The organism is Xanthomonas sp. BRIP62411 (genome assembly GCF_003993525.1).
In the GTDB taxonomy this organism is placed as follows: domain Bacteria; phylum Pseudomonadota; class Gammaproteobacteria; order Xanthomonadales; family Xanthomonadaceae; genus Xanthomonas; species Xanthomonas euroxanthea.
On the sequence record NZ_QEZI01000016.1, the window covers coordinates 56,481 to 287,166 of the forward strand.

185 protein-coding genes, 6 tRNA genes and 1 pseudogene (1 of these 192 running past the window's edge) are annotated in these 230,686 nt (G+C 64.0%); 154 read left to right on the forward strand and 38 right to left on the reverse strand.

What is annotated here, in order from left to right; genetic code table 11:
* The first annotated feature begins 269 nt into the window (after window positions 1-269).
* A complete protein-coding gene (locus EO139_RS13140) occupies window positions 270-1,865 on the forward strand; it encodes an NAD(P)/FAD-dependent oxidoreductase (protein ID WP_126970993.1) in 1,596 nt (531 codons plus the stop codon).
* Window positions 1,866-3,340: 1,475 nt separating this feature from the next.
* On the opposite strand, the gene EO139_RS13150 is transcribed toward EO139_RS13140, so the two are convergent.
* Window positions 3,341-6,400: a TonB-dependent receptor gene (locus EO139_RS13150; RefSeq protein ID WP_126970995.1), complete on the reverse strand. Its 3,060-nt coding sequence runs from the start codon at window positions 6,398-6,400 to the stop codon at window positions 3,341-3,343.
* A gap of 379 nt (window positions 6,401-6,779) precedes the next feature.
* Window positions 6,780-9,770 carry a TonB-dependent receptor gene (locus tag EO139_RS13155; protein WP_126970997.1) on the reverse strand — a complete coding sequence of 997 codons (2,991 nt, stop codon included), beginning with the start codon at window positions 9,768-9,770 and terminating at the stop codon, window positions 6,780-6,782.
* 337 nt (window positions 9,771-10,107) lie between these two features.
* On the opposite strand from EO139_RS13155, the gene apbC reads away from it, so the two are divergent.
* Window positions 10,108-10,959 carry an iron-sulfur cluster carrier protein ApbC gene (gene apbC, locus EO139_RS13160; protein ID WP_104581933.1) on the forward strand — a complete coding sequence of 284 codons (852 nt, stop codon included), beginning with the start codon at window positions 10,108-10,110 and terminating at the stop codon, window positions 10,957-10,959.
* Window positions 10,960-11,056: 97 nt separating this feature from the next.
* A complete protein-coding gene (dcd, locus tag EO139_RS13170) occupies window positions 11,057-11,626 on the forward strand; it encodes a dCTP deaminase (protein WP_010366727.1) in 570 nt (189 codons plus the stop codon).
* A 22-nt stretch (window positions 11,627-11,648) separates the two neighbouring features.
* Here the strand turns inward: dcd and EO139_RS13175 are convergent, their stop codons facing one another.
* The 4 genes from EO139_RS13175 to EO139_RS13190 form a co-directional block, all read right to left on the reverse strand.
* Window positions 11,649-11,834 (reverse strand): DUF5668 domain-containing protein, encoded by a 186-nt coding sequence (locus tag EO139_RS13175; protein ID WP_115677557.1) that lies wholly within the window; start codon window positions 11,832-11,834, stop codon window positions 11,649-11,651.
* Window positions 11,835-12,088: 254 nt separating this feature from the next.
* The gene (locus EO139_RS13180) at window positions 12,089-12,256 is read right to left on the reverse strand and encodes a DUF5668 domain-containing protein (protein ID WP_006452352.1); all 168 of its coding nucleotides are present in this window, start codon (window positions 12,254-12,256) and stop codon (window positions 12,089-12,091) included.
* 27 nt (window positions 12,257-12,283) lie between these two features.
* On the reverse strand, window positions 12,284-12,721 hold the full coding sequence (locus tag EO139_RS13185; protein WP_119128514.1) for an HIT family protein: 438 nt from the start codon (window positions 12,719-12,721) through the stop codon (window positions 12,284-12,286).
* On the reverse strand, window positions 12,718-13,380 hold the full coding sequence (locus EO139_RS13190; RefSeq protein WP_104648033.1) for a dienelactone hydrolase family protein: 663 nt from the start codon (window positions 13,378-13,380) through the stop codon (window positions 12,718-12,720). The genes EO139_RS13185 and EO139_RS13190 overlap by 4 nt, the downstream gene beginning before the upstream one ends.
* Before the next feature lie 350 nt (window positions 13,381-13,730).
* Between EO139_RS13190 and EO139_RS13195 the strand changes: the two are divergent.
* The 3 genes and pseudogenes from EO139_RS13195 to EO139_RS13205 form a co-directional block, all read left to right on the forward strand.
* Window positions 13,731-14,437: pseudogene (locus EO139_RS13195) on the forward strand (IS5 family transposase); the annotation flags it as partial.
* 625 nt (window positions 14,438-15,062) lie between these two features.
* Window positions 15,063-17,720 carry a pre-peptidase C-terminal domain-containing protein gene (locus EO139_RS13200; RefSeq protein ID WP_228960158.1) on the forward strand — a complete coding sequence of 886 codons (2,658 nt, stop codon included), beginning with the start codon at window positions 15,063-15,065 and terminating at the stop codon, window positions 17,718-17,720.
* A gap of 75 nt (window positions 17,721-17,795) precedes the next feature.
* Complete coding sequence (locus tag EO139_RS13205) at window positions 17,796-18,146, forward strand: hypothetical protein (RefSeq protein ID WP_102581409.1); 351 nt, start codon at window positions 17,796-17,798, stop codon at window positions 18,144-18,146.
* A gap of 128 nt (window positions 18,147-18,274) precedes the next feature.
* Here the strand turns inward: EO139_RS13205 and EO139_RS21705 are convergent, their stop codons facing one another.
* Both EO139_RS21705 and EO139_RS21825 read right to left on the reverse strand, forming a co-directional pair.
* Window positions 18,275-18,868, reverse strand: a complete 594-nt coding sequence (locus EO139_RS21705; protein WP_241235960.1) for a hypothetical protein — start codon at window positions 18,866-18,868, stop codon at window positions 18,275-18,277.
* Between the two features lie 152 nt (window positions 18,869-19,020).
* Window positions 19,021-19,323 carry a recombinase family protein gene (locus EO139_RS21825; protein ID WP_343136467.1) on the reverse strand — a complete coding sequence of 101 codons (303 nt, stop codon included), beginning with the start codon at window positions 19,321-19,323 and terminating at the stop codon, window positions 19,021-19,023.
* A 671-nt stretch (window positions 19,324-19,994) separates the two neighbouring features.
* Here EO139_RS21825 and rimO point away from each other — a divergent pair.
* Complete coding sequence (gene rimO / locus EO139_RS13215; RefSeq protein WP_126970999.1) at window positions 19,995-21,365, forward strand: 30S ribosomal protein S12 methylthiotransferase RimO; 1,371 nt, start codon at window positions 19,995-19,997, stop codon at window positions 21,363-21,365.
* A 125-nt stretch (window positions 21,366-21,490) separates the two neighbouring features.
* Here the strand turns inward: rimO and greB are convergent, their stop codons facing one another.
* Window positions 21,491-21,997 (reverse strand): transcription elongation factor GreB, encoded by a 507-nt coding sequence (gene greB / locus EO139_RS13220; RefSeq protein WP_126971001.1) that lies wholly within the window; start codon window positions 21,995-21,997, stop codon window positions 21,491-21,493.
* A gap of 106 nt (window positions 21,998-22,103) precedes the next feature.
* Between greB and EO139_RS13225 the strand changes: the two genes are divergently transcribed.
* A complete protein-coding gene (locus EO139_RS13225; protein WP_164739840.1) occupies window positions 22,104-23,570 on the forward strand; it encodes a rhomboid family intramembrane serine protease in 1,467 nt (488 codons plus the stop codon).
* Window positions 23,571-23,982: 412 nt separating this feature from the next.
* Here EO139_RS13225 and EO139_RS13235 read toward each other — a convergent pair whose 3' ends face one another.
* Entirely contained in the window at window positions 23,983-25,257 is a 1,275-nt protein-coding gene (locus tag EO139_RS13235; protein WP_164739841.1) for a DUF4013 domain-containing protein, read from the reverse strand.
* 364 nt (window positions 25,258-25,621) lie between these two features.
* On the opposite strand from EO139_RS13235, the gene nudK reads away from it, so the two are divergent.
* Window positions 25,622-26,221 carry a GDP-mannose pyrophosphatase NudK gene (gene nudK, locus EO139_RS13240; RefSeq protein WP_126971003.1) on the forward strand — a complete coding sequence of 200 codons (600 nt, stop codon included), beginning with the start codon at window positions 25,622-25,624 and terminating at the stop codon, window positions 26,219-26,221.
* A gap of 63 nt (window positions 26,222-26,284) precedes the next feature.
* Here nudK and EO139_RS13245 read toward each other — a convergent pair whose 3' ends face one another.
* Both EO139_RS13245 and EO139_RS13250 read right to left on the reverse strand, forming a co-directional pair.
* Window positions 26,285-26,806 carry a hypothetical protein gene (locus EO139_RS13245; RefSeq protein WP_241235961.1) on the reverse strand — a complete coding sequence of 174 codons (522 nt, stop codon included), beginning with the start codon at window positions 26,804-26,806 and terminating at the stop codon, window positions 26,285-26,287.
* A gap of 123 nt (window positions 26,807-26,929) precedes the next feature.
* On the reverse strand, window positions 26,930-28,435 hold the full coding sequence (locus EO139_RS13250; protein ID WP_126971007.1) for a helicase HerA-like domain-containing protein: 1,506 nt from the start codon (window positions 28,433-28,435) through the stop codon (window positions 26,930-26,932).
* Between the two features lie 283 nt (window positions 28,436-28,718).
* Between EO139_RS13250 and EO139_RS13260 the strand changes: the two genes are divergently transcribed.
* Window positions 28,719-30,302 (forward strand): transglycosylase SLT domain-containing protein, encoded by a 1,584-nt coding sequence (locus tag EO139_RS13260; RefSeq protein WP_104581940.1) that lies wholly within the window; start codon window positions 28,719-28,721, stop codon window positions 30,300-30,302.
* 655 nt (window positions 30,303-30,957) lie between these two features.
* On the opposite strand, the gene asd is transcribed toward EO139_RS13260, so the two are convergent.
* Both asd and EO139_RS13270 read right to left on the reverse strand, forming a co-directional pair.
* Window positions 30,958-31,806 carry an archaetidylserine decarboxylase gene (gene asd, locus EO139_RS13265; protein ID WP_126971011.1) on the reverse strand — a complete coding sequence of 283 codons (849 nt, stop codon included), beginning with the start codon at window positions 31,804-31,806 and terminating at the stop codon, window positions 30,958-30,960.
* The gene (locus tag EO139_RS13270; RefSeq protein WP_104648026.1) at window positions 31,803-32,453 is read right to left on the reverse strand and encodes an SCO family protein; all 651 of its coding nucleotides are present in this window, start codon (window positions 32,451-32,453) and stop codon (window positions 31,803-31,805) included. Before EO139_RS13270 ends, asd begins: the two co-directional genes overlap by 4 nt.
* Before the next feature lie 80 nt (window positions 32,454-32,533).
* Here EO139_RS13270 and prmB point away from each other — a divergent pair, with 80 nt between their 5' ends.
* The 9 genes from prmB (at window position 32,534) to EO139_RS13315 (ending at window position 41,281) form a co-directional block, all read left to right on the forward strand.
* Window positions 32,534-33,460 (forward strand): 50S ribosomal protein L3 N(5)-glutamine methyltransferase, encoded by a 927-nt coding sequence (prmB, locus tag EO139_RS13275; RefSeq protein ID WP_126943931.1) that lies wholly within the window; start codon window positions 32,534-32,536, stop codon window positions 33,458-33,460.
* Window positions 33,450-33,938: a hypothetical protein gene (locus EO139_RS13280; RefSeq protein ID WP_126943934.1), complete on the forward strand. Its 489-nt coding sequence runs from the start codon at window positions 33,450-33,452 to the stop codon at window positions 33,936-33,938. Before prmB ends, EO139_RS13280 begins: the two co-directional genes overlap by 11 nt.
* Window positions 33,928-35,031 carry a chorismate synthase gene (gene aroC / locus EO139_RS13285; RefSeq protein WP_126943937.1) on the forward strand — a complete coding sequence of 368 codons (1,104 nt, stop codon included), beginning with the start codon at window positions 33,928-33,930 and terminating at the stop codon, window positions 35,029-35,031. The genes EO139_RS13280 and aroC overlap by 11 nt, the downstream gene beginning before the upstream one ends.
* The gene (locus EO139_RS13290) at window positions 35,024-36,100 is read left to right on the forward strand and encodes a D-glycerate dehydrogenase (RefSeq protein WP_126971013.1); all 1,077 of its coding nucleotides are present in this window, start codon (window positions 35,024-35,026) and stop codon (window positions 36,098-36,100) included. Before aroC ends, EO139_RS13290 begins: the two co-directional genes overlap by 8 nt.
* Before the next feature lie 86 nt (window positions 36,101-36,186).
* Complete coding sequence (locus EO139_RS13295; protein WP_016903697.1) at window positions 36,187-37,212, forward strand: aspartate-semialdehyde dehydrogenase; 1,026 nt, start codon at window positions 36,187-36,189, stop codon at window positions 37,210-37,212.
* Window positions 37,213-37,433: 221 nt separating this feature from the next.
* Window positions 37,434-39,407: a FimV/HubP family polar landmark protein gene (locus EO139_RS13300; RefSeq protein ID WP_164739842.1), complete on the forward strand. Its 1,974-nt coding sequence runs from the start codon at window positions 37,434-37,436 to the stop codon at window positions 39,405-39,407.
* On the forward strand, window positions 39,404-39,802 hold the full coding sequence (locus tag EO139_RS13305) for a VOC family protein (protein WP_119128527.1): 399 nt from the start codon (window positions 39,404-39,406) through the stop codon (window positions 39,800-39,802). The genes EO139_RS13300 and EO139_RS13305 overlap by 4 nt, the downstream gene beginning before the upstream one ends.
* A 40-nt stretch (window positions 39,803-39,842) precedes the next feature.
* Window positions 39,843-40,616, forward strand: coding sequence for a tRNA pseudouridine(38-40) synthase TruA (truA, locus tag EO139_RS13310; protein WP_104581948.1), 774 nt, complete (start codon window positions 39,843-39,845; stop codon window positions 40,614-40,616).
* Entirely contained in the window at window positions 40,613-41,281 is a 669-nt protein-coding gene (locus EO139_RS13315; RefSeq protein WP_104581949.1) for a phosphoribosylanthranilate isomerase, read from the forward strand. Before truA ends, EO139_RS13315 begins: the two co-directional genes overlap by 4 nt.
* 138 nt (window positions 41,282-41,419) lie before the next feature.
* Here the strand turns inward: EO139_RS13315 and EO139_RS13320 are convergent, their stop codons facing one another.
* Window positions 41,420-42,340 carry a LysR family transcriptional regulator gene (locus EO139_RS13320; RefSeq protein ID WP_126971015.1) on the reverse strand — a complete coding sequence of 307 codons (921 nt, stop codon included), beginning with the start codon at window positions 42,338-42,340 and terminating at the stop codon, window positions 41,420-41,422.
* Between the two features lie 106 nt (window positions 42,341-42,446).
* Here EO139_RS13320 and trpB point away from each other — a divergent pair, with 106 nt between their 5' ends.
* The 10 genes from trpB (at window position 42,447) to EO139_RS13370 (ending at window position 52,854) form a co-directional block, all read left to right on the forward strand.
* The gene (gene trpB / locus EO139_RS13325) at window positions 42,447-43,664 is read left to right on the forward strand and encodes a tryptophan synthase subunit beta (RefSeq protein WP_104648020.1); all 1,218 of its coding nucleotides are present in this window, start codon (window positions 42,447-42,449) and stop codon (window positions 43,662-43,664) included.
* Window positions 43,664-43,873 carry a hypothetical protein gene (locus EO139_RS13330; protein ID WP_126943952.1) on the forward strand — a complete coding sequence of 70 codons (210 nt, stop codon included), beginning with the start codon at window positions 43,664-43,666 and terminating at the stop codon, window positions 43,871-43,873. Before trpB ends, EO139_RS13330 begins: the two co-directional genes overlap by 1 nt.
* A 38-nt stretch (window positions 43,874-43,911) precedes the next feature.
* Window positions 43,912-44,718: a tryptophan synthase subunit alpha gene (gene trpA, locus EO139_RS13335; RefSeq protein WP_104581953.1), complete on the forward strand. Its 807-nt coding sequence runs from the start codon at window positions 43,912-43,914 to the stop codon at window positions 44,716-44,718.
* A 207-nt stretch (window positions 44,719-44,925) separates the two neighbouring features.
* The gene (accD, locus tag EO139_RS13340) at window positions 44,926-45,810 is read left to right on the forward strand and encodes an acetyl-CoA carboxylase, carboxyltransferase subunit beta (RefSeq protein WP_046343350.1); all 885 of its coding nucleotides are present in this window, start codon (window positions 44,926-44,928) and stop codon (window positions 45,808-45,810) included.
* A gap of 82 nt (window positions 45,811-45,892) precedes the next feature.
* Window positions 45,893-47,242: a phosphoglucosamine mutase gene (gene glmM, locus EO139_RS13345; RefSeq protein ID WP_104581954.1), complete on the forward strand. Its 1,350-nt coding sequence runs from the start codon at window positions 45,893-45,895 to the stop codon at window positions 47,240-47,242.
* Window positions 47,243-47,366: 124 nt separating this feature from the next.
* On the forward strand, window positions 47,367-48,305 hold the full coding sequence (locus EO139_RS13350; RefSeq protein WP_104581955.1) for a 2-oxoglutarate and iron-dependent oxygenase domain-containing protein: 939 nt from the start codon (window positions 47,367-47,369) through the stop codon (window positions 48,303-48,305).
* A gap of 205 nt (window positions 48,306-48,510) precedes the next feature.
* On the forward strand, window positions 48,511-49,194 hold the full coding sequence (locus EO139_RS13355; RefSeq protein WP_126943756.1) for a methylamine utilization protein: 684 nt from the start codon (window positions 48,511-48,513) through the stop codon (window positions 49,192-49,194).
* Window positions 49,191-51,557 (forward strand): EAL domain-containing protein, encoded by a 2,367-nt coding sequence (locus EO139_RS13360; RefSeq protein WP_126971017.1) that lies wholly within the window; start codon window positions 49,191-49,193, stop codon window positions 51,555-51,557. The genes EO139_RS13355 and EO139_RS13360 overlap by 4 nt, the downstream gene beginning before the upstream one ends.
* A complete protein-coding gene (locus EO139_RS13365) occupies window positions 51,554-52,426 on the forward strand; it encodes a DUF3034 family protein (RefSeq protein WP_126971019.1) in 873 nt (290 codons plus the stop codon). The genes EO139_RS13360 and EO139_RS13365 overlap by 4 nt, the downstream gene beginning before the upstream one ends.
* Window positions 52,426-52,854, forward strand: a complete 429-nt coding sequence (locus tag EO139_RS13370; protein WP_119131312.1) for a group 1 truncated hemoglobin — start codon at window positions 52,426-52,428, stop codon at window positions 52,852-52,854. The genes EO139_RS13365 and EO139_RS13370 overlap by 1 nt, the downstream gene beginning before the upstream one ends.
* Window positions 52,855-52,916: 62 nt before the next feature.
* On the opposite strand, the gene EO139_RS13375 is transcribed toward EO139_RS13370, so the two are convergent.
* A complete protein-coding gene (locus tag EO139_RS13375) occupies window positions 52,917-53,717 on the reverse strand; it encodes an SDR family oxidoreductase (protein WP_126943967.1) in 801 nt (266 codons plus the stop codon).
* A gap of 112 nt (window positions 53,718-53,829) precedes the next feature.
* On the opposite strand from EO139_RS13375, the gene tpiA reads away from it, so the two are divergent.
* The 25 genes from tpiA (at window position 53,830) to pnp (ending at window position 79,814) form a co-directional block, all read left to right on the forward strand.
* Window positions 53,830-54,585: a triose-phosphate isomerase gene (gene tpiA / locus EO139_RS13380; protein ID WP_115677535.1), complete on the forward strand. Its 756-nt coding sequence runs from the start codon at window positions 53,830-53,832 to the stop codon at window positions 54,583-54,585.
* Window positions 54,586-54,618: 33 nt separating this feature from the next.
* Window positions 54,619-55,092, forward strand: coding sequence for a preprotein translocase subunit SecG (gene secG / locus EO139_RS13385; protein WP_119131315.1), 474 nt, complete (start codon window positions 54,619-54,621; stop codon window positions 55,090-55,092).
* A gap of 49 nt (window positions 55,093-55,141) precedes the next feature.
* A tRNA-Leu gene (locus EO139_RS13390) sits at window positions 55,142-55,226 on the forward strand.
* Window positions 55,227-55,328: 102 nt separating this feature from the next.
* Window positions 55,329-55,685 (forward strand): NADH-quinone oxidoreductase subunit A, encoded by a 357-nt coding sequence (locus tag EO139_RS13395; RefSeq protein WP_010371162.1) that lies wholly within the window; start codon window positions 55,329-55,331, stop codon window positions 55,683-55,685.
* On the forward strand, window positions 55,676-56,230 hold the full coding sequence (locus EO139_RS13400; protein WP_016944318.1) for an NADH-quinone oxidoreductase subunit B: 555 nt from the start codon (window positions 55,676-55,678) through the stop codon (window positions 56,228-56,230). The genes EO139_RS13395 and EO139_RS13400 overlap by 10 nt, the downstream gene beginning before the upstream one ends.
* Before the next feature lie 36 nt (window positions 56,231-56,266).
* On the forward strand, window positions 56,267-57,019 hold the full coding sequence (locus EO139_RS13405; RefSeq protein WP_104581963.1) for an NADH-quinone oxidoreductase subunit C: 753 nt from the start codon (window positions 56,267-56,269) through the stop codon (window positions 57,017-57,019).
* The gene (locus EO139_RS13410; protein ID WP_016902995.1) at window positions 57,016-58,323 is read left to right on the forward strand and encodes an NADH-quinone oxidoreductase subunit D; all 1,308 of its coding nucleotides are present in this window, start codon (window positions 57,016-57,018) and stop codon (window positions 58,321-58,323) included. Before EO139_RS13405 ends, EO139_RS13410 begins: the two co-directional genes overlap by 4 nt.
* Window positions 58,320-58,847, forward strand: a complete 528-nt coding sequence (nuoE, locus tag EO139_RS13415) for an NADH-quinone oxidoreductase subunit NuoE (protein WP_016902996.1) — start codon at window positions 58,320-58,322, stop codon at window positions 58,845-58,847. Before EO139_RS13410 ends, nuoE begins: the two co-directional genes overlap by 4 nt.
* A 3-nt stretch (window positions 58,848-58,850) precedes the next feature.
* Window positions 58,851-60,185 carry an NADH-quinone oxidoreductase subunit NuoF gene (gene nuoF, locus EO139_RS13420; RefSeq protein ID WP_024937978.1) on the forward strand — a complete coding sequence of 445 codons (1,335 nt, stop codon included), beginning with the start codon at window positions 58,851-58,853 and terminating at the stop codon, window positions 60,183-60,185.
* Window positions 60,182-62,416 carry an NADH-quinone oxidoreductase subunit NuoG gene (nuoG, locus tag EO139_RS13425; protein WP_126971021.1) on the forward strand — a complete coding sequence of 745 codons (2,235 nt, stop codon included), beginning with the start codon at window positions 60,182-60,184 and terminating at the stop codon, window positions 62,414-62,416. Before nuoF ends, nuoG begins: the two co-directional genes overlap by 4 nt.
* Window positions 62,413-63,504, forward strand: coding sequence for an NADH-quinone oxidoreductase subunit NuoH (nuoH, locus tag EO139_RS13430; RefSeq protein WP_104581965.1), 1,092 nt, complete (start codon window positions 62,413-62,415; stop codon window positions 63,502-63,504). Before nuoG ends, nuoH begins: the two co-directional genes overlap by 4 nt.
* Window positions 63,505-63,507: 3 nt before the next feature.
* Complete coding sequence (nuoI, locus tag EO139_RS13435) at window positions 63,508-63,996, forward strand: NADH-quinone oxidoreductase subunit NuoI (protein WP_102584828.1); 489 nt, start codon at window positions 63,508-63,510, stop codon at window positions 63,994-63,996.
* Window positions 63,997-64,000: 4 nt separating this feature from the next.
* Window positions 64,001-64,663, forward strand: a complete 663-nt coding sequence (locus tag EO139_RS13440) for an NADH-quinone oxidoreductase subunit J (RefSeq protein ID WP_180708152.1) — start codon at window positions 64,001-64,003, stop codon at window positions 64,661-64,663.
* Window positions 64,660-64,965: an NADH-quinone oxidoreductase subunit NuoK gene (gene nuoK / locus EO139_RS13445; protein ID WP_006450557.1), complete on the forward strand. Its 306-nt coding sequence runs from the start codon at window positions 64,660-64,662 to the stop codon at window positions 64,963-64,965. The genes EO139_RS13440 and nuoK overlap by 4 nt, the downstream gene beginning before the upstream one ends.
* A 7-nt stretch (window positions 64,966-64,972) precedes the next feature.
* Complete coding sequence (gene nuoL / locus EO139_RS13450; protein ID WP_126971023.1) at window positions 64,973-67,147, forward strand: NADH-quinone oxidoreductase subunit L; 2,175 nt, start codon at window positions 64,973-64,975, stop codon at window positions 67,145-67,147.
* 20 nt (window positions 67,148-67,167) lie between these two features.
* Complete coding sequence (locus EO139_RS13455) at window positions 67,168-68,670, forward strand: NADH-quinone oxidoreductase subunit M (RefSeq protein WP_104581967.1); 1,503 nt, start codon at window positions 67,168-67,170, stop codon at window positions 68,668-68,670.
* A 36-nt stretch (window positions 68,671-68,706) separates the two neighbouring features.
* On the forward strand, window positions 68,707-70,167 hold the full coding sequence (gene nuoN / locus EO139_RS13460; protein ID WP_104581968.1) for an NADH-quinone oxidoreductase subunit NuoN: 1,461 nt from the start codon (window positions 68,707-68,709) through the stop codon (window positions 70,165-70,167).
* A 202-nt stretch (window positions 70,168-70,369) separates the two neighbouring features.
* Window positions 70,370-70,446: transfer RNA gene (locus EO139_RS13465), tRNA-Met, on the forward strand.
* 210 nt (window positions 70,447-70,656) lie between these two features.
* Window positions 70,657-71,247 carry a ribosome maturation factor RimP gene (gene rimP, locus EO139_RS13470; RefSeq protein ID WP_126971025.1) on the forward strand — a complete coding sequence of 197 codons (591 nt, stop codon included), beginning with the start codon at window positions 70,657-70,659 and terminating at the stop codon, window positions 71,245-71,247.
* Window positions 71,248-71,251: 4 nt separating this feature from the next.
* Window positions 71,252-72,763 carry a transcription termination factor NusA gene (gene nusA / locus EO139_RS13475; protein WP_016903006.1) on the forward strand — a complete coding sequence of 504 codons (1,512 nt, stop codon included), beginning with the start codon at window positions 71,252-71,254 and terminating at the stop codon, window positions 72,761-72,763.
* A gap of 95 nt (window positions 72,764-72,858) precedes the next feature.
* Window positions 72,859-75,567, forward strand: a complete 2,709-nt coding sequence (gene infB, locus EO139_RS13480; protein ID WP_164739843.1) for a translation initiation factor IF-2 — start codon at window positions 72,859-72,861, stop codon at window positions 75,565-75,567.
* 146 nt (window positions 75,568-75,713) lie between these two features.
* On the forward strand, window positions 75,714-76,106 hold the full coding sequence (gene rbfA, locus EO139_RS13485; protein WP_024937968.1) for a 30S ribosome-binding factor RbfA: 393 nt from the start codon (window positions 75,714-75,716) through the stop codon (window positions 76,104-76,106).
* Between the two features lie 80 nt (window positions 76,107-76,186).
* Window positions 76,187-77,113 carry a tRNA pseudouridine(55) synthase TruB gene (truB, locus tag EO139_RS13490; RefSeq protein WP_119131320.1) on the forward strand — a complete coding sequence of 309 codons (927 nt, stop codon included), beginning with the start codon at window positions 76,187-76,189 and terminating at the stop codon, window positions 77,111-77,113.
* Window positions 77,114-77,269: 156 nt separating this feature from the next.
* The gene (gene rpsO, locus EO139_RS13495) at window positions 77,270-77,530 is read left to right on the forward strand and encodes a 30S ribosomal protein S15 (protein WP_003485583.1); all 261 of its coding nucleotides are present in this window, start codon (window positions 77,270-77,272) and stop codon (window positions 77,528-77,530) included.
* Between the two features lie 169 nt (window positions 77,531-77,699).
* Window positions 77,700-79,814, forward strand: a complete 2,115-nt coding sequence (gene pnp, locus EO139_RS13500) for a polyribonucleotide nucleotidyltransferase (protein ID WP_104581972.1) — start codon at window positions 77,700-77,702, stop codon at window positions 79,812-79,814.
* A 225-nt stretch (window positions 79,815-80,039) separates the two neighbouring features.
* Here pnp and EO139_RS13505 read toward each other — a convergent pair whose 3' ends face one another.
* The 3 genes from EO139_RS13505 to EO139_RS13515 form a co-directional block, all read right to left on the reverse strand.
* On the reverse strand, window positions 80,040-81,086 hold the full coding sequence (locus EO139_RS13505; protein ID WP_164739844.1) for a DUF2272 domain-containing protein: 1,047 nt from the start codon (window positions 81,084-81,086) through the stop codon (window positions 80,040-80,042).
* Between the two features lie 62 nt (window positions 81,087-81,148).
* Entirely contained in the window at window positions 81,149-82,033 is an 885-nt protein-coding gene (gene nadC, locus EO139_RS13510) for a carboxylating nicotinate-nucleotide diphosphorylase (protein ID WP_164739845.1), read from the reverse strand.
* Window positions 82,030-82,299, reverse strand: coding sequence for a Trm112 family protein (locus EO139_RS13515; RefSeq protein WP_104648003.1), 270 nt, complete (start codon window positions 82,297-82,299; stop codon window positions 82,030-82,032). The genes nadC and EO139_RS13515 overlap by 4 nt, the downstream gene beginning before the upstream one ends.
* A gap of 58 nt (window positions 82,300-82,357) precedes the next feature.
* Between EO139_RS13515 and purE the strand changes: the two genes are divergently transcribed.
* A complete protein-coding gene (gene purE, locus EO139_RS13520; RefSeq protein WP_104581975.1) occupies window positions 82,358-82,861 on the forward strand; it encodes a 5-(carboxyamino)imidazole ribonucleotide mutase in 504 nt (167 codons plus the stop codon).
* Entirely contained in the window at window positions 82,858-84,015 is a 1,158-nt protein-coding gene (locus EO139_RS13525; protein ID WP_126971027.1) for a 5-(carboxyamino)imidazole ribonucleotide synthase, read from the forward strand. The genes purE and EO139_RS13525 overlap by 4 nt, the downstream gene beginning before the upstream one ends.
* Window positions 84,016-84,144: 129 nt before the next feature.
* On the opposite strand, the gene EO139_RS13530 is transcribed toward EO139_RS13525, so the two are convergent.
* On the reverse strand, window positions 84,145-84,723 hold the full coding sequence (locus EO139_RS13530; RefSeq protein ID WP_126971029.1) for a Fe-Mn family superoxide dismutase: 579 nt from the start codon (window positions 84,721-84,723) through the stop codon (window positions 84,145-84,147).
* A 121-nt stretch (window positions 84,724-84,844) separates the two neighbouring features.
* On the opposite strand from EO139_RS13530, the gene grxD reads away from it, so the two are divergent.
* From grxD to EO139_RS13590, 12 genes are all read left to right on the forward strand, one after another.
* Window positions 84,845-85,165 (forward strand): Grx4 family monothiol glutaredoxin, encoded by a 321-nt coding sequence (gene grxD, locus EO139_RS13535; protein WP_006450539.1) that lies wholly within the window; start codon window positions 84,845-84,847, stop codon window positions 85,163-85,165.
* Entirely contained in the window at window positions 85,162-85,905 is a 744-nt protein-coding gene (locus EO139_RS13540) for an SDR family NAD(P)-dependent oxidoreductase (RefSeq protein WP_126971031.1), read from the forward strand. The genes grxD and EO139_RS13540 overlap by 4 nt, the downstream gene beginning before the upstream one ends.
* The gene (locus EO139_RS13545) at window positions 85,902-86,501 is read left to right on the forward strand and encodes a YhgN family NAAT transporter (RefSeq protein ID WP_005996031.1); all 600 of its coding nucleotides are present in this window, start codon (window positions 85,902-85,904) and stop codon (window positions 86,499-86,501) included. The genes EO139_RS13540 and EO139_RS13545 overlap by 4 nt, the downstream gene beginning before the upstream one ends.
* Window positions 86,502-86,953: 452 nt before the next feature.
* Window positions 86,954-90,199: a TonB-dependent receptor gene (locus tag EO139_RS13550; RefSeq protein WP_126971033.1), complete on the forward strand. Its 3,246-nt coding sequence runs from the start codon at window positions 86,954-86,956 to the stop codon at window positions 90,197-90,199.
* Window positions 90,200-90,304: 105 nt separating this feature from the next.
* Window positions 90,305-91,690, forward strand: coding sequence for a nucleotide 5'-monophosphate nucleosidase PpnN (ppnN, locus tag EO139_RS13555; protein WP_104647998.1), 1,386 nt, complete (start codon window positions 90,305-90,307; stop codon window positions 91,688-91,690).
* A 180-nt stretch (window positions 91,691-91,870) separates the two neighbouring features.
* A complete protein-coding gene (locus EO139_RS13560; protein ID WP_104581981.1) occupies window positions 91,871-92,386 on the forward strand; it encodes a Tfp pilus assembly protein FimT/FimU in 516 nt (171 codons plus the stop codon).
* A complete protein-coding gene (pilV, locus tag EO139_RS13565; RefSeq protein ID WP_104647997.1) occupies window positions 92,383-92,862 on the forward strand; it encodes a type IV pilus modification protein PilV in 480 nt (159 codons plus the stop codon). Before EO139_RS13560 ends, pilV begins: the two co-directional genes overlap by 4 nt.
* Window positions 92,859-94,025: a PilW family protein gene (locus EO139_RS13570; RefSeq protein ID WP_126971035.1), complete on the forward strand. Its 1,167-nt coding sequence runs from the start codon at window positions 92,859-92,861 to the stop codon at window positions 94,023-94,025. The genes pilV and EO139_RS13570 overlap by 4 nt, the downstream gene beginning before the upstream one ends.
* A 3-nt stretch (window positions 94,026-94,028) precedes the next feature.
* A complete protein-coding gene (locus tag EO139_RS13575) occupies window positions 94,029-94,538 on the forward strand; it encodes a PilX N-terminal domain-containing pilus assembly protein (RefSeq protein WP_104581983.1) in 510 nt (169 codons plus the stop codon).
* Window positions 94,539-94,548: 10 nt separating this feature from the next.
* Window positions 94,549-98,418, forward strand: a complete 3,870-nt coding sequence (locus tag EO139_RS13580; protein ID WP_241235962.1) for a PilC/PilY family type IV pilus protein — start codon at window positions 94,549-94,551, stop codon at window positions 98,416-98,418.
* A 12-nt stretch (window positions 98,419-98,430) separates the two neighbouring features.
* A complete protein-coding gene (locus EO139_RS13585) occupies window positions 98,431-98,880 on the forward strand; it encodes a type IV pilin protein (RefSeq protein ID WP_104647993.1) in 450 nt (149 codons plus the stop codon).
* Window positions 98,881-98,932: 52 nt separating this feature from the next.
* Window positions 98,933-99,009, forward strand: a tRNA-Asn gene (locus EO139_RS13590).
* Between the two features lie 51 nt (window positions 99,010-99,060).
* Here EO139_RS13590 and EO139_RS13595 read toward each other — a convergent pair.
* Window positions 99,061-99,603, reverse strand: coding sequence for a GspH/FimT family pseudopilin (locus EO139_RS13595; protein WP_164739847.1), 543 nt, complete (start codon window positions 99,601-99,603; stop codon window positions 99,061-99,063).
* A 139-nt stretch (window positions 99,604-99,742) separates the two neighbouring features.
* On the opposite strand from EO139_RS13595, the gene uvrB reads away from it, so the two are divergent.
* From uvrB to EO139_RS13710, 21 genes are all read left to right on the forward strand, one after another.
* Window positions 99,743-101,764 carry an excinuclease ABC subunit UvrB gene (gene uvrB / locus EO139_RS13600; RefSeq protein WP_102253869.1) on the forward strand — a complete coding sequence of 674 codons (2,022 nt, stop codon included), beginning with the start codon at window positions 99,743-99,745 and terminating at the stop codon, window positions 101,762-101,764.
* 104 nt (window positions 101,765-101,868) lie between these two features.
* A tRNA-Val gene (locus tag EO139_RS13605) sits at window positions 101,869-101,943 on the forward strand.
* Between the two features lie 539 nt (window positions 101,944-102,482).
* Complete coding sequence (locus EO139_RS13610) at window positions 102,483-102,725, forward strand: hypothetical protein (RefSeq protein ID WP_126943994.1); 243 nt, start codon at window positions 102,483-102,485, stop codon at window positions 102,723-102,725.
* 35 nt (window positions 102,726-102,760) lie between these two features.
* Window positions 102,761-104,434, forward strand: coding sequence for a type IV secretory system conjugative DNA transfer family protein (locus EO139_RS13615; protein WP_126971037.1), 1,674 nt, complete (start codon window positions 102,761-102,763; stop codon window positions 104,432-104,434).
* A 350-nt stretch (window positions 104,435-104,784) separates the two neighbouring features.
* A complete protein-coding gene (locus tag EO139_RS13620) occupies window positions 104,785-105,189 on the forward strand; it encodes a hypothetical protein (RefSeq protein ID WP_104647990.1) in 405 nt (134 codons plus the stop codon).
* A gap of 76 nt (window positions 105,190-105,265) precedes the next feature.
* The gene (locus EO139_RS13625) at window positions 105,266-106,192 is read left to right on the forward strand and encodes a type IV secretion system protein (RefSeq protein ID WP_126971039.1); all 927 of its coding nucleotides are present in this window, start codon (window positions 105,266-105,268) and stop codon (window positions 106,190-106,192) included.
* On the forward strand, window positions 106,189-106,959 hold the full coding sequence (locus tag EO139_RS13630; RefSeq protein ID WP_164739848.1) for a TrbG/VirB9 family P-type conjugative transfer protein: 771 nt from the start codon (window positions 106,189-106,191) through the stop codon (window positions 106,957-106,959). Before EO139_RS13625 ends, EO139_RS13630 begins: the two co-directional genes overlap by 4 nt.
* Window positions 106,956-108,209 (forward strand): TrbI/VirB10 family protein, encoded by a 1,254-nt coding sequence (locus EO139_RS13635; RefSeq protein ID WP_126971040.1) that lies wholly within the window; start codon window positions 106,956-106,958, stop codon window positions 108,207-108,209. The genes EO139_RS13630 and EO139_RS13635 overlap by 4 nt, the downstream gene beginning before the upstream one ends.
* 11 nt (window positions 108,210-108,220) lie before the next feature.
* The gene (virB11, locus tag EO139_RS13640; RefSeq protein WP_039522154.1) at window positions 108,221-109,258 is read left to right on the forward strand and encodes a P-type DNA transfer ATPase VirB11; all 1,038 of its coding nucleotides are present in this window, start codon (window positions 108,221-108,223) and stop codon (window positions 109,256-109,258) included.
* 108 nt (window positions 109,259-109,366) lie between these two features.
* On the forward strand, window positions 109,367-110,311 hold the full coding sequence (locus EO139_RS13645; RefSeq protein WP_126971042.1) for a lytic transglycosylase domain-containing protein: 945 nt from the start codon (window positions 109,367-109,369) through the stop codon (window positions 110,309-110,311).
* 62 nt (window positions 110,312-110,373) lie between these two features.
* Window positions 110,374-110,766 (forward strand): TrbC/VirB2 family protein, encoded by a 393-nt coding sequence (locus EO139_RS13650; RefSeq protein WP_104581994.1) that lies wholly within the window; start codon window positions 110,374-110,376, stop codon window positions 110,764-110,766.
* Window position 110,767: 1 nt separating this feature from the next.
* Complete coding sequence (locus tag EO139_RS13655) at window positions 110,768-111,070, forward strand: VirB3 family type IV secretion system protein (protein ID WP_104581995.1); 303 nt, start codon at window positions 110,768-110,770, stop codon at window positions 111,068-111,070.
* A 93-nt stretch (window positions 111,071-111,163) separates the two neighbouring features.
* Entirely contained in the window at window positions 111,164-113,596 is a 2,433-nt protein-coding gene (locus tag EO139_RS13660) for a VirB4 family type IV secretion/conjugal transfer ATPase (protein WP_104581996.1), read from the forward strand.
* A gap of 70 nt (window positions 113,597-113,666) precedes the next feature.
* Entirely contained in the window at window positions 113,667-114,440 is a 774-nt protein-coding gene (locus EO139_RS13665; RefSeq protein WP_126971044.1) for a hypothetical protein, read from the forward strand.
* Between the two features lie 56 nt (window positions 114,441-114,496).
* Window positions 114,497-115,687 carry a type IV secretion system protein gene (locus EO139_RS13670; RefSeq protein WP_241235963.1) on the forward strand — a complete coding sequence of 397 codons (1,191 nt, stop codon included), beginning with the start codon at window positions 114,497-114,499 and terminating at the stop codon, window positions 115,685-115,687.
* A gap of 112 nt (window positions 115,688-115,799) precedes the next feature.
* Window positions 115,800-116,210: a DUF4189 domain-containing protein gene (locus EO139_RS13675; RefSeq protein WP_241235968.1), complete on the forward strand. Its 411-nt coding sequence runs from the start codon at window positions 115,800-115,802 to the stop codon at window positions 116,208-116,210.
* A gap of 164 nt (window positions 116,211-116,374) precedes the next feature.
* A complete protein-coding gene (locus tag EO139_RS13680) occupies window positions 116,375-116,674 on the forward strand; it encodes a hypothetical protein (RefSeq protein ID WP_126971048.1) in 300 nt (99 codons plus the stop codon).
* 96 nt (window positions 116,675-116,770) lie between these two features.
* A complete protein-coding gene (locus EO139_RS13685) occupies window positions 116,771-117,232 on the forward strand; it encodes a type IV secretion system protein (RefSeq protein ID WP_321185742.1) in 462 nt (153 codons plus the stop codon).
* A gap of 898 nt (window positions 117,233-118,130) precedes the next feature.
* Window positions 118,131-118,373 carry a hypothetical protein gene (locus EO139_RS13695; protein ID WP_126971050.1) on the forward strand — a complete coding sequence of 81 codons (243 nt, stop codon included), beginning with the start codon at window positions 118,131-118,133 and terminating at the stop codon, window positions 118,371-118,373.
* An 845-nt stretch (window positions 118,374-119,218) separates the two neighbouring features.
* A complete protein-coding gene (locus EO139_RS13705) occupies window positions 119,219-119,683 on the forward strand; it encodes a DUF4189 domain-containing protein (protein ID WP_126971054.1) in 465 nt (154 codons plus the stop codon).
* A gap of 620 nt (window positions 119,684-120,303) precedes the next feature.
* Window positions 120,304-121,920, forward strand: coding sequence for an alpha-glucosidase (locus EO139_RS13710; RefSeq protein WP_126971056.1), 1,617 nt, complete (start codon window positions 120,304-120,306; stop codon window positions 121,918-121,920).
* Window positions 121,921-122,793: 873 nt separating this feature from the next.
* On the opposite strand, the gene EO139_RS13715 is transcribed toward EO139_RS13710, so the two are convergent.
* Together EO139_RS13715 and EO139_RS13725 are read right to left on the reverse strand one after the other, a co-directional pair.
* Entirely contained in the window at window positions 122,794-125,568 is a 2,775-nt protein-coding gene (locus EO139_RS13715; protein ID WP_164739849.1) for a TonB-dependent receptor, read from the reverse strand.
* A gap of 318 nt (window positions 125,569-125,886) precedes the next feature.
* Window positions 125,887-127,968, reverse strand: coding sequence for a glycoside hydrolase family 97 protein (locus EO139_RS13725; protein ID WP_126971062.1), 2,082 nt, complete (start codon window positions 127,966-127,968; stop codon window positions 125,887-125,889).
* 242 nt (window positions 127,969-128,210) lie between these two features.
* On the opposite strand from EO139_RS13725, the gene EO139_RS13730 reads away from it, so the two are divergent.
* The 3 genes from EO139_RS13730 to EO139_RS13740 are packed head-to-tail and all read left to right on the forward strand — an operon-like array spanning window position 128,211 to window position 133,542.
* A complete protein-coding gene (locus EO139_RS13730) occupies window positions 128,211-130,397 on the forward strand; it encodes a Six-hairpin glycosidase-like protein (protein ID WP_126971064.1) in 2,187 nt (728 codons plus the stop codon).
* Complete coding sequence (locus EO139_RS13735) at window positions 130,394-131,872, forward strand: MFS transporter (protein WP_126971066.1); 1,479 nt, start codon at window positions 130,394-130,396, stop codon at window positions 131,870-131,872. Before EO139_RS13730 ends, EO139_RS13735 begins: the two co-directional genes overlap by 4 nt.
* Before the next feature lie 26 nt (window positions 131,873-131,898).
* The gene (locus EO139_RS13740) at window positions 131,899-133,542 is read left to right on the forward strand and encodes an alpha-amylase family glycosyl hydrolase (RefSeq protein ID WP_241235964.1); all 1,644 of its coding nucleotides are present in this window, start codon (window positions 131,899-131,901) and stop codon (window positions 133,540-133,542) included.
* A 147-nt stretch (window positions 133,543-133,689) separates the two neighbouring features.
* Here the strand turns inward: EO139_RS13740 and EO139_RS13745 are convergent, their stop codons facing one another.
* Window positions 133,690-134,811, reverse strand: coding sequence for a LacI family DNA-binding transcriptional regulator (locus EO139_RS13745; protein WP_104647979.1), 1,122 nt, complete (start codon window positions 134,809-134,811; stop codon window positions 133,690-133,692).
* A gap of 325 nt (window positions 134,812-135,136) precedes the next feature.
* Between EO139_RS13745 and thrS the strand changes: the two genes are divergently transcribed.
* From thrS to EO139_RS13890, 29 genes are all read left to right on the forward strand, one after another.
* Window positions 135,137-137,041, forward strand: a complete 1,905-nt coding sequence (thrS, locus tag EO139_RS13750) for a threonine--tRNA ligase (protein WP_126944032.1) — start codon at window positions 135,137-135,139, stop codon at window positions 137,039-137,041.
* 63 nt (window positions 137,042-137,104) lie between these two features.
* On the forward strand, window positions 137,105-137,632 hold the full coding sequence (gene infC / locus EO139_RS13755) for a translation initiation factor IF-3 (RefSeq protein WP_304941635.1): 528 nt from the start codon (window positions 137,105-137,107) through the stop codon (window positions 137,630-137,632).
* Between the two features lie 239 nt (window positions 137,633-137,871).
* Window positions 137,872-138,069: a 50S ribosomal protein L35 gene (gene rpmI / locus EO139_RS13760; RefSeq protein WP_002811096.1), complete on the forward strand. Its 198-nt coding sequence runs from the start codon at window positions 137,872-137,874 to the stop codon at window positions 138,067-138,069.
* A 10-nt stretch (window positions 138,070-138,079) separates the two neighbouring features.
* On the forward strand, window positions 138,080-138,439 hold the full coding sequence (gene rplT / locus EO139_RS13765) for a 50S ribosomal protein L20 (RefSeq protein WP_016903313.1): 360 nt from the start codon (window positions 138,080-138,082) through the stop codon (window positions 138,437-138,439).
* Window positions 138,440-138,700: 261 nt separating this feature from the next.
* Window positions 138,701-139,696: a phenylalanine--tRNA ligase subunit alpha gene (locus tag EO139_RS13770; RefSeq protein ID WP_104582008.1), complete on the forward strand. Its 996-nt coding sequence runs from the start codon at window positions 138,701-138,703 to the stop codon at window positions 139,694-139,696.
* Between the two features lie 126 nt (window positions 139,697-139,822).
* On the forward strand, window positions 139,823-142,201 hold the full coding sequence (gene pheT / locus EO139_RS13775; RefSeq protein WP_126971068.1) for a phenylalanine--tRNA ligase subunit beta: 2,379 nt from the start codon (window positions 139,823-139,825) through the stop codon (window positions 142,199-142,201).
* Between the two features lie 21 nt (window positions 142,202-142,222).
* The gene (locus tag EO139_RS13780; RefSeq protein WP_002811076.1) at window positions 142,223-142,522 is read left to right on the forward strand and encodes an integration host factor subunit alpha; all 300 of its coding nucleotides are present in this window, start codon (window positions 142,223-142,225) and stop codon (window positions 142,520-142,522) included.
* On the forward strand, window positions 142,503-142,859 hold the full coding sequence (locus EO139_RS13785; RefSeq protein ID WP_005995911.1) for a MerR family transcriptional regulator: 357 nt from the start codon (window positions 142,503-142,505) through the stop codon (window positions 142,857-142,859). The genes EO139_RS13780 and EO139_RS13785 overlap by 20 nt, the downstream gene beginning before the upstream one ends.
* A 60-nt stretch (window positions 142,860-142,919) precedes the next feature.
* Window positions 142,920-142,996: transfer RNA gene (locus EO139_RS13790), tRNA-Pro, on the forward strand.
* Between the two features lie 472 nt (window positions 142,997-143,468).
* Window positions 143,469-144,167 (forward strand): polysaccharide biosynthesis/export family protein, encoded by a 699-nt coding sequence (locus tag EO139_RS13795; RefSeq protein WP_164739129.1) that lies wholly within the window; start codon window positions 143,469-143,471, stop codon window positions 144,165-144,167.
* The gene (locus EO139_RS13800) at window positions 144,149-145,588 is read left to right on the forward strand and encodes a GumC family protein (RefSeq protein ID WP_104582010.1); all 1,440 of its coding nucleotides are present in this window, start codon (window positions 144,149-144,151) and stop codon (window positions 145,586-145,588) included. Before EO139_RS13795 ends, EO139_RS13800 begins: the two co-directional genes overlap by 19 nt.
* 244 nt (window positions 145,589-145,832) lie before the next feature.
* On the forward strand, window positions 145,833-147,287 hold the full coding sequence (locus EO139_RS13805; RefSeq protein ID WP_104582011.1) for an undecaprenyl-phosphate glucose phosphotransferase: 1,455 nt from the start codon (window positions 145,833-145,835) through the stop codon (window positions 147,285-147,287).
* A 94-nt stretch (window positions 147,288-147,381) separates the two neighbouring features.
* Window positions 147,382-148,668: a polysaccharide biosynthesis protein GumE gene (locus EO139_RS13810; protein WP_164739166.1), complete on the forward strand. Its 1,287-nt coding sequence runs from the start codon at window positions 147,382-147,384 to the stop codon at window positions 148,666-148,668.
* A complete protein-coding gene (locus tag EO139_RS13815; protein WP_126971070.1) occupies window positions 148,665-149,756 on the forward strand; it encodes an acyltransferase family protein in 1,092 nt (363 codons plus the stop codon). The genes EO139_RS13810 and EO139_RS13815 overlap by 4 nt, the downstream gene beginning before the upstream one ends.
* 13 nt (window positions 149,757-149,769) lie before the next feature.
* Window positions 149,770-150,858 (forward strand): acyltransferase family protein, encoded by a 1,089-nt coding sequence (locus EO139_RS13820; protein ID WP_119128567.1) that lies wholly within the window; start codon window positions 149,770-149,772, stop codon window positions 150,856-150,858.
* A 67-nt stretch (window positions 150,859-150,925) separates the two neighbouring features.
* On the forward strand, window positions 150,926-152,068 hold the full coding sequence (locus tag EO139_RS13825) for a glycosyltransferase family 4 protein (protein ID WP_126971072.1): 1,143 nt from the start codon (window positions 150,926-150,928) through the stop codon (window positions 152,066-152,068).
* Entirely contained in the window at window positions 152,065-153,114 is a 1,050-nt protein-coding gene (locus EO139_RS13830) for a glycosyltransferase (protein ID WP_104582015.1), read from the forward strand. The genes EO139_RS13825 and EO139_RS13830 overlap by 4 nt, the downstream gene beginning before the upstream one ends.
* 17 nt (window positions 153,115-153,131) lie before the next feature.
* Entirely contained in the window at window positions 153,132-154,616 is a 1,485-nt protein-coding gene (locus EO139_RS13835) for a lipopolysaccharide biosynthesis protein (protein WP_104582221.1), read from the forward strand.
* A gap of 64 nt (window positions 154,617-154,680) precedes the next feature.
* A complete protein-coding gene (locus tag EO139_RS13840) occupies window positions 154,681-155,880 on the forward strand; it encodes a glycosyltransferase (protein WP_104582016.1) in 1,200 nt (399 codons plus the stop codon).
* Between the two features lie 36 nt (window positions 155,881-155,916).
* Window positions 155,917-156,711 (forward strand): polysaccharide pyruvyl transferase family protein, encoded by a 795-nt coding sequence (locus EO139_RS13845; protein ID WP_104582017.1) that lies wholly within the window; start codon window positions 155,917-155,919, stop codon window positions 156,709-156,711.
* A 4-nt stretch (window positions 156,712-156,715) separates the two neighbouring features.
* Window positions 156,716-157,507 carry a WecB/TagA/CpsF family glycosyltransferase gene (locus tag EO139_RS13850; RefSeq protein WP_119131349.1) on the forward strand — a complete coding sequence of 264 codons (792 nt, stop codon included), beginning with the start codon at window positions 156,716-156,718 and terminating at the stop codon, window positions 157,505-157,507.
* Window positions 157,508-157,542: 35 nt separating this feature from the next.
* Entirely contained in the window at window positions 157,543-158,004 is a 462-nt protein-coding gene (locus EO139_RS13855) for a cupin domain-containing protein (RefSeq protein WP_104582019.1), read from the forward strand.
* 91 nt (window positions 158,005-158,095) lie between these two features.
* Window positions 158,096-159,115 carry a TraB/GumN family protein gene (locus tag EO139_RS13860; protein WP_164739850.1) on the forward strand — a complete coding sequence of 340 codons (1,020 nt, stop codon included), beginning with the start codon at window positions 158,096-158,098 and terminating at the stop codon, window positions 159,113-159,115.
* A gap of 135 nt (window positions 159,116-159,250) precedes the next feature.
* The gene (locus tag EO139_RS13865) at window positions 159,251-160,282 is read left to right on the forward strand and encodes a 3-oxoacyl-[acyl-carrier-protein] synthase III C-terminal domain-containing protein (RefSeq protein WP_164739126.1); all 1,032 of its coding nucleotides are present in this window, start codon (window positions 159,251-159,253) and stop codon (window positions 160,280-160,282) included.
* Between the two features lie 35 nt (window positions 160,283-160,317).
* Window positions 160,318-161,166: an MBL fold metallo-hydrolase gene (locus tag EO139_RS13870; protein WP_104582020.1), complete on the forward strand. Its 849-nt coding sequence runs from the start codon at window positions 160,318-160,320 to the stop codon at window positions 161,164-161,166.
* Complete coding sequence (locus EO139_RS13875; protein WP_104582021.1) at window positions 161,163-162,122, forward strand: NAD(P)-dependent oxidoreductase; 960 nt, start codon at window positions 161,163-161,165, stop codon at window positions 162,120-162,122. Before EO139_RS13870 ends, EO139_RS13875 begins: the two co-directional genes overlap by 4 nt.
* Window positions 162,113-163,270, forward strand: a complete 1,158-nt coding sequence (locus tag EO139_RS13880) for a glycosyltransferase (protein ID WP_126971076.1) — start codon at window positions 162,113-162,115, stop codon at window positions 163,268-163,270. The genes EO139_RS13875 and EO139_RS13880 overlap by 10 nt, the downstream gene beginning before the upstream one ends.
* Window positions 163,248-163,859, forward strand: a complete 612-nt coding sequence (locus EO139_RS13885) for a hypothetical protein (protein WP_104582022.1) — start codon at window positions 163,248-163,250, stop codon at window positions 163,857-163,859. Before EO139_RS13880 ends, EO139_RS13885 begins: the two co-directional genes overlap by 23 nt.
* Complete coding sequence (locus EO139_RS13890; RefSeq protein ID WP_126971078.1) at window positions 163,849-165,105, forward strand: glycosyltransferase; 1,257 nt, start codon at window positions 163,849-163,851, stop codon at window positions 165,103-165,105. The genes EO139_RS13885 and EO139_RS13890 overlap by 11 nt, the downstream gene beginning before the upstream one ends.
* Before the next feature lie 135 nt (window positions 165,106-165,240).
* Here EO139_RS13890 and dxs read toward each other — a convergent pair whose 3' ends face one another.
* From dxs to EO139_RS13915, 5 genes are all read right to left on the reverse strand, one after another.
* Window positions 165,241-167,157, reverse strand: coding sequence for a 1-deoxy-D-xylulose-5-phosphate synthase (gene dxs / locus EO139_RS13895; protein WP_126971080.1), 1,917 nt, complete (start codon window positions 167,155-167,157; stop codon window positions 165,241-165,243).
* A 395-nt stretch (window positions 167,158-167,552) separates the two neighbouring features.
* Complete coding sequence (locus tag EO139_RS13900; RefSeq protein ID WP_053045183.1) at window positions 167,553-168,209, reverse strand: HNH endonuclease; 657 nt, start codon at window positions 168,207-168,209, stop codon at window positions 167,553-167,555.
* A 543-nt stretch (window positions 168,210-168,752) separates the two neighbouring features.
* The gene (locus tag EO139_RS13905) at window positions 168,753-170,546 is read right to left on the reverse strand and encodes an acyl-CoA dehydrogenase C-terminal domain-containing protein (RefSeq protein WP_126971082.1); all 1,794 of its coding nucleotides are present in this window, start codon (window positions 170,544-170,546) and stop codon (window positions 168,753-168,755) included.
* Between the two features lie 37 nt (window positions 170,547-170,583).
* Window positions 170,584-171,060, reverse strand: a complete 477-nt coding sequence (locus EO139_RS13910; protein WP_104647964.1) for an LEA type 2 family protein — start codon at window positions 171,058-171,060, stop codon at window positions 170,584-170,586.
* A 125-nt stretch (window positions 171,061-171,185) separates the two neighbouring features.
* On the reverse strand, window positions 171,186-171,722 hold the full coding sequence (locus EO139_RS13915) for a lipocalin family protein (RefSeq protein WP_126971084.1): 537 nt from the start codon (window positions 171,720-171,722) through the stop codon (window positions 171,186-171,188).
* 179 nt (window positions 171,723-171,901) lie between these two features.
* Between EO139_RS13915 and EO139_RS13920 the strand changes: the two genes are divergently transcribed.
* The 3 genes from EO139_RS13920 to EO139_RS13930 all read left to right on the forward strand — a co-directional run bounded on the left by EO139_RS13920 (window position 171,902) and on the right by EO139_RS13930 (window position 173,536).
* Window positions 171,902-171,977, forward strand: a tRNA-Phe gene (locus EO139_RS13920).
* A 297-nt stretch (window positions 171,978-172,274) separates the two neighbouring features.
* Window positions 172,275-172,532: a hypothetical protein gene (locus tag EO139_RS13925; RefSeq protein ID WP_104582079.1), complete on the forward strand. Its 258-nt coding sequence runs from the start codon at window positions 172,275-172,277 to the stop codon at window positions 172,530-172,532.
* A 401-nt stretch (window positions 172,533-172,933) separates the two neighbouring features.
* Window positions 172,934-173,536 carry a hypothetical protein gene (locus tag EO139_RS13930; protein WP_126971086.1) on the forward strand — a complete coding sequence of 201 codons (603 nt, stop codon included), beginning with the start codon at window positions 172,934-172,936 and terminating at the stop codon, window positions 173,534-173,536.
* A gap of 13 nt (window positions 173,537-173,549) precedes the next feature.
* On the opposite strand, the gene EO139_RS13935 is transcribed toward EO139_RS13930, so the two are convergent.
* Window positions 173,550-174,224 (reverse strand): methyltransferase domain-containing protein, encoded by a 675-nt coding sequence (locus EO139_RS13935; protein ID WP_104647962.1) that lies wholly within the window; start codon window positions 174,222-174,224, stop codon window positions 173,550-173,552.
* Window positions 174,225-174,731: 507 nt separating this feature from the next.
* On the opposite strand from EO139_RS13935, the gene EO139_RS13940 reads away from it, so the two are divergent.
* Window positions 174,732-176,354, forward strand: a complete 1,623-nt coding sequence (locus EO139_RS13940; RefSeq protein ID WP_104648251.1) for a hybrid sensor histidine kinase/response regulator — start codon at window positions 174,732-174,734, stop codon at window positions 176,352-176,354.
* A 263-nt stretch (window positions 176,355-176,617) separates the two neighbouring features.
* Here the strand turns inward: EO139_RS13940 and EO139_RS13945 are convergent, their stop codons facing one another.
* The 4 genes from EO139_RS13945 to EO139_RS13965 all read right to left on the reverse strand — a co-directional run bounded on the left by EO139_RS13945 (window position 176,618) and on the right by EO139_RS13965 (window position 180,889).
* A complete protein-coding gene (locus EO139_RS13945; RefSeq protein WP_104582084.1) occupies window positions 176,618-176,896 on the reverse strand; it encodes an oxidative damage protection protein in 279 nt (92 codons plus the stop codon).
* A gap of 22 nt (window positions 176,897-176,918) precedes the next feature.
* Entirely contained in the window at window positions 176,919-177,992 is a 1,074-nt protein-coding gene (gene mutY, locus EO139_RS13950; protein ID WP_126971088.1) for an A/G-specific adenine glycosylase, read from the reverse strand.
* A 340-nt stretch (window positions 177,993-178,332) separates the two neighbouring features.
* Window positions 178,333-179,967 (reverse strand): signal recognition particle-docking protein FtsY, encoded by a 1,635-nt coding sequence (gene ftsY / locus EO139_RS13960; RefSeq protein ID WP_164739851.1) that lies wholly within the window; start codon window positions 179,965-179,967, stop codon window positions 178,333-178,335.
* A gap of 205 nt (window positions 179,968-180,172) precedes the next feature.
* Window positions 180,173-180,889: an AraC family transcriptional regulator gene (locus EO139_RS13965; RefSeq protein ID WP_104582088.1), complete on the reverse strand. Its 717-nt coding sequence runs from the start codon at window positions 180,887-180,889 to the stop codon at window positions 180,173-180,175.
* 160 nt (window positions 180,890-181,049) lie between these two features.
* Between EO139_RS13965 and EO139_RS13970 the strand changes: the two genes are divergently transcribed.
* The 13 genes from EO139_RS13970 (at window position 181,050) to EO139_RS14030 (ending at window position 198,680) form a co-directional block, all read left to right on the forward strand.
* Window positions 181,050-181,988 carry a proline racemase family protein gene (locus tag EO139_RS13970; RefSeq protein WP_126971094.1) on the forward strand — a complete coding sequence of 313 codons (939 nt, stop codon included), beginning with the start codon at window positions 181,050-181,052 and terminating at the stop codon, window positions 181,986-181,988.
* Window positions 181,988-183,238 (forward strand): FAD-dependent oxidoreductase, encoded by a 1,251-nt coding sequence (locus EO139_RS13975; protein ID WP_119128581.1) that lies wholly within the window; start codon window positions 181,988-181,990, stop codon window positions 183,236-183,238. Before EO139_RS13970 ends, EO139_RS13975 begins: the two co-directional genes overlap by 1 nt.
* Complete coding sequence (locus tag EO139_RS13980; RefSeq protein WP_126971096.1) at window positions 183,235-183,480, forward strand: 2Fe-2S iron-sulfur cluster-binding protein; 246 nt, start codon at window positions 183,235-183,237, stop codon at window positions 183,478-183,480. Before EO139_RS13975 ends, EO139_RS13980 begins: the two co-directional genes overlap by 4 nt.
* A complete protein-coding gene (locus EO139_RS13985) occupies window positions 183,473-184,786 on the forward strand; it encodes an FAD/NAD(P)-binding oxidoreductase (RefSeq protein ID WP_126971098.1) in 1,314 nt (437 codons plus the stop codon). The genes EO139_RS13980 and EO139_RS13985 overlap by 8 nt, the downstream gene beginning before the upstream one ends.
* Complete coding sequence (locus tag EO139_RS13990) at window positions 184,783-185,691, forward strand: dihydrodipicolinate synthase family protein (RefSeq protein ID WP_104582093.1); 909 nt, start codon at window positions 184,783-184,785, stop codon at window positions 185,689-185,691. Before EO139_RS13985 ends, EO139_RS13990 begins: the two co-directional genes overlap by 4 nt.
* Before the next feature lie 186 nt (window positions 185,692-185,877).
* The gene (locus EO139_RS13995; RefSeq protein ID WP_126971100.1) at window positions 185,878-187,494 is read left to right on the forward strand and encodes an aldehyde dehydrogenase family protein; all 1,617 of its coding nucleotides are present in this window, start codon (window positions 185,878-185,880) and stop codon (window positions 187,492-187,494) included.
* Window positions 187,491-188,690 (forward strand): Xaa-Pro peptidase family protein, encoded by a 1,200-nt coding sequence (locus EO139_RS14000; RefSeq protein ID WP_126971102.1) that lies wholly within the window; start codon window positions 187,491-187,493, stop codon window positions 188,688-188,690. Before EO139_RS13995 ends, EO139_RS14000 begins: the two co-directional genes overlap by 4 nt.
* Window positions 188,691-188,830: 140 nt before the next feature.
* A complete protein-coding gene (locus EO139_RS14005; protein WP_164739852.1) occupies window positions 188,831-190,648 on the forward strand; it encodes a DUF885 family protein in 1,818 nt (605 codons plus the stop codon).
* Window positions 190,645-192,510, forward strand: coding sequence for a DUF885 family protein (locus tag EO139_RS14010; RefSeq protein ID WP_164739853.1), 1,866 nt, complete (start codon window positions 190,645-190,647; stop codon window positions 192,508-192,510). Before EO139_RS14005 ends, EO139_RS14010 begins: the two co-directional genes overlap by 4 nt.
* Before the next feature lie 155 nt (window positions 192,511-192,665).
* Window positions 192,666-194,252 carry an APC family permease gene (locus EO139_RS14015; RefSeq protein WP_126971106.1) on the forward strand — a complete coding sequence of 529 codons (1,587 nt, stop codon included), beginning with the start codon at window positions 192,666-192,668 and terminating at the stop codon, window positions 194,250-194,252.
* Window positions 194,242-196,590: a S9 family peptidase gene (locus tag EO139_RS14020; RefSeq protein ID WP_126971108.1), complete on the forward strand. Its 2,349-nt coding sequence runs from the start codon at window positions 194,242-194,244 to the stop codon at window positions 196,588-196,590. The genes EO139_RS14015 and EO139_RS14020 overlap by 11 nt, the downstream gene beginning before the upstream one ends.
* Window positions 196,587-198,227: a DUF5597 domain-containing protein gene (locus EO139_RS14025; RefSeq protein WP_126971110.1), complete on the forward strand. Its 1,641-nt coding sequence runs from the start codon at window positions 196,587-196,589 to the stop codon at window positions 198,225-198,227. Before EO139_RS14020 ends, EO139_RS14025 begins: the two co-directional genes overlap by 4 nt.
* Window positions 198,228-198,383: 156 nt before the next feature.
* Window positions 198,384-198,680 (forward strand): hypothetical protein, encoded by a 297-nt coding sequence (locus tag EO139_RS14030; protein ID WP_126971112.1) that lies wholly within the window; start codon window positions 198,384-198,386, stop codon window positions 198,678-198,680.
* A gap of 634 nt (window positions 198,681-199,314) precedes the next feature.
* On the opposite strand, the gene EO139_RS14035 is transcribed toward EO139_RS14030, so the two are convergent.
* Window positions 199,315-200,475 (reverse strand): DUF5694 domain-containing protein, encoded by a 1,161-nt coding sequence (locus EO139_RS14035; RefSeq protein WP_241235965.1) that lies wholly within the window; start codon window positions 200,473-200,475, stop codon window positions 199,315-199,317.
* A 498-nt stretch (window positions 200,476-200,973) separates the two neighbouring features.
* Between EO139_RS14035 and EO139_RS14040 the strand changes: the two genes are divergently transcribed.
* The 4 genes from EO139_RS14040 (at window position 200,974) to EO139_RS14060 (ending at window position 211,850) form a co-directional block, all read left to right on the forward strand.
* Window positions 200,974-203,331, forward strand: coding sequence for a Tat pathway signal protein (locus EO139_RS14040; RefSeq protein WP_126971114.1), 2,358 nt, complete (start codon window positions 200,974-200,976; stop codon window positions 203,329-203,331).
* Between the two features lie 186 nt (window positions 203,332-203,517).
* The gene (locus EO139_RS14045) at window positions 203,518-205,851 is read left to right on the forward strand and encodes a S9 family peptidase (protein WP_126971116.1); all 2,334 of its coding nucleotides are present in this window, start codon (window positions 203,518-203,520) and stop codon (window positions 205,849-205,851) included.
* A 583-nt stretch (window positions 205,852-206,434) separates the two neighbouring features.
* Window positions 206,435-209,332, forward strand: a complete 2,898-nt coding sequence (locus EO139_RS14055; RefSeq protein WP_126971120.1) for a TonB-dependent receptor — start codon at window positions 206,435-206,437, stop codon at window positions 209,330-209,332.
* A gap of 142 nt (window positions 209,333-209,474) precedes the next feature.
* The gene (locus tag EO139_RS14060) at window positions 209,475-211,850 is read left to right on the forward strand and encodes a glycoside hydrolase family 127 protein (protein ID WP_126971122.1); all 2,376 of its coding nucleotides are present in this window, start codon (window positions 209,475-209,477) and stop codon (window positions 211,848-211,850) included.
* A 326-nt stretch (window positions 211,851-212,176) separates the two neighbouring features.
* On the opposite strand, the gene htpG is transcribed toward EO139_RS14060, so the two are convergent.
* The gene (gene htpG / locus EO139_RS14065) at window positions 212,177-214,081 is read right to left on the reverse strand and encodes a molecular chaperone HtpG (RefSeq protein WP_126945616.1); all 1,905 of its coding nucleotides are present in this window, start codon (window positions 214,079-214,081) and stop codon (window positions 212,177-212,179) included.
* Window positions 214,082-214,253: 172 nt separating this feature from the next.
* Here htpG and rsmD point away from each other — a divergent pair, with 172 nt between their 5' ends.
* From rsmD to EO139_RS14100, 6 genes are all read left to right on the forward strand, one after another.
* On the forward strand, window positions 214,254-214,943 hold the full coding sequence (gene rsmD / locus EO139_RS14070; RefSeq protein ID WP_206515076.1) for a 16S rRNA (guanine(966)-N(2))-methyltransferase RsmD: 690 nt from the start codon (window positions 214,254-214,256) through the stop codon (window positions 214,941-214,943).
* Window positions 214,940-215,446 (forward strand): pantetheine-phosphate adenylyltransferase, encoded by a 507-nt coding sequence (gene coaD / locus EO139_RS14075; RefSeq protein WP_104582103.1) that lies wholly within the window; start codon window positions 214,940-214,942, stop codon window positions 215,444-215,446. The genes rsmD and coaD overlap by 4 nt, the downstream gene beginning before the upstream one ends.
* A 47-nt stretch (window positions 215,447-215,493) precedes the next feature.
* Window positions 215,494-215,991 carry a hypothetical protein gene (locus EO139_RS14080; RefSeq protein WP_164739854.1) on the forward strand — a complete coding sequence of 166 codons (498 nt, stop codon included), beginning with the start codon at window positions 215,494-215,496 and terminating at the stop codon, window positions 215,989-215,991.
* Window positions 215,992-216,222: 231 nt separating this feature from the next.
* Entirely contained in the window at window positions 216,223-216,507 is a 285-nt protein-coding gene (locus EO139_RS14090) for a YfhL family 4Fe-4S dicluster ferredoxin (protein WP_029220241.1), read from the forward strand.
* On the forward strand, window positions 216,504-218,282 hold the full coding sequence (gene ggt, locus EO139_RS14095) for a gamma-glutamyltransferase (protein WP_119131380.1): 1,779 nt from the start codon (window positions 216,504-216,506) through the stop codon (window positions 218,280-218,282). Before EO139_RS14090 ends, ggt begins: the two co-directional genes overlap by 4 nt.
* A gap of 287 nt (window positions 218,283-218,569) precedes the next feature.
* A complete protein-coding gene (locus EO139_RS14100) occupies window positions 218,570-220,330 on the forward strand; it encodes a glycoside hydrolase family 9 protein (RefSeq protein ID WP_126971126.1) in 1,761 nt (586 codons plus the stop codon).
* A gap of 240 nt (window positions 220,331-220,570) precedes the next feature.
* Here the strand turns inward: EO139_RS14100 and upp are convergent, their stop codons facing one another.
* Window positions 220,571-221,203 carry a uracil phosphoribosyltransferase gene (gene upp, locus EO139_RS14105; RefSeq protein WP_024940024.1) on the reverse strand — a complete coding sequence of 211 codons (633 nt, stop codon included), beginning with the start codon at window positions 221,201-221,203 and terminating at the stop codon, window positions 220,571-220,573.
* Between the two features lie 151 nt (window positions 221,204-221,354).
* Here upp and EO139_RS14110 point away from each other — a divergent pair, with 151 nt between their 5' ends.
* The 4 genes from EO139_RS14110 to EO139_RS14125 all read left to right on the forward strand — a co-directional run bounded on the left by EO139_RS14110 (window position 221,355) and on the right by EO139_RS14125 (window position 227,378).
* A complete protein-coding gene (locus EO139_RS14110; RefSeq protein ID WP_164739855.1) occupies window positions 221,355-223,916 on the forward strand; it encodes a TonB-dependent receptor in 2,562 nt (853 codons plus the stop codon).
* Between the two features lie 44 nt (window positions 223,917-223,960).
* Window positions 223,961-225,049, forward strand: coding sequence for a phytase (locus tag EO139_RS14115; RefSeq protein WP_126971264.1), 1,089 nt, complete (start codon window positions 223,961-223,963; stop codon window positions 225,047-225,049).
* The gene (locus tag EO139_RS14120; protein WP_126971128.1) at window positions 225,046-226,425 is read left to right on the forward strand and encodes a metallophosphoesterase family protein; all 1,380 of its coding nucleotides are present in this window, start codon (window positions 225,046-225,048) and stop codon (window positions 226,423-226,425) included. The genes EO139_RS14115 and EO139_RS14120 overlap by 4 nt, the downstream gene beginning before the upstream one ends.
* Window positions 226,426-226,670: 245 nt before the next feature.
* Window positions 226,671-227,378 carry a glycosyltransferase gene (locus EO139_RS14125; RefSeq protein ID WP_104582108.1) on the forward strand — a complete coding sequence of 236 codons (708 nt, stop codon included), beginning with the start codon at window positions 226,671-226,673 and terminating at the stop codon, window positions 227,376-227,378.
* A gap of 255 nt (window positions 227,379-227,633) precedes the next feature.
* Here the strand turns inward: EO139_RS14125 and EO139_RS14130 are convergent, their stop codons facing one another.
* A complete protein-coding gene (locus EO139_RS14130) occupies window positions 227,634-229,130 on the reverse strand; it encodes an aminotransferase class III-fold pyridoxal phosphate-dependent enzyme (protein WP_126971130.1) in 1,497 nt (498 codons plus the stop codon).
* Window positions 229,131-229,252: 122 nt separating this feature from the next.
* Here EO139_RS14130 and EO139_RS14135 point away from each other — a divergent pair, with 122 nt between their 5' ends.
* Both EO139_RS14135 and queA read left to right on the forward strand, forming a co-directional pair.
* Complete coding sequence (locus EO139_RS14135) at window positions 229,253-229,684, forward strand: Lrp/AsnC family transcriptional regulator (RefSeq protein WP_104582110.1); 432 nt, start codon at window positions 229,253-229,255, stop codon at window positions 229,682-229,684.
* Between the two features lie 164 nt (window positions 229,685-229,848).
* Window positions 229,849-230,686 carry the 5' portion of a tRNA preQ1(34) S-adenosylmethionine ribosyltransferase-isomerase QueA gene (gene queA, locus EO139_RS14140; protein ID WP_119128601.1) on the forward strand. Its footprint extends 233 nt past the window's final position, so only the first 838 of its 1,071 coding nucleotides appear in the window; its start codon is at window positions 229,849-229,851; the stop codon falls past the right edge of the window.

Sequence of the window (230,686 nt, forward strand, 5' to 3'; positions counted from 1 at the left end):
CTCGCCAGCCGGATGGCATGGTGTCGAAGGTCATGGGTGCGGCGTGTGTAGAGGGGCTAGCCCGAGGTTGCCGGATCGGCGACAGTGCTGCGCAGGGGCTGTGCACAGCGGCAGGCGGGCGTTTCGCGTTCCTGATGTGCCGATTCCGCGGCGTATGCCTGGTCGTCTGGCCTGACCGTCGATGTCGCTGGCCAGCGGGCAGACAGAGATCGAAATGGCCACTGCTGCCCGAATGGCCTGGCTGCGCAGGCGGTGCTATATACAAGCGCATGCCTGCCTCCTCCGAACCGTTGGACGCACTGATCATCGGCGCCGGCCACAACGGCCTGGTCTGCGCCGCCTATCTGGCCAAGGCCGGCAAGCGGGTGCTGGTGCTGGAAGCGCGAGACGTGGTTGGCGGCGCGGCTGTCACCGAAGAATTCCACCCGGGGTTTCGCAACTCGGTGGCGGCGTACACGGTGTCGTTGCTGCAGCCCAAGGTCATCGCAGACCTCGCCCTGGAGCAACATGGCCTGCGCGTGGTCGCGCGTCGCCTCAACAACTTCCTGCCGCTGCCCAATGGCGAGTACCTGCTGGCCGGCGCGGGGCGCACGGCTGTGGAAGTCGGCAAGTTCTCCGCACGTGATGCAGCTGCGCTGCCTGCCTACGAAGCGCATCTGGAGCAACTGGCCGATGTCCTGCGTGCGCTGGCATTGCAACCACCGCCGGATGTCAGCGATGGTGGATGGTTGCGCGCGTTGCCGCAGCTATGGCGCGCAGGCAAGCTCGGGGTGCAGCTGCAGGGATTGCCGCTCGCGTTGCGGCAGGAGCTGCTCGACCTGTTCACCATCTCGGCCGCCGAGTATCTGGATCGCTGGTTCGATAGCGCGCCGATCAAGGCACTTTTCGGCTTCGACGGCATCGTCGGCAATTACGCCAGCCCCTACACACCGGGCACGGCCTACGTGTTGTTGCACCATGTATTCGGGCAAAGCAACGGCGTGAAAGGTGCCTGGGGCCACGCCATCGGCGGCATGGGTGCCATCACCCAGGCGATGGCCGCCAGTGCGCGCGCATCTGGTGCGAGCATTCGTACCGGCTGCGCGGTGGAACGTGTGCTGGTGGAGCGGGGGCGTGCGGTCGGTGTGGTGACTGCAAAGGGCGACACGATTCGCGCCTACCATGTGGTCGCCAACGTCAATCCGAAACTGCTGTATCAACGCTTGATGCAGCCAGAAGATGTCCCTGCGGCAACACGTGAACGCATGGCGCATTACCGCTGCGGATCGGGCACGTTCCGCATGAATGTCGCGCTCTCGCGGCTACCGGATTTCACTGCGTTGCCGGGCACGGGCGATCATCTGACCGCCGGCATCATCCTGGCCCCGAGCCTGGACTACATGGATCGCGCCTGGCAGGACGCGCGCATCTCGGGATGGTCGCGCGAACCAGTGGTCGAACTGTTGATTCCCAGCACCCTGGACGACACCCTGGCACCGCCCGGACAACATGTGGCCAGCCTGTTTTGCCAGCACGCAGCACCGCAACTGCCGGATGGCCGGCGCTGGGACGATCATCGCGAAGAGGTCGCCGACCTGATGATCGCCACGGTCGAGCGCTACGCGCCTGGATTCGCCGCCTCGGTGGTGGGCCGGCAGATCCTCAGTCCGCTCGATCTGGAGCGTATCTTCGGATTGATCGGGGGCGATATCTTTCACGGCGCCCTCAGCCTCAACCAACTCTTCAGCGCACGCCCGATGCTGGGGCAGGGCGCCTATCGCGGCGCGATGCCCGGACTCTATCTGTGCGGGTCGGGCACGCATCCCGGCGGCGGGGTGACCGGAGCGCCTGGGCATAATGCGGCGCGGGTGATACTGAGTGGTTGAGGTTTTGCTGGGATGCGTTGATTCCGTCCGCTGCCAGGAAGAGGTGGTTTGAAGCAGACACTCCTTTGGAAAATTAAATAATTTTACTGCTTTATGTTGCAAAATGTGAAATTCATCCTAAATCTAATTTAAGAGATGATAATAATGGCGTGAGCTCGCAGTAATTGAGCGAATTTCACTCACAAGGAGATGTCAGGTGAAGATTACTTCTGCTGCGTTGTTGATTGTCCTTGGATGTGCTGGAGCAGACGTTCATGCTGCCCGCAAGAACTCGATCAATTACGTCTATTTTACTGCCGAGGGCGTGCCTGTTGGTCAGCAGGCGTACTTTTGCAATAATGCCCGATGGGAAGGAGGGGATACCTCTGCGCCATATCGTTTGACGATTAAGGGGGGATGCAGTAGTGAAGTCATTTGTCCGCCGGGTGGAGGATCGTGCAACATTCAGAACGATACATCGGTAACTTATTCGCTGACAAGCAGTGCGCCTTTCACAGAAGAGGAGGCGTGTGATCTGATCCGGCGCTTTCCGTGCGAGACAACTGAGCCCGAACTTCTGTGGGATTTTGGATGGACACCTGTAAGGCGTTAGATAAGGCAACTTCAGGGCCAGCGTTACAAGTTCTTCTACACCGGTACAGCGCCTCCCACTTCGATTATCGTGGTGCCTCCACGTGAGGCTTTTGCTCACGTCCGCAGGTCTAGCTGCCAAAGATCTGCGGATCTCGAAGTCATCGCTCGCCGTCTGCTTCGCTACAGACCGGTATGCCTGTAGTGGTTCGGGAGCGCGGGGTGCGATGTCGGGCTGCACCCGCCGAAGCGACTCTGCTGCTGATCAGTATCTCAAACCTCAAAAGAGGTTTGAACAACTGGACTCTAGAGTAATGTTAAATCTGTCAGAGATGTCGTGACGACATCTCCGTTCCTCTTGCGATCAGAAATCGGGGAAACTCCCGTCATAACGGGCATAAAAAAAGGCCGATCGAGGACTTTAAGCCGATTAGTGAGTCTCACGCCATTGATGTAGTAGGCGTCTCGATGACTTGGAGCCGCCGAAGGATATCGCCGAGCTCGAGTTGTTACTGAACGCGCCACTGCCTGCCCCGTATCTTATGCCAGCAGTGCGATCGCCACGGCCAAGCAGCAGCGCTGCGAGTTGCTTGGAGGTGATTATCGAGCGCGAACGGCGCCATCGGCATCAATCAATTGTTCGCGCACGCCCACTGCCGAGACGAAGCATCTGCCGCGGCACGATTCCCGGCTGGTATCTGTGCGGGTCCGGAACACAATCAGGGATAGGCGGACTCAGCGGTATGCCTGGACATAATGCTGTGCGGGTGATTTTGGTGATTGACCAGCACGCGGGGTGATTGCCATGACTTTTCGGTAATGGATAAAAAAGGCCCTGGGAACCAGGGCCTTTTTCAAGTGGTTTCTGTTCCGGAAGCGCCATGGCGGCGCTCAGGTTCCTGCGATCAGAAGTCGTATGACGCGGTCAGACGGACAAAGCGCGGCGTGTTGTAGTTGTAGGCTTCGGTGCCAATGCCGTAGGTATTGCGAACCGTGTATGGAGCGGTGTTGTACCGGCTCTCAACCCGATTGACAGACCGATCGTTCAAGACATTGAACACCTGTACCCCGAGTGCCAGCTTATGGTCAGCAAAGGACGGCCGGTAGGCAATGCCGAGATCGAGATTCTTGATCCATGGCGTGCGGCCTGCATCGCCAGGAGGCGATGGCTGTCCGCCGCAATAGTGGTAAGCGGAGCCATAGCCGATCGGATTGCCCTCATTGGCACCGAAATACCCCAGGCAGGAGATCGGAGTGCCGGACATGACACGCAGCGTCGCAGAGGCCATCCACTCCGGCGAGATCTGATAGGCACCGAATGCCTTGAGCTGGTGACGGCGATCGTTTGCCAGGCTGCCACCGGCGTAATACATCAGCTCTGCAGCATCCCAGTCCTGAGTCTTGGATACATCGGACTGGCCGATGTCGGACTTTACCTGACCCTCGGTGTTCCCATAGCTGTGCGACCAGGTGTAGTCGATGCGGCCATACCATTTTTCATCGAAGGGATGTTCCAGGAAAAGGTCAACGGCAACGTAATTGCGACGTGCCTTATCGGTGAATCCCCAGTCCGACTGACTCATGCGCAGCTGCGTATAGCCGGAGCCGTCGACGTTGGCGAGATTGTAGGTGTTGGTCTGGCCAGGATTGAACATCACGCAACCAGGAATGCTGACGCTACTAACATCTCCGCCGGAAGCGGTCAGCTTGTCGGACATCTTGCCCGGATCGCAGACATCGTCGATAGCGCTTTGAAGCTTGCGATACGTAACCTTTGCGCCGGAGTTCCAGCTCTCGCCAAGGGTCTTCTCAAAGCCAAGGATGATTTCGTCCTGGTACTGTGATTTCAGGTCGCTTGGGGCGAACGCATTCGGATCTGGTGCCTGCCCATACTCGCCATTGCTCGATACGGGGCCAGGGCCAATTGCTCCCAGGCCGGTGGGCTCGCCGTTGGCGTCGATACCGGTGTAGGTGAAGTATTCATCGGTATAGGTAGACGCGGATGCGCCACGAATCGCCACGCTGTTGGGCAGGGCAAGGTAATAGCGGCCCAGATTTGCGAATACCTTGAGCGACGAATCACCGAAGACGTCCCAGCTCGCGCCAATGCGTGGAGCCCATTGATCGCCACTGTCCACATAGGCGACATGATCGCTGTTGAAATTGGTGAACTTGTCATTGCGGATACCCAGCGTCAGCAGCCAGTTGTCGCTAACTTGCCACCGGTCTTCCAGATAATAGGCCTTCTGCTCGACCGCCATGCTTGTCGTTGTCGTGAAAATACGGCGCTGCGCGTAGTAGCCCTGTCCTCCGGGTGCGCCGACACCCAATTCCGGGTTGATGCCGGCGGCAGGATTGTCCTGCCGGCCGTAAATCCACTGGTAGCCCGGGCCGGTGGTTCGTACTCCCTCGTCATATGCGTTGAAATACATATTGTCGACGCCGGCAGTCAGGTCGTGATCGCCCAGCCGGTAGTTAAGTTCAAGACGCAGGCTTCTGGTCTTGTTGATCGGATCTTCGGCCTTGGCGCGATTGGTCGCCTGGTCATTGCGGATGGGCGTCGTGCCGATAATTGCCGGGTCCTGATCCGCAACGCCATCCAGGAACGGGAGTTCCGAAATGTACGGGTTGTATTGACGATTGTGCTGGGTGCTACGTCCCCACGTCGCATTTAGTGTCAAGTCGTCCGTGAGATATCCGGTGTACTTGAAGATGTCGTAGGCATCGTTGGTCTTGTAGGTGTCCGGGAACACCCCAGTCGCGGCGCCGGTGGAGAGGTCTGTATAGTTAAAAGCGGAGTAGTAACCGCCGCGTCGATCGGTGTTCTGGACGCGGGTGTACTCTAAAATATTGCTATCGTTGATGTTCCAGTCCAGCTTTCCGTAAAACTTGGGAGAGCTGTAGCCGTAGTTGTTTTGTCCCTGAATGGAGCTGGTTCTGGCATTGGTAAAGACGCCATCGGTCTTGTCGGTTTCGCCGGCGACAAAAATGAACAGCTTGTCTTCAATCAACGGGCCGCCCGCATAGGCGCTATAGACAGTACGTGTCTGAGTGCTGTCCTTGCCGCTGCGGTAGAGAGTGCCCGGCTGCGTGCGGTTGGTGTACCCATAGCCGGCGGGCAAGGTGTTGTTGGGAAACCAGACATCGCCTGTCGAGCTGGCGAGGGATTCCGGTTCCCAGATGGCCTGTGCGCCAAAATGCCACTCATTGGTGCCGCGCTTGCCGAGCTGGTTGATCACGCCACCAGTGGAGCGACCATATTTGGCGCTGTAGCCACCCGTATAGGTTTCCTGCTGGTCGATGGCGCCGTAGGGCAAGCTGACGCCGCCCAGATTGCTCAGCGGATTGCTGACGTTGAAGCCGTTGATGTAGTACGCGTTTTCGGTAACCCCCGAGCCTCCGAAGGACACGACGGAGCGCGAACCATTATTGAAAGCGCCACTGCCGGCCACCGCACCCGGCGCCAACAACGCAATCGCTTCGGCACTACGGCCCAGCGGCAGGGTTGCCAGCTGTTCGGACGTGATTACCGAACGCGAGCTGGTGGAGCTCACGTCGATCTTCGGTGCATTGGCGGCGGTGACGGTGATTGCCCCTAGCGTGGTTGCATCGGCATTTCCGCCAGAGGCAGCTGCGCCAGCAAACGAGACCTCAGTGCCTGATCCGACGCGCAACTGCACGTTCTTGCGGGTGTCGACGACCTGATCGCCACGCTTCAAGGTCACGGTGTAAGCGCCGACCGGCAACGAGCCGAGGTTGTAACGGCCATTGGCGTCGATGGTGATCGTGCGGCTGAGGCCGGTGTCGCTCTGCACGACGATGGTGCTACCGGCTTCCGAGGGAGCGCTACCGTAGATGCTGCCGGTCGTGCTCTGTGCGTAGACCGCACCGTTGGCGAGACAGGCGCCGAGCACAACTGCCAGAGCAGTGCGCTTGAGGGCGTGGCGACGAAATTGATTGCTCATTCCTAACCTTTCAGCTGGGTATCGGGAGAAGTGGCGGTCATCGGAGAGTCAGATGGCCTTAACCCGAACGTAATGAATCTGTGGGCTCGGTCGCAAGCGCTTTGAATGATTCGTTAATGAAAAGGGTGAGATCCGCACCGAATATGCGGATCTGCGCACAATTCACCTAGCATGCGAATGAGGACACACGTCACCTGCACGAGTATTCATTTTTGTCAGTGCGTGCGATGCGGCATGACATCGAATCAATCAACCGAATGCGGCATTCGGGCTGTGCCCCTCAATAGAGTGTCGCGCCTGGTTGAATGGGTTCAGCTGAAACATGACGCAAAAAAAGACCCCGCCGGACGGGGTCTTTTCGATGCGGGGTCAACAGGCCTCAAAACCGGACTGTCGTGCCCAGATAGAAGAACCGTCCGACGTTGTCGTACAGCGCAGAGGTGAAGTCCGAGCCAAAGTAGTTACGCGGCGGATCCTTGTCGAAGGCGTTGTCGATGCCGAGGTAGACGTCGATCTTCGAGCCGGGGAACTGATAGCCGAACTGGAAGTTGTGATAGGTGTACGAGCCGTTCCTGATCGGGCTGGCCGAGCCCGGATTGCTGTTGTAGCTTTCCGGTGTCACGCGCAGGTTGCCGTCCACGTAGTTCATGTCCCACGAAGCGCGCCATTCATTCCAGTTGTACTTGGTCTGGAACTGCGCGCGCCAGCGCGGGTCGGTCACGTAGGTCACGTACTCGTCGTACTCGGCCGGAAAGTCCTGGAACACCCATTCGCGCGACTGGATCAGGCGCGTACCGACCAGGCGCAGCACGGTGTTGCCTTCGCCGAGCTGGAAGCGGTAGTCCATTTCCAGATCCACGCCCACACGCCGCGAGCGCGACAGGTTTTCATTGAGCGCCTGCCAGCCGATGATGCTGTGCTCGGGATAGATGCGGCCCTGCGGGTCGGTGAATCCACCCAGCGGGGCGCGCTGCACGAAGCCGCAGAAGCTGTTGTCGATGCCACCTGGATTGTCCACGCAACGCGTGGCATTGGTCTCTGCGGTCACGGTGCCGATCGCGTCCTGCAGGTCGATGCGCCAGTAGTCGATCGACATGCCGAAGCCTTCGAAGAACTCCGGTTGCCACACCAGGCCATAGGACAGGCTGCGCGCGCGCTCCGGCTTCAGCTCCGGGTTGCCGCCGCTGACGCCGGGGCGGGTGGAGGTGAAGGTGTCGATCCAGCCCACCGGCACGCCCAGCGCGCTGCAGTTGGCCTGGCGCAATGCCACGTCGCCCGCGGTGCCCGGGCGGTTGGTGTTGGTCGGCAGGTAGTTGCAGGGATCGTTGATGGTCGCGAAGTTCTCGCTCTGCGAGTCGTACAGCTCGCCGATGCTGGGCGCGCGCACTGCCTGTGCCAGCGTGCCGCGCAGACGCAGCGAGGGGATGATGGTCCAGTCCAGGCCCACGTTCCAGGTCTTGGTCGAGCCAATGCTGTCGTAGTCCGAATAGCGGCCTGCCACGTCCAGTGCCAACCGGTCCACGCCCGGCAGGCCGGCGAGCAATGGAATGGTGCTCTCGACGAAGACTTCCTTGACGGTGTACTCGCCACCGCTATTGGGGATGGCGTTGAGGAAGGTCACGCCCGAGGCTGCGAGCGGATCGGTGATCTCCTCGCTCTGCTCCTTGCGGTACTCCACGCCACCGGCAAACCCGATATCGCCGGCCGGCAGCGACAGCAGGTTGCTGTTGGCCACCGATGCGCTGAACACGGTCTGCTGGATCTTGGCCTGCGAGCGCGCGGTGGTGTTGAACCACGCCGCTGCTTCCGGGGTCACCGCGCCGTTGCCGAACACACTGAACGGCACGCAGCCTTCGCGCGCCAGGGCCGAATAGACACGGTTGGTGTGGGGGTTGATCGCGCCCGGATCCAGCGTGGTGCGGCAGACGATGTTGCCGCTAGCATCGCGTGCGGCGTCGATACCGGCTTGCCAGCGCTCATTGATGCGGTTGTTGAGGTTCAGGCGGTCGACCGTGGTCTTGCCGTAGTTGGCAGACACGTCGTAGCTCCAGTTGTCGGTGAAATTGCCTTCGGCGCCGAGCACTGCGCGGTAGGTCTTGCGCTCGATGTTCTCGCCGCGACGGCCGGCATCGACGTTGAAGCGGTTCATCAGGATCTGGGTGGCACCGCGCGCATCCATCAGCGCACCGAGTTCGGGGCTGACATACGGATTCTGACGACGCACGCGCAGCGAACTGTCGAAGGCCGGCTGGCCGAAGAATTCCGAATCGGTCTCGCTGTACTTGCCCTCGAAGAACAGGCGATGGTTCGCGCTGATCTCGAAGTTGATCATGGTGTTGACGCTCTTGCGATCGAAGCCGGGCTGCAGGTCGGCAACCGCATTCAGATCGACGAAATCGCAATCCACGCACGAGGTATTGCTGACCACCGGGCCGTTGTAGCGATTGCGGCGGAAGCTGCCGTCCTGTTTGAACAGGTAGCGGTTGCCATAGCTGGCCGGGTTGCGGAAATCGAATGTGCCCAGGTTGAAGGTGCCGCCGTAGGACGTGGAATGATTGCCGCCCGGGCCGCTGAGCACATTCTGCGGATTACGTTCGCTCGGCGGTTGGCTCGGGTCGAACGCGGGGTTCGGAACCGACACCAGATATTCGCGGCCGATGGCGCGGTTGCCGCGACCGAAGCGGTCCTGCTTGCTGTATTCGCCGGACACCGCGATGTTGCCGCGGCCATCCGCAAAGTCGGTGCCTGCCGAGAAGCTGGCGAAGGAGCGATTGTAGTTGCCCTCGTCGGCCAGGCCGGTCTGCGCACGCGTCTCGAAACCGGTGAAGTTCTTCTTGAGGATGAAGTTGACCACGCCGGCCACCGCATCGGCGCCATACACGGCCGAGGCGCCACCGGTGATGACTTCCACGCGTTCGACCCATTCCACCGGAATGGTGTTGACGTCTACCGCGGTCGAGCCCGGGCTCGAACCAACATGGCGGCGGCCGTTGACCAGGACCAGCGTGCGGTCCACGCCCATGCCGCGCAGGTCGAGCAGGCCCAGCCCGGCGGTGCCGATGAAGCGGGTGGAGTTGCCCAGCGTGTAGCTCGGTGCCAGCGCGGGCATGCGCGCCATCAGGTCGCTGATGGTGGTCGCGCCGGTTGCGCGGATTTCCTCGGCGCTGATCGCAGTGACCGGCGAGGGCGTGACAAAGCCGGTACGCGCGATGCGCGAGCCGGTGACGGTGACCTTGTCCAAATCGGTGGTGCCGGGCGCGACTCCGCTTTCCGACTGCGCGGCGGCGTGGCCGGCAGAGGCGGCCAGCACGGCAAACAACGCGGTGCTCAAACGATGACGCTGGGTGTGTTGCGGAAGACGACTCGACATGACCTTGCGGATTCCTCGCTGGGATTTGGCGAAACAGTCGCGCTCGCTGAGCGCTGGCTGAACTGAAATTCGAACGTAACAATTCCTTAATCATGTGTCCACATTTGTGAAATTTGTCATTGGTCGACACGTGCATGAGTCTGCGGCGCGCCTGGCTGCTGACGGCTTGCAACGCGTCTGCCTATGGCCAGACTGGGTAAACTGACGACCTTTCCAGCGCTGCGGCTGGCGATGCAGCCATCGCTGCGGCGCCAGCACGAGCAATCAGGCAGACAATGACGACGATGGTGCAACGCGCTTCAAGCAAGGCGATCGATCTCTCCCGGAGCGCATGCGCATGACCGGCGAACGCAGAATCCCCGCGCATGCGGTGCAGGGCGCGTTGGCGCCGCATCCGCGGATCCGCAATGTGATCGCGGTCGGCTCCGGCAAGGGTGGGGTGGGCAAATCCACCACGGCGGTGAATCTGGCACTGGCCCTGCGTCAGCAGGGCGCACGCGTGGGCGTGCTGGACGCGGATATCTATGGGCCGAGCGTGCCGGCGATGCTGGGCCTGAGCGGGCGGCCGGACAGCCCGGACAACAAGTCGATCGAGCCGTTGCGCGCGTTCGGCATCGAGGCGATGTCGATCGGCTTGCTGGTCGACCAGGACACGCCGATGATCTGGCGCGGGCCGATGGCGACCTCGGCGCTGACCCAGTTGTTCAACGACACACTGTGGGACGACCTGGATTACCTGCTGATCGACCTGCCGCCGGGCACCGGCGACATCCAGCTGACCTTGTCGCAGAAGATCCCGGTGGCCGGTGCGGTGATCGTCACCACGCCGCAGGACATCGCCACGCTGGACGCGCGCAAGGCCTTGAAGATGTTCGAAAAGGTCGAGGTGCCGGTGCTTGGCATCGTCGAGAACATGGCGGTGCATACCTGCTCCAGCTGTGGTCACCGCGAGCACCTGTTCGGCGAAGGCGGTGGCGAGCGCATGGCCGCGCAGTACGGTGTGCCCTTGCTCGGGTCGTTGCCATTGGCGATTGCGATCCGCGAGCAGGGCGATGCCGGCCAGCCGATCGTGGTGGCCGCGCCGGAGTCGGCGGCAGCGCGGGCCTATCTGGCTGCCGCCGCGCGGCTTTCCGAGGAGCTGGGCAAGCGTCCGCGCGCCAGCATCCCGATTTCGGCGTCGTTGCTGTAGTGCGCAGGCCGGCCGCTGGTGCCGGCCGCTTGCTAGAATTCGCTGCCTTTCGCGCGGGCCGCTCGGCCTGCCGCCTTCCGTCTTCAAGGAACACCGCATGAGCATCAAGAGCGACCGCTGGATCAAGCGCATGGCCGAACAGCACGCGATGATCGAGCCGTTCGAGCCCGGGCAGATCAAGCACGATGCCGCCGGCCAGCGCATCGTCAGCTTCGGCACATCCAGCTACGGGTACGACGTGCGCTGCTCGCGCGAGTTCAAGATCTTCACCAACATCAACTCGACGATCGTCGACCCCAAGCACTTCGATCCGGGCAGCTTTGTCGATATCGAATCGGATGTGTGCATCATCCCGCCCAACAGCTTCGCGCTGGCACGCACGGTGGAATACTTCCGCATCCCGCGCGACACCCTGGTGGTGTGCCTGGGCAAGAGCACCTATGCGCGCTGCGGGATCATCGTCAACGTGACCCCGCTGGAGCCGGAGTGGGAAGGCCACGTCACGCTGGAATTCAGCAACACCACGCCACTGCCGGCGCGCATCTACGCCAACGAAGGCGTGGCGCAGATGCTGTTCTTCCAGTCCGACGAAGTGTGCGAGACCTCGTACAAGGACCGCGGCGGCAAGTATCAGGGCCAGACCGGCGTGACCCTGCCGCGCACCTGATGCAGTGGTGCGGCCGCGACCTTCAACAGGTGGCGGCCGCCCGCTCGCGGTAGCGCAGCAGGTGGCGCACGCCCGCGGCGATCAGCAACGCCGGCCACCAGGTCGACACCAGGTTGCCCACATCGAGACGGGCCAGCCCGAGGTTGTCCAGCAGAAACAGCGTGCCCAGCGTGATCAGGAACAGGGCAGGGATCAGGCGGTAGTGCATGGTGGCGTCCTCGGTAGGTAGGAGGCCATGCTGCGCGCAATGCGCCTGCCGATCAGGTGCCGGAAGTCAACACGTGCGAATGACAAACGTCATGTCGGCAACGGCGACTGCCAGTCAGGGCACCAGTTGGCGAATTGGCCGCCAGCCCGCACCGCCGCGCAATCAGGGCTAATCGCTTGCAAGACAGCAAGGCAAACCGGGGAATCATCAGCGCCTGAAGCCTGCTCTCACGATTCCCCAATCCCGATTCCCGACTACTTGCCGCGCCCAAACAACATCCCCACACCGCAGGCAACCAACGCCGCCGGCCACCAGGTGGCGATCAGCCGGCCAAGACTGACATTGGTCCAGCCCAGGTTGTTGGCCAGGAACAGCAGGCCGACGAGGATCAGGATCAGTGCGGCGACGACATTGGATTTCATGCGGGAAGGTGGTTGTGAGGCGGGCGCCTATCGTAGCCGCTGCGCCCATGCAGCGACACGCTGCTGCAGCGTATCGGGGTCGAAGCGCTGCGCGCTGCCGCTGCCCCAGACCGGGCCGGGCCAGGCCGCATCGCCCGGATGCCGGCCGACCAGGTGCACATGCAACTGCTGCACGATGTTGCCCAGCGCGCCGATATTGAGCTTGGCGACGCCGGGCTCGACCCGCAGCAACTGCGAGAGCTGATTGATCTCGGCCAGCAACAGGCGCTGCTGGCCGCCGTCCAGATCGATCCACTCGCTGGCATCGGCCACCCGCGGCACCAGCAGCAGCCATGGGAAGCGGCTGTCGTCCATCAGCCGCACCTGCGACAGCGGTCCGTCGGCGACGAACACGCTGTCGGCGGCCAGCCGCGCATCGAGCTGGAAGCCGCTCGCCTCGGACATGCCTGCTGCAACCTCGCTCATCCCAGATGCGCTTCGAAGAAGCCCAGGGTGCGCTGCAGCGCGCGCTCGGCGCTGTCGGCGTCGTAGTGGTTCGGGTCGATGCTGCGGTTGAAGGCGTGGCCGGTGGGATACACGAAGGTCTCCATCTGCGGCAGCTTCTCGCGGTGGGCCTGGATCGCCTCGGGCGGAATGCTGCTGTCCTGCTCACCGAAGTGGAACATCACCGGTGCGGTCGGGGTTTCGTCCAGCAGCTGGGTATTGCGGCCGCCGTAATAGCTCACCGAGGGCAGCCCCAGGCGGATCGCCGACAGCAGCGCCACCGAGCCGCCCCAGCAATAGCCCACGGTGCCGACCTTGCCGGCGCGGCTGAGCAGGGTGGCAGCGGATTTGACCACCTCCACCGCGCGCTCCAGGCCGACCGCATTGGCTAGTGCCAGGCCGCGCTGCAGGCTCTCCTGGTCGTAGGGTAGTTGTACGTCCTTCTCTTCCAGGTCGAAGAAGGCCGGCGCCAGCACTTCGTAGCCGCGCGCGGCGTAGTCGTCGGCCACCGCGCGGATATGTTCGTTGACGCCGAAGATTTCCTGGATCACCACCAGGCCGCCGCGCGGGCTGGAGGTCGGGGTGGCGTGCCAGGCGGCGACCTGGCCGTCGGGGGTGTCGAGCGTGGTCCAGTGACCCATGGGAACTCCTGCTGCGGTAAGGGGGAAGGCGCGCATTATCGACCGGATCGGCGGCGCTGCAGGTGAGGGACTCGCTAAGATGAGATTGCTTGCCCGGCGCGCGGTTCAGAGCGCTCCCCGCGCGCCGCTATAATTGCTCCACTCAGGCCCCAGGCCGCTCCGTTCCCAGGCTCCTGCTCCATGTCCCAGCTGAACCCCAAAGTCGGCTTCGTCAGCCTTGGCTGCTCAAAAGCAAGTCTATTTATGTTGTGAGGCGGGATGGCAACGCCCGCATGGACGAGGGCCATATGATCTTGGTGTTAGGGGGGGGGGAGGCAAGATGCAGTGGCCCTGGAGGAATGCCGCGCCGGCGGCGCTTTGCCCAGCTCGGCGGCTTGGACAACGTGCCGGACGAGGCCACGATTTTGAACTTTCGGCGCCTGCTGGAGACCCATGGCCTTTCCGCGCGGATGCTGGAAGCCATTAACGCGCATCTGGCGCGCGAGGGCCAGAGCCTGCGGTCGGGCACGATCGTCGATGCGACGCTCATCGCTGCACCCAGTTCGACCAAGAACGCCGACCATGCGCGCGACCCTGAGATGCATCAGACCAAGAAAGGCAATCAGTGGTATTTCGGGAGAAGGCGCACATTTGCGTGGATGAATTTTCCGGGTCGGTGCACCACGTGCGTTGCACGGCCGCCAACGTCGCCGGCGTCGCGGTGACGCACACGTTGCTGCATGGCAAAGAAGACAGCGTGTTCGGCGACAGCGGCTACACCGGTGCGGACAAGCGCGAAGAACTGCAAGCCTGCAAGGCTGCATTCTTCATCGCTGCCAGGCCCTCGACGATGCAAGCCATTGGCAACAAACGCGAGCGTGCTCGGGAACAGCGTTGGGAACACTTCAAGCCAAGCGTGCGCGCGAAGGTGGAGCATCCATTCCGGGTGATCAAGCGGCAATTCGGTTACACCCAGGTCCGCTATCGCGGCCTGGCCAAGAACACGGCACAAGTGCTGACCTTGTTTGCGCTGTCAAACCTGTGGATGAAGCGAAAGCAGTTAGTGACTGCTATGGGAGCGTGCGCCTGTAACCCTGGGAATTACCACGGAAAAACGCCAGAAATGGCGAAAATCCAAACGCGACTCTCCGGAACGACGCGATATCCCGCACTCTCAGGCCTCGTTGTTCAGACCTTCCCTAGAGCGGGTGATGAACCTTAAGAATGGACGCCGCATCGTTGCGCATGAGGGCGGTGAAGACGGCGAAGGCCCGGGCCACCAGGTGTTGACGGCAGGCGCCTGCTATGCAGAGCGTTCTTACTGTGTCGCATCTGCGACAGCGACGACTTTCGGGCCATGGCGCCTTTTCCCGCGAGGGTCGAAGAAGATCCGCCGCCTTGCGGCGTTAGGCCCGCTATCGGTCACGCATGCCGATGCCGCCACTTAATTTAGGAATTTGATGGCTCAGAATAATCTGACACCTCTAGGCGCGCTTTTCCGATGGGGTCAGAAAAATCCTAGGAGCACACTCCCATGAGGGGGCGTTAGATCCAGCAGAGCTTGGAAGCATATCTCGGCTGGACTTCGCGGTTTAAAAAAGCTTTCAAGGCTATTCAATAGCGATCCCGGAGTAACGATCGTCGTAGAAGCGCGGACGCCTTCCAGGATTTTATCAAAGATTATTCAAAGGGAATTTTATAGTATGAGATGTATCTCGTATCAAAAGGCGCTTCTCCTCTCCGTCGCTGTTGGCGCACTGTTGGCTGCGCCAACTACCCTTGCTTTCAGCGTTCCACAACATCTGCAAATTACAATGGAATCGGCCGGCACTATTCAGGCCTTGATTTATGGAAAAAGCCAGGTGATGAGCTTGGCAGCCATCGAGCAGATTCAGGAAGGGAATGAAACAACCGATGATATTCTCAAGCGGAATGCTGCACTGTTCCATCCGGAGTGGCACTTCACCAACGAGCAATTCGCAGCAGCCTCCGCTTCGATCCTTCGTGACAAGGCCGAGATCATCGCAAACTTGCCGAAGGCCGGCAGCAATCTGCCTGGCGACCCAGCGTTAGCAAGAAAGCGCCTCGGGCGTGCGCTGCATACCATCCAAGATTTTTATTCCCATGGTAATTATGTAGAACAGGGTAATACCGCCATTAAAGCAGAACTTGGGGTGTCGGTTCTGCCCAATCCAAATGCCACCGCAGATCAGTGCCTGGATCCGAACACGCTGATGAATGGCACGGGATCGAGCGTCACCACGGCCTACTTCGTCGGGGAACTCACGGACTTCCTGCCGGGCTTTCCAGGTGCACGAGGTTGCAGGACTGACCTCATGCCCAAGAACAAGTGCTTCCACGGCAACTACACGCCTACCTGCCAGGGCATCAACAAGGATCTCGATGCCGTCGGCGCGGCTGAGGAAGGGGTTAGCATGAACCCCAACCACCCCGAAGCGCGCCGCTTGGCGGTGGAAGCAAGCAAAGCCTTCCTGAAGAATCTGGTGGCCGATCTCGCCGGTAACGACCGCGCGCTTGCAGCTCTGTTTGACGTGAAAGGCTCGCTGGGCTTCTTGATCGATACCACCACCAGCATGAGCCCGAGCATTGCTGGCGTCACCTCCACGGTCGAAAAGATCATCGCCGATGTCCAGCAGGACGCCGATCTCGCGCCTGATAGCTATGTTCTGACGACGTTTGGCGACCCCTACGTTGACGCCCCCGTGTTCACCAGCGATCCCCAGGAGCTTCTCGGCGCGCTGCGGTCCATCTCGCTGCATGGTGGCGGAACGGATTGCCCCGAACTGACCAACACCGGCCTGCTCGCCGCCTTGAACGCATCGTCGCCGATGTCGCAGTTGTACGTGTTCACCGATGCCACCTCCAAGGATCAGCAGAAGCAGAGCGAAGCGATCGCGGTCGCTCGCGCTAAGGGTATCAAGGTGACCTACGCGTTGACCGGAAGCTGCTCCCCCATAGATCCGTCATACATCCGAGTCGCCAATGAAACGGGTGGCCAGGTTTTCCGGTTGACGCCCTCGCAGATGCCACGCACCGCCCCGTTGATCGTGTCGCGCCTGGGAAGCGGCTTGCAGTCGATTGCCATCAAAACCGGAGTGGCGGCCACCAGCAGCCCAGGTACGGAGATCGCAGTTGATTCGGGCATGCGTGTCCTGTCGATCAGCGTGACCACACCTGCCAATAACTCAGGCGCGTCATACGCGGTCCAGATCCGCAAGCCCAACGGTGCGTTGCTGCAGGCAACCGATGTTGGCGCTTCCATCAACGCCATCGAATCGGGCACGATCGCAGTCCAGCAAGCGCCCGAGCCAGGAATTTGGCGGGTTCATGTCTCCGGCTCAGGGCCATATGAGCTGGCGGCTTCCGGTAAAAGCAAGGTGGAGCTTCTGAAGTTTGGATTTGTCCAGGGCAGCGGAGATATCCACGGCGGCTACAGTCCTATAGCGGGCCAACCGCGTGCGGGGGAAAGTACCCTGGCAGAGGCCAAGCTCGTAGGTGCTACCAGTGGCGTTACCTGGAACCTGATCAACGAGTCCGGTAGCGATCTCGGAGCGGTCTCGCTCACCAGCAATTTTGTGCATGATGGGGACCGGTCTGCGGTCATGGGGCTGATCTCCCCGCCCAATGTTCCTTTCCGGCTGGTCGCAACGGGCCTGGACAGCACGGGAACGCGGTTCACCCGCGTCCACCCCACGCTGTTCAAAGGACAGTCCATCGAGCTGGAAACCGTAGAGGTCCTTTCGCAGGATGCGGTGAGGGGCGAGGTCACCAAGGTCCCGTTCAGGATCAAGAACCATGGGGCAGCCGCTACGTTTGCCCTCTCTTCCAGTGCAACCGGCAACGTCACCGCTGCGTCCAGCGTGAGCGAGATTGCGGTCGCTGCGGGAGGCGAGGCGACCTTCGACGTTGCCGCGCAGGTTCCTGCTGCCGCCCCAGAGGGCACCAGCGTGGAGGTGACCGTTTCGGCCACCAGCAAGGCCGACACAAAGATATCCAATACGGCTTCTGCAACCTTGGACGTGGTGGAGAGCATTCCGCTGCTGACTGACGACCAGAGGGTCTCCTTGGCCGGCGTAGGAGGCGAATCTAAGCTGTACCGGATGATCGTGCCCGCTGGCGCCAAAGTGCTTAGCTTCATCACCTACGGTGGCACTGGCGATGTCTCTGTCTACGCCAGCCAGTCCACGCGGCCAACGCCAACGGACTACCAGCATAAGTCGACGCGGGCAGGCAATTCCGAAACGGTCCGGTTTATGGCGCCTGCCCCTGGGACATACTATGTTCTTGTCACGGGCGCCAAAGCGTTCTCAACCACCCTGATGGCGACATGGGCCAACTGAGCGACATAGGTGCCGACTGGAGCCGGATATGGCTCCAGTCGGATTCAACAATTCTGCATCAATCGGGCCGAGCTAATGGTTGCGTCTTCGTTTGACGTCGTTGCTGGCCAGTTGGCACTTGCATCCTGGTTTATCGCGTTCGCCCTGGTGCTGCTGGGTTGGACCCGCAGGATTCGGGGGCATGTTGGGCGCGCGATCAAATACAGTGCCATAGTAAGCTTGGTTGTCGGGCTGGCACTGGCGTACTTGCTACCGTCGTCCAGCTACATCTTGAAATTTACGGTGATGCTTGCGCTCTCGATCTACATGGGCGCCGTCGGGCTGAAATACGGGCCTCGCAGGAGCGCATGGGGTGGTTTGCTAGCGGCAATCCTCGGCTACCCCGTCGTGGCGTTCCAATATGTGCTGATGGAAATGGCCAGGTAATTTCCTGCCCACTAACGCACAATTCCTGTGGGCATAAGCGCGCTTGAAATGAAACGGCATCGACAGCAGTAGCGCGTCTCAGACCACTATGGCTGACGTGTGATGGCCGGGGCAGATCCCAACCCCGCTCAGCGTGACACCGACCCAAGGGAGGCCTCACTTTGGGACGTAGCCTCCGCGATACCAGGGGGCAGCGGAATTTGTACCGTGTCGATCTCCTCGCCAGCCTTCCAACCTCCGGTTTGCCGATCGATTTGCAGCAGTCGGGCGCCGCCACGCTTTGCCATGAGCAAGAGGTCAATGGTGCCCTTCCACGACCGCGAGTGTTCGGGCTTTCTGCCTCGATGGAACACCACGATTCGGTCGAAAGTGTCGGCTACCAGTTGGCGGGCCTTGATGCGCGCGTCATGGTCAAGTGCCTCGACTCCTTCGACTAGGCCTGCCCACGCCTTTGCGGCCGCTGGTTCTGGGGACAGGGCGACAGCTGCCAGCTCGTGTTCCAGTGCTTCCACCCGCCTCTGCTGCTCTGCCAACTCGAACTCAAGCTCGCGGGCGCGGCGCAAGAATGCGGCCGGGGCCTGACCAGCATCGGAAGCCAGCAGGGCATCGGTGATCTTATCTATGCGAGCCGTGGTATCCGAAACCTGTACACGAGCGATAGTCAGCTGGCCGGCAATACCGTCGGCGCGATTCCCGGAATCGAGAAGCCTAGACAGATTCATTTGGTTTGCGCAGAACGTCACCAGGGCATGCTCTATCGGGACTACGCTACAGCTGCCGGCGACCGGGCAGCCTCCTCCCTAAGAGTTACTCACGCAGATCAGGCGCCGGTGTCCGTTCTGGGGGCGTCCATCCTCCCGGCGGCCACGGGTCATCAATTCTGAGACACCATCGCTGCCCCGCAGTACCCGCAGAATGCAATCCGCATCCCGGTGATAAGTCCAGGAATTTCACCGGTGCCCTTACCGCGTGAACGTTGTGCCGTCAGGTGCTGCAGTTCGGCGAACTCTGCAGGTGAAAGTAGGGGAGGGTAGTAGCCAGCCAGTCGGTACTCCTGCCCGTCGACCTCCAGCACCTTTTCCCCGATCAAGGCCCTATTTCGCACGATTCGGTATAGCTGCTGGGAAGGGTTGCCGCCGTTTGTGATCTGCAAACCCCTGTCAGCCAGGGTTCTCATGATTCCGAACAGCACCGTGCCCCTCGCGGAACATGCTTCCTGCAGTGCGCACCGCTTCCCCGCGCTCCGGCACAATTTCAAAGGCTTGGCCAACTAAGTGGAGCCAATGCGGATCTTTGCCGTTGCGCACGAGTCCGTGCCACGTGCCGGCCATCCAGCCCTGGCACTGCCGATGAATCGCTGCTCGCACCCTTTTGCTTTTGGTATCTGATTCCTCGTGGGCACGGATCATGACACAGGAGGCTGTACACCAGATCCATCGGCTGGGCCTTGAGTCCCTCGCGGTTGTACTTCCGTCCGTCGCTGGCGATTACGACGGTGATGCCGGCGTTGATGATCTGCGCTAGTTGCGCTTGAGCTTGGATAGGCTCCGCGCGGCTGAGGCTGTCCAGCCCTCCGACCACCAACACGGATCCTGCAGGGATGCGCGCGTCATCGATCGCCTGCAGGAACAAGCCCGGAACGCCACGTGTGACGTGGCGCTGGTGATAGGCCGACAGTCCTGCATACTGCATTTACTGCTCTGAATCCAGCGTCATGCCGTGCTCCGCCGCCCGCGTCTTGCATACTCCATCTGTCGATCGGCGCTGCTGCTCGCGGCCTGCTTCGGATCGCTGAATCGCAAGTAGCTGTAAACTCTGGCCTTTGTAGCCATAGAGCCAGGTGTCGCTGTGTCGGATAGCAGAAGTGTAGGGTTTGTATCGTTAGGCTGTCCGAAGGCGCTCGTCGACTCCGAACGCATCCTCACCCAGCTGCGCGTGGAGGGCTACGACATCGTGCCCAGCTACGACGCTGCCGACGTGGTGGTGGTCAACACCTGCGGTTTCATCGATTCGGCGGTGACCGAGTCGCTGGACGCGATCGGCGAGGCGATGAACGCCAACGGCAAGGTGATCGTCACCGGCTGCCTGGGCAAGCGCCCGGAACAGATCCGCGAGGCCTACCCGCAGGTGCTGGCGGTGTCCGGCCCGCAGGACTACCAGAGCGTGATGGAGGCGGTGCATGCGGCACTGCCGCCGCGCCACGACCCGTTCGTCGATCTGGTGCCCGACTACGGCATCAAGCTGACCCCGCGCCATTACGCGTATCTGAAGATTTCCGAAGGCTGCAACCACCGCTGCAGCTTCTGCATCATCCCGTCCATGCGCGGCGACCTGGCCTCGCGGCCTGTGGATGAGGTCCTGCGCGAAGCCGAGCGGCTGGTGCGCGGCGGGGTCAAGGAATTGCTGGTGGTCTCGCAGGACACCTCCGCCTATGGCGTGGATCTGAAGTATGCCGAGCGCCCGTGGCGCGACCGCATGTACCAGACCCGCATGAAGGCGCTGTGCGAAGGCTTGTCGGAACTGGGCGTGTGGACGCGGCTGCATTACGTGTATCCGTACCCGCACGTGGATGATGTGATTCCGCTGATGGCCGAAGGCAAGCTGCTGCCGTATCTGGACATCCCGTTCCAGCACGCCAGCCCGCGCATCCTCAAGCTGATGAAGCGCCCGGGCGCGGTGGAAAAAACCCTCGAGCGCGTGCAGCGCTGGAAGGCGATGTGCCCGGAGATCACGGTGCGCTCCACCTTCATCGTCGGTTTTCCCGGCGAGACCGATGCCGAATTCGAATCGCTGCTCGACTTCCTGGATCAGGCCCAGCTGGACCGCGTCGGTGCGTTCGCCTATTCCCCGGTGGAAGGCGCCAGCGCCAACGCGCTGCCGGATCAGGTGCCGGAAGAGCTCAAGCAGGAGCGCCTGGCGCGCTTCATGGCCCGGCAGGCGGAGATATCTGCCGCGCGGCTGGAGGCGAAGATCGGCAGCGTGCAGCAATGCCTGGTCGACCTGATCGAAGACGATATCGCGGTGGCGCGCTCGCGCGCGGACGCACCGGAGATCGATGGCCTGGTACATATCCAGAACGGCGGCGAGCGCGGCTTGAAGGTGGGCGACCTGGTCGATGTGGAAATCACCGACAGTGACGAGCACGATCTGTTCGGCGATGCATTGCCGGCCAATGTCGCAATCCAGCAGGGACGTCCGTTGAATCTGCAGATGGTGTAACTGGGCGCTGGTCCTTGCACATCTGTCCGTAGGAGCGCACTTGTGCGCGATGGGGCCTTATCGATAACGCCCCATCGCGCACAAGTGCGCTCCTACACGCAGGTCAGCAGAGTGCGATCACTCGCTTACTGAGTGACGTAATCCACTGACACCACCACGAAGGTGTGCTTGCCCGACGGCAACTGCGCTTCGAACTCGTCGTCCACGCGTTTTTTCAGCAGCGCGCGTGCCAAGGGCGAGTCGATGCTGATCCAGCCGCGCGCGGCGTCGGTTTCGTCCGGGCCGACGATGCGGTAGCGCAGCATCTCGCCGCTGGCGGCATCTTCCAGCTCCACCTGCGCCCCGAAGAACACCGCCTGCGGGTCGGTGGGGGCGGTGTCCACCACGCGCAACGCTTCCAGCCGTTTGCTCAGGTAGCGCACGCGGCGGTCGATCTCGCCGAGCTGCTTCTTGCGATAGGTGTACTCGGCATTCTCCGAGCGGTCGCCCTCGGCCGCGGCGGCGGCCAGCGCACGAACCACTTCCGGCCGACGCACGCGCCACAGCTCTTCCAGCTCGGCCTTGAGCAGGGCGTGGCCGTCGGGCGTGATCAGTGCGGTGCTTTTTTCGGCGGGCGGGCGCCAGCGGCTCATGGGCGGTGTATCCGACAGCGGGGCCGCGATGCTAGCGCGCATGGCCGGCTTGCGCATCTGCCGTCGCACGGCGAAGCTTTGCGCTCTCTCGGACACGGACGTTGTCATGCTGTTGATGCCGCTGCACAAACCCTGGTCGCGCCAGAACATTCCCTGGGTGACGCTGCTGCTGGTGTTGGTCAATGTGGTGGTCTACCTGGGCTATCAACGCAAGGACGACGCGCTGGTCGAAAACGCGGTGCGCTACTACGTCGAGTCCGGCCTCGGTGCACTGGAGGCGCAAGCCCACGAGCGCTATCTGCAGCAGACCGACGACACCAAGTTGCGCGCTGCGCGCCGGGCCAGGCTGGACAGCGTGCCGGCGCGCCAACGCCTTGCGTATCTGGCGCACCTGACGATGCACGACGTGGCCTTCGCACAGGCGTTGCGCAGCGGCGCATTGTTCGAGGACCAGGCGCGCTTGAGCGAATGGCGCACATTGCGCGCCCCCTACGATGCACGCCTGTCCAGGGTGTTCACGCTGCGGCATCTGCAGCGCAGCTCCGAGTGGTCTCCCGCGAGGATGCTGACGGCCACCTTCCTGCATGGCAGCTTCGATCATTTGCTGGGCAACATGCTGTTTCTGCTGGCGCTGGGCACCTTGCTGGAAGGGGCGATCGGCAGCGGCTGGTTCCTGCTGCTGTATCTGCTCGGCGGCTTTGGCGCCAGCGCGGCCAGCCTGTGGTGGCGCTGGGGAGCGCCGGGCGGTGGCCTGGGCGCCTCCGGTGCGATCGCCGCCTTGATGGGCGCGTTCTGCGTGGTCTGGGGCCGGCGCAAGGTGCGCTTCTTCTACTGGTTCTTCGTGGTATTCGACTACGTGCGCGGTCCGGCGATCCTGCTGCTGCCGCTGTGGCTGGGTTGGGAGCTGTACAGCCTGTTCTGGAACGACAACGGCGACGTCGCCTTCGAGGCGCATGCCGGTGGCCTGATCAGTGGCGCGTTGCTCGGTGTCGCGTTGGTGCTACTGCGGCGCACGCGTGAGTCCTTTATGGAGGAGAACGAGGCAGTGCTGGTGGACGATCGCTGGGAGCGCGCGCAGCGACATCTGGGACGCATGGAAAACGCGGAAGCCGAGCGCCTGCTGGCGGAGCTTGCCAGCGAGCAGCCGCATCGTCTGGACGTGGCGCTCGCGCGCTACCGCACCGCGCGCAATGCCGGTCGCAGCCAGGACAGCGTGCGGCATGCGCAAACGCTATTGCAGCTGCACACCCATCACGCCGAACAGACGCGCAACCAGCTGACGGTGGCTGCCGAACTGAGCAAGGCCGGGATCGACTACGCGCCATCGGTCCGCATGGCGCTGATCGCCACCTGCCTGCGCAATGGACTGCTGGCCGATGCCGAACGTCTGTTGAAGGAGGTTGGGCTGGATGTGCCGCGCGATGAGCTGGCGCAGCACTGGTTCGTGCTGGCCTTGCGACACGGCGAGTTGCAGGACGGCGCGCAGCGTACGCGCCTGTTACGCCATGTACTGGATCAGTTTCCCGAGCAGGGGCAGGCCGGCAAAGCGCGCTTTTTGCTCGAAAACGGATGAGTGGTTTCTGCGCGATCCGTGTTGCCAACGCAAGCGGTGAGGGCATCGCGCGCTCGACTCACCGAGCTTTGACCTGGCATTTGACTGCACTTGAAAGGCACTGCTACGCGAGGTCCGGGTTGCTGTTGTGTCTTCTGCCTCGAGCAGAATTATCTAGCGCGGATGGATGAGTTGCAGAGCGGTGGATCTGCAGCCTGGCTGCAGGGCCCTTACCCGCCCACCATCGCAGGACACGCCGCAGGTACGTCCCTGTAGGCTCTTGCGCGGCATCCATGCCGCGTAAGGTCCCGCGATGGTGGGCGGGCAAGGACCAGTCGAGATGGTCGGTCTGTAGGGCTGCGAGCAGTACACGTCGCGCGACGGACCGATGGTGGAGCATCTGAGCTGCTCCTTAACAAACTTTGTTGGCTGCTCAGGCTGGTTGGATCGCCACTGCTTTCAACACGGCTTCCAGCTTCGCGCGCAGTGCATCATCGTCGCAGTGAGCCAGTGCGTCTTGCAGTACCTCGCGCGCCTGCTCGTCGCGGCCGAACCGTTCGGCCAGCAGCAGGCCCGCGTCCAGTGACCAGGCCGGCATCATCCGATCGCGCGGCCATGCGGCGATGGCCGCAAGCAGGCCATCGGTCGCCAGCTGGAACTGCCCGGCCATCTTCGCGCGCTCGGCCAGCAAGGTGGCTTGCTCAGGCGTCAGCGGGGTGAACGTGGAGTCGCCATCCAGCGCTTCGCGCTGCAACCCGAGCGCGCGACGCTCCTGTCTTTCCTGCAGCAGACGATTGATGTACTGGCGGGTGTGCTCGCGCAGTTCGTCGTTGCGACGGTGTTGGCGCAGCAGGCGCTGATACAGCTCGTGCACCGCCAGGCTCACCGCACGCGAACGCACCGCCGCGCGCAGTGTCTGGAATGCTTCATCGGAATGGCCATCGCGCACGTACTGTTCTGCTTCGTCGAGCAGGCGCTGATCCGGGTCTTCGCGCTCGGACGCCGCGCCGCCGCTGGGAACGTAGCCCAGTTCTTCGTGGTACTGGTACACCAGATAACCCATCAGGTGGAAGCTGGCGAACAGGCTCCAGATCGAGGCAATCACGATCGTCGCCTCGCGCACGATCGGCGGCAGAGACTTCACCGCGATGAAGATCGCTGCGGTAGCGCTGCCCTGGATCACGTACAGCAAACCGTATGCGGCCAGATACGGCCAGCCGATGCGCAGAGCCATGTCGATCGACACGGCCGGGTTGAGGGCGCGGCGCAGGCTGCCGTCGATGGCCAGCGCAATCATCATGCCCGGCAGCAGCAACTGCACCACCAGGTACGCGATGGTCAGGCCGGGCTTGCCCGCCAGCACGCCTGCCGCACCGATGACGATGCCCAGCGCAAACGCCAGCAGGATCAGCCGCAGCACCGCGCTGTCGAAGCTGTTGTAGCCCAGCCGCGGAGCATCGGCTTGCCCGTCGGCGGTATGGCGCAGGATGTCGAAGGCATAGGTGTAGGTGGCCATGCCCAGCACGCCGGCAATCACCAGTTTCAGGATGCCCGGCAGCACCAGCAGCGCGCTGCACAGCGTCAGTGCAATCAATGCGTAAAGCGCCGAGCCGCGCAGCGGATAGCTGGCGATGGCAGGAATGCGGGTCCAGAACGGTGCCGGCGCGGTCTGCGCGGCCACCTTGCGTGCGCGAAAACGGTCTTCCATGACGCTCCCCAGGCGTGTGATGTGAACGGATTGTGCGGTGGCGCGTGCCGTCGCGCAATTGGGGCAGGGCGAATCAACTGAGTCTGGAATGGCCATTGCTTGGCGGCATGTCGCCGTCACGGTCTGGATATTTGCTGGCCCGGCCGGGCGGGTGTCAGCGCCGGCATTGCATCGGGGCGCGTCAGGTCTCCGATGGCATGATGCGTGTATCGACAGGCCGCCGATGCACTATGTGCGTCATTGCCTGACGCGCCGACTGAGCGGTAGGTAACATGGTGGCCCGCCGCAATCCTTGCGGCCCATACGAGCGACCGGGCGCGCCGCGTCCCGGCACTGCCATCGCTCGCATCACAAGGAGTGTCGCTTGAATCCATCCGCCACCGGCAACCCGCAGGTCCGCATTCGCAGCATCGATGTGCTCTCGGACAATTGGTACGTGCTGCGCAAGGTCACGTTCGATTTTCAGCGCAAGAACGGCCGCTGGCAGACCCTGTCGCGCGAGGCCTACGATCGTGGCAATGGCGCCACCATCCTGCTGTATAGCCGTGCCAGGCAGACGGTGATGCTCACCCGCCAGTTCCGCTTGCCGACGCTGCTCAACGGGAACCCCGACGGCATGCTGATCGAAGCCTGCGCCGGGTTGCTGGATATGGACGATCCGCAGACCTGCATCCGCAAGGAAACCGAAGAGGAAACTGGCTACCGGATCGACAACGTGCGCAAGGTGTTCGAGGCGTTCATGAGCCCGGGCTCGGTCACTGAACGTCTGTATTTCTTTGTCGGCGAATACTTCGACGGCGACAAGGTCGGCGAGGGCGGCGGGCTCGAAGAAGACGGCGAGGAGATCGAGGTGCTGGAACTGTCCCTCGACTCCGCGCTGGCGATGATCGCTACCGGTGAGATCGCCGATGCCAAGACCATCATGTTGCTGCAATACGCCAAGTTGCATGGTGTGCTGGGCTAACGTATCGCGCGGCGACCAGCATCTAAGTCAGCCGGTTCCGCGCGTTGGCACCTGGGCTCGTGCTTAACGGACGCGTCTCAACACCTTGTCGCGGTGTTCTGGTGGACTGCCGCTATGGCAGTTATGGCCGTCTTGAGCTAACGACAAGACGGCTTGCTGTCCATTCGGACCGGTTTCCTGGTTGATCCGAAATCCATACATATTCGGGTCGAGCGAGAGATCGGAGACGTCGTCGCGCGAGAGAATCAGGCACTCGTCTCCCATTTGATCGAGCCACCAAGGCCCGCGCTCGGTAGTGCTTGCTGTGCCGCGTTGCGTCTTGGGTGCGATACATGTCGTCTTCAAAATATAGTGCCGGCTTTGCTTGTTTCCTTTGATGGCTTCAAGCCAAAGTTCTGCGCGGACGGCCTGGCACTGCGTGTTGTTTGGGTGCAACTTGCCGACATAGTGGCCAGCGAGCAGGTGCTGCCTGCTCGCTGGCCACGCGGTGGGTGGGTCGACTTGATGTGCCTTCTGCTCAGCGATCACTGATCCGGTGCTGGAAAGCAAGAAGAGTGACGTGATGGCGGCTGCGTATCCTTGCATCTTGCGAGTCTCCTGACTGTGCGGATGTAGCGTTGCAAGAGCCTGCTTGCATGTGACCTCTGGCTGGTAACGCCTGGTGGCAAGCAATCAGGCAATCGCCCAACCACGGTTGTGACACTGCGATCAGCGCTTCCCACCGAAGATGCTGCCGAAGATACCGCGCACGATTTGCTGGCCGATCCTGTTGCCGATCTTACGCGAGGTCTGCTTGGCCATCGTTTCGAGCATGCCCTGGCGGCGGCTGGTGCCGAACACCGCGTCCTTGACCGCCTTGCCGAAGCCGCTGTCTTGCACATCGTCCTGTTCGCGCGTGCGCGCCGGCGGTGCGGCGTTATGTTCGGCGACCTGCTCGACGCGGCGCGCCAGCAGCTCGGCGGCCGATTCACGGTTGATCGCGGTGTCGTAGCGGGTGCCGACCGGGCTGGCGGCGCGCACCTGCGCGCGCTCGGTCTCGCTGATGGCACCCATGCGGCAGCGTGGCGGGGCGATCAAGGTCTGCTGCACCGGCGCCGGCACGCCCTTGCCTTGCAGTGGTGACACCAGTGCCTCGCCGGTTCCGAGGCTGGAGATCGCCGTGGCCACATCGAGTTTGGGATTGGCCACGAAGGTCTGCGCCGCGGCCCTGACCGCCTTCTGATCGCGCGGGGTGAACGCGCGCAAGGCATGCTGCACGCGGTTACCCAGTTGGCCAAGGATGGTGTCCGGAATGTCGTCGGGAAACTGCGAGCAGACATACACGCCCACGCCCTTGGAGCGGATCAGCCGAACGACCTGCTCGATCCGCTGCACCAGTGCGGCCGGCGCGTCGTCAAACAGCAGATGCGCTTCGTCGAACACGAACACCAGCTTGGGGTGTTCCAGATCGCCCACCTCGGGCAGGCGTTCGAACAGTTCCGACAACAGCCACAGCAGGAAGGTGGAATACAGCTTCGGCTTGAGCACCAGTTGGTTGGCCGCCAGGATGCCGATCACGCCGCGGCCGTCCGCAGACACGCGCATCAGGTCGGCCAGCTCCAGCGCCGGCTCGCCGAAGAAGTGCTCGCCACCGTCCTGCGCCAGCCGCAGCAGGGCGCGCTGGATCGCGGCCACCGACTGGCTGGAGACCAGACCATAGCTGGTGGACAGTTCCTTGCGCTCCTGGACGACCAGTGCGAGCAATGCGCGCAGGTCGTCCAGGTCCAGCAACAGCAGGCCACGGTCATCGGCCAGCTTGAACACGATGTCGAGCACGCCGGACTGGGTGTCGTTGAGTTCCAGGATGCGCGCCAGCAGGGTAGGGCCCATCTCGCTGACGGTGGTGCGCACCGGATGCCCGAGCTGGCCGTACAGGTCCCAGAGCACCACCGGGCTGGCGGCCGGCGCGTAGTCGGCGATGCCGATATCCGTGGCGCGCTGCAGCACGCCGGCGGCGCCATCGCCGGCCATCGCCAGGCCGGCGACATCACCTTTCACATCGGCCAGGAACACCGGTACGCCCAGGCGCGAGAAGCCTTCGGCCAGGGTCATCAGGGTCACGGTCTTGCCGGTGCCGGTGGCGCCGGCCACCAGCCCGTGGCGATTACCGAAGCGTCCTTCCAGTACGACCGGGATGTCGTCGGTGACGCTTTTGCCGAGCAGGAACGAGGCCATTGCGCAGGTCCGGTGGGAAAAGCCGGATTCTAGCGGGCAACGTGGCTGGCCAAATCGCGCGGGGGCGACCCCGCACTTTGGTCGGCCGGTCCGCTGCCAATCGCCAGCAGGCAGTTCGACGCCGCCGCCGGTTTGCCAGCCGCTGACCGCCAGTGCCCGCGGGCATTCCACGCGCCGGGCGCAACGGCCAAGCTAACGGCCCACTGACCCTGCTGCCCCCGCCGCCTTGCCCCGGTGTTGCCCCGGCGGCTACCCTGCCTGCCTTTCCGCTGTACTGCCTACGATGCCGCTCGCTCATTTTGGTTTGCGCCCATGGCCGGTTCTGGTCGTGGTGGCGCTGATGTCTGTCGTCCCCGCTGCCCACGCCATTTCCAAACGCGACACGGAGAAGGCGGCCGTGCTCGATGCCCGCATGGCCGCCGCCGAAAAGCGTTATCGCGATGCGCTGGTGCTGGTGAACAACTCCGACCCCAAGGGCACTGCCGAAGGCGATGCCGCGCTGGAGGACATGGAAGACGTCATCGACGCCTGCATCAAGCAGCGCGGCTGCCTGGTCGCCAATCAGCTGGCCACCTACAAGCGCCTGCTGAAGGCGCGCGCCGATGCCGAGGCCCCGGCCGCCGAGGATCCGGAAGATGACGACACGCTGCTGCAGGCCGACCCGGACCACCTCGGCCCGGCGGCCAACGGCGTGCCCGAGGCGGCGCGTGCGGCCACGTTGCTCAACGACCAGCGCCACGATTTCGACAAGATGGTGCAGTACAACCCGGCGGTGCAGGCCGGCATCCGCCGCTGGCTGACCGACATGCGCCCGGCGCTGCTGACCAGCTACGAGAACTACAGCAACCTGCGCGGGGTGATGTGGCCGGAATGGCAGAAACGCGGCCTGCCCGAGGCGCTGCTGTTCGGCATCATGGCCAAGGAATCCAACGGCAAGGTGCACGCCAGCTCGCGCGCCGGTGCGGCTGGGTTGATGCAGTTCATGCCCGCCACCGGGCGTCGCTTCGGGCTGGGCCCGGACGGCACCGGCTTCGACACGCGCTTCGATGCACGCAGCGCCGCCGAGGCCAGCGCTGCCTACCTCAACGAGCGCATGGCCGGGCTCAACCGCAACATCGAACTGGCGCTGGCCGCCTACAACGGGGGCGAGGGCCGCGCCGCGCGCGTGTTCACGCAGAGTGGCGGGCGCGGGTTCTGGGAGCAGGACGTCTACAACCAGTTCCCGGCCGAAACCAAGGACTACGTGCCGATGGTGATCGCGGCGGCCTGGATCTTCCTGCACCCGCGCCAGTACGGCGTGGATTTCGCCAAGCTCGACGCGCAGCCGGCCACGCTGAAGCTGGCCAAGTCCACCACCATCTACGAGCTCACCATCTGCCTGGGCAGCATGGGTACGCGCGACGGCTACATGCGCGCACTGCGCAACCTCAACCCGCGCTACGAATCTGATGGCTGGATCCCGGCCGGCACCGTCATCAACGCCACCAACCGCATCGCCAGCCTGTACACGCGCTACTGCGTCAGCGGCCCGCGCGCGGACCTGGCGCGCACCCTGATCACTGCCGACCTCAACAGCGCGATCGTGCGCAGCAGCGGCGCTCCGGAATACGTGCCGAGCGTGGCGGTGGGCGATGTCAGCCCGATGGCCGGCGTGCCGACCACCGTGGCCACCGGCCAGCCGGCGATCGCCAAGCCCAAGGCCAGGCAGGCGCGCAGCTACACCATCGCCAGGGGCGACACGCTCGGCCGCGTCGCGCAGAAATACCAGTGCGAAATCAAGGAACTGGCCAAGGCCAATGGCCTGAAGGCGCCGTCGTACGCGCTCAAGCCGGGGCAAAGCATCAAGCTGGCCGGCTGCGATCGCTGACCAGCGCTTGCAGTCCCACGTCGGGTAGAACACGGCCAGCCGCATTAGCGAGCTGCGCTGGGCGGACGACCCGGAAGAGCGGTCGTCGCCCCCGTAGGAGCGGACCCGGCCGCGACGAGGCAGTCCCGGTAGCTTCATCGGCGCAGGCAAGGCAGTTCCGAATCGGAGGCCGGAGTCATGAAGGCGCAAGCCCCAAGCCTCACTGCGAATGCCACGTCGCGGTCGGGCCCGCTCCTACAACCGCATCGTTCTTGTTGGGAGCCGGAGTGGGCATCGGTCTTGTAGCGAGCGAGCCTGGCGGCGATGACACCGTCACGGCGGCGTTTCGTCGCGGACCCATGCTCCTGTATCGGAGTAGGCCATCGAGCTGACCAGCGGCGATCGTCGGCCAGCGCAGGCAAGCCTACCGCATCGGGCCACTGCGCCGGGCTGCGCCGGGCTGCGCCGTTGTAGGAGCGGACCTGGCCGCGACGAAGCAGTCCCGGTAGTTCCAACGCAGGCGAGGACGCTCTACATCGAAAGCTGGGAGTGCGACATGCGCCTGCGCAGTGAACGTCGTCGAGAAGGCCCTGTCGCGGTCAGGCCCGCTCCTACGAGGGCGTCGCTGTTGCATCACTTGCAACCGAAGCGGGCAATCGCAGGCGCGCGGCGGTGATCAGCCCACCTGGCGATGGGCGAGCGCTTGCCCCAGGCGCACCGATGTCTCCGCGGCAAGTCTGCCATCGAGCTTGGCGACACCTGGCGGCAGCAGCACGATCACGGTCGAGCCGTAGTTGAAGCGCGCCATCTCCGCAAACCGCTCCAGCACGATGCCCTTGCCGCGATAGTCCTTGCGCGTGATGCGGTCGCCGTAGCGCGGGATCTCCACGCCGCTCCACACCGTTTCCACGCCCGACACCAGCAGCGCGCCCACCATCACCGAGGCCATCGGGCCGAAGTCGGTGTCGAAGTGGCAGACCAGGCGCTCGTTGCGCGCGAACAGCCGCGGCACGTTGCGCACCGCATCCGGTCCCACGCTGAACAGGCGGCCGGGCACATGCACGGTTTCGCGCAGGGTGCCGGTCCACGGCATGTGCACGCGGTGGTAATCCTTGGGCGAGAGATAGACGGTGGCAAACAGGCCATCGGTGAACGGCTGCGCGGCTTCGGCGTCGCCGAGCAATTCGGCGGCAGTGAACGACTGCCCCTTGGCCTGGAAGATGCGGCCGTTCTCGATCGGGCCGAGCTGGCTGATGCGGCCGTCGGCAGGCATCAGCAGCGCCGCAGGGTCGGCATCGGGCACGCGTGCGCCCGGCTTCAACGCGCGGGTGAAGAACGCATTGAAGGTGGGATAGGCGCGCGGGTCCGGCTCCAGTGCTTCGCTCAGGTCCACACCGAACTTGCGCGTGACCGTGTCGATCAACCATTGCTTGGTGGATGGCGTGTCGGAATAGGCCAGCGCGCGCGCCAGCGAGGACAGCACCCGGTGCGGCAGCACGTAGGCCAGGGAAGTGACGAGACTCACGGAGCGGTTACCTTGGTCAGTTGCTGGAGGTCGGCGGCGATCGCCTTGGGGTCGAGCGGGGGACGGATCAGCCCGGCCAGGCGGCCCTGCGGGTCGAGCACGGCGATGCCGGCGGAGTGATCCATGCTGTAGTCGTTGGGATTGTCCGCAAAGCCCTTGCCCGGGACCTTCTGGAACACGAAGCCCAGCGCGGTGGCAAAGCGCTGCAGCGCCGGTACGTCGGCGGTGGCGGCCAGGGTGTCCTTGTGGAAGGCATGCGCGTAGTCGCCCAGGCGTGCCGGCGGATCGCGCTGCGGGTCCACCGACACGAACAGCACGCGTGGGCGCAGGCCATCGGGGATGGTTTCCCATTGCTGTTGCGCCACCGCCAGGTCCGTCAGCGTGGTCGGGCAGACATCCGGGCAGAAGGTGAAACCCAAAAACACCAGCGTCCAATGTCCCTTCAGCTCGCCGGGCACCAGCTGGGTGCCGTCGGACTGGCGCAGGCTGAACTGCGGCAGGGTGCGTGGCTGCGGATAGAAGGTGATGGTCCGGGTGGGCGGCCACGGCGAGCTGGGCGCGGCGCCGAGGAACTTCTGGCCCAGCAACAGCCCCAGGCCGGCGGCCAGCGCCACCAGCAGCACGATGCCGGTATTGCGATTGAACATGGCGGTTTCCAGTGCAACGGACGCTCATGATACCGATCCGACCTCTATAATCGGGGGCCGACTCCTCTTTAGTTGTTGCCATGACTGCCGCCGCGGCCGACGAACTGCACACCATCATCGACCTGATCCGCTACGGCACCAGCCGTTTCAATGCAGCCGGTCTGACCTTCGGCCATAGCTACGACAATGCGCTGGACGAGGCCACCCAGCTGGTCCTGCACAGCCTGCATCTGCCGCACGACCTGGGCCCGGCCTATGGCCAGGCGCGTCTGCTGCGTTCGGAAAAGGAGCAGGTGCTGAGCCTGTTCGAGCGCCGCATCAACGAGCGCGTGCCGGCGGCGTACCTGACCGGCGAGGCCTGGTTCGCCGGGCTCAGTTTCAAGAGCGATGCGCGCGCGCTGGTGCCGCGTTCGCCGATCGCCGAGTTGATCGAAGCCGGCTTCGAACCCTGGCTGGGCGGCCGCGAAGTCACCCGCGCGCTGGATCTGTGCACCGGGTCGGGCTGTATCGCCATCGCCATGGGCCACTACAACCCGCAGTGGGACGTGGATGGGGTTGACATCAGCGACGACGCGCTGGCGTTGGCCGCAGAAAACAAGGCGCGCCTGCATGCCGACAACGTCACCCTGCTCAAGTCGGACCTGTTCGCCGGGCTGGGCGGCCGCCAGTACGACCTGATCGTCACCAATCCGCCGTATGTCACCAACGACGAAACCGACGCGCTGCCGCAGGAGTATTCCTACGAGCCGGAGCTGGGGTTGCGTGCGGGCGACGATGGCCTGGATCTGGTGCTGAAGATCCTGCGCGATGCGCCGCAGCACCTCAGCGAGGACGGTCTGCTGATCTGCGAAGTGGGCGAGTCCGAGCAGCATCTGATCAAGCTGCTGCCGGAAGTGGATCTGGCCTGGGTCGAGTTCAAGGTCGGGCAGATGGGCATCTTCGCGGTCGAATGCTGCGAGCTGATCGCGCACGGCGCGCGCATCGCCGAGCTGGCCAGTGCGCGCTGAGTCGTCCACAACGCGGCCGCAGCTGGGCGATCTGCTGTTGCTGCTGCCGGTGTCCATCTTCGGCGTCGGCATTCCGCTCGGCCTGATCGACGTGGTGTACCGCCTGTTCGACCCGATGTACGGCGGTCCCTGGCAACAGCGCTGGTTGAGCGCGGCGGCGGAGATCGGTTTTGGCCTGATGGCGTTTTTCGGCCTGGTCTCGGCCTGGATCGTGGTGGTCAGTCCGGATGCGGCATTGCGCGCGCATCGGCGCCGCACGCTGGTCGTGGCGCTCGGCCTGCTGGTCGGCGTCGGCGTTGCGCTGTACCTGCTCGCCGATTGGCTGCTCGGTGGGCGTCACGGGCTGGATGTGTTCACGCTGGTGTTCAGCGGCCTGTTCGCGGTGGCGCCGATGCTGGTGGCGGTACGTCATCTGCCGCGCCTGCTGCGCGCCACGCCACCTGCTGCAATGTTGAGAGGATGCCGTCATGGGCAGTAACAGTTTCGGCCGCCTGTTGACGGTCACCACCTTCGGCGAGTCGCATGGGCCGGCGATCGGCTGCGTGGTCGACGGTTGCCCGCCGGGCTTGGAGATCGCGCCGGAAGACTTCACCCACGATCTGCAACGGCGTGCCTCCGGCAAGAGCCGGCACACCTCCGCACGCCGCGAAGCCGACGACATCGAGATCCTGTCCGGCGTCTATGAAGGCCGCACCACCGGCACGCCGATCGGCCTGCTGATCCGCAATACCGATCAGCGCAGCAAGGACTACAGCAACATCGCCCAGCAGTTCCGTCCCGGGCACGCGGACTACAGCTATTGGCAGAAGTACGGCATCCGCGATCCGCGCGGCGGTGGGCGCTCGTCCGCGCGCGAGACCACCATGCGCGTGGCCGCCGGGGTGATCGCCAAGAAGTGGCTCAGGCAGCGCTACGGCGTGCTGGTGCGCGGATTTCTATCGCAGCTGGGCGAGATCCGCCCGACCGGTTTCGACTGGAATGCGGTCGAGGACAATCCGTTCTTCTGGCCGCATGCCGAGCAGGTGCCGAAGCTGGAAACCTACATGGACGCGCTGCGCAAGTCCGGCGATTCGGTCGGTGCGCGCGTGGACGTGGTGGCCGGCGGCGTGCCGGCGGGCTGGGGCGAGCCGATCTACGGCAAGCTCGATGCCGAACTGGCCGCCGCCCTGATGAGCATCAACGCGGTCAAGGGCGTGGAGATCGGCGACGGCTTCGCCAGCGCCGCGCAGAAGGGCACCGAGCACCGCGACCTGATCACCCCGGAAGGCTTCCTCAGCAATCATGCCGGCGGCATCCTGGGCGGCATTTCCACCGGCCAGGCGATCACCGCCTCGATGGTGCTCAAGCCGACCTCCAGCCTGCGCCTGCCCGGCGCGACCGTGGATGCGGATGGCGCAGTGGTCGATGTGATCACCACCGGCCGCCACGACCCCTGCGTCGGCATCCGCGCCACCCCGATCGCCGAGGCGATGATGGCATTGGTGCTGATGGACCAGGCCTTGCGTCATCGCGCCCAGTGCGGCGATGTCGGCGAGGTGGCGCCACGTATTCCTGGTCAGGTCGATGTCTGAAGCAACGCGCCCGAAGGTGTGGGTCAGCCAGCCGCTGTTCGACGATGTCGTCGCGCAGCTGGGCGAGCATTTCGAGCTGACCACCACCGAGCGCGTCACTGCGTATTCGCCGGCCGACCTGGCCGCGCGGCTGGCATCGCTGGACGGTGCCTTGATCACCCTCAACGAGCGTGTCGGCGCGGCGGAAATCGGCTCCGCGCCGCGGCTGCGTGCGATCGCCAATGTCGGGGTGGGCTACAACAACCTGGATCTGGACGCACTCAGTGCGGCCGGCATCCTGGCCAGCAACACGCCGGATGTACTGACCGAGACCACGGCCGATCTCGGCTTTGCAGTCCTGATGGCCACCGCGCGCCGCATCACCGAAGCCGAGCGCTGGTTGCGCGACGGGCAGTGGGGGCAGTGGTCGTTCAAGACCATGCTCGGCGCCGATATCCACGGCAGCACGCTGGGCATCCTGGGCATGGGCCGGATCGGGCAGGGCATCGCCCGCCGTGGCGCGCACGGCTTTGGCATGCGCGTGCTGTATCACAACCGCAGCCAGCTGCCGGCCGCCACCGAGCACGCGCTCGGCGCGCGGTACGTGGACTTCGACACGCTGCTGGCGCAGTCCGATCACCTGGTCCTGGTGCTGCCGTACACCAAGGAGTCGCACCACATCATCGATGCCGCCGCGCTGGGCAAGATGCGCGCGAGCGCCACGCTGGTGAACATCGCGCGCGGCGGCCTGGTCGATGAAATCGCGCTGGCCGATGCGCTCGCCAATGGGCGCCTGGCCGCTGCCGGGCTGGATGTCTATGAAGGCGAACCTGCGGTCCGTCCCGAACTGCTGGCCCTGCACAACGTCGTGCTCACCCCGCATATCGGCAGCGCCAGCCTGGCCACGCGCCGCGCGATGGTGCAGCTGGCGGTGGACAACCTGATTGCCGCGCTGGGCAAAGGCCCCAATGCCGGCCATCCGCCGAGCGCGCTGAATGCCGATGCGGTGGCCGCTGCCAAACAGGCCGGCGTGCGCGATGGCGAAGCGACCAACACCGGCGCCGGCAAAACCATCACGACCAAACGATAGGGAACCTCCGCGGCCAGCTTTGGAGGTTCCCCGAACCCACTGCGCAAGCGCGTTCCCCTCTTTCCCCATTCGATAAAGACAATCTCATGAGCAACGAAAACCGTCGTTTCAACGTCGCGGTCGTGGGCGCCACCGGCGCCGTCGGCGAGACCATGCTGAGCATCCTGGCCGAGCGCAACTTCCCGGTCGCCACCCTGTACGCGCTGGCCTCGGCGCGCTCGGCCGGCGGGCAGGTCGAGTTCAATGGCGGCAAGGTCGACGTGCTGGATCTGGCCGACTTCGACCCCACCGGCGTGGACATCGCGCTGTTTTCCGCGGGCGGCAGCGTGTCCAAGGAGTACGGCCCCAAGTTCGCCGCCGCCGGCGCGGTGGTGATCGATAATTCCTCCGCGTTCCGTTACGACGACGACGTGCCGCTGGTGGTCTCGGAGGTCAATCCCGAAGCGCTGAAGCAGCGCCCGCGCGGCATCGTCGCCAACCCCAATTGCTCGACCATGCAGATGCTGGTCGCGCTCGGCCCGATCCACCGCAAGTACGGCATCGAGCGCATCAATGTGGCGACCTACCAGTCGGTCTCCGGCGGCGGGCGTTCGGCGATGGAAGAGCTGGGCAAGCAGACCAGCGAGCTGCTGAGCTTCCAGCAGATCGACCCGCAGCGTTTCCCGGTGCAGATCGCCTTCAACCTGATTCCGCACATCGACGACTTCCAGGACAACGGCTACACCAAGGAAGAGATGAAGCTGGTCTGGGAGACGCGCAAGATCCTGGGCGATGACTCCATCCAGGTGAACCCCACCGCCGTGCGCGTGCCGGTGTTCTACGGGCACTCCGAAGCGGTGGCGATCGAAACCCGCGACAAGATCACCGTCGATGATGCGCGCGCGCTGCTGTCCGCATCGCCCGGCGTGGAAGTGGTGGACGAGCGCAAGCCTGGCGGCTACCCGACCCCGGTCACGCACGCGTCCGGCAAGGACGCGGTGTTCGTCGGGCGCATCCGTGAGGACCTGTCGCATCCGCGCGGCCTGAACCTGTGGATCGTCTCGGACAACATCCGCAAGGGCGCCGCCCTCAACGCCGTGCAGCTGGCCGAGCTGGTCGCGCAGGAAGGCTGACCACGGGTAGCCCGTAGGAGCGCGCTGGCGCGCGATGAAGCTGTCCCGGTGAAGCCTCATCGCGCACAAGTGCGCTCCTACCAACGCGCTGCCGATGGCCTACTGCATGGGTGTCGCATCGCGGTATCGCCACGGCATGCGCGCTCTGCGCGGGGGGCGCCGACTTTTTCGCCCATGCAGCGGCTATATTGATGCCCATGAAACATAGGGGCGGGGGCGCGATGCGTCCGATACAAGGGATAGGTGCGCTGCTGCTGATGGCCTGCAGCGGCGCTGCAATGGCGTTGGGCCTGGGCGATATCCGGGTGCTGTCCCGGCCGGGGCAGCCATTGGTGGCCGAGATTCCGGTCATCTCCAACGAGCCGGGCGAACTCGACAACGCACGCGTGGCGCTGGCATCGGCCACCACGTTTGCACGGGTCGGCCTGGAGCGCCCGCAGGGCCTGGTCAGCAACCTGCAGTTCCAGTTCGCGCAGGACGCGCGCGGGCGTGCGGTGATCCGCGTGACCAGCAGCCAGGCAGTGGACCAGCCGGCGATCAACTTCCTGATCGAGGTGGAGTGGGGCCAGGGCCGGCTGGTGCGCGAGTATTCCGCACTGGTCGATGCGCCCAATACCGCGGCTGCGATCGCCGGTCCTTCCATCGAGGCGCCGCGCGCCGGGGCCAGCAATGCCATCGCACGTGAGCCGGCCGCCGCGCCCGCAGCCGTTGCCGAACGCGCCGGGCAGACTGCTGACGCAGTGGCGCCCGGCACACGTTCCGGCACGCGCGCTGCCGCGCCGGCGCCGGCCGGCGATGCGCTGCCGGCGGTGCGCTCGGGCCAGACCTTGTCCGAAATCGCTGCCGCCGTGGCCCGTTCCAACGGGCATTCGCTCGACCAGACCATGCTGGCGTTGCTGCGCACCAACCCGGATGCCTTCATCGACGGCAACATCAATCGCTTGAAGCAGGGTGCGGTGCTGCGCACCCCGCAGGAAGATGCGCTGGCGCAGGTCGGCGCTGCCGAGGCGGCGGTGATGGTGCGCGAGCAGGCCGCGCAGTGGCGACAGGCGCGCGCAGCGATTCCGCAGCCGGCCGAGGCCGGTGCAGCCGCTGCAACGCCGGCACCTGCCGCAGCTGCTGCGACGTCGGCAGGTGCCGGCGCGCGGCTCGAGATCGCCCCGGCAGTGGCGAGTCAGACCAACCAGGCCGGCGCCACGTCCGGCACCAGTGCCGAAGGCGAGGGCGACATGGCGGCCAACCAACAGTTGCAACAGGCCAGGGAAGACATCGCCACCCGCGATGCGGAATTGCAGGATCTGCGCACCCGCGTGGCCGATCTGGAGAAGCTCAAGCAGCAACAGCAAGCCTTGATCGCAATGAAGGACACCGACCTGGCGGCCGCGCAGAAGCGCTTGTCCGAAACGCCGGCCGCGGCACAGCAGGGTGGCGGTTTTCCACTGTGGTTGATCGGCGGGCTGGTGTTGCTCGTCGCGGCGGTCGTCGCCTGGCTGGCGGCACGCCGGCGCAAGCCCTCGCCGCTGCCGCCGTTGCCGCAGCGTCAGTTCGACATCGTGCCTGCCGGCGCCGCGGCAGACGCCGTGGCGCTGCAGGACGATGCACAGGCCACCGTGCCCAGCGAGCACGATGTGCTGCATGAAACCGAATTCGAGCAGGCCGACCTGCGCGAAGACGAGCGCGCCTACCAGGCGCAGCAGCCGCTGTCCGATGTGTTGCGTCGCGAACCGCTGCTGTCCGAGCCTGTCGCAGCGCCGTCGGTGGTTGCCAGCGAGGATTGGCGCTCGCTGCGTGCGACGCCGCCAGCGCCTCCGGTGGTGCAGCCGGAGTTCGTTGCGCCTGAGGAACCGGTGCCGGAGCAGGTGAGGTCCGCGCCTGCGGAGCTTCCGTACGGCCAGCCGCAGGACGTAGACGCCACGCGCGCCGGTAGCGATCGCGCGCCGGGCGTGCCGCTTGCGTCGGTCGCCACGCAGGACAGTCCGGAAATCGACCCGGTGCCTATCGCCCCGGCCGCTGCGCCCAGCGCGGTGAGCACCAGGGGGTTCGTCTCTGCAGGCCGCGATCGTCTGGAACTGGCCGTGGCCTACATGGATCTCGGCGACACGGACACCGCGCGTGGCTTGTTGCTGGAGGTGGCTGCAACCGGCGATGAGGCCACCCGCGCCGAAGCCGCCGAACTGCTGGAGCGGCTGGCATGAGCCCGGCGCTGGACAGCCTGGCCGCCGCACAGGCCGCCGCACGCGAGCGCCGCATCGATTACGTGGAATTTGCCTCGCTCGATCTGGATGCCAGCCGCGCGTTTTTCGAAACCGTGTTCGGCTGGCAGTTTCAGGCCTATGGTCCGGATTATCTGGCCTTCAATGACGGTCGTCTGGACGGTGGTTTCTATCGCGCCACTGCGGCAGCGTCGGCAGATGCGGGTCCGCTGATCGTGCTGTATGCCGACGCGCTGGAGCCCATGGGCGAGCGCGTACGCGCTGCCGGTGGCGAGATCGTCAAGCCGGTGTTCGGTTTTCCCGGCGGCAGCCGGTTTCATTTCCGCGAGCCGGGCGGTAACACGCTGGCGGTGTGGTCCGAGCGCGCCGTCGGCTAGTCCGCGCACGCTCCATCGATTCGACAACAGGCAGGTTCCGATGCGTTACGCGCTGGGCGTGGAGTACGACGGCAGCGAGTTCCAGGGCTGGCAGCAGTTGGGTGAGCAGGGTGGGCCGAGCGTGCAGGCCAGCCTGCAGGCGGCGCTGTCCTCGGTGGCCGATGCCCCGGTGCAGGTGGTATGCGCAGGCCGCACCGATGCCGGCGTGCATGGCGAGTGCCAGGTGGTGCATTTCGACAGCGATGCGCACCGCGCGCCGCGTGGCTGGATGCTGGGCACCACCGCGCGCCTGCCGCCCTCGATCGCGGTGCGCTGGTGCGTACCGGCGGCCGCCGACTTCCACGCGCGGTTTTCCGCGCGCGCACGCCGTTACCGGTATCGCCTGCTCAACCGGCAGATACGCCCGGCGCTGTATCGCCAGACCTTGAGCTGGGAACGCCGCCCGCTGGATGCCGATGCCATGCACGCGGCCGCGCAGGCGTTATTGGGCGAGAACGACTTCAGCGCATTCCGCAGCGTGCAATGCCAGGCCTTGCACGCACGCCGCAACCTGCAGGCCATCAGCGTGCAACGCATCGGCGAGGTGGTGGAGGTGCAGGTCCAGGCCAATGCATTCCTTCATCACATGGTGCGGAATATTGTTGGCTCGCTGATCCTGATCGGAACCGGGGAACAACCGGGCGACTGGATCGCGACGTTGCTGGCCGGTCGCGACCGCACGGTGGCCGGGCCGACAGCGCCGCCACAAGGTCTGGTCTTCATCGGGCCGTTGTATCCCGCAGAGTGGCATCTGCCCGCTGAGGTAACCCAATGAATCGATCGCTGTACCGCACCCGTATCAAGTTCTGTGGCATGACCCGCGCCGGTGATATTCGACTGGCCGGCGAGCTGGGTGTGGACGCGGTGGGGTTCATTTTTGCGCATGGCAGCCCGCGCCGCGTGGCGCCGGCCGAGGCGCGCGCAATGCGCCAGGCCACCGCGCCGATGGTCGATGTGGTGGCCTTGTTCCGCAACAATTCCAAGGAAGAAGTGCGCGAAGTGGTGCGTACCGTGCGCCCGACCTTGCTGCAGTTTCATGGCGAGGAAGACGACGCGTTCTGCCGCAGCTTCAACCTGCCGTATCTCAAGGCCATACCGATGGGCAGCACGGGCATGAACGGCGAGGACGCCAACGCGCGGACCTTGCAGCTCGCCTATCCCAATACCGCCGGTTTCCTGTTCGACAGCCATGCGCCCGGCGCCGGTGGCGGTACCGGCAAGACCTTCGATTGGTCGCGGCTGCCGACCGGCCTGCATCGCCCGTTTCTGCTGGCGGGCGGCATCACCGCCGACAACGTGTTCGATGCGATCGTGGCGACGCTGCCGTGGGGCGTGGACGTGTCCAGCGGCGTGGAGCTGGCGCCGGGGATCAAGGACGGCCACATGATGCGCAAGTTCGTCGAAGAAGTGCGTCGGGCCGATTGTCACGAGATGGGGTGAGTTGGGGGCGGGAATCGGGAATCGGGATTGGGGAATCGGAGCGGGCAGTCTGCTTCGTTGTTTTGATTGCCCTAGATCTTTCGCTTCTCTGATGATCGATTGTTCGGTCGCTGTTTCGCCGATCACTGAGCGTTCCAATTAGACGCTTGCGGCATCCGTGGTGTGCTGTTGATCCTCTGAAAGTGCATGACGCAACCAGCCGGCGAGCTGTTCGATGCGCGGATCGGGGTTGCGCCTTGCGGCGCACAGCACCCAGCGGCCGCACGTCGGCGTAAAGCCCCAGGGCGCCAGCAGGCGCCCGGCGGCCAGGTCCGCGGCAACCAGCGGTTGCGGTGCGATCGCCACGCCCAGGCCGGCCGCGGCCGCCTCCAGCAGATAGACCAGATGTTCGAATTCGGTGCCGAAGCCCAGCGCCTCGGGTGCCAGGCCGTGGCGTTGCGCCCATTCCGGCCAGGCCTGCGGGCGCGAACGGGTGTGCAGCAAGGCGTGGTCGAGCAGGGCGATCGCCGCGCTGCCATCGAGCCGGGTGGCCGATGCCAGCTGCGGGCTCAGCACCGGGCCGATCCACTCCACGCCCAGCTCGTGCACCTGCCACTCGCCTGGCCACGGCGGGGTGTCCAGCAGCAAGGCCGCATCCAGGCCATCCAGGTCCGGACCGGGCGCCTGTTCGTTGGCCGACAAGTGCAGGCGCAGCTGCGGCAGATCCCGCTGCAGCCGGCCCAGCCGCGGGATGACCCAGCGCGCGAGCAGGCTGCCGGAGCAGCCCAGCACCAGCGGCGCCTCGCTGGTGGGGCGCCGCAACGCTGCCCAGGTGTCGCCGATCAGCGCAAAGCCTTCGCCGGTGGCATCGCGCAGCCTGGCGCCGGCAGGCGTGAGCACCAGGCCGCGGCCCTGGCGGGTGAACAGCGCCGTGCCCAGCGCCTGTTCCAGCGAGCGAACGTGCCGGCTGATGGCGCCATGGGTCACGTGCAGCTCCTGCGCGGCCCGGCTGACGCTCTGCAGACGTGCGGCGGATTCGAACGCGCGCAGCGCTGCCAGCGGCGGAAGCAGTGTGCTCATATGTGAGTCCTGATCACAGGTTGCGGCAATCTTATCGATTTATCGCACGCCGTGGCTGCGCTACAGTAATGCCTCATGTACGACCGCATCGCTGCAGAGGATTCCCATGTCGGCCCAGCCCATCAGTGACTTTTACGCCTATCCGGACGCTGCCGGCCACTTCGGCAAGTTCGGTGGCCGATTTGTCGCCGAGACCTTGATCGGCCCCTTGCAGGAGCTGTCTGCCGCCTACGACCAGGCGCGCCAGGATCCGGCCTTCATTGCCGAATACGACAAGGATCTCAAGCATTACGTCGGCCGGCCCAGCCCGATCTATCACGCCGAGCGCCTGAGCCGCGAAGTGGGCGGCGCGCAGATCCTGCTCAAGCGCGAAGACCTCAACCACACCGGCGCGCACAAGATCAACAACACCATCGGCCAGGCCTTGCTGGCCAGCCGCATGGGCAAGACCCGCATCATTGCCGAGACCGGCGCCGGCCAGCATGGTGTGGCCAGCGCCACGGTGGCCGCCCGGCTGGGCCTGGAATGCGTGGTCTACATGGGTGCCACCGACATCGAGCGGCAGAAGATCAACGTCTACCGCATGAAGTTGCTCGGTGCGACCGTGATACCGGTGACCTCCGGCTCGGCCACGCTCAAGGACGCGCTCAACGAAGCGATGCGCGACTGGGTCACCAACGTGCAGGACACCTTCTACATCATCGGCACCGTGGCCGGCCCGGATCCGTATCCGCGCATGGTGCGCGACTTCAACGCGATTGTCGGCCGCGAAGCGCGCGCGCAAATGCTGGAAGATTTCGGCCGCCTGCCGGATGCGCTCAGCGCCTGCGTCGGCGGCGGCAGCAATGCGATCGGCCTGTTCCATGCCTTCCTCAACGACCCAGGTGTCAAGATCTACGGCGCCGAAGCGGCCGGCGACGGCATCGCCAGCGGCCGTCATGCGGCGTCGATCGCCGCCGGGCGCCCCGGCGTCCTGCACGGCAATCGCACCTATGTGATCTGCGACGACGACGGCCAGATCACCGAAACCCATTCGATTTCTGCCGGCCTGGATTACCCGGGCGTGGGCCCGGAGCATTCGTTCCTGTCCGACAGCGGGCGTGCGGTCTACCAGGGCATCACCGACGACGAAGCGATGGCCGCCTTCCATCTGCTGGCGCATACCGAAGGCATCCTGGCCGCACTCGAATCCAGCCATGCAGTGGCGCAGTCGATCAAGCTCGCGCGCGAGATGCCCAAGGATGCGCTGATCCTGTGCAACCTGTCCGGCAGGGGCGACAAGGACGTGCACACCATCGCCGCACGCGAAGGCGTGCAGGTCTGATGCCGCTGCGGCGCGTCACCGTGACCGCGCTAGCCGACCAGCCAGGCGAACAGGACCTGCTGTTCGCCTGGCTCGACCGCTGGGCGCCGCAGATCCGCATGTGTTCGGAAAACAGCGGCTGCGGCTGCTGCCTGGACAGTTTCGACCTTGAGGTCGAGGCCCAGGCATTGACCGAATTGCCGGCCACGATGTACCAGGACATCCATTGAGGCGGTCGCACCGCCTCTAACAATTGCAAGGTCTTTCAATGCGTCGTATCGACGAAACCTTCCAGCGTCTGCGTGCCGATGGCCGCAAGGCGCTCATCCCCTTCATCACCGCCGGCGATCCGTCGCTGGAAGCCACCGTGCCGGTGATGCATGCGCTGGTGCGCGCCGGTGCCGATGTCATCGAACTCGGCGTGCCGTTTTCCGACCCGATGGCCGACGGCCCCACCATCCAGCGCAGCTCCGAGCGCGCGCTGGGCCGTGGAGCCGGCCTGGCCTATGTGCTGGAAGCGGTGCACGAGTTCCGCCGTGAGGACGCCACCACGCCGGTGGTGCTGATGGGCTACCTCAACCCGATCGAGATCCACGGCACCCGGCGCTTCGCCGAAGCCGCCGTCGCTGCCGGCGTGGATGGCCTGCTCCTGGTCGATCTGCCGCCCGAAGAGGCGGACGAGACCCGGGCGATCTTCACCGAGGTCGGCCTGGCGCTGATTGCGCTGGCGTCGCCGACCACCAGCGAGCAGCGCCTGGACATGCTGTGCAGCAGCGCCCAGGGCTATCTGTACTACGTCAGCTTCGCCGGCGTCACCGGCGCCTCGAACCTGCTCGACACCCATGCCGCCAGCGACCGCCTGCGCCAGCTGCGCCGGCGTGCCGGCGCCCCGGTGGTGGCCGGTTTCGGCATCAAGGACGCCGCCAGCGCCGCCGCCATGGCCGTCGACGCCGACGGCGTGGTGGTCGGCAGCGCGCTGGTCGCCGCACTGGCCGAAGCCACCGATGTCCGCAGCGCCCGCGAACGCGCCGAGGCGTTCCTGGCCCCGCTGCGGCAGGCGCTCGACCAGGCCTGACACCACAGCCTCTCTGCGCCTGCGGGCGGGAAGGGCACAGCTGGCGCGCCACCGGCACGCCAGCCTTGGGGCGGCGGCGCGGCAAGCGCGGGCCGGGCCACCCGGGCCCGCATTTAGCCTGCGCGCTACCTCGGCTTTCCCGCAGCGCGTTAGACTGTCGCCCCTCTGCGGCCCACATGGCCGCCCTGCATGGATTGTCATACACGCATGAGCTGGCTCAGCAAATTGATGCCCTCCGGCATCCGCACCGAGAACACCCCGGCCAAGAAGCGCAGCGTCCCCGAGGGCCTGTGGGAGAAGTGCAGCAACTGCGGCAGCGCGCTGTACGGCCCCGAGCTCGAGGAAAACCTCGAGGTGTGTCCCAAGTGCGACCACCATATGGCGATCCGCGCGCGCGCGCGCCTGAACTCGCTGTTCGATCCCGACACCGCGACCACCGAGATCGCCGCCCAGCTGGGCCCGGTCGACGTGCTCAAGTTCAAGGACCAGAAGCGCTATGGCGAGCGCATCAAGGCCAGCCAGAAGAGCAGCGGCGAGTACGACGCGCTGATCGCCATGCGCGGCACGCTCAAGGGCAACCCGCTGGTCGCCGCCGCATTCGACTTCGCCTTCATGGGCGGCTCGATGGGCTCGGTGGTCGGCGAGCGCTTCGCACGCGCGGCCGAAGTGGCGCTGGAAGTCGGCTGCCCGTTCGTATGCTTCTCCGCCAGCGGCGGGGCGCGCATGCAGGAAGGCCTGTTCTCGCTGATGCAGATGGCCAAGACCTCCGCGGCACTCGGGCGCCTGCGGGAAGCCGGCCTGCCGTACATCTCGGTGCTGACCCATCCCACCACCGGTGGCGTGTCGGCCTCGTTCGCGATGCTGGGCGACATCAATATCGCCGAGCCGCATGCGTTGATCGGTTTCGCCGGCCCGCGCGTGATCGAGCAGACCGTGCGCGAGACCCTGCCGGAAGGCTTCCAGCGGTCGGAGTTCCTGCTCGACCACGGTGCCATCGACCAGATCTGCGACCGCCGCGACATGCGCGACCGCATCGCCGATCTGACCGCGATGATGATGCGTCAGCCGCATCCGCAGGACGCGGCCGCATGAGGCCAGTGGCCGCGCGCTGGCGCGACCCCGTCGCACGCGCCGCTGCGCGTGCGTCCACCCGTAGGCAGGAACACCGCAACGCATGAGCAGTCGCAAGTATTTTGGAACCGACGGCATCCGTGGCCGGGTCGGGCAGGGCGTGATCTCGGCCGATTTCGTGCTGCGGCTGGGCAATGCGCTCGGTCGGGTGCTGACCCAGGGCCGCAGCAAGCGTCCGCTGGTGCTGATCGGCAAGGACACGCGGATTTCCGGTTACATGTTCGAAGCCGCATTGGAAGCCGGCCTGGTCGCCGCCGGCGCCGACGTGCAGCTGATCGGCCCGATGCCGACCCCGGCCATCGCCTTCCTGACCAACACGCTGCGCGCCGATGCCGGCGTGGTGATCAGCGCCTCGCACAACCCGCATTACGACAACGGCATCAAGTTCTTCTCCGCCGAAGGCGAGAAGCTCGACGACGCCACCGAAGCGGCGATCGAGGCCGCGCTGGACGAGCCGTTCCACACCGTGGAATCGGAGCGCCTGGGCAAGGCGATCCGCACCCGCGATGCGATCGGCCGTTACATCGAATTCTGCAAGGCCAGCGTGGCGCGCGGGTTCACCCTGCACGGCCTGAAGATGGTGCTGGACTGCGCGCATGGGGCGACCTATCACATTGCGCCGATGCTGTTCCGCGAGCTGGGTGCGGACGTGGTCGTCATCGGCGCCGCGCCCGACGGGCTCAATATCAACGCCGGTGTCGGCTCCACCCATATCGATAATCTCGCCGCCAAGGTGCGCGAGAGCGGCGCGCAGCTGGGCATCGCCTTCGACGGCGATGGCGACCGCGTGCTGATGGCCGACGACCAGGGCAACCCGGTCGATGGCGACGACCTGCTCTACGTGCTCGCGCGCTCCTGGCAGGCCAGCGGCCGGCTCACCGGCACCGTGGTCGGCACGCTGATGACCAACTACGGCCTGGAACAGGCGCTGGCTGCACGGAACATCCCGTTCCAGCGCGCCAAGGTCGGCGACCGCTATGTGCACCAGGCGCTGGTCGAAGGCGGCGGCACGCTGGGTGGCGAAACCTCCGGCCATCTGCTATGCCTGGATCGCGCCACCACCGGCGATGGCATCGTCAGTGCGCTGCAGGTGCTCGAGGCCCTGGGCCGCGATGGGCAGAGCCTGCGCCAGGCCCTGAGCAGCCTGAGCAAGGTGCCGCAGAAGACCGTCAACGTGCGGCTGGATGGCGGGGCGGCCAAGGCGATCGTGGAGGCCGCCGGCGTGCAGCAGGCACTGCAGCAGGCGCAGGCCGCCGTGCATGGCCGGGGACGTGCGTTCCTGCGTCCGTCCGGCACCGAGCCGGTGGTGCGCGTGACCGTGGAAGCCGACGACGCCGGCCTGATGCAGGACACGCTCGACCGTCTCTCCGGGGCCGTGCGTGACGCGGCGTGAGTCGCTGATCATTGCTGTGTGCGTGGTCTTTGCCAAGGCCGCGACGTTCTACCTGTTGTATCGCCTGCTGTCCTGAGCGGCAGGCCTTCCTTTCGACTTCCCGACTTCAACTGCAGATATCCGTATGAGCGCCCGCATCCCGACCCTGGACATCACCCGTTTCGACAGCGACCGCGACGCTTTCGTCGCCGAGCTCGGCGCGGCCTATCGGCAGTGGGGCTTTGCCGGCATCCGCAACCACGGCATCGCGCAGGCCGACATCGACGCGGCGTACGAGGTGTTCAAGGCGTTCTTTGCGCTGCCCGAAGAGGTCAAGCGTCGCTACCACGTGGAAGGCAGCGGCGGTGCGCGCGGCTATACCGCGTTCGGCGTGGAAACCGCCAAGGATTCCAAGCATTTCGATCTGAAGGAGTTCTGGCATATCGGCCGCGAAATCCCGGACGATTCGCCTTACCGCGCGGTGATGGCGCCGAATCTGTGGCCGGAAGAGGTGCCCGGGTTCCGTGAGCGCGGCTATCGCCTGTACCAGCAGCTGGATCACCTGGGCTCGCGCGTGCTGTCGGCATTGGCGCTGCATATCGGCCTGCCGCAGGAGTATTTCGTCGACAAGACCAACAACGGCAACTCGATCCTGCGGCCGATCCACTACCCGCCGATCACCAGCGACGACATTCCCAATGTGCGTGCCGGCGCGCATGGCGACATCAATTTCATCACCTTGCTGGTCGGTGCCAGCGCGGCCGGGCTGGAAGTGCGCTCCAACGATGGCGAGTGGGTGCCGTTCACTGCCGACGCCGACACCATCGTGGTCAACATCGGCGACATGCTGCAACGCCTGACCAACCACGTGTATCCGTCCACCATCCATCGCGTGGTCAATCCGCCGGGCGAACAGGCGCGCAAGCCGCGCTATTCGGTGCCGTTCTTCCTGCACCCCAATCCGGATTTCCTGATCGACGTGCTGCCTTCGTGCATCACCGCCGACAATCCGAGCCGCTACCCCGAGCCGATTACCGCGCACGGTTTTCTGGAAGAACGTCTGCGTGAGATCAAGCTGAAGTAATCCGTTCGCAGCCGCGACAGCGCAGCCAGCGGCTGCGCTCGCAGCATCGGCGATGACCTCCGCCACAGTTTGGTTCATAAAATTCTGCTGGCGGCCGGTTAAAGCTTGCATTCACCTCAGCCGATAACCCAGTCTGATCGCTAGCGCGACGTCGGACTCGCCTGGCGCCCGCTGCTGAGTGCACTAGCTTGGGGGGCGCATGCGGATGCAGTGGTTCAAACGGATCGGCCCGGTTTGCGGGGTGCTGGCGTACTGCGCCGCAAGCTGCGCATTAGCAACGCCGCTCAGCGTGACCGTCGTCGATGCCAACGGCATGCTGGTCGATGCGGTGGTGAGCCTGGAGCCGGCACGTCCGGTTGCCGCCGGCGCGCCGCGGACCGTGGAGATGGACCAGGTCAATTCGCAGTTCGTGCCCGCCGTGCTGGCGGTGCGCACCGGCACCCTGGTGCGGTTTCCCAACAACGACCAGATTCGCCATCAGGTCTATTCGTTCTCCCCCGCCAAGCGCTTCGAATTGCCGCTGTTCCAGGGCAGCACCGCCGCACCGGTGCGCTTTGACCAAGCCGGTCTGGTGACGGTGGGCTGCAATATCCACGACTGGATGCTGGGCTATATCCTGGTGGTGGACACACCGTATTTCGGCAAGACCGGCAGCGACGGCCGCGTGCAGCTGGATGCGCCGGCAGGCAACTACACGCTGCGGGTCTGGCATCCGCGCATCAAGGGCGCCGCGCTCACCGAGCCGGTGGCACTTGCGCGCCAGGCCATGCAACGGCGCGTGACCCTGCAGACCACCGGCGCCGCGCCCGTGGTCGCGCCACTGGATGCGCGCGTGCGCGCGCTGCAGGACAAGTTCCGTCGCGCCGACCCGAAGACGCCGAAGCCATGAAGGCCATGCGCCTGCATACCCGGATCGCGGCCTTGTTGGTGCTGGTCGTGCTCGCCACGCAGGCACTGACCTTCATTGCGGTGCAGGTCGCCACCGAGCGTAGCGTCAAGGCGCAACTGGGCGAAGAACTGCAGATCGGCGAGCGCGTCTGGCAACGCATCAATCTGCGCCGCGACGAGCAACTGATGCAGTCGGCCTCGGTGCTGGCCGACGACTTCGGCTTTCGCGCGGCCGTGGCCAGTGGCGATGTGCCGACCATGCAATCGGCATTGCGCAATCACGCTGCGCGCATGTCGGCGCAGACCGCGCTGCTGTTGTCCCCGGACGGGGAGTTTCTGACCGGGCTCGCCGACTTGCCGCAAGCCGAACAGCTGCGCGCCGTGCAGACCCTGCTGCAGCAGGCGCAGCGCGATGGGCGTGCGGTCGGCGTGGTGGCCTTGGACAACCGCATCGTGCGGCTGGCGGTGGTGCAGGTGCTGGCACCGAGCCGGGTGGGCTGGATCGCGATCGGCAATGAATCCGGCGACGGCCTGGCGCAGGATTTCCGTTCCACCACCGGGCTGGATGCGACCTTCTTCACCGATGGCCCGCCGGTGCGCGTGCTGGCCTCCACCCTGGAGCCGGCCGCGCGTGCAGAGTTCGCGCAGCAGTTGCCGACCGCCGAACGCGCGCAGGGCGCGGCGGTCGCCTTGACCCTGGCCCAGTCGCGCTACCTGGTCAAACTGCAGTCGATCCAGGGCGACAGCCATGTGCGGGTTGCGCTGCAGGCCTCGCTGGATCGCGCGGTGGCACCCTATCGCGTGCTCAAGTTGCGCATCCTGCTGCTGGCGGGTCTGGCCACGGCTGCGGCGCTGGGCGTGGCGATCTTCCTGGCGCGCAGCGTTAGCAGGCCGGTCGCGCAGCTGGTACAGGCCGCACGGCGCATCCAGCGCGGCGATTACCACACCGCCGTCGAAGTGCCATCCGGGCGCGAACTGGCCGAGTTGGCCGACAGCTTCGGGCGCATGCAGCAGCAGATTGCCAGTCGCGAGCAGCACATCCTGCATCAGGCGCGCCACGATGCCTTGACCGGTCTGCCCAATCGCATCTGCTTGCTGGAGCGGCTGAAGGACGTGGTGGAGCAGACCGTGGCGTCCGGCGGCACCGCCGCGGTGCTCATCCTGGATCTGGAACGCTTCAAGGAACTCAACGACAGCCTGGGCCACGATTTCGCCGACCAGGTCCTGGTCGAGGTGGGCCGCCGTCTTGCCGACGTGGTGCAGGAACCCAATCTGGTCGGGCGGCTGGGCAGCGACGAATTCATGGTGGTGGTGGCGCAGACCGATGCCGCCACCGTGCAACAGGATGCACAGCGCTTGCTGCTGCAGCTGCGCCGCCCGCTGGCGCTGCCGCAGGCGCGGATCCAGCTGGAAGCCAGCATCGGCATCGCCCTGATCCCCGAACACGGCGCCGACCCGGACACCTTGTTGCGGCGCGCCGACATTGCCCGTCGCCAGGGCGGCAATGTCAGCACCATCGGTGCCAGCGTGTATCGCCTGGGCCAGGACGAGCAGCATCTGCGCCGGCTGCGCCTGACCGGCGATCTGCGCCAGGCCGTCGGTGGCAACGAGCTGACCTTGCGCTTTCAGCCCAAGATCTGCCTGCGCAACGATCGCGTCGAGCAGGTGGAGGTGCTGGTGCGCTGGCACCATCCGGTGCTCGGGGCGATCGGCCCGGACGAATTCATTCCACTGGCCGAGCACTCCGGCGTGATCCACCCCTTGACCCGCTTCGTGCTGGACGAGGCGCTGCGCTGCCAGGCGCAGTGGCGCCGGCAGGGCCTGGAGCTGGGCATGGCAATCAATCTTTCCGCGCTGGACCTGTCCGACCCCGGCTTGCCGGATTACGTACGTGGCCGTCTGGAGCATCACGCGGTGCCGGCGCAGTCGGTCACGCTGGAGCTGACCGAAAGCGCCTTGATGCGCGATGTCGAATCCGCGCTGCACATGCTGCATCAGCTGCGCAGCGTCGGCGTGCGGCTGTCCATCGACGACTTCGGCACCGGCTATTCCTCGTTGGCGCAGCTCAAGCGCATGCCGGTGGACGAATTGAAGATCGACAAGAGCTTCGTCATGCAGCTGGCCGAAGGCACGGACGATGCGTTCATCGTGCGCAGCACCATCGATCTCGGGCATAACCTGGGCTTGAGCGTGATCGCCGAAGGCGTGGAAAACGCCACGTCCCTGGGACTGCTGCGCGGTTACGGCTGCGACATGGTGCAAGGCTATCTGTACGCGCCGCCGTTGGAAGAGGTGCCGCTGGTCGCCTGGTGCCTGCGCCAACTCGATACGACGCCGGCAGCGCAGGCAGGAGTGCATCGATGACCAGGTGGCGGCGCACGCTGCTGGCTGCGGCACTGGCCGGGCTGGTCATCGCGCCCGCGTCGGTGATCGCGGGTGATGGGCGTCTGCTCGCCACCGGCGGCGTGTCGATGATCGAAGGCAGCAGCGGGGGCGGCATCGTGCCGTGGGCCACGCTGTCGGGCTACGGCACCCGCGACGAACTCGGCACCGTCCTGTTTGCCACGCATGTGGACAGCGGCGATTACCGGCTCGACGTGCAAGGCGCCGCGCTGACGGTCGGCAACCGGCTGGAACTGTCGCTGGCGCGGCAGCGGCTGGATCTGGGCACCCTGCAGGACCGGCTGGGCCTGCCATGGAATGCGCTCGGCCAGGACGTGTTCGGCGCCAAGCTGCGAGTCTATGGCGATCTGGTCTACGGTCATGCGCCACAGGTCAGTGTGGGCGTGCAGTACAAACGCCTGCGCGATGGCACGCTGCCGCTGGCGATCGGCGCGCGCGACGATCACGGCACCGATGTGTATGTCAGCGCCAGCCGTTTGTTGCTGCAGGGCGCGGGCGGCTACCAGTTGCTGCTCAACGGCACGCTGCGCGCAACCCGCGCCAATCAGGCCGGCTTGCTCGGTTTCGGCGGCGATCGTCGCAACAGCTACCGGCTGGTCGGCGAGGCCAGCGCCGCCGTCGTGCTGTCGCCGGCATGGGTGGTCGGCGTGGAGTACCGCGACAAACCCGATAACCTCGGCTTCGCCCGCGAGCAGGCCTGGGCCGATGGATTCGTGGCCTGGTTTCCCAGCAAGCATGTGTCCCTGACCGCGGCATGGGCCGAGCTTGGCGACATCGCCACGCTCGCCGACCAGCGCGGCCTCTATCTATCCCTGCAGGTGGCGTTGTGATGAATCGACGGCTGCGCTGGTCCTTGCTGGGCGTGCTGGCGCTGATGGGCGCCTGCGCCACCACGCAACCGCGCCCCACGCTCTATGACGAACTCGGCGGACAGGCCGGCATCGAGACGCTGGTGGAAACCATGCTGTCGCGCATCGCCGACGATCCACGCATCGTCGACACCTTCGCGCGCGTCAACATCGTGATGCTCAACGAGCGGCTGGTGCAGAAGTTCTGCCATGTCGCCGATGGCCCGTGCCCGGATACCGCCAAATCGATGCAGCAGGCGCACGCGCACCTGGTCATTCGCGAAGGCGACTTCAACGCGCTGGTGGAGGACCTGAACTGGGCGATGGATCAGCGCAGGATTCCACGCCGCACGCAGAACCGGTTGCTGGCACGGCTGGCGGCCATGCATGGCGACATCGTCAATCACTGACGGCATCACACACCGGCCGCGCGCAGCGCTGGACGCGACGCCGCAGCGGATGTGCAGCCGCCTCACCGCAACGGCCGTACCCGATGCGATCCGCGCGCCATCACGCGCAATGCAAGCGCATGCGGCAACACGCGCAACGCCGCACCGACCAGGCGATAGCGCCAGCCCGGCACGGCCAGCACCTGGCCACGCTCCAGCGCGGCGATCCCATACTCGGCCACGTCGTCGGCTTGCAGCCAGGCCCAGCGGGGCAGGGCGGACATCGCCTCGCGGGTGCCGGTGACATCGTGAAATTCCGACCAGGCAAAGCCGGGGCACAGCGCGCAGACCTTGACCGCGCAGTCGGCATTTTCCAGTGCCAGCGATTCGCTGAAGCGCAGCAGGAAACTCTTGCTGGCCGCGTACAGCGTCTGCCCATCGGCACCCGGCGTCAGTGCGGCGAACGAGGCCACGTTGAGGATGCGGCCCTGGCCGCTGGCACGAATCATCGGCAACAATCGCCAGGTCAGCTCGCATACCGCGGCCACCATCACCTGCAGGAAGCGTGCATGCGTGGCCCAGTCGTTGCGCAGATAGCGGTCCGGCACGCCGTAGCCGGCATTGTTGACCAGGGTGCCCACCGTCCAGCCATTGCGCTGGATCCGCGCAACCAGTGTTTCGGCCGCGTCGGCATCGCCCAGATCGGCCGGCAGGACTTCGACCTGCACCAACGGCTGCAACTCCTCGGCCAGCGCCTGCAGCCGATCCACCCGGCGCGCGGTCAGGATCAGCGGCACGCCGCGCCTTGCGTAAGCGCGCGCAATCTCGCGGCCGATGCCGCTGGAGGCGCCGGTGACCAATGCAAAGACAGGCGAAACGGACATGGCAGGTTCCTGTTGAAGGAGGGAGGAGACAGGCAATGGACAGAAGTGTGCCGGCTGCCGACAGGGCATGGGCTATTCTGTCGCCTGTCTTCCACTCAGGAACCTGCGCCTGATGCGTCGAAAGATCGTTGCCGGAAATTGGAAGCTGCATGGCAGCCGCGCCTTCGCCACCGAACTGGTGGCCCGGATCGCCGCGCACATGCCCCTGGAGGGTGTCGATGTCGTCATCCTGCCGCCCCTGCCTTACCTCGGCGATCTGATCGAGGATTTCGAGGAGCACCACCTGTGTTTCGGTGCCCAGGACGTCAGCAGCAACGAGAAGGGCGCCTATACCGGTGAAGTCTCGGCCACCATGCTGGTCGATGTCGGCGCCGAATACGGGCTGGTCGGCCATTCCGAACGGCGTCAGTACCATCGTGAGAGCAGCGAGCTGGTGGCGCGCAAATTCGCCGCCGCCGTGCACGCCGGGCTGATCCCGGTGCTGTGCGTGGGCGAGTCGCTGGAACAGCGCGAAGCCAAGCAGACCGAAGCGGTGTTGCGCGCCCAGCTCGAACCGGTGCTGGCACTGGTGGGCAGCGCAGGCTTTGCCCGTGCCGTGCTCGCCTACGAGCCGATCTGGGCCATCGGCACCGGTCGCACCGCCAGCCCGGAGCAAGCGCAAGCCGTCCATGCCTTCCTGCGTGGCGAAGTCGCGAAGGCGGATGCTAGAATCGCCGATTCTCTGCCCATCCTGTACGGGGGCAGTGTCAAGCCCGATAACGCCGGCGAGCTGTTTGCGCAGCCCGACGTCGATGGCGGGCTGGTCGGAGGCGCCTCGCTGGTCGCCGAGGATTTCCTGGCCATCGCCCGTGCGGCGGCCGCTTGTTAACCCATTAAGTTTTGTCCGGGGACGGATTTCGAAATGCTGATGTTGATCCTCAATGTGGTCTACGTGCTGGTCGCGCTGGCGATGATTGCGCTGATCCTGATGCAGCGCGGTGCGGGTGCGGCAGCTGGTTCCGGCTTCGGTGCCGGCGCCTCGGGCACCGTGTTCGGCTCGCAGGGCGCGTCGAACTTCCTGTCCAAGTCGACCAAGTGGCTGGCGGTGGTGTTCTTCAGCATCAGTCTGTTCATGGCGTGGTACGCCACCCACGGCGCACGCCCGACCGACCAGAACCTGGGTGTGATGTCGCAGTCGGCCACCCCGGCGCCTGCCGCCGCAGGCGAGCTGACTCAGCCGTTGCCGCAGGCACCGGCCGCCGGCGCAGTTCCGACCGCCCCGTCGCAGCCGGCGCCTGCCGCAACTCCAGCTGCGGCGCCTGCGCAGTCCGCACCGGTGCAGCAAGCGCCTGCGGCACGCGAAGAAAACGCTTCAGAACCAGCACAAAAACGCTGAAGCCGGTTACAATACGCTGCGCACTGGGATGCCCAGCGGCGCAACGTATGCCCAGGTGGCGGAATTGGTAGACGCACTACCTTGAGGTGGTAGCGACTTAGGTCGTAGGGGTTCGAGTCCCCTCTTGGGCACCATTGTTTGGCTGCAGTTCCTGCGCATTGCCTGTCGCGCGCGGGGTCTGCCTATACCCCATGCCGGCACGCGGCGCGTGCGGGCAGAGGCAAGAGAGAATCGCTGTGCTGGCCGAATATTTGCCGAGTCTGCTGTTTCTGATCGTCGCCACCGGTATCGGCATCGTGCTGATGCTGATCGGTCGATTCCTCGCACCGCGTACCCCGGATGCGCGCAAGCTCTCGCCTTACGAGTGCGGCTTCGAAGCCTTCGAAGACGCGCGCATGAAGTTCGACGTGCGCTACTACCTGATCGCGATCCAGTTCATCGTGTTCGATCTGGAAATCATCTTCATCGTGCCGTGGACACAGGTGTTCATGGAGATCGGCGCACGTTCGCTGGTCACCATGGGCCTGTTCGTCGGCATGTTGTTCCTCGGCTTTATCTACGTGTGGAAGAAGGGAGCGCTGGAATGGGAGTGATTCAGACCCTGGATCGTCTGATGACCAACCCGATGCCGGAAGGCCGGGTGGAAGACATCCTGCGCCCGGAAGGCGAAAACCCGCTGCTCGAGAAGGGCTACGTGACCACCAGTGTCGATGCGCTGCTGAACTGGGCGCGCACCGGCTCGATGTGGCCGATGACCTTCGGTTTGGCCTGCTGCGCGGTCGAGATGATGCATGCCGGCGCGGCGCGCCTGGATCTGGACCGCTACGGCGTGGTGTTCCGTCCGTCGCCGCGCCAGTCCGACGTGATGATCGTGGCCGGCACGCTGGTCAACAAGATGGCCCCGGCGCTGCGCAAGGTCTACGACCAGATGCCGGATCCGAAGTGGGTCATCTCGATGGGCAGCTGCGCCAATGGCGGCGGCTACTATCATTATTCGTATTCGGTGGTGCGCGGTTGCGATCGCATCGTGCCGGTGGATATCTACGTCCCCGGTTGCCCGCCGACCGCCGAGGCGCTGGTTTACGGCATCCTGCAGCTGCAGAAGAAGATCTGGCGTACCCAGACCATCGCGCGCTGACACCCGTCTTCTTCTACTGAGAGCAGCCAAGCCCCCATGGCAGAGCAAGCATCCTCCTTCACTGACCGACTTGCGGCACGTTTCGCCGGTGCGCAGATCGCCGTGGCATTGCCGCGCGGCGAAGTGACGCTGGAAGTCGCTGCGGCCGATTGGCACGCCACCTGCCTGGCCCTGCGCGACGAGCTCGGTTTCGAGCAGCTGAGCGATCTGTGTGGCGTCGATTACCTGGGCTATGGCAGCGACGAGTGGGATACCGCCGACGTGTCGTCGCAGGGCTTCAGCCGCGGCGTCGAAGGCAAGGCCGTCGGCCGTTTCGCCTGGGGTGAATTTCCCAGCCAGGAAAGTTCCGACGGCGCCCGTCCGCAGCACATGCCCAAGCAGCGTTTTGCGGTGGTGGCGCAGCTGATCTCCTACCAGCACAACCAGCGTCTGCGCGTGCGTTGTTACGCACCGGACGAGCAGGTGCCGGTGGTGGCATCGCTGACCGACATCTGGCCTGGCGTGAACTGGTTCGAGCGCGAAGCCTTCGACCTGTTCGGCATCGTCTTCGACGGCCACCCGGACCTGCGCCGCATCCTGACCGACTACGGATTTGTCGGCCATCCGTTCCGCAAGGATTTCCCGCTGATCGGCAACGTGGAAGTGCGTTACGACGACGAGCGCAAGCGTGTCGTGTACGAGCCGGTGACCTCGGTCGAGCCGCGCGTCGGTGTGCCGCGCGTGATCCGCGACGATGCCCGTTATGAGACTGCCGCTGGTGAAGTGGGCAAGTCGGAGACCGCCAAGTGAGTGAGTTCCGCCAGGCAACCGATGCCTTCGCGAGCAATCCTGTCGAAAGCAAGCAGGAAATCCGCAACTACACGATGAACTTCGGCCCGCAGCATCCTGCGGCGCACGGCGTGCTGCGCCTGATCCTGGAAATGGACGGCGAGACCGTGGTGCGTGCCGATCCGCATATCGGCCTGCTGCACCGTGGCACCGAGAAGCTGGCCGAGTCCAAGCCGTTCAACCAGTCGGTTCCGTACATGGACCGGCTGGATTACGTGTCGATGATGTGCAACGAGCATGCCTATGTGCGTGCGATCGAATCCCTGATGGGGATCGAGGTGCCCGAGCGCGCGCACTACATCCGCACCATGTTCGACGAGATCACCCGCATCAAGAACCACCTGATGTGGGTGGGGTCCAACGCGCTCGATCTGGGCGCGATGGCGGTGATGCTGTATGCGTTCCGCGAGCGCGAAGAATTGATGGACGTCTACGAGGCGGTCAGTGGCGCGCGCATGCACGCTGCCTACTACCGTCCCGGTGGCGTGTATCGCGATCTGCCCGATCGCATGCCCAAGTACAAGGAATCCCGCTGGCACAAGGGCGGGGCACTGAAGAAGCTCAATGCAGCGCGCGAAGGCTCGATGCTGGACTTCCTCGAGGATTTCACCAATACGTTCCCGTCGCGTGTGGACGAGTACGAGACGTTGCTGACCGACAACCGGATCTGGAAGCAGCGTACCGTCGACGTCGGCATCATCAGCCCCGACCTGGCGCGTGCCTGGGGCATGACCGGTCCAATGCTGCGTGGCTCGGGTATCGAGTGGGACCTGCGCAAGAAGCAGCCCTATGCCAAGTACGACGCGGTGGAGTTCGACGTGCCGGTCGGCACCAACGGCGATTGCTATGACCGCTATCTGGTGCGCGTGGCCGAGATGCGCGAATCCAACCGCATCATCAAGCAGTGCGTGAAGTGGCTGAAGGCCAATCCGGGCCCGGTCATGGTCACCAATTTCAAGGTCGCTCCGCCAAGCCGCGAAGGCATGAAGGACGACATGGAAGCGCTGATCCATCACTTCAAGCTGTTCAGTGAAGGCTACTGCGTGCCAGCCGGCGAAACCTACTGCGCGGTCGAAGCGCCCAAGGGCGAGTTCGGCTGCTACCTGATGTCCGATGGCGCCAACAAGCCGTTCCGCGTGCACCTGCGCGCGCCGGGCTTTGCGCATCTGTCGTCCATGGACGCGGTGGTGCGTGGCTATCTGCTGGCCGACGTCGTGGCGATGATCGGTACTTACGATTTGGTTTTCGGTGAGGTTGACCGATGAAGGCGACGGGTAATTTCGAAGCGGCGCGCGACGTCGATCCGCAGGTGGTGCTGAGCGACAAGACGCGCGCGCACATCGATCATTGGTTGAGCAAGTTCCCGCCCGATCGCAAGCGTTCGGCCGTGCTGCAGGGCCTGCATGCTGCGCAGGAGCAGAACCAGGGCTGGCTGACCGACGAGCTGATCGTGGGCGTGGCCAAGTATCTGGACCTGCCGCCGGTGTGGGCCTATGAGGTCGCCAGCTTCTACTCGATGTTCGAGACCGAAAAGGTCGGCCGCCACAACGTGGCGTTCTGCACCAACATCAGCTGCTGGCTCAATGGCGCTGAAGATCTGCTGGCGCACGCGGAAAAGAAACTGGGTTGCAAGCTGGGGCAGTCGACGGCCGATGGCCGCGTCTACCTCAAGCGCGAAGAAGAGTGCCTGGCGGCCTGCTCCGCGGCGCCGATGATGGTCATCAATGGCCATTACCACGAGCACCTGACGAAAGAGAAGGTCGACGCGCTGCTGGACGGGCTGGAGTAAGACATGGCACATCATCACGCACCCTCAGGCCCGGTCGGTCCGGCGCCGTTGCCGCATCAGGTCGTCTACACGACGCTGCACTACGACACCCCGTGGTCGTACGAGAGCTATCTGAAGACCGGTGGCTACGCCGCGCTGCGCAAGATCCTCGAAGAGAAGATCGCGCCGGCCGACGTCATCGAGATGGTCAAGGCATCCAACCTGCGCGGCCGTGGCGGCGCGGGCTTCCCGACCGGCCTGAAGTGGTCGTTCATGCCCAAGGGCACGATGCAGAAGTACATCCTGTGCAACTCGGACGAATCCGAGCCGGGCACCTGCAAGGACCGCGACATCCTGCGCTACAACCCGCACTCGGTGGTGGAGGGCATGGCGATCGCCTGCTACGCCACCGGTTCGACCGTGGGCTACAACTACCTGCGCGGCGAGTTCCACCACGAGCCGTTCGAAAACTTCGAGCTGGCACTGGCCGACGCGTATGCCAACGGCTGGCTGGGCAAGAACATCCTCGGCAGCGGCGTGGATATCGATATCTACGGTGCGCTGGGTGCCGGCGCCTACATCTGCGGCGAAGAAACCGCGCTGATGGAATCGCTGGAAGGCAAGAAGGGCCAGCCGCGCTACAAGCCGCCGTTCCCGGCGAACTTCGGCCTGTACGGCAAGCCGACCACCATCAACAATACCGAGACCTATGCGTCGGTGCCGGCGATCATTCGCAACGGCCCGGAGTGGTTCTTAGGGCTGAGCAAGACCAAGAACGGCGGCCCGAAGATCTTCTCGGTGTCCGGCTGCGTGCAGAAGGGCGGCAATTTCGAAGTGCCGCTCGGCACCACCTTCGACGAACTGCTGGAAATGGCCGGCGGCCTGCGTCCGGGCCGCAAGCTCAAGGGCGTGGTGCCTGGCGGCGTGTCGATGCCGGTGCTGAAGGCCGACCAGGTTGCCGGGCTGCAGATGGACTACGACACCTTGCGTGCACTGGGCACCGGCCTGGGTTCCGGCGCGATCGTGGTGCTGGATGACAGCGTCTGCTGCGTACGCTTTGCCTGCCGCATCTCGCAGTTCTTCCACAAGGAATCCTGCGGCCAGTGCACCCCGTGCCGCGAAGGCACCGGCTGGATGCATCGGGTGCTGGAGCGCATCGTCGCCGGCAAGGCCACGATGGAAGACCTGCACCAGCTGCGCACGGTTGCCGGCCAGATCGAAGGACACACCATCTGTGCCTTCGGCGAAGCGGCGGCGTGGCCGATTCAGGGCTTCCTGCGCCAGTTCTGGGACGAGTTCGAGTACTACATCGTCAACGGTCGTTCGATCGTCGACACGCACGTCGGAGTGGCCGCATGAGCGCCCAACCAGTGAACCCGAACGTGCCACCGGACCATGTCACCGTCGAGATCGACGGGCAGTCCCTGGTGGTGCCGAAGGGCTCGATGATCATCCAGGCGGCCGACAAGGCCGGCATCCCGATCCCGCGTTTCTGCTACCACGAGAAGCTGCCGATCGCCGCGAACTGCCGCATGTGCCTGGTGGACGTCGAAAAATCCCCGAAGCCGTCGCCTGCCTGCGCCACGCCGGTGATGGACGGCATGAAGGTCACCACGCGTAGCGAGAAGGCGCTGAAGTACCAGCGCAGCGTGATGGAATTCCTGCTGATCAATCACCCGCTGGACTGCCCGATCTGCGATCAGGGCGGCGAGTGCGAGCTGCAGGACGTCTCGCTCGGCTACGGCCGTTCGGTCAGCCGCTTCAACGAACGCAAGCGCGTGGTGCCGGACGAGGACATCGGTCCGCTGGTCGCCACCGAAATGACCCGCTGCATCCAGTGCACCCGTTGCGTGCGTTTCACTGCAGACATCGCCGGCACCTACGAGCTGGGTGGCATGTATCGCGGCGAGAACCTGCAGATCGGCACCTACGACGGCAAGCCGCTGACCACCGAGATCTCCGGCAACGTCATCGACGTGTGCCCGGTCGGCGCGCTGACCAACAAGGTGTTCCAGTTCCGTGCCCGCCCGTGGGAGCTGATGGCACGCGAATCGCTCGGCTATCACGATGCAATGGGCTCGAACCTGTTCCTGCACGTGCGTCGCGGCGAAGTGCTGCGCACCGTGCCGCGCGAGAACGAGGCGGTCAACGAGTGCTGGCTGTCCGACCGCGACCGTTATTCGCATCAGGGCCTGTACGCCGAAGACCGCGCGGTCAAGCCGCTGAAGAAGGTCAACGGGCAGTGGACCGAAGTGAGCTGGACCGAAGGTCTGGCTGCCGCGACGCAGATCCTGCGTGACAACGCCGGCGATCAGCTCGGTGTGCTGGTGCATCCGTCCACCTCCAACGAGGAGGGCGCTTTGCTCGCACGTCTTGCCGAAGGCTTGAACAGCTGCAATCTGGATCACCGCCTGCTCAATCGCGATTTTTCCGACGCTGCGGTGGCCGAGCCGTTTGCCACGCCGCTGGCCGAGATCGAGCACGCCGATGTGGTGGTGCTGTTCGGCACCAACGTGCGTCACGAGCTGCCGTTGCTGCATGCACGCCTGCGCAAGGCCAGCATCCAGAACGGGACGAAGATCCATTCGGTCAATCCGGTCGATTTCGATTTCGCCTTCACCCAGGCAAGCCGTGCGGTCGTTGCGCCGTCGCAGCTGGCTGGCGCGTTGGACGATGCGGCATTGCGCGATGCGGTCAAGGGCGCCACGCGCGCGGTGATCGTGGTCGGCGCACTGGCTGAAAATCATCCGCAGGCTGCTTCGTTGCGTGCTGCCGCACGCGATTTCGCCGCTGCAACCGGTGCCTCGCTGTGCCGGATCCCGCAGGGTGCGAACGCTGTCGGTCTGGTTGCGCAAGGTGTGTTGCCGACCGCGCGCGATGTCGCCGGCATGCTGGCGCAGCCGCGTCAGGCCTATGTGTTGTATGGCATCGAGCCGGGCCTGGATTTCGCCGATGCCGCCGCTGCACGCAGCGCGCTGGCGGGTGCCAAGGTAGTCGCGTTCAGCCAGTTCGCCTGCGCCTCGACGCGCGACGTGGCCGACGTGATCCTGCCGATCGGTGCACTGCCGGAAATCGACGCATCGCTGACCAATCTGGATGGCCGCGTGCAGACCGCACGTGCCGCCGGTCGCCTGCCGGTCGAAGCGCGCGAGGGTTGGCGCGTATTGCGTGCGCTTGGCGGCGAGCTGGGTCTGGCCGGGTTTGAATTCATCGATCTGGTCGGCCTGCGTGCCGGCATGCAGAACCGTCGCGTCAGTCCCGCTGCCTCGGCGCAGCCGGCTGTTAGCGGTGACGGGCTGGAGGTTGCCGCCACCGCTGCGATCTATCGCACCGATGCGGTGGTGCGCCGCGCCGCTGCGCTGCAGTCGCATCCGCTCAATCTCGCCCCGTGTGTGGCGATGCACCCGGAGCAGGCCGCGCAGTTGCAGATCGGCGCCGGTCAGATGGTCAAGGTCGGCACCGATGCCGGTAAGGCAACGTTGCCGGTGGTGCTGGACAAGCGCGTCGCACCGGGCACGGTGTGGATCGAATCCGGCCATGGCGCAACCGCGCCGCTTGGTGCCGGTCGTGTAACGGTGGTGGCTGCATGAACGAATTGCTGTTGAACCTGGTCGATCCCTTGCACCAGTGGTTTGTCGGCCTGGGCGATGGCGGCATCGTGCTGTGGACCGTATTGAAGATCCTGCTGATCGCCGTGCCGGTGATCGTGTCGGTGGCCTTCTACGTGGTCTGGGAGCGCAAGCTGATCGGCTGGATGCATGTGCGTCACGGGCCGATGTATGTGGGCATGGGCATCTTCCAGGCCTTCGCCGACGTGTTCAAGCTGCTGTTCAAGGAGATCCTGCAGCCGAGCAGCTCGCACAAGGCGATGTTCATCATCGCGCCGCTGCTGACACTGGCACCGGCCTTCGCCGCCTGGTCGGTGGTGCCGTTCGATGCGCAGCTGGTGCTGTCCAATGCCAACGTCGGCCTGCTTTACCTGCTGGCGATGACCTCGCTGGGCGTGTACGGCATCATCCTGGCCGGCTGGGCGTCCAACTCCAAGTACGCGTTCCTGGGCGCGATGCGCTCGGCCGCTCAGGTGGTCAGCTACGAGATCGCGATGGGTTTTGCGCTGGTCGGCGTGATGATCGCCTCCGGTAGCGTCAACCTGAGCCAGATCGTATTCGCGCAGGCCGGCAACTCCGGCTTCTTCGACTGGTTCCTGATTCCGCTGTTCCCGTTGTTCATCGTGTACTGGGTGTCGGGCGTTGCCGAAACCAACCGTGCGCCGTTCGACGTGGTGGAAGGTGAGTCGGAAATCGTCGCCGGCCACATGGTGGAGTATTCGGGCGGTGCGTTCGCACTGTTCTTCCTGGCCGAGTACGCCAACATGATCCTGGTCAGCTTCCTGATCTCGATCTTCTTCCTCGGCGGTTGGCTGAGCCCGATCCAGGGTTGGGTCAACGCGGATATCTCGCCGTGGATCGACTGGTTGTGGAAGGGCGGTTGGCCATGGCTGCTGATGAAGGTGTTCTTCTTCGCCAGCGCCTATATCTGGTTCCGTGCCAGCTTCCCGCGCTACCGCTACGACCAGATCATGCGTCTGGGCTGGAAGGTGTTCATTCCGCTCACGATCGTGTGGATCGCAGTGACGGCGTTGATGGTGTTTTACGGCGTGATCCAGAAGGGCGTGTAACCGATGAACAAGATCACCCATTACTTCAAGAGCCTGCTCCTGCTCGAACTGCTAGGCGGCTTGTGGCTGACGTTGAAATACACGTTCAAGCCCAAGTACACCGTGCTGTATCCGATGGAGAAGTTCCCGCAGTCGCCGCGTTTCCGTGGCCTGCACGCGCTGCGTCGCTATCCCAACGGCGAAGAGCGCTGCATCGCCTGCAAGCTGTGCGAAGCGGTGTGCCCGGCGCTGGCGATCACCATTGACTCGGCCAAGCGCGAGGACGGCTCGCGCCGCACCACGCGCTACGACATCGACCTGTTCAAGTGCATCTTCTGCGGCTTCTGCGAGGAAAGCTGCCCGGTGGACTCGATCGTCGAGACGCACATCCTCGAGTACCACTTCGAGAAGCGTGGCGAGAACATTGTCAACAAGCCGCAGCTGCTGGCCATCGGAGACCGGTTTGAAGCCGAGATCGCCGAGCGTCGCGCTGCCGATGCCGCCTTCCGTTGAGGTCATGATGGACTGGGTCACTATTGCTTTTTACGCCTTCTCCGCCGTCGCGGTCGTGTCCGCCGGTGCGGTGATCAGCGTGCGCAACCCGGTGTACGCCGTGTTGTGCCTGATCCTCACCTTCTTCTCGATGGCATGCATCTGGTTGCTGGTCGGCGCCGAATTCCTCGGCGTGACGCTGGTGCTGGTCTATGTCGGCGCGGTGATGGTGCTGTTCCTGTTCGTGGTGATGATGCTGGACATCGACACCAGCCGCCTGCGCGAAGGCTGGGTCAAGTACATGCCGGTCGGCGTCATCGTGGCGGTTGCCATGCTGGCGCAGATGGTCACCCTGATCGGCGTCAAGGCACGCAGTGCCGCGCCGTTCCCGGCCGACAATGCCGCTGCGCAGGCAGCCGATGTGTCGAACCTGACCTGGCTGGCCAAGACCCTCTACACCCAGTTCCTGCTGCCGTTCGAGTTCGCCGCGGTGATCCTGACCGTGGCCGTGGTGGCTGCCGTGATGCTGACCCTGCGCAAGCGCACCGGCATCAAGCATCAGAACGCTGGCGAGCAGTCGCGGGTGAAGGCGGGCGACCGTCTGCGCATGGTCAAAATGGCGGTTGAAAAGCCGGTACAGGTCGCGCCGACGCTCGATGCGACCGACGGACAGGAGGCGAAGTCTTGATTACCTTGGGCCACCTGCTTGGACTGGGCGCGGTGCTGTTCTGCATCTCGCTGGCCGGCATCTTCCTCAACCGCAAGAACGTCATCGTGTTGCTGATGTCGATCGAGCTGATGCTGCTGTCGGTCAACGTCAACTTCATTGCGTTTTCGCGCGAGCTTGGCGACCCCGCCGGTCAGTTGTTCGTGTTCTTCATCCTGACCGTTGCCGCCGCGGAGGCTGCGATCGGCCTTGCGATCCTGGTGACTCTGTTCCGCACGCGCCGCACGATCAATGTGGCCGAAGTCGATACGTTGAAGGGCTGACCTGTAGATGGAAATCACTCTCTCCAAGAGTCTGTTGATTGCGGTGGTGCTTGCACCGCTGGTCGGCAGCATCATCGCCGGCCTGTTCGGTCGCCAGGTAGGGCGCAAGGGCGCGCAGTACGTCACCATCCTGGGCGTGGCGGTCAGCTGCGTGCTGTCGTGCCTGACGCTGTATCAACTGGTGGAGCAGGGCGCCAGCCCGTTCAACCAGAACCTGTACACCTTCTTCGATGTCGGTAACTACTCCGCCCATGTGGGCTTCATGGTCGATCGCCTGACCGCGATGATGATGGTGGTGGTGACCTTCGTGTCGCTGCTGGTGCACATCTACACCATCGGCTACATGGAAGAAGACCCGGGTTACCAGCGCTTCTTCAGCTACATCTCGTTGTTCACCTTCTCCATGCTCACGCTGGTGATGAGCAACAACTTCCTGCAGCTGTTCTTCGGCTGGGAAGCGGTGGGTCTGGTGTCGTATCTGTTGATCGGCTTCTGGTTCAAGCGCCCGACCGCGGTGTTCGCCAACATGAAGGCGTTCCTGGTCAATCGCGTGGGCGACTTCGGTTTCATTCTCGGCATCGCCGGCGTGCTGCTGTGGTTCGGCTCGCTGGACTACTCCACCGTGTTCGCCAACGCGACCACCATGGCCGGCGCCAAGGTGCAGCTGTTCGCGGGCCACGAATGGAGCGTGATGACGCTGATCTGCATCTGCCTGTTCATCGGTGCGATGGGCAAGTCGGCGCAGGTGCCGCTGCACGTCTGGCTGCCCGACTCGATGGAAGGACCGACGCCGATTTCGGCACTGATCCATGCCGCGACGATGGTGACTGCCGGCATCTTCATGGTCGCGCGCATGTCGCCGCTGTTCGAACTGTCGGAAACCGCGTTGAACTTCATCCTGTTCATCGGTGCAACCACGGCCTTCTTCACCGGCCTGATCGGCATCGTGCAGAACGACATCAAGCGCGTGGTTGCGTATTCCACGCTGTCGCAGCTCGGCTACATGACCGTCGCGCTGGGCGTGTCGGCGTATTCGGCCGCCGTGTTCCACCTGATGACGCATGCCTTCTTCAAGGCGCTGCTGTTCCTGGCGGCCGGTTCGGTCATCATCGGCATGCACCACGAGCAGGACATGCGCAAGATGGGCGGCCTGCGCAAGTACATGAAGGTGACTTACTGGACCAGCGTGATCGGTACCCTGGCGCTGGTCGGTACGCCGTTCTTCTCCGGCTTCTATTCCAAGGACACCATCATCGAGGCGGCGGCCCACCACGCCCACGAGTCGCATAGCTGGATCGCGACCTATGGTTACTGGGCAGTGCTCGGTGGCGTGCTGGTGACCAGCTTCTACAGCTTCCGTCTGCTGTTCCTGACCTTCCACGGCAAGGAGCGCTTCCGCGATGCCCATGCGCACGACGCCCATGGACACCACGACAGCGCGCATACCGATGCCGAGGCGCAGGTCCACGCACACGACAGCCATGCGCACGACGCACATGCACACGACACGCATGGCCACGATGACCACGGCCACGGCCACCATGGTGCCCATGAGCCGCACGAATCCAAGTGGGTGGTGACGCTGCCGTTGATCCTGCTGGCAATCCCGTCGGTGGCGATCGGCTTCTTCACCATCGGCCCGATGCTGTTCGGCACCGACTGGCAGGGCCACCACGCCGCACATGCGATGAAGGGGCAGGCAGTGTCGTTCTTCACCGGCATCGTCGACTTCTACGATCCGGCGCGCGACACCGTTGGCGCGCTGGCCGAAGAGTTCCATGGCCCGGTCGCCTTCGCGTTGCACGGCATGATGGCGGCACCATTCTTCCTGACGGTCGCCGGCCTGTTGCTGGCTGCGCTGTTCTACCTGTGGAAGCCGGAACTGGCGACCAAGTCGCGCAAGGCGTTCGCGCCGGTCGTGTGGCTGCTGGAAAACAAGTACGGCTTCGACAAGCTCTGGATCAATGGCTTCGCCGGTGGCGGCGTGGTCCTTGGCAAGGCGTCACGTGCCATCGATACCCATGTGGTCGACGGTGTCGTCGTCAATGGTTCTGCCCGACTGATCGACCTGGCTGCAAATCTGCTGCGTCGCACGCAATCCGGTTTCCTCTATCACTACGCCTTCGCAATGATCATCGGTTTGATCGCCTTGTTGGCGGTACTGATGCATTTCTGGCGTTGACCTGTACGGAATAAGAAAACGTGTCGAATTGGCCTTTACTGTCTATCTTGATCTGGCTGCCGATTATCGGTGGCGCCTTGATCCTCGCGTTGCGCAACGCCGAGACTGCCCGCTGGGCGTCCCTGGCGGTGGCGGTGGCGACCTTTGTGCTGAGTCTGCCGCTGCTGGGCTACGACACGGCCAATGACGCCATGCAGTTCATCGAACTGCATGCCTGGATCCCGGCCTACAACATCGGCTACAACCTGGGCGTGGACGGCATCGCGGTCGCGTTGATCGTGCTGACCACGCTGGTGACGGTGCTGGCCCTGATCGGTGCCTGGCGCTCGATCGACAAGCGCGTCAATCAGTACGTCGCTGCCTTCCTGATCCTGGAAGGCGTCACGGTCGGCATCTTCGCCGCCACCGACGCGATGCTGTTCTATGTCTTCTTCGAAGCCATGCTGATCCCGATGTTCCTGATCATCGGCGTCTGGGGCGGCCCGCGGCGTATCTACGCGGCGATGAAGTTCTTCCTGTACACCTTCCTCGGCTCGGTGCTGATGCTGGTGGGCCTGGTCTACCTGTACTTGAAGGGCGGCAGCTTCCAGCTGGCTGACCTCTACGCGCTGCAGCTGACCGCCAAGGAACAGACCTGGATCTTCTTCGCCTTCCTGATCGCGTTCGCGGTCAAGGTGCCGATGTTCCCGGTGCACACCTGGCTGCCGGATGCGCACGTGGAGGCGCCCACCGCCGGCTCGGTGATCCTGGCTGCGATCGCGTTGAAGATCGGTGGCTACGGCTTCCTGCGCTTCAACCTGCCGATCGTGCCGGATGCGAGCCATGAGTTCGCATGGCTGGTCATTACGCTGTCGCTGATCGCGGTCGTCTACGTCGGCCTGGTGGCCCTGGTGCAGGACGACATGAAGAAGCTGGTGGCGTATTCGTCCATCGCGCACATGGGCTTTGTCACCCTCGGCACCTTCATCGCGTTCACCCTGGTGCGCGAGTACGGCAGCACCGACGCTGCCCGTCTGGGCCTGCAGGGCGCGATGGTGCAGATGATTTCGCACGGCTTCGTGTCCGGCGCGATGTTCTCCTGCATCGGCGTGCTGTACGACCGCATGCATACCCGCCGCATCGCCGATTACGGCGGCGTGGTCAATGTGATGCCCTGGTTCGCCACGTTCTCCATGCTGTTCTTCATGGCCAACGCCGGCCTGCCGGGCACCAGTGGTTTCGTCGGTGAGTTCATGGTGATCCTGGCCAGCTTCCAGAAGCATCCGCTGGTAGCCTTCGCTGCCGCCACCACGCTGGTGATCACTGCCGCCTACACGCTGTGGCTCTACAAGCGCGTGTTCTTTGGCGAGGTGGCCAACGCCCACGTGGCCGAGCTGAAGGACATCAATGGCCGTGAGGCATTCGTGCTGGGGGTGTTCGCCGTTGGCGTACTGGCCCTGGGCCTGTATCCGAAGCCGTTGACCGATCTGATGGAACCATCGATCGCCAAACTGGCTACCCAGATTGCCGCGACCAAGCTGTAACAGCTTGCCGTACGTTTTGATTTCCAGGATTTGATGATGACCACGCCAACGCTCGCGCCGTTGACCACCGCTGACCTGGCTCCGCTTGTTCCGGAGCTGGTGCTGATCGGCGGCGCCTTTGCACTGCTGATGCTCGACCTGTTCGTGAGCCAGCGGAACAAGGTCTGGACCCACCTGTTCTCCGTTGCCGTGCTTGCCGTGGTGTTCGCGCTGTTGGCGACCGGCACGGGCGGGCAGGGCGAGATCTTCCACGGCATGTTCGTGCGCGACACCGCGGCCGACGTGATGAAGACGGTGATCGTGCTGGTCAGTGGTCTGAGCCTGGTGTACGGCTGGACATACCTGCGCGAGCGCAATCTCTATCAGGGCGAGATCCCGGTGCTGGTGTTGTTCGCCACCGCCGGCATGATGCTGCTGACCTCGGCGGGCAGCCTGCTGATGGTGTACCTGGGCCTGGAGCTGCTCGCGCTGTGCTCGTATGCGCTGGTCGCCTCCAATCGCGACAACGGCCTGGCCACCGAAGCGGCGATGAAGTATTTCGTGCTCGGTTCGCTGGCCTCGGGCCTGCTGCTGTACGGCATGTCGCTGGTCTACGGCGCCACCGGCACGCTCAGCCTGAGCGGCATCCACGACGCGATCGAAGGTTCCAGCGAGCGCACCCTGCTGCTGACCGGCACCATCTTCATGATCGCCGGTGTGGCGTTCAAGCTGGGCGCCGCGCCGTTCCACATGTGGTTGCCCGACGTGTACCAGGGCGCGCCCGCACCGATCGCCTTGTTCATCAGCTCCGCGCCCAAGCTCGCCGCCTTCGGCATGGCCTACCGTCTGCTTGAAGTCGGCATGGGCCCGCTGTCGCCGCAGTGGCATCTGTTGATCGGCGGCCTGTCGGCGGTGTCGCTGGTGATCGGCAACCTGATGGCAATTGCGCAGAGCAACCTCAAGCGCATGCTGGCGTACTCGACCGTCTCGCACATCGGCTTCCTGCTGATGGGCGTGGCCGGTGGCGGCGAGGAAGGCTATGCCGCGGCAATGTTCTACGCGGTGAGCTACACCATCATGTCCACCGCCGCGTTCGGCGCGATCATCGCGTTGTCGCGCAATGGCTTCGAAGCCGAGAACATCGACGACTTCAAGGGACTCAACGCGCGCAATCCGTGGATGGCCGGCCTGGTGCTGTGCATCATGGCTTCGCTTGCGGGTATCCCGCCGTTCCTGGGTTTCTGGACCAAGCTGGCGGTGCTGGGCGCTGCGGTCAACGGCGACATGCTGTGGCTGGCCCTGGTCGGCGTGCTCTGTGCAGTGATCGGCGCCTTCTATTATCTGCGTGTCATCAAGGTCATGTACTTCGACGAGCCGGTGGGCGAGCCGTTGCCCGCCAATAACGATCGTGTGCTGGGCACCGTGCTCGGGGTCAACGCGCTCGCATTGCTTGCACTTGGCCTGGCCTGGAGCCCGATCATGGTGTGGTGCCAGCGTGCGTTCGCAGGCCTTGCCTAAGTCACGCAGGCCTGCATGACGTCGCGGCGCGTGCCTCGCACGCGCCGTCGCTGGATGACTGCAATAAAGTCGTGATTGTTGTTTCGTTTTTGTTGCAATGCGGTTATCATTTGCCGCGACGTTGAAGACCCCCAGGGTTTTCAATCGATGAAAAACTAGGGCTTGCAATTGCCGCTCAAGTTCTTCATAATTCCGCTTCTGCTGCGGGGTGGAGCAGTCTGGCAGCTCGTCGGGCTCATAACCCGAAGGTCGCAGGTTCAAATCCTGCCCCCGCTACCAAGTTTTGAAGTACTGCTTTAATGCAATGCCTTAGGGCAGTACTTCAGCTTCTTGGATCGCAAAGACGCATGTTCCCGTCTTTGCGCCGACCCTGAGAGGTCGGGCTTTTTTCACGCAAGGGGCCCATCGGGCCCCTTGTTTTTTCCGGAACCGGAAAGTTTGCTGCCGGTTGCCGGGGTTCTACTGGCAATCATCTGATCAGGGCAGTCTGTGAGCGAAAAAGCGACCGAAATCGCGAATCTGCTGAGTCCAACGGTTGAGTCCCTGGGCTTGGAACTGCTGGGTGTGGAATATCTTCCCGCTCCAGGTGGCGCCACATTGCGCCTGTACATCGATGTGCCGCTGGCCGAACAGCCCGAGCGTGTGATCAACGTCGATGACTGCGAGCGCGTGAGCCGTGAAGTGTCGGCCCAGCTCGACGTCGAAGATCCCATCACCGGCAACTACACGCTAGAGGTGTCTTCGCCGGGTGTGGACCGTCCGTTGTTCACGCTGGAGCAGTTCGGCCGTCACGCCGGCGAGTCCGCCAAGATCGTGTTGAAGCTGGCGCAGGATGGTCGGCGCCGCTTCCAGGGCCAGATCGTGCGGATCGACTCGGAAGCAGAGGCGGTGGTGTTCGCCATCGACGGCAAGGACGTGCAGATCGGCTTCGACAACATCGACAAGGCGCGCATTCTGCCGGATTGGGTCGCTCTGGGCCTGGCCCCGCAAAAACCGAACAAGCCCGGCCCGAAGAAACCCGGGCACGAGAAGAAGAAACCATCCAACGAGTCGGCGGCTGGCAAGCCGCGCGCGGAGTGACGAAATGAGCAAGGAACTTTTGCTGGTAGTGGATGCGGTGGCCAACGAAAAGGGCGTGCCGCGCGAAGTGATCTTCGATGCGATCGAGGCCGCGTTGGCTTCCGCAGCGAAGAAGCGCTATCCCGACCAGGACGTGCTGACGCGCGTGACCATCGACCACAAGGACGGTAACTACGAAACCTATCGCCGCTGGGAAGTGGTTGCCGACGATGTGGTGATGGAATCCCCGGATCGCCAGGTGCGCCTGATGGATGCCGTCGACGAGGCTGACGGCGTCGATGTGGGCGACTACATCGAAGAACAGATCGAAAACCCGGACTTCGGCCGCATCGCCGCGCAGGCTGCCAAGCAGGTGATCGTGCAGCGTGTGCGCGAAGCCGAGCGTCAGCAGGTGGTCGATGCCTGGAAGGACCGCGTCGGCGAGTTGATCACCGGTGTGGTCAAGCGCGCCGAGCGCGGCAATATCTTTGTCGATCTGGGCGGCAATGCCGAAGCCTTCATCCCCAAGGACAAGGGCATCCCGCGCGACGTGCTGCGGCCGGGCGACCGCGTACGCGGCTATCTGGCCGAAGTGCGTTCCGAGCCGCGCGGCCCGCAGCTGTTCATCAGCCGCGCCGCGCCGGAATTCATGATCGAGCTGTTCAAGCTCGAAGTGCCGGAGGTGGGCCAGGGCCTGGTCGAGATCAAGGCCTGCGCCCGCGATCCGGGCGATCGCGCCAAGATCGCAGTGATCGCGCATGACACCCGCACCGATCCGATCGGCGCGTGCATCGGTATGCGTGGTTCGCGCGTGCAGGCAGTGTCCAACGAGCTCAATGGCGAGCGCGTGGACATCGTGTTGTGGAACGAGAACCCGGCCAACTTCGTCATCAACGCGATGGCGCCGGCAGAAGTGCAGTCGATCATCGTCGATGAAGACAAGCACTCGATGGATCTGGCCGTGGCGGAAGACCGCCTGGCCCAGGCGATCGGCAAGGGCGGCCAGAACGTGCGTCTGGCCAGCCGCCTGACCGGTTGGCAGCTCAACGTGATGACCGCCGACCAGGTGGCCGCCAAGTCCGAAGCCGAACAGACCTCCGCGCGCCAGTTGTTCATGGATCGCCTGGAAGTGGACGAGGAAATCGCAGCGATCCTGGTGACCGAGGGCTTCAATACGGTCGAGGAAATCGCCTACGTGCCGGTCGGCGAGTTGCTGGCGGTGGAAGGCTTCGACGAAGACATCGTCGAAGAGTTGCGCGCCCGTGCCCGCGATGCGTTGCTCAACGCCGCGCTGGCAGAAGAAGAAGGCCTGGAAGGAACTCAGCCCACCGAGGACCTGCTGGCGCTGGAGGGGATGGACGAGGAAACGGCCTTTGCTCTGGCCGAGCACGGCGTGCGCACCAGCGAGGACTTGTCCGACCTGGCAGCGGACGAGATCGTCGACTTCGGCATCGAGGGCTTGACCCAGGAGCGCGCCGCGGCGCTGATCCTGGCGGCCCGCGCCGAGGAGATCGCCCGTTTGGAGCGCGGCGAATGAGCCGGCAATGAACCGCGCCCTGACCCCATCAGGGCTTAGAATCAGCGTTTCCCTTGCTCTGGGCGAGGGGGCGCCAACCAGATCATAGGATCCGAATGTCGCAGCAAACCACCATCCGCAAGCTTGCCGAACTGGTCAATACGCCGGTCGATAAACTGCTGGTTCAACTGGCCGAGGCCGGAATGAAGTTCAGCGGTCCCGACCAGGTCGTGACCAGCACCGAGAAGATGAAACTGCTTGGCTTCCTGCGCCGCACGCATGGCAAGGCCGACACGCCCGCCGAAGCGGCGAGCGAAGCAGCCAAGAAGATCACGCTCAACCGGCGCAAGCTGCAGGAAGTCACGGTCAGCGCCGGCCGCACCAAGACCACGGTCAACGTGGAAGTGCGGCAGAAGCGCACCTACGTGAAGTCCGAAAACGAAGGCGGCGGCCGCCCTGCGCCGATGACGCCGGACGAGGAGCGCGCCGACATCCTGGCCAAGCTCGCCGCTTCGCGTCAGCGCAATCTCGACGAGCAGCAGGCGCTGGCCGAAAGCGATCGTCTGCGCGATGAAGCGATTCAGCGCAAGCGTGAAGAAGAGCAGGCCGCCAAGGACCGTGCAGAAGCCGAGCGCAAGGCTGCCGAGGAAGCCGCTGCGGCTGCCAGTGCGCCGGCCCCGGTTGCTGCTGCGCCGACGCCGTCCGCACCTGCCGCGCGTGCACCGTCTTCGCCGTCGTCGGCACCGCGTCCGGCCCGTCCGGCTGGCGCGTCGCCGGCATCGCGCCCGGCCACGCCGGCGCGCCCGGACGATCGTTCCAATGCGGCCAAGCACAAGACGCGCGGTTCGCACGTCATGGTGGCCGGTGTCGAAGACGACGATGCGACCAAGCGTTTCGCCGGGCAGTTGCATCTGTCTGCGGCTGATCGTGCGCGCCGTTCCAATGTGCGCGGCAAGCCGACCGGTCGTCCCGGTTCGTCGTCCTCGCGCCGTGGCAACGACAGCGGCCGTGGCGGCAACCAGGGCAACAGCGGTCCGCACGGGTTCGAGCGTCCGACCGCACCGGTGGTGCGCGAAGTGGCGATCGGCGACACCATCACCGTGGCCGACCTGGCGCAAAAGCTCGCGCTCAAGGGCGGCGACGTGGTCAAGGCGCTGTTCAAGATGGGCGTCATGGCGACCATCACCCAGAGCATCGACCATGACACCGCCGCGCTGGTGACCGAAGAGCTCGGCCACAAGGCCGTGCGTGCCGACAATGCCGACTTCGAGGATGCGCTGCTGGCGCATGCCGAGGATGCGCAGGGCGAGACCACCTCGCGTCCGCCGGTGGTGACCATCATGGGTCATGTCGATCACGGCAAGACCTCGTTGCTGGATTACATCCGTCGCACCAAGATCGCCTCGGGCGAAGCCGGCGGCATCACCCAGCACATCGGTGCGTACCACGTCGAAACCGGCCGTGGCGTCATCAGCTTCCTGGATACGCCCGGCCATGCCGCGTTTACCTCGATGCGTGCCCGTGGCGCCAAGATCACCGACATCGTGGTGCTGGTGGTCGCGGCCGATGACGGCGTGATGCCGCAGACCAAGGAAGCGGTGGCGCATGCCAAGGCGGCGGGCGTTCCGTTGATCGTGGCGGTCAACAAGATCGACAAGGCCGGCGCGGATCCGCTGCGGGTAAAGAATGAGTTGCTGGCCGAAAACGTGGTGGCCGAAGAGTTCGGCGGCGATACCCAGTTCATCGAGGTGTCGGCCAAGCTCGGTACCGGTGTGGACACGTTGCTGGACGCGATCTCGCTGCAGGCCGAAGTGCTGGAACTCAAGGCGGTGGCCGAAGGCCGCGCCAGCGGTACCGTCATCGAGTCCTCGCTGGACAAGGGCCGTGGCCCGGTCGCAACGGTGCTGGTGCAGCAGGGCGCGCTGAAGCGTGGCGATTACCTGGTGTGCGGTATCCAGTACGGCCGCGTGCGTGCGCTGTTCGACGAGACTGGCCACCAGCCGGCCTCGGCCGGCCCATCGATTCCGGTGCAGGTGCTCGGCCTGTCCGGCGTGCCGGAAGCCGGTGATGATTTCGTGGTCGTCGACGACGAGCGTCTGGCCAAGGACGTTGCGCAGCAGCGCGAAACCAAGCGCCGCGAGTCGCGCCTGGTCGCCTCGGCCAGCAACCGCATGGAAGACATCCTGGCCCAGATGGGCAAGGGCGAAGGCCAGCAGGTGCTGAACCTGGTGATCAAGGCCGACGTGCAGGGTTCGGTGGAAGCACTGAAGCAGTCGCTGGTGGCATTGTCCAATGACGACATCCGCATCAACGTGATCCACTCCGGCGTGGGCGGCATCACCGAGTCCGATGCGAATTCGGCGGCGGCTTCCAAAGCCACGATCATCGGCTTCAACGTGCGTGCCGATGCCTCGGCGCGCAAGATCGTCGAGTCCAACGGCATCGATCTGCGTTACTTCTCGATCATCTATGACGTGATCGACCAGGTGAAGCAGGTGGCGTCCGGTCTGCTCGGCGTGGAAATCCGCGAAGAGATCATCGGTATCGCGCAGGTTCGCGACGTGTTCCGCAGCTCCAAGTTCGGTGCGGTTGCAGGCTGCATGATCATCGAAGGCGTGGTGAAGCGCAGCAAGCCGATCCGCGTGCTCCGCGACAGCGTCGTGGTGTTCGAGGGCGAGCTGGAATCGTTGCGCCGCTTCAAGGAAAACGTCGAGGAAGTGCGCAACGGTACCGAATGCGGTATCGGCGTGAAGGCCTACAACGACGTCAAGGCCGGCGATCAGATCGAGTGCTTCGAGCGTATCGAAGTCGCCCGCACGCTGTAACGGTTGCCGGGGCCTGCGGGCCCCGGACTCCGTCGAGCGGAGTCGTTCCGTAACGCAAGTTCTGCAAGGCGAGGGCGGCATGGCCGCCCGCGTCCGTTTTTGGCTTCGGTGCCAACTGGCCCTCCGAATCAACCAGGTCCACGACCATGCCAACCAAATCATTCCATCGCACCGACCGCGTTTCGGCGCAGGTGCGCCGCGACCTCGGCACGATCGTGCACGCGGCCGTGCGCGACCACGGCCTGCCGTCGGTCAGCGTGTCCGACGTCGAAATCAGCCGCGACCTGGCGCATGCCAAGGTGTTTGTCACCGCGCTGCAGCAGGAGCGCTCGGCCGAAGCGGTCAAGGGGCTCAAGGAAATCGCAGGTCAGCTGCGCACGCAGCTGGCACGCGCGATGAAGCTGCGGCATGTGCCCGAGCTGCATTTCCATTACGACGATTCGGTCGACCGCGGCGAGCGTATCGACAACCTGCTGCGTGACCTGGACGATGTCGGCCCCGAGGCCGCGTCCAGCGACGAGGACGCCGAGCAGCGCTGAGCGCTGCCGGCCGGCCGGCTGTTGACCAGCGGCCCTGATTTCAACGGGCGCGCACGGTGCCCGATTCGAGCACTGATCTCTTGAAACCCCGCATCGTCTATCGCCCGTTGCACGGCATCCTGTTGCTCGACAAGCCGGCTGGAGTCAGCTCCAACACGGCATTGCAGTCCGCGCGTCGCTTGTTGCGTGCCGAAAAGGGCGGCCACACGGGCAGCCTGGACCCGCTGGCCACCGGCCTGCTGCCGCTGTGTCTGGGCGAGGCGACCAAGATTGCCGGCCTGCTGCTCGGTTCTGCCAAGGCCTACGATGCCGAGGTCGTGCTGGGTGTCACCACCGATACCGACGATGCCGATGGTCAGGTCCTGCGCGAGCGTGCAGTGCCCGCACTGGACGAAGACGCGCTGCGTGCAGCGCTGACGCCCTTCATCGGGCGCATCCGCCAACAGGCGCCAATCTATTCCGCGCTCAAGCAGGGCGGCGAGCCGCTGTACGCCAAGGCACGCCGTGGCGAGGCGATCGAGGCGCCGGTACGCGAGGTCGAGGTGCAGGCGATCGACGTGATCGGCTACGCCGCGCCGCGGCTGCAACTGCGCGTGACCTGCGGCTCGGGCACCTATATCCGCAGCCTGGCGCGCGATCTGGGCGAAGTGCTCGGCTGCGGTGCGCATATCGCCTCGCTGCGCCGGCTCTGGGTCGAGCCGTTTCGCACGCCGCAGATGATCACGCTGGAGGCGCTGTCGGCTGCCCTGGAAGCGGGCACCGACGCACAGGACCTGCTGCTGCCGATCGAGGCCGGACTGGCCGATTTTGCGCGGATCGTGCTCGATGCCGCGCACGCGGCACGTTTTCGCATGGGCCAGCGTCTGCGCGATGCGGCATTTCCGACCGGCCAGGTGGCGGTGTTCGGACCCGACGGAACCCCCTCCGGGCTAGGCCTGGTGGACGCGGAGGGGCGCTTGTCGCCGCAGCGATTGTTCAATGGACTGAACGAAGTGGCGTCTTGTTAAGGTTTAGTCAACTTGTTCCCGGGGCCGCACGACGTTACAATTTTGCGGCCCCGATCGGGGCACCTCAGCGCCAAGCGCGCTCATCCCAAGCAAACGGCGAGTCCGGCGGTGCGTCATGCACGTTCCTGTCGACCACGCATCTATCGAGTAAACATCATGTCCGTCGACACCCAGAAAGTTATTGAAGACAACAAGCGCAGCGCCCAGGACACCGGTTCGCCGGAAGTGCAGGTCGCCCTGCTGACCGCGCGCATCGAGCTGCTGACTGGCCACTTCAAGACCCACAAGAAGGATCACCACAGCCGTCGTGGCCTGCTGCAGATGGTCAACCGCCGCCGCAGCCTGCTCGACTACCTGAAGAAGAAGGACAACGAGCGTTACAAGTCCTTGATCGAGAAGCTCGGCCTGCGCCGCTAATCGAGTCCTACCGCCGCGGCGCAGCGATGCGCCGCGGCTTTGTTTTGGTCATTCGCATTACGTTATCTGCAGCATGCAGTTCATGGGCCGGAGCCTCCCGGCCGCCCGTTCTCGGCATGGGTCGACGACGGTCCAACGAAGACAGCAACACCTAAGGGAAAAAACCTCCGTGGCAAAAATCACCAAAACCTTCCAGTACGGCAAGCACACCGTCACCCTGGAGACGGGCGAAATCGCTCGCCAGGCAGGCGGCGCCGTCATCGTCAAGTTCGACGACACCGTACTGCTGGTCACCGCCGTCGCCGCCAAGAGTGCGCGCGAAGGGCAGGACTTCTTTCCTCTGACGGTCGATTATCAGGAGAAGTTCTACGCCGGCGGCCGCATCCCGGGCGGCTTCTTCAAGCGCGAAGGACGTGCGACCGAGAAGGAAACGTTGATCTCGCGCCTGATCGATCGCCCGATCCGTCCGCTGTTCCCGGAGGACTACAAGAACGAAGTGCAGATCATCGCCACCGTGATGTCGATGAACCCGGACATCGACGGCGATATCGCCGCGCTGATCGGCGCATCGGCCGCGCTGTCGCTGGCCGGCACCCCGTTCAACGGCCCGATCGCTGCGGCGAAGGTCGGCTACAAGAATGGCGAATACATCCTCAACCCGACCGTGACCGAGCTGAAGGATTCGCAGCTGGAGCTGGTCGTGGCCGGTACCGCCAACGCGGTGCTGATGGTCGAGTCCGAAGCCGAGCTGCTGTCCGAAGAAGTGATGCTGGGCGCGGTGACGTTCGGCCATCGCGAGATGCAGAAGGTCATCAACATCATCAATGAGCTGACCGTCGAAGCCGGCACCAAGCCGTCCGACTGGGTGGCCCCGGCCAAGAATGACGGCATGATCGCCGCGCTGAAGGAAGCGGTGGGCGATCAGCTCGCGTCGGCATTCCAGGTGCGCGACAAGCTGCAGCGCCGTGATGCGATTTCGGCGATCAAGAAGGACGTGCTGGGTGCGCTGGCACCGCGCGCCACCGTCGAAGGCTGGGCTGCCGGTGATCTGTCCAAGGAGTTCGGCGAGCTGGAATACCAGACCATGCGTGGTTCGGTGCTGAGCACCAAGGTGCGCATCGACGGCCGTGCACTGGATACCGTGCGTCCGATCAGCGCCAAGGCCGGCGTGCTGCCGCGTACCCATGGCTCGGCGCTGTTCACCCGCGGCGAGACCCAGGCGATCGTGATCACCACGCTCGGCACCGCACGCGACGGTCAGGTCATCGACGCCGTCTCGGGCGAGTACAAGGAAAACTTCCTGTTCCATTACAACTTCCCTCCGTACTCGGTGGGCGAGTGCGGTCGTTTCGGTGCGCCGAAGCGTCGCGAGATCGGCCACGGCCGTCTGGCCAAGCGCGGCGTGCTGGCCGTGATGCCGAGCCTGGAAGAATTCCCGTACACCATCCGCGTGGTCTCGGAAATCACCGAGTCCAACGGTTCGTCCTCGATGGCCTCGGTCTGCGGCAGCTCGCTGGCGCTGATGGATGCCGGCGTGCCGATCAAGGCGCCGGTCGCGGGTATCGCGATGGGTCTGGTCAAGGAAGGCAACGACTTCGTCGTGCTGTCGGACATCCTGGGTGACGAAGATCACCTCGGCGACATGGACTTCAAGGTGGCCGGTACTGCCGAAGGCGTGTCCGCGCTGCAGATGGACATCAAGATCGAAGGCATCACCGAAGAGATCATGAAGCAGGCATTGCAGCAGGCCAAGGCCGGCCGTCTGCACATCCTCGGCGAGATGGCGCATGCCCTGACCACCCCGCGTCAGGAACTGAGCGATTACGCCCCGCGCCTGCTGACCATCAAGATCCACCCGGACAAGATCCGCGAAGTGATCGGCAAGGGTGGCTCGACCATCCAGGCCATCACCAAGGAAACCGGTACGCAGATCGACATCCAGGACGACGGCACGATCATCATCGCGTCGGTCAACGCCATCGCTGCGCAGGCTGCGAAGTCGCGCATCGAGCAGATCACCTCGGACGTGGAGCCGGGCCGCATCTACGAAGGCAAGGTCGCCAAGATCATGGACTTCGGTGCGTTCGTCACCATCCTGCCGGGCAAGGACGGCCTGGTGCACGTCTCGCAGATTTCCAGCGAGCGCGTGGAGAAGGTCGGCGACAAGCTGAAGGAAGGCGATCTGGTCCGCGTCAAGGTGCTGGAAGTGGACAAGCAGGGCCGTATCCGTCTGTCGATCAAGGCAGTGGAAGAAGGCGAAGGCCTGCCGGCATCGGCCGAGTAATCGCCACGGTTTGACGCGTTACGAAAAGCGGGCTTCGGCCCGCTTTTTTATTGGGTGTTTAGGGCAATCGCCGGTGCCTTGATCCTTCTCCTGCGGGAGAAGGTGCCCCGCAGGGGCGGATGAGGGTACGGGCGAAGCCTGGTGTGGTCGAACCTTGGCCAGGGCTTCGCTTCCGTACCCTCACCCCAGCCCCTCTCCCGACGGGAGAGGGGCTTTGAGCCTTGCTTACCCGGGCTGCTGGGTCGGCGCGGGCTGTGTTTCCGGACGCGGTGGCACGACGCGTGGAAAACCCGGCGGCATCGTTGCGGGCAAGGTGGTTGGCGAAGGCAGTGGCTCGACCGGCGGAGGTGCAGTCATCGCCGCATCCGGGCGCAGCTTCAACAAGGCCGCCCAGTCGCGTCGATTGAAATCGCAGAGTTCCTCGTGGGCCGGCGTGCACTCGTTGGCGATGCCCAGGCCGTCCTCGCTCTGGTCCTGGCTGCCGTCGGACTGCGGTGCCGGCAATACCACGCGGCCGGCGCGGTCCAGCGGCATCTTGCGCATCATCACCGTGTTGAACACATTGCCGCCGATCAGGTACAGGGTGCGATCGCCACCGACGTTGGCGGCGATCACCACGTCGCAATGCGATTGCCACGGCATCGGCGCGCTGCCGCCAAGCCCGGCCCTGAGGCCGGCATAGCCCAGCGCGACACTGCGCCCGCGCAACAGGCACAGCAGATCGCCGGGAGCGGGCTTCTCCACTGCCGGGTCGGTGAACTGGTAGGGCCCACTGGCGCCATCGTTGTAGGCGCTGCGGATGTAATCCAGATGGCGTGCAGAGCGATGGAAGCCGCTCAGGCCGGCCTGTGTCATCACCCAGGAGATGAAGGCAGCCGACCACGGGTTGTCGACCAGGAACGCACGGCAATCGCTGGCGGTGTAGCGCGTGCCATCCAGTGCCGCGCAGCTCGACGCGCCCGGGCGCCCGCCCATCGATGCGAGCGTGCCGCTGTCGCGCCAGTAGCCTGCCACGCGTTGCCACGCGACCACGCCATGGTCGGCGAGATAGCCTGATTCGGCTTCGGTCACGCCCAGGCTGGCCAGACGCCCCTTGGCATCGATAAACGGGCGTTGCCACAAGCGATGCTCGTTGCAGGCATTGCGCACGATGGCGATTGCAGCAGGGCTGGTGCCGAAGCGTGGCGGCACGTCGCAGACTTCCGCGGCGGCCGCGGTGCCGCCCCATGCGGCCAACACCAGACAGAGCCACGGCCAAGGTTTTACAGTCATCGCAGATCCTGCACAGAACAATCGCAGCAGGCTGACAGAGCCGGCTGCGGGCACGCGTGAAATCAGTGCGGTGGCGGGCCGAGTTTGAGCGACAGATCGACGGCGTGCACGTGCTTGGTGAGCCCGCCGATGGAGATGCAATCCACGCCATCGGCCGCAATGGCGGCAATGCCGGCCAGATCCACGCTGCCGGAGACTTCCAGCGGAATGCGTTGGTCGCGCGGCAGGGCGGCAACGATGCGCACTGCCTCGCGCCGCAGTGCCGGGTCGAAATCGTCGATCAGGATGCGCGTACACCCGACCTGCAAGGCCTCGCGCAGCTGCTCCAGAGTTTCCACCTCCACCACCAGCGGCAACTGCGGTTGCTGCGCACGTGCGGCATGCACGGCGGCGCTCAACGAGCCGGCGGCGCGGATATGGTTTTCCTTGAGCATCACCGTGTCGAACAGCCCGATGCGGTGATTGTCGCCGCCACCGCAACGCACGGCGTATTTCTGCGCGGCGCGCAGGCCCGGCAGCGTCTTGCGCGTATCCAGGATGCGCGTGCCGGTGCCGGCCACGGCGGCGACGTATGCAGCGGTGGTGGTGGCGGCAGCCGACAGCGTCTGCAGGAAGTTGAGCGAGGTGCGCTCGGCACTGACCAGGCTGCGGCTGCGGCCACGCAGCAGCGCCAGCACCGTGCCGGCGGCAACGTGCTGGCCTTCGTGTACCTGCCAGTCGATACGCACCTGCGGATCGAGTGCGCGGTGCGTGGCGTCGAACCAGGGCCGCCCGGCGATCACGGCATCCTGCTTGCACAGCAGGTACGCGCTGTCTGGCTGATCAGGCAACAACGCCGCAGTCACATCGCCGCTGCCGATGTCCTCGGCCAGCGCGCGCGCCACATCGGCATCCACCAGCGCGGCCGGCGGCGCCTTCGGCACGGCCGTGCTTGCGGAAGACGTCACTTTTCGGGGAAGTCGGCGATCTGCGCTGTGCCGATCGCTTCTTCGGCCAGCAGGACCGGAATGCCGTCGTCGACGCGGAAGACCTGCTTGCGGTCGCGCGTGATCAGTGCCTCGCGCAGCGGCTGTGTCTGCGCGGTACCGTCGGCACGCTGCAGGGTTCCGCCGGCGATGGCGGTATTGAGTGCCTCCAGGCCCTTGCCGTCGAGCAGCGAGAGCGGCTGGCGGGTGTCGGGCGAGCACAGCAGGTCGAGCAGTTTGCGATCCATCGAAGTCTTGTCTTGCGTGGAAGATGGCTAGAATACGTCTTTACCGCAGGGCAGGGCCATGACCTCCAACCACTCCGCGCCGCTGGTCGGCATCGTGATGGGTTCCCGTTCCGATTGGGAAACCATGCAACACGCAGCTCAGAAGCTCGATGCGCTGGGCGTGCCTTACGAAGTCAAGGTGGTCTCGGCGCACCGCACACCGGATGTGTTGTTCAGCTATGCAGAGCAGGCGGGCGACCGCGGCCTGCGCGCGATCATCGCTGGCGCCGGTGGCGCAGCGCACCTGCCCGGCATGCTGGCGGCCAAGACGGCGGTGCCGGTGCTCGGTGTGCCGGTGCAGTCCAAGGCGCTCAACGGCATGGATTCGCTGCTGTCGATCGTGCAGATGCCGGCCGGGATTCCGGTGGCGACGTTTGCGATCGGCAACGCCGGCGCGGCCAATGCGGCCTTGTTCGCCGCTGCGATGCTGGCGCCGGAGCAGGCGCAGATCGGTCAGGCACTGGCGCAGTTTCGCGCCAGGCAGACCGACGATGTCATGGCCAGCGACGACCCGCGCCAATGACCACGGTTGGCATTCTGGGTGGCGGCCAGTTGGCCCGCATGCTGGTACTGGCCGGCGCGCCGCTGGGCTTGCGGTTTGCGGTGTTCGACCCGGCCGCCGACGGCTGCGCAGGGCAGGTGGCGCCGCTGCAGGCGGGCGCTTTCGACGATGCCGCCGCGCTTGCCGCATTCGCCGCACACGTGGATGTGATCACCTTCGATTTCGAAAACGTGCCGGCTGCCAGCGCGCAGCAATTGGCCGCGCAGGTGCCGGTGTTTCCCAGTGCTGCCGCGTTGGCGGTGGCGCAGGACCGGCTGAGCGAAAAGACCCTGTTCCGCGAGCTCGGCATTCCGGTGCCCGCGTTCGCCGCCATCGACGACCGTGCGGGACTGGATGCCGCGTTGGCCCGTATCGGCACGCCGTGCGTGCTCAAGACGCGCCGCTTCGGTTACGACGGCAAGGGCCAGTTCCGCATCAAGACGCCGGCCGATGCCGATGCCGCGTGGGACGCGCTCGGCGCGCAGGCCGCCAAGGTCGGCCTGATCGTGGAAGCCTTCGTACCGTTCGAGCGCGAGGTCAGCGTGGTGGCCGTGCGTGGGCGCGATGGCGAGTTCCGTGCCTGGCCGCTGACCGAAAACTGGCATGTGGACGGTGTGCTCTCGGCCAGTCTTGCGCCGGCGCATGTGGATGCCGGGTTGCAGGCGGTGGCAGAGGCGCATGCGCGCGCGATCGCCGAGCGCGTGGACTACGTGGGCGTCTTCGCGCTCGAGCTGTTCGTGCGCGATGGCCAACTGCTCGCCAACGAGATGGCGCCGCGCGTGCACAACTCCGGGCACTGGACCATCGAAGGCGCCGAGACCTCGCAATTCGAAAATCACGTGCGTGCGGTGCTCGGTTTGCCGCTCGGCAGCACCGCGATGCGTGGACATGCCTGCATGCTCAACTGGCTGGGTGCGATGCCGGACGCTGCCGCATTCCTGGCGGTGCCCGGTGGGCATTGGCACGACTACGGCAAGCAATCGCGCGAGGGCCGCAAGGTCGGCCATGCCACGCTGCGCGCCGAGACGCCGCAGGCGCTTGCGCAGGCAGTGAGCGACGCAGGCACCGCGCTGCAGCGTGAGGCACAGGTCGGTCCGGTGCTTGCGCGCTTGAGCGAAGGGTCACTCGCAGAATGAGCGTTGGCGCCGCTGCGACCCGGCGCACGCGCAGGGTCGCAGCGGAGCTGGACCGCAGTGCGCGATGCCGCCGGGTGCGCCGTCGCAACCAGTCAATTGGACGTTGACCTGCTGCAACGGCGCAAGCGGCTAGCCCAGCCGGCTGGCCACGAAATCCCAGTTGATCAGCTTCCAGAATGCGTCCAGGTATTGCGCGCGGTCCTGCCGGTAGTCCAGGTAGTACGCATGCTCCCAGAGGTCGCAGGCAAGCAACGGCGTGTCCGGGCCGGTGAGCGGCGTGGAGGCATTCGGCGTGGCGACGATCGCCAAGGTGCCATCCGGCCGCTGCACCAGCCACACCCAGCCCGAGCCGAAGCTGCCCAGGGCGACGCGTTTGAATTCCTGCCTGAAGTGCACGAAGTCGCCGAATGATTTGGCAATGCGGTCGGCCAGCCGGCCCAGCGGCTCGCCGCCGCCACGTGGGCGCAGGCACTGCCAGTAGAACGTGTGGTTCCACACCTGCGCAGCCAGATGGAACAGCGTGCCCTGCGCCTGCGCGATGATGTCTTCCAGCGTCAGCTCGGCGAACTCGCTGCCTTCGATGCGTGCATTGAGCCGATCGACCTCGCTGCGGTAACAGACGCCGTGGTGCGCCTCCAGGGTGGCGGCGGAAAGATGTGGCTCCAGAGCGGCGCGGGAGTAGGGCAGTGCAAGGTGTTCGATCGGCATGATGGCAAGGGCAGCGAAGGGAGTACGGCGACAGGTCGCGCCGAGGGCTTACAATGCGCGCCTTTGCGGAAGTCTATCCGACCCGGCGGTCGGGCCTGCCGCTCCCAGTCAGGAGAGTCCAATGCCGGTGATGGAACGGATCCAGGCCGAAGTCGAACAACACCCGATCGTGCTGTTCATGAAAGGCACCCCGCAATTTCCGATGTGCGGTTTTTCCAGCCGCGCCGTGCAGGCCCTGGTCGCTGCCGGCGCCGATCAGTTGCGCACGGTCAACGTGCTCGAAGAGCCCGAAGTACGCGCCAATCTGCCGCGCTATTCCAACTGGCCGACCTTCCCGCAATTGTTCATCCACGGCGAGTTGATCGGCGGTTGCGACATCACGCTGGAACTGTTCGAGGCCGGCGAGCTCAAGCGCATTGTCAGCGAGGCCTACCAGCCGTGAGCCTGGCGCAGGCCCAGCCCGATGTGCCGGCGCTTGCCGGGCGCGTGGTGCTGATCACCGGCGCAGCGGGCGGTCTTGGCGCAGCCGCTGCGCAGGCATGCGCAGTGGCCGGTGCGACCGTGGTGCTGCTGGGCCGCAAGCTGCGCCCGCTGGAGCGCGTCTATGACGTCGTTGCCAAGCTCGGCCCGGAGCCGTTGCTGTATCCGCTGGATCTGGCCGGCGCCACGCCGGACGACTACGCCGCGCTGGCGCAACGGCTGCAATCCGAGCTGGGTGGCTTGCACGGCCTGCTGCACTGTGCTGCCGACTTCGCCGGCCTGACCCCGGCCGAACTTGCGGCACCTGCCGACTTCGCACGCAACCTGCATGTCAACCTCACCGCGCGCGCCTGGTTGACCCAGGCCTGCTTGCCGCTGTTGCGGCAGCAAGCCGATGCGGCGGTGGTCTTCGTCGTCGACGACCCTGCACGCGTTGGCCAGGCCTATTGGGGCGCCTACGGCGCTGCCCAGCATGCGCAGCGTGGCCTGCTCGCCAGCCTGCATCAAGAAACCGCCGCCGGCCCGGTCCGCATCAGCGGACTGCAGCCCGGCCCGATGCGCACCGCCTTGCGCGCGCGCGCCTTTACCCATCAGGAAGACAGCGACGCGGTGGACCCCGCGCGCTATGCGTCCGCCTGCGTCACCTTGTTGTCCATGGCAGGTGCTTCGCACCGCGGTGCGATCTGGAGCCCTTCCGCATGACCATTCTTTCGGCGGCGCTGCTGCTGTTCCTGATCCTCGACCCGCTGGGCAACATCCCGGTGTTTCTCAGCGTGCTCAAGCCGCTGCCACCGAAGCGGCAGCGCTTCGTGCTCGCGCGCGAGTTGCTGATCGCCTTGTGCGTGCTGATGGCGTTTCTGTGGGGCGGCAAGTACGCGCTGGAGCTGATGCACCTGCGCCAGGAGTCGGTGGCGATCGCCGGCGGCATCGTGCTGTTCCTGATCGGCATCCGCATGATCTTCCCGCGTCCGGAAGGCCTGATGGGCGAGATACCCGATGGCGAGCCCTTCATCGTGCCGCTGGCGATCCCGCTGGTGGCCGGCCCGTCCGGCATGGCGGCGGTGATGCTGATGGGCAGCAACGAACCCACCCGGCTGTGGGATTGGAGCCTGGCCTTGATGATCGCCTGGATTGGTGCCTCCACCATCCTGGCCTCGGCCCCGCTGTTGTACAAACTGCTCGGTCATCGCGCACTGACCGCGATCGAGCGCCTGATGGGCATGTTGCTGGTGGCCATTTCGGTGCAGATGTTCCTGGATGGCCTGGGGACGTATTTCAAGCTACCGGTGTCGATCTGAGCCGGTCGGTGATAGGCGGGCAGGGCGTGGGAGCGATCTGTGACACTGCCTACTGAGAATCTGAAGCCGCGCCACCGACGCGTAGCGGTGCAAGCTGCGGCGGCGCCGGGATGCCTCTGTAACAAGGGCCTTCGACAGCCCTTGCCGCGCTTTCGGGCCAAATGAGCCCTGTTTTCGATAAAACGGCTCAATAGCGCGACGCTGGTCGCAGATGCCGCGCGACGTTGCGCAAGCTGGCGTTTACGCCTTCACATGCGAAGTTCATGTTGCACTGCGCGAACTTTGTCACGCCGCCGTCACAATCAGGCCTTAGCGTGTTAATCTGTTGTTAACCGTTGCGGCAGCAACCGCCGCGCGGCGAGGGACCCCAGATCATCGGCAGCCCACCCCCGGGAACGGTTGGGCTGACTGCGCCTTTTTGTCACTGCCCAACCTGTATCGAGGCTACCGAAATGACCCACCCCCGTTGTCTTCGCATGTCCAAGCTGACGCTTGGCCTTGTTGCCGCGCTCGCCGCCGCCCCCGTGTTCGCTCAGAGCACCTCTGCCGGCGTCGCTGGCCTGGTTACCAGCAGCGGCGGTCAGCCGGTGCCGAATGCCGAAGTGACGATCACCCATGTCGAATCGGGAACCGTCAGCCGCGCCACCACCGATGCCAGTGGACGCTACAACGCGCGCGGCCTGCGTGTGGGCGGGCCGTACACCATCACGATCACCAAGTCGGGTGAAGGGACGAAGACGGAAGAGGGCGTGTACCTGAACCTCAATCAGGTCAATAGCGTCGACGCATCCCTGGGCGGTGACGTGACCACGCTGGGCGCGGTGCAGGCCATCGGCGGCGATTACGGCTCGGCGCTGTTCAGTGCGAACAAGATGGGCACCGGTACCAATGTGACCCGCGAGCAGATCGAATCGCTGCCCTCGATCAACCGTAACCTGCAGGACTACGTACGTCTGGATCCGCGCGTGGCGCAGACCGACAAGGCGCGTAATGAAATTTCCGTGGGCGGCCAGAATCCGCGCTTCAACCTGATCCGTGTCGACGGTATCAGCACCAACGATGCGTTCGGCCTGGAGTCCAACGGCTTGCCGACGCCGCGCCAGCCGTTCTCGATGGATGTCATCGACGAAATCTCCGTCGACGTCGCCAACTACGACGTCACCATCACCGGCGCCACCGGCGGCGTGATCAATGCGGTCACCAAGTCCGGTACCAACGAGTTCCACGGTTCGGTGTACGGCACCTACCGTGAGAACGATTGGTCGGGCAAGAACCAGAACGATATCCGCCCGCAGCTGTTCGATAACGAAACCACCTACGGCCTGACCCTAGGCGGCCCGGTCATCAAGGACAAGCTGTTCTTCTTCGCCAACTACGAAAAGTACAAGGGCAAGGGCGTGTTCACCGGAGCCTCCGGCTACGGCCCGATCGGTTCTGGCGCGAGCAACATCGTGCAGATCCCGCAGGCCGACATCGATCGGATCATCGACATCTCGCGTAACGTCTACGGGTTTGACCCGGGAACCCTGGCGCTGCCAGCGCTGGATTCGGATTCGGAAGAAAAGGGCTTCAAGCTTGACTGGAACATCTCCGACAAGCATCGCGCCTCGTTCCGTTATGGCGAGAGCGAGCAGAGCACTGCCAACCTCAACGGTTTCGGCAATCAGGCGCTGTCGCTGAACTCGTTCCACTACGTGCGCGACTTCAGCCTCAAGACCTATACGGCCCAGTTGTTCAGCGATTGGACCGACACGTTCTCCACGGAAGCCAAGGTGTCGTACCGCGATTACTCGGCAGTGCGTACCGCTGCATCGCAGCTGCCGGCCATTGCTGTGCGCATCGGTAACAACACCGTCAACCTGGGCACCGAGCAGAGCACCCAGGCCAACGAACTGCGTACCGAAACGTGGAATGCGTTCTTTGCCGGCACGTTGTTCTTGAACGACCACACCGTCAAGTTCGGCTTCGACTACGAAGACAACGATCTGTTCAACCTGTTCGGCCAGCGCGTCTTCGGTTCCTACACGTTCAACTCGGTTGCCGACTACGCGGCCAATCGCCCGCTGAACTATCGTTATTCGCGGTCCAACAGCGGAAACATCGACGACATCGCCGCAGACTGGGGCATGCGCAATGTCGGCGTCTTCCTGCAGGACACCTGGGCCGTCAACAACAACCTGACGCTGACGTTCGGTGTGCGTTACGACGAACCGATGGTCAAGAACAGCCCGGCCTACAACGCGACCGCGTCGACGCTGTTCGGCTTCCGTAACGATCAGACCATCGATGGCAACGGCCTGTTTGAGCCGCGCTTCGGTTTCAACTACACCTTCGACAGCGACCGCCCGACCCAACTGCGCGGCGGCGTGGGCCTGTTCCAGGGGGCCGCGGCAACCGTGTGGTTGTCCAACCCGTACTCCAACACCGGCCTGGCGTACACCGATTACAACTTCTCCAGCCAGACACTGGTGAACACCAATGGCATTCGTTTCACGCCTGACATCAATAACCAGCCGATCGGTAATGGTTCGTTGAATGGCGCTACGCAGTCCGTCGATTTCGTCGACAGCAAGCTGGGTCAGCCGTCGGTATGGAAGGCCAACCTGGCATTCGATACCGAGCTGCCCTGGTACGGCATCGTGGCATCTGCCGAGGCGGTGGTGACCAAGGTCAACGAGGCGATCTACTACCAGCAGCTCAATCTGGGCAATACCAGCCGCGTGGGTCAGGATGGTCGTAACCTGTACTGGAATACTGCAGGCTTGAATCCGGCCTGCTGGTTGGACGACGGCCGTAATCCGACCGGTGCGGGCGCTCCGGCGGCTTGTGTGCGCGGCACCGCCTCGGTGGTCGATGCGCGCGGCTCGCGTGATGGGCGCTTCAACGATGCCATCATCGCCCGTCCAACCGATAAGGGCGGCAGCGAGAGCTTCACCGTCGGCCTGAACAAACCCTTCAATGGCGGCGACTGGTCGTGGGGCTTGTACTACACCTACACCGACGCCGACGAAGTCAGCGGCCTGACCAGTTCGACCTCGGGTTCGCAGCTGGGCAACAATGCGGTCTTCCAGGCCAACGAAAATGTTGCCTCGACCGCTGCGTACGAAGTCAAGAACAGCATCCTCGGCACGTTGAACTGGAAGCATGCGTTCTTCGGCGACTACGAGACCAAGTTGGGCCTGATCTACCAAGGCCGCAATGGTCGCCCGTATAGCTATGCGTTCGACAACGACGCCAATGGCGACGGCCGCCTGAACGACCTGTTGTATATCCCGGCCGGCCGCGGCGATGTGCTGTTCGGTACCGCTCGAGAAGAACAGGCGTTCTGGAACTACATCGAAGGCAACGAGTATCTGGCTGCCCGCCGTGGTCAGGTGGCCGAGCGCAACGGCGCGCGCAACTCCTGGATCAACCAGTTCGACCTGCACATCGAGCAGGAGATCCCCGGCTTCTTCAAGGACAACAAGGCCTCTCTCTGGCTTGACGTCATGAACGTCGGCAACCTGCTGAACAAGAAGTGGGGCCGTGTCGAAGAGTACGGCTTCCCGGGCATGCGTGGTGTCGTGGAATACGGTGGTGTCGATGCGGCCAGCGGCAAGTACGTGTACCGCTTCAATACCCCGGACCAGTCCACGGTCTACGACGATCGCGGCATCTCCCGCTGGGCGCTGCAGCTGGGCTTCCGCTATCAGTTCTAAAGCTGGCTAGCGTGTCGAAGCTTGCAAAAACGGCCGGGTTCTCCCGGCCGTTTTCTTTTGTGCGGGTGAGTACGCTAAAGTTCTGAGATACGACAGGAGCAAGCTATGGAACTCAGCAGTACGGCAGCACGGGCGCTGCCGGTGGTGGATGCGCGGATCTATCCGCGTGGTGGCCTGGACGTATTGTCCAAGGCGGAGGTGGCGCGTCTACGCGACGCCTCCAGCGGCGGCATGCACGAGCTGTTGCGCCGTTGCGCGCTGGCCGTGCTCACCAGCGGCAGCGCGTCGGACGACCCGCGCGCCGCGCGCGACCTGTATCCGGATTTCGATATCCAGGTGAACCAGCAGGACCGTGGCATCCGTATCGATCTGAGCAACGCACCGGCGATGGCCTTTGTCGATGGCGAGATCATCCGCGGCGTGGCCGAGCTGCTGTTCGCCGTAGTGCGCGACCTGGCCTACATGGCGATCGAGCTGGAAGCCCAGCGCGGGGATCTTGATACCAGCGAAGGCATCACCAACGCCGTGTTCGGCCAGCTGCGCAACGCGCGCATCCTGCAGCCGTCGGACCCGAACCTGGTCGTGTGCTGGGGCGGCCATTCCATCTCGCGCGACGAATACCTCTACACCAAGCAGGTGGGCTACGAGCTGGGGCTGCGTGGCCTGGACATCTGCACCGGCTGCGGGCCGGGCGCGATGAAGGGCCCGATGAAGGGCGCCACCATCGCGCACGCCAAGCAGCGCAAGCATCACACGCGCTACATCGGCGTGACCGAGCCGGGCATCATCGCCGCCGAGTCGCCGAATCCGATCGTCAACCACCTGGTGATCATGCCGGACATCGAAAAGCGCCTGGAAGCCTTCGTCCGCATCGGACACGGCATCCTGGTGTTTCCGGGGGGCGTCGGCACGGCCGAGGAAATCCTCTACCTGCTCGGCATCCTGCTGCGCGAGGAGAACGCCGACCTGCCGTTCCCGCTGATTCTAACCGGCCCGACCATTGCCGCGCCGTATTTCGAGCAGATCGACCGCTTCATCCGGCTCACCCTGGGCGAAGCTGTCGCTTCCCGCTACGAGATCATCGTTGGCGATCCAGTCGCCGTGGCGCGTCGCATGGCCGAAGGCATCCACCAGGTACGCGCGCACCGCAAGGAACAGAAGGATTCGTACTACTTCAACTGGTCTGTGCACATCCCGCTCGAGTACCAGCAGCCATTCGAACCCAGCCACGAGGCCATGGCCGCCCTCGACCTGCATCACGGCCGCCCAGCGCCCGCGCTGGCCGCCGACCTGCGCCGTGCCTTCTCCGGCATCGTCGCCGGCAACGTGAAGGAAGACGGCATGCGCCGCATCGAGGAATTCGGCCCCTTCGAGATCAATGGCGACCCGGACATCATGCAGGCCCTGGACGAACTGCTGCGCGGCTTCGTGGAACAGCGCCGGATGAAGATTTCGGGCGATTACCGGCCTTGTTATCGGGTGGTGACTTAAGGCCTGCTGGATGTAGACCACCATTCTGGAGAAGGGAAAAGCCGGGCTGGGTACGAACCCTAGGCCCGGTTCGTCCCCCACGCGCACGCCGACAACCCTAAAACGACCGCTCGTCCCCCCACTGCTTGTTCTTGAGGGGTGGTCGAAGCATCTTGGTCAGGTCACGCTGGGGAGCGTCCAATGTCTTTTCGCCGATCTACCGGCTTCACACTTGTGGAATTGATCATTGCGATCGCCGTGTTGGCGATTTTGCTTACGATCGCGCTTCCAAGCTTTCGTGGAGTAATACGCTCCAATCGCGTAGCCAGTAGCGCCAATGAGACCCTCGGGCTGCTGTCTCTCGCGCGCAGTGAGGCGATACGCAATCGCCGAGGTGGTGGGGTTTGCGGTAGCGCATCGGGGACCGCATGCGACAACAACTGGGGGAGCGGGATGCTGGCTTGGGCGGATACCGACGGAGATGGAGCCTTCAAGGGTGGCGACACGGTCTTGCGTTTCGTCTCAATTGACCCGTCGCTAAGCAATTCCGGTCCGTCCGGCGCAACGATTGCATTCGATGGACGCGGGCGCAGGCTTGCTTCCACAAATCAGCAGATAACGCTGCAGCCAACCACGTGTGATGGGCAGGCATTGCGTCGCACGTTGGTCGTCAACGGCGCCGGCCAGATCACATCCCAGAAAGGCACTTGCCAGTGACGCTCCCCCGATCCTTTGTATCGCGCGCTCGTTCCGATGGCTTTAGCCTGCTCGAAGTGCTGATCGCCATCATCGTTCTTGCGTTTGGTTTGCTCGGGTTTGCGCTGTTGCAGACAGCCAACGTGCGTTTTGTGCAGAGCGCCAACTATCGCACTCAGGCCACCAACCTGGCTTACGACTTGCTGGACCAGATGCGCAGCAATCGCTTCCAATCGTCCTGGTATACCGACGCCACCTTTGCCGCAAACACGGTCACTGCTGCCAGCTGCAGTCGCCCGCTTGGGACAAATCTCACGATCGCAACCAACGTCGCACGCTGGAAGTGCCAGGTAGTGCAGGCATTAGGCGAGGGTGCCAGTGCGACGGTGCTTAACGCCAACGGGCAGGTCACCGTGGGCATTAGTTGGGGGGATCAGCGTTGGGATGCAAGCAACCCGGATGCGCTCACAACGTTCACGCTGGTGTCTCAGCTATGACTCGTAGCGTTCCATCCAAGCGTGCGTTTGCCGGCATCAGTTTGATCGAGATGATGATCGCCATGGTGATCGGCTTGATATTGATGCTGGGTGTGATCCAGATCTTCTCGGCATCCCGTACTGCATCAATGCTTGCGGAAGGGAGTGCACGCGCGCAGGAGAACGGGCGGTTTGCCCTTGAGTTCCTGCAGCGCGACATACGCATGGCAGGACATTTTGGCTGCGTCAATGACCAAGCACATTTCGTGCGTGGTGAGGGGGACCCGGTCGTCACCACCGGCGCCGCAAGCGGTTCGGGTCATCCATTGGATTTCAGCGTCAGCGTGCAAGGCTACGAAGCGCCTAATACCAAGCCGCCCGGCGTTCTGACTATCGGAGCCACCTGGGCGGCACCAACAAATCTTCCCGCATCGATTTCCAAGCTCAATCCGCGCGGCGGCAGCGACATCCTGGTTTTACGCTACTTGGCTCCAGAGAGCGTGCCGATCACTGCGCTAACGTCGGGCAGTAACAGCGTGGTCAGCTTCAACGCCACTAACGGCGTGCGTCTGACCGAGGGTGGCCAGGCGACTCCCACTGTATTTGGAATCGCTGATTGTGCCCATGCAACGGTGTTCAAGGGGGTCTATGCCAGCGGCAAGATCACCGCCAACGGAACCAATTTATCAAACTACTCGGCAAGGCCAACCGGCCAAGCGTTGATATATCGAGCGGAATCGCTGGTGTATTACGTTGGGACCTCCGCAACAACGGGCGAGCCGGCGCTGATGCGGGCGCGCTCAAACGGCGTGGACGATTACGGAACGCCCGAGGAACTGGTTGAAGGTATCGAGAACATGCAACTGCTGTTCGGTCTTGATCAAACCGCCAGCATGTCCACAACCTCCCCACCATTGGGGAACATCAACACACAGGCGATCGCAAGTGATGTTTCCATTGGTACAGATGCTGCAGCGGCTGGGCAGTGGCGGCGAGTGGGGCAGGTCCAGGTCGGCATTCTTGCCCGTAGTCCCTCATCTGCTACGGCAGAGAGACCAGCAAGTTCAGTGCGCTATCCAAGTGCATTGGGAGTGTCTTTTGCGCCACCTGCCCAAACTGACGGGCGGTACAGAATGACGTACGAGTCCACGATCGCCTTGCGTAATCGACTGTTCGGGAACTAACTCATGAATGCTCACGCCCGCCTACGTCCTATGCCCGCTCGCCCTCGTGGCGCGGTGCTCTACGTTGCACTGATCATGCTAATCCTGTTGGCGTTAATCGGAATTGCCGGAATGCAAGTGGCAGGGATGCAGGAAAAAATGGCGTCCAATTACTTGGCGACCAATATTGCCTTCCAACATGCTGAAGGCGTGACGCGTCGGAGCGAGCGTGCCATTGAGGCCATCGCCAACCGCACGGATGCGCCAACGGGCGCTCCTTTGGTTGATACCGATATTCAGCAGAACTGTGATACAGCATTTGATCCGGTCGCATGGGGGCGCAGCAAGGCAACGGCGGTGAATGAGGCAGTCAATGTACGGCGCATTGACTCGTGCATCATCGGTGGAGGGTCGCTTGCGATGGGGGATCCACTCGATCCAGTGACTCCAGTGTACCAAATCACCACATTTGCTAACGATGCCGCAACAGATGCCTCGTCATCGGCATCGATCGACACCATTTTCAAGCTCTGAGGCTGCCGGCATGTCCCGTCGCATTTTTCGAACCACTGTCGCTTCCGCGATCGTTCTGGCTGCGGTGGGCGGGTACTTCGTCTATGGCCTGATTGCGGCGCAAGGGCAGGGCGGCTTGGCGCAGGCTCCACTGAATAACGCGACCTCCGTTCCACCTGCTTTCATCATGGCGGTCGACGATTCGAATTCGATGACGTTTGAGCGGATATTCAAGGGCGGTGATGGGCGTTTGCAGTGGAATGGGACTAGTTTCTTTAGTTCAGCTGGTGTATTTTTTAATTCGAGCGAGTCGTGTACAAACAACGTCCCTGACTGTTACGTTTATTTATTTCCGCACTCGGGGTATAATGCAACTTATTCTCCTGGGCGTGCCATTCCTCCGCTTGACGCTTTCGGATTTTCGCGCTCGCCAACTTATAATGCTGGCTACTATAATCCCAGCGTTCTTTATGAGCCATGGACTCCTCCCGCGCAGACGTCAACAAGCGCCAACCTTTGGCCAGCCGCAGCATTCGACCAAGCCCGAGTCGATCCGCGTAATCCTCTTGTCTATGGCAATGATTTCAGCGCGGGGTATAACACTCTGTATGACCTTGCCTATCGTGAGGGCGACGGCGAGTCGTTTCAGTTTTTGACGGGAATGACAATTCCTGCTGGGACACGTTATCGATCGAGTGCGCGTTCATGTAACTCAACCACCGGTAATGGCTTGCCAAGTAGTGGCGGGCGCTGGGTTACCTTGAATTCAACAGTCTCAGTCACGGCGAACTGTGCGGTGCAAATGGGTTACGTGCCGGCAACTTTTTATCTGCCTGTAGATGCCCCAGCTCCGACTGGATATCTGACCAGTGACGTCAATAGGCCAATCATCGCAAATGCCTGTGGTCCTGGTTGTAATATGCGTCGTTACCAGATACTGCTAGCGAATTATGGGTCCAATACTGCTGCGTATAATGATGCGCGGCAAAATTTTGCCAATTGGTTTCAATATAACCATAATCGTATCTTATCAATCGTCGGGTCCGCTTCCCGATCTTTAGCCGACGTCGACAAGATGCGGGTCGGCTATTTCACTATCAATAACTTGACTCCGGCGACCATGTATGACATGGATGACGACGCCGCGCGCACCTCGTTGTTCGATTTGATTTACCGTCTCAAGCCGAATGGAGGTACGCCAAATCGTACAGCCGTCGATTACCTGGGGAGACAGTTTTTGCGGGCCGGGGATGGTGCGCCGGTGCTACGTGCATGCCAAAAGAATGGCGGCATGTTGTTCACCGACGGATATACGAATGCTAACAACACCGTCAGTGGGTATGGCAATGCCGACTCTACCGGCACGGTGGATTTCTCTGGCGCCCCATTCGCTGACTCTTATAGCAATACGATTGCCGACATAGCTGCGGGCTACTATTCTGGCAATTCTACTCCACTGGTGACTGGTCCAAGTTTCCCGGCCGGACTTGTGCCCGTGGACGACAAGTGCGCGACACTCTCCAAGACGTCCGCCGACTGGAAGCGGCTGGACTGTCAGAAAAATTTGCATATGAATTTCTATGCGATCACCTTGGGTGCGCAGGGGAATATCTACGAAGTTAATCAAGCAGCTACTGGCGATCCATATGCCAATCCCCCCGATTGGAACAGCAACGGTAATCCAACTGCGGACGATGACGGTCGCGTAATCGACGAGCTCTGGCATGCCACTATTAATAGTCGCGGTCAGTTCATTAATGCCAAGAGCCCTGATGAGGTGACTAGTGCGATGCGCCGAGTTCTGTCGGCAGCCAGTGCAGCGAATTCTCCTTCTGGAACGCTAGCCTTAACGGGTGCTCGCATTGGTGCGGGCTCCCTGACCGTGTCACCTGAGTATCAGATTAGAAATAACGGGACCGATTGGTCCAGTAAGCTGAAGGCCAGTCAGGCTTCCGTCGATCCTGAAACAAGAGAGGCCCGTTTTACCCCGTTTTGGGAAGCCTCCGAACAAATGCCTGCACCTACTGCCCGCAATGTCTTCTTCAGTGACGGCACTAATGTTCGTAAATTTGATGGTACGACAATTAGTTTGAGTGGTCTTTGCGGGTTATCACGGACGCTATATCCTGGTCAGGCTATTTGCTCGGAGCAAGATTTGGTCAATCTTGGAGCAACGGCGGCGACAGCGGCTAGTTATCTATTGGGCGATCGAAGCGGTGAGGTGCAGCAGAAGGGCAAGTTGCGGGACCGAACCACTGTCCTAGGCGACATCATCAACTCCACACCGTTGATCAGTGCGCCTATCGATGACTACGGATACCGTGCTCTGGGAGGGACAATGGGAACGACCTATACCAACTACTTAAATTCCAAGCGCGCCAATCAGGGGTACATGGTGTACGCGGGGGCCAACGACGGCATGCTGCATGCCTTCAACGGCGGCATGAATGGTAGTGGGACGGTGCTCGGTGGTGGTGGGCGTGAGCGCTTTGCCTATATTCCAGCAACATCCTATGGTCACATGGGTAATCTGCTACTGCCCTATCAACCCAACAAGGCGTCTGCTCAGCCGTTTGATCATCGCTATTTCGTCGATGGTCCGCTTGCGGTAGGAGATGCCTACTACAACAACAGCTGGAAGACGACACTGGTTGGTACGACTGGAGCTGGTGGCCGCGGCGCGTTTGCGCTGGATGTGACCAACCCGGGGACGTTTGGGAGTGGGAGTCGCCTGTGGGAGATTAACGATCTCAGTGGTGATGCCACGGTGCGTTCCAATATCGGACACGTGCTCGGCAAGCCTGTCATTGTCCCGGTGCGTGCTGCCAACGGCGCGGTGAGCTGGAAAGCGATCTTCGGCAACGGTTATGACAGCGCCAGCGGCAAGGCTGTCCTGTTCGTGGTGGACATCGGAACGTCCTCAACTCCGGTCGTCCGTATGATCGAAGCAACGGAGTCTGGGAACTCTATTAGTGGCCGGAACGGGTTGGGTAATATTACTGTCCTGGATCGGGTAGACAACCTGGCGATCGACCCGTCTGGTTTGCCGGCTCGTACACGTGATGGTTATGCCGATACGGTTTATGCTGCCGATCTTCGTGGTGCCATCTGGAAGTTTGATCTCACCTCGACCGCAGCTTCGGTGACTGTGCCTGCATTCACCACGGGGACGTATGCCGAAGGTGGGCGCACCTATCGGCAACCTATTACCGGCGGACTGCAGGTGGCTTCCGGTGAAAACGGCGGGGTCCTCGTATTATTTGGTACCGGTAGTTTTTCGTTCAACGACGACAGCCTGCCAAGCTCCGCGCAGCACATACAGAGCTTGTATGGTTTTACAGATCAGGTGGATGGCGTGATCACTACGACCTTAACCAGGACGAGCCTGACGCCATATTCAGTCACGACCACCGGCGGGACGCGCACCTTGCAGGTAGGCACTGTCCCTGCAATATCGCTGGGATGGTATGTAGATCTCCCGGCCGGTGAACGATTTGTGGGTTATCCGGAGCTTGTCTCGGGAATTCTCTTCATGGCAACGTATGCGCCGCTGGCTGCAAATAGCGGCTGCAGTACCGATGGTGTGAATTGGTTGTTTGGCCTGAATCCGCGGACTGGCGTAGGCGCATTGTCTGGAGTTCGAATGGGGAGCATCGGTGGTTCCACGCTTGCCACCGGTTCTGCTGGTATTTCTCTCAACACCGGTGGGAACGCTCCGGTCAAGGATGTAGGCGTCTCAGTCGTGCCCCGGCTTGAGCCCCAAGTCAATCCAAAGGATGGCTCGGCCGCGCCAGCTGTCCCGGCAGGCTCCGGTTGCTGGATGGTCGTCAACGTCGCAGGCGCCGCGCCCATGTATGTTCCTTATCCTTGCGGCCGCCAATCTTGGCGCCAGATTCAGTGACGGAGGTCCTCAATGTCGCTACGCCTATCTCGTTTTGTCCCGTATCGGCTGTCTCAGTATGCTAAGGGCGATGGTTTCACCTTGATTGAGTTGATGGTGGTCGTCGCTATCGTCGGAATTCTGGCGGCAGTGGCGTATCCGTCCTATGCCGAGCATATCCGCAAGTCGCGCCGCGCGCAGGCCAAGGCAGACCTGGTCGAATACGCGCAATTGGCGGAGCGCTCGCACACGACGAACAACACCTATGCGAGTTTTCTCTTCGGCAATGGCTCGACGACCATCCAGTCGCCGCGTGAGGGCGGTACTGCCCAATACACCATCAGGTTCGTTGGTAACCAGTCCACCTTCACGATAACTGCCGCGCCACAAGGCAATCAGGCCAGGGATACGTGCGGCACGATGACGCTGAATCAGGCAGGCGTGAAGACGCCGAGTGCCTCTGTCACCCCGGGTTGCTGGTAGCCAGCCTTGGGTGTTGCACTATCGAACTCTTGCATCTAGAATACGCCTCCCCGCCCGAATAGCTCAGCCGGTTAGAGCACTTGACTGTTAATCAGGGGGTCGTTGGTTCGAGTCCAACTTCGGGCGCCAAGATGTTGAAGAGGCCGCGACTAGTCGCGGCCTCTTTGTTTTTGCTGGAACTCACCGTGCAGGGCAGGCGGTTGGTTGCCTGTAGCGGACAGAGCGCGTCCGCCCTGAGTTGTTGACGATGACATCCGCCAGGCGTTGCGCGCCCGTGCAGAGGCTGATCGTGATGTTGGTGCCGCTATTGCGGCCGTTCGGAAGAAATCGGACAAGCGATCGGCCGATCGTTCCGGTGATGCTGATGTTGTCGCTCGCAGCATACTGCTCGATCCGCAGGATCGAGCCCGCGTCCGCAGGCTGCCCACTACGCGCTGGATCTTTGAAAAGAATCCATCCCCGGCTCCAGTCCCTGTCTGGTCGGCAATTCTCGCCGTCAACGGATGGGCAGACGCTAACCGGCAGGCGATGCGTGATGGCCATGCTCCTGGCCATCGCCAGATGTACGGTAAGCACGTGAACCCGTGCCTGTGCTCGCTGCCATTCGATCAAAGCATTGAAGCCAGGCAGGCCGATGGCCGCCATGATTCCGATGATCGCCATCACGATCACTAGCTGTACTGCCGTGTACCCTTTTGCGCACGAACGAGTCACTGCTTTCACCGTCCTGCTCCCTGGCTCGGAGCAAGCAGTCTCTACGGCGTCTATGGCCCAGGTAAGGCCGGCTCTCAGTGATGGGGTGTCGGACTTTTACCGAAAGTGGCATCCGCCGTTCGTGCAGTCCTTCCCCGAGATCCGCTCCATGACCGACCGTTTTCAGCTCGTATCCCCGTACTCCCCAGCCGGCGATCAGCCTGCCGCCATCGATAAGCTGGTCGCCAGCTTCGAGGCCGGCTTGGCCAAGCAGACCCTGTTGGGCGTGACCGGCTCCGGCAAGACCTACACCATTGCCAACGTGATCCAGCAGGTGCAGAAGCCCACCCTGGTGATGGCGCCCAACAAGACGCTGGCGGCGCAGCTGTATGGCGAGTTCAAGTCGTTCTTTCCGCACAACGCGGTGGAGTACTTCGTCAGCTACTACGACTACTACCAGCCCGAGGCCTATGTGCCGTCGTCGGACACCTTCATCGAGAAGGACAGTTCGATCAACGAGCACATCGAGCAGATGCGTCTGTCGGCGACCAAGACCCTGCTGTCGCGTCGCGATTCGCTGGTGGTGGCCACGGTGTCGGCGATCTATGGCCTGGGCGCGCCGGAAGACTATCTGTCGCTGCGCCTGATCCTGTCGGTGGGCGAGCACATCGACCAACGCCAGTTGATCCGCCACCTCACCGACCTGCAGTACACCCGCAATGAATTCGAACTGACCCGCGGCGCGTTCCGCGTGCGTGGCGAAGTGCTGGACGTGTTCCCGGCCGAATCCGACACCGAAGCGCTGCGGATCGAGTTGTTCGATGGCGACATCGAGCGGCTGACCCTGTTCGATCCGCTGACCGGCGAAACGCTGCGCAAGCTGCAGCGCTACACCGTGTACCCCAAGACGCACTACGCGACCACGCGCGAGCGCACGCTGAGTGCGGTGGATACGATCAAGGAGGAATTGAAGGAGCGCTTGGAGCAGCTGTACTCGCAGAACAAGCTGGTCGAAGCGCAGCGCCTGGCGCAGCGCACCCAGTTCGATCTGGAGATGATGGCCGAAGTGGGCTTCTGCAACGGTATCGAAAACTATTCGCGGCATCTCACCGGCAAGGCACCCGGCGAGCCGCCGCCGACCTTGTTCGACTACTTGCCGCCGGACGCGCTACTGGTCATCGACGAGTCGCATGTGACCATTCCGCAGATCGGCGCGATGTACAAGGGCGACCGCTCGCGCAAGGAGACGCTGGTGGAATTCGGTTTCCGTCTGCCGTCGGCGCTGGACAACCGGCCGCTGCGTTTCGAGGAATGGGAGGCGCGCTCGCCGCGCAGCATCTATGTGTCGGCCACGCCGGGGCCCTACGAGCTGCGTGAGTCCGCCGGCGAGATCACCGAGCTGGTGGTGCGCCCGACCGGGCTGATCGATCCGGTGGTCGAAATTCGCCCGGTCGGAACGCAGGTGGACGACCTGATGTCCGAAATCCACGAGCGCATCAAGCTCGGCGACCGTGTGCTGGTGACGACGCTGACCAAGCGCATGTCCGAGAACCTCACCGAGTACCTCGGCGAGCATGGCATCCGCGTGCGCTATCTGCATTCGGATATCGACACCGTGGAGCGCGTGGAGATCATCCGCGACCTGCGCCTGGGCAAGTTCGACGTGCTGGTCGGCATCAATCTGTTGCGCGAAGGTCTGGATATGCCGGAAGTGTCGTTGGTGGCGATCCTGGACGCGGACAAGGAAGGCTTCCTGCGTTCGACCGGTTCGTTGATTCAGACCATTGGCCGCGCCGCGCGTAACCTGCGCGGCAAGGCCATTCTGTATGCCGACAAGATGACGCGCTCGATGCAGGCCGCGATCGACGAAACCGACCGTCGCCGCGAGAAGCAGGTCGAGTACAACCTGGAACATGGCATCACGCCCAAGTCGGTGGCGCGTCCGATCTCCGACATCATGGAAGGTGCGCGCGAGGATGCCGCCGAGAAGAAGGCAGGCAAGGGACGCTCGAAGTCGCGTCAGGTGGCGGAGGAAATGCCCGATTACCGCGCGATGGGGCCTGCCCAGATCGCCGGCAAGCTCAAGAGCCTGGAGCAGCAGATGTACCAGCATGCCAAGGACCTGGAGTTCGAGGCCGCCGCGCAGATTCGCGACCAGATCCAGAAACTGAAAGCTGCCAGTCTGGCGTAGGGCAGGGCGACAGCGTTGCAGTTCAGATGCAGGGAGGGCTTGTGGCGATCCAAACCCTGCGCTAGAATGCGCGCCCTGCACAGCGCAATGCTGATGCAGAAAACGGGCGGTTAGCTCAGCGGTAGAGCACTACCTTGACATGGTAGGGGTCACAGGTTCGAACCCTGTACCGCCCACCACTCCAAGTCCAGACGGCATGGCGACTTGAGTGGCTTCAACATCGGCAGCGACTGCTGCCGCGGATCCCAGGTTGGCTCATGCATTTACGCTCGCAGCGTCCGTGCGTCCTTTGCCAGGTCTTCGACGATCGCTTTCGTTTCCATCCTTGGCGTCCCCAAGCGTGTTGAATCGAACATCGTGCAGCGGCTAGGCGTCACGGGCGGCTGCACGCCGGCCTGGCAGGCCGGGCGCTTTAGCGTCCCATGCGTCGAGATTCCTGGAGCAGACTCGGGTCGCTGTTCAACGTTGTTTCGTCGCGGCGCTGGGCACCGCATCCATAGCTGGGCACCTCATCCACAAGGGGAGTTGTCACCGCCAGGCATGCGCGTGGCTTTGAAAGCACTTCAAGTGTCAACCGAATTCCTCCAGCACTGACGCATCCCGATCCTCGCCTTGCGTCGAAAGCAGGCGCTGTTGAGCCGGCTTCGCCGAAACCGCTTTCTCCATCACACGTCTTGCTTTAGCATCGCCTCCGCGCTGACGAAAAGGAAGGCTGGCGATGGACGAGTATCAGCACACCGTGCTGACCAGGGGCGGGTACCGTGTCGTGGCAATCACCCGGGAGGATACTTACGCGCCTGACGCTGTGGTTGCCTATGCCGTCGTGACGGATGCCGGAACCCGGCTCACGCCGGACCTGTCGCTGGATCAAGCCAGAGTCTGGATCGACTCGCTCGTCGAGAGCGAGAGCGGCGGACGCAGGGCGGATCTGGTCGATCACAAGCCCGTCGTCCGTCGCTAATTGCCGTTGAGAAGTAAGCCAAGGAGTAGGGGCGCGTGTCCAAAGCCAAACTAATTGCAGTCGCCACCCTGGTGACATTGCTTGTTGGATATTTCCTGTCCGGGTATCTGACGCTTCTGTTGTTGCGGCTCGATACCGGGCTGTACGCCTGGGATACCTACTACCGCTACGTCAAGGCGCTGGGCTTGCCGGAAGTGGCGCCTTACGCAACCAAGATCAAGATGTCCGGCATTCTTGGCTTTGGTCTGCCCGGGATCATTTGGGCCATCACGGTCGTGCTCCTGGTCAAGCCGAAGGCACGGGCGCTGCATGGTGATGCGCGCTTTGCCGGAGCGGCAGATCTTTCCAAGCACGGTCTTTTCAAGCCTAGTGGTAACGGCATCGTTGTCGGCAAATTCAACGGCAAGCTTGTACGGCTGAGCGGGCAACAGTTCGTGATCCTCGCTGCGCCAACGCGTTCCGGCAAGGGCGTCGGCGTGGTCATTCCCAACCTGCTGGAGTACCAGGAATCGGTCGTGGTCCTGGACATCAAGCAGGAGAACTTCGACCTCACCAGTGGCTGGCGCGCCAGTCAGGGGCATGAGGTGTTCCTCTTCAATCCTTTTGCCGAAGACCGTCGTACGCATCGGTGGAATCCGCTGACCTATGTGTCCAGCGATCCCGCCTTTCGTGTGTCGGATCTGATGAGCATCGCCGCGATGCTGTATCCGGACGGGTCGGATGACCAGAAATTCTGGGTCAGTCAGGCGCGTAATGCCTTTATGGCGTTCGCCCTGTATCTGTTTGAAAACCAGGACGAAGAGCTGTCGCTCGGCTTTCCGGGCGGGGCAGGGGCTCCCACGCTTGGCGGCATCTACCGCCTGTCGTCGGGAGATGGCACAGACCTCAAGAAGTACCTCAAGTCGCTGTCCGAGCGCAGGTTCCTCAGCAGCAATGCACGCTCGGCATTCGCCAACATGCTGTCACAGGCCGATGAGACCTTTGCGTCCATCATGGGCACCCTGAAAGAGCCGCTCAACGCATGGATCAACCCCGTCCTGGATGCGGCAACCAGCGCGGACGACTTCCTGCTCACCGATCTGCGCAAGAAGAAGATGACGATCTACATCGGCATCCAGCCCAACAAGCTGGCCGAAAGCCGGCTCATCATCAATCTGCTCTTCAGCCAGATCATCAACCTCAACACGCGCGAGCTGCCGAAGTCCAATCCAGAGCTGAAATACCAATGCCTGCTGTTGATGGACGAATTCACCTCGATCGGCAAGGTCGACATCATCGCCACTGCGGTTGCCTACATGGCGGGCTACAACCTTCGTTTGCTGCCCATCATCCAGAGCATGGCGCAGCTGGATGCGACCTATGGCAAGGATCTGTCGCGCACCATCATCACCAACCACGCCCTGCAGATCCTCTACGCGCCGCGCGAGCAGCAGGATGCGAACGACTACTCCGAGATGTTGGGCTACACCACCATCAAGAAGAAGAATGTCACCCGCGGCAGGGAGACTACCCGTAGCGTTTCGGAGGAGCGGCGTGCCCTGATGCTTCCGCAGGAACTCAAGGCAATGGGCAACGAGAAAGAGGTCTTCCTGTACGAGGGCATCCCGCACCCGGTGAAGTGCGACAAGATCCGCTACTACGAAGATCGATATTTCACCGCACGCCTGTTGCCCAAGACGGATGTGAAAACGCTTTCCGTAAAAGTGTGATTTTTGTCACGAAACGGATGGGGCGACGTGCCCGCGATTCTTGACTCGTGCGTACGTTGAGGGCAAAGTTACCCAGAATTTGCGCAATGTTGATTTTTTGTTAAAGGGGGGCAGCGCCAGACGGGGCTGCACAGGAGTAAGGCTATGGATGGTTCTGCAGCGTATTCATTGTTACCGGGTGTGCGCCTACATGGCGCTGACTGGCCTGTTCGGGCTGGTTCGGGCGGCCGCGCACACTCGCTCGAGTCATCAAAGGCAGATCCCCTCCGTCACCCGAAGGTGAGCGGAGCTGTTGTGCTGTCCGTCTTAAGCCCGAAATCTCATGAGTTGGAGAAGTCAGAGTGAATCCGATGTCTGTGTCCAAGCTGTCGCTGGTCTTGGTGGTCGCTGCGTTGGTCGGGGCCTGCGCGACCAAGCCTGCTCCCGACTTTGGTGGGCGTTGGAAGCCGGTTAACCGCTTTGCCGAAACTCCCATGGAGTTGCCTTTGCATGCTTCTTATGTCTACCAAGCCACTCCGATGGATGGAACGTTGAAAACCATGCTGGAGCGCTGGGTTAAAGATTCCAATATGACTCTCGCTTACAATATAACCTCTGATTACACTTTGTATTCTGCCGTCTCCAAAATTGATACTGTTAGTATCAAACAAGCAGTCGAGGAGCTCAGTGCGGTTTATGCTACGCAAGGCGTATACGTGTCTGTAGTTGGAAATCAAATTGTCGTTCAGCCTGCTACGCCTCAAGCGGCAGGCTAGATTGATATGGGCCTATGAGCTGCGCATTTCCTGTGCAGATTTGACATTGTGAAATCACGGTATAAGCGGATTAATCATGTTCCGTAAGAAAGACTCTAGCAGTCAGAATGTTGATCAAGTCGTGGCGAAAGCGGTCAACTATGAGCTTACGATTGCGGACCTTGCGCAACGCAGTCAGCGTCGCGCCTGGATGGTCGCTACGGCCTCTTTAATGATGTCATTACTCTTGGCCGGTGGTTATTATTATATGTTGCCTTTGAAGGAGAAGGTTCCGTACCTGGTAATGGCTGATGCCTCCAGCGGAACTGCAACCGTCGCTCGACTTCAAGGTGATTTTTATAATCAGCAAATAACATCTAGTGAAGCCATAAATCGTAGTAATGTTGCGCAGTATGTGACTGCTCGTGAATCTTATGACTCGGAGATAATGACGCTGCGGGATTGGAATTTGGTTTTTATTATGTCCACTGCCTCTGTAGGTGCTGGGCACAAGCAATTGTATATGGAAAACAATCCAGATAATCCTTTTCTGAAGTATGGAAAAAGTAAAGCTATCAGGGTTAAGATTCTAAGTATAACCCCCCTGGGGCAGCGTCCATCTGGCGGATTTCGTGGTGCTGCTGTCAGAATTCAGCGCACGTTGTATGAAAAAACGACCGGTACGTCATCATTCATTGACAATAAGTTGATTACGTTGGCGTTTGATTATAACGATAACCTGAAATTGGATGAGCAGGATAGGCTGCAGAATCCGTTGGGTTTTCAAGTGACCGAATACCGCGTTGATAATGATTATGACAAAGCTGTCCCTGATGTAGGAGCGCCGGTCGCAAGTAGTACGATACAGCCCTCGCCGCCACAGCAACAAGGAACTGCGGTTCCCCAAAGTGTTGATCAAGCGTCCGTGCCCGCGATCGGTGTGGCTGTTCCTGCAGCGACTGAGGCTGCTTCTGGGACAGCTGAGGGAATTTCTATTGGAAATGATGGAGCAAAAGGTCAATGATGCTCAGGCATAGATGGAAGGTGTGGTTATTGGCCGTACTTACATCGGTCTACACGATCGGTAATGTAAGTGCTCAGGCTGTTGACTATTATGATTACAAGGCTGACCAAATCTATCAGATTCGTGCCGGGTTGGGCATAACTACCCAGATCGAGTTGAATCCAAACGAAAAAATACTAGATTATAGTACTGGCTTTAGTAGCGGTTGGGAATTGACGCGTAGGGATAATGTTTTTTATCTAAAGCCAAAAAATATTGACGTGGATACCAATATGATGGTGCGGACAGAAACGCACTCTTATATTTTCGAACTAAAGGTCGTTGCCACTGACTGGCGCGAGCTCGAGCAGGCGCGCCGTGCCGGAGTTCAATACAAGGTGGTTTTCAACTATCCCAGCGACTCGCAATTTACCGCAGCCCAGGATACTGCCAAGGATGAGAACAAGCCGCTGCTCAATACCGAACTATCCAAAGATAGGCAGTATTATTTTGACTATTCGTATTCAACGAGAAGTCGTCTTGCTTGGCTAGTTCCTGTAAGTGTCTACGATGACGGTCGGTTCACTTATTTAAAACTTACGGAATCAAATGCATTTCAGACGGGCAATTTTCCAGCTGTCTTTGGTCGTGAAAAGGAACACGGTGAAGATTTCGTTGTGAACACTACCGTGGAAGGAAATATGTTAGTGATCCATGGCACTTATCCTTATTTGATTATTAGGCATGGAAGCAATGTCGTTGGTCTCCGGAGGAACGTGAAAAAATGAGCCAGAATAATCCTCCTGACAATAACGACGGTCGCCTTGATGGCAGAGATAACGATCGGTCTCAGGCGACAAATAACGGGCAAGATACGAACAACCCATATTTCGCGCGCACGCAGGCGCAGCCATTGCCAGATCTGGATGCCTCGGCACCTGAACTGCGTTCTGTCGAAGATCAGCGTTTAAACAGGAAGGCTTTGTTTTTCTTGGGTGCAATTGTTCTCGTTTTGCTTGTGCTCGCCTTCTTTCTTTATAAAAGCGCGACTAGCCGCAATGTCGCAGATGCAAAGAAGGAGCCTACGGCTGCTGTCACAGCACCAAGTTTGCCAAAAATGGCAACCACTCCTGCTCCGGTCGACGTTCAACAGGACGTCCCTCCCATTTCACTTGCACCGCCGCCCCTTCCCTCACCGGAAACGCCGGACTATCCTCAGCCGGTTTATCCAGCAAGCAACCGTCCGGCGGGACCTACCTTGGCTGAGCGTCGCATGGCCTCCGCCGGAGGCGCTAACGAATCTGGCGGCAGTGGCCCGACGAGCGCTGAAGAATATTCCAACTCCATATTGGCTGGACTTAATCCTGCTAGCGAGGGCGGGGCCGCGGGCGCGGAGGGTAGTAGCGAGGCAGATAAGCAAAAAGTCTCGAACGCTCAGTTTATTCGACATCCAGATGCGTTGCTTGTGCGTGGTACTTATTTGCGGTGCATTCTTGAAACTCGGGTAATTACCGATATCCCAGGATTCACATCATGTCTTATTACTGAGCCTGTTTATTCCATTAACGGACGGACGTTGTTGTTGCCCAAAGGGTCAAAGATTTACGGAAGCTACAGTGGCGGTCCCACAGGCCAGCGTGTTTCTGTGATTTGGGACCGTATTACGACGCCGACAGGTATCGACGTCTCTATGGCAAGTCCCGGCATTGATAGCTTGGGCGGCGCGGGGCATCCTGGTCAGTATGACGCACATTGGGGCCAGCGTTTGTCGTCGGCATTAATGATCAGCTTGCTAGCCGACGCCTTCAAGTATGCGGCAGCCGAATACGGCCCTGAACAGACAACAGTCTCACAGACTGGTGTGGAAGTTCAGTCCCCTTATGAGAGTGCAACCGCTCGGACAATGGAACGTCTTGCAAATGACGCAGCAACGGAAAGCATGAGGCGACCAGCAACTGTCACTATTAATCAAGGTTCGCTGGTTAATGTGTATGTTGCAAAGGACGTCGATTTCACTAACGTACTGCCAAGAAGGTAACGAGAGCACACGTGGACGTAGAAGTTTCTCCCGTCTCAAAGGCATCCAGCGAGTTCCTTGAATACCAGTACAGTGTGCTCGGTATTCGGGAGTACATGCTCTCGTCCGAAGTAACGGAGATATGTATAAATCGTCCTGGAGAGGTGTATCTAGAGACGCGTAGCGGTTGGGAGAAGGTCGAGGTACCAGGGCTGACGTTCGAACGTGCTCGCCAATTCTGTACAGCAGTCGTCAATGAAAGTAACACGGGTCAGCGTATTACTGACGCTGATCCGGTTGTTTCACTGACTTTTCCAACAGGTCAACGGGCTCAGTTTGTTATTCCCCCTGCCTGCGATTCCGGTAAAGTCTCGATTACAATCCGTTTGCCCTCTAAGCATACGAAGACGCTTTCTCAATATCAGGAAGATGGATTTTTTGATCAGATCCTGGAGCATAGCGGAGAAGTAAGCGAGCACGACAAAGAACTTCTGATGCTACGCCAGTGTCGGCAATATGCTGAGTTCTTCAGGCAAGCAGTACTGTACAAGAAGAATATCGTTGTTTCTGGAGCGACTGGTAGCGGCAAGACTACGTTCATGAAGTCATTAGTCAACCATATCCCCGGTAGTGAGCGTCTTGTCACGATTGAAGATGCGCGGGAGCTGTTTATCTCGCAGCCTAATGTGGTTCATCTGCTCTATTCTAAGGGTGGGCAGAGCGCCAGCAACGTTACAGCCAAAAGCTGTATGGAGGCTTGCTTACGTATGAAGCCGGATAGAATTATCTTGGCAGAGCTACGGGGAGATGAGGCATTTTATTTCATACGAAACTGTGCGTCTGGACATCCTGGCTCCATTACTAGCTGCCATGCAGGCAGCCCGGAGCAGACGTGGGACCAGTTGGCTTTAATGGTGAAGGCCTCGGTTGAGGGTTCTGGTTTAGAGTTCAATGTGATTAAACGATTATTGATGATGACAATCGATATAATCGTTCATATCAAGGCGCACGAAGGTCGGCGGTATATCACAGGTATCGACTTCAACCCAGAAAGGAGCTTTCAGTCATGATAAGAAAGGACGGAATGCTTTTTTTATCCTTGAATGAGGGCGCCTCGGTCATCTGTGCGTATACACGTTTGTTTGGCACCAAGTGTGAGACAGAGAGGAGGGCATATCGTGCTCCCTGGAATTGAAATGATGGCATGTGGAGAGATGGCCGCTCCGCTTTCTGTAATGCAGCATGTTGTCCAAGTAGAGTCTTCGCACAACCCCTATGCCATCGGCGTCGTAGGTGGACGGCTCGTACGGCAGCCGATGAATTTGAGCGAAGCGCTTTCGACGGTCCAGATGCTTCAGGAAAAGGGCTATAACTTTTCTCTTGGGCTTGCTCAAGTAAATCGTTACAACTTGTCGAAATACGGTCTGCAGTCTTACGAGCAGGCATTTCAGCAGTGCCCGAACTTGAAGGCAGGATCAGCTATTCTCTCTGAGTGCTATCAACGCTCTGGGAAAGATTGGGGCAAGGCGCTTAGTTGCTACTATTCAGGAAATTTTGTGACCGGCTTTCGACATGGATACGTACAAAAGGTGTTCGATTCCATGGCAAGGGCTACCGCTCAAGCGGGCGTCGCTCCTATTCCGTTGGCGAATCAGATTCCAGTGCAGCTGAGGCAACCAGTCAAGCCGGCCAAAGCATTGCTCAAGTCATTGCCGGATCGCGTGTTGTCGCGCGTAGTGGACGACCGTTTGTATGCCGCAACCGCTATGCCGCCGGCTGATCCTGCTCAGGTCTTCCCTCAGATCGTGGCTGTCGAGAGCAGCGGGTCCGTGCGTTCAAGCCAAGATGATCCCTTGGGCTCTTCTTCCTCAGTGCAGCGAAGTCCTGAGGCTTCCGCGCAATCGCTTGGGATCAGAACGATTAGCTCTTCAAAATCGTCTAGTGCCTCTCAAGCATCTACGGGCCTTTCGAGCGATGGAGAGGTTGCCGTGTTGATGAGTTCACGAGTACCGGTGATACTAGGTTCCCCTTCAAAGCAAGCTGCCGCAAACCACCCAGTTCCTTCACCTGCCTCTTCACAGCAGCCAGTTGTGAAAACAGGGGACGCGGCATTCGTTTTCTAGCCTCCGGCATGGCCGATCCGGTAGGTGCACCATCATGTTGGGCCTTAACAAGGAGATTCACAATGAAGCATGCCAAATTTTTTTCCCCCGAAACCCAGCAGACAGCCAAGACGGTCGTCAAGTCTGCGATATTTGTGGCGGCGTTGACTACATCAACTGCTTTTGCGCAGAATTTTGGTGGTACTGATACGAAGACCTGTGAGTTTTTCACCAGTATTACTGGCCTGCTCAATATCGCTTCGATCGCAGTGGTGACCATCGCGGTGATTTTTGCCGGTTATCAAATCGCATTTGCACATAAGCGCATAGGCGATGTCGCTCCGATTTTGATTGGTGGCGTTTTGATTGGTGCTGCTGGCCAGATTGCTCGTATGCTGTTGGGTACTGGAGCTGGTGGTAGCTGCGGAGCAGTTAACGCCTTCGTCACTCACAGCCTTCCTTTCCTGGCAGCTTAACGTGAAGAAAAACGTCGTCTTCCGCGGCTGCACCAGGCCTGCCATGTTCTTGGGCGTGCCCTATGTTCCGTTTTTCATAGGTGCAGGCGGGACGTTAGTTTTTTCTATGTATACGAATTTTTTATATCTTTTTCTTATCCCGGTGATTATTTTCATAATGCGTCAGATGGCTCGACGCGACGAGATGATTTTTCGCTTACTGGGATTGCGTTGGCAGTTCAAGTTAAGAGTTAGAAACGTTCGTTCCAATGCAGGAAAGTGGGTTTTTACACCCAATAGTTATCGGAAAAGTCCGCCTCCATGAAATTGGCAGGCTTTTGATAGTTTAGGGGTCGGCGTCGTCAGACGCCGGCTTCCTTTCGTTTTCAGTGTTACCCATAGGGGCTAGGCCAAGCAGATGTTCAACCCGGACACCTCCATAAGCGAATTTATTCCCTTTTCGTCGCATGTCTCGGCCAACGTGGTCAAGACAACAGGGGGCGACTATCTGTTGACTTGGCACTTGGAAGGTTTGCCGTTTGTCGGTCGCGATGAATGGGAGCTGGAGCATCGGCACAACACATTTAACAGATTGCTGCAGACCCTGCGGGCGCCAGATTTCGTGAACGTTGCCTTTTGGGTGCATGACGTACGACGTAGAAGGAAGCTGACGCAGAAAGGTAGTTACAGAAACCTGTTCAATCAGCAGCTGTCGGAAAAGTACTTCGATATGCTGTCGTCGCAGAAGCTCATGCAAAATGAACTCTATCTGACGATGCTATATCGTCCAATGGTGAGCGGTAAGCGTTTCGCGGAGAAATCTACGGACATCAAACGATTGCAGGCTTCCCAGGAGCAGGCTGTTGCAAAATTGATGGAACTTGCCGGCAATGTCGAAGCGGTTATTCGAGATTATGCTCCTTACCGGCTTGGCATGTATGAGGCCAAAAACGGCATCGTCTTTTCCGAAACATTGGAGTTCTTTGCTTACCTTGTAAATCGAATCGATGAGCCTGTGCCGGTTCTAACTGCACCTGTCAACGAGTATTTGCCTGTCAGCCGGCATATGTTTTCAGCAAAAAGCGGAGACTATGTGATCAATACTCCCAACGGAGTGAATCACTTTGGCGCGCTTCTGAACGTAAAAGAGTATGCTGAAGGCACATATCCGGGTATTTTAAATGGGTTGAAATATCTTGACTTCGAGTATGTGATCACCCATTCCTTCAGTCCTATTGGGCGTCAGGATGCTTTGCGCGTACTGGACCGTACGAAGGGCATGATGATTTCTTCTGGGGACAAAGCGGTCAGCCAGATCATAGAGTTAGATATGGCGATGGACCAGATCGCATCAGGCAATTTTGTGCTTGGCGAATACCACTTTACGATGGCCGTTTATGCGGACAGCCAAGACATTCTCACACAGAATATTGCTGCCACCCGCGCCGAGCTGTCGAATGGAGGATTTGTTTCCGCCAAGGAGGATCTTGCGGTTGCATCCTCATTCTACTCGCAGCTGCCGGGCAACTGGCGCTATCGCACGCGGATTGCCAATGTCAGCTCGCTGAATTTTCTTGGCTTATCACCGCTCCATAATTTTGCCAGTGGTAAGCGTAGCAATAATCCCTGGGGTGACTGCGTCACCACCCTGCAGACCACGAATGGTCAGCCATACTTCTTCAATTTTCATGCTACTCATCCTAGTGAAAACTCGCTTGGAGAGAAGGCAATTGCTAACACGATGGTGATTGGTAAGTCCGGTACCGGTAAGACCGCGCTCATCAACTTCTTATTGAGCCAAGTTCAGAAATACGAGCCTTCGCCGACGATCTTTTTCTTTGATAAGGATCGTGGTGCTGAGATCTTTGTGCGTGCATGTGGCGGGAACTATCTGGCACTTGATAACGGTATGCCCACCGGGTTCAACCCTTTTCAATGCGAAAGGAATGAAGGCAATGTCCAATTCCTTGCCGACTTGATCAAGGTGCTGGCTGGCAAGCGCGAATACAGTTCGCGTGAGGAAGAGGATATCTTTCGAGCAGTAGAGAACATGCTTGACACGCCGATGCATCTGCGCAGCATGACGAATTTCCAAAAGAGTTTGCCCAACATGGGTGATGATGGTCTATTCGCGCGTATGCGCCGCTGGACTTCCGGAAATTCTCTCGGTTGGGTGTTCGACAATCCAGTCGACACTATCGATCTGTCGCGTGCGAACATCATCGGTTTTGATTATACGGACGTCATCGACAATCCTGAAGTCCGTGTGCCGGTCATCAACTATTTGCTTCATAAGTTGGAAACCCTGATCGACGGCCGTCCTCTGATCTACGTGATGGACGAGTTCTGGAAGATCCTTGATGGTGGCGGCGGCTTGAAGGAATTCGCAAAGAACAAACAAAAAACTATTCGTAAACAAAACGGTCTAGGTATTTTTGCAACCCAAAGCCCGGAAGACGCACTGAAAAGCGACATTTCGGCGGCTCTGATCGAGCAGACTGCGACGCTGATCCTTCTGCCCAATCCGAATGCGGATCGCGAAGATTATATCAACGGACTCAAGCTCAGCGAGGCGGAGTATCAGGTTGTGATTGGATTGGATGAGCGTTCTCGCTGTTTCTTGGTTAAGCAGGGACACGCTTCCAGTGTCTGTCAGCTCAACCTGCGCGGAATGGACGATGCATTAGCGGTGATTTCAGCGTCTACCGACAACATCGAGATTATGCATGCTTCGGTCAATGATGCCGCCTCCCGATTGCATGTATCCGCGAACGACGTGCCGCCCGAAGAGTGGCTGCCGGCATTTTATGAAAATAGAAAGGGTTCTGGTAAAGGAAAGGCAGTAGTTTAGAAACATAATCGGTCGTTTGAAACCAGATTCTGTCGCTGTTGTCGTGAATATGAATGATAGGAGAATGTCCATGAGTCGTCAGTTGAAAGTTGGATTTCCAAAACTAAAGGCCCGGATTTTGGCGATTTCCCTGTATGCCAGTCTTGGCTTGACGTTGGTGCCGATTAATGCTGGAGCTAGTGGCGTTCCTGTTATAGACGTGGCTGCGATTGGAGAGTCCATTAAGAATATGCTTGCCACCGTACAGCAGTGGGGGGTGGAGTACAGCCAATACACTGCACAATTTGAACTGCTTCAGAAAAACCTAGTTCAGTTGCAGTCTATGATCAATACGTTCGGACTGCCAAGTGGGGTCAAACTTGAGCCGGTGTCGCCTAATTTTGGATTCGAGCGTTGCGGCGGTGGTATTAGCTTTAGCATGTCGTCCATCACAAGCATGCTGAGTAGTTCTACTGGGTTTGCGAATAATAATCCGCGTGAGCAACAAAAGCAGCTTTGCGTGGCTATTCAGTATATGAAAAATCAACGCTACAACTACGTCGTTGGTTTTCTAGCTGAAACTATGCCGACCATGGATCAGAGCTTGAACAAGCTAATGTCCCTGCGCAATTTCAGTGTGAATCCAGGTGATCTTAATGCTTCTATGTATTCTCTAAATGATACAAATACGCGCATGACCAAGACTTTTGAGCAAGTGAATAATCAAGTCAAGGGCTATGACACATATATCGCTGCGTTGGAAGATAACCAGCGCGCACTTACGCAGGATATGTTGCGTGGGAAGCAGAATATATTGGGTACTGTGGTGAAAACTGCTGCTCTTGCTGAAGCGCTTGGAGACTAGTGAGCGGAGTTTTCAGGATATTCATCGTTGCCCGAACCGTTGATTGAGGTGTTGTAATGGCAAATGGAATTTCAAATTTTGGGCAATGGATGAATAATCTGAGTGTGCAGGCACTCAGTCCTTATCCGGGTGTCTCGTCAGTCGGTGACTTCGTCTTCTATCGCCAGATCATGAGTTATCTGACGAATAGAATCTCCGACTTTGAAGCAGGTCTTCTGGGACGTTTTACGCTCTGGGTTTCCGGCGTTGCAATGATCGTGTTGACGATCTGGGTGATGATCCAGGGCTTCAACATGATCACAGGTCGTAGTCGGGAGTCGATGGCCGCATTCATCGTGACGATGTGTAAGAGCGCATTGATTGTCACGATTGCGGCTTCGATCGGGATGTCGAGTCCTTTCATCCAGAAGTTCGTCAACGACGATGTCAAGAAGGAGATCGCCTACGCGATCACGGGCGAGAACAAGACGCCGGAAGATCAGGTAGACGAAAGCCTGGGATGGATGCAGGTCGCTCTATCTAGCATCGACGTCCTCGACGTTGTACAAGATCCTACACTGGATTCGCAGAAATCCCGTGCGATGTGGATGGTTGGCATTGGGACTGGCGGCCCGGCCGTTGTGGCTGGTTCCATGATGCTCCTCTACCGCATCGCGATGGCGCTGTTCGTTGGTTTTGGGCCATTGTTCATTCTTTGTCTGCTATTTGAACAAACGAAATCATTATTCCAACGGTGGCTCTTCTATGGAATTGGAACCTTCTTCTCCATGTCCGTGCTGGCAGTCATGACATCCATTGCTTTGGACATGGTCACGAAAGTGTCTCTAGCCTTTTGGGGATCTTCGCTGCTGGGCTCCGTGTTGGGTCAGGATTTTACATCGGGGATCAGTAGTCAAGCGCTGCAGCAAGGCGGCATGGGCTTGATTCTGACGACACTGATCCTGACTGCACCTCCAATGGCTGCGATGTTCTTCCAGGGCACGCTTGGTGCATTTACACCATATGCGGCAATGGGGGCGGCGACTGGTGCAGCTAGCCGTCCCGGGCCGCAGGGACAACCGCCAGGATCTTATGCACCACAGACCTATTCACCTCCCCAAATTGCCAGAGATGCTAACTCTGATGTTGTCGTAGGAACCGCCTCACCCACGAGGGTGACACGCGGATCAGTTGATGCCCCTCAGCAGTCGGAAGGGAAATTTGCTAATGCTCCTTTACCTGAGCGACCTGGAGGCAGGAATGCATAACTCAATTTCCGCGAGACCTGCACTTTCTTGCGCTGCGCTATTTTTAATTTTGCCGATCACTGCAGCATTTGGCCAAACTGCCTGTCCGATTGGCACTGCGGCTGGTAGTGCGATGTGTGGTCCTGGGCCTTCAGATAGTCAGGGCTCTGGCTCTGACAGATATATAACGACTCCTGCACCCAGGCCTAATGGTGAATGGCTAAAAACTTGGGGCGCGGTTGCACAGTCTCCTAATGGAGATACCGGTCTAAGTGCTGGCTTTCTTTCCAAAGTAGATGCCTCTACAGATGCACTATCTAAATGCGCTACTTGGGGTGCAGCTGATTGTCGTGTAATAGTAACGTATAGAAATCAATGTGTTGCTTCTGTTAACCCAGTTGATGGTGGTGCAGGAGGTGCTATCGCTAATGCTTCCTCTGTGGATAATGCAATAAAGATAGCCGGTAAAAATTGCGAAAAGTCTGGTAGGGTTTGCAAAGTAACATTCTCAGAGTGCTCAGAGCCTAAATTTAGGAGTTTTTAATCTGAGGAAATGATGAGCTTTTAGTTTGTGTGGGTGTAATGGGTTCAGGCGCTATATGTCAAATGATTTATCCTGCCTGTTCTAATTATTTCGTAGAAGAATGCTAATCATCCGCGTTAATTTTTTTTGGAATTTCGTGTTATGTCTATCAAGGAGGTTTGAAAATGAGCGCTTTGAAGTCTTTGATTTGGGTGCTTTGGGTTGTCGCTTCACCAGTCTATGCAGGGGACTCCTGCACTACATTGATGTGCATGTCTGGAAAACTAGCGGGCGTAAACACAGGTAAAAGTTGCGCCGAGCCTATGGCGGATTATTTTAAAATCGTCCGTTTTGATCGTCATGGTTACAGTGAAAGAAAAACCAAGAATGCTCGTCAATCATATCTAGACTCTTGCAGCTCCGAGACTAGCGGTGAAGGTAAACGAATCAACGAAAAATTTGGTACTATGCGCTTGGGTTTTTAAAAAGCTTCTATTTAGGCTTTGTTTCAAAAATTGGAAGCCTGCCGCGCAATAGTTTTTAAGAGTATACCGATTGTTACGATTGCGGCTTCGATCGGAATGTCGGGTCCCTATCCGATCACGGCCGAAAACAAGACGCCGGAAGATCAGGTAGACGAAAGCCTGGGACGGATGCAGGTTGCTCTATCCAGCATCGACGTCCTCGACGTTGTACAAGATCCTACCCTGGATTCGCAGAAATCCCGTGCGATGTGGATGGTTGGCATTGGGACTAGCGGCCCGGCGGTTGTAGCTGGTTCCATGATGCTCCTCTACCGCATCGCGATGGCGCTATTCGTTGGCTTTGGGCCATTGTTCATTCTTTGTCTGCTTTTTGAAAAAACGAAATCATTATTCCAACGGTGGCTCTTCTATGGAATTGGAACCTTCTTCTCCATGTCCGTGCTGGCAGTAATGACATCCAATTGCTTTGAATATGGTCATGAAAGTGTCCCTAGCCTTTTGGAGGTCTTCGCTGCTGTGCTCCGTGTTGGGTCAGGATTTTACATCAGGTATCAGTAGCCAAGCGCTGCAGCAAGGCGGAATGGGCTTGATTTTGACGACGCTAATCCTGACTGCACCTCCTATGGCTCCGATGTTCTTCCAGGGCACGCTTGGTGCATTTACACCATATGCGGCAATGGGGGCGGCGAATGGGGCTTCGGGTGCTGCGCCGTCCGGGCCTGCATGGGTATTCGCCTGTACTTATGGCTACTTTCCGCCTATGCCAGTTGATGCGGCTAGAGAGAATGTTAGCGGCTCCCGAGTTAATCTTCCAAGTTTTTTAGTGGTACTCCCTCCTGCGAGCTGCTCGCAGGCGTAAAGGGTGCGCACAAGATCGAGGGATTGCATAAAATCTGTATTTGGATAGCTGGGCACGTTTAACTGGAAATAATTATGGAAAATCTAGTTACTTCAATTCTAATTATTTTTATTGGTAATATGGTTGTTCTTGATGCTTCTGCACAGACTGCCTGTCCAATCGGTACGGCCGCGGGCTCAGCTATGTGTGGTCCGTCGCCCAGCTCGGCTGGGGGCTCCGCTGACGAACTCCCACGGCCGCGCGCTGTCCCGAACGGCGAATGGGAGTCACGATGGGGGTCGATATCAATCGACGGCAACACAGGTAGCGTCGGTACTTCTAGTGACTTGGCTAGTAAATCAGAAGCGGTGTCGCGTGCCAAAAATGATTGTGAGTCTGATGGTTCTAACGACTGCAAGGTGATTACGACTTATAGCAATCAGTGTATTGCGTTGGCGTGGCCGTCTGAGAGGAATAAGAAATTCGCTACCGGCCTGAGTAACGATAAAAATGTCGCTATAGAAAGGTCAGTGACGAATTGCGAAAAATATGGTGGGGAGTGCAGGGGGGTTTATTCGTCATGTAGCCTTCCGGTTTTTCATAGATACTAGGCGTACGATGTTGTCTGTTTGGGGAGCACTTAAATTTTTGGATGGAAAAATCTGTTCCAACGGTGGCTCTTGCATGGATTGTAACCTTCTTCTGCATATCCTTGCTGGCAGTCATGACATCTATGCTTTGGACATGGGCACCAAAGTGTCCAAAGCCTTCTGGGGATATTCGCTGCTGGGTTACGTGTTGGTTCAGAATTTACATCAATTAGCAGTAGCCAAGCGCTGCAGCAAGGCAGCATGGGCTTAATTCTGACGACACTAATCCTGACTGCACCTCCGATGGCTGATATTCGTCGAGGACACGCTTGGTGTATTTACACCATATGCGGCAATGGGGCGGCGACTGGAGCCTCTGGTGCTGCGAGCCATCCGAGTCCCAAGGGCAGCCTCCCGGTTCTTGTGGATATATTCCACAAGAACCTTCTCATGTAGTCAGAAAAGCACGTAATATCAACTCCGGTATTAATTCTCCGCTTACAAGAGGGTAGCAGACCATGTCGGATATGCTGGCAGGTTCGAAAAATGCTTCCGATTACAGTAGTTAGGTTTAATCGGTTTATTAAAATTTGGCGGTGTAAAGTGAAGATGGCCATTGTTGGTTTTAGCGTCATTTTATTTTCTCATGTTTTCTGTAAATGGGGCCGTTGCACAGACAGCTTGTCCAATTGGCACTGCGGCTGGCTCTGCAATGTGTGGTCCTACCGAAAGTAGTAGTGGTGGATACAGTAACGAGGTTCCCGCACCTAGGGCGATTCCCACCGGAAAATGGGAGTCGCGATGGGGAGCTATTGCGATCGATGATTCGACTGGTAGCGTTGGAACCTCTTCAAACTTGAAAAGCAAGTCCGACGCAGCTTCTAAAGCGATTAGCACTTGCGCGTTAGAGGATTCAAAGAGATGCAAGCTTATAACAACTTATAGCAATCAATGCATTGCCCTGGCGTGGCCTTCTATAAAGGGTAAGCCTGCTTCGACGGGGCTTGCTCAGGATGAAAACTACGCTAAAACGCGTGCGGTCAATAATTGCAATGAGAGTGGAGGGGACTGCAAAGCAGTTTATTCTGCGTGCAGTAAGCCTGCCTTTTCCAAGTATTGAAATCTAAAGCCGCTCTATTGTCAGTTCAGATTCAATTTGAAAAAGGTGGTTTCGCTTTTCTCTTTTTGGTGTGCAATTGCACCTTAGATGGTGTTGCTGAAGCGCAGACTGCATGTCCAAAAGGAACAGCCGCGGGCAGTGCAATATGTGGGCCAGCGCCGTCGTCTTCTACTGGCTATGCTTCGAGCCAAGAAATTCCTGCTCCTCGTGCTGTTCCCCTAGGCCGCTGGATAAAAACACGGAGTGCGATCGCATGTTCTCCCACTAGTGGTTCAGGTGCATCGATTGGAAAGCTTTCAAAAAAAGAAGCGGAAATAGAAGCCTTGGCGCGTTGTTCCGAAGGTGGAGAGAAAGATTGTACTATCGCCCTTTCTTGCAGAAATCAACGTGTTGCATATACTTTTCCAAAATCTAGAATGGGCAACAGTGCTGTCGTCAGCGAAAGATCTATAAATAGCTAGTGCAAAAGCAGTATCTCTCTGCGAGAAAATACGTCAAAGAGTGAGCTGCAGTATAATTTATTCTGCATGTTCTGAGCGGATTTTCGAGAGATTCTGAAAATCAAAGAGGCTGGCTGAGGTTGGGGCATAGGTGCCCAGAATAATGGAAGCGAGGTTTTCTATTGAAATAGCTACATGTTGGAGGATGTAATTAAATTTTTCTACCTTGCGTATTCTCATTAATTGCCATGAGTGTTTAAGTTGAAGCTGGTGATGCTTATGCGATTCTAATGTGTATGCCTGGCAAGTTGGTAGGGGTCAACACTGGTAAAAGTTGTGCTAAGCCGATGGCGGATCAATTTAAAATAGTTCGTTTTGATCGTCACGGTTACGGTGCAGGCAAAACCAAAGAGTGCTTGTCAATCGTATCTAGACTCTGCTGATCCGAGATCAGTGGGGGAGGTAAGAGAATTAACAAAAGGTTGGGGTGATGCGTGTGGGTTTCTGATCTGGAGTTTTTTAGTAAGCTGCCCGCCGATGAATACGTATGCGCGAGCGCCCTTGTTCCGTGTTGCGCAGTTACGCTATGCCTTTAGCAGGGCGCTTATTCTGGCGCCCGCAATGGCCCGGGAGGGGCGTACATGTCGCAGACATCATGGTGGCGCGGGGCCGTCATCTATCAGATTTATCCGCGCAGTTTTCTGGATTCCAATGGCGATGGGGTGGGCGATTTGCCCGGCATCATCGCCAAACTCGACTACATCGCCGGGTTGGGCGTGGATGCGATCTGGATTTCGCCGTTCTTCAAGTCGCCGATGGCCGATTTCGGCTACGACATCGCGGACTATCGTGCGGTGGATCCGCTGTTCGGGACGCTGGACGATTTCGATCGGCTGCTCGACAAGGCGCATGGCCTCGGCTTGAAGGTGATGATCGACCAGGTGTTGAGCCACACCTCGATCGCGCATGCGTGGTTCCAGGAGAGCCGGCAGGACAGGACCAACGCAAAGGCGGATTGGTACGTGTGGGCCGATCCGCGTGAGGACGGGACGCCGCCGAACAATTGGTTGTCGCTGTTCGGTGGGGTGGCGTGGCAGTGGGAGCCGCGGCGGGAACAGTATTACCTGCACAACTTCCTGGTGGATCAGCCAGACCTCAATTTCCACAACACCGAGGTGCAACAGGCGACGCTGGACAACGTACGCTTCTGGCTGGATCGCGGGGTGGATGGGTTCCGCCTGGATGCGATCAACTTCTGCTTCCACGATGCGCAGTTGCGTGACAATCCGGCCAAGCCGGCCGACAAGCGGGTGGGGCGCGGCTTCAGTGCCGACAATCCGTACGCGTATCAGTACCACTACTTCAACAACACGCAGCCAGAAAATCTGGCCTTCCTGGAGCGCCTACGCGGGCTGCTGGACCTCTATCCGCATGCCGTGAGTCTTGGCGAGATCTCGTCGGAAGACTCGTTGGCGACCACTGCCGAGTACACCGCTCATGGCCGCCTGCATATGGGCTACAGCTTCGAGCTGCTGGTGCAAGACTACAGCGCGGCCTATATCCGCGAGACGGTGAGCCGGCTCGAAGCCACGATGCTGGAGGGCTGGCCGTGCTGGGCAATTTCCAACCACGATGTGGTGCGCGCGGTGACGCGTTGGGGCGGGGTAGATGCGTCGCCGGCATTCGCGCGGATGGTGGTGGCGATGCTGTGTTCGCTGCGCGGGTCGATCTGCCTGTACCAGGGTGAGGAGCTGGGCCTGGGTGAGGCGGAGGTGGCGTACGAGGACCTGCGCGATCCGTACGGCATCACCTTCTGGCCAACCTTCAAGGGGCGCGATGGCTGCCGCACGCCGATGCCGTGGACGGACGCGCCGTCGGCAGGCTTCAGCAGCGGCAAACCGTGGCTGCCGCTGGTTGAGGAGCATCGTGCGAATGCGGTGAGTGTGCAGCAGGACGATCCGTTGTCCATGCTCAGCGCGGTGCGCCAGTTCCTGGCGTGGCGCAAGGGCGAGCCTGCGTTGCGCGAGGGTGCGATCACGTTCTACGACACCGCCGAGCCTGTGTTGATGTTCCGGCGCGAGCATGCCGGCCGGGTGATGTTGCTGGCATTCAATCTGTCGGCGCACAGGGCCGAACTTGGGCTTCCGGCTGGCGCGTGGAGGCAAGTCGATGTGCCGGGCGTGGAGCGCGGAGCCATCGAACATGGCCACCTGCGCCTGGCCGGGCATGCGGTGGTGTGCGCGATCGAAGGTGGCTGATGTGGCATCGTGACCGGTAGCTGTGGTTGCGTGATCGCCTTCTACGTAGCGAGGCATACCTGAAGGGATGCCTCGCTTTTCTTTACCTCGGAGTTCCTTGGTTCGCTGGCTACCTGCAGTGCGACGCGGGCTGCGCGAGCCTTTCATGGATCCCCTTGCTGCTGTTCGGACGCGGCACGCGGTGATGCCTTGCATACGTCCGGGATGTCCGACTGGTAGGTACAGATCGATGGTGATCGACTGCGAGGATGGATGTGTTGCGGGCGGCCTTGGTGCTATCGCGATGCCCCAGGCCGATGCCGTGCGAATAGCGCTGCTTTTACATCCGGTAATGCCTTGATCGGCGGTTGATCTTGGGCGTTTTTTAGAAGTGGATACAGAGTGGATACAGATTCGGGTAAAGAAACCTGGAAAAAGAAACCCGCCGACCTCACGTCGGCGGGTTTCTTTTGATTGATGGCGCCAGGCCGGTCAAAAAGGTGATCGTTGTTTATTGCTCAGCAGCGCCGCCTCCTGAGTGACGGCCCATGGAGCAACGCTGGGCACTGCGTGGGTGCACGCTGCGCTTGCGCCGTACCTCACCCCAACCCCTCTCCCAGTGGGAGAGGGGCTTTGGTGCTCCTGGTGCAGAGGGCTGGCGCCGTGGGCGGTCAGCTCACTGGCACGCAGGGAACGCTGCAGCCACAGGCAACTAGTCACCTACAGGCAGTGAGTCAGCTACAGATAATGATGCAGCCTCAAGTAACGCTGTAGCTAGGGGCCACGATAGCCACAAGTGACGCTGCAGCCACAGGTGACGTTACGGCTACCGGCACGATGTAGCCACAACTAACGACGTAGCCAATCAGTGCATCGCTTGCAGCTCACATCCCGTCAAAACTTGTAGTTGACGCCCAGCACGAAGGTGCGGCCCCATTCGATGTATTCCAGTGGACGGTCCTTGGTTTCGGCGTAGGTGCGGTAAGGCGAGTTGCTGAGGTTGCTGGCCTGCAGCAGCAGGGTCAGGCCAGCGAGATCGCTGCTGTCGCTGAAGCTGTAGCTGATCTGCGCGTCGGTGATGTTTTCGCCGACTACGTAGCGCAGCGTGCGGTTGCCGTTGAAGTTGCCGATCTCGCCGATGAAGTCCGAGCGCCGACGCTGGCTGACACGTGCCTCGAAACCTTTGTGCTCGTAGTAGGCGGTGAGGTTGTAGACGCGTTCGGACAGGCCGGGCAGGCTGATCTCGCCATCGCCGACACTGGAGGCGCTTTCCGGGTCGCGAATCTTGACGTCGCTGTCGTTGAAGGTGGCACTGGCCTGGATGCCGAAGCCGTCCAATGGCGAGAACAGCAGATCCAGCGGCAGCGATGCAGTGAGTTCGACGCCGCGCAGCGTGCCGCCCTTGCCGTTGAACGGGGCGCTGAAGGTACCGGTAGTCAGCACCGGCGCCGAGCCCGGCGGCGGCACGTAGCCGGCGACCAATGCGGAAAAATCGTAGTTGTCGCGGCTCTGGGTGTAGATGTAGCTCTTCAGGTCCTTGTAGAAGAACGCTGCGGCCACGTAGGCGCGCTCGGCGAAATACTTTTCGTAGGAAAGATCGATGGCGTTCGCGCGCCAGGGGTCCAGCATCGGGTTGCCGCCGCTGGCACCGGGGCGGCCGGTGGAGGTGTCGACACCGAATTCCAGCGAGGCGCGCAGCTGATCCACGCGCGGACGTGCAACCTGCTTTGCCATTGCAAAACGCAAGGTCTGCTCGTACGGGAACTGGAACGCAAGATTCAGGCTGGGCAACCAGTCGCGGTAGGTCTTGCCGTCGTCGATCGGGCGTACTTCGCTGCCCACCGGCTGCGACGCGTCCCAATAGCTCGCGCGCGAGGACTGATCAGCGCTCTGCAACTGCACGCCGAGATTGCCGCGCACGCCCACATCGCCCCATTCGGTATCGAGATTGGCACGCACCCAGGCGGTGGTGATCTTCTCTTCGACCGTCCAGGCCTTGGATACCAGGAACGAGGCGTCGTCGCTGGGGTTGAACAGCATGTAGCGCGAGACTACCGCCGGCACGTTCCAGGCGGGCAGGGCGCCGATGCCGGCAAAGCCCAGATTGACAGGTGCGTACTGCAGGTCCGGCGCGATGGTCGATTCGCCCTGCGCGCCGAGGGTGATGTTGCCTTCGGGCTGGGTCTTCTGCTTTTCGCGGTTGGCGTAGTTGACGCCCACATCCAGATCCGAGAACCAGCTCAACGCGTCGGGCATCGGGAAGCTGGCCTGCAGGCGTGCACCCTTGAGCACATCCTCCACGCGCGGCACCTTGCCGTAGCCGGAACCATAGATGGTGTTGGTCAGGAACAGCGCGTCGGGACTGGAATAATTCATGCCCGGCGCCAGCTGCGAGAAACCGTTGCCGACGACAGACACACCCACGGTGTCCAGCTGCGGCATGGGCGCACGTTGGAGATTGTTCTCCAGGTTCAATTCGTCGCGGGTGGCCTTGGAGTAGTTCAGGTCGGCGACGAGCTTGACGGCGCCGGCGGAGATCTCGTTGTTCCAGCCAAACGCGTCGATGGTGTCTTCGCGCTTGTTGTACATGCCGCGGACCAGTGGGTAGACGCCGCTGGCGGTGCCGCCGACGAAGCTGTTGCTGTCGTTGACGCGCACGTTGCTGATGTTCAAGCCCGGCGTATAGCCACCGTTGTAGTTGCTCAGGTTGAGCTCGAACTGGTTGGCGGTGTCGATCTGCTCGGCTTCGGTATGGAAGGCGTCGAGCGTGCTGGTCCAGGCGTTGGACGGGCGGTACTGCAACGTGGCCATGACGCCGTCGCGCTTCTGGTTGCCGGTGCGGCGCAATGCCTTGATGCCGTCGGAAAAGTACACGCCATCGGCCACGCCGGGGCGCGGGCGCTGTGCATTTACCGGTTGCCAGGGCTCGTACAGGCCCACCTGGTTTTCCTGGATCGGCATGTCGGTGTGGGCGTAGCCGATGGTCAGGCCGATGGTACGGTCGGCGAACTGGTCGATGTAACTGATATTGAAGCGGTTGCCGTACGGATCGACGTTGGCGGCCTTGCCCAGCGAGTTGCGCTGGTAACGGCCACCGATGGCGATCACCCGCTCGTTGTAGCTGAGCGGGCGTGCGGTCTGCATGTCGACGGTGCCGGACAAGCCCTGGCCGACCAGGCCGGCATCGGGCGTCTTGTAGACGGTGACGCCGCTGACCAGTTCGGACGGGTATTGGTCGAATTCCACGCTGCGGTTGTCACCGGTGCTGACCACTTCGCGGCCGTTGAGCAGGGTGGTGGAAAAATCCGGCGACAGCCCGCGCACGCTGATCACCTGCGCGCGACCGGCGACACGCTGTGCAGCCAGGCCAGGCAGGCGCGCCAGCGATTCGGCGATGCTCACGTCCGGCAGGCGGCCGATGTCTTCGGCGGAAATGGCTTCCACGATCGAGGTGGAATCCCGCTTGACCGAGATGGCGCCCTCGATCGCGCGGCGCAGCCCGGTGACCTGGACCTTGTCCAGCTCGGTCACCGCGCCGGCGGTGTTTTCGGAAGCAGTTTGTTCGGTGTCGGTTGCTTGCGCCGGTGCCGCCGATTGCGCGGCCGCCAACGTCGGTGCCATGGCAACGGCCAGGGCGATACTCAGCGCGGAGCGCTTGTGCTTCAACATTTTCCCCTCCCAGGTACATGTTGTTCTTTGATTTTTCGATCCGGCAGACGCCTGGATGCATTGCATCGCGCGCCACCACGGGCATCACAACTGCGACGTATGGTAGACACCGCACCTGCACGCAAACGGGCACTGCATACGTATTCAACCCGGCTGATTGCGCTGAAATCGATTCCACGCAAGCTCCGCTGCAGTGCGGTACGAGGTGCGCCCGGCGTGAGGCAACGTCATTGCGCGATCCGCAGCGGCTGCGGTGCCGCTGCGTGATGCAATCATCGGTCGCGTTGAAGGCCGCCTCGGCAAGCCGTTGCGACCAAGTCAGCGCTTCCCGTCCATCGGCACGAAGCGAATCGCCTGCCCACCGCCTGGCGCAAGACGCAGTTCCAGCGTGTCAACGCTGCTGACCTGGCGTTGTTCGCGCACAAAGGCGAACGGGTTGCCGACATAGTCCGCATCGTCACCGTCGCGGTAGATCTGCGCGGTGTAGCGCACGCCAGGCTCAAGAAATCCGAGCGGCACCTGCAGCAGCCGGCCATGCTCGTCGGTAATGCTGCCCAGGAACCAGTCACGGCTATGCCGGTCCTTGCGCGCGATGGTGACGTAGTCGCCGACTTCGCCATTCAAGGCACGGGTCTGGTCCCAATCCACCGCCACGTCCTCGATGAAGCGGAAGGCGTCACGGTGCTGCAGATAATGCTCGGGAAGATCGGCGGCCATCTGGATCGGGCTGTAAAGCGTCACGTACAGCGCCAGCTGGCGCGCGAGCGTGCTGGGAATCGCCTGGCCGTCGCGGCCTTTCAGGCTGACGATGCCCGGCGTGTAATCCATCGGCCCAGCGAGCAGGCGGGTGAACACCAGGTTGACCTCGTGCTCGGGCGGGTTCGGTGGCTGGCCCCAGGCGTTGTACTCCATGCCACGCGCGCCTTCGCGCGAGATCCAGTTGGGATAGGTACGGCGCAGGCCGGTGTCTTTGATCGGCTCGTGCGCGTTGACGGCGATATGCTGCTCGGCGGCCTCGCGTACCACGCGCAGATGATGGCGCGCCATCCATTGGCCGTCGTGCCATTCGCGCAGCGGCGTACCGCCTGCCGGGTTGCGGCGCTCCACCTGGCCGTCGTCGCAGACATAGCCGGTCTTGACCGAGTCCACGCCGAAGTGGGCGTACAGGTCCATCGCTTCGGCGATCTGGTCTTCGTAATGATCCACTGCGCACCCCGTTTCATGATGGCCGATCAGATGCACGCCCTTGCCGGCGGCGTAGTTGCTCAGTGCGGGCAGGTCGAAATCCGGCGTCGGCCGGGTGAAATCGAAACTGCCGCCGTTGCCGAACCATTCGCCGTTCCAGCCCGGATTCCAGCCTTCCACCAGCACGCCACGAAAGCCGTGCGCCGCGGCAAAATCGATGTAGCGCCTGGTGTTGGCGGTGGTGGCGCCGTGGGTCGGCCCGGTTGCCCAGGTCTGCTGGTTGAGATGCATGGACCACCACACCCCGACATACTTGGACGGCTTGACCCAGCTCACGTCGCCCAGGGCGTTGGGCGCGTTGAGGTTGAGGATCAGGTTGGATTCCACCAGGCCGGTGGCCTGGTCGGCGATCTGCAGCGTGCGCCACGGGGTGTCGAAGGGCAGCGTGCGCCGCACCTTCCAGCCTTCGGCAGCGGGTGACAATTGCGCGCGCAGGCGCCGGCCTTCGGTACGGCGCAGCCACATGCCGGCGTAATCGACCAGCGCCGCTTCATGCAGCGCGACGTGCAGCCCGCTCTCGGTACGCAAGGTGAGTGGCGTATGCGCCAGCGCGACCTGGTTCAACGGCGTGCGCTGATACAGGTATTCGTAGTGGATCGGCTCGCCTGCAGGAATCCACCACGCTTCGGACGGCTGCGCGATGGCGAATTCGGTGATTTCCTCGTCGATGATGGCTTCGCGTAATCCCGCTTGTTCGGGGAAGTGATAGCGCATGCCGATGCCATCGTCGTACACGCGGAAGATCACGTCGATCCTGCGCTGCGCGCCACCGGGTTCGCCCAGGCTGACGCGTAGTTCGTTGTAGTGGTTGCGCACCAGGCGCGTCTCGCCCCAGGGTTGTTCCCAGGTGTCGTCATGATGCTGGCGCGCCTGCGAGAGGACGACCAGGCCGCGGTCCAGCCGGCCGTTGCGTAACTGGAAGCCCAGGCGCGAGCGTTCCAGCACCGGCTGGCCCAGGCGTTGCACGTGGTAGTAGGGTGTGCCGCCGTCCACTTCCAGCGTGACCTGCAGGACCTTGCCGGGCGAATCCGCGCTGATGGCGATGCGCTCGGCCTGCGCAATGCCGGCAAGACTGCCGAGCAGCAGCAGGGCAAGCAGGCGCGCACTGCTTGCGGCGCTCGATGTCGAACGCACGCGACGTGAAGACAGCGGCATATCCCCTCCCAAGGCGGCCATTGCGTCAGTGGCGACTATGCAATGACGCGGCGTGGATGGGCCATGCTGCACTGCGGCCAATGCCATGAATACGTATGCAGTGGTGCCGAACCCCGGGGTGCGCGTCTACCATGGCGCCACGGCACCTGGGAGGGTCCGCGCCCGTGGCACGCCAGTGCCGCGCACTACAACGCGTGCAACGAGGGAGGGAGGCCGACGGTGCAAGCCGTCTCGCCGCGTCGATGCTGAAGATGATCTGCATGGCTGCAACGCTCGGCGTTGCGGCAAGCTCGCCGGTATTGGCCGACGAGCTGGAATTCCAGGGCCGCCGCGCGCAGGCGCAGGCGCTCGAAGACGGTGGGTTCGTGCTGCGCTGGCCGCAGGGCGAGCGTCGTATCGGGCCGCAACCGATGCGCACGCACACTGCCAGTCCATTGTTCGATGCCTTGTTTGCGCTGGCCCAGCAGGAAATGGCCGACGACCGCGTCGATGCGATCCGCGATCCGGCCTTCAATGACGGCAAGCCGGTGGCATGCGCGTGTTTCGAAACCGGTGAGCGCTGGCCTTACGTATGGACGCGCGATGTCAGCTTCGCCGCCGATCTGGCGTTGGCGCGCCTGGAGCCGGAGCGTACGCGCAATGCGCTGCGCTTCAAGCTGTCGGCGGCGCGCGATGGGCAGACGCCGGGATTGTTCGTTGCGCAGGACACCGGCTCCGGTGGCAGCTGGCCGATCAGCAGCGACCGTGTGGTGTGGTTCCTCGCCGCGCGTGGCCTGCTGGACGATCAGTCATTCGCTGAAGAGGTCTGGCGTGCATTACAGGACACCATCGCGCAAGACCGTGCCGCGGTGTTCGATGCGCAGATCGGGCTCTACCGTGGCGAAACCTCGTTCCTGGATTGGCGCGAGCAGACCTATCCGCGGTGGACGCGCGAGGACGTGCGTTTCATCGCCGAGTCCTTTGCCTTGTCCACCAACGTGTTGCACTACCAGGCCCTGCGTCTGGCCGAGCAACTGGCGCGCCTGCATGGCGATGCGCGCGCGGACCAGTACGCCCAGTGGGCAGATGCCTTGCGCCAGGCCATCGCTGCGCGCTTCTGGGATGCGCGCAGCAAGCAGTACGTGAGCTACCTGGGCAATGCCGCGCACCCGGTGCGCTACGCCAAGGTCGATCTGCTCGGCGTGTCGCTCGGCGTGCTGGCCGATGTATTTCCGAAAGACCGCGCGCGTATCGCACTGCGCAGGTATCCGATGGTTGCCGGCGGCAGCCCGGTGGTGTGGCCGCAGGAAGCCGAGCAGCCGATCTACCACAACCGTGCCGTCTGGCCCTTCGTCAGCGCGTATGCGTTGCGCGCCGCACGCCAGCTGGACGATGCGCCGCGTATTGCGCTGGAGCTGCAGTCGTTGATGCGCGGCAGCGCGTTGGCCGGCTCCAACATGGAAAACTACGAGATGCAGAGCCTGGCCGTGCACGTGGAGGAGGGCGCCCGCAGCGGCCCGGTGGTGAATTCGCCGCGGCAGTTGTGGTCGGTTGCCGGTTATCTCTCCGCCGTGCTGGAAGGCGTGTTCGGCGTGGGCGCCGATGGCAGCGTCGCTCCGAAACTGCCGCGGGTGTTGCTGCCGTTGTTGTTTGGCGAGCGCCAGCAGATCGTGCTTGAACAGGGTGCCCGCCGGTATGTGCTGCAGCGGCCGACGGCGGATGCAGGTGAGTTGCTGGTGGCGGGGGAGGTCGAGCAACTAGGCCAGACCACGTTGGTGCATCTGGTCGGCCGCAAGGCCGACACCACGGTTCCACCGCAGCCAGACCAGGTGTTCGCACCCGGCACGCCCGAAGCGCCTGTTGCGCAACGGCAGGGCGACGGCTACCGCATCGCGATTCCGGAAGGGGCGACGTTGTACATGGATGGGCAGGCACTGAACGCCACGCGGCACTGGGACCTGCGCGACGACGGCAGGCTGCATGTGCTCAGCCTGACCCGCCGCACCGATGGCCTGGAGTCGCTGCACAGTCCATCGTTGACGCTCGGCCCGTTGCAGGAAGTCGCGGGTAGCCAGGTCTGGGCCTGGACTCCCACACCCGCGGGCTGGCATCGCGTATCGCTGCGTTATCGCAACGCCAACGGCCCGATCAATACCGGCGTCACTGCGGCGGTCAAGCGGCTGGTGCTGGAATGCCCGGGGCAGGCGCCGCAAGCGCAGATCGTGGTGATGCCGCATAGCGTGGGCGAGCAGCTGTCCACGCAGGTCGGCTTCACTGCGGCGGCCGGGCAGCCATGCCGGTTCCGGCTGGAAGATGGCTTCAACATGAGTGCGCTGGCGCATTTTGCGCAGTACAACGGCGGCCGCGGTGGTCGTGACGGGGTGGTCAACACCGCGCAGGTGAGCGCGCTGCTGGTCGGACCTGCGGCGAGCACGGAGGCTGGGCAATGAACGCCAAGCCACGCCTAAGTTTCTGGCAGATCTGGAACATGTGCTTCGGCTTTCTCGGCATCCAGTTCGGCTTTGCGCTGCAGAACGCAAACGCCAGCCGCATCTTCCAGACCCTGGGTGCACAGGTCGACGACGTGCCCGGCTTGTGGATCGCCGCGCCGCTCACCGGCCTGATCGTGCAGCCCATCATCGGCTACCTGTCGGACCGCACCTGGACCCGATGGGGCCGCCGGCGCCCGTATTTCATGGTCGGCGCGGTGTTCACCACACTGGCCTTGCTGGTGATGCCCAACGCGCCGATGCTATGGGTTGCCGCCGGCACGTTGTGGGTGCTGGATGCCTCGATCAACATCTCGATGGAGCCATTCCGCGCCCTGGTCGGCGACCAGCTGCCGCCTGCGCAGCGGCCCGCCGGCTATGCGATGCAAAGCTTCTTCATCGGCATCGGTGCAATCGTGGCGAGCTTCCTGCCATGGCTGCTCACCCACTGGGGCGTGGCCAATACCGCGCCGCCGGGACAGTTGCCCGACAGCGTGCGCTACGCTTTTTACCTCGGTGCAGCGGTGCTGTTTCTGTCGATCAGCTGGACGGTGTTGCGCACGCGCGAATACAGCCCGCAGCAGCTGGCAAGCTTCGATGATGCACATCCGCCTGTCGCCACTGCGGCAATCGCCGGCAGCTTGCCGTCGCCACGTGCAGGTGTGCTCTGGTGCGGCATCGGTGTGCTGCTTGCCGCTGCGATCGCCTGGCAGCACGGCGACCGCATGCTCTACGTGCTGGCCGGCCTGTGCGTCGCCTACGGTGCGTTGCTTGCATTGGCGCGCGTGCTGCCGTCCACCAGCATGCTGGTGACGATCGTGCAGGACGTGCGCAGCATGCCGCTGACGATGCGGCGCCTGGCCTGGGTGCAGTTCTTCTCCTGGTTTGCGCTGTTTGCGATGTGGATCTACACCACCGCCGCGGTCACCCAGGTGCACTTCGGTGCGAACGACACCGCATCTGCCGCCTATAACGACGGCGCGAACTGGGTGGGCGTGCTCTTTGGGGCCTACAACGGGTTTGCGGCGTTGGCGGCCTTGGTCATTCCAGTGTTGGTGCGTGCGATCGGCCTGCGCTGGAGCCATCTGTGCAATCTGTGGCTCGGCGCTGCCGGGCTGCTGTCGATGCTGGTGATCCGCGACCCGCAGTGGCTGTTGCTGTCGATGCTGGGCGTGGGCTTTGCCTGGGCCTCGATCCTGTCGCTGCCCTACGCCCTGCTGTCCGACAGCGTGCCCGCCGCCAAGATGGGCGTGTACATGGGCATCTTCAATTTCTTCATCGTGATTCCGCAGCTGGTCGCGGCCAGCGCGCTGGGCTTCGTGTTGCGCGTCTGGCTCGACGGTCAGCCGATCTATGCGCTGGCCATTGGCGGCGCCAGCTTGCTCATTGCCGGCGTGTGCGTGGTGCGGGTTCCAGTGGCCTCGGGAGGGCAGTGATGCGTGTGATGATGGCTGGAGTGATGATGTGTGCAGGCGCGGCGAATGCAGCGGCAGCACCTGGCGATTACTACGGCACGCTGGAGCCGTTTGCCGCCGACGCGGTGTATTTCGTGGTGACCGACCGGTTCGTCAACGGCGATCCCGGCAACGATCAACGTGAGCAGGGCGGTGCGCATCGCACCTTCGATGTGCCGACGCCGTGTGCCGATGGCGTCGGCGACAACATCGGTTATCTGGGTGGCGATTTCGAGGGCATCGTCGACCATGCCGACTACATCCGCGACTTGGGGTTTGGCGCGGTCTGGATCACGCCGATTGTCGACAATCCGGATCAGGCCTTCACCGGCGGCAAGCCGATCAGCTGCGGCAGTACGCTCAGCGACCACGGCAAGACCGGCTATCACGGCTACTGGGGCGTGAACTTCTACAAGCTCGATGAGCATCTGCCCAGCCCGGGCCTGGACTTTGCCGGCTTCACCCGCGCCATGCATGCCCACCAGTTGAAAGTGGTACTGGATATCGTGGGCAATCATGGCTCCCCGGCCTATACCATGCCGGTGGCGCAGCCTGGCTTCGGCATGGTGTACGACGCCGCTGGTCGCCTGGTCGCCGACCACCAGAATCTGCCGCCTGCGCAGCTGGATCCGCAGCACACTCCGCTGCATGCGTTCTACAACACCGGCGGCGGCCTGGCCGAGCTGTCCGATCTCAACGAAAACAATCCTGCAGTACTCGATTACCTGGCCGGCGCGTATCTGCAGTGGATGGAGCAGGGCGCCGACGCGTTTCGTATCGACACCATCGGCTGGATGCCTGACCGCTTCTGGCATGAGTTCGTGGCACGCATCCGCGAAAAACGCCCCGGGTTCTTCATGTTCGGTGAGGCCTTCGATTACGACGCCAACAAGATTGCCGGGCATACCTGGGCGCGCAATGCCGGCGTCAGCGTGCTGGATTTCCCGTTGAAGCAGCAGCTTTCCGCTGTCTTCGGCCATGAGCAGGCCGGGTTCGAAAAGCTCGCCACGCCGTTGTTTCTGCGCCAGGGGCCGTATGCCAATCCGTACGAGCTGATGAGCTTCTACGACAACCACGACATGGCGCGCCTGGATGCCAGCGACACCGGTTTTATCGACGCGCACAACTGGCTGTTTACCGCGCGCGGCATCCCGGTGATCTACTACGGCTCGGAAACCGGCTTCATGCGCGGGCGTGCCGAACACGCAGGCAACCGCAACTATTTTGGCCAGGAGCGCATCCGCACCGCGCCGCAAAGCCCGATCTTCGGCCCGCTGCAGCAGATCGCGCGGCTGCGTCGCGATACGCCGGCATTGCAGCGCGGCGTACAGGTGGATGTGCTGCTACGCGGGGATCAGGCGGCGTTCTTGCGGGTCTATCAGCATGCGGGCGCCAACCAGATGGCGTTGGTGCTGCTCAACAAGGGCGACGCAGCGGCGACCATCGCAGTGACGCGTTTTCTGCAGCCCGGCACCTGGCGCGATGCGGTGAGCGGCGAGCAGGTGCGGGTGCAACGTCGGCTGCTGGCCGCAGTGCCCGCGCACGGCGTGCGCGTGCTGCTCTCGGATGCGCCGGTCACCGATCCGGCCTTGCGCAAGCAGCTCGATCTGCAGATGGCCGAGCAGGCCGCGCGCGACGCCCGCAACAGGTAGGAGCGCACCCGGGCGCGACAGGGCTTGCCGGGAATGCTCCGTCGCGCCCTGGTGCGCTCCTACGAAGCATCGATGGCTGCAGCCGATCCCGCGCAGCCTGCCACGTATGCTCCAGCGATTCCCGATTCCCTAATCCCTAATCCCGATTCAACGCCTGACAGCCCCATCAGCGGCCCGGCCAAGCACCGCCTCGCCGGTCTCCGCGCCAGACGGTCTCCAGCCCAGCGGGGGCTGCAGGCCGTTGCTACGCGAGGAGTCGCGCACGGCCAGCTTCACCGGGATCGTGCGGCTTTGCGCCGCTTCGCCGCGGATCAGTGCCACCAGGCTTTCCACCAGCAGCGTGCCGGCCTGCTTGGTGTCCTGCTGCACCGTCGACAACGCCGGCGCCACCGACGCCGCCAGGGCGATATCGTCGAAGCCGCTCACCGCGACATCCTGCGGCACCCGCAAGCCGCGCTCACGCAAGGCGCGCATGGCGCCGATCGCAATCAGGTCGCTGGCCGCGCACACCGCATCGAAGGCCAGGCCACTGTCGAGCAGCTCCACGCATGCGGCATGGCCGGACGACTCGGTGGTGATCGCATCGAACTGCAGCGCGCGATCGGCAGCCAGACCCTGTTGCTTCAGCGCAGCCACGTAGCCGCGGTAGCGCTCTTCGAACTCGGGGTAATGATTGGACGCGTGGCCGAGAAAGGCGATGCGGCGGCAGCCCTGCGCGAGCAGATGCGCGGTGATGTCCAGCCCGCCCTGATAGTTGTCGCTGCCGATCGAAATGCCCGGCTGACCCGGCAGCGCCGCGCCCCAGCGGACGAAATGCGTGCCTTGCTCGACCAGCAGCTGCAGCCGCTGGCGCGACTGCTGGTAGTCGCCGTAGCCGAGCAGGATGATGCCGTCGGCCTTGTTGCTGTCTTCGTAATCGGCCTGCCAGTCCTTTGACAGCTGCTGGAACGACACCAGCAGGTCGTAGCCCTGCAGCGCGCAGGCGCGGGTGATCGAGCCCAGCATCGAATGGAAGAACGGGTTGATCAGCGAATCGTCGGCGGTGGGGTCTTCGAAAAACAGCAGCGCCAGCGTGCCCGCATTGCGCAGCCGTAGCGACGAGGCGTTCTTGTCGACCTTGTAGTTCAACTCGTTGGCGATGCGCAGGATGCGCTTGCGGGTTTCTTCGTTGACCATCGGGCTGCCGCGCAGTGCGCGCGACACGGTCGGCTGCGACACGCCGGCCAGGTAGGCGATATCCAGCGAGGTGGCTTTACCCTTGATGGTCATGGTCGGTACTGGCAGCACAGGTGGCCGGCATCATGCCACGCGCCCGCCAGCCCGGTGCCGGCATGCGCAACGGCGGGCTGATTGGTTTACCATTCGCCTCAAGACCCCCTTGCGAGAAGGTGGCCCGCGCCCCGCGCCGGCCCAGCGTGCGACATGAGCACTACCACCGCCCACCGCTGATCCCGGCCGCGCCAGTTGGCAAGGCGCCTGTACGGCGTTGTTTCTGCACCACCTCTCGCCACCCCTTTATCCGAGCCTGTCCCGCAACGGGCAGATCTCCCTTGCAGCCATCGCGCTGCAGCCAGCCCAGACCTCATTCTTGCCCATGATCAACATCACGCTCCCCGACGGCAGCCGCCGCGAATTCGAATCCCCCGTCTCGGTGATGCAGGTCGCCCAGTCGATCGGCGCCGGTTTGGCCAAGGCGACCATCGCCGGCCAGGTCGACGGCCAGCTGGTGGATGCCAGCGACGTCATCGACCACGATGCCAGCCTGCGCATCATCACCGCCAAGGACCCCGAAGGCGTGGAGATCATCCGCCACTCCTGCGCGCATCTGGTCGGGCATGCGGTCAAGCAGCTGTACCCGGAGGTCAAGATGGTGATCGGCCCGGTCATCGCCGAAGGCTTCTACTACGACATCTACAGCGAGCGCCCGTTCACGCCCGAAGACATGGCCGCGATCGAGCAGCGCATGCAGGAGCTGATCGCGCAGGACTACGAGGTGATCAAGAAGGTCACCCCGCGCGCCGAGGTGATCGAGGTGTTCACCCAGCGCGGCGAGGAGTACAAGCTGCGCCTGATCGAGGACATGTCCGCCGACATCACCGCGATGGGCCTGTACTACCACCAGGAATACGTGGACATGTGCCGCGGCCCGCACGTGCCCAACACGCGCTTCCTCAAGGCCTTCAAGCTGACCCGCATTTCCGGCGCCTACTGGCGCGGCGATGCCAAGAACGAGCAGCTGCAGCGCATCTACGGCACCGCCTGGGCCGACAAGAAGCAGCTGGACGCCTACATCCTGCGCATGGAGGAAGCCGACAAGCGCGACCATCGCCGCATCGGCAAGCAGCAGGACCTGTTCCATCTGCAGGAAGAGGCGCCCGGCCTGGTGTTCTGGCATCCCAAGGGCTGGTCGCTGTGGCAGGTGGTCGAGCAGTACATGCGCAAGGTCTACCGCGACAGTGGCTACGGCGAGGTGCGCTGCCCGCAGATCCTGGACGTGTCGCTGTGGCAGAAGTCCGGCCACTGGGACAACTACCAGGATGCGATGTTCTTCACCGAGTCGGAGAAGCGCACCTACGCGGTCAAGCCGATGAACTGCCCCGGCCACGTGCAGGTGTTCAACCAGGGCCTGCATAGCTACCGCGACCTGCCGATCCGCTACGGCGAGTTCGGCGCCTGTCACCGCAACGAGCCGTCCGGCGCGCTACACGGCATCCTGCGCGTGCGCGGTTTCACCCAGGACGACGGGCACGTGTTCTGCCTGGAATCGCAGATCGAAGCCGAAGTCACCGCCTTCCATCAGCAGGCACTGGCGGTCTACACCGCGTTCGGCTTCGAGGACATCGAGATCAAGATCGCGCTGCGCCCGGAAAAGCGCCTGGGCGACGACGAGACCTGGGACAAGGCCGAAGCCGCGCTGCGCAGCGCGCTGGGCGTGTGCGGGGTGGAGTGGCAGGAGCTGCCGGGCGAGGGCGCCTTCTACGGTCCCAAGATCGAGTACCACCTCAAGGACGCCATCGGGCGCACCTGGCAGCTGGGCACCATGCAGGTCGATTTCATGATGCCGGGCCGCCTCGGCGCCGAGTACGTGGACGAGCACAGCCAGAAGAAGCATCCGGTCATGCTGCACCGGGCGATCGTCGGTTCGATGGAGCGTTTCATCGGCATTCTGATCGAACACCACGCCGGCGCCTTCCCCTCCTGGCTCGCTCCGGTCCAGGTCGTTGTCGCAAATATCACCGATGCACAGGCAGACTATGTCGACTCGGTTCGGAAAACCCTTGCAAATCAAGGCTTCCGTGTGAACGCCGATTTGCGTAACGAGAAGATCGGTTATAAGATTCGCGAGCATACGCTGCAACGCGTGCCTTATCTCCTCGTCGTCGGTGACCGCGAGAAGGAAAACGGTGCCGTCGCCGTGCGGACTCGTTCGGGAGAGGACCTCGGGACCATGACGGTCTCGGCCTTCATCGAGCGTCTGCAGGCAGAGCAGGCAGCGTGAGCCAACCCCGGCCGGTCTGGATGATCCGGATGCGCCGGTTCGATTCCCCTGGGAGATTGCAATATCAGTACCCCTGACAACAAACAGAACCGCAAGAACCAAGAAATCCGTGTGCCGCGCGTCCGCGTGATCGGCAGTGACGGTGAGATGGTCGGCGTGTTGTCGCGCGACGAAGCGCTCGCCAAGGCCGAGGAAGAAGGCCTGGATCTGGTTGAAATCCAGCCGCAGGCCGATCCGCCGGTCTGCAAGATCATGGATTTCGGCAAGTTCAAGTTCGAGCAGCAGAAAAAGGCCAACGAGGCCAAGAAGAAGACCAAGCAGGTCGAGATCAAGGAACTCAAGTTCCGTCCGGTCACGGACGAGGGCGACTACCAGATCAAGCTGCGCAACATGCGCCGCTTCCTGGAAGAGGGCGACAAGGTCAAGGTCAACATCCGCTTCCGTGGCCGTGAAATGAGCCATCAGGAGCTGGGGCGCGAGATGGCGTCGCGGATCGAGGCCGACCTGGGCGACGATATCGTCATCGAGTCGCGCCCGCGCCTGGAAGGGCGCCAGATGGTCATGATGATCGCGCCGAAGAAGAAGATCTGATCCCGCGCTGGGACGGGCCCGGTAGGGCCCGCCTGGCCGGAGACGGCATTCATTTGCAAGAATTCCCGGCAACGGGTAGACTGCGCGGCCCGGTTTTGCCGGGGCGCCGCGCAAGCGGTACAGGACCTGTCCGGATCGTGTTCGATCAAGGACTTACAAGCAGGCAAGGGCATGGATGGAAAGCGTGGTCGCAAGACTGCCGCCCGGGTCAGTGACAAAACACCATCAAGGACATTGCAATGCCCAAGATCAAGACCAACCGGGCGGCGGCCAAGCGTTTCCGCAAGACCGCCTCCGGCAAGTACAAGTGCGGCCACGCAAACCGTAGCCATATCCTCACGAAGAAAGCGACCAAGCGGAAGCGCAACCTGCGGCAGACGAATCACGTCCGTGCCGAGGACGCAGGCCGTCTTGACCGTATGCTTCCCTACCTCTGAGGACTGAACCATGGCACGAGTAAAGCGTGGTGTGCAGGCGCGCCGCCGCCACAAGAAAATTCTGACCCTGGCGAAGGGCTACTACAATGCCCGTCGCAAGGTTTTCCGCGTCGCCAAGCAGGCGGTCATCAAGGCGCAGCAGTACGCCTATATCGGCCGTAAGCAGAAGAAGCGCGTGTTCCGTTCGTTGTGGATCACCCGCATCAACGCGGCTGCCCGCATCAATGGCCTGAGCTACAGCCGTTTCATGAACGGCCTGCTGAAGGCTGGTATCACTCTGGACCGTAAGGTGCTGGCCGATATCGCCGTGCACGACGCCGCCGGCTTTGCCGCGCTGGCTGAGAAGGCCAAGGGCGCGCTGGCGGCGTAAATGCAGGTCCCTCTGCAAGAGCCCGCACATCCATGTGCGGACTTTTGAAAGGGTAGTTTCTTGTCGGGGTTTGCGCATCCGTGTGCAGGCCTCCGGCGAGGGCAAGCAGATATGCAGGGGGAAGGGCGCGAGTCCTTCCCCTTTTGCGTTTTAGATGGCCGGCATCGTTGAGTGGATGCCGGGCAGGACGCGATTTGAGTGGCAATGCATTCCGGTGCATCCGGAAACATCGTTCGGCTGAGCAGTTGAGGCGCGAGTGCAATGAGTGAGATTCAATCCCTGACCGAGCGTGCGCTGGCCGATGTCGCCGCCGCGCAGACGCCGGACCAACTGGAAGCCTTGCGCGTCGCATTGCTGGGCAAGAGCGGCAGCATCACCGCCCAGCTCAAGCAGCTCGGCACGCTGCCAGCCGATCAGCGCAAAGCCGCTGGCGAAGCGATCAACCTGGCGCGCGATGCGCTGACCGCTGCACTGTCCGAGCGCAAGCACGCGCTGGAAAACGCCGCACTGGACGCGCGTCTGGCCGGGGAGCGGATCGATGTGACCTTGCCAGGGCGTCGCGGTGAACGGGGCGGATTGCACCCGGTCACGCGCACGCTCGAGCGCATCGTCGAGATCTTTGCGCGCCTGGGCTATGAGTTGTCCGATGGTCCGGAGATCGAGGACGACTGGCACAACTTCGAAGCCCTGAACTTTCCGCCGCACCATCCGGCGCGCGCGATGCACGATACGTTCTATTTCGGCGATGGTCGCCTGTTGCGCACCCATACCTCCGGTGTGCAGGTGCGCTACATGGATGCACACACACCGCCGCTGCGCATGATCGCGGCCGGCAAGGTGTACCGCTCCGACTCGGACCAGACCCACTCGCCGATGTTCCATCAGGTCGAAGGCCTGCTGGTGGACGAGCATTCCACCTTCGCCGATCTCAAGGGCACCTTGTCCGAGTTCGTGCGGGCGTTCTTCGAGCGCGACTTCGAAATGCGCTTCCGCCCCAGCTATTTCCCGTTCGTGGAACCGGGCGCGGAAGTGGATATCGCCTGGCAGCAGCCGGACGGCAGCACGCGCTGGCTGGAAGTGCTCGGCTGCGGCATGGTGCACCCCAACGTGCTGCGCAGCGTCGGCATCGACCCTGAGCGCTACACAGGCTTCGCGTTCGGCCTGGGCGTGGAGCGCTTTGCGATGCTGCGCTACGGCGTCAACGACCTGCGCGCGTTCTTCGAGAACGATGTGCGTTTTCTCCGGCAGTTTGCCTGACGGCGGGGAATCGGAAATTGGGAATGGGGAATCGCAACGGCCACGCGCTCTGCAGGTCCCATTCCGAAGGCCCGGCATCCCCGCTTCCGCGATTCCCCATTCTCCATTCCCGATTCCCGGCTCCTCATGAAATTCTCTGAAAATTGGCTGCGCAGCCACGTTCCCATCCAGGCGAGCCGCGACGAGCTTGCCGCGACGCTGACGGCGATCGGTCTGGAGGTCGAAGAGGTCACGTCGTTGGGCCAGGCATTGGGGCAGGTGGTGGTGGCGCGTATCGTCGAGGCGGTACGTCATCCGGAAGCCGACCGTCTGCAGGTCTGCAGCGTCGACGCAGGGCAGGGCGAGCTGCTGCAGATCGTGTGTGGCGCGCCCAACGCGCGTGCCGGTCTGGTGGCGCCGTTGGCGCTGGTCGGTGCAAAGATCGGCGAACTGACCATCACCGCGGCCAAGCTGCGCGGGGTTGCGTCCAACGGCATGCTGTGCTCGGCCAAGGAACTGGGGCTGGACAGCGACGCGTCCGGCCTGTTCGAGCTGCCGGACGATGCGCCGGTGGGCCAAGCCCTGGCCGAGTATCTGGGGCTGCCCGATGCCAGCATCGAGATCAAGCTCACGCCCAATCGTGCCGATTGCTTCAGCGTGCGCGGTATCGCCTTCGACGTGGCGGCGGCATGCGCCAGCGAAGTGGTGGCCTTCGATGCCGGTGTCGTGGCGCCGGTGTCCACGCGCACGCTGGCGGTGGAGTTGCATGCCGGTAGCGAGGCGCCGCGCTACTGCGGACGCGTGATCGAAGGCATCGACCAGGCCGCGAAAACGCCGGTGTGGCTGGCCGAGCGGCTGCGCCGCAGCGGCGTGCGTCCGGTCTCGCTGCTGGTGGATATCACCCAGTACGTGATGCTGGAGCTTGGCCAGCCGATGCATGCGTTCGATCTGGATACGCTGCAGGGCCCGATCGGTGTGCGCCGATCGCGCGGCGGCGAGCAGCTGGCGTTGCTGGATGGGCGGCAGGTCACGCTGGACGACAGTTTCCTGACCATCACCGATGCCGATCGCCCGGTGGCGCTGGCCGGCCTGATGGGTGGGCTGGACACGCGCGTCACCGAGACCACGCGCAACGTGTTCCTGGAGTCGGCGTATTTCGATCCGGCCGCGATCATGGGCCGTGGCCGCAAGCTCGGGCTGCATACCGATGCCGGTCATCGCTTCGAACGTGGTGTGGATCCGGCGCTGCCGCCGCAGGCGATCGAAGTGGCGACGCGGCTGGTGCTGGAGCTGGCCGGTGGCACGCCGGGCCCGGTGGTGCATGCGCAACTGCCGCAGCATCTGCCGCAGCCGGCGCGGATCCTGCTGCGGCGTGCGCGGATCGCGCGCGTCCTCGGTATCCGGATCGACGATGCCGAGGTCGTGCGCATTCTGGGCGCGCTCGGCATGCAGCTGGAGGCGGTAGCAGAAGGCTGGCAGGTGATGGCGCCGAGCCGTCGCTTCGATATCGCCATCGAAGAGGATCTGATCGAAGAGCTGGCGCGTATCCACGGTTACGACCGCGTGCCGACCACGCTGCCGGGCGGGGCAAGCCGGATTGCGATGCCGAGCGAGACCCAGCTCGACGAGCTCAGCGTGCGCCGCCAGCTGGTGGCGCGCGAGCTGCAGGAAACCATCAATTACGCCTTCGTCGACGCCACCTTGCTGGAGCGCTGGCAGCTGACCGATGGCCTGGTGCCGCTGGCCAATCCGCTCAGTGCCGAGCTTGCGATCATGCGTCCGCGCCTGCTGCCGGGCCTGGTGGCGACGCTGGGCCGCAACGCCGCCCGCCAGGCCGGCCGCGTGCGCCTGTTCGAGCTGGGCAAGGTGTTCGCTGCCGCCTCCGAGGCCGGCGCTGCCCCGCAGGAGTCGCAGCATGTCGCCGCGGCCGTGTGTGGCGATGCCCTGGCGCTGCAGTGGGGCGAGCCGGCGCGCAAGGTGGACTTCCACGATCTGAAGGGCGACCTGATGGCGCTGGCGGCGGCCAGCGGCGCGGTGCTGGACTTCCAGCCCTCCGCCCAGCCCTTCGGGCATCCGGGGCGCTCGGCCGACATCCATCGCGACGGCGTTTGCATCGGCTGGATCGGGCAGGTGCATCCGCGCCTGGCCAAGGCCTTGGATATCGATGTGGATGTGATCGCGTTCGAGCTGCAACTGACCGCGTTGGTCCAACGCGCGTTGCCGCGTGCCGGTGAACTGTCGCGGTTCCCTTCGGTCCGTCGCGACCTGGCCTTCCTGGTGCCGGAAGAGGTGAGCTGGGCGGCCCTGTCGGCCAGCGTGCGCACCACGGTCGGGCCGTTGTTGCGCGAGGTGCAGCTGTTCGACCGCTATGTCGGGCAAGGGGTCGAGCCAGGTTTCAAGAGTCTGGCTATGGGCTTGATTTTGCAGGATAACTCGCGCACTCTCACCGACCGGGACGTCGACGCAGTCGTTGCCGATGTGGTGGCCGTGATCGAGCGCGAGCACCGCGCCCGGATCCGGAGTTGAGGCGGTAACCAGGGGATTGGCATGGCATTGACGAAAGCGGAGATGGCCGAACGTCTGTTCGACGAGGTCGGTCTGAACAAGCGCGAGGCAAAGGAATTTGTCGACGCGTTCTTCGATGTGCTGCGCGATGCGCTGGAGCAGGGCCGTCAGGTGAAGCTGTCCGGTTTCGGCAACTTCGATCTGCGGCGCAAGAATCAACGGCCCGGTCGCAATCCCAAGACTGGCGAGGAAATTCCGATCTCGGCGCGCACGGTGGTGACTTTCCGTCCGGGCCAGAAGCTCAAGGAGCGGGTGGAGGCTTATGCTGGATCCGGGCAGTAATCGCGAACTACCGCCAATTCCGGCCAAGCGCTACTTCACCATCGGCGAAGTCAGCGAGCTGTGCGACGTCAAGCCGCATGTGCTGCGCTATTGGGAAACCGAATTTCCGAGCCTGGAACCGGTCAAGCGGCGCGGCAACCGGCGCTACTACCAGCGCCACGACGTGCTAATGGTGCGCCAGATCCGCGGCCTGCTGTACGAGCAGGGCTACACCATCGGTGGCGCACGTCTGCGTCTGGAAGGCGATGGCGCCAAAAGCGAGTCGGCACTGAGCAACCAGATCATCAAGCAGGTGCGCATGGAACTGGAAGAGGTTCTGCAACTGCTGCGCCGCTAGGAAAACGTTTCACAAAGCCGCTATAATCGCAGGCCGCCCTCGTGGCGGATGCAGCATCTTCGGGGTATAGCGCAGCCTGGTAGCGCACTAGTCTGGGGGACTAGTGGTCGTCGGTTCGAATCCGGCTACCCCGACCAAACACAGAGCCCATGTCTTTACGGACATGGGCTTTTTTGTTGCGCCGCAACATGCGGCCGGCGGCGTGTCATGTGGGTGACACGATATGCATATCGGCATAGTGCAGAGCAGCATGACAGCACTGGTCGCGTCCGTTTCATCGCGGTCCCGCTCGCATGGACCTGGGTCACGGAATGTGGCTAAGTGTCCGAAAATGCTCTGAATCAGTCGCGCTGGATTAGTACGTGGATCACGTTTTGTTAACGGTGTAACGACGAACTTGAATCAATAGGCCAACGCCGTCAAAAAAATGGCGAGCAGCGTCTTGCGATGCCTTGGTTCTATGCCATAGTGCACTGCAACACGTCACACCTGTCGTGATCCCGAGCGTCTTGGGATGAATTTCTCTGTCGTACGTTCTTGCTGGCGTGTTAGCCGGTCGAATGCTGCGCGAGGTCCTGTCCCACCCAACCGAGGCAGCCAGCCACACGCATGAAAAAACTGATCGGACGATTCTGCCAAGGCCTCAGCCTGGCGTTGATCTGCTCGATGGCACTGGGCGCATGCAGCACCGGTCCGAAGATGGCGGACTCCCTGCCGCTTCCGGATCCGCTCGCAATGTCGGCAGTGCAACCGGAGTATCGACTCGCCCCAGGCGACCTGTTGTTGTTCAAGGTGTTCCAGGTCGATGACCTGGAGCGGCAGGTCCGCATCGATCAGAACGGCCACATCTCGCTGCCGCTGATCGGCGACGTCAAGGCGGCCGGTCTGGGCGTCGGCGAGCTCGAAAAGCTGGTGGCAGACCGCTACGCCGCCGGATACCTGCAGCAGCCGCAGGTATCGGTGTTCGTGCAGGAGTCCAATGGTCGCCGGGTGACGGTGACCGGTGCGGTCGACGAGCCGGGGATCTACCCGGTGATCGGCGCCAACCTGACCCTGCAGCAGGCCATTGCGCAGGCCAAGGGTGTGAGCACGGTGGCCAGCCGCGGCAACGTCATCGTGTTCCGCACCGTCAACGGGCAAAAGATGATCGCCAGATTCGATCTGACCCAGATCGAGAAGGGGGCCAACCCGGACCCTGAGATCTACGGCGGCGACATCGTTGTGGTGTACCGCTCGGACGCACGCGTCTGGCTGCGCACCATGTTGGAACTGACCCCCCTTGTGATGGTGTGGCGCGCTTACCGATGAGTATGAATTCAGACAATCGTTCCTCCCCGTCTCATCGTCATGGGCATCTTGAGCTGGCCGACGTTGGCTTGCTCGACTACTGGCGCGCGCTGGTGTCGCAGCGCTGGTTGATCATCCTGATCACCGTCGCGGCCGTGGCGCTGGCCTTTGGCGTCACCCTGCTGATGCCGGAAAAATACCGCGCCACCAGCACGCTGCAGATCGAGCGTGATTCGCTCAACGTGGTGAACGTCGACAACCTGATGCCGGTGGAGTCGCCGCAGGATCGCGATTTCTACCAGACCCAGTACCAGCTGCTGCAGAGCCGTTCGCTGGCCCGTGCGGTGATCCGCGAGGCCAGGCTCGACCAGGAGCCGGCGTTCAAGCAGCAGGTCGACGAGGCGCTGGAAAAGGCCGCTGCCAAGAATCCGGAAGCCGGCAAGTCGGTCGACTCGCGCCAAGCCATCATCGAGCGCAGCCTGACCGATACGCTGCTGGCCGGGCTGGTGGTCGAGCCGATCCTCAATTCGCGCCTGGTCTACGTCAATTACGATTCGCCGGACCCGGTATTGGCGGCCAAGATCGCCAACACCTACACCAAGGTCTTCATCGTCAGCACGCAGGAACGCCGCATCAAGGCGTCTTCGTTCGCGACCAAGTTCCTGGCCGAGCGTCTGGAGCAGTTGCGCGACAAGGTGGAGGACTCGGAAAAGAATCTGGTCACCTATTCCACCGACGAGCAGATCGTGTCGGTGGGCGATGACAAGCCATCACTTCCTGCCCAGAACCTGAGCGACCTCAATGCGATGCTGGCATCGGCGCAGGATACCCGCATCAAGGCCGAGGCAGCCTGGCGTCAGGTCAGCAGCGGCGATGCGATGTCGCTGCCGCAGGTGCTGAGCAACCCGCTGATCCAGAGCCTGCGCGGCGAGCAGATCCGCCTGAACACCGAGTATCAGCAGAAGCTGTCGACCTTCAAACCGGACTATCCGGAAATGCAGCGCCTGAAGGCGCAGATCGAAGAGTCGCGCCGCCAGATCAATGGCGAGGTCATCAATATCCGCCAGTCGCTCAAGGCGACCTACGACGCGTCGGTGCACCAGGAGCAATTGCTCAACCAGCGCATCGCCGGATTGCGGAACGATGAGCTGGACCTGCAGAGCCGCAGCATCCGCTACAACATGCTCAAGCGCGACGTCGATACCAACCGCCAGCTCTACGATGCGCTCCTGCAGCGCTACAAGGAGATCGGTGTGGCGAGCAACGTCGGCGCCAACAACGTGACCATCATCGACACCGCAGACGTGCCTACGTCTAAGACTTCGCCGAAACTCAAATTGAACCTCGCCTTGGGCTTCATCTTTGGCGTATTCCTGGGCGTGGCTGTGGCTCTGGTGCGCTACTTCCTGCGAGGCACGCCAGCGCAGGCGCGGTTGGACTGACATCGTGGTGTTGCACAACGATGGGTTAATTGAAGTGACAACTGATTCAGCGTGGAAAAGGTTGGATCCCGTATGTTTCGGGCTCCTTCGTTTGAAAGTTTGTCTCTGTTGAAACAAAGGGCTGTCGTGCGATCTGGGGTCGGTAGGTATTACCGCGGTGATCGCTCGACGGAGATGATTGAAAGCTCGCGTGCGATTCGTATGTTCCCCCGCATGCACCGTATCGAGTTTGGAGGACATCCCCATGCTTTTGGCAGACTTGAGTAGCGCGACTTACACGACATCCTCGCCGCGATTGTTGTCCAAGTATTCGGCTGCAGCCGACCTGGTCCTGCGTGTCTTCGACCTCACCATGGTCGTGGCTTCCGGGCTGATCGCCTATCGCATCGTCTTCGGTTCCTGGGTGCCTGCGGCACCGTACCGGGTCGCCATTGCCACCACGCTGCTGTATTCGGTGATCTGCTTTGCGCTGTTCCCGCTGTATCGCAGCTGGCGCGGTCGCGGGCTGTTGAGCGAGCTGATGGTGCTGGGCGGCGCGTTCGGCGGCGTGTTCGCGCTGTTTGCGGTGCACGCACTGATCGTGCAGGTCGGCGAGCAGGTGTCGCGCGGCTGGATCGGCCTGTGGTTCGTCGGTGGCCTGGCCTCGCTGGTGGCGGCCCGCACGGTGCTGCGCGGCTTCCTCAATCACCTGCGCACCCAGGGTGTGGACGTGCAGCGGGTGGTGGTGGTGGGGCTGCGCCATCCGGTGATGAAGATCAATCACTACCTCAGTCGCAATCCCTGGGTCGGCATGAACCTGGTCGGCTATTTCCGCACGCCGTACGACATCGCGGTGACCGAGCAACGTCAGTCGCTGCCGTGCCTGGGCGATCCGGATGCGCTGATCGAGTATCTGCAGGACAACCAGGTCGAGCAGGTGTGGATCTCGCTGCCACTGGGCGAGCGTGACCACATCAAGCAGCTGCTGCAGCGCCTGGATCGGTATCCGATCAACGTGAAGCTGGTGCCGGATCTGTTCGACTTCGGCCTGTTGAACCAGTCCGGCGAGCAGATCGGCAATGTGCCGGTGATCAACCTGCGCCAGGGTGGTGTGGACCGCGACAACTACTTCGTGGTCGCCAAGGCACTGCAGGACAAGATCCTGGCCGTGATCGCGCTGATGGGCCTGTGGCCGCTGATGGCAGCGATTGCGGTCGGTGTGAAGATGAGTTCGCCGGGTCCGGTATTCTTCCGCCAGCGTCGTCATGGCCTGGGCGGTCGCGAGTTCTACATGTTCAAGTTCCGCTCGATGCGTGTGCATGACGATCATGGCACCACCATCCAGCAGGCGACCAAGAACGACAGCCGCATCACCCGTTTCGGGGCGTTCCTGCGCCGGAGCAGCCTGGACGAGTTGCCGCAGATCTTCAACGTGCTCGGTGGCAGCATGTCGATCGTGGGTCCGCGTCCGCACGCGGCGCAACACAACACCCATTACGAAAAGCTGATCAATCACTACATGCAGCGCCATTACGTCAAGCCGGGCATCACCGGTTGGGCGCAGGTCAATGGATTCCGTGGCGAAACCCCGGAGCTGCGCACGATGAAAAAGCGCATCCAGTACGATCTGGACTACATCCGTCGCTGGTCGCTGTGGCTGGATATCCGCATCATCGTGCTGACCGCAGTACGTGTGCTCGGACAGAAGACCGCGTACTGATGATGGCGGGGAGTGTGCGACCTGGCGCGCCGAGCGCCGCGGGCGGCTGCATTGCAGCCGCCCCTTTCAAGCAGGCGTCTGCATGCTGATCCGAATGAGCGACGAGGCCCGCGTTCGCTGGCACAACCTGCTGATTGAACTGACGCTGCTGGTCGGCGTCGGTTACAACCTGGTGCTGGCGCTGATCAATGCGAATGTGTTCACCGTGCGTCCGGTGATCACCTACGCGGTCGAGTTCATGGTCTATGCCGCGTGCTTCCTGCTCGGCCTTGGCTCGATGAGCCGCAAGCGCATCGCCTTGATCATCAGCGGCCTGGGCCTGATCGTCACCTTGATGTTCGTGCGCTTCCTGGTGAACTGGCAGGTCGATCCGAAGTTCTTCCGCGACGCGCTGGTGGTGTTTGCGTTCGTGGTGCTTGGTTCGGCCTATACCGGGTCGGTGCCCAAGCTGTTCGTGCGCATGACCATCATCGTGTCGTTGGTCGCGGCGTTCGAGTTGGCCACGCCCAGTGTCTACGGCGATCTGGTCAACCCGAAGAGCTTCTTCGTCAACGCGCGCGGCATGAGCGCGGAGGGGTTCTGGAACGAAGACAGCAACCTGTTCGTCAGCGCCACGCGACCGGGCGAGCGCAACTTCCTGCCCGGTTCCAATCTTCCCCGCGCCTCCTCGATGTTCATCGAGCCGGTGACCATGGGCAATTACATCTGCTTCTTTACCGCGATCGTGCTGGTGTTCTGGCGCTGGATGCGGCCGGCGATGCTGCTCCTGTCGGTCGGCCTGATCGGCTTCATGATCGTGGCCTCCGATGGGCGGCTTGCGGCGGGCACCTGCGTGCTGATGGTGCTGCTGTCGCCGCTGCTGAAACGCCTGGATCAACGCCTGGCCTTCCTGATTTTCCTGGTCGTGATCATGACCGCATGGTTGCTGGTGTGGATCACCGGGATCACTGCCTATCAGGACAACACGATGGGCCGGGTCTTCTTCACCGTCAATTCGATGAATAACCTGTCCTTCAACTCATGGATGGGCCTGGATTTTGCGCAGGCGTACCGCTACTTCGACAGCGGCATCGCCTACTTCATCGCATCCCAGTCGATCGTCGGCGTGCTTGCGTTCCTGCTGTCGTATTCGTTCCTGTTGTTGATGCCGAGCAAGGAAGGGCAGCTGTTCAAGAACCTGGCAATCTTTGCGTTCGCGCTGAGCTTGCTGGTGTCCAACGGTTACTTCTCGATCAAGACCTCGGCATTGTGGTGGTTCGTGTGCGGCTGCCTGTGGCACATGCGGCCGACCTGGTCTGCTGCAAGCATTGCGCAGCAGACCAGCCAGGATCCGTCCGACGATGAGGCACGATTGCCACTGCCCGCGGGAGGCGCACGATGAGTGTGGCGGCAACGCACGCACCGCAGCCGGTTGCACCGGTGGCCGGCTTGCACGTTGCCAACGGCGGGCGCAGCCGCGACCCGCGCATTGATGCCACCAAGGCCCTGGCGATTCTGCTGGTGGTGTTCTGCCACGCCAAGGGCGTGCCGCATGCGATGACGCTGTTTGCCTACAGCTTTCATGTGCCGCTGTTCTTCATGGTGTCCGGCTGGCTGGCGTCCGGCTATGCGTCGCGGACCACCGGGTTGGCGCAGACGATCAGCAAGCAGGCGCGCGGCCTGCTGCTGCCGTATGTGACGTTCTATCTGCTCGGTTACGCCTACTGGTTGCTGACGCGCAATATCGGCGAGAAGGCGGCGCGGTGGGGCAGTCATCCGTGGTGGGAGCCGATCGTGGCGATGTTCACCGGTATTGGCCCCGATCTGTACGTGCAGCCTCCGCTGTGGTTCCTGCCGGTGATGCTGGTGACGGTGCTCAGCTATTTCGTGCTGCGCCGCTGGATGCCGCCGGTGCTGATCGCGGTGGCGTCGCTGCCCCTGGCCTGGTGCTGGATGGGCTGGTTTCCGGGCCAGCAGCTGCGACTTTTTTTCGGCCTGGACGTACTACCGGTGTCGCTGTGCTTCTACGCGCTGGGTGCCTTGCTGGTCCACATTTCCGCACGTCTGCCGACTTCCTTGCCGGTGAGTGCGCTGGTGACGCTGCTGCTGGCCTTGCCGGTGGCCTGGCTGGCCGATCGCAATGGCCGGATCGACGTCAACATGCTGGAATTCGGCCGCAATCACGCCGGGTTCATGCTCGGTGCGGTGCTCGGTTCATTGATGGTGATCTGCGCGGCACGGCTGGTGCAGGGCTGGGCCTGGATACAGTGGATCGGCCGCAATACCTTGCTGATCCTGTGCACTCACATGCTGGTGTTCTTCGTGCTTTCCGGTGTTGCAGCGTTGGCCGGCGGATTCGGTGCCTCGCGCCCCGGGCTGGGCTGGGCAGTGTTCGTGACGGTGTTTGCGTTGCTTGCGAGCGTGCCGCTGCGTTGGGTGCTGATGCGTTTTGCGCCGTGGACCCTGGGTGCCCGCCCGGTGGCGGCATGACTGGCGCTGCGGCATGACCACCGCACCGTATTCCAGCCCGGCCGGGCACGGCGACCTGGCGGCCAAGGCTGCGCCAGCGCCTGCATTGACCCGCGATTGGCAGATCGATGCAGCGAAGGCACTGGCCATCGTGCTGGTGGTATTGGGGCATGCCAACGGCATGCCGGCCGCCTACAAACTGTTTGCCTACAGTTTTCATGTCCCGCTGTTTTTCGTGCTGTCCGGCTGGGTCGGCGAGCGCTTCGGCCATCGCGCGATGACGGTGGCGACGATCAGGAAATTGGCGCGCACGTTGCTGGTTCCCTACCTTGCGTTTTTCCTGGTGGCCTACGCCTGCTGGTTGCTGATGGGAGTGACCAGCCGCGCGCCGCATCCATCGCATGTGCTGCCGTGGTGGGATCCGTTCATCGGTCTGTTCTGGGCCAACGGCACGCGCCTGTACGTGCTGCCGGCGTTGTGGTTCCTGCCGGCCTTGTTCGTCACTACGCTGGCCTACATCGCCTTGCGCACGCGCCTGACGACGGCCGCCCTGGCTGCGACCAGTCTGCTGCTCGCATTGGCATGGGCGGGCTGGTTTCCGTCATTGCATCTGCGGCTCCCGTTCGCGCTGGATGTAGTGCCCGTTGCGCTGTTCTTCATCGCCGTGGGCGGATGGCTGTCGCGCCATGCCGATGCACTGCGCGCGCTCGGGGCCGCGGTCTGGGCATTGGCCCTGCCGGTGCTGGCGGCAGCGTGGTGGTGGCTGGCCGGATGGAACGGGCAGGTGGACGTGAACAATCTGCAGTTCGGGCATTCCGCTGCGGTGTTCCTGCTGGTCAGCCTGCTGGGTACTGCAATGACCTTGTGTGTGGCCTACTTCGTGCGGCAGTGGCGGTGGCTGCAGTGGATCGGCGGCAATACCCTGCTGATCCTGTGCACGCACACATTGGTGTTTCTGGTGCTCACCAGTGTGGTGGCACGAACGGGCGTGATCGCACCTGGCACGATCGGCACCCCGGCCTGGGCAATGGGCCTGAGTGCGTTCGCTATCGTTGCCAGCGTGCCGATGCGCGCGGTGCTGGTGCGCATTGCGCCGTGGATGTTGGGATTGAAACGTAAATGACGAGCTTCCAGAATGATTGGCCGAACATGCAGATGTCTCTGCGTCGCTGGCACAGGAGATTGGCGTAATGAAAGTGGTGCATGTCGTCCGCCAATTCCACCCTTCGATCGGAGGCATGGAAGAAGTCGTTCTCAATGTGGCCCGTCAGCATCAGGCCACCAGCGCCGATACGGTGGAGATCGTGACCCTGGATCGGGTGTTTACCGATCCGGGTGCGCGGCTTGCGGCGCAGGAGACGCATCAGGGCTTGCCGATCAGGCGCATCGGGTATCGCGGCTCCTCGCGTTATCCGTTGGCGCCGTCGGTGCTGGGCGCGATCCGCTCGGCCGACCTGGTCCACCTGCATGGCATCGATTTTTTCTACGACTATCTGGCACTGACCAAGCCGCTGCATGGCAAGCCGATGGTGGTGTCCACGCACGGCGGCTTTTTCCATACCGCATATGCCTCGCGGATGAAGCAACTATGGTTTCAGACGCTCACCCGCACCTCGGCACTGGCATATGCGCGGGTGATCGCCACCAGCGAGAATGACGGCGAGCTCTTCGCCAAGGTGGTGTCGCCGGCACGTCTGCGGGTGATCGAAAACGGCGTGGACGTGGAGAAATACGCAGGGCAGGGCGCAGCAACGCCGGGGCGGACCATGATGTATTTCGGCCGCTGGTCGGTGAACAAGGGCCTGATCGAAACCCTGGAGCTGCTGCAGGCGGCGCTGCAGCGCGATCCGCAGTGGCGGTTGATCATCGCCGGGCGCGAATACGATCTGAACGAGGCCGACCTGCGCAAGGCGATCGCCGAGCGGGGCCTGCAGGACAAGGTGCAGCTCAGCATGTCGCCCTCGCAGGAGCAGCTGCGCAGCCTGATGCAGCAGGCGCAGTTCTTCGTCTGCCTGTCGCGCCACGAAGGCTTCGGCATCGCCGCGGTCGAGGCGATGAGTGCAGGCCTGATTCCCATCCTCAGCGACATCCCGCCGTTCGTGCGCCTTGCCAGCGAATCGGGGCAGGGCGTGATCGTCAACCGCGACAGGATCGATGCGGCCGCAGACCAGGTGCAGGCGCTTGCGCTGCAGGCGGACGTGGATTTCGACGCGCGTCGCGCAGCGTCCATGGCCTACGTGGGCCGCTACGACTGGAAGCATGTGGTCGGGCGCTACGTCGATGAATACCACACCGCGTTGGGCACCCGTCGTCCGCAGGAGGCAGTGCGATGAGCGCGCCTGCATCGGCAGCGACTGCGCGGGCGGCCGCGCAGCCACAGGTCACCGTGCTGTTCTCTACCGAAAAGCCCAATGCCAGCACCAACCCGTATCTGACCCAGCTGTACGCGTCGCTGCCCGATGCAGTGCAGCCGCGCTTCTTTTCGATGCGCGATGCGCTGTTGTCGCGCTACGACGTGCTGCATCTGCATTGGCCCGAATACCTGCTGCGCCATCCCAGTTCTGTCGGCACCCTGGCCAAGCAGATGTGTGCGGCGCTGTTGTTGCTCAAGCTGCAGCTGACCGGCACGCCGGTAGTGCGCACCCTGCACAACCTGGCGCCGCACGAGGATCGGGGCTGGCGCGAGCGCGGCCTGTTGCGCTGGATCGATCGGCTGACGCGTCGCTGGATCCGCATCAACGCAACCACGCCGCCGCGACCGCCGTTCACCGACACCATCCTGCACGGCCATTATCGCGAGTGGTTTGCACAGATGCCGCAGGGCACGCCGGTGCCGGGGCGGCTGCTGCACTTCGGCCTGATTCGCCCGTACAAGGGGGTAGAGACGCTGCTGGAGGTGATGCGTCAGGTCGATGATCCGCGCCTGAAGCTGCGTATCGTCGGCAACCCGGCCACGCCGCAGATGCGCAGCCTGGTGGAGGAGGCCTGCGCGCAGGATCCGCGCATCAGCGCCTTGCTGGCCTATGTCGAAGAGCCGGTGCTGGCACGCGAGGTCAGCGAGGCCGAGCTGGTGGTGCTGCCGTACCGGCAGATGCACAACTCCGGCACCTTGTTGCTGGCGCTGTCGCTGGCACGCCCGGTGCTGGCGCCGTGGAGCGAATCCAATGCGGCGATCGCCGAAGAAGTCGGTCCGGGCTGGGTATTTCTTTACGAGGGCGAATTTGATGCGGCATTGCTGACCGGCATGCTGGACAAGGTACGCGCCGCGCCGCGCGGTGCGGCGCCGGATCTATCGCAACGCGACTGGCCACGGATCGGGCAGCTGCACTACCGCACCTACCTGGAAGCGCTCGGCAAGGATGGAGACGCCGCGCTGTGACCGCAGAGATCCCGACGATGAATCCCCCCACGCCGCCGCCACAGCGCAGCCTCGGTTCGCGCGCTGCCGGTGGCGCAGCGGTGACCATGATCGGCCAGTCGGCCAAGATGGTCGTGCAGTTCGGCGGCATCATCCTGCTGGCGCGTCTGCTGACGCCTTACGACTACGGCCTGATGGCGATGGTCACCGCCATTGTCGGTGCGGCCGAGATCCTGCGCGATTTCGGCCTGTCTGCCGCTGCCGTGCAGGCCAAGCATGTCAGCCGCGAGCAACGCGACAACCTGTTCTGGATCAACAGCGGCATTGGCTTGTCGCTGTCGGTGGTGGTGTACGCCTCCGCCCATGTGATTGCCAACTTCTACAAAGAACCGGCGCTGGTGACGATTTCCCAGGCGCTGGCAGTGACCTTCCTGATCAATGGCATGACCACGCAGTACCGCGCGCATTTGAGCCGCGGATTGCGGTTTGGCCAGGTTGCGCTCAGCGATGTGGGGTCGCAGGTGCTGGGCCTGGGTGCGGCCGTCGCTGCTGCCTTGCTGGGGTGGGGATACTGGGCGCTGGTGGTGCAGCAGGTGGTGCAGGCGGTGGTCAATCTGGTCATCGCCGCCAGCTGCGCGCGCTGGTTGCCGGGCGGCTATCAGCGCTCGGCGCCGATGCGTGACTTCATGAGCTTCGGCTGGAACCTGATGGCCGCGCAGCTGCTGGGCTATGCCAGCCGCAACGTCGGCCAGGTCATCATCGGTTGGCGTACCGGCCCGGACGCACTGGGCCTGTACAACCGCGCGTTCCAGTTGCTGATGATGCCGCTGAACCAGATCAACGCGCCTGCCACCAGCGTGGCGTTGCCGGTGCTGTCGCAGCTGCAGGACGACCGCGAACGCTTCAGCGCCTTCCTGCTGCGCGGGCAGACGGTGATGGTGCATCTGATCGTGGCGCTGTTCGCCTTCGCCTGTGCGCTGGCCATGCCGCTGATCGTGCTGGTGCTCGGCGAGCAGTGGCGCGAGGCCGTGCCCCTGTTTCAGGTGCTGACGCTGGGCGGTATCTTCCAGACGGCGTCCTATGCAACCTACTGGGTGTTCCTTGCCAGGGGCCTGATGCGCGCGCAGTTGCTGTTCTCGCTGGCGAGCCGCATCGTGCTGATCGGCTGCATCTTCGTCGGCTCGCGCTGGGGCGCGATGGGCGTGGCAATCGGCTATTCGTTCGGTCTGCTGGTGACCTGGCCGTTGTCGCTGGTCTGGGTCGGCAAGATCTCCGACGCGCCGGTGGGCGCGCTGTTCACCAATGCGGTGCGCGCGATGACTGCGTATGGCGTGGCGGGGGGATGCGCGTATTACGCCTCCATCACCGTCGGTGGCCCGCTATGGCAGCAACTGGCCGTCGGTGCGGCCACGATGGCGGCGGTCTGCCTGCTGGCGTTGGCGATCTGGCCGGCATTCCGTCGCGACGTGGTTGCCATCCTCAATATCCGCAAGTTGCTGAAGCAGGCCAAGGCACGCCAATGAGATCGACGTTGCCTTCGCCTGCGTTCGTGCATGCTTTCCCCCACTCATTTATAGGACACGGCCCATGAGCGATACACCCGCCGCCGCTTCCGGCATTCGCCGGCCTTGCTATCTGGTCTTGTCCGCCCACGATTACCGCACGCCACGGCGCGCCAATATCCATTTCATCACCGATCAGCTCGCGCTACGCGGCACCACGCGGTTTTTCTCGCTGCGCTATAGCCGGCTGTCGCGTATGAAGGGCGATATGCGGCTGCCGCTGGACGACACCGCAAACACCGTGGTCTCGCACAAGGGCGTGGAATGCTATCTGTGGCGCACGACGGTGCATCCGTTCAACACGCGCCGCGCCTGGCTGCGCGCTGTCGAAGATGCGATGTTCCGGTGGTATGCCGCGCACCCGCCGCGCCAGTTGCTGGACTGGATGCGCGAGGCGGATGTGATCGTGTTCGAAAGCGGTATCGCGGTGGCCTTCATCGAGCTGGCCAAGCGCGTCAATCCGGCAGCCAAGCTGGTCTATCGCGCCTCCGATGGCCTGAGCACGATCAACGTCGCGTCCTATATCGAACGCGAGTTCGACCGGGTTGCACCGACGCTGGATGTGATCGCACTGGTGTCGCCGGCAATGGCGGAGGAAGTGGCAAGCCGCGACAACGTGTACCACGTCGGTCACGGGGTGGACCACAACCTGGATCAGCTGGGCGACCCGTCGCCGTATGGCGAGGGCATCCATGCAGTCGCGGTGGGCTCGATGTTGTTCGATCCGGAGTTCTTCGTGGTGGCCAGCAAGGCGTTCCCGCAGGTCACCTTCCATGTGATCGGCTCGGGCATGGGCCGGCACCCCGGTTACGGCGACAACGTGGTGGTCTATGGCGAGATGAAGCACGCCGAGACCATCGGCTACATCAAGCACGCCCGTTTCGGGATCGCACCTTACGCGTCCGAGCAGGTGCCGGTGTATCTGGCCGATAGTTCGATGAAGCTGTTGCAATACGATTTCTTCGGCCTGCCTGCGGTGTGTCCGAATGCCGTCGTAGGGCCGTATCAATCGCGTTTCGGCTACACTCCCGGCAATGCTGAGTCGGTCATTGCGGCCATCAGTCTCGCGCTGGAAGCACCGCGCGTGCGTTACCGCCAATGCCTGAATTGGTCCGACACCACCGACCGCGTACTCAATCCCGGTGCGTACCCGGAAACCCGTTTGTACCCGCAGCCAGATGGCGCAGCTGTGCGTGCTTCTTCCGAGGCCGCGCTCTCGCACTGATGCGGCGCACCCAACTTTAGAAGGAGACTGCTCGTTATGGCCAATGCTTTGCTGCAGAAATGGATCGAACATGCGGAACGCCGTGCCTTGTTCTGGTGGCAGCCGAAGAACGCCGGCGTCAACATGGGCGATCATCTGTCCAAGGTGATTGTGTCCTGTGTGCTCTCCCTGCAGGACAAGACGCTTATCGAGAAGCGCGATCTCAGCAAGAAACTGATCGCCATCGGTTCGGTGCTGCATTTTGCCAAGGACGGCGACACCGTCTGGGGCAGCGGCATCAACGGCAAGATTCCCGCCGAGCGCAATACCTTCAGCACGCTGGATGTGCGTGCAGTGCGTGGGCCGAAGACGCGGCAGTTCCTGCTCGATCGCGGGATCGCGGTACCGGAGGTGTATGGCGATCCCGGTCTGCTGACGCCGATGTTCTTCCCCGCCGATGCGCTGGGAACGGCGAACAAGCGCCCCTTCGCCATCGTTCCGCATTTCAACGAGCCGGTCGAGAAGTACAGCGCGTACGCCGATCATCTGGTGTTTCCCAACGTCAAGCCGGCGACGTTCATGAGTGCGCTGCTGGGTGCCGAGCTGGTGATCAGCAGTTCGCTGCACGGGTTGATTCTTGCCGAGGCCTACGGGATTCCCGCGGTGTACCTGGACTGGGGCAACGGCGAGGATCGTTTCAAGTACGACGACTACTACAACGGCACCGGACGCATGCAGTGGCACTCCGGCAACAGCGTGGAAGAATGCCTGCAGCTCGGTGGCAACGGCGACTTCGACCTGGAAAAACTGCAGGCCGGGCTGCTGGCCGCGTTTCCTTACGACCTTTGGTGATTCGATGATGCAGGGCCGGCACGTGGATACGGAGACGACAGCAACCGCCAGCGCCGCCACGCAAGGCGTGGTGATTCCGCTTGGCGGGTTTCCGGTGCTCTCCACCACGCAGGAAGCGTTTGCACTGGAGTTGTTTCACGCATTGGCCGCCCGGCAACCACGCCGGGTGTTTTTTGCCAACACCAATTTCATCGTGCAGTGCCAGGCACTGCGGCTGCGCATGCGCGAGCCCAGCGTGCGCATCGTCAATGACGGCATCGGCATGGATCTGGCGGCCCGCCTGATCCATGGCCGCCGCTTTGCCGGCAACCTCAATGGCACCGACCTGATTCCGTATCTGTGCCGGGAAGCGGCGCAGCCGCTCAAGTTCTTCCTGCTCGGCGGTCGCCCGGGCGTGGGCAAGACCGCTGCCGCCACCTTGACCGGCACCCTGGGCCAGCAGGTGGTGGGCATGTGCGACGGCTACGGCGAATTTGCCGCCGCCGGCGAGGGCCTGGCCGAGCGCATCAATCGTTCGGGCGCCGATGTGCTGTTGGTGGCCTTCGGCAACCCGCTGCAGGAGCGCTGGATCCTGGATCATGGCCAGGCCTTGAACGTGCCGCTGGTCTTCGGGGTCGGTGCGTTGCTGGATTTCCTGTCCGGCACCGCCAAACGTGCGCCGGATTGGGTGCGGCGCCTGCATATGGAGTGGATGTACCGGCTGCTCAACGAGCCGCGTCGTCTGCTCAAGCGCTACAGCTGGGACCTGCTGGTGTTCTTCCGCACCTGCCTGCGTGCGGGCAAGCATCTGCCGTGATGCACGCGCGGCGTTGGCTGGCTTAGCATGTACGCATGCATCCGACCGCCGCCACCCTGATCCGTTCGCTCGAACTCGCCCCGCATCCGGAGGGCGGGCATTTCCGTCGGGTGTATGCGTCCGCGCGCCAGGTGACCGATGGCGGCCAGCCGCGCCCGGCGCTGACTGCCATCCGCTTCCTGCTTGCTGCCGGTGAATCCAGCGCCTGGCATCGCGTGGATGCGGAAGAAAGCTGGCATTGGCAGCAGGGCGATGCGCTGGAGCTGTTGATCTACGACGAGGCCAGTGGACAGCTGCAACGCCTGATCCTGGATGCCGCCGGGCGCGGCGAGCCGATGCACGTGGTGCCGGCGGGGTGCTGGCAGGCGGCGCGGTCGCTGGGTGATTTCACCCTGGTGGGCTGCACGGTCTCGCCGGGGTTCGTCTGGGAGGGCTTCGCACTGCTCGACGGCGCCTCGCCGCTGGCTGCGCACCTGGCCAGCCTGGAGCCACGCTGAGCCAGCGACGACGGCGGTGTCGAACGTTTCCCTAACGCGGCCAGGGCCGGCTTGGCGTAGTGTCCGCGTCTCACACAGGGGGCGAGACGTGATGCGAGGCCAGCGGGCGGTATGCGGCGTGGGAGCGATGCTGGTGTCGTTGCTGGCGGCGGCCAGCGCTGGCGCGACGCCGCAGTTGGCCGCGCCTTCACCGCCGGCCGTGGTCGAGCTGGAGGCGATGGTGGTGCGCGGCGTGCAGCCAGGCCCGGGCTTGTGGAAGGTCAGCAAGGGCGATCATGTGCTGTGGATCCTGGGCACCGTGTCGCCGCTGCCGAAGCGGCTGCAGTGGCAGTCCACCGAGGTGGAAACGATCATCGCCCAGTCGCAGCAGGTGCTGATGGCACCGACCGTCCAGATCGATGCGGACATGGGATTCTTCGGCAAACTGACCCTGCTGCCCTCGGCGATGAAGGCGATGAAGAACGAAGACGGCCGCGAGCTGCGCGAGCTGCTGCCGGCCGAGCTGTATGCACGCTGGTCGGTTGCCAAGGCGCGTTATCTCGGCAGCGATCGCGGGGTGGAGCGCAAGCGCCCGATGCTTGCCGCCGGGGAGTTGTATCAGGCAGCGATCAAGCGTTCCGGCCTGGCGCGCTCGCCGGTGATCTGGTCGGTGGTGGAGCGTGCCGCCAAGCGCGCCGGGATCAAGCCGACCCCCACCGCGCTGGATTATAAGATCGCCGACCCACGCCAGGCCATCAAGGAGTTCCGCGCCGGCGGCATGGACGACACCGCGTGCTTTCGCAGCATCCTGGTCACTGTCGAGCGCGACCTGCCCACGATGGTCGAGCGCGCCAACGCCTGGTCGGTGGGCGATATCGAGGCACTGCGCCAGTTGCCACGCGAAGATCCGCAAGCGGCCTGCATGAGTGCCATGGCCAGTTCCGGCGCCGCCAGGAAGCGCGGGATCGACGATCTGGAACGGCGCATGCGCGAGCACTGGCTGGGCATCGCCACCACCGCGCTGCAACGCAATCGCAGCACCTTCGCGGTGCTGCCGATCAGCCGGCTGACCGCGGCCGATGGCTATCTGGCGCGCTTGCAGGCGCTGGGGTACGCGGTGGAAGCGCCCTGAAACGGGGGCACGCATGCGTGGCGATCGTCGGCTGGAACGAGGTGGTGAGCGGCTGAGCGCTCGCCGTCCTCGCCGGCAGGCGCTGCGCACTGCGCGATCCGGCGACCGATCGGCTCGGCCCACGCCCGCCACGGTATGCTGCGCGCCTTGTCCAACGAGACCTCTGTGTTGAACGCATTGCCGCTGCGCATCCTGGGCACCGGGCGCCATGTCCCCGCGACGGAGGTGACCTCGCAACAGCTGGATCAACGCTGGCAGCTGCCGGCGGGCACCACCTTCGCACGCTCGGGGGTGGCCACGCGCCATTACGTGGGCGAGGGCGAGACGGCCTCGTCGATGGGTGCGGCGGCGGCGGCCCAGGCGCTGGCAAGCGCGGGCATCGACGCCGATCAGATCGATTGCCTGATCTCGGCCTGCAGCGTCATGGAGCAGCCGATTCCCTGCCAGGCGGTGTTGATCCAGCGCGCGCTCGGGCTGGGCGATTCGGGCATTCCTGCCTTCGACGTCAACGCGACCTGCCTGAGCTTTCTGGTGGCGCTGGACATGGCCGCCAATGCGTTGGCGCTCGGGCGCTACCGGCGCGTGTTGATCGTCTCCAGCGAGGTGGCATCGGGTGGGCTGGATGCGTCGACGCCGGCCACGGCCGGCTTGTTCGGCGATGGGGCGGCTGCGGTGGTCGTGACGCGCAGCGCCGCCGATGATGGCTCGGCACTGCTGTCCAGCCGCCTGGCCAGCTACGGCGATGGCGCGGAGCTGTGCCGCATCCGCGGCGGCGGCACGCGCTATCCGCGTGGTGAAGAGCAGGCGCCCGATGCCTTGCGTAGCTTCAGCATGGATGGGCGTGGCGCCTACCGGTTCGCTGCACGCCAGCTGCCTGCATTCTGGGAACAACTGCTGCGCGAGGCCGGCACCACCACGGCAGCGTTGCGCTGCCTGGTGCCGCACCAGGCCTCCGGCGGCGGCCTGGAGCATGTGGTACAGGCGCTGGGGCTGCGCCCCGATCAGGTGGTTCGCATCCTGCAGGACACCGGCAACCAGGTCGCCGCATCGCTGCCGCATGCCTTGCATCACGCCCGGGTCGAGCAACGCCTGCAGCGCGGCGATCTGTTCGCGCTGCTCGGCACCGGTGCCGGGCTGGCGATCGGCGGCATGGTGTTGCGGTACTAGGGCGTGTGCGCATGCTCCGACCAGGTCGCGCCCTGATGCCGCCGCGCGTGTCGCTCGAGTTGCTGCGTATCGGCCATTGCCGCCACTGCGAGCGCATGGTGCGTGCGGACGGCCACTGGCATGCGGTGGAATTCCCCGCGTTGAGCGTGCTGATCCGGCATCCGCAGCGCGGCGCGCTGTTGTACGACACCGGGTATGCCGCGCATTTCTTCCGCGCAACCGATCCCTGGCCCGAGCGTCTGTATCGCTGGACCACGCCGGTGCGCCTGCCCGCGCACGAAACGCTGGGCGCTCAACTGGCACGCCGCGGCGTGCAGCTGGAGGAGATCGCCTGGTGCCTGATCTCGCACTTCCATGCCGACCATGTCGGCGGCCTGCGCGATCTGCCGAACGCCCGTTTCATCTGCCTGCGTGCCGACTATCAGCAGCTGCGTGCCTGCTCACGCGTCGGCGGCCTGCGGCGTGCCTTGTTGCCGCAGCTGCTCCCCGAAGATTTCGATCGGCGCCTGCAGTTTGCCGAGCAGGCACCGGTGCGCGCGCTGACCGGCGCCTGGCAGGGCCTGGGCGCGGCCTACGACCTGTTCGACGACGGCAGCGTGCTCGCGGTGCCCTTGCCCGGGCACGTGCCCGGGCAGATGGGCCTGTGGTTGCGCGACCAGCACGACCGCGAGGTGTTGCTGTGCGCCGATGCGGTGTGGTCGTCGGCAACCTGGGCGACGCTGCAGTGGCCTGCCTGGCCCACGCGTTTGTTGATGCACGATTGGCACGCGTTCCGGCGCACCGTGCAGCAATTGCATGCGCTGTCGCTTGCCCATCCCGAGTTGGCCATCCTGCCTTCGCATTGCCAACCCAGTCTTGACCGTTATCAACCGGAGTGGCGATGAGCCTGCGTATTCTCGTGACCGGCGCATCCGGCTTCGTCGGTGGTTCCTTCCTGCGACGTTTTCAGGGGCAGCCGGGTGTGGAGATCCACGGCATCGGTCGTCGTGCCAGTGATCTGCCCAACTACCATCGCATCGACCTGAGCCAGCCGTTCGCGCTGCAGTGGCAGCCGGATGTGGTGATCCACGCCGCGGCCTTGGCCTCGCCGTGGGGCACGCGTGCGCAGTTCCAGCGGCACAACGTCCAGGCCACCGCCAACGTCATCGACTTCTGCAAGCGTCACGGCTGCCCGCGTCTGCTGTATGTGTCGTCCAGTTCGGTGTTCTATCGCGAGGCGCATCAATACGACCTGAGCGAGGACAGCCCGATCGGGCCGGCGTTCGTCAACACCTACGCGCAGACCAAGTACCTTGGCGAAATGCTGCTGGAGCACTATCCGGGCGACACCTGCGTGCTGCGCCCGCGTGCGGTGTTCGGGCCAGGGGACACGGTGCTGTTCCCGCGCGTGATCGCCGCTGCGCGCAAGGGGGCGCTGCCACGCTTCGTCGGCCAGACGCAGCCGGTGATCGGCGACCTGATCTACATCGATACGCTGTGCGATTACCTCTATCGCGCGGCGACGGCGCCGCAGTTGCAGCCGGCCTACAACCTCACCAACGCGCAGCCGGTGGATCTGCAGCAGCTGTTGCTGGACCTGCTCACGCGCCTGCAGCTGCCGCTGCCGCGACGCGAGGTGCGCATCGCCACTGCGCTGCGCATGGCCAGCGTGGTGGAGGCGGCATATCGCGTGCTGCGCCTGCGCGGCGAACCGCCGATCACCCGCTTTGGCGTGGGCGCGTTCGCCTATTCCAAGACCTTCGATCCACGACGCACGCTCGCCGACCTCGGTCCTCCCAGCGTCAGTCTGGAACAGGGCATCGAGGCATTCGTGCGTTGGCAGGCGGCGCAGTGGGCGTAGTCGTTCCGTTAGTGGCAGCCACCTATCTGGCGGTGCTGATGGTCAAGACGGCTGCGGTGCTGTGGGTGATGCGTGGGGCACGCGCGCTGCCATCGGGGGGCGCCGCCATCGCACCCCAGGCCGAGGTGGCGATCCTGCAGCCGGTGCTGGGCGGCGACGCACACTTGCAGCAGGTGCTAGCCGCCAACCTGCAAGCGCTGCCGGATGCGCAGTTTTTCTGGTTGCTGGATGCAGACGATGGCCCGGGAAATGCCGTTGCGGAGACCTTGGTGGCGCTGCATCCGCATGTACGCATCGCGCGCATGCAGGTGCCGGCCGCGCCAGCCGGGATCAATCCCAAGGCCTGGAAGCTCGACCACGCGCTGGCGCATGTGCAGGCGCCGATCAGCCTGATCCTCGACGACGATGCACAACTGGGCGCCGGCGCGCTCGCACGTTTGCTGCAGGATCTGGCCGACGCCGATGTGGTCACCGCACTGCCGTACTACCAGGACGGCAGCACGCTGGCAGGCCGGCTGTTGTCGCAGTTCGTCAACAACAATGCGACGCTGACCTATCTGGGCTGGCTGCCGTTCGCCGCGCCGCTGACCATCAACGGCATGTGCTATGCCGCGCGGACCGAGCAACTGCGCGCCTGGGGCGGGTTTGCCGCGTTGCTCGAGCAGCTCACCGACGATCTGGCCGTCGCCACGTTGGTACGTGAGCGCGGCGGGCGGCTGCACCAATCCGTCGCGCCGGTGGCGATGCGCACTGCGATCCCGGATCTGGCCAGCTACGCACGCCAGATGCATCGCTGGATGTTGTTCGCGTCGATCCTGCTGCGTCGGCAGACAGTGGGCGTGGGCCTGGCCATCGGCCTGCTGCAGGGGCTGCCGCCGGTGTTGCTGCTGGCCTTGCTGGTGTGTGCCTGCGTGCAGGCGACCTGGCCGGCAGTGGCCGGCGTGCTGTGCACCGTGCTGCTGCGTGCGCTGCTGCTGTGCCTGGTGCAATGGCGGGTGACCGGTGCGGTGCGCCACCGTCCGTTGCTGTCGGTCGTCGCGGAGTGGCTGCAGCCGCTGCATCTGCTGCATGCTGTGCTGGTGCGCACGATCCGCTGGCGTACCCGGCGTTACCGCGTGTTGCCGGATGGACGTTTCCGTGCGGACTGACGGCGCCAGCGTGCAGGTCGCCTTCCTCACCGGGCAAAGCGATCCGGAGCGCTGTGCGTTGAGCGGGGAACAACAGCAGTTTCTGCACCAGCTGCAAGGCGCGGGCCGGCGGCTGATCGACTGCAATTATCCGTATCACTCCGCTGGCCCACCGCACCGGCGCACACCGCTGTGGCGCGCCAGCGTGTGCAACGCGCGCCAGTATCTGGCCGCACGCGGCGCACGCGTCGCGGATGCGGATCGCATGCGCGTGGTGGCGTTGCTGGAGCAGGCACCGAGAACGGTGCTGTTGGCCGGCAGTTGTGGCCTGCAGCTGCTGACCGCGTTGCAGCTGCCGCAGGCGCTGCGCGCCCGTCTTGCCGTGTTTGCCTATGGCCCGGTGTGCACTGCGCCTGCGACGTTCGGACAGTTGCGCATCGTCCAGGGCCGTGGCGACTGGATCTCGCGCCTGCTGTTCGGCGCTGCGCCAGATCTGAGGCCGGCATGCGGGCATCTGCACTATCTGCGCGATGCAGCGGTGCTGGCCGAGTGCCAGGCCTTTATCGCGCAGATCGAGCAGGCAGTGCAGGGGAGGGACCATGCGCATTGATCTGATCGCACCCCCGTATAGCGGCCATCTGCATCCGATCCTGGCGATCGCCCTGCAGCTGGCGCCGCATCACGAGGTCCACGTCATCAGCACGCCGGCGGCACTGGCGCGCATCCATGCCTGCGGGCTGAGCGGCGTCAGCGTGCTGGACGCGCAAGCCGACCGGCAACTGCGCGAGATCGCCAATCCGCCGTATGCGGTGGGCCACAATCCCCTGCGGTTGCGCCGCCAGTTGCACCAGGCGCTTGGCCTGATGGCGCGGCTGGGCGATGCGGTACGGCAGCGCTGGCGCGACCGCAGGCCGGACCTGGTGATCGCCGATTTCACCTTGCCCAGCGCGGGATTGGCGGCGCAGGCGATGGGCATCGCCTGGTGGACCAGCATGCCGTCCCCATGCGTGATCGAAACCGTCGACGGGCCGCCGGCGTATTTCGGTGGTCTGCTCCCCGCATCCACGGCACGGCAGCGGATCTGGCATGCCGTGGCGCGGCGGCTGACGCGTGGATTCAAACGGAGCCTGCACCTGTGTTACCGCGGTCAGATGCGTGCAGCCGGATTGCCGGCCATCTATCGCAACGACCGCAGCGAGGCGGTGTATTCGCCGCACTGCATCCTGGCCCTGGGGCTGCCGTCGTTCGAGCTGGCCCGGCGCTGGCCTGCGGCAGTGCGCTTCGTCGGGCCGCAGCTGTGCACGCCGCCATCGGCGGTTGCGCCGCCGCAGTTCGTCCCCGGTCGTCGGCATGTGCTGGTGACGCTGGGCACGCACCTGCAGTGGGTCAAGCAGCGGATGGATCAGGTGCTGCGTGCGGTGGCCGTGCAGTTCCCGCAGGTGATCTTCCACTTCAGCGATGGCGATACCGCCGCGCCGCCAGCGCAGGTGCACGGCAACTACCAGCGCCTGCCGTACGTGGACTACGCACGGCAGCTGCATCGCTACTACTTGGTCGTCCACCATGGCGGTGCCGGCATCCTGTATGCCTGCCTGGCCGCAGGGCTGCCGTCGATCGTCTATCCGCTGGATTACGACCAGTTCGACCACGCCGCGCGCCTGCACAGCGCAGCTGCGTCGCGGTGGTTGCGCGAGCTGGATGACCTGCCTGCGTTATTGCGCCAGGCGCTTGCTGCCACCGGGGTGCCAGCGGGCGTGGGTAGATTGCAGGCAGAACTGCGCGACATCGAGGCGCAGGCGCGCATCGTGCGGCTGGTGGATGCGTTTGCACGCACCGGTGCAGTGCCGCAGATCTGAGGCCTCATCGGGCGGATCGCTTACGCCCGGCGGCAATCCATCAGCGTCAACACGTGGCGCACGGCATTGCCGGGACCGGCAGGCGATTTTCCAACCGCCTGCCGCAACTACCGCTGCGTGCAACCAGCGCAGGCCTCAGCCTGCAGCCGCATTCCGCGAGGGCGCCTTGCCCGCCATCAACTGCGGCCAGCGCTTGAGCACGGCGGCGCGGATACCGGCCTGGTCGATGCCGGCTTCGGCCAGCAGGTATTCGCGGCTGGCGTGGTGCTGGAAGCTGTCCGGCAGGCCCAGGTGCAGCATCGGCAGGGTGACCGCCTCAGCGTTGAGCAGTTCTGCCACGCCCGAGCCGGCGCCGCCGGCAACGACATTGTCTTCGATGGTGACGAAGCCTTCGTGGCTGTTGGCCAGCTCCAGCAGCATGGCCTTGTCGAGCGGTTTGACGAAGCGCATGTTGACCACGGTCAGGCCAAGCTCGCGGCCGACCGCTTCGGCCGCATCCACGCTTGCGCCAAAGCCCAGCAGGGCGATGCGTGTGCCACTGTGACGCAGCTGCGCCTTGCCGATCGGCAGGGTGGTCAGCGAGGCGTCCAGGGCCACGCCCGGGCCGGTGCCGCGCGGGTAGCGCACGGCCGCCGGGCCTTCGTAATGCACGCCGGTGGTCAGCATCTGACGGCATTCGGCCTCGTCGGCCGGCGCCATCACCACCATGTGCGGGACGCAGCGCAGGAAGCTCAGATCCAGGTTGCCGGCGTGGGTGGCGCCATCCGGGCCGACCACACCGCCGCGGTCGATCGCAAACAGCACGTCGAGCTTCTGTACTGCCACGTCGTGCACCAGCTGGTCGTAGCCGCGCTGCAGGAAGGTGGAGTAGATCGCCACCACCGGTTTGGCGCCTTGCGTGGCCATGCCGGCGGCCAGCGTCACCGCATGCTGCTCGGCGATCGCCACGTCGAAATAGCGCTGCGGATATTCCTTGCTGAAACGCACCAGGCCCGAGCCTTCGCGCATCGCCGGGGTGATCACCAGCAGCCTGGGTTCGGCCGCGGCCATGTCGCAGACCCAGTCGCTGAAGACATCGGTATAGGTCGGCTTCTTGGCGCCGGTCTTGGCGACCAGGCCCTTGCTCGGGTCGAACGGGCCGACGGCGTGGTAGCCGATCTGGTCGCCTTCGGCCAGTTCGTAGCCCTTGCCCTTGGTGGTGATGACGTGCAGCAGCTGCGGGCCCTTGAGGGTCTTGAGCGTCTTCAGCGCGCCGACCAGGCCGGGCAGGTCATGGCCGTCGATCGGGCCGGTGTAGTGAAAGCCCATTTCCTCGAACAGCGTGGACGGCACGAACATGCCTTTCCAGTGTTCTTCCCAGCGCCGCACGAAGCGCGCGGTGGGGTTGTTCTTCTTGTCGCCGAGGATCTTCTTGCCGCCCTCGCGGATGGCGTTGAGGGTGCGGCTGCCGCTGGCACGCCCCAGCACCTTGGTCAGCCCGCCGACCGCTTCGGAGATCGACATGCGGTTGTCGTTGAGGATCACCAGCAGGTTCGGCTCCGGGTCCATGCCGCCGGCGTGGTTGAGTGCCTCGTAGACCATGCCGGCGGTCATCGCGCCGTCGCCGATCACCGCCACCACCTTGCGCTCGTCGCCACTGCGCTGCGCGGCGATCGCCATGCCCAGCGCAGCCGAGATCGAGGTCGAGGAATGCCCGACGCCGAAGGTGTCGTAGATGCTCTCTTCGCGCTTGGGGAACGGCGCCACGCCGTCCTTTTGCTTGACCGTGTGGATCTGGTCGCGGCGGCCGGTGAGGATCTTGTGCGGATAGGTCTGGTGGCCCACGTCCCACACCAGCTGATCGACCGGGGTCTGATACAGGTAGTGCAGGGCGACGGTGAGTTCGATCACGCCCAGGCCGGCCGCAAAATGCCCGCCGCTCTTGCCCACCGATTCGATGAGGTAGGCGCGCAGCTCCTCGGCGATCGCGGTGAGATCGGCCTCGTCGAAAGTGCGCAGATCGTCGGGGGTCTGGATGCGGGACAGGCGCGGATAGCGGGTGGAGTCGATCATCATCGTGTCAATGTTCTGAAGCCGTATTGTCCTCCCCATGCGAAGGCCCGGCAAGCAAACCGGTTCAGCTGTCAGCGGGAAGTGACGGCTGGGCACGGTGGGCAGTGCAGGCGCGTGCGTCGCGTCCTTGGCGCAGGTGCGGCAATCCGCCGCACCCGGGTCGAAGGGACTGGGGCACTGGCCAGCGAGGCTGCGTGGCCGTGCGATGGGCAGGCTGGCCGGGTCGCCGTGAATGCTCGAGGAAGCGTCGGGGCTGCGCATTGCGTGGAGGCGCTGTGTGCTGCATCGAGTCGACGCGCCCGCCGGTGCACGCGCCGCCACACATCGGTCGGACGATCCCGCCGCCTGTCCCGGCGATCCAGCCGGAGCGTCGTGTCGAGCCAGCGGGTAGCGGCCTACAGCGACAGTTTCGAGCGCTTGGGCAACTGCGCGCGCAGGAACGCCATCTGGTCGGACAGGATGTTGCGGTTGGACAGGATCAGGTGCTCGATCCAGCTGGGGCGATAAGGCACGGCCAGCAACGGCATATGCGCCTGCTGTGGCGTCCGGTTGGCCTTGCGCGAGTTGCACTGGAAGCAGGCGGTGACCACGTTCTCCCAGCTGTCGCGGCCACCCTTGGAGACCGGCATGACGTGATCGCGGGTCAGCTGCGGGCGACTGAAGTGCTGGCCGCAATACATGCACAACTGCGAGTCGCGCGCGAACAGGGCGGTGTTGCTGAGGGTCGGCGTCGGGTCCAGCGCGCGCGAACGGGCATGCCCGCGTGCGGCGATGATGGGATGCAGTGCCAGCGTGCTGCGCTCGCCGGTGAGCCGCGACATGCCACCGTGGATCTCCATGCAGGGCTCGCCCAGGGTCCAGGACACCGCACCGCGTGCGTACAGGCAGGCGGCGTCCTGCCAGTTGATCCAGTCCAGTACGCGACCATGCGCATCGAGCGAAAGCAGGCGCAAGGTGGGAAGTTGCTGGATTGCAGCGACAGCGCTGCCCGCGACCGGGGCTGAGGAGCCTCCGGGGACGATCACATCACCTGCGTGCGTGTCTGTCTCCATCGGGAAAACAGCTTATACCCGATCGTTGACAGTTTGTGTATCGCAGCGACGGGCCGTGGCGCGCGTCTTGCAATCAAGGGATCAGCACGTGCCCGCCCGGCCGCGATGCCGCCGTACTGCGTGCCCAGTCCTTGGGCGTTGAAGGCCTGGTTTAGCCGTAGGAGCGCACCTGGGCGCGAGGTTTCGCCGATCGGTGATGCGCCGTCGCGGCCAGGTCCGCTCCTACGACAGCGGTGAATCCTGCGATGTTGCCGTAGGAGCGCACCCGGGCGCGACGTTCGCCGATCGGTAATGCCCGTCGCGGCCAGGTCCGCTCCTACGACAGCGGTGAATCCTGTGAGGTTGCCGTAGGAGCGCACCTGGGCGCGATGTTCGCCGATCGGTATGCCCGTCGCGGCCAGGTCCGCTCCTACGATAGCGGTGGAATCCTGTGAGGTTGCCGTAGGAGCGCACCCGGCGCGACGTCTCGCCGATCGGTACCGCCTCGTCGCGGCCAGGTCCGCTGCTACGACGGCGGCAGCCCGCCGCGAGGAGGGCGCTTGCTCAGGCTTCGCCGAACAGCTCCGCTTCCAGCGTCATCAACGGGGCGGCGCCGCTGCGGATGGTGGCGGCGTGGGTCAGCGTGCGCGGCAACACGCGTGCGAAGTAGAAGCGTGCGGTTTCGCGCTTGGCACGTTTGAAGTCCTCGCTGCGCGCGGATGCATCGGCTGCGGCCACGCTGCGCGCCCACCAGTACGCCAGCACCACGTAGCCGGAATAAAACAGGTAGTCGTAGCTGGCGGCACCGAGTTCGTCCGGATTGCGCGCGGCGCGATCGAGCACGTCGCGGGTCAGCATCGCCCACTCGCTGCACTTGTCGCGCAGCGGCTTGATGAACTCGGCCAGCGCTGCGTTGCCTTCCTGTGCATTGGCAAAGCTTTCCACATCGGCCAGGAACAGCTTCAATCCGGCCGCCTGGCTGGCAGCGGTCTTGCGGCCGATCAGATCCAGCGCCTGGATGCCGGTGGTGCCTTCGTAGATGGTGGTGATGCGTGCGTCGCGGGCCAGCTGCTCCATGCCGTATTCGCGGATGTAGCCATGGCCGCCGAAGCACTGCAGCGCGTGGTAGGTGTTCTCGATCGACCACTCGGTCTGGCAGGCCTTGGAGATCGGGGTGAGGAAGCTCACCAGGGTCTCGGCATCGGCGCGTTCCTGCTCGCTGGCGCCGCGGTGCGCCACGTCGACCAGGCTGGCGGCATGCAGCGCCAGCAGGCGGCTGCCTTCGGTCAGCGACTTGATGGTGAGCAGCATGCGGCGCACGTCCGGGTGCACGATGATCGGGTCGGCCGGTTTGTCGGGAAACCGGGCGCCGCTGAGCGCGCGCGACTGCAGACGCTCGCGGGTATAGCGCAGCGCGTTCTGGTAGGCCCGCTCGGACAGGCCGATGCCCTGCAGGCCGACGCTCAGGCGCGCAGTGTTCATCATCGTAAACATCGCCTGCAGGCCCTTGTGCGGCTGGCCGACCAGGTAGCCCTGCGCGCCTTCGAAGTTCATCACGCAGGTGACCGAGCCCTTGATGCCCATCTTGTGCTCGATCGAACCGCAGTGCAGCGCATTGCGTTCGCCCACGTTGCCGTCGCGGTCCACCTTGAACTTGGGGGTGACGAACAGCGAGATGCCCTTGGCGCCGGCCGGTGCGTCCGGCAATTTGGCCAGCACCAGATGCACGATGTTGTCGGTGAGATCGTGCTCGCCGGCGGTGATGAAGATCTTGGTGCCGGTGATGGCGTAGCTGCCGTCGGCGTTGGGCTCGGCGCGGGTCTTGAGCAGGCCCAGGTCGGTGCCGCAATGCGGCTCGGTCAGGCACATGGTGCCGGTCCAGCGGCCGTCGATCAGCGGCTTGAGGAAGACGTCCTGCTGCCAGGTTTCGCCGTGCTGGCGCAGCGCTTCCATCGCGCCGTGCGAGAGCAGCGGGAAGTTGCCCCAGGCCAGGTTGGCGGCGTTGATCATTTCGCTCAACGGCACGCCCAGCGTATGCGGCATGCCCTGGCCGCCGAATTGCGTCTCGGCGGTCAGCCCGTTCCAGCCGGCGCCAACGAACTGGTCGTAGGCGGCGCGGAAGCCGGGTGGGGTGGTCACCGCGTGGGTGCTCTTGTCGAAGGCGCAGCCGATTTCGTCGCCGATGCTGTTGAGCGGCGCCAGCACCTGCGCGGTGAAGCGGCCGGCCTCTTCGAGCACGGCATCGATGATGTCGGTGCTGGCGTCGGCATAGCCGAGCCGGGCAAACAGGGCCTGCGCGCCGAGCACATCGTGCAGGGCGAAGCGGAAATCGGTCAGCGGGGCGGTGTAGCTGCTCATGCGGGATCCTTCAAACGAGTGCGGGAAGGCGTGCGCGTCAGCGCAGCACGCCGTTGAGGCCGGGCGCCGGGCTGAGCGTGTTGCGCGACTCGACGCTGAAATCGCGCTGCTTCTTGTCCTGCGGCGTCGCCCATACCGTGCCCTTGAGCGCGTAAGGCAGCGAGCGGCCACCGGCCAGCACGTCGGCGACGGTGATGCGGCCCAGCGAGGTTGGCTGCACGTTGACGGTCACCACGTCGGCGGTTTCCGGGCCGATCGAGATGCCGACGGTCTGGTCGAGCTTGCCGGCGACCTGATCGCCGGCGGAAATCTCCAGCGCCACGCGCTCGAACTGCATCGGGATGCTGCTGTAGTTCTGCAGCCGCAGATCGACCGACCAGGAGCCATCGGCACGCACGGTCAATTGCTGGATGCTGGCAGCCGGCTCGGACACGCGGCGTACCGCACCGCCGCAGGCGCTCAGCAGCAGGCCGCAGGCCAGCGAGACGATCAGGAGACGGGAGGCGCGACGCATGTACTGAAGTCCTTGGCGGGATGAGGCGGCGCCAAGAATACTACGCAGTACGGTTGCTGCCTTGCTGCCGGCGCGCGTGCAATGCGGCGTGTGATGCGCGGCGCGCGGTGGGCCGGCCACCGGAGTCAGGGCAGTGGCGCAGCCACGATCAGCGGCGACAGGTTGTAGCCCATCTGCTCGGCCCGGGCCTTGAGTTGTTCGAACTGCGCGCGCGGCATCTGCGGCGAGCGCGACAGGATCCAGAGATAGTTGCGATCCGGCTCGCCGACCATGGCCCATTGATAGTCCGGGTCGAGGGCGATCACCCAGTAGTCGGCCCACACCAGCGGCAACCAGCTCAACCATTCCGGGGCAAAGCGCACCTGCAGCTGCCCGGGCTGGCCAGCGACCAGGCGCGCCATCCCGTCGGCCTGGGCCAGCTCGCCATCGGCGGTGCGGCAGCCGTTGCGCACGCCGATCAGGCCATCGTCGCGCAAGGTGTAGCTGGCGGTGATGTCGCTGCGGCACTTGTTCTGGAACGACACCGGAAGATGCGCGATCTCGTGCCACTGGCCCGCGTAGCGGGAGATGTCCAGTTGCGGCACTGCGCGTACCGGCGGTTGGGCGGCGGCCGCCAGCGGCAGCAGCAAGGCGAACGACAACAGCAGGCGGGGCAGGCGCATGACAATCTCCTCCGGACCTGCGCAGGCTAGGCCATGCCGCCCGCCGCGCGGCGTGAACCGGTGCAGGAAAGCACAGGTGTCGCGCCGGCCCGCAACAAAGTTCATCGCAAGGCTTGCCCAAACTGCGCCTGCTCGCTATGATGCGCGTCCTCGCAACGCAGGCAGCATGTTGCGATAGTGGCCGAGTAGCTCAGTTGGTAGAGCAGGGGATTGAAAATCCCCGTGTCGGCGGTTCGATTCCGTCCTCGGCCACCATTTCTAAGCGTTGCAGCGCGGGCATTTCGCCCCTTCCAGTCGCTGCTGATCCTACAGCCTTCCAATTGATTTGATCCGATTTTGCACCAGTTGCCAAAGTCGGTAAACGTGCTGCGTCGATCGCCAGCTGTGTCGCTCTGCGCTGCAATTCCCGTGTTTGGGCGGGGCTCCTTCCAAGAAGGCCCAGCAGATCGCGCCGGGGAACGGGTTAAAGGGCTGCAACCAGCTCGCGCGCTGCCGGATCGCGGCGGTTTTTTTCCACGTCGTCTTCAACTGCACGTGGCGATACTTCCGCGCATGACGCACAAAACACTTCGACGCACGTTGATTCACGGGTACTGCGGTGAGTTCCGCGTGGAAACGATGGAAAGTCAGGCCCCTGGACAGACGCAGTGGTCGTCGACGGCGTTCGTGTATCACCGCGACCGCGCCTCGCCGATCGCCACGATCGAAGGTGCAGGGCAGGGCGAATACCGCGGTGATGCGCGCGAGCAGGCGCTGCGTGTGGGCTCCTGCCTGGCCGAGTTTCTGGACCCGAAGGAATATCGCCGCTGACGTCCGGCGCCGGCAGCGCGGCATCCACCTTGCCGGATCGGTGCCTGCGCCGTTGAGGCGCGCAACAGTTGCGCGCGCTGGCGCATCGCTGGAAACGCGAGCATCGATCATGGCCGCGCAAGGACACCGGCGATGCCGGCGCTCGGTACCTTGTCGCCCTGGCTGCGCCGGCGCGCTTGCAAGCTGCCGCTGGCGATGCCGCCGATGAGCATTGGCAGTCCCTGTGCCGCTGCGCCGGCAGACGTGTTCGCATCATCGAGCCGGCGGCCATGCGATTGAGTGCCGGTGTGATGCAATGGGCTGCAATCGCCCATGCGGATGCGATCTCACGCAGTGCATCACCGGCCGGCCGAGCTGGATCGCCGCGTATGCTGGCGTCCCATGCACATGAAGGAACGGCAATGACAACGCGATACTGGTGGTTGGCCCTGACACTGGCAGCCGTCGCGCCGTGCGGCGCAGCGACGCTGCCTGCTGCTGCGTTCAGGCTGCTGCCGTCCGGGCAAACGGTCATCGGCCTTGCCGAGGCGGATCTGAGCGGAGATGGGCGGCCGGATTATGTGGTGGCCCTGCGCGCCGCCACAGAAGATGCACGCAAGGCAGACGGCGCCCCGGCGCCGGCGCGGACCCTGCTGGTCGTGATGGCGACCGCCGATGGCGGCTTTGCGATCGCCGGGCGCAATACGCGGGTGATCTTCAAGGCCGACGAAGGCGGGCAGTGCGATCCGTTTCTGGATGGCGAAGACGGCCTGGTGGCCAAGGGCGCCTACTTCACCGTGCAAAATGGCGTGGCCTGCGGCCAGCACTGGACCGACTACATCACGTTCCGCTATGACCGTGCGCGTGGCGGGGTGTTCTTCCACAAGCGTGTGCTGGAAGGCTGGGAGATGAACTCAGACGACTCGCCCGATGCCGACGCGCTGCGCATGAGCGAGCACAAGGAGATCAAGGCCGATCCGCGCAAGCCGATCGCCCTGTCTGCCTATAACCCTGCAGTCGAGTGAAGCGGCAGGCCGCTTAGCCGCCTGCCGGCCACCAGTTGTCCATGTTGCGCCGGTAGACGAACAGGCGCGGCGCCTTGGCCACCTGGGCGGCGGCCTGGCGCTCGCCGGCGACCAGCGAAAACCCGATGTCCGCCAGCATGCGCGAGAGCGCGTTGGCATTGCCGCGGCCCGGGTCGCTGATGACGATCTCGCACGAGGGCTTGGCCAACGCAGGGATCAGGGTGGCCAGCATGGTGGCGTGGCGGCTCTCGTAGAGCACGTCGCTGGCGATGATCATGTCGAACTGGCCCATGTTCAGCGCGCCGGCGTCCCAGTCGAGCCGGCGATACGGCACCGAGTCCAGCGAGTTGAGCGCAGCGTTGTACGCCAGAAACACCTCGGCCAGCGGGTGATGGTCGCTGGCGACCACGTCGGCGCCGCGCCTGCGCAACACCAGGCTGGCCAGCCCCAGGCCGCAACCGAGTTCGAGAATGCGCTTGCCGTCGATCGGGCGCGTGGCCATCGCTTCGGCCAGCAGTCGACCCGCCGGCCAGACCTGTCCGAACAGGCTCCATTGCGCCGAAGAGATGCCTGCATCGGACGCACTCTCGTCCGGATCGGCGTATTGCTGCTTATCGGCAAGTGCGCGGATGACGTAGGTCAGTTGCCCGAAGGTCAATTCGTGAATCTGGGTCTGGTAGCCCGGCATGGTGGCATCGCATGGTCGCCAGAACCTGCGCTGGCTGAAAGGACGCGCGCAACGGCGCCAGAACGGCCGAATGAAGCGCAGGAGCTGCTTGCTGCCTGCGCATGCTACGGCAAAACCGCCGATGCGCCTGCCTGCCACGGACGGCCTGTCGCGCCACCATTAACCTGCTTTCGGCAAGCGACGGCGCAGGCAATGGCTCACAGCTGCGCGCGTGCCTGCACGCCGGTGCCTGCGGCGGTGGGCGCCATCGCATTTCGTCGGTTGACCGGGCCGTGCACGGACCATGGCTGGATGTGCCGGCGATGCGGGCACGGGGCTGATGGCCGCCGCTGCGGCGGGCATTGACGTGGTGTCAACGCAGGTGCCGCATCGGCACGTGCTGCGTCAGGCGGGTTGGGTTGCATCGGCGGGCGCGGCCGTACGGGAAAGGCTCATGGATGTGAGGGATCAGCTCACCGGCCCCAACTAGACTATCGCCACGGGAATGGCCCCGCGGAGAACATGCACTTGAACGATCCTGGGTACGGAGAGCCACGGGCGCCTCACATCGGCGAATCACGCAGTCTTCCGGTCGAGAAACATCGCTCGGATATCTTCTTTGCGGCGGTGGAGACCACGCGGATGCCGATGACGGTGACCGACCCGCATCTGCCGGACAATCCGATCGTGTTCGCCAACCGCGCATTCCTGGAAATGACCGGGTATTCGGCAGAAGAGATCATCGGCAACAACTGCCGCTTCCTGCAGGGGCCGGAGACAGACCGCTCCAGCATCGACGATGTCCGCGAATCGATCGAAAACCGGCGCGAATTCGCCACCGAAGTGCTGAATTACCGCAAGGACGGTTCGTCGTTCTGGAATGCGCTGTTCGTTTCGCCAGTGTTCGACGAGAGCGGCCGTCTGGTGTATTTCTTCGGCTCGCAGCTGGATGTGAGCCGTCGCCGCGATGCCGAGGACGCCTTGCGCCAGGCGCAGAAGATGGAAGCGCTGGGGCAGCTGACCGGCGGCATTGCGCACGATTTCAACAATCTGTTGCAGGTGATGGCCGGCCACCTGGAAGTGATCCAGATGATGGCCAACAAGGGCGGCGACAACGCGCAGCGCATCGCCTTCAGTGCCGAGCACGCGGCTGCGGCAGCCGCCAAGGCGGCTACGCTCACGCAGCAACTGCTGGCGTTTTCGCGCAAGCAGAAGTTGCGCGGGCGGGTGGTGAACCTCAACGGTCTGGTGTCGGGCATGAACAACATGGCCGAGCGCGTGCTGGGCGGCGGCATCACCATGCAGCAGTCGCTGGACGAGCGGCTATGGAATTGCCAGATCGATACCACGCAGGCCGAAGTGGCGTTGTTGAACGTGTTGATCAACGCGCGCGATGCGATGGCGCAGGTCGAGCGCAAGCAGGTCACGGTGCAGACGCAGAATGTGGAAATCACCAGCCATGATCTGGCGATGTATCACCAGCTGGCACCGGGCCGTTATGTGAGCCTTGCGGTGAGCGATACCGGTTCGGGCATGCCGCCGGATGTCGCCAGCCGGGTCATGGAGCCGTTCTTCACCACCAAGGACGAAGGGCAGGGCACAGGCCTGGGCCTGTCGATGGTGTACGGCTTCGTCAAGCAATCCGGCGGCACCGTGCGCATCTCCAGCGAGGTGGGCGAGGGCACTACGGTGCGGCTGTACTTTCCCGCCTCCAGCGAGTTCGAGAACGAGCTGCAGGCAGCCAAGGGCCGCGCGATCGACAAGGGCGGCAGCGAGACCATCCTGATCGTGGAAGACAAGCCGGATGTGGCGGTGGTGGCGCAGATGTTCCTGGAAGATGCCGGTTACCGCATCCTGACCGCATCCAGCGGACGCGAGGCGGTCGAGGTGCTGGAACAGCATCCGGAGGTGGACGCAGTGTTTACCGATCTGATCATGCCCGGCGGCATGAATGGCGTGGTGCTGGCACGCGAGGCGCGGCGCATGCTGCCCAGGGTCAAGGTCCTGCTGACCACCGGCTATGCCGATGCCAGCATCGAGCGCACCGACGTCGGCGGTGCGGAATTTGACGTCGTCAACAAGCCGTACACGCAGAAGGAACTGCTCAAGCGGATCCGCATGCTGCTGGATGGGCCCACCGGCGTCGGCTGAGCTGCGCGCATCCGGGCATCGCGGTGCCCGGATGTCGGTTGCAGCTGGTCGGCGATCGTGCAGTGTCGCTGCGCTACCGGGGATGCGCTGCGCCAGGCGTATCCCGCTCAGGAACGGTCAGCCAGTTGTAGCGAGCAATCCCCTGCTTGCGTAAACGGCGCAGGAACCGCAAGGCACACGCGATGCACGCCGATGCCATGCACCGGCCGGCGCTGCCCGGCACGAGCGCAGTCGTCGGTGGGCGGCGGCGAATCCTGGTGCGCTTACTCTTCGCGCATCGGCGCGACATAGCCGTCGGGCTTGTCGGCATTGCGCTCGAACAGGAACTTCTGCAACTCGGCCTCGAGAAACGCGCGGTGCTTGGGGTCGCGTGGCGAGAGCCGGTTCTCGTTGATCAGCATGGTCTGATGCGCCAGCCACGCCTGCCATGCGCTCTTGCCGATGTGCGCGAACACGCGCTGGCCGAGCTCGCCGGGATACGGCACAAAGTCCAGGCCTTCGGTGTCGCATTGCTGGTACTGGCAGAACACGGTGCGGGACATGCGGATTCCTTTGAGTGCGCGCCTAGAGGGCGTCGAGCAGTTTGCGGATCGGCGCCGGCAAGCCCAGCGATGCGAGATCGGCGTGGGCGACCCAGCGCAGATCGTCATTGTCGCGTACCACCGGGCGCAGCGCGACCTTGCGGATGCGCAGGGGCTGCAGATGCAGGCGGTAGTGGCTGAAGGTGTGCACGATCAGCGGCATTTCGTCGGCGCGGTCGTAGTTGCCGTCGATATGTGCCGCGAACCATGCGCGCATGCCGCCATCGGTCTCGGCCTGCGGCAGCGTCCACAGCGAGGCCCAGATGCCGGTTGGCGGGCGGCGCTGCAGCAGGATCTGCCTGTCCGCGTTTTCCAGCAGCAAGGCAGTGGCTTCGCGCTCGGGCAACGCCTTGCCGGGCTTGGGCGTGGGCAGTGCGTCCACCAGGCCATCGCGGCGCGCGGCGCAAGCGTCCTGCAGCGGGCACAGCACGCAGGCCGGTCTGGCGCGCGTACATAGCGTGGCGCCGAAATCCATCTGCGCCTGCGTGTAGTCGGCCAGGCGGCCGGCCGGCACGTGCGCCACATGCGTCGTCGCCAGTTGCCATAACTCTTTTTCGATCACCGGCAGGCCGGGATAGCCGGCGATGCCGTGGAAGCGCGTCAGCACGCGCTTGACGTTGCCGTCCATGATCGCGAAGCGGTCGTTCCAGGCCTGGCTGAGGATCGCGCCCGCAGTGCTGCGGCCGATGCCGGGGAAGGCGAGCAAGGCATCGACATCGCGTGGCAGTTCGCCATCGTGCAGGGCCAGGCATTGTTTGGCTGCCGCGTGCAGATTGCGTGCGCGTGCGTAGTAGCCCAGCCCGGCCCAATGCGCCATCACGCTGTCGTTGTCGGCTGCGGCCAGATCGGCCAGGGTCGGAAAGCGGGCGACGAACTTCTGGAAATACGGAATGACCACCGCGACCTGGGTCTGCTGCAGCATGATTTCCGACAGCCACACCCGGTACGGCGCACGTGGATGCTGCCAGGGCAGGTCGTGGCGGCCGTGGCCGTCGAACCAGTGCAGCAGGCGGTCGACGAAAGCGTCAGCGGTGGCAGTGGCGTGGTCGGCTGGCATGGGCTCTGCTGGCGATGGAGGGCAAGGGCTTCAGGGCGGGGCCGGCCCGGCGGCGGGCGTGCTGCGACGGTGCCGCTCAGTGCAGCGGAAAGGCCAGTCCGGCCAGGCGCTGTTCGCAGAAAACGCCTTCATCGCCAGGGCCGTGCGGCGCGGCCGGTGCATGGTAGTAGACCGCCGCGGGAGTGGCGCGGGCCTGTCTGCGCTGCGCCGCCGGCAGGGATTGGGCAAACTCCAGTACACGTCTGGCACGCGACCAGTCGCCCGACACCTGCCACACCGTGCAGCCTGCCTGCAGCGCCTGGCTGCATAGCGGCTGCAGATGCCGGCAGGCGCGTTCCACTCAGCTGCCCAAGGCTTCCGGCAACAGGGCGTCGACGAAGGCGACCGGGTCGAACACACGCAGGTCTTCCGGGCGTTCGCCGATGCCGGCGAAGCGGATCGGGATATTGAACTCGCGGGCCAGGGCGAACACCACGCCGCCCTTGGCGGTGCCATCGAGCTTGGTCACGACCAGGCCGGTGACGCCGACCGCGGCATGGAACTGACGCAGCTGCGAAATGGCGTTCTGCCCGGTGGTGCCGTCGATGACCATCAGCACTTCGTGTGGCGCGGCGGCATCGATCTTGCCGAGCACGCGGCGGATCTTGCCCAGCTCGTTCATCAGCCCGGTCTGGGTGTGCAGGCGGCCGGCGGTGTCGGCGATCAAGACCTCGGTGCCGCGCGCCTTGGCGGCCTGCAGGGCGTCGAACGCCACCGAGGCGGCGTCGGCGTTTTGCCCCTGCGCAATCACGGCCACGCCGTTGCGATCGCCCCAGGCCTGCAGCTGCGCCACCGCGGCGGCGCGGAAGGTGTCGCCGGCCGCCAGCATCAGGCTGTTGCCGTCGTCCTTGAAGCGCTTGGCCAGCTTGCCGATGGTGGTGGTCTTGCCGACACCATTGACGCCGACGGTGAGCACCACGAAGGGCTTGGCCGCGCGGTCGATGACCAGCGGCTTGGAAACCGGCTGCAGCAGCGCGATGAGATCGGCGCGCAAGGCCTTGAACATCGCCTGCGCATCGACGAACTCGCGCGACTTCATGCGCTTGCGCAGCCCTTCGACCAGGGCGGTGGTGGCGCCGATGCCAACGTCGGCGGTGATCAGCGCGGTTTCGATCTCGTCGAGCAGGTCGTCGTCGAGCTTGGGGTTGCGCGAGAACAGACCGCCGAAACTACGCGCGAAGCTGCTGTTGCGCAGGCGATCGCGCCAGCCCGGTTTGCCGGAAGGGGCGGCCGGTAGCGCATCGCGCTGGCCGACGATGCTGTCGTTGTCGGAGGTGGCCGGCGGAGCGCCGATCACGGCCGGGGCGACGACAATGGGGGCGGCCGCGGGCGGCGGGGCGACGACCGGCGTCGCTGCGGGCGCAGCGGGTGTGGCGGCAGGCGCAACGACGGCGGGCGTGGCAGCGGGCACGCCGGTCGGCGGTGCGACTGCGGGCGTGGCATGTTGCGACGGCGTCGGTGCCGGCGTAGCTGCCGGTGGCAGGGGCGCGCTCTGTGGCTGCACGACTACCGGCGGCACCACCACTGCCGTGGTGGGGCTGGGCGTGGCAGCGGGCATCGGATCGGGCAGCGCCTGCAGGGCCGAAGGCGCCGGTGTTGCCGGCGGTGTGGGTGCGCTGGGGACTGCGGCAACGCTCTGCGCCTGACCGGCCCGCGCGGCGATGTCCTGCGCAAGCTGTTCGGCCGGTGCTGCGGCGGGCGGCGTTGCGGCCGGCGTTGGCGCTACCGGTTCGCTGCTCACGGGTGCGGCAGGCGCAGGCGATCCCGTCGCCGCCGCCGCGCCGGGTTCGGCGGTGGGCATTGCCTCGACCGGCGACGCCGGGGTGGCAGCGGAGGGCGCGGTGGGGAATGCGGCTGCCAGTTCTTCCAGGCTATAGCGCGAGGTACGCGCGCTGTCGGGCGTGGTTGGCTTGTTACGGCGGAAAAAGCTGGCCATTGGCAACGCAGTAGGGGAAACCCGAAATTCTATCATCCGGGTCCTGGTTCGCCTTGACGCGCCCTTCAGCGCGGCCTTGGCCGGGCACCGTCATGCGCGCTGCGCCAGCGCCGCAACCACCCAGGCAAACCGCATTGCCACAGCACCATCGATGCTGCCGAATTCGGCATTTGTGGCAGCGATGTGCCGGCGCGTGTCTGCGTGCCTACAGCTGGCCCTTGAGCGCACGGTAATCGCGCGGGGTCATGCCGACGGTTGCCTTGAACTGACGCGCGAACGCGCTCTGGTCGGCAAAGCCGCAGCGTTGCCCGATGCTGGCGATGCTGTCGTCGCCGTACAGCAGCCGCATTGCCGATTCGATGCGCAGCTTGGTCAGCAATTGCTGCGGGGTCACCTGAAAGACGCGGCGGAAGTGCCGCTCCAGCTGCGCCACCGACAGGCCGGCCAGGTCGGCCAGGCTCTGCACGCGCAGGTTGTCGCCGAAGTTGGCCTGCATGTGATCCATCACCTGGCTCAGGCGCTCGTACGCCGAGTGGCGGCTGTCGGGCTGGCCCAGATCGCGCGAAATGCCGACCACGCCAATCACCTCATTGGCCTCGCACAGCGGACGCTTGAAGGTCAGGCACCAGCCGGGCAGGCGATTGGGATACAGATGCACCTCCAACTGGTTGTCGATGAGCTCGCCACACAGCACGCGGCGGTCCTGCATCATGTAGCTGCCGCCCAGCGGCAGCGGGAACACTTCCAGCGGCGAGCTGCCGATGATGTCGCTGCGCAGTTTGCGTCCGAGCCGGCGCACCAGCGTCAGGTTGCAATGGGTGTAGCGGCCCTCGCTGTCCTTGATGAAGAACACCACGTCCGGCAGCGCATCGAACAGCGTCTGCATTTCCAGCGCGGGAAGGTTGAGGTCCATCGGCGTCATGGTGGAGGTCACGATTGACGGCTGCACGAAAGGCGCGGCCCTGTATGGATCCTAGCGCAAACGCGGGGCCGTGAATCGGCTTGTCGATTGTGCGGATTTCCGCATTTGCAACTCGCATTGGACGCTAGTCGCCTGCCAGCCGGCAGTGGGAGCATGAGCCATGCACACGATCGACGTCATCGACTCCCATACGGCCGGCGAACCTACCCGCGTGGTCCTCTCCGGCTTCCCCGACCTGGGCGATGGCGATCTGGCGCAATGCCGCGAGCGGTTTCGCCGTGATTTCGACCCGTGGCGCAGCGCGATCGCCTGCGAGCCGCGCGGCTCGGACACCATGGTCGGCGCCTTGCTGCTGCCGGCCCGCGACCCCGACGCCTGCACCGGGGTGATCTTCTTCAACAACGTCGGCTACCTGGGCATGTGCGGGCACGGCACCATCGGGGTGGTGCGCACGCTGGCCGAGCTGGGGCGCATCGCGCCGGGCCAGCACCGCATCGAGACGCCGGTCGGCACGGTGGGCGTGGAACTGGCCGAAGACGGCACGGTGTCGGTGGACAATGTCGAAAGCTACCGCGTCGCGACCGACGTGGAGGTGGACGTGCCCGGTCACGGACCGGTACGCGGCGATGTGGCCTGGGGCGGCAACTGGTTCTTCATCACCGGGCAGGCGCCGTGTGCGCTGGAGCTGGCGCATCAGCGCGAACTGACCGCTTATACCGAGGCGATCCGGCTGGCGCTGGAAGCGGCCGGCATCACCGGCGAGGCCGGTGGCGAGATCGACCACATCGAGATCAACGGCGCCGCGCCCGACGGCAGCGGCGTGGCGCGCAACTTCGTGCTGTGCCCGGGCCTGGCCTACGACCGCTCGCCGTGCGGTACCGGCACCAGCGCCAAGCTGGCCTGCCTGGCTGCCGACGGCAAGCTGGCCGAAGGCGAGCGCTGGGTGCAGCAGGGCATCCTGGGCAGCGCCTTCGAAGGCAGCTATCGCCTCAGCGGGCGTGGCATTGCGCCACGCATCAGCGGGCAGGCCTACCTCACTGCGCGTGCGCAGCTGCTGATCGAGCCGGCCGACCCGTTCGCCTGGGGCATCGTGGCCTGATGGACGAGCAGCTGCGCGCGCAGGAGGGACGTGCCGGCGCAGCATCTGCTGCGGCCGCCCCCTTGCCCGATGCGTCGCTGGCCGCCGCGGATGCGCCAGCCACCGACACCCGCAGCGTGCCGGCCGCTGCCGGTACGCGACGCAGCTATGACCTGATCGTGGTGGGCGCGGGCATCGTCGGGGCGGCCTGCGCCGAGGCGGCGGCCGGCGAAGGGCTGCGGGTGGCGATCGTCGAGCCGGGGCCGATCGGCGGCGGTTCCACTGCCGCGGCGATGGGGCACCTGGTGGCGATGGACGACGACCCGGCCGAGCTGGCGTTGTCCGCGTATTCGCTGCGCCTGTGGGAGCGGTTCGCACAACTGAGCGAAGCCGAGTTCAGCCGCTGCGGCACGCTGTGGGTGGCGCGCGATGCGCGTGAACTGGCGGCGGTGCCGGCCAAGATCGCGCGGCTGGCGGCGGCCGGTCTGCAGGCCGATGCCATCGATGCCAGCCAGTTGTATGCGCTGGAGCCGCACCTGGTGCCGGGCCTGGCCGGCGGCATGCGCGTGCCTGGCGAGGCCGTGGTGTATCCGCCGCGGGTGGCGCGGCATCTGGTGAGCCTGGCCTGCAAGGCCGGCGCGCAGCTGTTTGCCGGCCGCAGGGTGGAGCACTTGCAGGCGCAGGGGGTGCGTCTGGACGATGGCCAGCTGTTGGCGGGGCCGGTACTGGTCGCCAGCGGCGTGGCCTTGCCGCAGCTGTTGCCCGAGCTGGCGCTGCGCCCGCGCAAGGGCCATCTGGTCATCACCGACCGCCATCCGGGGCTGATCCGGCATCAGTTGCTGGAGCTGGGCTATGCCGATTCGGCGCATGGCGCCGACGCCACCAGCGTGGCGTTCAATGTACAGCCGCGGCCGACCGGGCAGATCCTGATCGGTTCCTCGCGCCAGTTCGGCGAGCACGATCGCGCGCTGTCGCTGCCGGTGCTGCAGCAGATGCTGCAGCGCGCCTTCGCGTACCTGCCGGTGCTGCGCGAGTTGCAGGCGATCCGGGTGTGGACCGGGCTGCGCCCCGCGACCCCGGACGGGCGCCCGTATCTCGGGGCGGTACCCGGCCGGCGCGATGTCTGGGTGGCCGCCGGTCACGAGGGGCTGGGCGTCACCACTGCGCTGGGGAGCGCCCGGGTGATCGTGGACAGCCTGCTCGGGCGCACGCCGGCCATCGACCCGAGCCCGTACGCACCGGCACGCGCCGTGCACGGTGCCGCCGCATGAGCGCGACGGTGCGCCTGCACGTGGATGCGCAAGCGGTCGAAGTGCCGGCCGGCGCCAGCGTGGCCGCGGCGGTGGCGCAGGCGACGCTGCAGTTCCGGCAATCGTGCAGCGGCCAGCCGCGCGCGCCGTTGTGCGGCATGGGCGTGTGTTTCGAATGCCGGGTGCGCATCGACGGCATCAGCCAGCAACGTGCCTGCCTGGTGGATGCGCGCGACGGCATGCAGGTACGCACCGATGGCTGAGCGCGTGCAGCATTTCGATGTGCTGGTGATCGGCGCCGGCCCGGCCGGCCTGGCGGCGGCGCAGGCCGCGGCCAGTCATGGCGTGCGCGTGGGCGTGGTCGACATGCAGCCGCGTGCCGGCGGGCAGGTGTGGCGCAGCGACCTGCTGCATGGCGCGCCCGCCGATGCGCGCCCGCTGTTGCAGCAGGTGCAGGGCGCTGCGTCGATCACGCTGCTGACGCGCACGCAGATCCTGCTGGCGCAGCCGGGCTGGCTGTTGGCCGATGGCCCGGACGGTTCCCTGCAGCTGCATTACGCCGCCCTGGTACTGGCCACCGGCGCACGCGAACTGCTGCTGCCGTTCCCCGGCTGGACCTTGCCCGGCGTGACCGGCGCCGGCGCGGCGCAGGCGCTGGCCAAACAGGGCTGGCCACTGGCCGGCACGCGCGTGGTCGTCGCCGGCAGCGGCCCGCTGCTGCTGGCCAGTGCGGCCACGCTGCAACGGCATGGCGCACGGGTGCTCGGTATTCACGAACAGACGTCGGCAGCCGCGTTGCGGCAGTTTGCGCTGCAGCTGTGGCGCTGGCCGGGCAAGGCGGCGCAGGCGGTGGCGTTGCGCCTGCAATTGCGCGCGGTGGCCTATCGCGCCGGCAGCATCGTGGTTGCCGCGCACGGCGACACGCAACTGCGCGAGATCGACATCGAAGGCCCTGCCGGTCGCGTCCGTATCGCCTGCGATCACTTGGCGGTGGGCTATGGCCTGGTGCCGAACACCGAGCTTGCACAGCTGCTCGGCTGCCGGCTGGACGCATGCGGCGCGCATCAACAGGTGCAGGTGGATGCGCTGCTGCGCACCAGCGTGCCCCAGGTGTTTGCGGCGGGCGAAGCCTGCGGCATCGGCGGGCGCGATTGCGCGCTGGTCGAAGGTGCGATGGCCGGGCATATGGCTGCCGACGCACCGGACGCCGCGCTGCGGCTGCAGCCGCGGCGGCGTGCCGCGCGTGCGTTTGCCGAATTAGTGCAACAGCAATTCGCTCTTGATCCACGCATCCGCACGCTGGCGCAGCCCGACACGCTGGTATGCCGCTGCGAAGACGTGCCGCTGGCTGCGCTGGACAACTTCGACGATGCACGCGACGCCAAGCTCGCCTCGCGCTGCGGCATGGGCGCCTGCCAGGGCCGCATCTGCGGCACCGCGCTGGCCGAACTGGGGCGCTGCCCGCCCGCGCTTTCCACCGACGCCGGCCGCCGGCCGCCGTTGTTCCCGGTCCGCCTCGCGGCGCTGGCCGACCCGTTCACTTCCGACTCGCAAGGGAATCATCCATGAGTATTGCTGCGTTCTGGCACGGCGTGTTGCCGGCCATCACCACCCCGTTCACCGCCTCCGGCGAGATCGACCACGCCTTCCTGGGCAAGCACGCCAATCAACTGGTGGACGCCGGCTGCACCGCGATCGTGCCGCTGGGTTCGCTGGGCGAAGCGGCCACCTTGAGCGTGGAGGACAAGATCGCCGTGCTCAAGACACTGATCAGCGCATTGAACGGCCGCGTGCCGGTGGTGCCGGGCATCGCCAGCCTGGCCACCGGTGAGGCGGTGGCGCTGGCCAAGGCGGCCAAGGAGCTCGGTTGCGGCGGGCTGATGGTGTTGCCGCCCTACGTCTACTCCACCGACTGGCGCGAGATGGGCGCGCATGTGCGCGCGGTGATCGCCGCCACCGACCTGCCGGTGATCCTGTACAACAACCCGGTGGCCTACAAGACCGACTTCGGCCCGGCGCAGATTGCCGAGCTGGCCGCCGAATTCCCCAACCTGCAGGCAGTGAAGGAGTCCTCGGGCGATGTGCGCCGCTTCGCCGCGCTGCAGGAATTGCTGGGCGACCGCCTGGCGCTGCTGGTCGGCATGGACGATGCCATCGTCGAAGGCCTGAGCATGGGCGCCAAGGGCTGGATTGCCGGGCTGGTCAACGCCTACCCGAAGGAATCGGTGCGCCTGTTCGAACTCGCGCGCGATGGCGGCTACCCGGCGGCCAAGGAACTCTACGACTGGTTCCTGCCGCTGCTGCGCCTGGATACCGTGCCCAAGTTCGTGCAGTTGATCAAACTGGTGCAGGAAAAGGTGGGCCTGGGCAGCGAGCGCGTGCGCGCCCCGCGGCTGGTGGTCGACGGTGCCGAACGCGAAGCGGCGCTCAAGGTCATCGATCACGCCATCGCCACTGCGCCCACACTGTCCTGACGATGAGGTCTCGCCGCACGTCCCTGGATACGCGACGCGCACGGAGTCATGCGCGCATGGGGTGGCCGGTGTAGCGAGACGCGGGTCGCCGAGGGTGTCGCATCAACATGGCATCCTCGTCGTTTTTTGGTCGGCCGCTGCCGCACAGTGCGCAGGGTCTGTCCTCATGCAACCGAAGGTGCCGCAATGAACGAGACGCTCCAATCCCCGCCCATCCAGCAGGCCGAGGTGTTGCTGGCCGGCCGGTGGCAACCCAGCCGCGCGGCGAGCGCCAGCTTCCGTGCCGCCGACCCGAGCACGGGCGAGGCGATCGGGCCGCAGTTTCCGGTCAGCGGTGCGGAGGATGTCGAAACCGCGATTGCGGCAGCGCAAGCGGTTGCAGCAGAGCTTGCGGCGGCGCCGGTCGAAAGGATCGCCGCATTCCTGGACGCCTACGCCGACGCGCTGGATGCCGATGCCGACACCCTGGTGGCGCTTGCCCATGCAGAAACCGCACTGCCGGCACCCACGCGCTTGCGCGGCAACGAGCTGCCCCGCACCAGCGGGCAGTTGCGTCAGGCCGCGCAGGCGGTGCGCAGCTATAGCTGGACCCAGCCCATCATCGACACCGCTGCCGACCTGCGTTCGCACCTGGCGCCGTTGGGCAAGCCGGTGGTGGTGTTTGGCCCGAACAATTTCCCGTTCGCCTTCAATGCGATTGCCGGCAGCGATTTCGCCTCGGCCATTGCCGCGCGCAACCCGGTGATCGCCAAGGCGCATCCGCTGCATCCGGCCACCAGCCAGCGCATGGCACAACTCGCGCACACAGCCTTGCTCGCGGCGGGCCTGCCGGCTGCGGCGGTGCAGTTGCTGTATCACGTCGACAACGCGACCGGCCTGCGACTGGCCGGCGATGCGCGGCTGGGGGCGATCGGCTTCACCGGCAGCCGTGCCGGCGGGCTGGCGCTGAAGGCCGCTGCCGATGCGGCCGGCGTGCCGTTCTATGCCGAGCTGTCCAGCGTCAACCCGGTGTTCCTGCTGCCGGGCGCCCTGGCCGAACGCGGTGCCGCGCTGGCGCAGGAATTCTTCTCCTCGTGCACCCTGGGCAGTGGCCAGTTCTGCACCAATCCCGGGGTGGTGGTGGTGCCGCAGGGCGAAGCCGGCGATGCCTTCGTGGCCGCGACCACGGCGCATTTCGAGGCCGCCCTGCCGATGGTGCTGTTCTCCAAATCCGGGGTGGAAGGCGTGCAACGCGGTGTGGCGGCCCTGCGCGCTGCCGGTGCCGCGCTGCTGGCCGGCGGGCACACCGGCGAAGACGGCTATCGCTACGCGCCGACCTTGCTGAGCGTGGATGCGCAGGCATTTCTCGCCAATCCGCATGCACTGCAGACCGAGGCCTTCGGCCCGGTGAGCCTGCTGGTGCGTGCACGCGACGTGGCGCAGATGGCGCAAATCGCCGCGGCATTCGAAGGCAACCTCACCGGCACCGTGTATCGCGCGGCCAATGGCAGCGACGATGCGGCCTGGCAGGCCATCGCCCCGGTGCTGCGGGCGCGGGTGGGGCGCTTGATCAACAGCAAGATGCCGACCGGCGTGGCGGTGAGTGCGGCGCAGAATCACGGCGGGCCATTCCCCAGCACCGGGCATCCGGGCTTCACCGCGGTGGGCATGCCCGGTTCCATCCGCCGCTTTGCCGCCTTGCACAGCTACGACGCGGTGCCGGACGCGTTGCTGCCGGCCGAATTGCGCCAGCGCAATCCGGGCGGGGTGGCGCGTCTGGTCGATGGGCAGTGGAGCACCGCCGATCTTGGAGCGGGCACATGAGCGGCCAGATCGGCGGGCTGTCGCTGGAGCAGGCGCGCGCGCAACTGGCGCCGTGGACACAACGCGCCGCGCCGATCGCCGTGGACGAATACGCACAGCGCCTGGAACGCGCGCGCCGCCTGATGACTGCGCACGGCGTGGATGCGCTGTTGATCGGCGCTGGCACCTCGCTGCGTTATTTCACCGGCGTGCCGTGGGGTGCGAGCGAGCGCCTGGTCGCGCTGCTGCTCACGCTGGACGGCGACCCGGTGCTGATCTGCCCCGCGTTCGAGGAAGGCTCGCTGGATGCGGTACTGCAGGTTCCGGTCGCCAAGTATCTGTGGGAAGAACACGAGGATCCGTACGCGCTGGTGGTGCAGGCGATGGACGGCCGCCATGCGCATGCACTGGCGCTGGATCCGGGCATCGCCTTTGCCGTGCACACCGGCCTGCGCGCCCACCTGGGCACGGCCATCCGCGATGCCGGGGCCATCATCGATGGCTGCCGCATGTGCAAGTCGCCGGCCGAGCTGGCGCTAATGCAGCAGGCCTGCGACATGACCCTGCTGGTGCAGCGGCTGGCTGCCGGCATCGCGCAGGAAGGCATCGGCACCGACCAGCTGGTGCGCTTCATCGACGAGGCGCATCGCGCGCTGGGCGCGGACAACGGCTCGACTTTCTGCATCGTGCAGTTCGGCCATGCCACCGCATTCCCGCATGGCATTCCCGGCGTGCAGCACCTGCGCGCCGGCGAGCTGGTGCTGATCGACACCGGCTGCACCGTGCAGGGCTACCACTCCGACATCACCCGCACCTGGATCTACGGCACGCCCAGTGACGCGCAACGGCGCATCTGGGACCTGGAACAGGCGGCGCAGGCGGCGGCATTTGCAGCGATCCGCCCGGCTGTTGCGTGCGAAGCAGTGGACCAGGCGGCGCGCAGCGTGCTGGAGGCGGCAGGGCTGGGCCCGGACTACCGCTTGCCCGGCCTGCCGCATCGCACCGGTCACGGCTGCGGGCTGGCGATCCACGAAGCGCCGTATCTGGTGCGCGGCAATGCGCAGCCGCTGCAGCCGGGCATGTGCGCCAGCAACGAGCCGATGATCGTGGTGCCCGGCGCGTTCGGCGTGCGCCTGGAAGACCATTTTCATGTCACCGATGCCGGCGCGCAGTGGTTTACGCCGCCGTCGCCGGCGATCGACCAACCCTTTGCATGAGCCTGTACAGGCCCACGCACGCGTAGGAGCGCACCCGGGCGCGACGGGCATTTCCGATAAAGCCCGACGCGCATTTCCGATAAAAAGCCGTCGCGCTCAGGCGCGCTCCTACCGCCGCCATTGCATCCTGGAGTCACTGCATGAACCACCTGCGTCCTGTCGCCATCGGCCTGCTGGCCGCCGCCCTGTTCACTGCCTGCAAGCCGGCGCCGCCTGCCGCGGAAACGTCGGCTGCGGCCATGGCCGCGCCGACCGGCGAACAGGCCGCCAAGGCCTTCGATGCGCTGCTGGACAAGCAGTGGCAATACCACCTGCAGCACAACCCCGAGTTCGCCAGCATCATCGGCGACAAGCGGTACAACGACCGTTGGAGCGACTATTCGCTCCAGGCCGTGCAGGCCGAACGCAGCGCCACCGCCGAGCTGCTCACGCAATTCGAAGCGATCGACAGCAAGACGCTGGACGAGCAGCGCCAGCTCAGCCTGCAGATGATGCTCGGCCAGCTGCGTGACACGCTGGAAGGCATCGACCTGAAGACCTACGCGATGCCGCTGGAGCCGATCGGCGGCATCCAGCTGGGGCTGGCCGGTTACGGCGATGCGTTTCCGTTCGAGAACGCCAAGGATTACCAGGACTACATCAAGCGCCTGCAGACGATTCCGACGGTGATCGACCAGGTGATCGCGGTGTCGCGCCAGGGCGCGAAGGACGGCCTGGTGCAGCCGCGGTATCTGCTGGAGCGCCTGCCCGAGCAGATCGACAAGATCGCTGCGCTGACCGGCGAGCAGAGCCCGTTCGCCTCGCCGCTGAAAAAGCTCGATGCCGCGGTGCCGGCCGACCAGCGCGACGCGCTGCGCACGCAGTTGCTTGCCGCGATCGCGCAGCAGGTGCGCCCGGCCTACGCCAAGCTGGCCGCGTTCGTGCGCGACGAATACGCCGCGCAAGGGCGCGCGCAGGAAGGGCTGTGGTCGCTGCCCGATGGCGAACGCCGCTATCGCTATGCCATCCATACCCAGACCACCACCGACATGGCGCCGGAGCAGATCCATCAGATCGGCCTGCAGGAAGTGGCGCGCATCGAAGGCGAGATGACGGTGATCGCCAAGGCGCAGGGCTTTGCCGACCTGGCCAGCTTCCGCAAGGCGGTGGACACCGACAAACGCCACTTCGCCAGCTCCGGCGAGCAGATCCTGCAGCAGTACCGCGATTACATCGCCGCGATGCAGCCGGAGCTGCCCAAGCTGTTCGGCCACTTGCCCAAGACCGCGCTGGAGGTACAGGCGATGCCCGCATTCCGGCGCAGCGCGCCCGGCGCCGAATACTGGCAAAGCAATCCGGAAGGCACCAAGCCGGCGATCGTGAAGGTCAACACCAGCGACTTCGCCAGCCGCACCCTGGTCAATATCGAAACCACCGCCTATCACGAGGGCGTGCCGGGCCATCACCTGCAGATCTCGCTTGCGCAGACGCTGCCATTGCCGCCGTTCCGGCAGCAGGCCGGCTACAACGCCTATATCGAGGGCTGGGCGCTGTATGCCGAGCGGCTGGGCAAGGAGATCGGTTTCTTCAAGGACCCGTACAACGACTACGGCCGGCTGTCGGGCGAGCTGTTGCGCGCCAATCGCCTGGTGCTCGACACCGGCGTGCATTACAAGCGCTGGAACCGCCAGCAGATGGTGGATTTCTTCCACGCGCATCCGTCCGACGACGAGCCCAGCATCCAGTCCGAAACCGATCGCTATATCGTCTGGCCGGGCCAGGCCCTCGGCTACAAACTGGGGCAGCTGCAGATTCTTGCGCTGCGTGCGGAGGCGGAAAAAGAACTCGGCGACCGCTTCGATGTGCGCGCCTTCCACGATGCGGTGCTCGGCGGCGGCGCCATGCCGCTGGCGATGCTGCAGCAGCGCGTGCGCCAGTGGATCGCGCAGGCCAAGGCGGCGCCGGAGGCACGCGGATGAGGACCATCACCGTCTTGCGCGCGAGCGCATTGGGTGTGCTGATTGCTGCCAGCCTGGGCGGCACCGCAATGCAGGCGCAGGCCGCAGCGCCGGCAGCAAGCACGCAGGACAGTGCAGCGGCACGCTTCAAGGCCTTGTACACGCGCGAATGGCGCTGGCGCCAGGCGCAGTTGTCCGGCGCGGTGGATGAAGACAATCAGGCCACCCAGGACAGGCAGTCCGACCATCTGCCCAAGGTCGATGTGGCCACCCAGAACCTGCGTACCGCGTATTGGCAACAGGCCTTGAAGGAACTGGATGCGATTCCGGCAGCGCAGTTGCCGGCCGAAGATCAGGTGAGCTACCAGGTGTACCGGCAGCAGCTGCTGGTGCTGCTGGACCAGCAGCATTTCCGCGCCTGGGAAATGCCGTTCAACAGCGACTCGGCGTTCTGGAGCGACCTGGGCTTCAACGCGGAGGTCAAGCTGCGCACGCGCGAGGACTACCAGCGCTATCTGAAGATGCTGGCCGATATCCCGCGCTATTTCGCCGAGCACACCGACAACATGCGTGCCGGCCTGGCGCGCGGTTTCAGCCAGCCCCGGGTGACCCTGACCGGGCGCGACCAGTCCATTGCCGACGTGGTGCAGGCAAAGGGCGAGACCAATCCGTTCTACGCACCGTTCAAGCAGATGCCGGCGACGCTGCCTGCCGACGTGCAGGCGCAATTGCGGCAGCAGGCGGTCAACACCATCGATGCGCAGGTGCTGCCCGCCTACGCCAAGCTGCTGGACTTCATCCGCAACGAATACCAGCCGCGCGCGCGCACCACGCTGGCCGGCGAAGCCCTGCCGGATGGGCAGGCGTACTACCGCGCGCAGATCCGCGAGTTCACCACGCTCGATCTCAGCCCCGAGCAGATCCACCAGATCGGCCTGCAGGAAGTGGCCAAGCTGCGCACGCAGATGGATCAGACCATCGCCGCCAGCGGCTTCAAGGCGCCGGCCGGGCAGGCGGTGTTTCCGGCCTTCCTGCAGTTCCTGCGCAGCGACCCGCAGTTCTATGCCAGGACACCGGAACAGTTGCTCAAGCAGGCCGCCTGGGTCGCCAAGCGCGTGGACGCCAAGGTGGGCGATTACATCGGCCGGCTGCCGCGGCGACGCTTCGCGATCGAGCCGGTACCGCCGGACCTGGCGCCGTTCTACACCGGCGGCCGTGGCGGCCCCGGCATCTACCTGGTCAACACCTACAACCTGCCATCGCGGCCGCTGTACAATCTGACCGCGTTGACGCTGCACGAGTCCTCGCCCGGCCACGCGCTGCAGATGCCGCTGGCGGCCGAGGCGCAGGGGCTGCCGGAGTTTCGCCGCTACGCCTATATTTCTGCCTACGGTGAAGGCTGGGCGCTGTACTCGGAGTACCTGGGCCAGGAAATGGGCATGTACGACACGCCCTACGACCGCTTCGGCTATCTGACCTACCAGATGTGGCGCGCCTGCCGCCTGGTGATCGACACCGGCATCCACCACCAGGGCTGGACGCGCGCGCAGGCGCAGGCCTACCTGCGCGACAACACCGCCCTGAGCGAGCATGAAGTCACCACCGAGGTCGATCGCTACATCGCCTGGCCGGGGCAGGCGTTGTCCTACTACCTGGGCGAGTTGAAGATCCTGGAACTGCGGCGCAAGGCCGAAGCCGCCCTGGGCGAAAAATTCGACCTGCGCCATTTCCACGATGCGGTGCTGCAGACCGGTTCGGTGCCGCTGCCGGTGCTGGAAGCGCGCATCGACCGGTTCATCGCCGACGGGGGTGTCTCGCCCTATGCGGACGGCACCGCGGCAGATGCCGCCGATGCAGGGCCAGGGGCGGCTGCCGATGACTGAGTGCGGCCAGATGCGCCTGCATCCGTTTGCCGGACCTGTGTTGCTGCCGTCGTACAAGACCACCGACGCACGATCGCAGAACCACTGACCGCCATACGCCACGCACGACCACGCCATCTTCCGCAGCACGCGCTTTCATTTGTCCGGGGCCAGCTATGACCACACACGGTGCGACCACGCAAGGCAAGTTCCACAAGCGACTGAGCCTGACCGACCTGACCTTCATCGGGCTGGGCTCGATCTTCGGGTCGGGCTGGTTGTTCTCGGCCAGCCATGTCTCGTCCATCGCCGGACCGGCCGGCATCCTGTCGTGGATCCTCGGCGGCATTGCGGTGTTGCTGCTCGGCCTGGTGTATTGCGAACTCGGCGCCGCGCTGCCGCGCGCCGGCGGGGTGGTGCGCTACCCGGAGTATTCGCATGGCGCCTTGCTGGGCTCGTTGACCGGCTTCATCACCCTGATCGCGTTTTCCAGCCTGATCGCGATCGAGGTGGAAGCGGCGCGGCAATATGCGGCGGCGTGGTTTCCGGTGCTCAACCAGCCCAACGGCACCCATCCCAGCGTCTGGGGCTGGCTGGTGCAGCTGGCCCTGCTGCTGCTGTTCTTCCTGCTCAACTACTTCAGCGTCAAGACCTTTGCGCTGGCCAACAACATCGTCAGCGTCTTCAAGTTCCTGGTGCCGATCCTGGTGATCGTGCTGCTGATGAAACACTTCAACGCAGACAACCTGAGCGTGCACGGGTTCGCACCGTCGGGCATGGCCGGGGTGGAGGCGGCGATCTCCGCCGGCGGCATCATCTTTGCCTACCTGGGGCTGACGCCGATCGTGTCGGTGGCCAGCGAGGTGCGCGACCCGCAGCGCAATATCCCGATCGCCCTGATCCTGTCGGTGGCCTTGTCCACGGTGATCTATGTGCTGCTGCAGCTGGCGTTTTTGGGCAGCATCCCGGCCGCGCAACTGGCGCCGGGCTGGAGCGGCATCGACAAGGTGTTTGCGCTGCCGTACCACGACATCGCGTTGGCATTGGGGATGGCGTGGCTGGCCGCCCTGGTGATCTGCGATGCGATGGTCTCGCCCAGCGGCACCGGCAACATCTACATGAATGCCACCCCGCGCGTGGTGTACGGCTGGGCGCGTAGCGGCGGGTTCCTGCCGGTGCTGACGCGGGTGGATCCGGCGTCGGGCATTCCGCGTCCGGCATTGTGGCTGAGCCTGGGCTTGTCGATCTTCTGGACGCTGCCGTTCCCTTCGTGGGAGACCTTGATCGGCGTGGTGTCGGCCGCGCTGGTGCTGAGCTATGCGGTGGCGCCGGTCACGGTGGCGGCGTTGCGCCGCAGCGCGCCGGAGCTGCCGCGTCCGTTTCGCGTCCGTGGCCTTGCCGTGCTGGGGCCGCTGTCGTTCATGGTCGCGGCCTTGATCGTGTACTGGTCCACCTGGCCGACGCTGTCGTGGTTACTCGGCCTGCAGGTGCTCGCGTTCGCGCTGTACGTGCTGTATCGCCTGCCTTCGCGCGCGGGCAGGGCACGCCTGCTGCGCCAGGTGCGCGCATCGCTGTGGTTGATCGTGTTCTTCGTGCTGGTGATGGCGGTGTCCTGGGCCGGTACGTTCGGCGGCCACGGCTGGATCGCGCATCCATTCGACACCGTGAGCGTGGCGGTGATCGCGTTCTTCATCTATCACTGGGGCGCGCGCAGCGGCTTGCGCAGTGACGAGCTGGCGCTGGAAGAAGACGATGGCGAATGACGCTCGGCGTCCCGCATGGGCAGTGCAGGTCTCGCGCGCCATGGCCGCCTGCATGCTGTTGCTCGCCGCCACTGCGCAGGCGGAGCCCGGGGTGCCCGATTACCAGCGTTCGCTCGGCCTGCGCGCGCACTGGAGCACGCTGACCGAAAACGTCGCCTGGCCGGCGCAATGGCAGGACGACGGTACGTTCTACTACCGCAAGACCGTGCCTGGTGGTTTCGCCTTCGTTCGCGCGGACGTGGCGACAGGGCACAAGCAGCCGGCCTTCGACCAGGCGCGCGTGGCGCAGGCGCTGCAGGCCGCCACCGGCACCGCATATGCGGCGTTGGCGTTGCCGTTCGAGCGGTTTGCGTACTCGCAGGAAGGCGCGCGCGAAGACGGCGCGATCGTGTTCGCCATCGGGGAAGCATCCTGGCGCTGCAGCTTGGCCACGTATCAATGCGCGCCCGATGCCCCCGGCCGGCAACCGCAGTCGCAGCAGCGACCACGCGGCTTTGGCGTGGTACGCGACCCGGATGTGGCGGCCGACACCACCCCGCGCCGTTCGCCCGACGGGCAATGGGAAGCGCTGGCCGATGGCTGGAACCTGGTCGTGCGCCGGGTGGCCGATGGCCGAAGCGTGCAGCGCACCGACGATGGACGCGCCGAGGATTATTTCGATCCGGAAAGCATCGCCTGGTCGCCTGATTCGCAGCGGTTGGCGGTGTATCGGGTACGGCCGGGTACTGCGCGCCGCGTCACCCGCGTGGAGGCCGCGCCGGCCGGACGTCTTCAACCGCTCGTGCACACCCAGCTGTATCCCAAGCCGGGCGATGCGGTGGATGTGGAACGGCCGGTGCTGCTGGCGGTGGATGGCACGCGGCGGGTGGTGGACAACGCCTTGTTTGCCACGCCGTACTCCTTGTCGCCGCTGCAATGGCGGACGGATGGGCGCAGCGTGAGCTTTGAGTATGTGCAACGCGGCTTTCAGCACATGCGCGTGATTGCGGTGGATGCCCGCAGCGGGCGGGCGCATGTGGCCGTGGCCGAAGACGCACGCACCTTCGTCTATGCAGACCGCAGCTTTCGTCACGATGTGGACGCGCATGGCAGCGAGATTGTGTGGATCTCCGAACGCGACGGCTGGCGGCACCTGTATCTGGTCGATGGCCGCAGCGGCAGGTTCAAACGCCAGCTCACGCACGGACAATGGATCGTGCGCGATGTGCTGCGCGTGGACGACGCGCAGCGGCGCATCTGGTTCACCGCCAGCGGCATGGATGCGGGCAAGGACCCGTACTACCGGCAGCTGTACAGCGTGGATTTCGACGGCCGCCGGTTGACCCGGCTGACCCACCGCGATGCCGATCACGATGTGGCGATCGCAGAGGACGGCCGGCATTACGTCGATGTCTATTCGCGCCCGGATCTGCCGCCGGTGATGGAACTGCACGCCATCGATGGCCGGCTGCTGCAGCAGGTGGAGCAGGGCAACATCGACAAGCTGCTGGCGGCCGGCTGGCGCGCGCCGGAGACCTTCGTGGCCAAGGGCCGCGATGGCCGCACCGACATCTGGGGCATGGTGGTGCGCCCACGCGATTACGACCCGCACAAGAAGTATCCGGTGATCGAGAACATCTACGCCGGCCCGCACGACTCCTTCGTGCCGAAGACGTTCTGGCCGTTCGGTTATCACTCCGGTGGCGACAAGCAGATCGGCATGCAGGCGCAGGCGGATCTGGGCTTCATCGTGGTGATGATCGACGGCATGGGCACCGCCAACCGCTCCAAGGCCTTCCATGATGTGGCGTGGAAGAACCTGGGCGATTCCGGCTTTGCCGATCGCATCGCCTGGCACCGTGCGCTGGCCGCCAGGGATCGGTCCTACGACATCGGCCGGGTCGGCATCTACGGCGCCTCGGCCGGTGGGCAGAGCACGCTGGGCGCGCTCGAGCGCCATCCGGAGTTCTACAAGGTGGGCGTGGCGTTTGCCGGTTGCTACGACAACCGCATGGACAAGATCAGCTGGAACGAGCAGTGGATGGGCTGGCCGGTGGATGCCGGGTATGCGCAGGCCTCGGGCGTGGTCAATGCCGCCAAGTTGCAGGGCGACCTGCTGCTGATCGTCGGCGAGCAGGACAGCAATGTGGACCCGGCCTCCACCGCGCAGGTGGTCGATGCCCTGATCAAGGCCGGCAAGGATTTCGAGCTGCTCAACGTGCCTGGTGGCGAGCATTCGGTGGGCCGTTCCAGCGGGCCGATCGACTATGTGCAGCGTCGCCAGTACGACTTCTTCGTGCGCCACCTGCGCAACGAACCCACGCCGCACTGGAATTCACTACCGTCGGAGGCGCGATGATGCATGTGTTTGCCCTGAACATACCGCAGCCGCGTGGCCGCCTCGCGGCCTTGCTGTGGTCGCTGGCGATGTTGGCCGCCAGCGTGCCGCTGCTAGCCAGTGCAGAAGAGCTGCCGCGCTTCGTCACCCAGAACGGCCGCCATGCGCTGTTTGTCGATGGCGCGCCGTACACCGTGCTGGCCGCGCAGCTGCACAACTCCAGTGCCTGGCCGGCCGTGCTGCCCAAGGCGCTGGACGAGGTGGTCGCGCTGCATGCCAACACGGTGGAAGCGCCGGTGTACTGGGAGCAGTTCGAGCCGGCGCCTGGCCGTTTCGACACCACCAATGTGGATGCACTGATCGCCGGCGCACGCAAGCGCGGCCTGCGCGTGGCCTTGCTGTGGTTCGGCAGCTGGAAGAACGGCCAGATGCATTACGTGCCGGAGTGGATCAAGCGTGACGACACCACGTACCCGCGCATGCGCGATGCCAATGGGGAACCGGTAGACGTGCTGTCGCCGCATGTGGCCGCCAACATGCAGGCCGATGCGCGTGCCTTCACCGCGTTGATGCAGCACCTGCGCAAGGTCGATGGCGACCGCCACACGGTGATCCTGGTGCAGGTGGAAAACGAGCCCGGCGCGATCGGCACGGTGCGCGACCATGGCCCGGCCGGCGAGGCGGCGTTCGCGCAACCGGTGCCCGCTGCGATCGCGCAGGCGCTGGGCAAGCCGCAGGGCAGCTGGCAACAGCTGTTCGGTGCCGAGGCGGCCGAAGCCTTCAATGCGCATGCGACGGCGGCGTATATCGAACAGGTGGCCGCGGCCGGCAAGCACGCCTATCCGCTGCCGCTCTACGTCAACACCTGGCTGCGCTACAAAGGCAAGCGTTACCCGAGCATGGATTATCCGTCCGGAGGTGCGACGGTGAACGTGTTCGCGCTGTGGCGCGCGGCCACCCCGTCGATCGACTTCATCGGCACCGATATCTACACCAGCGACTACAACGAATACACCAAGGTCATCGGCCAGTACGCGCGGCCGGACAATCCGGCCTGGGTGTCGGAGACCGGCTTCGAAGCGGCGACGGCGCCATACCTGTTCCATGTGCTGGGGCAGGGCGGGATCGGCTTTTCGGTGTTTGGCATGGATGGCAACCCGGACAGCGCAGCCAACCGCGCCGCGATTGCAGCGCACGCGGCCAACTTCAAGCTGCTGGCCCCGCTGCAGCACGTGATCGCCCGGGCCGCCTTCGATGGCCGGCTGCAGGCGGTGGCCGAACAGCCCGGCGCCCCGCAACGCACGCTGCGCTTTGGCGACTGGCAGGCCAAGGTGTCGTTCGGCGCGCCGCTATGGGGCGATGCGCCGGCGATCCTGCCGGGTAACGACGACCGCGCCGGCCGGCTGCTGGTGGCGCAGCTGGGGCCTGAGGAGTTCCTGGTCACCGGCATGGCCGCGCGGATTGAATTTTTCCGCGACGCAGCCGATACCCGTCATGGACAACTGTTGCGGGTGGAGCAGGGGCGGTACGTGGACGGGCGCTGGCAGGTCGAAAGACAGCTCAACGGCGACCAGACCGACTACGGGCTCAACTTCGGGCGGGTGGATGCGGCCGGCGAAGTGCCGGTGGTGTTGCGCGTGCGGGTAGGCACGTATTGAGCGTGCGTGAAGCGACCACGTGGTCGTGAAGCGGACCTCGTCTGAATCGGTGGTTTGTGCGCGTGGTGGTGCGGCGTGCCTGGCATCGGCACCGCGCTGGTAGGTGGGTAAAACGAGTGTCATCGGGTTTTTCATAGTGTCCGTACCGGAGCCATCATGAGCATCAGCAGCATCGCCAGTTCCGGAATGCAGGTCGCTGCACTGCGCCAGCAGGTGGCCGCCAGCAATGTGGCGCGCCAGCCGGTGGGCGGCAGCCCACGTCAGGCCGTTGCAGCCAGCACGCAGCTCAGTGGTGGAGTGGCAGCCAGCGTGGTCGATGCCACCTCCGATCCAGCGGCACCGGCCAGCGATCTGGTCGAGGGGCTCTCCGCACGCAACGATTTCCAGGCCAACGCCAATGCGCTACGGCGTTCCGACGAGATGCTGGGTAGCTTGCTGGATGTGCTGACCTGAGGGCCTGGATTGACGAAGGCCGGTTGTCGATCTAGTGCATTAAGTGCACGGCCTTCGCCTTGATGCCGCATCTGGCTGCACCTGAAACCGGATTTACGTCCTGCATTTCGTGGAGTCAGCGAATTGATGGCTGCTGCTCATGCCGGTATCGATAATTGCGGTTGTCTTGTCTGCGGGTGTTAGGACCGTGCGGGCAGCCCGCAAGCGTAGAGCGGCTGATCTGTTACCTGGCTGCCGGGCCCTTGCCCGCCCACCATCGCGGGACACGCCGTGAATCCGTCCATGGAGGCTCTTACGCGGCATCCATGCCGCGTAAGGTCCCGCGACGGTAGGCGGGCAAGGACCAGTCGAGATGGTCGGCGCGCAAGGTCGCGAGCAAAACATGACGTGTGTTGTTTGGAGCGTCGCCTCCGATCAGCCTTCCAATGCACCCCGAGCAACAAGCAGATTTTTGCCAAATCACCGACCAACTCTCTGATGCGGTGCCCTCGCCGGTTGCGGACCGTATGGCGGCATGGATGCCGAGACCGATCCCCCAGGGAAGGACTTACGGCGTGTCCCACGAGCGGCGAGGGCACCGCGCCCTCGGCCAATCAGGCTTTTGCGTTAGAGCGTCACGCTGAAGTCGTTGTACTCACTTTCCGTCAGCACCCAGCACCTGCGCCGCATCCACGATATCCACGCCCTGCAGCTGTTCCAACCAGTTGTCGAACCAGGGCTTGTGCATCGCGCCCACCACCGCCAGCACACGTGCACCGGGTTGGTCGGCAAAGCTGGCACGCACGTTGGACACCATGCGCAGGTTGCGGATCTCCCAGCCGGATACGTAGCGATAGCCGTAGTGTTGCGGCGAGGTGTCGCTCAACGCAGCGCGGAAGTCCACCTCGATCGACAACTGCTGGTTGGCCGGAAGGTTGATCGCGCGATAGAGCTCCAGCAACTTGCCTTGACTAGCCAACTGGTCCTCGCGCTCACGCATGGTGCTCGCCCGCGGTGCGGCCTTGTCCCAGGCGGCCTGGATCGCCTTGCCATACGCCGCCGGGTCGCCCAGGTCAACGTTGTCGCCGGTGTGATCGTCAGCCGGGTGGACGCGCTGCAGGCCAAGGCGTGCCGCCAACCGTGCGGCGATCTGGTAACTCTCGTTGGGGCGCTGTTCCATGCTGCGCAGTCGCGCGACCAGCGCCGCATCCAGGCCATCGCCGCTGCGCTGTTCGGCTGGCGCAAGCTGCAGCCACTGCACCAGCGCAGATGGTGGCTCGCCCGAGGCCAGAAACAGCGCAGCCAGGTGCCGACGCTGTGCCGGTGTGGGCGCGCTGGGCAAGCTGCGGAGCGCTAAACGGACCTGGCCGAGAGCGGTGGGAACGTCCAGCCCGGTGGCACGCGCTGCCTCGCTGGTGTCGGGGCAATAGGTCGTGGTGTCCTCGGGCAGATACACCGCCGGATGGCGCCGCATCAGGTCGCAGGTTTCGCCCGACAGGTCCTCTGTGGTGATGATGGTCGGCGCGTACGCGGCCAGCCGGTCCATCAGCGGTTGCAGCCGTGCTGCACCGATGTCGCTGCCCTTGGGCAATTGCGATAGATGCACGCTGCCGAGCACCAGCACCTGGGTGCGTGGCGCGGCCATCTCGGCATCCAGTTGCGACAGATCCACCTGCGCCTGCGCGATGCAGGGCGCGATCAAGGCCAGCCACAGCCAGCAATGCGCCGGACGTTGCCTGGCGGACGCGCTGCCGGCATCGAAAAACGGCGCTGTGGCGCGGGCACTGTGCGCGATGCGCGGTGAGGATGGCTGCATGACGGTCCTTGTGGTGGGCTTGGGATGCGCGGCGATCTGGCGACGGTGCCGCCTGCGTCTGTACAGCCAGTGTGGCTGCCAGCGCAGATGCTGGCGTGGCCAGAAAGTCACGCGGCTAAATGGCAGGGCGACGGACAGGCGCTGCACTGCTGCCGCGAGGGCCGTGCGTCACCAACTGCAGCCGACATCCGGCAGCCGGCAGCCTGCGGGTTGGAACAGTCTGCTCAGATGCGTATCGTCGATGGCGCCAAGGCTGGTGTCGGCGTATCGCTGGCGATGCGCGGTAGCTGCTCCGTCGGCACGCCAGCGCTGCTGCCGCGCTCACTGCCAGTGCTCGATCACGCGACAGCCAACCGGCACGGCAGCGCAACAGGCGCGATCGTTGGTCGACCGGTGCGCGGTTATGTGCGGATTTCCGCACACGTGCCAGACAGCTGCCACAAGACGCAAGCCGCGCAGTCGCGCACGATGTGGATGAGATCACTCGAGGGCGCGACGATGGACCGCAGGACCTTTTTGCGTCAGGGCATGGCGGCGACCGCGGCGGTGGGCGCAGGTGCCGCGCTCGCGAAGCCGGGCACGCCGCACACCCCGGCGACGTTGCCGCCACCGGCGCTGCCACGTCTTGAAGCATTGCCGTCGGCCGCACATGTCGGCAGCAAGCTTTGCAGCTTTCGGCATCTGCAGCAGCAGTGGACCGTCTACGAGCATCTCGACAACCCGCAGGGCCAGCTGACGCTGTGGACCGACAGCGGCATGCTGCGCCTGGACAAACGCACCGAGCCGGCCTATCCGGCCGAGGGCAAGCCCTACTTCGGCATGCCGCTGGCCGAGGTGGCGATGGCCGAGGCCGATCTGCTCGCCGACCGCCTGCTGCGCGATGGCGACCCGGACGAGGCGCAGGTGCGCGATGTCGCGCCGCCTCCGGCCTCGCTGCTCGACCCCAAGGACACTGGCGGGCGCTGGCCATGGACCACCTTCGTCGGCACGCGCGAAGGCCTGGACACCATGCCGATCCTGCCCAACGGCCGTAGCCGCACCGCGCGGCCCGAACACGCCTTCCCCGAGCTGGGCGACGAGGCGCTGATCAAGCGGCGCGAGGAAGGCCTGCTGGGCGGCTGGATGCCGGCGGTGCGCAAGGTGATGCGGCGCGACGGCGAGGCCGATGGCTGGTACGACGTGCTGGTGTTTGCCGATGTGCGTGCCAGCGATCGCTTCGTGGTGCAGACCTGGCACCGCACGATGCATGTGCGTGGCGGGGAGATCGTCGGCGTGCATTACACCCACAGCTATCCCGCGTTCGCACCGTCACGCAAGCCGGCCACTGCCGAACAGTTCTACGCGGCCTTGCTCGATTTTGCCGCGTACTGGCAGCAGGCCCTGGACGGCACGGTGCAGGCGCAACTGCCCGATGCCAGCTGGAATGCCATGGCGCAGTTCGCCTTTGCACGCGAGCTGGTGGTGCGCCCGGGTGGCGATTACCCGAAGTACGGTGCAGTGGAGCGCGACTACTACGGCAACGAGTACGACGGTTTCCAGGACACCTTCACCAGTTCGTTCTACGCCAATCTGGAATGGGGCCGCTTCGCGCAGGCCGCTGCGGTGCTGGACAACTATTTCGACGAGTTCGTGCAGGACGACGGCCTGCCGAACATGCGCGGGCCGGAGGTCGGTCAGTTCGGGCTGACCCTGTCGCTGCTGGCGCGCTATCTGCGCTATACCGGCGATGCGGCCCGGCTGCGCCGCCTGCTGCCCAAGATCGCCGCCACCGCGCAGCTGCTGTGCGAGCTGCACGACCAGGCGCTGGCCTTGCCGCGCAGCGCGCATGGGCATGGCCTGCTGCACGGCTGGAACGAATCCGATGCCTGCCTGTTTCCCGACCCGTCGCTGTGGTGGAAACCGTATTACGCCAACAGCGCGCTGACGATTCGCGGCTGGGAAGACATCGCCCAGGTCTGGACCACGCTCGGCGGCGATGCCGGCCTGGCCGCGCAATGGCAGCGTCGCGCCAGGCAGTTGCGTGCACGGCTGCACGCCAGTCTGCGTGCCAACGTGCGTCGCGATCTGTCGCCGCCGTATGTCGGCCCGTTGCCGGGCACCACACTGACGTTTCGCCAATCGTTGCTGCAGGAAAAGCCCAGCGAGCAGCAGTGGCCGCATCGCGCCTACGCCGAGTTGCTGCAGGCCGATGTACTGCCCGAGGACCTGGCCAACCTGGTGGTCGACTGCCTGCGCGGCCATGGCGGCACCAGCATCGGCGTGGTGGCCAATATCGCACCGCCGGAGCCGGGCAGCCGCGATCTGCTCGGCTTCATTTCCTACGGCTATGCGCAACAGCTGCTGCGGCTGGATCGCATCGAAGAGTATCTGTTGTTCGTCTATGCGCATCGCTACCAGGTGCATACCCGCGGCAGCTGGACCGCCGGCGAGGTCAGCGGCATCACCGGCGGCATGCCGTTGTTCTGCATCCCCGCGCAGATGACCATCCCGTTGCTGCTGCGCTGGATGCTGGTCAGCGACGACAGCGCGGGCGAGCAGTTGTTCCTTGCGCGTGCGCTGCCGCGCGCATGGCTGGCCAGTGGCGCCGCGATCGGCATCACCGCAGCGCCCACACGCTGGGGCAAGCTCACGCTGAGCTTGCGCGCTGACGTGGAGGCACGCCGTATCGATGCCGAGGTGCAACTGCCGGAACGGTCACCCAGGCACACCTGGCTGAGCCTGCGTGTGCCCAAGGGTCAGAAGCTCACCCGCGTGCTCGTCGACGGCAAGCCGGCGCGTCCGCAGGGCCCGCATGCCGATCGTGTGGCATTGCCCGGCAGCACGGCGGCGGTGAAGGTGCAGGCCTGGTACGCGTGATGGGTCGTTGGCGCGATGACCGTGCCAGCCCTGTCGCGTTACCGCGGCCGCCATCGACCACGGAGGCCTTCGCAGGCCGTTGTGTACAGGCCGCTTCGGGCATGCACCCCATTGCCAATGCACGTCCTCCCATCTCGACGTGCACGACGCGCAGCCAATAACCACGCCATCTCCGCAGATAGACACATGACGCCACTCCTGCACCAGACCTTTCAGTGGCACCGCATCGCTGCGTGCTGCCTGAGCATTGCACTCTGGACGCTGTCGGCAAGCGCGGCGGCTGCAACGCCCACGCCCGCGCAGTACGCGCAGGCGATCGGCCTGTCCGATCACTACGCGTCGCGGGTCGACAGGCAACCGACCGCGCCGGCGTGGATCGATGCGGGGCATTTCCTGTATCGGCGTGGCGTTGCACGTGGCAACCAGGCGCCGGCCATCGAGTACCGCCTGGTGGATGCGGCCAGCGGCCGCAATACGCTGGCCTTTGACCACGCGCGGCTGGCCGCGGCCTTGACGCAGGCCGGTGCGCAAGGCATCGACGCCACGCATCTGCAGCTGGAACAACCCACGCTGCAACAGCAGCGCCTGGGCTTCCAGCTGGCGAAGCGGGGCTGGCAATGCGACCTGGCCCGCTATCGCTGCACGCATGTACCCGACCGCGACCTTCAGGCCGAATCGATGGACATGCGCCTGCCGCTCAAGCAGGGCGAGCGGCAGGCCAGGCTCTCGCCGGATGGCCGCTGGCGCGCCTGGGTGGAGCAGGCCAATCTGGTGATCGCACCGGTCGGTGGTGGCGAGCGCAGCGTGCTCAGCCGCGATGGCAGTGCCGACGATTACTACGCACTCGACAGCGTGGTGTGGTCGCCGGACTCGCAGCATCTGGCTGCGTATCGGGTCAAGGCGCCGCCGCCACGCATGGTCTATTACATCGATTCGGCGCCGGCCGACCAGCTGCAGCCGAAGTTGCACCAGCAGGTCTATCCCAAGCCTGGCGATGCCTTGCCGGTGATGCAGCCGGTGTTGTTCGACATCGCCACGCGCGCGGCGCATCCGGTGGCGATGACGCTGCTGCCCAATGCCTTCAGCTTGAGCGAGATGGTCTGGTGGAAGGACAGCCGCGGGCTCACCTTCGAATACAACGCACGCGGGCACCAGCTGTATCGGGTCATCGAAGTGGACGCACGCACGGCCGCCGCGCGCACGCTGATCGAGGAAACCTCGCCCACTTTCATCGAATACTCCGAACTCAGCGGCGAGCACGAAGACGGCGGCAAGCACGCGCGGCGCGACCTGGCCGACGGCGCGCAGATCCTGTGGGCTTCCGAGCGCGATGGCTGGGAGCATGTCTACCTGTACGACGGCCACAGCGGCGAAGTGATCCGCCAGATCACGCGTGGCGACTGGGTGGTGCGCAAGCTCGACTACCTCGACGAGGCCGCCGGGCAGCTGTATTTCACCGCCTCCGGCATGCAGCCCGGCGAAGACCCGTATTACCGCCATGCCTACCGCATCGGCCTGGACGGCAGCGGGCTCACTGCATTGACGCCGGCGGCCGCCGATCACCAGGTGCGTTATTCACCCGATGGCAAATGGTATCTGGACCTGTACTCGCGCGTGGATCTTGGCCCGGTGCTGGAGTTGCGACGCAGTGCCGACGGCGGCTTGGCACACACGGTGGAGCGCACCGACCTGCGTCGTCTGCAGGCTGCCGGCTGGCAGCCACCGTTGCCGTTCCACACCACCGGCCGCGACGGCAGGACCGAGATCTGGGGAGTGATCCAGCGCCCGCAACACCTGGATCCGCAGCAGCGCTACCGCGTGATCGAAGACATCTACGCCGGCCCGCAGGGGTCCTTCGTCCCCAAGACGTTCAGCACCCGAACGCCAGCGCTGACCGCGCTGGGATTTGCGGTCGCGCAGATCGATGGCATGGGCACCAACAATCGCTCGCGCGCCTTCCACGATGTGGCCTGGCGCAACCTCAAGGATGCTGGCCTGCCGGATCGCATTGCCTGGCACAAGGCCGCTGCCGCGCAGTATCCCTGGTACGTCATCGACGGCGGTGTCGGTGTCTACGGGACCTCGGCCGGTGGCCAGAACGCATTGGGTGCACTGCTGTTCCATCCGGAATTCTATGTGGCAGGCGTGGCCAATTCCGGTTGCCACGACAACCGCATGGACAAGATCTGGTGGAACGAGCAATGGATGGGGTGGCCGGTCGGGCCGTGGTATGCCGAATCGTCAAATGTGGAAAATGCCGCGCGTCTGCAAGGGCATCTGCTGCTGGTCACCGGCGACATGGACATGAATGTCGATCCGGCCAGCACCTTGCAGGTGGCCGATCGCCTGATCAAGGCCGGCAAGGATTTCGACCTGCTGGTGGTGCCCGGCGGCGATCACGGTGCCGGCGGCGACTATGGCAGGCGCCGCCTGCTGGATTTCTTCGTGCGCTGGATGCAGCAGGCGCCAACACCGGACTGGAACCACACCCAGGCAGCGACACCGACGCAGACGCCGTGACAGCCCAGGTTCGGGCCTGCCGACACACCGATTGACGGCACTGCATAGACCGCGGCCGTTGAACGAGTGCGCGCAGGGCAGTGCACGCTGACGGCCCTCAGTGCACTCGTGCATGCAGACGCATCACGCGATGCCTGGATGGACCGACATTGCAGATGGTCGCACGGGATACATCGCCCAAAGTGTGTCACCACTGGTTTTGCGCGTAACGTCCAGCTGCCGACATCGCTGCAGAGCGCATCGACACAGGCTGGTTCATTTGCGAACCATGCGGTTATCCGCATGCGCTGTCGCCAAATGCGACAAGACGTGGCGCATGCGCACAGGCACATTGTGACCAGCTGATGAAACTGGAGCGCATGGGCGCCTCCGGTGCGGAACCAACACCTTTTTCGACAACACGCGCTGCTGCGCGACCCTGGGTGGTCGTGCGCGTCGCAGGTTGTCTGCGTGTCTGCAGCACCGCCGTGGCGAGAGATGTCGCTGCGTGTGCGTCTGCCATCCATCTTGCCCTGCGCTGGTGTCCGCCGGCACGGGCGTGTGTTGCCCATCGTTTGTCTGCCATACGACTCAGGAGCCCTGCATGCCGATGTTGCTGTTGCCTCTCTCCCGGACCACCGGCACGACCACGCGCCCGCTGCCGAGCATGCTCAGCGCCGCACTGCTGCTGGCGCTCTCTGCGGGCGCCGCCGCTCCCGTGTCTGCGCAGCAGGCAGGCAACAGCGCTGATGCGCCACAAACGCTGGATAGCGTGGTCGTTACCGGCTCGCGTCTGCGCCGCGTGGATACCGAAACCGCCAACCCGGTGGTCACGGTCAGCCAGGAACAGATCGCCGCCACCGGCAAGGCCACGGTCGGCGACCTGCTGCAGGAGCTGCCATCGATCGCTGGCAACGCCACCAACCCTTACACCAACAACGGCGGCGGCACCGGTGCGTCGGCCATTTCGCTGCGCGGCCTGGGCGACAAACGCACGCTGGTGCTGGTCAACGGTATTCGTCTGGCCTACAACGACGTCAACGCGATTCCGTCCAGCATGATCGAGCGCATCGAAGTGCTCAGCGACGGCGCCTCTGCGGTCTATGGCTCCGACGCCATCGGCGGTGTGGTCAATTTCATCCTGCGCAGCCAGTTCGACGGTGTGCAGTTCAGCAGCGACTTCGGCACCAGCAGCGAAGGCGATGGCAATCGACGCAACTTCACCCTGACCACCGGCAAGACCTGGGAGCGCGGCAGCCTGATCGGCGGCCTGTCGTATCACAACATCGATCCGGTCTCGGCAGCGGCGCGCGACTATTCCAGGGACGCGCTCGCACTGACCAACGGGCAACCGGTGAAGCAGGGCTCGTCCGCAACGCCGACCGGTACCGTGAATTTCAACGATGGCTCGGATCAGTCCGCGCAGCTGGCGCAGGCCAACGGCTGCGGGCGGGTCACCCTCAACAGCGGCGTCAGCGGTCGTGCCGGCCCGGGCGATTTCCACTGTTACAACGCCAGCGCCGACTCCTACAACTACCAGCCATTCAACCTGTTGCAGACCCCGCAAAAGCGCACCAATGCGTTCTTGCTGGGCAGCTATCGCTTCAGCGACAACGTCGAAGGCTACGTCAACACCTGGTTCAGCAAAACAGAGTCCGCCTCGATCATTGCGCCGATTCCGATCTTCGCCAACGGCGACAACATCCTGGTGTCGTCGCAGAGCTACTACAACCCGTTCGGGGTGAACTTCGGCACCGATCGCAGCACCGGCACCTCCTACAACGACCTCAACACGCGCGCCACCGTGCTGGGCAACCGCAGCTATCAGTACAACACCTACAACTTCCAGATCAGCCCCGGCCTGCGCGGCCGCTTCGGCGACAGCTCCTGGCAGTGGGATGCCACCTTCAACTACGGCAAGGTCAAACAGAAGTCGATCAACAACGGCTTTCTCGACTATGCCGCGTTCAATCAGGCCATCGGCCCGTCGTTCCTGGACAGCAATGGCGTGGTCACGTGCGGCAGCGCAGGCGCGGCGATTGCCGGCTGCACACCGCTGAACTTCTTCAACCTCAACGACAGCGCCAACCTGTCCACCTTGCAGGGCATGGTGGTCAACCCGATCGTGACCAGCGTCTACACGGTCAAGCAGTTCGAGGCCAATGCCAACGGCTCGCTGTTCGAGCTGCCGGCCGGCACCGTCAGCCTGGCAACCGGCATCTCGTATCGCAAGGAGCGCTCGACTACCGCCTCCGACCCGCTATGGACCGGCGATGAAGACGGCCTGTGCGGGGTGATCGAATTCTGTTCGTCCACCCTTGCCGGCAGTTTCGACGTCAAGGAAGCCTACGCCGAGGCGCTGTTTCCGCTATTGAAGGACTTGCCCGGCATCAACGCCCTGAACATCACCCTGGGCACGCGCTTTTCCGATTTCAGTTCGGTGGGCAGCAAGACCAACAGCAAGGTGTCGCTGGAATATCGCCCGATCGAGAACCTGCTGATCCGCGGTACGGTGTCGGAGGTGTTCCGCGCGCCCAACATCAACGAACTGTATGCCGGCGTGGCCGGCGATGCGGCCACCGTCAACGACCCCTGCAATGGCTACGCCGGTGGCAACAGCGTGGCCTGCGCCAATGTGCCCACCGACGGCAGCTACCAGCAATCCGATGGCCAGGTGTCGGGCAAGGTGTCCGGCGCGGCGGTGGCCGGATACCAGCTCAAGCCGGAAACCGGCAAGTCCTACGACGTGGGGTTGGTCTACGACCCGCAGTGGATCGACGGCCTGTCGCTGAGTGCGGACTGGTGGCGCATCGATCTGGAAGACACCATCACCACGGTGTCGGCGCAGACCGTGCTCAATCAATGTTTCGCCAATTCGGCCAGCGCCTTTTGCGCGTTGATCCATCGCAACGGCAACGGCACCATCAATTACATCGCCGAACCCACCGTCAACCTGGGCAAGCTGTGGGCCAAGGGCCTGGACGTCAACCTGACCTATCGCGCGCCGCCCACCGCGTGGGGCAATCTCAGCGCCGGGCTCAACGGCACCTATCTCACCCGCTACGACGTGCTGCCCGACACCACCGACCCCAGCTCGGTCACCATCCACAACGTGGGCCGCTATACCCAGGCCTACGGCAACTTCCCGCGCTGGCGCGCGCTGGGCACGGTGAACTGGGCGTTGGGCGACTGGAGCGCGACTTGGCGCATCCGCTATGTGGGCCACACCGCCATCGGCAGTTCGGACCCGGACCAGAGCCTGTCGGCCGATTCCAGCGAACCGATGGTGGTGCGCAAGATCGGCGCCTACGTCTACAACAACCTGCAGCTCGGCTACAACGTCGAGCCGTGGCACACGCGTTTTGAGGTGGGCGTGGACAATATCGCCAACAAGCAGCCGCCGCTGTACTACTCCAACAACGTCGGCAATGCCAATACCGATGTGGCCACCTACGATCTGCTGGGTCGGTTCTACTGGGCGCGTGCCACGGTGAAGTTCTGATCGGGCGGTTTGTCGCCGGTGCGTGCGGCCAGATGTCATCGGTCGCGCGCATGTCTGTGCGGTCGCGGGCGTACGCGGTTGCGCAGGTGTGTGTCGCAATGGCGCGCGGTCTGTGCGCGCGGACAGGAGTTAAGCTGAGCCCATGACGGATATGCATGCAAGCAAGTTGCCCGACGACCACGCGCCGAGCCTGTCACGGCGGCGCTTTCTGGCCTGGAGCAGCCTGGCGGTTGCGGCGGGTTTCCTGAGGTTTCCGGCGCAGGCCAGTGCCGCGCAACCCGGCAGCGTGCGCGCAGTGCCGCTGGCACAGGTGCGGCTCACGCCGTCGCTGTTCCTGGACGCGCTGCAGACCAATCGTCGCTATCTGATGCGGCTGCAGCCGGACCGGCTGCTGCACAACTTCGTGCTCTACGCAGGGCTCGATCCCAAGGCCAAGGCATACGGCGGCTGGGAGGCGGATACCATCGCCGGGCATACGCTGGGCCACTATCTCAGCGCGCTGGCACTGATGCATGCGCAGACCGGCGATGCGCAATGCCGCGCACGCGCAGCCTATCTGGTGGGCGAGCTGGCGCGGTGCCAGGCACACGCAGGCGATGGTTACGTGGCCGGCTTCACCCGCAAGAACGCCGCAGGCAAGATCGAAAGCGGCCGCGCGGTGTTCGATGAGCTCAAGCGCGGCAAGATCGACCCGGCGCCGTTCTACCTCAACGGCAGCTGGGCACCGCTCTACACCTGGCACAAGTTGTTTGCCGGCCTGCTCGACGTGCATGCGCATTGCGACAATGCGCAGGCGCTGCAGGTGGCGGTGGGCCTGGCCGGCTATCTGCAAGGCGTCTTCGCCGCACTCGACGACGCCCAGCTGCAGAAGGTGCTGTCGTGCGAATTCGGCGGCCTCAACGAATCCTTCGTCGAGCTGCATGTGCGTACCGGCGATGCGCAGTGGCTTGCGCTGGCGCAGCGCCTGCACCACCACGCCGTGCTCGACCCACTCATCGCCCAGCGCGACGAGCTGGTGCACCAGCATTCCAACACCAACATCCCCAAGCTGATCGGCCTGGCACGCGAGTACGAAGTCACCGGCGATGCCGCCTCGGGCGCGGCGGCGCGCTTCTTCTGGCACACCGTCACCGACCACCATACCTACGTGATCGGCGGCAACGGCGACCGTGAGTACTTCCAGCAGCCGGACAGCATCTCGAAGTTTCTCACCGAGCAGACCTGCGAGCACTGCGCCAGCTACAACATGCTCAAGCTCACCCGGCACCTGTACCAGTGGGGCCCGCAGGCCGAGTTCTTCGACTACTACGAGCGCACGCTGCTCAACCACGTGATGGCGCAGCAGCATCCGCGCACCGGCATGTTCACCTACATGACACCGATGCTGGCCGGCGAAGCGCGCGGCTGGTCGTCGCCGTTCGACGATTTCTGGTGCTGCGTCGGCAGCGGCATGGAAGCGCATGCCCAGTTTGGCGACTCGATTTACTGGCAGGACGGGCAGGGCGTTTACGTCAACCTGTATGTGCCCTCCAGCGTGCGCGACGCCGCCGGGCTGGACATGACCCTGCACAGCACGATGCCGGAGCAGGGCAGCGCCTCGCTGCGCATCGATGCCGCCCCGGCCGAGCAACGTACGCTCGCACTGCGCGTGCCCGGCTGGGCGCAGTCGCCGCTGCTGCAGCTCAACGGCCAGCCGGTCGATGCCGCCCTCAGCGAGGGCTACCTGCGCATCACCCGCCGCTGGCGCGCTGGCGACACGCTCACCCTGTCGTTGCAGATGCCGCTGCGCCTGGAAGCCACGGCCGACGACCCGGCCTGGGTCTCGCTGCTGCGCGGGCCGCTGGTGCTGGCGGCCGACCTGGGCGATGCGGCAAAACCCTGGTCGGGCAAGGCTCCGGCATTGATCGGCGGCGATGAGGTGTTGCAGCGCCTGCAGCCGGTGGCAGGCCAGGCCGCGTTCGACTACAGCGACGGCAGCCAGCAGTGGCGCTTCTCGCCGTTCTACGCCCAGTTCGATCGCCGCAGCGCGCCCTACCTGGAGCATCGCGATGCCGCCGCATGGCAGCAGCATCAAGCCGAACAGGCCGCAGCAGACGCGAAACAACAGGCGTTGGACGCGCGCGCACTGGACCGCATCTCCCTGGGCGATGAAGCATCCGAAAAAGCCCACGGCCTGCATAGCGAAAGCTCCTACGCACTGAGCTACCGCCGCCGCGCCGGCCGCGATGCCCGCACCGGCGGCTTCATCGCCTTCACCCTGCGCAACACCGCCCGGGCCCGCATCCTGCGCCTACGCTACTGGGGCGACGAAACCCGCCGCCGCTTCCGCATCCTCGCCGACGGCGAACTCATCGCCAACGAACGCCTGGACGGCAACCGCGGCCTTGACTTCGTCGATGTGGATTACGCCTTGCCCGCAGCGGTGGCAGGCCGCGCCACCCTGCAGATCCGCATCGAACCGGAAACCGGCTACTCGGCCGGGCCGGCGTTCGGGTGCTGGGTGCTGGAGTCGGCGTAAGCGCCGCCGCGGCTGGTCTTCAATGACATTGCCTGCGCTTTGGCCGGAGCGCGCACGATGCGCGCAGGCATCGCGACGCACCCGGCCATGATCCCGACAACGAGGACCCGATAAACGTCCGACTGATTTTTTCCTAGGGCCGCATTCGGCAAGCTGTCGTTATCGTCCAATGTGCACGATGCGTTATGGAGGAATGACCCGTTACCGAAGCGGCGTGGTCTCGGACACTCCTGTCGCCGCTCTTCCAATCGTCGCCATGAGACAGGCCCAAAAAAAAGACCGGCGCATGCGCCGGTCCTGGTGTGTCACGAAAGGTGTCGCAACCCTTACGCCGACAACTCCAGCAACAACTTGTTCAACCGCTTCACATAGCCGGCCGGGTCCTTGAGGCTATCGCCCGCTGCCAGCGCGGCCTGGTCGAACAGCACCCGGCTCAGGTCACCGAAGCGGTCCATGTCGGCTTCCGCATCCAGCTTTTCGATCAGCGGGTGGGCCGGGTTGAACTCGAATACCGGCTTGGTCTCCGGCACGGCCTGGCCGCTGGCTTCCAGCAGCTGACGCATCTGCAGGCCGAGGTCGCCCTGGCCGATGGCCAGGATCGCCGGGGAATCGGTCAGGCGGTGCGAGACGCGCACTTCGGCCACGTCGTCGCCCAGGGCTGCCTTGATGCGCGAGGCCAGGCCTTCCTTGGACTTGGCGACTTCTTCCTGCGCCTTCTTGTCTTCCTCCGAATCCAGCTTGCCCAGGTCCAGGTCACCGCGGGCCACGTCCACGAACGACTTGCCGTCGAACTCGGTGAGGTAGCTCATCAGCCACTCGTCGATGCGGTCGGTGAGCAGCAGCACTTCGATGCCCTTCTTGCGGAACACTTCCAGGTGGGGGCTGTCCTTGATCTGCGCGTAGCTTTCACCGGTGAGGTAGTACAGCTTGTCCTGGCCCTCGGCCAGGCGGCTCACGTAGTCGGCCAGGCCCACGCTCTGCGCGCCGGTGGTGTCATGCGTGGAGGAAAAGCGCAGCAGGCCGGCGATCTTTTCGCGGTTGGCATAATCCTCGGCCGGGCCTTCCTTCAACGCCTGGCCGAAGTTGCGCCAGAACGTCGCATAGTCGTCCGGCTTGTCCTTGGCCAGTTTCTCCAGCATGTCCAGCGAGCGCTTGGTCAGCGCCGACTTCATCGAATCCACGACCGGGCCGGATTGCAGGATCTCGCGCGAGACATTGAGCGACAGGTCGGACGAATCCACCACACCCTTGATGAAACGCAGGTACAGCGGCAGGAACTGCTCGGCCTGGTCCATGATGAAGACGCGCTGCACGTACAGCTTCAATCCCTTGGCCGAATCGCGGTGATACAGGTCGAACGGGGCGCGGCCGGGCACGAACAGCAGCGAGGTGTACTCCAGCTTGCCTTCGACCTTGTTGTGGCTCCACGCCAGCGGGTTGCCGGCATCGTGGGCGACGTGCTTGTAGAACTCCTGGTACTCGGCGTCCTTGATCTCGGACTTGGGTCGCGTCCACAGCGCGCTGGCGCGGTTGACCGCTTCCCATTCGGGCTCGGCCGGCGCGTCGGCTGCTTCGCCGTGGTGCTCCTTGCGCATCTCGATCGGCAGGCCGATGTGGTCGGAATACTTCTTGAGGATGCCGCGCAGCGTCCAGCCGTCGGCAAAGCTGTCTTCGCCGTCCTTCAGGTGCAGCACGATGCGGGTGCCGCGCTCGGGCTTGTCGACGCTGGCCACTTCGAACTCGCCCTCGCCGCGCGAGGACCAGTGCACGCCCTCGTTGGCCGGCAGGCCGGCGCGACGCGAGTAGACATCGACCTGGTCGGCGACGATGAAGGCGCTGTAGAAGCCCACGCCGAACTGGCCGATCAGGTTGGCGTCCTTCTTCTGGTCGCCGCTCAGATGCTTGAGGAAGTCGGCGGTGCCGGACTTGGCGATCGTGCCCAGATGCGAGACCGCGTCTTCGCGGCTCATGCCGATGCCGTTGTCGTCGATGGTGACGGTGCGCGCGTCCTTGTCGTAATCCACGCGGATGCGCAGCTCGCCGCCGCCTTCCAGCAGCTCCGGCTTCACCAGTGCCTCGAAACGCAGCTTGTCGGCGGCGTCGGCGGCATTGGAGACCAGCTCGCGTAGGAAGATTTCCTTGTTCGAGTACAACGAATGGATCATCAGCTGCAGCAGCTGCTTGACCTCGGTCTGGAAGCCAAGCGTCTGCTTGTCGGTTTCAACGGTCATTGGGGTCGTGCTCCATGGTGGCCCAGGCCGCAACGCGGCCGATGGCCTGGGGGATGAGGCCGTGTGGGGATTTTTCAAGGCGAGCGTGCGCCAGATCGCCTGCGTCGATGCCGGTCGGGGGAGGGCGGTTGCGGCAATCGCGGCGGTATCATGGCCGCCCAACCGTCCTGCCCTGAGCCATGTCGCCATCCGTGCCGCCGCTGTCCCGCCTCCGTTCGCCCGCCCTCGGCGCGTGGCGATGAGCCGCCCCGCACGGCCGGCGCCACGCGGCGCGGAAGGGCAGGTGCGCATCGTCGGTGGGCGCTGGCGCAACACCAAATTGTCGGTGCCGGACCTGCCCGGCCTGCGCCCGAGCAGCGACCGCGTCCGCGAGACGGTGTTCAACTGGCTGATGCCGCGCCTGCCCGGCGCGCGCGTGCTGGACCTGTTCGCCGGCTCGGGCGCGCTGGGCCTGGAAGCGGTGTCGCGGGGTGCGGCGCATGCGACGCTGGTCGAGCGCGACCCCGGCCTGGCGCAGCGCTTGCGCCAGCACGTGACCCGGCTGGACGCGGACGACCAGGTGCAGGTGCTGCAGGACGACGCGTTGCGCTGGCTGGAGCGCTCGCCGGTGGCGCAGGCCAGCATCGTGTTCGTCGATCCGCCGTTTGCTGCCGGCCTGTGGCCCAGCGTGCTGGAACGCCTGCCCGCGCACCTGACCGCCGATGCCTGGCTGTATCTGGAAGCCCCGGCCGAGCTGCCGCCGCAGGTGCCGGCCGGCTGGCACCTGCACCGCGAAGGCGCCACCCAGCAGGTGCGCTATGCGCTGTACCGCCGGGCCGCTGCTACACTGAACGGCGATCCGACCCCGGTAGTTTCCGTATGAGCGTGGCCAATAGCCGCACCGCCGTCTATCCCGGTACCTTCGACCCGATCACCAACGGGCATATCGATCTGGTGAACCGCGCCGCGCCGTTGTTCGAGCGCGTGGTGGTCGGCGTGGCCTACAGCCCCTCCAAGGGCCCGGCCCTGCCGCTGGAACGCCGCGTGGAGCTGGCCCAGGAAGCACTGGCCGCGCATGCCAACGTGGAAGTGCGCGGCTTCGACACGCTGCTGGCCCACTTCGTCCGCGACATGGGTGCCGGCGTGCTGCTGCGCGGCCTGCGCGCGGTGTCCGATTTCGAATACGAATTCCAGATGGCCAGCATGAACCGCCATCTGATCCCGGAGGTGGAAACGCTGTTCCTCACCCCGGCCGAGCAGTACAGCTTCATCTCGTCCTCGCTGGTGCGCGAAATCGCGCGGCTGGGCGGGGACGTGTCCGGTTTCGTTCCAGCTTCGGTCGTCGAAGCCCTGCGGCAGGTGCGGCAAGCCCGCGCGCAGGCCTGATTCTCTAGCAGTCACATCACCACATGCTTTTCAAAGGGAGGAGTTTCATGAAACACACCATGCGCGCGCTGGCGCTCGCTTCGATCGCCGCTCTGGCCGTCACCGCCTGCAAGAAGGAAGAGCCGGCACCGACCGCCGCCGCGGCTCCCGCGCCGCTGAAGGCGCCGGCCAAGGACGACAACGCCGGCTGGAAGAAGTACCTGCAGGAAGTGGTCGGCCAGAACCTGGGCGCCACTACCAACAGCCCGTTCCTGTACTACTTGCCGCCGGAGTCCGATGCTGAATTCGCCGGCAGCTACGAGCGTCAGCTGGAAAGCGTCAAGACCGCACTGGCGCGCGGCGTGCAGCCGGGCAACATGCTGGCCTTCGGTTCGTCGGCTTCGACCAAGATGGCCGACCTGATCGACGCCGCGTTCAAGGACGTGCAACCGGATTCGATGAAGGGCGTGCGCGTGCTGTTCATCGGCGATGCCGCCGAGAATGCCCGCGTGCAGGCCATCGTCCAGCCCAAGGGCGTGGAATACACCTTCGTTGAAGCCAAGTAATGCCGTACCGGGCCGGATGCGCGGGAGGGCGCGTCCGGCCGCCGTGCGCAATCGCGGCATGCCGCTGATTCCGCACCCCATCGGGGCCGGTCCGCTCGGACCGGTTGCCGACCACGTGCGTGGCGGTGTCCATGCCTGGCCCCGGGCCGGGCGCGTTGGCGTCCGGCAGCACGTTGCGTTCCAGCGCCTGGCGTTGCATCGCGCCGCGTCGCATCGCATGGTGGTGCCGCCATGTCGCTGAAGATCAACGAGCTCTGCGTCAACTGCGATGTCTGCGAGCCGGCGTGCCCGAACCAGGCCATCTCGATGGGCGAAACCATCTACGTGATCGACCCGGCACGTTGCACTGAGTGCGTGGGCCATTTCGACGAGGCGCAATGCGTGGTGGTGTGCCCGGTCGAATGCATCGACCCGGATCCGGACATCCCGGAAACCCACGATCAATTGCTCGCCAAGCTCATGCAGCTGCAGCGCGATCACCCCGAACTGTACGAACAGGAGCCTCCCGCCCCGTGAGCATCTTTTCCCGACGTTTTCCTTCGCGCGGCCTGTTGCTGCTGGCCTTCGTACTGGCACCGCCGGCCTGGTCGGCCGATGGCGCCAGGCCGGCGGCGGCCGCTTCCTCGCCGGTGGCGGGGCATCCGCCCGGTGCGGCGATCGCCAGCGGGCACGCACTGGCCACCGACGCCGGCCTGCAGATCCTGCGCGAAGGCGGCAATGCGTTCGATGCGGCGATCGCGGTGTCGTCCACGCTGGCGGTGGTCGAGCCGATCAGCTCGGGCCTGGGCGGCGGCGGCTTCTTCCTGTTGCACGATGCCAAGACCGGCAAGGACGTGATGCTGGATGCGCGCGAGACCGCGCCCGAGTCGGCCAGCGAGGCGCAGTTCCTCGACAAGCAGGGCGCGCTGGACCGCGACCGCTCGGTCAACGGCCCCTGGTCGGCCGGCATTCCCGGCTTGCCTGCAGCGCTGGTGGAGCTGGCCACCCGGCACGGCCGGCTGCCGCTGAAGCAGTCGCTGGCACCGGCGATCCGCATCGCCACCGAAGGTTTTCCGGTGTACGCGCGCATGGCCAAGGGCTATGCCTCGCGGCGCGAGGTGATGGAGCGTTATCCCGGCACGCGCGAGGTCTATCTGCGCGGCGGCAAGCCCATCGCCGAAGGCGACATCTTCAAGCAGCCCGAATTGGCGCACACCTTGAAGCTGCTCGGCGACAAGGGCTTTGACGGCTTCTACAAGGGCGAAACCGCCAGCAAGCTGCTGGCCGGCGTCAAGCAGGCCGGCGGGCACTGGAAAGCCGCCGAGCTGGCCGGGTACCGGGTCAAGCAGCGCACGCCGATCCAGTTCGATTACCGCGGCTGGAAGATCACCACCGCGCCGCCGCCGTCTTCCGGCGGTATCGCACTCGCCGCCATGCTGCAGATCCTGGAAGGCTGGGAGCTGGACACGCTCGACGATGCGCACCGCACCCATCTGGTGGTGGAAGCGATGCGCCGCGCCTACCGCGACCGCACCTTCTTCCTCGGCGACCCGGACTTTGTCGCGGTGCCGCAGCGCGTGCTGACCAGCAAGGATTACGCGCAAGGCCTGCGCGCCACGATCAACCCGGACAAGGCCACCCCCAGCGACCTGCTGTCGGGCAATCCGACCCCGCTGGAAGACGACGAGACCACGCACTTTTCCATCATCGATGGCGAAGGCAACCGCGTCGGCGCCACCCAGACCGTCAACCTGCTGTACGGCTCGGGGCTGATCCCCAAGGGCACCGGCGTGCTGCTCAACGACGAGATGGACGACTTCGCGCTCAAGCCGGGCACGCCCAATGCCTTCGGCGTGATGGGCTACGCGGCCAACGCCCCCAAGCCGGGCAAGCGCATGCTTAGCTCGATGACGCCGACCTTCATGGAATCGGCCGACAAGGTCGCGGTGATCGGCACCCCGGGCGGCAGCCGCATCATCACCATGGTGCTGCTCGGCATCCTGGGCTACGACGCCGGCCTGGACGCACAGCAGGTCAGCGCCTTGCCGCGCTATCACCACCAGTGGCTGCCGGACGTGATCGAGGCCGAGAGCAACGCGTTCTCGCCGCAGACCGCCAAGGCGCTGCAGGCGATGGGGCATGCGCTCAAGCTGCCTGGCGACACCGCCGAGGGCGGCCGCGGTTCCAGCCATGTCTGGGGCAACCTGCAGACGGTGGAGTGGGACAAGCGCAGCAACGTGCTCACCGGCGGTAGCGACCCGCGCAACCCGGTGGGCAAGGCGCAGGTCCAGCTGGCGACACCTGCACGGTGAGTGCCACGGCCTGCTCCGTGGGCGGGGCAGGCATTACACGGCCAACGATGAGAACCGGCGTGCACTGAGGCGCGGGCCTGGCCTGTCGGTTCGGCGCAGGCGGCACAGGTGCCGAACACGCGGAGCGGCGAACCGTGTCCCTGTCTCGGCAACTACGTGCAGCACGCCTGCACCGGCCTGAGTGGGGGCCGGAAGGTCACTGGCTGCCTGCAGCAATACGGTTTGGTGCTGTGTCCTATGTCGGGATTGGACTTGTCGCTGTACGTCGATTTGGCGACCATCGCGGCATGACCATTTTGCAGACCCTGCTCACCGCCGTGGCGATCGCATCGCCCATCGCCGCCTGCGCGGCCGATACGACCGGCACTGCCGGCAGCACGGCCGCTGCCGGCGCCGCGATCCACGTCAACCAACTCGGTTATCTGCCGGGCTCGGCCAAGCTGGCGGTGGTCGGCTTGCCGCCGTCCGCTGCGGCAGCGGCAGACCGCTTTACGGTCGAGGATGCCAACGGCCGCCGCGTGCTGGAGGGCCGCTTGTCGCCGGCGGCCACCTGGGCACCAGCGGGGCAACAGGCACGCGTGGCCGACTTTTCCGCGCTGCGCGCCCCAGGGACGTATCGGGTGAAGATCGCCGGTTTGCCGGCGTCGGATCCATTCCCGATTGCGGCCGCTGCCTACCAGCCCGTCGTGGATGCCTCGCTCAAGGCGTTCTACTTCAATCGCGCCAGCACCGCGCTGCCGGCGCAGTTCGCCGGGCGCTATGCACGTGCGGCCGGGCATCCGGACACCGATGTGCGCATCCATCCTTCCGCGGCCTCGGCCACGCGCCCGGCCGACAGCGTGATCCGTGCGCCCAAGGGCTGGTACGACGCCGGTGACTACAACAAATACATCGTCAACTCCGGCATCAGCACCTACACCTTGCTGGCGGCCTACGAGCAGTATCCGGCGCTGTTCAAGGCGCAGCCGCTGACCATCCCCGACGACGCCCCCGGCGTGCCCGGCATCCTGCAGGAGACCTGGTGGAACCTGGAATGGATGCTGGCCATGCAGGACCCGGCCGATGGCGGCGTGTACCACAAGCTCACCGACAAGCAGTTCGATGGGCTGGTGATGCCCGAGCAGGCCAAGCAACAACGCTATGTGGTCATGAAGGCCACTGCGGCCACACTGGATTTTGCCGCGGTGATGGCTGCCGCCAGCCGCGTCTACGCACCGTTCGACACGCAGTATCCGGGCGCGTCGGCACGCATGTTGAAGGCTGCGCGCAGCGCCTGGGCGTGGGCGCAGCAGCATCCGGATGTGATCTACCGCCAGCCCGATGACGTGCGCACCGGCGGCTACGACGATGCGCAGGTGGGCGATGAATTCGCCTGGGCCGCGGCCGAGCTGTACGTGAGCACGCGCGAGGACGGCTTCTACGACGCAATGATGGCGCGCAACGTGCCGGCCAGCGTGCCGGGCTGGAGCAACGTCGGCGGCCTGGCCTGGATGTCGCTGGCCGAACATCGCGACCGGCTCACCGCGCATGCCGATCGCGCACGCATCACCCGTGAGATCACCGATCTGGCACAGCGGCTTGCCGAACAGTGGCAGGCCTCGCCCTGGCGTCTGGCGATGACCGACACCGATTTTGTGTGGGGCAGTAATGCAGTCGTGCTCAACCGCGCGATGATGTTGATGCAGGGCTATCGGTTGACCGGGCAGCGGCCGTATCTGGATGCCGCGCAATCGCAGCTGGACTACATCCTGGGGCGCAATCCGTTGGGGCTGTCGTTCGTCACCGGGGTCGGGTTGCGCAGCCCGCTGCATATCCACCATCGCCCCTCCGAAGCCGACGGCATCGACGCGCCAGTACCGGGCTGGCTGGCCGGCGGCCCGCAACCGGGCCAGCAGGACGCCAAGGACTGCAAGGTGGCCTATCCCTCCAAGCTGCCGGCGCTGTCGTACCTGGACGACACCTGCAGTTATGCCAGCAACGAGGTGGCAATCAACTGGAACGCACCGCTGGTGTATGTGAGCGCGGCGATCGAAGCGTCCACGCGCTGAGGCGGGCGGTTTTTCAACGCGATGCCGCGGCCGCTACCGTTCTCCCATCGGGAGAAGGTGGCGCGCAGCGCCGGATGAGGGTGCGGCAGCGGCAGCAACACCGACCCACCGTACCCTCACCCCAACCCTTCTCCCGTGGGGAGAGGGGCTTCAATCCGCCGATTACCTCACCAGCGCTGCTCCAGCGTGATCGGCAATCGTCCAGCGCGCATCAGCTTTTGATCTGGTCGCTTCAGACACTCACTCCACCCGCGTGCCGAAGATCCGGTCGCCGGCATCGCCCAGGCCGGGCAGGATGTAGCCCTTGTCGTTGAGGTGGTCGTCGATCGCGGCGGTGTAGACCTCCACGTCCGGGTGCACGGCTTCCAAGGCTTTCAAGCCTTCCGGTGCGGCCACTAAAAAGATGCCCTTGATCCGCCGCGCGCCGGCGCGCTTGAGCATGTCGATGGTGGCGATCAGCGTGCCGCCGGTGGCCAGCATCGGGTCCAGGATCAGCGCGTCGCGCTCTTCCAGGCGGCCGGTGAGGCGTTCGAAGTAGGGCACCGGCTGCAGGGTTTCTTCGTCGCGCTGCAGGCCGACCACGCTCACGCGCGCGGCCGGGATCAGCGCCAGCACGCCGGGCAGCATGCCCAGGCCTGCACGCAGGATCGGTACCAGGGTGATTTTCGCGCCGGCAATCCGCTGCACGGTCACCGGGCCGGCCCAGCCGGGTTGCACGTGCGATTCGGTGTCCAGATTGGCGGTGGCCTCGTAGGCCAGCAGCGTGCCCAGCTCGGTGACCAGTTCGCGGAAGCCCTTGGTGCTCAAGGCGGCATCGCGCAGCAGGCCGATCTTGTGCTGGACGAGGGGGTGACGGACTTCGACGATTTTCATGGGCAGCGACAGGCGGGAGAGACCCACAGTGTGCCGCAGCCAGCGGCAGCGTCGCCACACATTGGGCGTGATCGCGCTTGCAGATGTCATGTCAGTGAAACGTCGTAGACATAGTGTGCCCACCCATTCTTAACCGATTGGGGAAGCATCCGTGTTGAACAAGACTCCGCTGTGCCTGGCGATCACGCTGACGTTGGCGGCGGCCACGTGGAGCCCGCTTGCGCAGGCGGCCGAGGGTGCGGCAGCGGCAACCGGCGCCTCCGGTGCGGCAGCCATCGACCTGGAGCGCCTGGAAGTGCGCCCGCAGGTGGAATCGCAGGTGCGCGCGGTCGATCTCAAGCGGGGTTCCGATGCGATCCAGGATGCGGTCGCCTCCGATGCGCTAGGCCGGTACCCCGACAAGAATGTTGCAGAATCCTTGCAGCGCCTGCCCGGCGTCAGCGTCACCCGCGACCAGGGCGAAGGCCGCTTCGTGGTGATCCGCGGCCTGGATTCGGCGCTCAACAGCGTCACCATCGACGGCATGACCATGGGCACGCCGGAAGACGGCACGCGCTCGGCGCCGCTGGACGTGATTCCCTCCGACTCGACCGAGCGCCTGAAAGTGGTCAAGTCGCCGACCCCGGACATGCCGGGCGATTCCATCGGCGGTGCGATCCAGGTCGAGTCCACCTCTGCCTTCGATCGCGATGGCCGCACGCTGCGCGGCTCGATCGAAGGCAGCCACCAGTCGTTGTCGGGCAAGACCAGCCCCAAGGGCGCGTTCAACTACAGCGACATCTTCGACGGCACCTTCGGTGTGGCGGTCGGCGTGAACTACCAGGACCGCGAATTCGAATCGGACAACACCGAAGTGGCCTACGACAGCTTCGACGGCGGTGCGGCCGACGATCTGTTCGCCGGTGAAGTGCAGCGCCGCAAGTACTTCATCGAGCGTACCCGCATGGGCGCCAACCTCAACCTGGACTGGCGCCCTGACGCCGACAACCGCTACTACCTGCGTACGCTCTACAGCCGCTTCGACGATGCCGAAACGCGCCAGCGCACCATCTTCGGCCTGGCCGACGGGCAGGTCAGCGCCAATGGCGATGGCACCTACGCCGTGGCCGACCTGCCGGCCGATTCCATTTCCAAGCGCGTGCGCTACCGCACCAAGAAGGAAGACACCATGGCCTTGAGCGTGGGCGGTGAAAACCGTCTGAGCGCGGCCACGGTGGATTACAAGCTGGGCTACACCAAGACCACCGAGCGCGTGAACGATGAGATGGAAGCGCGCTTCAACTACGCCGGCGACGATCTGTCGGCCACGGTCGATCAGAACAGCGGCATTCCGCGCCTGGGGTTCTCCGACAACGGCTGGCAGCGCAACGACGACTTCGTATTCGACCGCTTCGTGCTGGCGCCCAAGCGGGTGGACGACAGCGAGCGCAGCGCGCAGGTCAACGTGCGCTTCGATGGCGAGCATTCCAGCCTGAAGATGGGCGTGCTCGGCCGCTGGCGCGAGCGCGATGTCAACGTGGACGAAAACGAGCTGCGTCGTGGCCCGGCGATCGATCTGAGCGACTGGACCACCGCCGCACCGGAACATCGCGGCGGCACGCTGGGCGAAAGCATCGGCTCGGACGGCATGCGCCGTTACTGGAACACCTCCGGCACTCTGTACAGCGCACGTCCGCAGGATGTGGGCAGCAACCTGCAGGTCTCGCTGCAGGACGACTACAGGGCCACCGAAGATGTGTTCGCCACCTATGCGATGGGCACCTGGGACATCGGTGCGCTGCGCATGATCGCCGGCGTGCGGGTGGAGAACACCCAGTTCGACGCCACCGGTAACCAGGTCGACGTGGCCGAGAACGGCCGCACCGCCACGGTGACGCCGCGCGAAGCCTCCAGCAGCTACACCAATGTGCTGCCGGGCCTGCATCTGCGCTACGACACCGGCAACGACTGGGTGCTGCGGTTCGCGGCCAACAAGACCTTGTCGCGGCCTGCGTTCGGCGATGTCTCCCCGCGCGTGAGCATCAATCGCGGCGACAACGAGGTGAGTCTCGGCAATCCCGATCTCAATCCGTATCGCTCAAAGAACCTGGATCTGTCGTTCGAAAAGTACATCGGCAGCACCGGCCTGGTCTCGCTGGGCGTGTTCAACAAGTCGATCGACGACTACATCGTGCAGACCATCAGCACCAACGATGCCGAGTTCCCCAACCTGCAGGTGACGCGCTCGATCAACGGCGACACCGCAAAGGTGCGCGGCGCCGAATTCAATTGGCAGCAGGCGCTGGACTTCCTGCCCGAGGGCTGGAATGGCCTGCTGGTCGGCGCCAGCGCCACCGTGCTGGACAGCGATTTCAATCCCGGCCTGAGCGATCGCGCCGGCGAGGACTTCACCTTGCCGCGCTCGTCCAAGCGCATCTACAGCGGGCATCTGGGGTATGAAAAATACGGCTTCAGTGCGCGCGTTGCGGCGGTGTATCGCAGCGAGTACCTGGACACCATCGGCCAAAGCCGCGCGTACGATATCTACGTCGCCCCGCACACCCAGCTGGATTTCAGCATGAACTACCAATTCAACAGCCACGTCAGCCTGTATCTGGAGGCGCAGAACCTGCTGGACGAACCGCTGGAGCTGTACCAGGGCGTGCCCTCGCGCACGCTGCAGAACGAGGAATACGGCCGCACCTATGCGCTCGGCCTGAAGGTGGCACTGTGATCGCAACGCGCACGCGGCTCCACACCACGTTACTCCACACCACACTGCTCGCCACCACGCTGGCGCTGACCGCCTGCGCCAGCGCACCGGCCGACCGCGAAGCCGACGAGGCGCTGTTGAAGGACCCCTTGCTCAGCGAGGCCAGGGTGGCGCACGAAGTGGTGCCGGAAGCCTTCATCACCGCGCTGACCCCGGCCGACAACCTGGATTCGCCGGCCAGCTGGAGTGCGCCCGATGGCAGCCGCTGGTTGATCGCCACCGCCAAGGCCACGCATGCGCTGGTGGTGTTCGATGGCGATAGCGGCAAGCGCCTGCGCGTGGTCGGCGGCAAGGGCAAGGCCCTGGGCAAGCTGGATCGGCCAAACGGGATTTCGGTCGTCGACGATCTGGTGTTCGTGGTCGAGCGCGACAACCGCCGCGTGCAGGTATTTTCGCTGCCGGATTTCAAGCCGCTGACCAGCTTCGGCCAGGACGAATTGCGCGAGCCCTACGGCCTGTGGGTGCACAAGCACGACGGCGGCTACGAGGTGGTGGTCAGCGACAACTACATGTCGCCGGCCAACAAGGATGAGCCGCCGCCGCTGGCCGAACTCGGTCAGCGTTTCCGTCGCTATCAGGTGAACAACGCGGGGCAGGGCTGGCAAGCGCACCTGACCCAGAGCTTCGGCGATACCACCGAGGCGGGCGCGATACGGATCGCCGAGTCGGTGTTCGGCGATGAAGCGCATGCGCGCCTGATGATTGCCGAAGAGGATGTTGCCGTGGGCACGCAGTTGCGCGAATACGGGATGGACGGGCGCTACCGCGGGCGCAATGTCGGCAGCGGCCTGTTCAAGGCGCAGGCCGAAGGCATGACGCTGTTTGCATGCAAGGACGGTAGCGGTTACTGGATCGCCACCGATCAGTTCAAGGACCGCAGCGTGTTCCAGGTGTTCGACCGCCAGAGCCTGGCGCATGTCGGTGCCTTCGCCGGCCGGGTGACCGCCAACACCGACGGCGTGTGGCTGGATCAACGTGGCGATGCGCGCTTTCCGGGCGGGGTGTTCTACGCCTTGCACGACGACCAGGCGGTGGCGGCCTTCGACTGGCGCGATATCGCGCGCACGCTGCGTTTGAAAGAATGCGCGCCATGATCGCCGCACGTGCGATGCTGTCTTGCGCGCTGTTGCTGGTGGCGATGACGGGCACTGGATCGTTCGCCGCCGAGCGCGCGGCCGAGCCCAACACCCAGGTGCCGGCCGGCTCCACCCATTATGTTGCCGATGGCTTTCCGGACCGCATCGTCGCCACGCCCGCGCAGGCGGCGGCGACCGGTTTCGCGGTGGCCTGGCGTACCGATACCAGCGTCGACCAGCCGTGGCTGGAACTGGTGGTTGCCGGCGACTCGCCCGATGTGGGCACGCCGCGCCGCATCCGCGCCAGCACCACCACGCTGGCCAGCGAAAACGGCAGCTCGCATCACCACCGCGCCGATATCGACGGGCTGACGCCGGACACGCTGTATGCCTACCGCGTGCAGGGCAACCACACCTGGGGGGCGTGGAATCATTTCCGCACAGCCGCCACCGCGGATACGCCGCTGACGCTGCTGTATTTCGGCGACACCCAGAACAAGAACCTCAGCCTGGTCTCGCGGGTGATCCGCCAGGCTTGGCGCTCGGCACCGGATGCGCGGCTGGCGCTGTTCGCCGGTGACCTGGTCAGCGGCAAGGACGGCCAGGACGACAACGAATGGGCCGAGTGGTTCGACGCCGGGCGCTGGCTGCTGGAAGGCACCGCGGTGGCGCCGGCGCCGGGCAATCACGAGTATCACGAAGAGGGCGAGGACACCCCACAGGCCACGCGCACGCTTGGCACGCATTGGCCGGTGACCTTCGCGTTGCCGCGTAACGGGCCGTCGGCCACCGCACGCACCAGCTACTGGTTCGACTATCAGGGCGTGCGCATCGCCGTGCTCGATGGCACCTCCGTTCTGGATCTGGGCACCGGCCCGGCACAGGCGCAGTGGCTGGACAAGGTACTGGCCGACAATCCGCACCCGTGGTCGATCGTGCTGATCCATCAGCCGTTCTTTTCCCCGCGCGCCGATCGCCAGAACGAGAAACTGGTCGAGCAGGTGCTGCCGGTGATCCGCCGCCACAAGGTCGATCTGGTGCTGCAGGGCCACGACCACACCTACGGCCGGCGCGGCGATGCGGCAGGGCAGGCCACGCCGGTGTTCGTGGTCTCGGTGGCCGGGCCCAAGCAGTACCGACTCTCGGACATGGCGCGCAAGACCATGCGTCCGGTCGGCGAGGACACCCAGCTCTACCAGGTGCTTCGCATCGACAACCACACCTTGCGTTACGAGTCGCGCACCGCCACCGGGCGTCTCTACGATGCGTTCGAGCTGGAGCGCGGCAGCGATGGCGGCAAGCGACTGGTGGAGAAAGAGGCCGGACGCATCGCACCACGCGATTGCCCGCGCAGTGCAACCCTGAAAGGACGCGCCGACAGATGCTGGGAATGACGGAAACGCGGCACAGGCGAGCTGGTCTGGATGAGGCTGCCGTTCCGGATGACGACCCGGTGAGCAAACTTCGGTGCTGCATTGATTTTGCACATCGACGGTAAGCGTAACCATTTAAAATTGTGAATTACGTCACACTAATAATGGGACTACTGTTAGGGCCGACCGGGTCTCCACCCGGGTAGCCGGCTTCGACGCGGGTGCTTCGGTGGAGGTTCTGCCTCCCCCAGCCCCGAGAAGCCCCCATGATTCCCCACGTGTTCCATCTCACTGCGCCGACCAAGCACCTGCTTTGGGAAGAGCGCAAAATCCAGGCCCGTCTGCAACGGCTGCTGCCGGGCTGGACCTGCCATGTCTGGGACGATGCCGACAACTCGGCGCTGATGCGTCGCGCCTTCCCGGAATTGGCCGACCGCTACGAAGCGATCCGCTTCGGTGTGATGAAGGCAGACATCGCCCGCTGCGCCTACATGCATACCTATGGCGGGTTCTATTTCGACACCGACTACAAGCTGCTGCGCACGCTTGGCGCGGACGTACTGGCACAGCAATGCGTGCTGCCGATCGAAGAGGGCGCGCCCGGCAACGAGCAGTTCAAGATCGGCAATGCGGTGTTCGGCTCGGAGGCAGGACATCCGTTCTGGCGCGCCTTCATCGAGCACATCTTCACCATGCATGCGCCCGAGACGCTGGAAGACCACCGGCAGATTCCGATGATTTCCGGCCCGCGCGGGTTGACGCGTTTCTACAACGCGCACGCCGGCGAGTTTGCCGGCATCGTGTTCCCGGCGCGCGATGCGTTCCATCCCGACCGCACCTGGTTCGGGCTCGGCCACCGTGGCGGCACGGTCGCGGTGGGCTCGCATCTGTGCTGGGCGTCCTGGCGCGGCAAGTCGCCACGCCGGGCAGTGACCAATTACCTGCGCCGCAAGCTGAGCGCCGTGCCGATCTGACCGGGCCAGGCAGCACCCCCGCCGCGCGCAGCGCCGACAGCGCGTGGTGGATGCCAAGGAGTAGCCGAGCCTGTTCTGCAGGCGCGCAGGCACTGCCTGCGTCGCCTTGAAGTCGAGCGGTCTACACCACCATCGCTCTGGCCGCCCGGTGGGCGCGGACGGTGCTCCGCATCGGCGTGTACCGCTCGGTGACCAACGTTCCTGCGCACCGTCCGCTTCCCGCTAGCGACTGCTCGCCATGCGTGTGGGTGGCGCTCAGGCCGCCTCGGCCTGGCTATGGCGCGGACCTTCCTTCAGCGCACGCCCGATCAATCCGACCAGCAGGTCCAGCTCGTCTTCGTCCATCGCAAAGTGCGGGGTGAAGCGCAGCGAATTCTCGCCGCCATGGATCACGTTGACGCCGCGGTGGCGCAGCCATTCCTCGGTGGAACCGGCGCCATAGCACTTGAACTGCGGCGCCAGCTCGCAGGAGAACAGCAGCCCGGTGCCCTGCACCTTGGTGATCAGGCCGCCCAGCTCGGACTGCAGTGCCTGCAGCTTGGCGATTGCCTGCGCACCACGGGTGCGGATGTTCTCGCGCACCTGCGGGGTGAACAACGCCAGCGTGGCGCAGGCGACATCCAGCGCACGCGGATTGGTGGTCATGGTGTTGCCGTAGGTGCCTTTGCGATACACCTGCGCGGCGTGTTCGGTCACCGCCAGCACCGACAAAGGGTATTGCGCGGCGTTGAGCGCCTTGGAGTAGGTCTCCAGGTCCGGCGGGTCGAGCTGCTCGAAGCCGGGGTAATCCACCACCGACAGCACGCCGTGCGCGCGCAGGCCGGCCTGGATCGAATCCACCAGCAGCAGGCTGCCGTGCAGGCGGGTCAGTTCGCGCGCGGCGGCATAGAACGCGGCCGGCAATGCGCGGCCCGGGTCGCCTTCGCCCATCACCGGCTCCAGGAACACCGCCTCGATGAACCAGTGATTGCGCGCGGCCTCGTCGAAGGCGCGCTGCAGCGCCGCCACGTCGTACGGCGCGATCGCGATCACCGAGTCTTCGTCGCGGTAGCTGGCCAGGTACTTGGTGTAGGTCTTGCGGCTGGAATCGGAATACAGGCCGGGGCGGTCGGTGCGGCCATGGAAGCTGCCCTTGACCACCACGCGCTTGATGCTGGCACCGGCGTGGCGCGCGCCCGGGTCGGTGTGCAGCTTGGCGTTGGTATCGACGATGCGCGCGGCCAGGCCGACCGCTTCGGAACCGGAGTTGAGACACATGAAGCGTGCGAACGGACAGCCGCCGCGGGTATGCCCGATCTCGGCGCGCAGCGCACGGTCGAGCCGGCGCTGCGCCAGGCTCGGCGTCATCACGTTGGCCATCACCTGCGGACGCGCCATCGCCTCGAGCACCGGCGCGGGGGTGTGGCCGAAGCCGAGCATGCCGTAGCCGCCGGCGTCGTACAGCACCGCGCCCTTGAGCGTGATCACCCAGGGGCCGCGCGCGGCCAGCGCCACGTACGGGGTCACCGCATCGTCGGCGTAGAAATTGATGAAGCCATCCTGCACCGCGCCGATCTGTGCGTCTTCGTCCAGGTCCAGCAGGTCGGCGGCCTCGGCGCGCACCAGCGCGTACTCGGCAGCGGCCGCGTCGATGGCGTGTGCGAGATCCGGGTGGCTGGCGGCCAGACGCGCGATGCTGGCATCGTCCAGGCCATCGGTCAGGCGGCGGCCGGCATGGGCGCGCAGCGGGGCGAGCGGGGCGAGGACGGACATGGCGCATCTCCTGCAAGGTGGCGTTCCCTTCCTATTATCGGCAGAAGATCGGCGTTTGGCAGCGTGAATCCGGGCAGGAAGTCGGGTATTTTCGTCGAATCGACGAACCATTTGGGCAAAAAGTGAAAATCACTCCCTCTGACGAACGCCTGCTGTCGCTGCTGCGCGAGGACGCGCGCGCCTCCACCGCGCAGATTGCGCGCCGGCTCGGGCTGTCACGCACCACCGTGCAGAGCCGGATCGACAAACTCGAGCGCGACGGGGTGATCAGCGGCTATACCGTGCGCACCCACGACGCCTACGAACAGGGCCGCATCCGCGCGCATATCCTGATCACCGTGCTGCCCAAGAAGATGCCGGCAGTGGTCAAGGCGCTGCGCGACATCCCGCAGGTGCGCCTGCTGCACTCGGTCAGCGGCGCCTACGACCTGATCGCCCTGGGCGTGGTCGGCGGCGTCAACGAGATGGACGTACTCACCGACGCCATCGGCGCGATCGACGGCGTGGAGCGCACGACGACGTCGATCATTTTGTCGACGAAGTTCGAGAGGTGAGGGGCGGGAATCGGGAGTGGGGAATGGGGAATCGTAAGAGCCAGATCCGAGGGCCGAAACTCATACGGCGCAGACTGGCCCGCTTTTACGATTCCCGATTCCCGAATCTCCATTCCCCGCCGCAGTTACACTATCCGGCTCCTCAGCCAACACATCCTGCGGCCTTGAAGAAGTCCGATTTCAACTATTCGCTGCCCGACGAGCTGATCGCCCAGGCGCCATTGGCCGAGCGTGCGGCCAGCCGCTTGCTGGTGGTGCCGCCGTCGCCGCAGGCGCTGGTCGACCGGCAGGTGCGCGATCTGCCCGAGTTGCTGCAGCCGGGCGATCTGCTGATCTTCAACGATACCCGGGTGATCCCGGCGCGGCTGTTCGGGCAGAAGGCCAGCGGCGGGCGGGTGGAAATCCTGATCGAGCGCCTGCTGGGCGAGCGGCAGGCGCGCGTGCAGATCGGCGCCAGCAAGTCGCCCAAGGCCGGCAGCTGGATCGCGCTGGATGCCGGCGGCCAGGCCGAGGTGCTGGGCCGCGACGGCGAGTTCTACCTGCTGCGCTTCGAGATCCCCACTCCGCTGGAGCACTGGCTGCTGGAGGCCGGGCGCCTGCCGCTGCCGCCGTACATCCGCCGCGAGCCGGGGGTGGAAGACCGCGAGCGCTACCAGACCGTGTTCGCGCGCGAAGTGGGCGCAGTGGCCGCGCCCACCGCCGGGCTGCATTTCGACGAGGCGCTGCTGGCACGGCTGCGCGAGCGCGGGGTGGAGTTCGGCCATGTCACCCTGCACGTAGGCGCCGGCACCTTCCAGCCGGTGCGCGTGGACGCGCTGGATCAGCACGTGATGCACACCGAATGGCTCAACGTCGGCGCCGCGCTGGTCGAGCAGGTGCGGCGCGCGCGCGCGCGTGGCGGGCGCGTCATCGCGGTGGGAACCACGGTGGTGCGCTCGCTGGAAAGCGCCTGGCGCATCACCGATGCCGCGCCCGAGGGCGAGTTGCTGCCGTTTGCCGGCG

What these genes read in the sequence shown, in the direction of transcription:
- EO139_RS13980 (WP_126971096.1), top strand. Translation starts at nt 183,235, where the DNA reads ATGAGCGCGACGGTGCGCCTGCACGTGGATGCGCAAGCGGTCGAAGTG.
- EO139_RS13865 (WP_164739126.1), top strand. Translation starts at nt 159,251, where the DNA reads ATGCTGCGCGCCTTGTCCAACGAGACCTCTGTGTTGAACGCATTGCCG.
- EO139_RS14080 (WP_164739854.1), top strand. Translation starts at nt 215,494, where the DNA reads ATGAAACACACCATGCGCGCGCTGGCGCTCGCTTCGATCGCCGCTCTG.
- EO139_RS13975 (WP_119128581.1), top strand. Translation starts at nt 181,988, where the DNA reads ATGGACGAGCAGCTGCGCGCGCAGGAGGGACGTGCCGGCGCAGCATCT.
- EO139_RS13610 (WP_126943994.1), top strand. Translation starts at nt 102,483, where the DNA reads ATGGACGAGTATCAGCACACCGTGCTGACCAGGGGCGGGTACCGTGTC.
- EO139_RS13525 (WP_126971027.1), top strand. Translation starts at nt 82,858, where the DNA reads ATGACCACGGTTGGCATTCTGGGTGGCGGCCAGTTGGCCCGCATGCTG.
- EO139_RS13400 (WP_016944318.1), top strand. Translation starts at nt 55,676, where the DNA reads ATGGGAGTGATTCAGACCCTGGATCGTCTGATGACCAACCCGATGCCG.
- uvrB (WP_102253869.1), top strand. Translation starts at nt 99,743, where the DNA reads ATGACCGACCGTTTTCAGCTCGTATCCCCGTACTCCCCAGCCGGCGAT.
- EO139_RS13140 (WP_126970993.1), top strand. Translation starts at nt 270, where the DNA reads ATGCCTGCCTCCTCCGAACCGTTGGACGCACTGATCATCGGCGCCGGC.
- EO139_RS13820 (WP_119128567.1), top strand. Translation starts at nt 149,770, where the DNA reads ATGACCACCGCACCGTATTCCAGCCCGGCCGGGCACGGCGACCTGGCG.
- EO139_RS13910 (WP_104647964.1), bottom strand. Translation starts at nt 171,060, where the DNA reads ATGCGTCGCGCCTCCCGTCTCCTGATCGTCTCGCTGGCCTGCGGCCTG.
- EO139_RS13780 (WP_002811076.1), top strand. Translation starts at nt 142,223, where the DNA reads ATGGCATTGACGAAAGCGGAGATGGCCGAACGTCTGTTCGACGAGGTC.
- EO139_RS13675 (WP_241235968.1), top strand. Translation starts at nt 115,800, where the DNA reads ATGTGTGGTCCTGGGCCTTCAGATAGTCAGGGCTCTGGCTCTGACAGA.
- EO139_RS13735 (WP_126971066.1), top strand. Translation starts at nt 130,394, where the DNA reads ATGAACGCCAAGCCACGCCTAAGTTTCTGGCAGATCTGGAACATGTGC.
- EO139_RS13150 (WP_126970995.1), bottom strand. Translation starts at nt 6,400, where the DNA reads ATGAGCAATCAATTTCGTCGCCACGCCCTCAAGCGCACTGCTCTGGCA.
- EO139_RS13970 (WP_126971094.1), top strand. Translation starts at nt 181,050, where the DNA reads ATGCACACGATCGACGTCATCGACTCCCATACGGCCGGCGAACCTACC.
- EO139_RS13785 (WP_005995911.1), top strand. Translation starts at nt 142,503, where the DNA reads ATGCTGGATCCGGGCAGTAATCGCGAACTACCGCCAATTCCGGCCAAG.
- EO139_RS13885 (WP_104582022.1), top strand. Translation starts at nt 163,248, where the DNA reads ATGGACGTTTCCGTGCGGACTGACGGCGCCAGCGTGCAGGTCGCCTTC.
- EO139_RS13890 (WP_126971078.1), top strand. Translation starts at nt 163,849, where the DNA reads ATGCGCATTGATCTGATCGCACCCCCGTATAGCGGCCATCTGCATCCG.
- upp (WP_024940024.1), bottom strand. Translation starts at nt 221,203, where the DNA reads ATGAAAATCGTCGAAGTCCGTCACCCCCTCGTCCAGCACAAGATCGGC.
- EO139_RS14125 (WP_104582108.1), top strand. Translation starts at nt 226,671, where the DNA reads ATGATTCCCCACGTGTTCCATCTCACTGCGCCGACCAAGCACCTGCTT.
- dcd (WP_010366727.1), top strand. Translation starts at nt 11,057, where the DNA reads ATGAGCATCAAGAGCGACCGCTGGATCAAGCGCATGGCCGAACAGCAC.
- EO139_RS13200 (WP_228960158.1), top strand. Translation starts at nt 15,063, where the DNA reads ATGAGATGTATCTCGTATCAAAAGGCGCTTCTCCTCTCCGTCGCTGTT.
- EO139_RS14090 (WP_029220241.1), top strand. Translation starts at nt 216,223, where the DNA reads ATGTCGCTGAAGATCAACGAGCTCTGCGTCAACTGCGATGTCTGCGAG.
- EO139_RS14005 (WP_164739852.1), top strand. Translation starts at nt 188,831, where the DNA reads ATGAACCACCTGCGTCCTGTCGCCATCGGCCTGCTGGCCGCCGCCCTG.
- EO139_RS13665 (WP_126971044.1), top strand. Translation starts at nt 113,667, where the DNA reads ATGAGTCGTCAGTTGAAAGTTGGATTTCCAAAACTAAAGGCCCGGATT.
- EO139_RS13830 (WP_104582015.1), top strand. Translation starts at nt 152,065, where the DNA reads ATGAGCGCGCCTGCATCGGCAGCGACTGCGCGGGCGGCCGCGCAGCCA.
- truA (WP_104581948.1), top strand. Translation starts at nt 39,843, where the DNA reads ATGCGTTACGCGCTGGGCGTGGAGTACGACGGCAGCGAGTTCCAGGGC.
- EO139_RS13635 (WP_126971040.1), top strand. Translation starts at nt 106,956, where the DNA reads ATGAGCCAGAATAATCCTCCTGACAATAACGACGGTCGCCTTGATGGC.
- EO139_RS13825 (WP_126971072.1), top strand. Translation starts at nt 150,926, where the DNA reads ATGAAAGTGGTGCATGTCGTCCGCCAATTCCACCCTTCGATCGGAGGC.
- EO139_RS13440 (WP_180708152.1), top strand. Translation starts at nt 64,001, where the DNA reads ATGATGGACTGGGTCACTATTGCTTTTTACGCCTTCTCCGCCGTCGCG.
- EO139_RS13695 (WP_126971050.1), top strand. Translation starts at nt 118,131, where the DNA reads ATGTTGTCTGTTTGGGGAGCACTTAAATTTTTGGATGGAAAAATCTGT.
- EO139_RS13290 (WP_126971013.1), top strand. Translation starts at nt 35,024, where the DNA reads ATGTCTGAAGCAACGCGCCCGAAGGTGTGGGTCAGCCAGCCGCTGTTC.
- EO139_RS13545 (WP_005996031.1), top strand. Translation starts at nt 85,902, where the DNA reads ATGACCATTCTTTCGGCGGCGCTGCTGCTGTTCCTGATCCTCGACCCG.
- EO139_RS13505 (WP_164739844.1), bottom strand. Translation starts at nt 81,086, where the DNA reads ATGACTGTAAAACCTTGGCCGTGGCTCTGTCTGGTGTTGGCCGCATGG.
- EO139_RS13660 (WP_104581996.1), top strand. Translation starts at nt 111,164, where the DNA reads ATGTTCAACCCGGACACCTCCATAAGCGAATTTATTCCCTTTTCGTCG.
- EO139_RS13990 (WP_104582093.1), top strand. Translation starts at nt 184,783, where the DNA reads ATGAGTATTGCTGCGTTCTGGCACGGCGTGTTGCCGGCCATCACCACC.
- EO139_RS13190 (WP_104648033.1), bottom strand. Translation starts at nt 13,380, where the DNA reads ATGGGTCACTGGACCACGCTCGACACCCCCGACGGCCAGGTCGCCGCC.
- EO139_RS13515 (WP_104648003.1), bottom strand. Translation starts at nt 82,299, where the DNA reads ATGGATCGCAAACTGCTCGACCTGCTGTGCTCGCCCGACACCCGCCAG.
- EO139_RS13365 (WP_126971019.1), top strand. Translation starts at nt 51,554, where the DNA reads ATGACCAGGTGGCGGCGCACGCTGCTGGCTGCGGCACTGGCCGGGCTG.
- EO139_RS14000 (WP_126971102.1), top strand. Translation starts at nt 187,491, where the DNA reads ATGAGCGGCCAGATCGGCGGGCTGTCGCTGGAGCAGGCGCGCGCGCAA.
- EO139_RS14130 (WP_126971130.1), bottom strand. Translation starts at nt 229,130, where the DNA reads ATGTCCGTCCTCGCCCCGCTCGCCCCGCTGCGCGCCCATGCCGGCCGC.
- EO139_RS13850 (WP_119131349.1), top strand. Translation starts at nt 156,716, where the DNA reads ATGATGCAGGGCCGGCACGTGGATACGGAGACGACAGCAACCGCCAGC.
- rpmI (WP_002811096.1), top strand. Translation starts at nt 137,872, where the DNA reads ATGCCCAAGATCAAGACCAACCGGGCGGCGGCCAAGCGTTTCCGCAAG.
- EO139_RS13845 (WP_104582017.1), top strand. Translation starts at nt 155,917, where the DNA reads ATGGCCAATGCTTTGCTGCAGAAATGGATCGAACATGCGGAACGCCGT.
- EO139_RS14020 (WP_126971108.1), top strand. Translation starts at nt 194,242, where the DNA reads ATGGCGAATGACGCTCGGCGTCCCGCATGGGCAGTGCAGGTCTCGCGC.
- EO139_RS13710 (WP_126971056.1), top strand. Translation starts at nt 120,304, where the DNA reads ATGTCGCAGACATCATGGTGGCGCGGGGCCGTCATCTATCAGATTTAT.
- EO139_RS13680 (WP_126971048.1), top strand. Translation starts at nt 116,375, where the DNA reads ATGAGCGCTTTGAAGTCTTTGATTTGGGTGCTTTGGGTTGTCGCTTCA.
- purE (WP_104581975.1), top strand. Translation starts at nt 82,358, where the DNA reads ATGACCTCCAACCACTCCGCGCCGCTGGTCGGCATCGTGATGGGTTCC.
- pheT (WP_126971068.1), top strand. Translation starts at nt 139,823, where the DNA reads ATGAAATTCTCTGAAAATTGGCTGCGCAGCCACGTTCCCATCCAGGCG.
- EO139_RS13875 (WP_104582021.1), top strand. Translation starts at nt 161,163, where the DNA reads ATGAGCCTGCGTATTCTCGTGACCGGCGCATCCGGCTTCGTCGGTGGT.
- EO139_RS13245 (WP_241235961.1), bottom strand. Translation starts at nt 26,806, where the DNA reads ATGCAAGGATACGCAGCCGCCATCACGTCACTCTTCTTGCTTTCCAGC.
- EO139_RS13870 (WP_104582020.1), top strand. Translation starts at nt 160,318, where the DNA reads ATGCCGCCGCGCGTGTCGCTCGAGTTGCTGCGTATCGGCCATTGCCGC.
- apbC (WP_104581933.1), top strand. Translation starts at nt 10,108, where the DNA reads ATGACCGGCGAACGCAGAATCCCCGCGCATGCGGTGCAGGGCGCGTTG.
- EO139_RS13685 (WP_321185742.1), top strand. Translation starts at nt 116,771, where the DNA reads ATGTCGGGTCCCTATCCGATCACGGCCGAAAACAAGACGCCGGAAGAT.
- aroC (WP_126943937.1), top strand. Translation starts at nt 33,928, where the DNA reads ATGGGCAGTAACAGTTTCGGCCGCCTGTTGACGGTCACCACCTTCGGC.
- EO139_RS21705 (WP_241235960.1), bottom strand. Translation starts at nt 18,868, where the DNA reads ATGAATCTGTCTAGGCTTCTCGATTCCGGGAATCGCGCCGACGGTATT.
- rpsO (WP_003485583.1), top strand. Translation starts at nt 77,270, where the DNA reads ATGTCCGTCGACACCCAGAAAGTTATTGAAGACAACAAGCGCAGCGCC.
- EO139_RS13205 (WP_102581409.1), top strand. Translation starts at nt 17,796, where the DNA reads ATGGTTGCGTCTTCGTTTGACGTCGTTGCTGGCCAGTTGGCACTTGCA.
- trpA (WP_104581953.1), top strand. Translation starts at nt 43,912, where the DNA reads ATGCGTCGTATCGACGAAACCTTCCAGCGTCTGCGTGCCGATGGCCGC.
- EO139_RS13670 (WP_241235963.1), top strand. Translation starts at nt 114,497, where the DNA reads ATGGCAAATGGAATTTCAAATTTTGGGCAATGGATGAATAATCTGAGT.
- EO139_RS14025 (WP_126971110.1), top strand. Translation starts at nt 196,587, where the DNA reads ATGATGCATGTGTTTGCCCTGAACATACCGCAGCCGCGTGGCCGCCTC.
- EO139_RS13315 (WP_104581949.1), top strand. Translation starts at nt 40,613, where the DNA reads ATGAATCGATCGCTGTACCGCACCCGTATCAAGTTCTGTGGCATGACC.
- ftsY (WP_164739851.1), bottom strand. Translation starts at nt 179,967, where the DNA reads ATGGCCAGCTTTTTCCGCCGTAACAAGCCAACCACGCCCGACAGCGCG.
- EO139_RS14035 (WP_241235965.1), bottom strand. Translation starts at nt 200,475, where the DNA reads ATGCAGCCATCCTCACCGCGCATCGCGCACAGTGCCCGCGCCACAGCG.
- EO139_RS13305 (WP_119128527.1), top strand. Translation starts at nt 39,404, where the DNA reads ATGAGCCCGGCGCTGGACAGCCTGGCCGCCGCACAGGCCGCCGCACGC.
- EO139_RS13370 (WP_119131312.1), top strand. Translation starts at nt 52,426, where the DNA reads ATGAATCGACGGCTGCGCTGGTCCTTGCTGGGCGTGCTGGCGCTGATG.
- EO139_RS14045 (WP_126971116.1), top strand. Translation starts at nt 203,518, where the DNA reads ATGACGCCACTCCTGCACCAGACCTTTCAGTGGCACCGCATCGCTGCG.
- EO139_RS13330 (WP_126943952.1), top strand. Translation starts at nt 43,664, where the DNA reads ATGCCGCTGCGGCGCGTCACCGTGACCGCGCTAGCCGACCAGCCAGGC.
- secG (WP_119131315.1), top strand. Translation starts at nt 54,619, where the DNA reads ATGCTGATGTTGATCCTCAATGTGGTCTACGTGCTGGTCGCGCTGGCG.
- nuoI (WP_102584828.1), top strand. Translation starts at nt 63,508, where the DNA reads ATGAACAAGATCACCCATTACTTCAAGAGCCTGCTCCTGCTCGAACTG.
- EO139_RS13295 (WP_016903697.1), top strand. Translation starts at nt 36,187, where the DNA reads ATGAGCAACGAAAACCGTCGTTTCAACGTCGCGGTCGTGGGCGCCACC.
- EO139_RS13915 (WP_126971084.1), bottom strand. Translation starts at nt 171,722, where the DNA reads ATGCGCCTGCCCCGCCTGCTGTTGTCGTTCGCCTTGCTGCTGCCGCTG.
- coaD (WP_104582103.1), top strand. Translation starts at nt 214,940, where the DNA reads ATGAGCGTGGCCAATAGCCGCACCGCCGTCTATCCCGGTACCTTCGAC.
- EO139_RS13740 (WP_241235964.1), top strand. Translation starts at nt 131,899, where the DNA reads ATGTGTGCAGGCGCGGCGAATGCAGCGGCAGCACCTGGCGATTACTAC.
- EO139_RS13925 (WP_104582079.1), top strand. Translation starts at nt 172,275, where the DNA reads ATGACGCACAAAACACTTCGACGCACGTTGATTCACGGGTACTGCGGT.
- accD (WP_046343350.1), top strand. Translation starts at nt 44,926, where the DNA reads ATGAGCTGGCTCAGCAAATTGATGCCCTCCGGCATCCGCACCGAGAAC.
- prmB (WP_126943931.1), top strand. Translation starts at nt 32,534, where the DNA reads ATGACTGCCGCCGCGGCCGACGAACTGCACACCATCATCGACCTGATC.
- dxs (WP_126971080.1), bottom strand. Translation starts at nt 167,157, where the DNA reads ATGATCGACTCCACCCGCTATCCGCGCCTGTCCCGCATCCAGACCCCC.
- EO139_RS13930 (WP_126971086.1), top strand. Translation starts at nt 172,934, where the DNA reads ATGACAACGCGATACTGGTGGTTGGCCCTGACACTGGCAGCCGTCGCG.
- EO139_RS13185 (WP_119128514.1), bottom strand. Translation starts at nt 12,721, where the DNA reads ATGAGCGAGGTTGCAGCAGGCATGTCCGAGGCGAGCGGCTTCCAGCTC.
- EO139_RS14010 (WP_164739853.1), top strand. Translation starts at nt 190,645, where the DNA reads ATGAGGACCATCACCGTCTTGCGCGCGAGCGCATTGGGTGTGCTGATT.
- EO139_RS13550 (WP_126971033.1), top strand. Translation starts at nt 86,954, where the DNA reads ATGACCCACCCCCGTTGTCTTCGCATGTCCAAGCTGACGCTTGGCCTT.
- EO139_RS13905 (WP_126971082.1), bottom strand. Translation starts at nt 170,546, where the DNA reads ATGAGCAGCTACACCGCCCCGCTGACCGATTTCCGCTTCGCCCTGCAC.
- rbfA (WP_024937968.1), top strand. Translation starts at nt 75,714, where the DNA reads ATGCCAACCAAATCATTCCATCGCACCGACCGCGTTTCGGCGCAGGTG.
- infB (WP_164739843.1), top strand. Translation starts at nt 72,859, where the DNA reads ATGTCGCAGCAAACCACCATCCGCAAGCTTGCCGAACTGGTCAATACG.
- EO139_RS21825 (WP_343136467.1), bottom strand. Translation starts at nt 19,323, where the DNA reads ATGAGAACCCTGGCTGACAGGGGTTTGCAGATCACAAACGGCGGCAAC.
- grxD (WP_006450539.1), top strand. Translation starts at nt 84,845, where the DNA reads ATGCCGGTGATGGAACGGATCCAGGCCGAAGTCGAACAACACCCGATC.
- EO139_RS13860 (WP_164739850.1), top strand. Translation starts at nt 158,096, where the DNA reads ATGCGAGGCCAGCGGGCGGTATGCGGCGTGGGAGCGATGCTGGTGTCG.
- EO139_RS13995 (WP_126971100.1), top strand. Translation starts at nt 185,878, where the DNA reads ATGAACGAGACGCTCCAATCCCCGCCCATCCAGCAGGCCGAGGTGTTG.
- EO139_RS13225 (WP_164739840.1), top strand. Translation starts at nt 22,104, where the DNA reads ATGCTGTTGATGCCGCTGCACAAACCCTGGTCGCGCCAGAACATTCCC.
- thrS (WP_126944032.1), top strand. Translation starts at nt 135,137, where the DNA reads ATGATCAACATCACGCTCCCCGACGGCAGCCGCCGCGAATTCGAATCC.
- EO139_RS13795 (WP_164739129.1), top strand. Translation starts at nt 143,469, where the DNA reads ATGAAAAAACTGATCGGACGATTCTGCCAAGGCCTCAGCCTGGCGTTG.
- EO139_RS13300 (WP_164739842.1), top strand. Translation starts at nt 37,434, where the DNA reads ATGCGTCCGATACAAGGGATAGGTGCGCTGCTGCTGATGGCCTGCAGC.
- EO139_RS13375 (WP_126943967.1), bottom strand. Translation starts at nt 53,717, where the DNA reads ATGTCCGTTTCGCCTGTCTTTGCATTGGTCACCGGCGCCTCCAGCGGC.
- EO139_RS13570 (WP_126971035.1), top strand. Translation starts at nt 92,859, where the DNA reads ATGACTCGTAGCGTTCCATCCAAGCGTGCGTTTGCCGGCATCAGTTTG.
- EO139_RS13270 (WP_104648026.1), bottom strand. Translation starts at nt 32,453, where the DNA reads ATGTTCAATCGCAATACCGGCATCGTGCTGCTGGTGGCGCTGGCCGCC.
- EO139_RS13625 (WP_126971039.1), top strand. Translation starts at nt 105,266, where the DNA reads ATGTTCCGTAAGAAAGACTCTAGCAGTCAGAATGTTGATCAAGTCGTG.
- nuoH (WP_104581965.1), top strand. Translation starts at nt 62,413, where the DNA reads ATGAACGAATTGCTGTTGAACCTGGTCGATCCCTTGCACCAGTGGTTT.
- EO139_RS13945 (WP_104582084.1), bottom strand. Translation starts at nt 176,896, where the DNA reads ATGTCCCGCACCGTGTTCTGCCAGTACCAGCAATGCGACACCGAAGGC.
- nusA (WP_016903006.1), top strand. Translation starts at nt 71,252, where the DNA reads ATGAGCAAGGAACTTTTGCTGGTAGTGGATGCGGTGGCCAACGAAAAG.
- EO139_RS14100 (WP_126971126.1), top strand. Translation starts at nt 218,570, where the DNA reads ATGACCATTTTGCAGACCCTGCTCACCGCCGTGGCGATCGCATCGCCC.
- nuoF (WP_024937978.1), top strand. Translation starts at nt 58,851, where the DNA reads ATGGCACATCATCACGCACCCTCAGGCCCGGTCGGTCCGGCGCCGTTG.
- glmM (WP_104581954.1), top strand. Translation starts at nt 45,893, where the DNA reads ATGAGCAGTCGCAAGTATTTTGGAACCGACGGCATCCGTGGCCGGGTC.
- EO139_RS13260 (WP_104581940.1), top strand. Translation starts at nt 28,719, where the DNA reads ATGCCGCTCGCTCATTTTGGTTTGCGCCCATGGCCGGTTCTGGTCGTG.
- EO139_RS13715 (WP_164739849.1), bottom strand. Translation starts at nt 125,568, where the DNA reads ATGTTGAAGCACAAGCGCTCCGCGCTGAGTATCGCCCTGGCCGTTGCC.
- EO139_RS13745 (WP_104647979.1), bottom strand. Translation starts at nt 134,811, where the DNA reads ATGACCATCAAGGGTAAAGCCACCTCGCTGGATATCGCCTACCTGGCC.
- mutY (WP_126971088.1), bottom strand. Translation starts at nt 177,992, where the DNA reads ATGCCAGCCGACCACGCCACTGCCACCGCTGACGCTTTCGTCGACCGC.
- EO139_RS13580 (WP_241235962.1), top strand. Translation starts at nt 94,549, where the DNA reads ATGTCCCGTCGCATTTTTCGAACCACTGTCGCTTCCGCGATCGTTCTG.
- ppnN (WP_104647998.1), top strand. Translation starts at nt 90,305, where the DNA reads ATGGAACTCAGCAGTACGGCAGCACGGGCGCTGCCGGTGGTGGATGCG.
- EO139_RS14040 (WP_126971114.1), top strand. Translation starts at nt 200,974, where the DNA reads ATGGACCGCAGGACCTTTTTGCGTCAGGGCATGGCGGCGACCGCGGCG.
- nuoL (WP_126971023.1), top strand. Translation starts at nt 64,973, where the DNA reads ATGGAAATCACTCTCTCCAAGAGTCTGTTGATTGCGGTGGTGCTTGCA.
- EO139_RS13650 (WP_104581994.1), top strand. Translation starts at nt 110,374, where the DNA reads ATGAAGCATGCCAAATTTTTTTCCCCCGAAACCCAGCAGACAGCCAAG.
- EO139_RS13805 (WP_104582011.1), top strand. Translation starts at nt 145,833, where the DNA reads ATGCTTTTGGCAGACTTGAGTAGCGCGACTTACACGACATCCTCGCCG.
- EO139_RS13855 (WP_104582019.1), top strand. Translation starts at nt 157,543, where the DNA reads ATGCATCCGACCGCCGCCACCCTGATCCGTTCGCTCGAACTCGCCCCG.
- EO139_RS13730 (WP_126971064.1), top strand. Translation starts at nt 128,211, where the DNA reads ATGCTGAAGATGATCTGCATGGCTGCAACGCTCGGCGTTGCGGCAAGC.
- EO139_RS13900 (WP_053045183.1), bottom strand. Translation starts at nt 168,209, where the DNA reads ATGGAGACAGACACGCACGCAGGTGATGTGATCGTCCCCGGAGGCTCC.
- EO139_RS14055 (WP_126971120.1), top strand. Translation starts at nt 206,435, where the DNA reads ATGCCGATGTTGCTGTTGCCTCTCTCCCGGACCACCGGCACGACCACG.
- EO139_RS13770 (WP_104582008.1), top strand. Translation starts at nt 138,701, where the DNA reads ATGAGTGAGATTCAATCCCTGACCGAGCGTGCGCTGGCCGATGTCGCC.
- EO139_RS13405 (WP_104581963.1), top strand. Translation starts at nt 56,267, where the DNA reads ATGGCAGAGCAAGCATCCTCCTTCACTGACCGACTTGCGGCACGTTTC.
- EO139_RS13965 (WP_104582088.1), bottom strand. Translation starts at nt 180,889, where the DNA reads ATGACGCCGATGGACCTCAACCTTCCCGCGCTGGAAATGCAGACGCTG.
- nuoE (WP_016902996.1), top strand. Translation starts at nt 58,320, where the DNA reads ATGAAGGCGACGGGTAATTTCGAAGCGGCGCGCGACGTCGATCCGCAG.
- EO139_RS13250 (WP_126971007.1), bottom strand. Translation starts at nt 28,435, where the DNA reads ATGGCCTCGTTCCTGCTCGGCAAAAGCGTCACCGACGACATCCCGGTC.
- EO139_RS13320 (WP_126971015.1), bottom strand. Translation starts at nt 42,340, where the DNA reads ATGAGCACACTGCTTCCGCCGCTGGCAGCGCTGCGCGCGTTCGAATCC.
- EO139_RS13180 (WP_006452352.1), bottom strand. Translation starts at nt 12,256, where the DNA reads ATGAAATCCAATGTCGTCGCCGCACTGATCCTGATCCTCGTCGGCCTG.
- greB (WP_126971001.1), bottom strand. Translation starts at nt 21,997, where the DNA reads ATGAGCCGCTGGCGCCCGCCCGCCGAAAAAAGCACCGCACTGATCACG.
- EO139_RS13155 (WP_126970997.1), bottom strand. Translation starts at nt 9,770, where the DNA reads ATGTCGAGTCGTCTTCCGCAACACACCCAGCGTCATCGTTTGAGCACC.
- EO139_RS13935 (WP_104647962.1), bottom strand. Translation starts at nt 174,224, where the DNA reads ATGCCGGGCTACCAGACCCAGATTCACGAATTGACCTTCGGGCAACTG.
- EO139_RS13560 (WP_104581981.1), top strand. Translation starts at nt 91,871, where the DNA reads ATGTCTTTTCGCCGATCTACCGGCTTCACACTTGTGGAATTGATCATT.
- EO139_RS13835 (WP_104582221.1), top strand. Translation starts at nt 153,132, where the DNA reads ATGAATCCCCCCACGCCGCCGCCACAGCGCAGCCTCGGTTCGCGCGCT.
- EO139_RS14060 (WP_126971122.1), top strand. Translation starts at nt 209,475, where the DNA reads ATGACGGATATGCATGCAAGCAAGTTGCCCGACGACCACGCGCCGAGC.
- EO139_RS14030 (WP_126971112.1), top strand. Translation starts at nt 198,384, where the DNA reads ATGAGCATCAGCAGCATCGCCAGTTCCGGAATGCAGGTCGCTGCACTG.
- EO139_RS13360 (WP_126971017.1), top strand. Translation starts at nt 49,191, where the DNA reads ATGAAGGCCATGCGCCTGCATACCCGGATCGCGGCCTTGTTGGTGCTG.
- trpB (WP_104648020.1), top strand. Translation starts at nt 42,447, where the DNA reads ATGTCGGCCCAGCCCATCAGTGACTTTTACGCCTATCCGGACGCTGCC.
- EO139_RS13585 (WP_104647993.1), top strand. Translation starts at nt 98,431, where the DNA reads ATGTCGCTACGCCTATCTCGTTTTGTCCCGTATCGGCTGTCTCAGTAT.
- EO139_RS13810 (WP_164739166.1), top strand. Translation starts at nt 147,382, where the DNA reads ATGAGCGACGAGGCCCGCGTTCGCTGGCACAACCTGCTGATTGAACTG.
- htpG (WP_126945616.1), bottom strand. Translation starts at nt 214,081, where the DNA reads ATGACCGTTGAAACCGACAAGCAGACGCTTGGCTTCCAGACCGAGGTC.
- tpiA (WP_115677535.1), top strand. Translation starts at nt 53,830, where the DNA reads ATGCGTCGAAAGATCGTTGCCGGAAATTGGAAGCTGCATGGCAGCCGC.
- EO139_RS13575 (WP_104581983.1), top strand. Translation starts at nt 94,029, where the DNA reads ATGAATGCTCACGCCCGCCTACGTCCTATGCCCGCTCGCCCTCGTGGC.
- EO139_RS13725 (WP_126971062.1), bottom strand. Translation starts at nt 127,968, where the DNA reads ATGCCGCTGTCTTCACGTCGCGTGCGTTCGACATCGAGCGCCGCAAGC.
- rplT (WP_016903313.1), top strand. Translation starts at nt 138,080, where the DNA reads ATGGCACGAGTAAAGCGTGGTGTGCAGGCGCGCCGCCGCCACAAGAAA.
- EO139_RS14015 (WP_126971106.1), top strand. Translation starts at nt 192,666, where the DNA reads ATGACCACACACGGTGCGACCACGCAAGGCAAGTTCCACAAGCGACTG.
- EO139_RS13630 (WP_164739848.1), top strand. Translation starts at nt 106,189, where the DNA reads ATGATGCTCAGGCATAGATGGAAGGTGTGGTTATTGGCCGTACTTACA.
- EO139_RS13235 (WP_164739841.1), bottom strand. Translation starts at nt 25,257, where the DNA reads ATGGAAGACCGTTTTCGCGCACGCAAGGTGGCCGCGCAGACCGCGCCG.
- EO139_RS13620 (WP_104647990.1), top strand. Translation starts at nt 104,785, where the DNA reads ATGTCTGTGTCCAAGCTGTCGCTGGTCTTGGTGGTCGCTGCGTTGGTC.
- EO139_RS13840 (WP_104582016.1), top strand. Translation starts at nt 154,681, where the DNA reads ATGAGCGATACACCCGCCGCCGCTTCCGGCATTCGCCGGCCTTGCTAT.
- EO139_RS14120 (WP_126971128.1), top strand. Translation starts at nt 225,046, where the DNA reads ATGATCGCCGCACGTGCGATGCTGTCTTGCGCGCTGTTGCTGGTGGCG.
- EO139_RS13530 (WP_126971029.1), bottom strand. Translation starts at nt 84,723, where the DNA reads ATGCCGATCGAACACCTTGCACTGCCCTACTCCCGCGCCGCTCTGGAG.
- nuoN (WP_104581968.1), top strand. Translation starts at nt 68,707, where the DNA reads ATGACCACGCCAACGCTCGCGCCGTTGACCACCGCTGACCTGGCTCCG.
- EO139_RS13985 (WP_126971098.1), top strand. Translation starts at nt 183,473, where the DNA reads ATGGCTGAGCGCGTGCAGCATTTCGATGTGCTGGTGATCGGCGCCGGC.
- EO139_RS13175 (WP_115677557.1), bottom strand. Translation starts at nt 11,834, where the DNA reads ATGCACTACCGCCTGATCCCTGCCCTGTTCCTGATCACGCTGGGCACG.
- EO139_RS13350 (WP_104581955.1), top strand. Translation starts at nt 47,367, where the DNA reads ATGAGCGCCCGCATCCCGACCCTGGACATCACCCGTTTCGACAGCGAC.
- nuoG (WP_126971021.1), top strand. Translation starts at nt 60,182, where the DNA reads ATGAGCGCCCAACCAGTGAACCCGAACGTGCCACCGGACCATGTCACC.
- EO139_RS13815 (WP_126971070.1), top strand. Translation starts at nt 148,665, where the DNA reads ATGAGTGTGGCGGCAACGCACGCACCGCAGCCGGTTGCACCGGTGGCC.
- EO139_RS13355 (WP_126943756.1), top strand. Translation starts at nt 48,511, where the DNA reads ATGCAGTGGTTCAAACGGATCGGCCCGGTTTGCGGGGTGCTGGCGTAC.